This window comes from Gluconacetobacter azotocaptans (assembly GCF_014174355.1).
Classification (GTDB): Bacteria; Pseudomonadota; Alphaproteobacteria; order Acetobacterales; family Acetobacteraceae; genus Gluconacetobacter; species Gluconacetobacter azotocaptans.
In genome coordinates this window covers 172,067-385,594 of the sequence record NZ_JABEQF010000004.1, presented here as the reverse complement: position 1 = coordinate 385,594, position 213,528 = coordinate 172,067, and the positions used below count along the sequence as shown (strand labels likewise).

Sequence of the window (213,528 nt, the reverse complement as noted above, 5' to 3'; positions counted from 1 at the left end):
CGCATCGGCGGCCAGCCCTTCATAGCGGCCGAGCAGATTGCCCGCCGCGTCGATCCGCGCCGACATCCCGGCCTCGCGCATCCAGGTGGCCAGCCGGTCCAGGGTCGCGCCATGGCCCCCGCCCAGATACGGCCGGAACAGCAGCCCCGGCTCGTCCGAATAGGGGGACGCGCCCAGTTCGTCGCACCGCGCAACCGCGCGCGCGCCGGAGGGCGACGTCACCATGCCGCGACCGCCCCGTCGCTGCGCGGGTCCGTCGCCCCTTCGATCAGGCCCGAGGGATGCAGCACCAGCGCGCCCGCATGACCCATGACGGAGGTAAACGGCGGCATGCGTTCCAGCGCATGTCCGGCCTGCTCCATCCGCGCGATCAGGCCCGGGTCGAAGCGGTCCTCGTATTTCAGGGTCACGCTGTCTTCGCCCCATGTGCGGCCCAGCAGCCAGCGCGGGGCCGTCACCGCCTGTTGCAACGGCACGCCGTAGCGGGCGTACCGGCTGAATACCGCCGCCTGGGTCTGGGGCTGCCCCTCGCCCCCCATGGTGCCGTAGACCATGGTCCGTCCATCTTCGAACCGCGCGGCGGCAGGGTTGAGGGTATGGAAAGGCTTGCGCCCCGGACGCAGGGCGTTCCAGCCGTCGTCGGCCAGGCGGAAGCTGGACCCGCGATTCTGCCACATCACGCCCGTACGCGGCAGAACGACGCCCGACCCGTATTCGAAATAGACGCTCTGGATCATGCTGACGGCGATCCCATCGGCATCGACGGCGCCCATCCAGACCGTGTCGCCCGCCTGCGACGGGTGCGGCCAGGGGGCCGCGACCGCCGGGTCGATGGCCTGCGCCATCGCATCGAGGCGCGCGGTGTCGTCAAGGATATCCTGCGCCCCGACCGTCATGAAGGCCGGATCGCCGACATGGGCGTCGCGGTAGCGGAAGGCCTGCTTTGTCGCCTCGACCAGGCCATGGACATGGTCGAACCCATCGACCTGCCCGGCGCGCAGGCGGTCGAACAACGCCAGGATCAGCAGGGAGGCGACACCCTGGGTCGGGGGCGCCATGTTGAATAGGCGCGCGCCCTCGATATCGACATGCAGCGGCGGCCGTGACAGTGCGTGGTGCGCTTTCAGGTCCGCCAGGTCCAGCGGGCTGCCCAGCGCCCGCAGGTCGGCCACCATGTCGTGGGCCAGCGCCCCGCGATAGAACGAGTCGAGCCCATCGGCCGCCAGGCGTCGAAAACTCTGCGCAAGCGCCTGATTATGAAGAATATAGCCTACGTCCGGCAGACGTCCGCCCGGCAGAAATGTGTCGCGGAAGCCGGGAATTTCACCCAATTCGCCGATCTTGGCCCGTGTGAGGTCAGCCCCCCCTTCCGTCAGTGGGACGCCTTGTTCGGCATAATAGATGGCGTCGCGCAGCAGCCGATGCAGCCCCAGGCCGGGCCGCATCGCGTGGCTCCATGACAAGGCGAGGTCCCAGCCCGACACGGTGCCCGCGACCGTGTTGGCCGCCAGCGGGCCGCGCCACGGAATCGAGGAGACCCCGGCCGCCCGATAGAACGCCAGGTCGGCGCGGGCCGCCGCCGCACCGCAGGCATCGATGCTGGCGGTACGGCCATCCGGCCACAGCACCAGCCAGAACCCGTCGCCACCGATGCCCGTCATGTGCGGATAGACCACCGCCAGGGCGGCGGCCGTGGCCACCACTGCCTCGATCGCCGTGCCGCCGTCCTTCAGGACGTCCAGCCCGGCCTGGCTGGCCAGGTGATGCGGGGACGTCACCATCCCGCGCAGGGAACGCGGCGTGTGCAGCATGATGCTACCGCCCCTTCGCCGGCAGCGGGGCCCGGCCGGCCAGGCCCGCGCGTTCCAGTTCGGCGGCGACCGCGAACAGGGCCGCCTCGCGTCCCGGCGCCGCGACCAGTTGCAGGCCCAGCGGCAGCCCCCCTGTCCCCGCCAGCGGCGTGCTGAGGATCGGCACCCCCGCAAGGCTGAGCGGCTGGGTATACAGGCCCAGGTTGGCACGCGCCGACACGTTCTGCCCGTCCACCACGATGGTTGGCTGGTCGATGCGCGGGGCCTCGCCGACCGTCGCGGGGGCGATCAGCACGTCGACATTGCTGAATGCGGCATGGATCTGCGCCCGGAACCACGACCGGAACCGATGGGCCTGGATAACGGTCGTGGCCGGCAGTAGCGCGCCCGCCATCAGGCGATCGCGCGTCGCCGGGTCGTATTGCTGCGCATGCCGCCGCAGGCGCGGCAGATGCAGATTGCCCCCCTCGGCGGCGGTGATCAGGAACGACGCCGCCCTGGCCCGCGCGACCTCGGGCAACTGCACGGTCTCGGCGCCACCCAGATGCGCCGCCACCGCGTCGATGGCGCGGGCCAGCGGTTCGGACACATTGTTGGCGAACCAGCCACCCAGCCGCCCCACCCGCAACGTGCCGACCGACGGAAGATCCGTCATCGCCGCGCCGTACATCGTCTCGTAGACCAGGCGCAGATCTTCCAGCGTCCCAGCGAACGGCCCCACCACATCCAGGCTGGCGGCGAAGGGATAGGCGCCGTCGCGCGGCACGGTGCCGAAGGTGGGCTTCAACCCCCAGACGCCGCAGAGCGACGCCGGCACGCGGATCGATCCGTTGGTGTCCGACCCCAGCGTGAACGGCAGCAGGCCGGCCGCCACCGCCGCCGCCGATCCGCCGGACGATCCGCCGGCTAGCCGGGCCAGGTCGTGCGGGTTGCGTGTGATGCCGTGGTGGGCATTGTCGGTGGCGAAGCCGTAGGCGAATTCGTCCATGTTCAGGCTGGCGACCGGAATGGCCCCCGCGGCCCGCAGGCGCGCGACCACCGTGGCGTCATGCGTCGCCGGGCGCGATTCGCGCAGGACAACCGACCCCGCCGTCGTCACCTCGTCCACGACGTCGAACAGGTCCTTGACCCCGAACGGCACGCCGGCCAGCGGGCCGGGGTCCTCGCCGGCGGCGATCCGCCGGTCGATCTTCTCGGCCTCGGCGACGGCGGGGGGGCCAAAGATCCGGGTCACGCTGTTGATCCGGGTGTCGCGTGCCTCGATGTCGGCGATGACGGCGGTCACCGCGGTCACGGCGGTCGTATGGCCGGCACGGATATCGGCGGCCAGTCTCATGGCGCTGGAAATGTCCGTCATGGGGCCGCTCATGGCTGGTAGTCGAACGCGGGTTCGCACGTGTCGGGCAATGCGAAGCCATTGACGAGGTCGGCATACTGCCGAAGCAGCTCCCGATTGGCGAGTACGCCCGGCAGGCAGGACTCGGGGATCGTCAGTCCGATATCCCGCGCCAGGGCCGTGACAAACGCCCGCGCCGGATCGTCGTGAGTCTCGCTCATGGATATATCCTCATTCCGTTCGGTGCGCGCCGCTGGGTCGGCGCGCACCGAACGGATCATGCATCGGGAGGATCGAGGCTGACCAGTTCCGGTGTCGTGTAATTGAGCAGGCTGTCCAGATGATACGCGCCGTCGGCCACGAACAGGGCGCGCCCCAGCCCACGCGCCAGCCGTTCCACGCCGAAGCGCATGCCGCTGATGGACGCGCCGGACAGGCCCATGCTGGGTGTGGCGCCAAAGGTGAAATTATGGATATTCGCCAGCATCGGCGCCAACGGGTCTGCGGCGTCGCGCGGCAGGAACTGATAGCTGTCGCCCAGATAAGGGTGGGCCGACAGCAGGGCGCTGTCCTCGCCCTCGGGCGGGGTGAAACGGTCCTGCCACAGGGCCACCGAACCGGCGAAGGACGCCGTCTCGGGCCGGCGCCCCAGATCGGTGGCGAAGCCGGTGCCGATGATGACGAAATCGAACCGTTTCTCGCCGTCGGGCGTGCCGACCATGACGTCCCCGCCTTCCATCCGCGCCGCATTCCAGCCGCAGCCGGTGTGGTAGGAGAAAGTGGGATGCCGGCGGCAGCGCCAGAACGTGTCCTGCGGCGGAGGCTGGTTCAGATCGTAGATCTGGCGCATGAACCGCCAGCGCAGGACATCGGGCAGAGACGGGAAATGCGCCAGGAATCCGGTATTTTCCATCCACCGATACGGGTTGACCGACGGGATCACCTTGCGGCGCAGGCATAGTGCGACCGAGGCCGCGCCTGCCTCCAGCGCGGTCGCGGCATTGTCGAAGGCCGACGCCCCGGCGCCCAGGACGCCGATCCGCTTGCCTTTCAGCGCGGCGAAATCAATCGGGTCGGACGTGTGGGCGTAGCGATCGCGCGGCAGGGCATCGCGGATGAAATCGGGAACATGCCACGCCCCGTTGCCGTCGATGCCGGTCGCCAGCACCAGCTTTCGCGCCCACTGGCGGTGTTCTCGGCCCGCCGAATCCCGAAATGTCAGCCGCAGCAGCCCATCGTCCCATTCGACCCGTTCGAACGACCGGTCATTCTCGACCGGCAGGTCCAGCACCGCGCGATACCAGTCCAGATAGGCCTGCCAGTCTTCCCGGGGGATCTTGCCCAGATCCTGCCATGCCTGCGCGCCGTAGCGGGCCTCGTACCACGCGCGCGGCGTCAGGACGGGAATCCCCAGGTCCGGGCCGGTAACGTATTTCGGGGTCCGCAGCGTAATCATCCGGGCGAAGGTGATCCACGGCCCCTCGCCGCCGCGCGGGGCGCGGTCGAAGATGCGGACATTCGTGATGTTGCCGCGCTGCAGGGCGAACGCCGTCGCCAGCCCCCCCTGTCCGGCGCCGATGATCGCGACATCCAGTACGGGCGCGCCATCGCGGGACAGACGGGGCGTCCAGGCATGGCGGGGATAGTTGATGATATCGAGATCGCGGCGGACAGCGGCGTTCAGCGCCGCCAGCTCCCCTTCCACCGAAAGAGTTTCGCTATCGGCGGCCATCGCCACGCCTCCCTGACTGTCGCCCCGAGGTTTTGAAGCGTTTTAAGAAACATGCGCTCCAATACCTTGTTTTTAGAATATTTTAATGCGCTCAGGCCTTCGGCCCAAATCGCAGGCCGATCTGTCCGGACGGCCGGTCCGCGCCCCCCGGCACGGACCGGCTTTCCCACTCGCACCATCCTGACGTCGAAACTATCCGGGTGCGTGGGGTGTTTCGTCCAGTATAATAAAATCATCAATCCGTTGCGAAATCGACAACATCGCGACCCGGCCGGCCGTTATCGCCGGGCAACGGTTTCCAGTTCGTGCAGCGCGTCGCGCACCTCGACGATCAGCATCTCCAGCGCCGGGGGCAGCCATCGCGCGTCGCGGACATAAACGCCAAGGTCCGTGGTGGCGCGCGGGTCGTCCAGCGGAACATGCACCAGCGTCCCGCGTTCGATCTCGAATTCCAGCGCCAGCCGGGACTGGAAGGCCAGGCCGACGCCCCCCGCCACCATCCGGTTGGTCAGTTCGATGGATCCCGTCTCCAGCACCACCTCCAGCCGATCGCGCCAGGGGCGCAGCATCGGGTCCATGACCCGGTGAAGCGACAGGGAGTCGGACGGCAGGATCAGCTTGTAGGCCACGCACTCCTCCACCCCCACGGCGCGGCGCGTCGCCAGCGGGTGATCGGGGCGCATGACGACCCCCACCGGGAAATGGGCGACCGCCACCTGGCGCAATTCGTCCGGCGGTTCCAGGGAGAACGCGATTCCCACGTCGGTCGTGCCCCCGCCGAGCGCCGTGATGATGGCATCGGGCGATCCGGTTTCCGCCCACAACGCGACATCCGGATAGGTTCGGGCCATGCGCGACAGCAGCCGCGACAGCAGGTCGCCCGCGACGCCTTCCACGGCCATCAGGCTGACGCCGCCGCCGCGCAGGCCGCTCAGGGCCGCGATCTGGTCGTCGGTGCGGGCCGCGTCCTGCATGACCGTGACGATATGGCGGGTGACGATTTCACCGACGGCGGTCAGCTTCATCCCGCCCGGGAGGCGGTCGAACAGCGGCGACCCGATCTCGTCCTCCATCTGCGCGATCTGACGTGTCAGCGCCGAGGGGGTGACATTCAACTGCCGCGCAGCCTCGCGGATCGACCCGTTGTCCCGTACCGCGTTGAAATACAGGATGCAGCGCGCATGCAGCCGCATCATCCGCGCCGTCCTGTCCACCTTCATCACGCACCCTCTCCCGGGACAGGACGATCCTGCAACAGGGTCTCGACGATCTCGGCGGCGACCAGCGCGGCGATGATTTCAGGCCGCTTGTCCCGGATGCCACGGTCGCCGACGGGACAGACCAGGGTTGCGATGCGCTCTTCCGGAAGTCCCAGCGCCCGGAACCCCGATTCGAACCGACGGCGCTTGGTCTTCGATCCGATCAACCCGACATAGCGGAAATCGCCACGTTCCAGCGCCGCGCCGACGATCAGCGCGTCCAGGGCGTGGCTGGGGGTCAGCACCAGCACCCCCGCATCAGGCGGGGCGGCGGCGATCGCGCCCTCCCAGTCGGCCGTGATCCGGGCCTCGACCCCGTCGGGAACGACGCCGAACTCTTCACAACGCGGGTCGATCCAGACCAGACGCAGCGGCAACGGCGCCAGCGCGCGCGCCAGCGCGCGGCCGACATGCCCCGCCCCGAACAGCAGCAGCGGCGGCCAGGCAGCGCGCACGGCCGCGATCTCGCGCGTCAGCATGTCGAACAAGGGCGGGTCGGCGCGCTCGATGCGCACGCGCACCGCGCCGCCGCAGCATTGCCCCATGTCCGGCCCCAGAACGATGTCACGCTCCACGGCCGGGCCATCCGTGGCCAGCAGCATCCGGGCGTCGGCCACGCAATCCCATTCCAGCCGTCCGCCGCCGATGGTCCCGGCCTGCGCGCTTGGTGTCACCAGCATGAACGCTCCTTCCTCACGCGGGGTGGACCCCCGCGTGGACAGGATGCGCACGTGCGCCACCGGCTGACCATCGGCCAGCCAGTGGCGCATGGCGGATATGATCTCGTCCATGGCACGGCCGGTCAGGCCACCCCACCGCGCAGCCGGGTGGCGGCGCGCAGGATCGCCTCGGGCGTCGCCGGGGCGTCGAGGCGCGGACAGGTGCGATAGCCGTCGATGCTGGCCAGCGCGTCGGAAATGGCATGCAGCACCGCGACGCCATGAACGAAGGGCGGTTCCCCCACCGCCTTCGACCGGAAGATCGTCTCCTCCTGATTGGGCGCATGGTCCAGCAGGTGCACATTGAAGACGCGCGGCCGGTCGGAACAGGCCGGGATCTTGTAGGTGCTGGGCGCGTGGGTGCGCAGGCGGCCGGCATCGTCCCACACCAGTTCCTCGGTGGTCAGCCAGCCTGCCCCCTGGACGAACGCCCCCTCGACCTGACCGATATCGATCGCCGGGTTCAGCGACTGGCCGGCATCGTGCAGGATATCGACGCGCTCGATGCGCATCTCGCCGGTCAGCAGATCCACCGCGACCTCGGCGCAGGCGGCGCCGTAGGCGAAGTAGAAGAACGGCCGGCCGCGCCCGGTTTCGGCGTTCCACGAGATCTTGGGCGTCTTGTAAAACCCGCTGGACGACATCGACACCCGGGCGAAATAGGCAGCCTTCGTCAGGTCAGGGAACGGCACGACGGTCGCGCCGACATGCACGCCGTTGGGCAGGAAGCGTACCTCGTCCGCCGCCACGCCCCAGTGGTCGGCCGCGAAAGCGACAAGCCGGTCCTTGATCTTGCGCACCGCATCCAGCACCGCCATGCCGTTGAGATCGGCACCGGACGAGGCCGCCGTGGCCGATGTGTTCGGCACCTTGCCGGTCGTCGTCGCGGTGATCCGCACCCGTTCGGCCGGCAGGCCGAATTCGCGCATGGCGATCTGCACCATCTTGGTGTGCAGGCCCTGCCCCATCTCGGTGCCGCCGTGATTCACCTGCACCGACCCGTCGGTATAGACATGCACCAGCGCGCCGGCCTGGTTGTAATGCGTCGCGGTGAAGGAAATGCCGAATTTCACCGGCGTCAGGGCGATGCCGCGCCGGATATGCGGGCTGGCGCCGTTGGCCGCGCGGATCGCAGCCCGCCGTGCGCGATAGCCGCAACGTCGGGCCAGTTCGGCCATGATCGGGGCAGCGATCGAATCCTCGACCGTCATGTGATACGGCGTCAGGTCGCGCGTCCCGGTGCCGTAGACATTGCGCAGCCGGACATCCAGCGGGTCCAGCCCGGTGGCAAAGGCGATTTCCTCGATCACCCGTTCCGCCGCCACGATGCCCTGCGGCCCGCCGAAGCCGCGATAGGCGGTGTTGGACTGGGTATTGGTCTTCAGCGGTTCCGAGCGCAGGCGCACATCGGGATAGTAATAGGCATTGTCGGCGTGGAACAGCGCTCGGTCCGTCACTGGGCCCGACAGGTCCGCCGACCAGCCGCAGCGTGCGGCCAGCACCATGTCCACCGCCAGGATATGGCCGTCATCGTCGAAACCGACATCGTACTCCACGACGAAATCATGCCGCTTGCCGGTCATCATCATGTCGTCGTCGCGGTCCAGCCGGATCTTGGCCGCCCGCCCCGTCAGCTCCGCCGCCAGCGCGGCCAGGCAGGCCGGGGCGTTGGCCTGAGTTTCCTTACCGCCGAATCCGCCGCCCATACGGCGGATTTCCGTCGTCACCAGATTGCTCGGCCGGTCCAGCACATGGGCCACCATATGCTGGGTCTCGGTCGGATGCTGGGTGGACGACCAGACCCGCATTTCGCCTTCCTCGCCCGGCTGGGCCAGGGCAGCCTGCCCTTCCAGGTAGAAATGCTCCTGCCCGCCCATCACGATGCGGCCCGACAGGCGGCGGGGCGACGCCGCCAGCCCGGCTTCGGCATCGCCACGCTGCATGGTCAGCGGCCGCCAGACCATGGCGCTGCCCGCCGCGCGCGCCTGGGCGACATCGAGAATGGCGGGCAGGTCTTCATATTCGATCTGCGCCAGCCGCGCCGCGCGCCGGGCCTGCCCGCGCGTTTCGGCCACCACGGCGAAGATCGGCTGGCCGTAAAACGACACCAGATCGGTCGCCAGCAGGGGTTCGTCGTTCCGGCCCACCGGGCTGACCTGGTTATGGCCGGGGATGTCCGCCGCCACCAGCACCCGGACCACGCCGGGTGCTGCGCGTACCGCATCCAGGTCCATCGACACGATCCGCGCATGGGCCCTGGTGCTCAAACCCGGCACGACATGCAGCAGGCCCTTCGGTTCGGGCATGTCGTCGATATAGGTCGCGCTGCCCGCGACATGCATCGCGGCACTTTCGTGCCGCAGGCTGTGCGACGCCCCGCCGGCGACGACGGTATCCTGGGCTGCCCCCAGCCCGGCGCCCCGGACCCCGGAGACATCGCGGGCAATCGGACGGTCCATGTGCGCGTCGGTGGTCGTCGGATCAGACATGGGCGGCCTCCATCCGGCCGGCCAGCCGGGTTTCGGGGCGCGGGCCATCGGGGGCGGTTTCGGCGAAAAGCCGGGTCAGCAGGTTCGCCGCCACCGTCCGGCGATACCAGTCGCTGGCCCGCATGTCGGAAATGGGCGCGAAATCGGTGGCAATGGCCGCGCGCGCGGCTTCCAGCGCCATCTCGTCCCATACGCGCCCGATCAGGGCCGCCTCGGTCGCGTATGCGCGCTTCGGGATGGCCGCCATGCCGCCGAAGGCGATCCGCGCGGCGGTGATGACCCCATCGGCATCCAGCGTCAGGGCAAAAGCCCCCAGCACCGCCGAGATATCCTGATCGAAGCGTTTCGAAATCTTGTAGGCTCGGAACAGCGTGCCCGCCGCCGGGCGCGGGATGCTTACGCCCTCGACGAATTCGCCCGGCTGGCGGTCCTGCTTGCCATAGGCGATGAAATATGCCTCCAGCGGTAGGGATCGCCGGTCGTCGCCCCGCCGCAGATGCAGCGTCGCCCCCGCCGCGATGAAGACCGGCGGCCCATCGCCGATCGGCGAACCATTGGCGATGTTGCCGCACACCGTTCCGGCATTGCGCACCTGCGTCGAGCCGATGCGCCGCACGACCTCCCCGGCATCAGGCAGCAAATCCGTCAGGGCGGCGCGGGCGTCCTCGTACGTCACGGCGGCGCCGATCCGCAGGCCATCCGGCGTGCGTTCAAGCGTCCGCAGATCGGGCACGCGGCCGATTGATACCACATGTGGCAGGGCGCGCAGCCCCTTGGTCACCCACAGCCCGACATCGGTGGCCCCCGCCACGATCGTCGCGTCCGGATCGGCCAGCAGGACGGCCGCCAGCGCATCCACATCCACCGGGATGGTCAGCCGCCCTGCCGGTCCCGCGATCTCGACCGTCCGGCCATCGCGCAGGGCCGACAGTCGGTTGGCGATCGCAGCCGCCTGCGCGTCGAATAGGTCTGGACCGGCGGTCATGGCCTGTTTCATCGCGCGGACGATCGGGGCATAGCCCGTGCAGCGGCACAGATTGCCCGCCAGCGCGTCATCGATCGGCTGGTCCTCGGCCGTCGCCCCGGGTGCCTTGCGGTAGGCCACCATCGACATGACGAATCCCGGCGTGCAGAACCCGCATTGCGCGCCGTGCAGATCAACCATCGCCTGCTGCACCGGGTGCAGCGTGCCGTCCGGCGCCCGCAGGTCCTCCACCGTGAACATCTGCGCGCCGTCCAGCATCGCCACGAACTGGATGCAGGCGTTCACCGCCCGCCACACCAGGCGTTCGCCCTCCAGCCGCACCACCAGCACCGTGCAGGCGCCGCAATCGCCCTCGTTGCAGCCTTCCTTCGTCCCTGCCCGGCCCTGATGCTCGCGCAGCCAGTCCAGCACCGTCAAAGTCGGCGAAAAGCCGGACAGGGACTGAAGCGTGTCCCCCAGATAGAATTGGATACGGTCGCGCATCGTTCGGTTCCGTCGTTCGTGTTCGGACGTCCTGGCTGCCTTTCCCCCTCAAGGCAGACAACCGGAACTGGGCTTTGGAGCCGCCTCCCCCGAGGCGGCCTCGACCCGTCAGTTAATTCGATAGAACGGATTGGGCAAAAGAAATGTCCTTTCGGCATGGCCGCCGGCCAGGTCCGACGGCTGGTCGCCCATGTTGGCAATGATCGTATAGCCCCGGGCCTCGATCGCCGCCCGGACCGGCGCCTTGTAATCGGCGGCCGACGCCGTGGGCGTGCCGGGTCCGCGCAGATACAGGCCCGCCCATCCCCGATAGCCGGCGTGCGTCAGATTGTCGGCCGTGGCGGCACGTTCGGCCTCGCCCCGGCCGCTGACGAAGAAGACCGCCACGCCATGTCGCTGCGCCGCATTGACCAGAGTCAGGGTCCCCGGCAGCGCGGCGGCTTCGGCCCGGCTCTCCCACGCCAGATATCCGCATGGGCCGGCGGGCAGGCTGTCGCAGGCCCCCGTCCGGAAATAACCGAAATCGTCCGCCTTCATCACCGGCCAGTTCGACAGCGACGTTTCATCGATATCCAGCACCAGGGTCGGACGGGCCACCTGCCCCGCGCGTTCTTCCACCCACCGGCGGGCGGCCTCGGCCACGCGGACAAGGTCCCGATCATACGCCCCACTGTCATGATAGCGCATCGCCGCCGCGCGTGCATCGCCGACATTGACCAGCCCCGGTGACGCCGCGCCGTCCACGGGGGCCGGCAGCGGGCCGCATCCCGCCATCAGGGCGACCAGACAGGCCGCCCCGGCCGCACGCAGCCCCATCTGCACGCGCATCAGATCGCCGATCCGCCCAGGATGGCGTTCCGCTTCGCCTGGGATGCCATGTCCGGGCTGAAACAGGGACGTTCGACATAGCGCCCGGCCCCGCGCGTCACGCGCAGGTCGCCGTCCGACCATACGACCCGCCCGCCGCTGATCGTATGGCGGGCCAGCCCGGTCAGGGTCATGCCTTCATAGACGTTGTAATCCACATTCTGGTGATGGGTCGCCGCCGACACCGTGCGGCTGCCCTCGGGGTCCCACAGCACCAGGTCGGCATCCGCGCCGGGCACGATGGCGCCCTTGCGGGGGTGGATGTTGAAGATTTTCGCGGTGTTCGTGGAGGTGACCGCGACGAATTCCTCCGGCGTCAGGCGTCCGGTGCGGACCCCGTGATGCCACAGCACGCTCATCCTGTCCTCGATGCCCGGGGTGCCGTTGGGGATCTTCGTGAAGTCGGTCCGGCCCTGCTGCTTCTGCCCGGCGCAGAAGCAGCAATGGTCGGTCGCCGTCGTCTGCAACTGCCCGGACGCCAGCCCGGCCCACAGCGCCGCCTGATGATGCTTCGGCCGGAAGGGCGGGCTCATGACATGCTGGGCCGCGCCCAGCCAGTCGGGGTTTGCATACACGCTGTCGTCGATGACCAGATGCTGGGCCAGGACCTCGCCATACACCCGCTGGCCGCGCGCACGCGCCGCCGCGATCGCGGCCGTCGCCTCCTCGGTCGAGACATGGACGATGTAGACCGGCGCGCCTAGCAGACCCGCGATGGCTATCACGCGTTGCGCGGCCTCGCCCTCGACGGCCGGCGGCCGCGACAGCGGATGCGCCTCGGGCCCGGTGACGCCCCGGCGCAGCAGATCCTGCTGCAGATACGCCACGGCATCGCCGTTCTCAGCATGCACGTTGCACAGGGCCCCCAGTTCCAGCGCGCGGCCGATCGAGCGCAGCAGCACCCCATCGTCAACCATCAGCGCGCCCTTGTAGGCCATGAAATGCTTGAAGGAATTGACGCCGCATTCCCGGGTCAGGGTTTCCATATCGGTATGGACCTGATCGTCCCAATGGGTGACGGCCACGTGGAACGAATAATCCGAAACCGCCTTCTCGGCCTTTGCCCGCCAGTCCTTCCAGGCATCCAGCAGCGAAGCCCCCGCCTCGGGTATGACGAAGTCGATGATGGTCGTCGTCCCGCCCGCGACGCCCGCGGCAGTGCCGGTATAAAAATCGTCGCTGGCGACCGACCCCATGAAGGGCATTTCCATATGGGTATGCGGGTCGATGCCGCCCGGCATGACCAGCAGTCCACCGGCATCGACGATGTCACACCCGGCGGGCGCGTCCAGCGCCGGGCCGACTGCGGCGATGCGCCCCGATTCGTCGCAGAGCACATCCGCCCGCAGGGCGCGTTCCGCCGTCACCACCGTGCCACCACGCACCAGAAGCATCCAAATCCTCCATTCGTTGATATCGGGGGCTTGGCGACGCGCGATCGGGCCGCCATCCCTCCCGGAAAAATGCATGCCTGCCGGCAGGATGTCCTGCCGGGGCGATTGTAACCGTTTGCGACTTGCGCGCGGACGGCCAAGTCGGAACGATGCGGACATGAGCAACACCCGCCTCCTTCCGTCCGCGTCCTCGGCCCCAACGCAGGACAAGCCGGCCGGCGCGCCGCGTCGCGCGAGCATGCAGCAGATTTTCCGCGCGGCGGAACATCTCTTTGGCCGGGACGGCTACAAGGGGACCAGCATGGCCGCGATCGCGGCGGCGGCGGGCCTGCCCAAGGCGAACATCCATTATTATTTCGGTACCAAGGAAGATCTGTACCGCGCCGTCCTGGAAAACATCCTGGTCGATTGGCTGGACGACGCCACCCTGTGGATCCGCGAGGACCTGACTCCGCGCGAAGGGCTGGAAGGCTACATCCGCGCCAAGATCGCCTTCTCCCGCGACCGGCCCGATGCATCGCGCATCTTCGCGCACGAAGTCCTGCAGGGCGCGCCACATATCAACCAGTTCCTCGGTACTTCGCTGCGTGTCCATGTCCAGAATTTGGACAAAACCTTCACGGCCTGGCAGCGGGCCGGGCTGATGCGCCCGATTCCCAGCACCCACCTCATGTTCTGCATCTGGTCGATGACGCAAACCTACGCCGACATGAACGCCCAGATCGTCGCGGTCCTGGGCCAACCCGCGATGGAGAAGCAGGATTACGAGGACGCCGCGACGACTATAACGACATTGGTGCTGGGCGGATGTCAAATGCCGTCCGTTTAGGCGTATTGATTATTTATTAATCACAATTTTAGTCATTTTTGTTTGACAGGACCGGATTTCGCTTATTTCTCCATCTAACTTGACCGTTTGGTCAGATTTTATACTACCAAATTGCCGAAAGCAGCCCTAGAATGGCGGCAGTTAGATCGAGCGAGATCCTCATGGACCAGACCCCCGATATCGCGGCCACGCGCCTGCCCGGCGACGTCCTGGCGCGCAATTTTGCCGACGCCCACCCGCCCCTGACCGCCAATCAGGCGATCATCGAGGCCGAGCGCTGCTATTTCTGTCACGACGCCCCGTGCATCGAGGCCTGTCCGACCGGGATCGACATCCCGTCCTTCATCCACAAGATCGCGTCGGGCAATCTGCGCGGTTCGGCCCGGACGATCCTGGAATCCAACATCCTGGGCGGCTCGTGCGCCCGCGTCTGCCCGACCGAAATCCTGTGCGAAGGGAAATGCGTCCGCAACACGCAGGACGCCCGACCCATCCAGATCGGCGCGCTGCAACGCCATGCCACGGACTGGCAGATGGCCCATGGCGGGCAACCCTTCGCACGGGCGGCCGCGACGGGCCGACGCGTCGCCGTGGTCGGCGCGGGCCCCGCCGGGCTGGCCTGCGCCCATCGCCTGGCGATGCATGGGCATGATGTCGATGTCTATGACGCGCGCCCCAAGGCGGGCGGCCTGAACGAGTACGGTGTGGCGGCATACAAGCTGGCCGACGATTTCGCCCAGCGCGAAATCGATTTCCTGCTGGAGATCGGCGGCATCGTCCTGCATCCCGACCACTGTCTGGGGCGGGATATCACGGTGCCTTCGCTGCGCGAGGATCATGACGCCGTGGTGCTGACGCTGGGTCACGCGGGGGTCCGCTCGCCGGGCCTGGCAGGCCAGGATCTGGCCGGCGTGGTCAGCGCCGTCGATTTCATCGCGACATTGCGCGCCTCGCCGACCAAGGCCGATGTTCCCGTCGGGCGGCGGGTGGTGGTCATCGGCGGCGGCAATACCGCGGTCGACGCCGCCGTCCAGGCCCGGCGCCTGGGCGCGGACGAGGTGACCATGGTCTATCGGCGCGGCGCGGACCACATGTCCGCCACCACCGTCGAACAGGAATGGGCGCAGACCAACGGGGTGACCATCCGCCATTGGGCGGCACCCACCGATATTCGGGGCGCCGACGGGTCCGTCACCGGGGTCGCGTTCACCCAGGGCGCCCCAGGCGCGGATGGCCGGCCGGTCTATGACGGCCTGTCCTTCACAGTGGCGGCGGACATGGTGCTGCTGGCCGTCGGGCAGGTCTTCGTCGCCGACCCGCTGGAGGGTTCGGGAGTCAGCTTGGCCGGGGGCCGGATCCTCGTGGACGGCGCCGGCCGGACCACGGTCCCCGGCGTCTATGCCGGCGGCGACTGTACGCCGGGGCCTGACCTGACGGTGTCGGCGGTCCGCGACGGCCGCGACATCGCCGAACAGATCCATGCCGACCTGATGTCCCATCCCCCCCTCCAGAAGGCGTGACCCCATGGCCGACCTGCGCACGACCCTTGCCGGCATCCGCTCGCCCAACCCGTTCTGGCTGGCGTCCGCCCCGCCGACCGACAAGGAATACAACGTCCGCCGGGCCTTCGAGGCCGGCTGGGGCGGAGTGGTATGGAAAACGCTGGGTGAAGACCCCCCGGTCGTGAACGTCAGCAGCCGCTACGGCGCCGTCAACTACAACGGCACCCGGATGGCCGGGCTGAACAATATCGAACTGATTTCCGACCGGCCGCTGGCCACCAACCTGGCGGAAATCCGCTCGGTCAAGCGCGACTATCCCGACCGCGCCGTCGTCGTCAGCCTGATGGTCCCCTGCCAGGAGGAAAGCTGGAAGGCCATCCTGCCGTTGGTCGAGGATACGGGCGCGGACGGGATCGAGCTGAATTTCGGATGTCCGCACGGCATGTCCGAACGCAACATGGGCTCGGCCGTCGGCCAGGTCCCTGAATATGTCGAGATGGTCACGCGGTGGTGCAAGCAGTACACCCGCATGCCGGTGATCGTGAAGCTGACCCCCAACATCACCAACATCCTGGTTCCCGCCCGCGCGGCGCGCCGGGGTGGCGCGGATGCGGTGTCGCTGATCAATACCATCCAGTCAATCGTCGGCGTCGACCTCGACGCCATGGCGCCCATGCCGGTGGTTGGCGGCCTGGGCACGCATGGGGGCTATTGCGGGCCGGCGGTCAAGCCGATCGCCCTGCGCATGCTGGGCGACGTCGCCCGCGACCCCGAAATGGCCGGCCTGCCGATTTCGGGCATCGGCGGCATCTCGTCCTGGCGGGACGCGGCGGAATTCCTGGCGATGGGCGCCACGGGCCTGCAGGTCTGCACCGCCGCCATGCATTACGGCTTCAAGATCGTCGAGGACATGATCGACGGGCTGTCGAACTGGATGGACGAAAAGGGCTATGCCTCGCTCGACGCGCTGCGGGGGCAGGCGCTGCCGCGCTACGTTCACTGGAACCAGCTCAACCTGAAATTCAAGACGATCGCCAGGATCGACCAGGATGCCTGCATCAAATGCGGCCTGTGCCACATCGCGTGCGAGGATACGTCCCACCAGGCCATTGCCAAGATCCGGGCGGGCGACGAACGTCGTTACGAGGTCATCGACGAGGAATGCGTCGGCTGCAACCTATGCGCCCATGTCTGCCCGGTCGACGATTGCATTACCATGACGCCGCAGCCGGTGGACGGTATGCAGACCTGGACCGAGCATCCCAACAACCCGATGCGTGGTCAGTTGACGAATGCCGGCTGACCCGGCGGTCATGGACAAAAATACGACCAGCAGGAGCGACGACAGGGCGATGAGCAATACGGGCGCGAATGGAACAGGTGGCCAAGGGGCCGGCGGCAACGTCACCGTGGACGGGGCGGCGTTGTGGAACGACATTCTGGAAACCGCGCGTTTCGGCGGCACGCCCAAGGGCGGGATCCGGCGCCTGACCCTGACGGAGGAAGACCGGCTGGTCCGCGACTGGTTCATTGCGGCGTGCCAGGCCGTGGGCTGCACCGTCACCTACGATTCCATGGGCAACCAGTTCGCCCGCCGGCCGGGCACCGATGACAGCCTGCCGCCGATCACGATGGGCAGCCATCTGGACACCCAGCCCACCGGCGGCAAGTTCGACGGCATCATCGGCGTCCTGGGCGGCCTGGCCGTCCTGCGCGCCCTGCACGCCACCGGGCATGACACCCGGCACCCCATCGAACTGATCAACTGGACCAATGAGGAAGGCGCCCGCTTCGCCCCGGCGATGCTGTCCTCGGGCGTCTTCGCCGGCGTGTTCACCGAGCAGGAGGCCCTGGACAAGACCGACCGCGCGGGAATCCGCTTCGAGGACGCGCTGGTCGGCATCGGATATCGCGGGACCGAGCCCTGCGGGCAGCATCCGGTCGCGGCCTATTTCGAACTGCACATCGAACAGGGACCCATCCTGGAGGCCGAAAACAAGACCATCGGCGTCGTCACCGGCGTCCAGGGCATGCGCTGGTACGAGGTCACGCTGACCGGCCGCGATTCCCATGCCGGCAGTACGCCGATGACGATGCGCGCCGATGCCCTGCTGGCCACCGCCCGGATGATCGAGGCCGTGAACGAAGTCGCCCTTGCCCACGGCCCCGACGCGGTCGGCACCGTCGGGCTGATCGAAAACCGGCCCAACAGCCGCAACGTCGTTCCGGGCGAGGTCTTCTTCACCATCGACCTGCGCGACCCCGACGATGCGGTGGTCGAGCGGATGGAGGCTACCTTCCGCGACCGTGCGGAGGCCATCGCCACCGAATGCGGCGTGCAGATGATCCTGGAGCGGGTGTGGGATTCTCCCGCCGTGCATTTCGACCCGGCCTGCATCGACGCCGTTCGCCGCACTGCGGGTTCGTTCGGCTATCCCGCGCGCGATATCGTGTCCGGCGCCGGGCATGACGCGGCCTACATGGCGCGGATCACCCCCACGACCATGATCTTCGTCCCCTGCGCCGGGGGGCTGAGCCACAACGAGGCCGAAAGCGCCGAATCCGCTGACGTCGCCGCCGGCGCCAACGTCCTGCTGCGCGCCGTGCTGGATGCCGACGCGCGCCTCGACGCCTGAGCGCGGGCTTCGAAGAATCATCTGTCCACGGCTGCGCACATGTTCCATCTTCGTCACGGTTCCGGAACCGTGACAGGATGGTCTGTGCCGGGCGAACCCACATTGATCCATGGGATGGAGTGCGCGATGTCGCAGAGCAACCACGACGCGTTCTGGATGCCATTCACGGCCAATCGTCAGTTCCGCAAGACCCCGCGCATGCTGGTTTCGGCCGAGGGGATGTACTACACGTCCGAGGACGGGCGGAAGGTTCTGGACGGCTGCGCCGGCCTGTGGTGCGTCAACGCCGGCCATGCCCGCCCCCGCATTACCGAGGCGGTGCAGAAGACGATCGCGACGCTGGATTTCGCGCCGACCTTCCAGATGGGTCATCCGCTGAGCTTCGAGGCCGCCGACCGCATCGCCGCCCTGGCGCCGGGCGACCTGAACCACGTCTTCTTCTGCAATTCGGGCTCCGAAGCTGCCGATACCGCGCTGAAGATCGCCATTGCCTATCATCGCGTCCGCGGCGATGCCGCGCGCACGCGCCTGATCGGGCGCGAGCGCGGCTATCACGGCGTGGGTTTCGGCGGTATTTCCGTCGGCGGCATTTCCGGCAACCGGAAGCTGTACGGATCGCTGCTGACGGGGGTGGACCATCTGCCGCACACGCTGGACATGGAGCGCAACGCCTTTACCAAGGGGTTGCCGGCCTATGGGGCGGAACTGGCGGACAATCTGGAACGGATCGTCGCCCTGCACGACCCGTCGACGATCGCCGCCGTGATGGTCGAGCCCATGGCGGGATCGACCGGCGTTCTGCCGCCGCCCGTCGGCTATCTGAAGCGCCTGCGCGAGATCTGCGACAAATACGGCATCCTGCTGATCTTCGATGAGGTCATCACCGGCTTCGGGCGCCTGGGCGGCCCCCCCTTCGCGGCCGAGAAATTCGGCGTGCTGCCCGATATCCTGACCTGCGCCAAGGGCGTGACCAACGGCACCATTCCGATGGGCGCCGCGATCGCGCGCGAACATGTCCATGCCGCCTTCATGAACGGACCCGAGACCGGGATCGAACTGCCGCACGGCTATACCTATTCCGGCCATCCGGTGGCCTGCGCCGCGTCCATCGCCACCCTGGACACCTACGCCGAGGAAAATCTGTTCGAGCGCGCGGGCGACATCGCCCCGTATTTCGAGGAGGCCGTGCATGCCCTGTGCGGCCTGCCGCATGTCATCGACATTCGCAACATCGGTCTGGTCGCGGGGATCGAGCTGGAATCGCGCCCCGGCGCGGTGGGTGCGCGCGCGTATGAGGTCTTCGACCGGGCGTTCCGCCAGGGCGTCCTCGTCCGCTACACCGGCGACGTGATTGCGGTGTCGCCGCCCCTGATCATCGAGAAATCGCAGATCGACCAGTTGTTCGGCACCCTGTCGGACATCATCCGCGCGGTCGAATGACCGCGCGGGCCAGTGCCCATTCCCAATACCCGTCCCTGGCCGCCCCGCCCTTGACCGAGGCCCCGACATGACAGCAGCGCCCGTAACCGCCGACACATCCCCCGATCTGCCGCCCGGCTGCGATGCCGCCCTGTACAACGCCGACCTCGCACCTGTTCCCGTCGCACAGCGGGACTGGAGTTGGGTCAACATGGCGACGGTCTGGATGGGCATGGTCCACAATATCGTGGTCTATGAAGCCGCGTCGGGATTGATGGCCCTGGGGTTCTCGGCCTGGGAATGCCTGGAAATTGTCGCGGTCGCCTACGCCGTCCTGTTCGTCGCCATGTGGTTCAATGCCCGCGCGGGCACGAAGTACGGCGTTCCGTTCTGCGTCCTGATCCGTTCGGCGTTCGGCCCCTACGGCGCACAGATCCCGGTCGTGCTGCGGGGGTTCTGCGCGGTGTTCTGGTTTTCGGTGCAGGCCTATGCCGCGGCACAGGCCGTGGATGCCGTGATGTCGACGCTCAGCGGCGCCTGGGCGGGCATGACGACGTCGTTCCTGGGCATGCAGGCCCGAACCTGGCTGGCGATGGCCATCGTCTGGGCCCTGCATGCCTGGATCGTCAGCCACGGGGTGCACCGCATCCGCAATTTCGAACTGGTGGCGGGCCCGCTGGTCATCTTCGTGGGGCTGCTGGCCACGATGTGGGGCCTGCATGTCGGCCATGGGCTGGGCCCGCTGTTCGCCCAGCCGTCGCGCCTGCACGGGATGGCCTTCTGGTCCACCTTCGCAATGGGCGTCACCGGGATGATCGGGCTGTGGGCGACGTTCGCCGTCAATATTCCCGACCTGTCGCGCTTCGTGAAGTCGGAACGCGACCAGGTGATCGGGCAGGCCATCGGTTTGCCGGTCACGGCGCTGGTGTTCACCCCGATGGGGATCATCACTACGTCGGCCACCATCATCCTGTTCGGACATCCGATCTGGAATCCGGTCGATCTGCTGCTGGCGCTGAACTACCCCGTAGTCACGGTCCTGGGTGGGGCGACGCTGGTGCTGGCGACGCTGTCGGTCAATGTCGTGGCCAACATCATGCCGGCGTCGTACGACCTGGTGAACCTGATGCCGCGCCGGCTGGATTTCCACCGCGCGGCACGGCTGGTGCTGGTACTGGGCGTCTTCTTCATGCCCTGGCTGTGGTTCAACCAGGCGGAAAGCATCTATCGCGTCCTCGACCTGATCGGCGGCATGCTCGGCCCGGTGACCGGCATCATGCTGGCCGATTTCTACATCGTGCGGAAACAGACCCTGGACGTCGGGGCGCTCTATCGCCTCGATGGACGCTATGCCGGCCGGAAAGGCTGGAATCCCCCGGCCCTGGTCGCGTTTGCCGCAGGCGGCGGCGTGGCCTCCATCGGCCATATCGTGCCGGGGCTGGAGGAGCTGAATGCCGTCTCCTGGTTCATCGGCGTGGCAATCGGTGGCGGCGTGTACCTGGCCCTGTCCCGCCGGCAGAGCCAGGACATGTGGGATGGAACCGAAGACGCGTCGCCCCTGTCGAACGCCGCGTCATGAACGGCCCTACAGACGGTCGTAGGGATGGATCGGACGACCCGGTTCGAACGCCGCGATATGGCAGGAGTGGTCCTCCAGTTCCTCGCCCGACGCGCGGTCCCCGGACAACGGCTTGACCACATCGTCCAGCAGGATGAAGCCGGGGCGGCCGTTGGGCCAGACCGTCCCGACCACCACCAGCGTATGTTCGTCCATCTCACGTGCCGGATCGGCCAGCGAAGCGGCCAGACGGCGGAACGGATAGGCCCCGTCCAGCGTGTCCCCGTCGATCCGCGTGGCACGATAGACATGTCCGTCCAGCAGCAGTGGCGTCCATCCCGAACCGATCTTCGGCCGCGCCCAGTGCAGCGCCACCCGGATGTTCGGGGCCAGGCAGTCGATATGGATATGAAGCTGGTTCTGCGACCGGCCGAATTTCGAATTGATCGCCAGCGCCATCGTCTCGCGCGGCATGGTGTGGCCCAGGCGGGCCAGCGACCGGTCGATCTGACGCCACGCCGCCCCAAAATAATCGGGCGCGTCCTGTGCCAGCAGGGTGCGGTCTTCGATTCCGGTGACGCGAGCGGTGGGAATCACCAGGTACTGGGCGCGGCCGGTCTTGTCCTTCAGCACCGCATAGCCCCGGTCGATATCGACCACGGCGCAGGGGGTGGGCGTGTCCTCCCCCATTTGATTGGGCACACAGCGATCGTGCACGATGGTCCACAGGACGTTCGGGTTTTCCCCGGCCTTATGGGGGCCGTTCGCCCGCGCCACCGTCAGCAGGACCCCCGCCGCCAGAAGGCCCGGCACGCAGATCGCCAGCAGGACACGCCTCATGCCGCCCCGCCTTCGACGATACGCGCAGGGATGGACAGCATGTCGCCCAGCCGGTCGAGGCGACGGCGAACGCTTTCGCCGCGCACCGCGGTGCGCCCCGCCGTCAGGTGCAGCGCCAGCCCCTGATCCGTGATCCCGATTCCCGTCCCGTCCAGAAGCTCCTCGGTGCCGCCGCAGACGGTGTAGGCCAGGCGCAGCGCCAGGCCCAGTATGACGGCATGGCGGAACTGGACATCGGTCAGCAACTGCCGCGACGGGTGCAGGAAATCCTGCCCCAGTTCGGCCTCGTACCGGATGGCGAGCGTCAGCGCCACGAACGCGCGCGCGGGGTGGTCGAAGCCCACCCCCTGCATTCGCAGAACGCGCAGATAGGTCTGCTCGGCCCGGTATTCCGGATGGTCGTACGACCCGATGTCGGACATCAGGCATGCCGCGCGCCGCAGGCGCCGCTCGACCTGCGCCTCGTCGGGAAACAGCGGGGCCGTCCAGTGCATCAGCCGGTCGGGCAGCGTGGCACTGCGTCCCAGACGGGCACACATCTCCTGCGCGACTGCTTCCTGCGGGTCTATTCCGCCCACCGATGCGGCGACGCGACGCATGTACCAGCCCTCGCGCAGGCCGTCGACGCAGAACACCAGGCTGCTCGGCTGGACCCGGCGCATCAGGCGGCGCAGCACGGTCGCGGCGAAGGGCACGTCCTCGAGACGCTTGCGCGGCGCGCCGGGCAGGCGTTCCAGGGCCCGGCGCGACGACCCGGCGATCCAGTCGCCCATCTCGCGCGCGTCGTCCTCGCCCAGCGTATACAGATGGACGATATTGAGCGGATAGTTCGTCCGCGCGATCTGCAACCGCGCCAGCGCCCGGAACGCCCCCCCCACCAGGTAAAGCGGCCGGCCGCGCACGGCGTCCAGCCACCCGACCTGTGCGATGTCGGCATCGGCGATACTGCGCGCCTTCTGCAGATCCCCCCCGGACCGGTCGCTCAGGCGGATAACACCCAGGCGCAGGGTGCAGGCATCCCGTTTCTGGCCGCCGGACAGCTGGATCAGTTCCAGCGATCCGCCGCCGATATCCGCAACCAGGCCATCGGCCTCGGGCAGGCCGCACAGCACACCGGTGGCGGAATAATCGGCTTCCTCCTCACCCGACAGGATGCGGATGGGCACGCCCGGCATGCGCGCGCGCAGGGCGGCGACAAATTCCGGACCGTTCGAGGCATCGCGTACCGCCGCCGTGGCAAGAATCTCGAACGGGTCGGCGTCCATGCCGCGGGCGATGGCGTGGAAACGGTCCATGACCTCCATCGCCATGCCGACGCCCTCCTCGTTCAGGCGGCCGGTGGTATTCAGCCCCCGCCCCAGCCGCAGGACCGATTTCTCATTGAAGATGGAGATCGGGTTGCGTGAAATCCCGTCGAACACCACCAGACGCACGGAGTTCGAGCCCAGATCGACGACGGCCGAACGGCGATGCGGCGCGACAGTCATCGGACCCCGCGCCAGGTCGGTAGCTGCGTCATGGCGACCTCCTCAATCATCGAGAATGCGGTCCTGATGGCGGGGCATCGGGGTGCTGACGCGGATGGCGGTGTCCTGGGCGGCCAGACCCCGGCCCGACAGGGACGGATTGGTCATGAAATAATCATGGGCGGAAAATGGTTTCGCACCCGGTTCCAGCCGTCTCCATACACCGTTTTGCTGCAGGATCCACGACTGCAGATTATCTTTCAGGTCCGTCACCATGATCTGGTCCAGAACCTGGGCATGCACCGTCGGGTCGCGCATGGGCACCATGCTTTCAACCCGCCAGTCCATGTTCCGCACCATCCAGTCGGCCGAGGAAATATACAGCTTGGCATGGCGCGACGGCAGGCGGTGGCCGTCGCCGAAGGCGAACACCCGGGCATGTTCCAGGAACCGCCCGACGATGGATTTGATGCGGATATTTTCCGACAGGCCCGGCACGCCGGGGCGCAGGCAGCAGATGCCGCGCACGATGCCCATGATCCGCACCCCGGCGCAGGAGGCCCGATACAGCCGGTCGATCAGGTCCGGATCGACCAGGGAATTCATCTTCAGCCAGATCTGGCCCGGCCGCCCGGCGCGGACGTGGTCGATTTCCTGCTGGATCAGATCTTCCAACGTCCGGCGGATGGTGACGGGCGAGAAGGCGATGGCCTCCATCCGCGTGGGAAGCGCGTAGCCCGTCATGTAATTGAACAGGCGGGCGGAATCCCGGGCCAGTTCGGGGTCGCAGGTGAAGAACGACAGGTCGGTATAGATCCGCGCGGTAATCGGATGATAATTTCCGGTTCCGAAATGGGCATAGGACCGCAGGGACCCGCCCTCGCGTCGCACGACCAGGCTGAGCTTGGCATGGGTCTTCAGATCGGCGAACCCGAACACGACCTGCACGCCCGCGGCCTCCAGCGCGCGGGCCAGGCGGATGTTCGCTTCCTCGTCGAAACGGGCGCGCAGTTCCACCATGGCGGTGACCGATTTGCCGGCCTCCGCCGCCTCGATCAGGGCCTTGACGATGGGGCTGTCGCGCGAGGTGCGGTACAGCGTCTGCTTGATCGCGACCACCGCCGGGTCCAGCGCCGCCTGGCGCAGGAACTGGACGACGACGTCGAAGCTTTCGAACGGATGATGGACGATCATGTCCTTCGCCCGGATGGCGGCGAAGCAATCCCCCCCGAAATCGATGATCCGCTCGGGAAAGCGCGGCGTGTACGGGGGGAACAGCAGATCCGGCCGGTCATCGCCGATCAGCTGCTTCAGGTCGACCACGCCGATCAGCCCCGGCTGGATCTCCACCTCGTCGGGCGGCACGTCCAAGTCGGCGGCGACCGCCTGGCCCAGGTCGGCCGGCATCCGGGAATCGATGTCCAGATGAATGACGACACCCCGCCGCCGACGCTTCAGGGCGGTTTCGTAGGACCGGACCAGGTCCTCGGCCTCGTCCTCGAATTCCACGTCCGTGTCGCGGATCACCCGCAGGACGCCCCACTCCCCGGCCTTCAGGCCCGGGAACAGCCGTCCGATGCATAGCGCGATCAGCTTTTCCAGCACGATGAACCGCGCGACCCCGGGGGGCGACAGCGACGCCGGCAGGCGGATGAAACGTTCGATCTGCGCCGGCAGCAGGATCATCGCGCTCATGACGAAGCGGCCGGTTTCCGCGTTCATCAACCGCATCGACAGCGCCAGCCCCATGTGGGGGATGAAGGGCAGCGGATGGGCCGGATCTATGGCCAGCGGCGTCAGCACCGGAAAGACCCGGTCCATGAAACAGGTATCAAGCCACTCGCGATCGGCATCGCTCATGCTGTCCACATCGCACAGCACGATTCCGGCCTCGGCCAGGCTCGCACGCAGATCCTTCCAGATCCGCTGCTGTTCGCGCAGCAGCCGGGCGGTACGTGCGCGCACCGCCGCCATCTGCTGGGCGGGCGTCAGGCCGTCGGGCGAACTGGCGACCAGACCCTCGCGCACCTGTCCGACCAGGCCGGCCACGCGGACGGAATAGAATTCGTCAAGATTGCCGGCGCTGATCGACAGGAAGCGCAGGCGCTCCAGCAGCGGATTACGGGGATTGTCGGCCTCCTCGACCACGCGCTGGTTGAAATCCAGCCATGACAGTTCGCGATTGATGAACCGCGCGGGGGAATGGATGTCGATGGGTGGCGGCGGGGTCGTGCCGTTCGTGGCAATCCGGCGCCGGTCCGGCGATGGCGTCGCCCGTTTGCGGACGGTGCGCCCCGCCGACGACCGCGCTTGGGGTTTCCCCGTCGGTTTTGTCAATCGTGTCTCCTGCCCCGGATCTGCCGTGCTTTTGCCAAATTTAGGCATGAACCGCCGGCATTGCCAACGCGGCGCATGATGAAGAATATAGGTCAGTCCGCCACGGTGACGCCCGGTCCCGCGTCGTGGGCCAGCATGTCCCGCAGCACGGTCATCGCAATGGCGCGCGTCACGCCCCTGCCCGACACCAGGCCCGCGTGATCCAGGCGAATTGCGGCCTCGCGCACCGAGGACGCCGTCCGTGGCAGGCGCCGCAGCAGCCAGTCGGTCACCGGCTGGCTGACGACGATCTGGCGTTCCGCCAGATGGCGCAGCAGCAGGATCCGCAACAGCGAATCCTCGGGCTGGCGAACCTCGACCGCCATGGTCGCGCGCAGGCGGCTGGCCAGGTCGGGCAGTTCCACCCCCCACCGCGCGGGCGACAGGCGGGCCGCCAGGGCCACGGGCACGGCATGTTCGCGCGCGCCGTTCAGAAGATGCAGCATGGCCCGCCGGTCGGCATATCGGTCCGCGTCATCCACGGCGACGGCCCTGACAGGCGGCTGGATGTCGCCGCCGAACAGGCGCCCCACGGTCGCTTCGCACACGTCGCGCCCGGCCAGCAGCACGGCGCCGCGCTCATGGGCCCAGATCTCCAGCAGATGGGTCTTGCCGGTGCCGGCCGCCCCCCACAGCGCCAGCCGGTGTTCCGGCCATCCGGTTTCGCCCAGCAGCCAGGCCCGGGCGGTGCCGTTGGACGGCGCCGCCACGAAATCGGCGCGGGTGAAGCGCCGGGCGTGCGCGAACGGCAGGACAAGCTGTCCGGACGGCGCCGGCCCGTCGCTTTCGTGCTTATTCTGTGCCGTCCATTCAACCACCGCTTTGCGCGCCGCCCCGCCTGCCGTAAAGGAACCCGGAGACCGTTTACCTTACCTTGCCTCATTCTTCGACCCCCACCGCGTGGGACGGGTCGATATACGGGGCGCCCTGACGACGAAGGCCCGACCGAAATGACCTCCGCCCCCTTGACCCCTCCGCCTGGAACCGGCGCCACCTACCGCGACGCGGGCGTGGATATCGAGGCCGGTGACGCGCTGGTCGATGCCATCAAGCCGGCGGCAAAAGCCACCGACCGGCGCGGCACCATGGGCGGGCTGGGCGGCTTCGGCGCCCTGTTCGACCTCAAGGCCGCGGGGTTCACCGACCCGGTGCTGGTATCCTGCACCGATGGCGTCGGCACCAAGCTGATGGTCGCCATCGAAAGCGGCCTGCACGAGACGGTCGGCATCGACCTGGTCGCGATGTGCGTCAACGACCTGGTCGTGCAGGGGGCGGAACCCCTGTTCTTCCTGGATTATTTCGCCACGGGCCGCCTGGCGGTGGCGGATGCGGCCAAGGTGGTGCGCGGAATCGCCGAGGGCTGCCGCGAATCGGGTTGCGCCCTTGTGGGGGGCGAAACGGCTGAAATGCCCGGCATGTACGGCGCCGGGCATTACGACCTTGCCGGATTCTCGGTCGGCGCGGCCGAGCGCACCGCCCTGCTGCCCGCCGACATCCGGGCCGGCGACACGCTGATCGGACTGCCGTCCAGCGGCGTGCATTCCAACGGGTTCTCGCTGGTACGGGCGGTCGTGAAGCAGACGGGCCTGGGCTGGGACGCCCCCTGCCCCTTCGCGGATGCGGCGGCCGAGGCGCCTACGCTGGCACAGGCGCTGATGACGCCCACGCGACTGTATGTGAAGATCGTGCTGGACCTGCATCGCCAGGGGTTGGTGCAGGGCGCCGCCCATATCACCGGCGGCGGCCTGCCGGGAAACCTGCCGCGCGTCCTGCCGGCGGGCGTGACGGCCGTGGTCGATGGCGCAAGCTGGTCCATTCCGCCGGTCTTCCGCTGGCTGGCGCAGGCCGGACAGGTGGATGCCGACGAAATGCTGAAGGTCTTCAATTGCGGCATCGGCATGGTCCTGATCGCCCGCGACGGTGACGCGGCGATGCGCCGCCTGGCCGAACTGGGCGAGGAAGCCTGCGTGATCGGCCATCTGGAGGCGGGAGCCGACGGGTCGGCGGCGGGCCTGCGCTTCACCACCCGGCCCGATTTTGCCGGCTGAACCCGTGACGCACGACCGGCGGGCCACGAAACGCCCCATCGCAATCCTGATCAGCGGGCGCGGCAGCAACATGCGCGCCCTGATCGACGCCTGCGCCGCGCCGGACTTTCCGGCCCGTATCGTCCTGGTGCTGAGCAATCGGCCCGATGCCCCCGGCTTGGCGGTGGCCCAGGCCGCGGGGCTGCCCACCGCGTCGGTCGATCATCGTCCCTTCCGTGGCGACCGCGAGGCGCATGAGCGCGCCATCGACGAGACCCTGCGCGCGGCGGGCGTCGAACTGGTCTGCCTGGCCGGTTACATGCGCCTGCTGACCCCGTTCCTGACCGGAGCATGGGCCGGGCGGATGCTGAACATCCATCCCAGCCTGCTGCCCGCCTTCCCCGGCCTGCACACCCACGAACGCGCGCTGGCCGCCGGGGTGAAGCTGCATGGCTGCACCGTGCATCTGGTCACCGAGGTGATGGATGACGGGCCGATCATCGGCCAGGCCGCCGTCCCGGTACACGCCGACGACACCCCCGACCGCCTGGCCGCCCGCGTGCTGCAACAGGAGCACCATCTGTATCCGGCGGCCCTACGAAAAATCCTGGAGCCGCACGGCGACGCCGCTCCGGCGACGGACCGCCTGCTGTTCCTGTAGGGCGCACATGAAAAAGGCCGGCCCAGGTGGGGCCGGCCTTTTTCATGCCGATGGTCCGGCGCCCGACGGCGCGGACCAGGGACGGATCAGGGCAGAATTTCGGTCTGCGCGAAGAAGAACGCGATCTCGTTCGTCGCATTTTCCAGGCTGTCCGAACCATGGACCGAATTCGCCTCGATGCTCTCGGCGAACTGGGCGCGGACGGTGCCCGGCGCGGCCTTCTTCGGGTCGGTGGCACCCATGACGTCGCGGTGCTTCAGGACGGCGTTCTCGCCCTCCAGAACCTGCAGCACGACCGGGCCGGAGACCATGAAGGACACTAGGTCGCCATAGAACGGACGATCCTTGTGCACGGCGTAGAACGCGCCGGCCACGGCCTCGGTCAGCTGTACGCGCTTCTGCGCGACGATCCGCAGGCCCGATTCCTCGAACACCGCGTTGATCTTGCCCGTCAGGTTGCGCCGGGTCGCGTCCGGCTTGATGATCGACAGGGTACGTTCGGTCGCCATGGGGTGGCTCCTTCTTGCTTCTCGAAATACGTCGCCAGGACCCCCTGCCCGTCCGGACCGGCGCCCCTTGCGCGCGCCATCTAGAGCATATTCCGCGAGACTGGTAGGTACAGCGTCATGAATCCTCGTCCATCGCCGCATATTCCTGGAGCCGCCGGTCCGTGAGCCTGCTCGTCATTTCCGACCTGACCCTGCGCATCGCGGGACGTACGCTGCTGGACACCGCCAGCCTGACCGTCGATCCGGGGCGCAAGATCGGCCTGGTCGGCCGCAACGGTGCTGGAAAATCCACGCTGCTGGCCGCCATCGCCGGTGACATCGCCCCGGACGGCGGGTCCATCCACCTGTCGTCGCGGGCGCGCATGGCGCGCATTCGCCAGGAAGCTCCCTCGGGCGATGCCAACCTGCTGGATACGGTGCTGGCGGGCGATGCGGAACGGACCGCCCTGCTGGCCGAGGCCGACCAGGCGCGCGATCCGGCCCGGCTGGCCGACATCCACGAACGCCTGCGCGCCATCGGTGCCGACAGCGCGCCCTCGCGGGCCGCGACCATCCTGTCCGGCCTGGGGTTCGACAGTGACGCGCAGGCCCGCCCGGTGTCGGATTTTTCCGGCGGGTGGCGCATGCGCGTGGCGCTGGCGACGGCGCTGTTCCTCAACCCCGACCTGCTGCTGCTGGACGAGCCGACGAACCATCTGGATCTGGAAGCCACGATCTGGCTGGAAAACTGGCTGGCCCGGTTTGCCGGCGCCGCGCTGATCGTCAGTCACGACCGGGGCCTGCTGGACCGCGCGGTGGATGCCATCGCCCATCTGGACCAGCGCAAGCTGTCGCTTACGCCCGGCGGATACAGCGAATTCGTCCGTATCCGGACGGAACAGGCCCTGCAGCAGGCCCGCGCGGCGGAACGCATCGCCGCCCAGCGCGCGCATATGCAATCCTTCGTCGATCGCTTCCGGGCCAAGGCCACGAAGGCGCGGCAGGCCCAGGCTCGCCTGAAGGCGCTGGAAAAGTTGCCCGTCCTCGACACCGTGGTCGAGGACGCGCCGACCCGGTTCGCCTTCCCCGAGCCGGCCCCCCTGCCGCCGCCGATGCTGGTGCTGGACCGGGTGTCGGTGGGATATGACGCCCGCCCCATCCTGTCGGACCTGTCGCTGCGGCTGGACATGGAAGACCGGATCGCCCTGCTGGGCGCCAACGGCAACGGCAAATCCACCTTCGCCAAGCTGATCGCCGGACGGCTGGCGCCGATGCGCGGCGCGGTGTCGCACAGCCCGCGCCTGCGCGTCGGCTATTTCGCGCAGCATCAGGCCGAGGAACTGCTGCCCGACGAAACCCCGGTCGATCATATGGCTCGCGCGATGCCCAAGGCGCCCCCAACCGCCGTGCGCGCGCAACTGGCCCGCTTCGGGCTGGATGCCGACCGCGCCGATACCGTGACCTGCGACCTGTCGGGCGGCGAGAAAGCGCGGCTGCTGCTGGCGCTGGCAACGCGCGACGCGCCGCATCTGCTGATTTTGGACGAACCGACCAACCATCTGGACCTGGATGCGCGCGAAGCCCTGATCCGCGCCTTGGCCGAGTTCGAGGGGGCGGTCCTGCTGATCAGCCACGATCCTCACCTGGTCGAACTGGTGGCCGACCGCCTCTGGCTGGTGGGCGACGGCACCGTCCGTCCGTTCGACGGCGACATGGCGGAGTACCGCGTCTGGCTGACCGAGCGCGCCCGGGCGGCGACCCGCCCCGCCGTCGCCACGCCCGCGCCCAAACGCGAGGACCGGCGCGAACGGGCCGAGGCCCGCAAGGCCATCGCTCCCCTGCGCCGCAAGGCCCGCGATGCCGAGGCCCGGATGACCGGCCTGGCCGGTGAACGCGCGCGGCTGGAGGCCCGGCTCGCCGACCCCACGCTCTATGCGGCCGGCCGCGCGGACGAGGTCACCTCGATCAACACCCGTCTGGCCGCCATCGGGCGCGAGGAAGCCCAGGCCGAGGAAGAATGGCTGGAAGCCGAAGCCGCGATCGAGGAGAGCGCGGCCGAATAATATCAAACGACGCGCGCCCACCCAGATATGAAAGATCGGGCGTTGCCCGAACCACCAGGGCCTGAGGCCCTGGACCTCGATCAGGGATGGCAGCGCCCCGAGGCCTCACGCGGCGGGCGCGTGAGGCCTCGGGGCGCGGCATTCATCCCGCATTCCTTTTTGTTTACGAATTGGGTCCAGGGTCCCGCTACCGGTCAGCGGCGGTCGCGTCGATCTGACCGACATCTGTCATCGGATTTTCCGGAGAATTCCTGTGGGCCCATGGAATCGACGTGCGCCGGCGGATGTGCCTACCATTGGGCCCCGACACCAATCCGGATGCCTCATGACCCTTTCCCATGCGACGGATCACCAGCCTGCCACGCAGCCTCTGCCCCCTGAGTCGCAGGAGGATGCGCGCGCTGTCCAACTCGGCAGAATTTACCAGCTGTTGCAGATCACCATCCTTCTGACCGTCCTGGTGGTCTCGATCTGGCTGATCGGCGACGTGCTGATGGTCGTATTCGCCGCGACGCTGATGGCGGTCATCCTGCACAATCTGGCTGCTATCGTCGAACGACGCCTGCGTCTGCCGTACTGGCTGGCCCTGAGCCTGGTGGTGGTGCTCCTGCTGGCCGCGATCGTCGGCCTGTTGTGGAGCAGCGGCCCTGCCATCTCGGAACAGGCGACGCGGCTGCGCATCGCCCTGACGACCCAGGCCCATTCCCTGCGCGACCAGTTGAATGCCAGTTCCCTGGGCAGGACGGTGCTGGACCATCTGCCGCAATCGTTCGGCGGCAATCAGGCCGAAAGCGGCGACAGCGGCATGGGCACGCGGATCGCGGGGTCGATGACAGGCTTCCTGTCGTCGGCTTTTGGCGCGGCGGGCACGCTGGCGGTCATCCTGATCGCGGGCCTGTATTTCGCACTGGCGCCGACGCTGTACGTCAACGGCGCGTTGCGCCTGATCCCGCCCGCCCACCGCCCCCAGGCGCGCACGCTGATGCTGACGGCGGGGCGGACGCTGTGGGCCTGGACGGCGGGCCAGGCCCTGGACATGCTGGTGGTGGGCATCCTGTCGTCGGTCGGGCTGTGGTTCATCGGCGTACCCCTGGCGCTGGCCCTGGGAATCGTCGCGGGGCTGGCCAATTTCATCCCCTATATCGGCGCGTTCATCGGCGCGGTCCCGGCCATCCTGCTGGGCCTGTCCCAGGGAACCCGCGAAGGGCTGATGGTCGCGGCCCTGTACGGCGCCATCCAGTTCTTTGAAGGCAACGTGATGGCGCCCATGATCCAGCGGCATGCCGTTCAGATGCCGCCGGGATTGACCATCCTCTCCCAGACCGTCTTCGGCACGATCCTGGGCATGCCCGGGCTGATCCTGGCCTCGCCCCTGACCGCCGCGCTGCTGGCCGTCATGGACGAGGCCACGCCCAAGCTGAAGGACGAGGACCGGGTGTAACCCCGCGTCCCGGGCGTTCAGCCCCTGGAAGGGGCAAGGAACGCCCGCACGTCCAGGCCGCGCATGCCGGCATGCGCGGCGGCGGCCAGTCCTTCCGCGCTGTCTTCCAGGACCATGCAGGCGGCGGGGGAAACGCCCAGCCGCCGCGCGGCCTCCAGAAACAGGTCGGGCGCGGGCTTCGGGCGCGCCACATCGTCGATCGTGACCACACTGTCGAACAGCGGCAGCAGGCCGGTGCAGGTCAGCGACGCCGTCACGACTTCGCGCGATCCGCTGGAGGCGACCGCCATCGGCAGTACCGCCTGGAACCGCCGCGCGACATCCGCGACCACCGCGATTTCGGTCAGGGTGTCCATGTCCGCCAGCACACCCGCCCGCGCCGCGCGCACGACGGCTGGCCGGTCCACCGGGCGGCCGATCTCGGCCTCCAGCACGTCCAGCACCATCTGTTCGGACAGACCGCCCCGCCCCCGGAACCAGTCAGGCGCTACGGAATGACCGACGACCGTGTCGAAGGCTCCCAGCCAGGCGCGCAGGTAAAGCGGCAGCGTGTCGACCAGCGTGCCGTCGCAATCGAAGATCAGCGCCTTTGTGTCCGGAGGAACGACGATCATGGGAAGGCCGATCGTTCATAGGGCTGCTGATCCACCATCCGGCGCAGGGTGGCGAAATCGTGGTCCGAGAATTTCTGGATCCGGATCACGCTGCCTGGCCGGTCTTCCAGAAAGACGGTGTCGTTCCAGTCCGCGGCGCTGATGCCGGTCCACAGGGTGATGGTGTAAGGCACCGCGTTTCCATCCTTCCCGGCCGGACGATCCGTCGTCAGGACCATCGTCGCATCGCCGCTGGACGGCGGCGTCTGGCCCAGCGGCCCCCAGCCGCCATGATGATGATCCAGCCAGTCGTTGACCGTCCGGATTTCGTCGGGCAACAGCGCGCGCTGTCTGCGCATCGGCCCGACGCTGATGGTGCCCGCCGTCATCCGGGGGAAATTGAGCGGCCGGAAATTCGGAACCGCGAACGACCACAACACTGCCGAAGTCCCGACCGTGATCGCCAGGAATCCCAGCAGGAATGCCGTTTCCCGTTTCATGTCTCGTCTCTTCTCTCGTCTTATTCGCGCACAGCCGCGATGACCCGGGCGACGTCTGCGTCCCTCAGTTCGGGGTGGATGGGCAACGCGAGAATACGGGCTGACAGATCTTCGGCAACCGGCAAAGACGTTCCGTCGTGATGGGCCTGATATGCGGGCTGCAGATGCAGGGGCCGCGGGTAATAGATCGCGGACGGCACGCCATGCGCGCGCAAGCGGGTCTGAAGGGCCGTACGCTCGGCCTCGTCCTTCGTCAGGATGGCATAGATGGCCCAGGCGCTGCGGGCGTCCGGCACCCGGGCGGGCGTCACGACCCTACCCTCCAGCCCCGAATCGTAGGCCGAGGCGATGGCCTCGCGGCGATCCAGTTCGTCCTCGAATCCGTCCAGCTTGGCCAGCAGGATGGCGGCCTGCAATGTGTCCAGCCGCCCGTTCATGCCGATGCGCAGAACCTCGTACCGGCTCTTGCCCTCGCCATGCGTGCGCAGCGACCGGTAGAGATCGGCCAGTTCGGCGTCGTCCGTCAGGATCGCCCCCCCATCGCCGTAGCCGCCCAGCGGCTTGGACGGGAAGAAGGACAGGGTCGTCGCGGTCGCCTCCCGCCCCAGCTTGCGTCCCGTCAGGGCGCCGCCGAACGATTGCGCGCAATCGTCCATCAGGAACAGGTTCTCGCGCTCGGCGATGGCGCGCAGCGCCGGCCAGGGTGCCGGCTGGCCGAACAGGTCGACGCCGATGATCGCCCGCGGGCGCAGTTTTCCATGCGCGCGGACATCGGCGATCCGACGTTCCAGGCTGGCCGGGTCGATCTGGAAGGTCCGGGGGTCGACATCGACAAAGACGGGCGTCGCATTCAGCAGCAACGGCACCTCGGCCGTCGCGGTATAGGTGAACGCCGGCAGGAACACCGCATCGCCCGGCCCGATTCCCTCGGCCATCAACACGATCTGAATCGCATCGGTGCCCGAGGACACGCCGACGCAATGCCCTGCCCCGGCATAGGCCGCCAGCGCGTGCTCCAGTTCCTCGACCTCGGGCCCCATCACGAAACGGCAATGATCCAGGACGGTGTCGATCCGCTTGCGAATCGCGTCCCCCAGCCGGGCCTGCTGGGCCGGAAGGTCGAGAAAGGCAATCGCGGGCTGGCAGGCGGACGGATCGGGGGCGGTCATGTCGTCATGGTCCTTTCGGCGTCGGTGCGCCCGGCAAACTTATCGCGCGCGTCCCCTGACGGGTTATGGGCGAATTCGGGAACGAGGCCTTCGATCAGCGCAAGGATCCGCGCGGCGTCGCCACCGTGGCAGGCCGCTTCCAGCCTGTCGATTACCGCGCCGACATCACGGCGGTCCACCCTGCGCGGGGTCGCCATCTTCAAGCCCGGATGGTCGGTGGGCACCGGGGCCTCGCGCCCATGGAAAAGTTCCTCGAACAGTTTTTCCCCCGGCCGCAGGCCGGTGAAGCGGATCGGCACGTCCTCGTCGGGGCGCAGGCCCGCCAGGCGGATCATCTGGCGGGCCAGATCGACGATCTTGACCGGCTTGCCCATGTCCAGCACGAAGATCCCGCCCTCACGCAGCAGCGTATCGGTCCCGCTGCCCTCGCGCGGGCGGATGGTGCCGCGCACGCTGGCCTGCAAAACCAAGCCGACCGCCTCGGGCACCGTCATGAAATAGCGCTGCATGTCGGGATGGGTGACCGTCAGCGGCCCACCGCGCTCCAGTTGCCGGCGAAACAGCGGCACCACCGATCCGGTCGATCCCAGCACATTGCCGAATCGCACCGTGACGCAGCGCATCGCATCGACCTGCCCCCCGGTGCGGGCCTCGACATCCAGGGCCTGGCAGTACATTTCGGCCGCCCGTTTGGAGGCCCCCATCAGGCTGGACGGGTTGACCGCCTTGTCGGTGGAAATCATCACCATCGCCCGGGTGCCGTTTCGCGCGGCCGCATCGGCGACGATCCGCGTGCCGACGACATTGGTCAGCACACCCTCGCACGGGTTGGCCTCGACCATCGGCACATGTTTCAGCGCCGCCGCGTGGAAGATCAGCTCGGGACGGTACAACGCGCAGACCTGCTCGATGCGGTCGCGATCGCGGACATCGGCCAGGATCACCTCCCGCCGGATCTTCGGCGCACGTTCCGACAGTTCCAGGTCAACCTGCCACAACGCGAATTCACCATGATCCAGCAGGATCAGACGGGCTGGTGCGTATTGCGCGATCTGCCGGGCCAGTTCCGAACCGATCGACCCCCCGGCGCCCGTCACCATGACGGTACGATCCCCCAGCAGCGCCGTCATGCCCATATGATCGAGTTCGACCTGTGGCCGGTTGAGCAGGTCCTCGATCGCCAGAGGGCGCAGTTCCAGCCGGTCGGCGGGTGTCAGGTCGGTCAGCACGGGGGTGCGCTGGACCGTGATCCCATGGCGTTCGGCGACCCGCATGACCTCCGCCAGGTTCTGGCCGCGAAAATCGATGTCGGTCACGACCAGCCGTTGGGGCGCGCCGCCATCGGCGATCACCCGCTCCAGGATATCGTCGATCGCCTGGACATGGCCCAGGATCGGAATGCCGTGGATGCGGCGGCCCGCCTGCTGGCGGCCCTGGGTCAGGATACCGATGACGCGGAATCGGGGGGCCGGGTCGCGCTCCATGGCGCGGATGAACAGGTCGGCGGCCACGTCGGCGCCGATCAGGATCACCTGACTCGACGCGTCGTACCGGGATGGACGGCGATGGGCCAGCCGATAGACGATTCGCACCCCCCCCATCAGCACCAGCAGGACCAGGGCATGGATGACCGGAAATGTGGGGCTGGGAATCGGAAAGCCGGTCAGATGAAGACCCAGCGTGAACAGGACGGCGCTGGCGATCGACGCCCCGGCAATCCCTAGCAGGTCTCCCACGCCGGAAAACCGCCAATATTGCAACGGGACCCGGAACGGCAGGCCGCTGATGACCAGCGTGATCGCCCCGCCGGCCAGAAACCACAACGGGTGCAGCAGGCCGCCATGTGGATCGGCCAGCCATCGCGCAAGCGGCGCCGACAGCGCGGCGAGCACACCATCGAGCAGAATGTTGACGACGATTCGGTTGACCGGTCGCAGCCTGTCAGCGGACTGCCGGGTGTCAGGGCATTGCGAGGCCATTATCGCGTCCGTATAGCCCAATCCCATCCATGCTAGAAGCAGCCATCATGACAAACTCCCGCGACACATGAACGATCCACTCTCCCTCATGCCCTTCGCGACTCTTCTGATCGCCACCTGGGCCTCCGCCGCCCTGATGGTCCTGGGCGCGACCCGGCTGAACGTGCTGGATCATCCCGGCCATCGCAGTTCCCATACCCGGCCGACGCCGAAGGGGGGAGGACTCGGCATCATCGCCGCCTTTGTCGTGGCGGTTCCGATTGCACGGCACCTCGACGGCCTGCCCTTCCTGTCGGTCGCCACGTTCGGCATGATCGCGGCGACGATCGTGCTGGCCGTCGTTTCGTGGCTGGACGATGTGTATCAATGGCGCCCCGCCATCAAGCTGGCCGCCCAGTTCGCCGCCGCCGCGATCCTGGTCGGGACGGGAACCCGCCTGTCCGGGGTGGCCGGCCAGGCGGGGGATATCATCCTGTCGGTGATGTGGCTGGTCTATGTGACCAACGCGGTCAATTTCATGGATGGGCTGAACGGCCTGGCGTCCGGGGCGATCATGCTCGCCTGCCTGGTCATCGCCTGCGTGGCGCCGTCCCCCGCCGTCGCCCTCCCCGCCCTGTTGCTGGCGGCGGCGATCGCGGGCTTCATCCCCTTCAATTTTCCGTCCGCGCGCATTTTCATGGGCGATGTCGGAAGCCAGGGCTGCGGCGTGCTGATCGGCGCCTTCGGCCTGATGCTTGCCGACACCCCGCCGGCGTTCGGGGCCTGGAGCGGCGTTCCGCTTCTGATGTCGGGCCTGCTCTATGACGTCACCCTGACCCTGTTTCGCCGCTGGCGGGCCGGGGCGCGCCTGACCGAGAGCCACCGCGACCATCTCTATCAACTGGCGGCCCGAGGGGGCATGCCCCCCGCACTGGTCACCCTGATCCATTGGGGGTTCGTCATATGGGGTGGGGCCCTCACTGTCGCGGTGGTGCGGGGCTGGTGCGGCCCCGTCCCGGCTCTGCTGCTGGTCCTGCCGCCGCAGATCATGTGGACGTGGCAGGTCCTTATCCGGATGCGGCGCGCGCGCGCCGGAGGGGCATGAGCCACGTCCGCCCCGAATGTTACTTGAGCAGCGTCAGCTCGAGCCCCTGCGCCGCGCCGGCCAGCCGTGCGCCCTTCGAGACCGTATCGATGCTGATCGTGACGCCGTTTCCGTTATGCAGCAACGACCCGCCGACCCCGCTGCCCAGCGTCGCCTCGCCACTTCCGGCAACGTAGGTGCCGTTGAAATCATGCAGGTGCTTCAGATTATAGACCGTACCCGTTCCTTCGATCGTGGAATAGCCGACCGCCGCGATCGACCCGCCCTTGACCGAGAACCGATAGCTATGATGCCCGTAGGTCAGGGTGCCGGACCCCCACGTCCAGCCGACGCCGACATCGGCGGATTTGGCCACCAGCCGGAGATGCCCGGAAGGGGTGCCCAGCGTATCGGCCGCCAGCGCGGGCGCGGCCAGAAGCGGAGTCGCAAGAATAGCCATAGCGGCCAAGCGTGATGCCAGTCGCATGTTCACACACCTTGATGTCTGGATAATCGAAGCCGAACGACGCGCGAACGTCACGTCCGTTCGTCAGGCGGCCCGACCATGCGATCGGGCCGGCGGCCATCCGCCCCATGCATGGGGCGGATGGCCGATACCGGCGCAGATCAGCCGGCGGCGCGACGCGGCGCGCGTTCTTCGCCCCGGGCGGCCTTGGTGGTGCGGCCCGTGGCCGGCACGCCAGCCGCCTCGTTCATGATGGAGCGCAGTTCCCGCAGGTAGGCCGCCCCCTTCAGCGTCCGCTGCACCAGGACCGAACGGCGGTCCATCGGATCGACCTTGCGGCGCGCCAGGTCGAGTTCGCCCAGACGATCCAGGGCGCGCGTGATCGCGGGCTTGGACACGTTCAGGGTCGAGGCCAGGCCCCGCACCGTGTGGGCGCCTTCCTGCAGGTAGCAGGTCAGAAAGACACCCAGCTGGCGGGCGGACAGGTCGGGCCCGTCGCGGCGCACCATGGACACCACGGTGTCGCGGAGCGTGCTGATCAACTGGTCGGATGTCGTCGAAGTCTGTGCCATTGTAAAAAACCTTTCCTGTCGGGCCACCAACAGGCCCTGCTTATCTCAGATCGGAATGCCCCTCCGGGCCCCCCGTCGTCCTGTCCTGACGGCTATATAGTTTCAGATTGCGGCACATATAAGTCGCTTGAGACGGATTAGTTCGTTCTCCATATCGTTACTTCACTGTTGCTGCCTGTCCGTGACATTAAGGATTCGCAACAATGATGCATATAAGGCCCGCAATGCGGGTGTTTCCCCCCCTTCCGGCCGGCCGGAACGGTAATTATCATTCCAGGCATATGTGTCGATATGTGCCCAGCGCACGTCTGTTTTGACGAAATTCCGCAAAAAAAGAGCCGCCGTGACCGCCCCGGCCATGGGTTTGGCCGACACATTGTTCAAATCCGCCACCGGGCTGCGCAGCCAGTCGGCATATCCGTCCCACAGGGGCAGCCGCCACAGCGGGTCGTCGCAGGCCCGGCCAGCCTGCAGAATCGTATCGGCCACGCTGTCGTCGGTACTGAACAGCGCCGGCAGGTCCGGACCCAGCGCCACCCGGGCGGCGCCCGTCAGGGTCGCGGCATCCACCAGCAGGTCCGGCGACATCTCGCAGGCCTCGGTCAGCAAATCGCACAGGACCAGGCGTCCCTCGGCGTCGGTATTGCCGATTTCCACCGTCAGGCCGGATCGTGTCGTCACAACATCCGACGGGCGCATGGCCTCGCCCGAAACGCTGTTCTCCACACAGCCCAGCCGCACCTCCAGCCGCAGCGGCAGGTCGCGCGTCATGATCAGCTGGGCCAGCGCCAGCATCAGCGCGGCCCCGCCCATGTCCTTCTTCATGCGCAGCATCGACGACGCGGGCTTGATATCGTAGCCGCCGGTGTCGAAGCAGACCCCCTTTCCCACCAGGGACAGCAGCGGCGCATCATCGCCTGCCTGCGTGCCGCGCCAGTGTGCGACCACCACCCGGGGGGCACGGGCTGAACCCGCCCCGACATGGGCAATGGTCGGATAGGCCTGCGCCAGATCCCGCCCCTTCACGATCCGGACCTCGGCGCCCAGCGGTTCGAGGGCCCGGCGCGCGGCCCGCGCCAGTTCGGTCGGCCCCATCAGGTTCGGCGGGGTGTTGATCAGGTCCCGGCCCAGCCGGATGGCGCGGGCCACCTCGGCGCCGGCAGCGCCCCCGGGCGGCACGACCAGGCGGGCGATGTCGGCCGCGTCCTCCGTCTTCCGGCCGAAAGCAGGCATCCGATAGGCGCCCAGGCAAAATCCAAGCACGGCGGTGGCCGGCGTCAGCCCCGCGGGCAGGGCCATCGTCCAGGGGCCCGCCGGCAACGCATTGGCCAGGCCGCCGAACAGGAACGGATCGGTGCGATCGCCGACACCCAGCACCGCAGCCGCCACGCCGTTGCTGCCGGGCACCAGGGCCAGTTCCCCCGCCCGTCCCTGAAACCCGGAATCGCGCAGAAACCCCGCCCCGGATTCGCCGATTCGGGTTGCCAGGTCGCCGACGTCGCCCTGGCGGAGCACATGCACCGTCCGCATCCGTGCGCGCCTGCCCCGGGTGGCCGGCAGCAGGCACGGGAATTCTTCAACGGACATGGCAAACCTCCGCGATCCTGTTGGACATCCTGTGGGCGCAGCCTGCGTCCATGCGGGCGCCGGTGCAACCATCCGCCGGCAATTCCACGCAAACACACGGGTTTTGCTTGCATTCCGCCCTGCGCCATCTGACCATACGGACATGACGGGTGTACCCATGGGGGCAGGCCCCCTTCGCGCCGCGCGCCGCGCCTCCGACACTGCCGTCGCCTCGCGCGTCAGGGCGGTTCTCGGCCCCACCAATACCGGCAAGACTCACCTGGCGATCGAACGGCTGCTGGCCCATTCCAGCGGCGTCATCGGTTTCCCCCTGCGCCTGCTGGCCCGCGAAAATTACGAACGGATGGTGGCCGCCAAGGGCGCCGGCGCCGTCGCCCTGATCACCGGCGAGGAAAAGATCATCCCCCCGGGCGCGCGCTGGTTTTCCTGCACCGTCGAGGCCATGCCCCTGGACCGGATGGCGGAATTCGTCGCGGTGGATGAAATCCAGCTCTGCGCCGATCCCGATCGCGGGCACGTCTTCACCGACCGGCTGCTGCACGCGCGGGGCCTGGTGGAAACGATGTTCCTGGGCGCCGAGACCATCCGCCCGCTGCTGCGCCGCCTGGTTCCCGGGGTGGAGATCGAAAACCGCCCCCGGCTGTCCCAACTGGCCCATGTCGGGGCAAGCAAGCTGACCCGCCTGCCTCCCCGCTCGGCGATCGTCGCGTTTTCGGCGACCGAGGTCTATGCCATCGCCGAACTGATCCGCCGGCGCCGGGGCGGGTGCGCCGTGGTCATGGGCCAGCTGTCACCCCGCACGCGCAACGCGCAGGTCGCCCTGTATCAGGACCGCGAAGTCGATTACCTGGTCGCCACCGACGCCATCGGCATGGGCCTGAACATGGACGTCAACCATGTCGCCTTCGCCGGCCTGTCGAAATTCGACGGGTCGCGGGCGCGCCCCCTGACGTCGGCCGAAATCGCGCAGATTGCCGGGCGCGCCGGGCGCGGCATGCGCGACGGCACCTTCGGCACCACCGGCACCTGCCCCGCCCTGCCCGACGAGGTAACCGAAGCGGTGGAAACCCACAGGTTCGATCCGATCGAGCGGCTGTTCTGGCGCAGCAGCGACCTCGATTTCGCCAGTCCCGAGGCCCTGCTGACCAGCCTGAGCCGTCCCCCGCCGACATACGGGCTGACCGCGGGCAACGAGGCCTCGGACGTGCTGACGTTGTCCAGCCTGTCCGCAATTCCTGATATCCGGACCCTGGCGCGATCGTCCGGCGCCACCCGGCTGTTGTGGGAAGCCTGCCAGATTCCGGACTTCCGGAAGCTGGGGGATGAGACCCATACCCGCCTGTGCGCCCGCATCTTCACCCACGTCATCCGCGACGGACATGTTCCCGCGGCCTGGATGGAGTCCCAGATCGCGGCGTTCGCGCGGCCCGAGGGCGATATCGATTCGCTGATGCACCGCCTGTCGGGGATCCGTGTCTGTTCCTACATCGCGGCACGGCGCGACTGGGTCCGCAATGCCGAGCACTGGCAGGCCCGCGCCCGGGATGTCGAGGACCAGTTGTCCGATGCGCTGCACGAACGGCTGACGGCGCGCTTCGTCGACCGCCGCGCCGCGTCGCTGATCCGGCGGCTGGACGAATCCTCGGGCGGCGACGACCTGCTGTCCGCCGTCACCACCCAGGGCGAGGTCGTGGTCGAGGGGCACCCGGTCGGCCGGGTGGCCGGCCTGGACCTGGCGCCTGACCCGGAGTGCGATCACCCCGACCGGCGCCTGCTGCTGCGCGCCGCGCGGCGGGCGTTGCGCGCGGAAATTCCCCGTCGCGTGCACAGCCTGACCACGGCCGGGGACGATGCGTTCGAAATCTCGCCCGATGGGCGGTGCCTGCTCTGGGACGCCGCGCCGATCGCCCGGTTGCGCGGCGGCGATGACCTGCTGCGTCCGCGCATCGACGTGCTGGACAATGCCTTCCTCGACGGCGCGCAGCGCGAGCGGATCCGCGCCCGCCTGACAGCATGGCTGGACCGGCAGGTGCACGAGGTCATGGCCCCGCTGTTCGCCGCCCGTGCCGCCGTGGAGCATGACCCGGCGCTGCGCGGCATCCTGCATCGCCTGATGGAACAGGGCGGAGTCGCGATCGGCGGTGACCCCGTGGCCCCGATCCTGCGCGGCCGGCTGAAGGTGCTGGGCGTCCGGGTCGGGCGTCATGCGATCCTGATGCCCGGCCTGCTGCGTCCCGCCGCCATGCGGCTGCGGGCCGTCCTGCTGGCGGCACGGGCGGGACGGCCCCTTCCCGTTTTGCCGCCCGTCGGCGCGGTGTCCGTACCGGTGGACGAGCATCGGGACCCGCTGCTGACCCGTATGGGCTGGATTGTGGCCGGCCCGGTGCGCCTGCGTCTGGACATCGCCGAAAAACTGTCGGCGGAACTGCGCTGGCGCGCCCGCAACGGCCCGGTTCCCCTGCCCGACGGACTGCCGTCGCGTCTCGGCGCCCGGCCCGAGGCCGTGGCCGCCATCCTGAAGGCGCTCGATATTCCTGTCCGTGCCGCGCGTCCGCTGAAGGACTGCGAATATGGGCCGGCGGCTCCCCCCATGCTGGCCGCGACGCCCGAAGCCCGGCGGCGTCACCGTCACCAGAATCGCGCAGGCGCCCCCCGGGCCCGGACATCCGACAGTGCCGATGAGGTCATACCGGTGACCATCGCGGCCCGCCCCCGTCCGGGGGGCGGACGACGCACGCCCGCCGTGCCCGATGGCCCCTTCGCCGTCCTTGCGACCCTGAAGAAGCGCCAGTCGTCGTGAGGCGTGATGCGCGTGGGGACGCCGACACACCGGAGGCGCAGAGGCTGGACCTGTGGTTGTGGTGCGCCCGCTTTGCCCGCAGCCGCCCCGATTGCGCCCGCCTCGCCGAGGCCGGCGCGGTGCGGATCAACCGCCAGCGCACCGAGAAGGCCCATGCGCTGGTGCGGCCCGGCGACATTCTGACCTTGCCCGGCCCCGGCGGACGGGGTGTCGTGGTGTTGCGGATCGTGGCCCTGGCCTCGCGACGCGGTCCGGCCGCCACGGCCCGGCTGCTATATGACATCGTCCCGGAACAGGCACCCTCGCCGTCGCTTGCCGCCGGATAAGGAGAACGCGCCGGCCAGTGCGCGGTCTTTGACTTGCCACGACGTCAAAAGACTTTCATATCTGCGCGCATTGTAGGCGAGGACCAGCATGGCCGGCCCCCTCGCAGGCCCCAAGGCTGGCGACGTCACGCCAGCCTCCAGATGATCGGAGACGAACGATGACCTACGTGGTCACCGAAAACTGCATCCGCTGCAAATTCATGGACTGTGTCGAGGTGTGCCCGGTCGACTGCTTCTACGCCGGCGACAATTTCCTCGTCATCAATCCCGACGAGTGCATTGATTGCGGCGTGTGCGAGCCCGAATGTCCGGCGGAAGCCATTGTCCCCGACAGCGACGACCGTGCCGCGGCCTGGGCCGAGATCAACGCCAGCTATTCCGCCAAATGGCCCAACATCATCCGCAAGGGCACGCCCCCGGCCGACGCCGAGGAATGGAAGGACAAGCCGAACAAGAAGGACCTGCTGTCGGCCGAGCCCCACAAGGACTGAGGCACCACAGCGTTCGGACCGGCGGGCCACTTGCCCCGCCGGTCCGCCCCACGCCCGGGGCTCGCGACATGAAATACGAAAAAGGCCGGTGAGGATCATCCTCACCGGCCTTTTTCGTATCCCGCATCCGGGATGTTGCCCCGGACAAGTGGGGCCTGCGGGTGACCGCAGGCCCCATCAGGATCAACGCGACATCATGTTGATCGCGGTGTCATGCATGATGAACAGCGTTCCACCGATAAGGATCAGCACGGACATGACCGTGAAGGCAAAGGCCATCACGTTCCAGCGCTGCTCCGACGATCCGTTCATATGGAGGAAGAACACCAGATGAACGACGACCTGCACGGCCGCCAGGACCGAAATCGCGACAATGGTACCGGTCGGAGAGAAGCTGTGGGCCATGACGACCCCGAACGCGGCCGCCGTCAGCAGAACGGCAATCACGAACCCGGTAAGGTAAGACCCTACGCTTCCGTGGCTCTCGCCCGAATGGGCTGTATGTGCATCAGCCATCAGATCACACTCATCAGATAGACAAAGGTGAAGACACAGATCCAGACGATGTCCAGGAAGTGCCAGAACAGGCTCAGGCAGGTGAGCTTGTTCATCATCCGCTCGGACAGGACCGTCTTGCCCATGGACTGGACCATTACGACCGCCATCCACAGAAGGCCGCACGTAACGTGCAGGCCGTGCGTGCCCACCAGCGTGAAGAACGCCGACAGGAAGGCGCTGCGATCCGGGCCGTTGCCCTCGGCGACCATGTGAGAGAACTCACGGATTTCCATGAACAGGAAGCCCAGGCCGAGGAGGAATGTGACGGCCAGCCACATCCGCATCGTGCTCACCTTGTTCTGGTGAGCCGAGATCATGCCGAAGCCGTAGGTGATCGAGCTGACCAGCAGGATCGCGGTTTCGATTCCGACGCCCGAAAGCTCGAAGATCTCCTTGCCGGTGGGACCACCGGCAAACTGGTTCCGCATCACCGCGAACACTGCGAACAGCGTCCCGAAGATGAGGCAGTCCGTCATCAGATACAGCCAGAACCCGAACACCACGGGAGATTCATGGTGTTCGTCGTGGGCGTGGGCCGCATCAGCTGTCATATCGTGCGCCATTATTCCGCCGCCTGTGCTGCCATGAGGTTACGAGTATGCTCGTTCTCGATACGGGCAACTTCCGACACCGGCACATAGTAGTCGACGTCGTTGTTGCTGCTCCGCGCGATCACCGTCGCGATGACGCCGATCAGGCCGAGAGCCGCGAGCCACCAGATATACCAGATCGCCGCAAAGCCGAGGACCAGGCTGAACGCGCCGACGAAGAAGCCGGCCGACGTGTTCTTCGGCATGTGGATCGGCTGATAAACCGAGCCGGCCGCACGCGTATCAATGCCGGCTTCCTTGTCGTGAGCGAAGGCATCGAGGTCATGCACCGTCGGGACGACGGCAAAGTTGTAGAACGGCGGGGGCGACGAGGTCGACCATTCCAGCGTCCGGGCATTCCACGGATCGCCCGTCAGGTCGCGGTTTTCCGCCAGGTTGCGGTCACGGATGGATACATACAGCTGCGTCAGCTGGCAGACGATGCCGCATGCGATCAGCACGGCGCCGAACACGGCAACCAGCATCCACGGATACCAGTCCGGGTTGTCGTAGTGGTTCATGCGACGGGTCATGCCCATGAAGCCCAGGACATAGAGCGGCATGAACGCGAAGTAGAAGCCAATGAACCAGAACCAGAACGCCCGCTTGCCCCACGCTTCGTTCAGCTTGAAGCCGAAAGCCTTCGGGAACCAGAAGTTCATGGCCGCGACATAGCCGAAATACACACCGCCGATGATGACGTTATGGAAGTGGGCGATGACGAACAGGCTGTTGTGCAGGACGAAATCGGCGGCCGGGATGGCGAGCATCACGCCGGTCATGCCACCGATCGAGAAGGTGATCATGAAGCCGATCACCCAGTACATGGTCGCGTGGAACTCGACGCGGCCCTTATACATGGTGAACAGCCAGTTGAAGATCTTCACGCCCGTCGGGATCGCGATGATCATCGTCATGATGCCGAAGAACGCGTTGACGTTCGGGCCGGCGCCCATGGTGAAGAAGTGGTGAACCCACACCACCAGCGACAGCACCATGATCGAGCAGGTCGCATAGACCATGGTGTTGTAGCCGAACAGCGGCTTGCGCGAGAACGTCTGCGTGATTTCGGAGAACGCACCGAAGGCAGGAAGGACCAGGATGTAGACTTCCGGATGACCCCAGGCCCAGATCACGCTCAGATAGAGCATCTGGTTGCCGCCGCCGTCATTGGTGAAGAAGTGCATGCCCAGATAGCGATCGAGACCCAGCAGGCCCAGCGCCACCGTCAGGATGGGGAACGCCACCATGATCAGCACGGTCGTGCAGAAGATGGTCCAGGTGAAGACCGGCATCTTCATGTAGGTCATGCCCGGCGCGCGCATCTTCACGATGGTGGTGAAGAAGTTGACACCGGTCAGCAGGGTGCCCACGCCCGAGAGCTGAACCGCCCAGATATAGTAGTCGACACCGACACCGGGGCTGAACTGCGTTTCCGACAGCGGGGGATAGGCCAGCCAGCCGCACTGCGAGAACTCACCGATGAACAGCGAGATGTTGATCAGCACGAAGCTGACCGTGGTCATCCAGAAGCTGAGCGAGTTCAGGAACGGGAAGGCCACGTCACGGGCGCCGATCTGCAGCGGGACGATCACGTTCATGAGGCCGGTCATGAACGCCATCGCCATGAAGAAGATCATGATGGTGCCGTGGGCGGAGAAGATCTGGTCATAGTGATGCGGCGGCAGGTAGCCCGGGTTGCCGGCGTAGGCCAGCGCGAGCTGCGAGCGCATCATGATGGCGTCCGCGAAGCCACGGAACAGGGCCACCAGCGCCAGGACGATATACATCACGCCCAGACGCTTGTGATCGACCGAGGTCAGCCACTCTTTCCAGAGATAGCCCCATTTGCCGTAATAGGTGATGAGGCCGAACACCGCCAGGCCCGCGATCGCGGCACCAGCGAATGTTCCCACAAGAATCGGCACATCAAACGGGATGTCCGACCAGCTTAATTTTCCTAACATCTGTCCTATTCCTTCATGTTCATGTCGGACATCGCGGACTGCACATGCATCATCTTGCCGGTGCTCTTATCCATGACCATGCCGTTGTTGTACTTGGCAACGATCCCGTCAAAGAGGCCCGGTTCGGCATGCGAGAAATATTCGACCGGGTTCGCCTCGCTCGGCGCCGCCAGCTTCGGATAGTTGGAGCTGTCCAGCTGCTCGGAAGAGGCCTTCACCTTCTGGACCCAGGCAGCGTAGTCGTCGTTGCTCATCGCCAGCGCGCGGAAGCGCATGTCGGAGAAGCCGCGGCCGCTGAAGTTCGCGGATTCGCCGGCGTAGTTTCCAACATCGTTCGAGCTCAGGTGAAGCTGCGTCTGCATACCCGCCATGGCATAGACCATCGAGCCCAGCTGCGGGATGAAGAACGAGTTCATGACCGAGTCAGAGGTGATCCGGAATTCGACCGGCGTATTCACCGGGAAGGCCATCTGGTTGACGGTGGCGATCCCCTCGTCAGGGTAGACAAACAGCCATTTCCAGTCGAGCGCCACGACATCGACATGGATGGGCTTCACGTTCGCCTCTTCGTCGATCGGGCGATACGGATCCAGCGAAATGCAGGTCTGATAGGTCAGAACCGCCAGAAACAGGATGATGAGGCTGGGAACGACCCAGATCACGACCTCGATCTTGTTCGAATGCGACCATTTCGGCAGGTATTCGGCATTCGTGTTCGACTGCCGGTACTGCCATGCGAACAGCAGCGTCAGGACGATGACCGGCACGACGACCAGCAGCATCGCATAGGTCGCGGTCAGGATCAGGCTCTTTTCCTGAATGCCGATCACGCCCTTGGGGTTGAGGGTATCCCAGTCACATCCCGCCAAGAGGAACGCTGAGGATAAACACAATAAATTCGATAATCTTGGCAAGATTTTTTTCTTCATCTCACGCCTCGTTGGTTTCGACATCACCCTTGCTCACATGCTCGCTTCGTCCACGGGCCCAAAACAATCACGGTCACGCTTCATGTACGTTACGGGACCGGAGTCCCGGCCCCGTCATCCCGCAGTGCCTCACATCAAGTGACATCCAGCCTTCGTCCACCCATCATATCGGAATACGAGGTCTCCGTCGGTTCGATCCCGTCATGAGTATCCTTCTGCCTTTCGGCCATGATCTCGATCAAGGATTTCGCCCCGACAGCGGCCTCGTCCTTCAGTGTGGACGCGAACGGGTGCAGTGCCGCCTTGTGGTCTGAAGCGTCTCTCTGCGCAGTTACCCTTTCGTACAGTTCTCTTTCTGCCTTATCCGACCTGAACGACCTTGCAGGCAAGACTTCACGGAATGTTTCAGTTTATTTCGATATCAACCGATCCGATTTTATAAATCATTTTAATTCAATGAATTACGCACTGCGATCACCGATCACATACTCGTCATTGAACTCTTTCCCGGGAAGAATAAGTCTTATTTTAGCCGATTTTCCGGCCCGGATTTTCGGATTTGTTTTTGGTTTGTTCCAGGCGCGCCACCGGTCAAAAAAAAGCCCCGCCATCCGGCGGGGCCTTTCGCTGAGTCGGGGAAATGAATGACGCGGCGTTCAGCTATCCTGATTGCTGCGCACGCCCATGAACTGCAGCAGGAACTGGAACAGGTTGATGAAGTTCAGATAAAGCGCCAGCGCGTCGTACACGCCGCGCTTGGCAGCGCCTTCCGGCCCTTCGTAATAGGCGAACTGCTGATAGCTCAGCTTGATGCGCTGGGTATCGAACGCCGTCAGCCCGACGAAGATGAAGACCCCGACGATGCTGTAGAGGAACGCCAGGCCCGCACTGTGCAGGAACATGTTGACGACGCCTGCGATCACCAGGCCGAACAGGCCCATCAGCAGGAACGACCCGAACCGGGTCAGGTCCGTCTTGGTCACATATCCCCAGATCGACATGGCCGCGAACGTCCCCGCCGTCACGAAGAAGACGCGGACCACCGAAACGCCGGTGAACGTCATGAGAATGCTGGACAGACTTGCCCCCATCACGGCGCAGAACAGCCAGAACAGGGTCTGGACGGTCTGGCGCGACAGGCGGTTGACGCCCAGCGACATCACCAGCACGAATCCCAGGGGCGCGATCATCGCCAGCATGCCCAGGCCGGTCGGACGCACGGCGACGCCCATCTCGGTCACGACCTCGCTGAAGAACGCGGCGCGCAGCCCTGTGTTGGCAATCAGGAACGCCACGATTCCGGTCAGCAGCAGGCCGGACGCCATCCAGTTATAGACGCGCAGCATGTAGGCACGCAGTCCCAGGTCGATCGCTCCGGCGCCTGCACCGGCGCCGGCGGGTCGGGACATCGTTCGAAAATCCGGGCTGAAAGCCATGTTATCCTTCCTTGTCCGGACAGTCCGGACCTATTGCTTCTGTGATGTGGGACCCGAAACGATCAATTCAAGGAAAAAAGGGCCGCCATCCGAATTACAATCCGTAAATTTTGGCGGCTTCCATCACGCATTACGACCTGACCGCCCGCCTCTGGAAATATATTATATATGCAGCAGGCAGGCGAGTAGAGCTTTCTCCTGCCCTATCAGAAGGCGGAGGCCGGCCGATGAGACTTTTCGTCGCCCTAGAGATCGCATCCCCTCTGCGCGAGGCCATCGCGGCCCTGCGCGGAAGCCTTCCCGACGTCAGGTGGGTCGATCCCGAGTCATATCACCTGACCCTGCGCTTCATCGGCGAGGTGCGCGGACGCCCTGAGCAGGAGGACATCGACCATGCGTTGTCGGCCATCCATGCCCCCGCCTGCCTTCTGATCCCCGAGCCGCCGGGTCTGTTCGAACAGGACGGCGGACAGGATACGCTGTGGGTCGGCATCGCCCGCACCGCCCCCCTGCTGCATCTTCAGAAGAAGATCGACACCGCGCTGCGCCGTACGGCCGGCCTGCAGGTCGAACGCCGGCGCTTCCTGCCGCATGTCACGATCGGTTCCAGCCCGCGGTTGCCGGACGGGAGGATGTCGGCGTGGCTGGCCCACTATGCCGCAACGCCGCTTCCAACCCTTGAAGCAACCCACCTGACGCTTTTCCAATCGCTGCGCGGCGCCGGGCATCCCGTTTACGAACCCTTGGCCGAATACCGCTTCGCACCGTGATTCTCCATTTTCGACGGGCACGGTGCGACGTGGCCGATTCGCAGATTTATGCGCTTTTCGAATTTCAAATATTAACAATGAATATTAATTTGTCCGGCAAGTTTAGCGTCACCGCGTGCCATATCGCGCCTGACTGCCATTTTATCATTCCGCAACGGATTTCCCGCGGCTTGCGAATCTGGTTCAGTCATGCATGGCGTGCAGTCTTCGCATTCGCGCGACGCCAGAACACTAAAACGTCAGGCGACTGTCGAAATAGTCACATTATGGTCTGACAAGTCGGATACGCCCATTTCGGGACCGTCCAGAACCGGTACTATCCGGTTTTTCTTTCTGTCACGAGGACTTCGGACATGATGCGAGCCGTTTTCGGGAAAAGACGCTCTCTGCGAGGAGCGCTTGGCGCCGGGACGATATGCGCGGCCCTGGTTTCCGGCCACGCGGTTTCCACCCTTGCCGCCGACGCCGGTTTCGGGGCGACGGGCGAGGCAATCATCCACGCCGATGACCATCCCGGAAACTGGTTGACCTACGGCCGCACCTATTCCGAGCAGCGTTACAGCCCGCTGGACCAGATCAACCGGTCCAACGTCGGCAATCTGAAGCTGGCCTGGTATTACGATCTGGACACCAACCGGGGGCAGGAAGGCACGCCGCTGGTGGTTGATGGCGTGATGTACGCGACCACCAACTGGAGCAAGATGAAGGCCCTGGACGCGGCGACGGGCAAGCTGCTGTGGGCCTATGATCCGCGGGTTCCCGGCAACATCGCCGACAAGGGGTGCTGCGATACGGTCAATCGCGGGGCCGCGTACTGGAACGGCAAGGTCTATTTCGGAACATTCGACGGCCGCCTGATCGCGCTGGATGCCAAGACCGGCAAGCTGGTCTGGAGCGTGAACACCATTCCCGCCGACGCCACGCTGGGCCACCAGCGGTCCTATACCGTCGACGGCGCGCCGCGCATCGCCAAGGGCCGGGTCATCATCGGCAATGGCGGCGCCGAATTCGGGGCGCGCGGCTTCGTCTCCGCCTTCGACGCCGAGACCGGGAAGCTCGACTGGCGCTTCTTCACCGTGCCGAACCCGGAAAACAAGCCAGATAACGCGGCATCCGACAGCATCCTGATGAGCAAGGCCTACCAGACCTGGAGCCCGACCGGCGCCTGGACGACCCAGGGCGGCGGCGGAACGGTGTGGGATTCCATCGTCTATGACCCCGTCACCGACCTGGTCTATCTGGGCGTGGGCAACGGATCGCCCTGGAACTACAAATACCGCTCCGAGGGAAAGGGCGACAATCTCTTCCTGGGCAGCATCGTGGCCATCAAGCCCGAGACCGGCGAGTATGTCTGGCACTTCCAGGAAACGCCGATGGACCAGTGGGACTTTACCTCGGTCCAGCAGATCATGACGCTTGACCTGCCCATCAACGGGCAGACCCGGCACGTCATCGTCCATGCGCCGAAGAACGGCTTCTTCTACATCATCGACGCGAAGACCGGCGAATTCCTGTCGGGCAAGAACTATGTCTATGTGAACTGGGCCAGCGGCCTCGATCCGAAGACCGGTCGCCCGATCTACAATCCGGACGCGCTGTACACCCTTAACGGCAAGGATTGGTACGGCATCCCCGGCGACCTGGGCGGCCATAATTTCGCGGCGATGGCCTACAGCCCGCGAACCGGCCTGGTGTACATCCCCGCGCAGCAGGTCCCGTTCCTGTACACAAACCAGGTCGGCGGCTTCAAGGCCCACCCCGACAGCTGGAATCTCGGCCTGGACATGAACAAGGTCGGCATCCCCGATTCACCGGAAGCCAAGCAGGCCTTCATCAAGGACCTGAAGGGCTGGATCGTCGCCTGGGATCCGGTGAAGCAGCAGGAAGCCTTCCGCGTCGATCACAAGGGTCCCTGGAACGGCGGCATCGTGGCGACGGCGGGCGACCTGCTGTTCCAGGGCCTGGCGAATGGCGAATTCCACGCCTACGACGCGACGAACGGCGCCGACCTGTTTCACTTCGCGGCGCAGAGCGGCATCATCGCCCCGCCCGTCACCTACCTGGCCAACGGCAAGCAATATGTCGCGGTCGAGGTCGGCTGGGGCGGCATCTATCCCTTCTTCCTCGGTGGGCTGGCCCGGACCAGCGGATGGACGGTCAACCATTCGCGGGTGATCGCCTTCTCGCTGGACGGCAACGCCAAGCTGCCGCCGCAGAACGACAAGGGGTTCCTGCCCGTCAAGCCGCCCGCCGATTATGACGGCAAGCGGACCGACAACGGGTATTTCCAGTTCCAGACCTATTGCGCGGCCTGCCACGGCGACAATGCCGAGGCCGGAGGCGTGCTGCCCGACCTGCGCTGGTCCGGCGCGATCCGCCATCAGGACGCGTTCTACAACGTGGTCGGACGCGGCGCCCTGACGGCCTACGGCATGGACCGTTTCGACATGTCGATGTCGCCCGAGCAGATCGAGGATATCCGCCAGTTCCTGATCAAGCGCGCCAATGACACCTACCAGAGGGAGGTTGATGCCCGGAAGAACGATGCCGGCGTGCCCCAGCAATGAGGCCCTTCATGCCGACTTTCCGTCTTTTTTGCATCAATGCGACGCACGGTGAACAGAATGCTCAACAGGCTTAAAGTTGCGATCGGCACGACGACGTTCGGTCTTCTTGCCACGGGGGCGATGGCGCAGACGCCCGATCAGGCGCTGATCGACAAGGGCGCCTATGTCGCGCGACTGGGCGACTGCGTCGCCTGTCATACGGCCCTGCATGGAAAGACCTATGCGGGCGGCTTGGAAATCAAGAGCCCGATCGGCACGATCTACTCGACCAACATCACGCCTGACGCGACCTACGGCATCGGGCGCTACACGTTCGAGGATTTCGATCGGGCCGTTCGCCACGGCGTGCGCCAGGACGGGTCGACGCTTTATCCGGCGATGCCCTATCCGGCCTTTTCGCGCATGACCAGCGACGACATGCACGCGCTCTATGCCTATTTCATGCATGGGGTGACGCCGGTGGCGCAGCCCAACAGGCCGGTCGAAATCTCGTGGCCGCTGTCGATGCGCTGGCCCCTGTCGATCTGGCGCATGATGTTCTCGCCCTCGCCCACCGAGTTCAAGCCCGCCCCCGGGACCGACCCCGTCGTCGCGCGCGGCGAATATCTGGTCACGGGCCCGGGCCATTGCGGCGCCTGCCATACCCCGCGCGGTTTCGCCATGCAGGAGAAGGCGCTGGACGCCAGCGGCGGCGCGGTATTCCTGTCCGGCGGGGCGCCGATCGACAACTGGGTCGCCCCCAGCCTGCGTAACGACCCGGTGGTCGGCCTGGGCCGCTGGTCGGAGGACGATATCTATTATTTCCTCAAATCGGGACGTATCGACCATTCGGCGGTCTTTGGCGGCATGGCCGACGTGGTGGCCTGGAGCACCCAGTACTTCACCGACGACGATTTGCACGCGATTGCCAAATACCTGAAAAACCTTCCGCCGGTGCCGCCGTCGCAGGGCGAATATACCTATGACCCGTCCACCGCCGATATGCTGGTATCGGGCAAGACGGCTGGTTCCGCCGGGGCCGATGTCTATCTGGAACAATGCGCGATCTGCCATCGCAATGACGGCGGCGGCGTGCCCCGCATGTTCCCGCCGCTGGCCGGCAACCCGGTGGTCGTGACGGACAACCCCACGTCCCTGGTCAACGTGATCGTCAATGGCGGCGTGCTGCCGCCGACCAACTGGGCACCGTCCGCCGTGGCCATGCCGGCCTATGGCAAGACCTTGTCGGCGCAGCAGATCGCCGATGTGGTCAATTTCATCCGGTCCAGCTGGGGCAACCGCGCGCCTGCCAGCGTCACGGCAGCCGATGTCACCAAGCTGCGTGCCACCGGGGCGCCGGTTTCCAGCAGCGGATGGAACACCTCCAGCAGCGGCTGGCTGATCTTCCATCCGCAGCCTTACGGCACCGGATGGACGTTCGCGCCGCAGACCCATTCCGGGGTCGACCAGGCCCAGTAACCGGCCTCCGCTCTGTCGCCTTGCTGATTGCCGCCGCGGGAGGAACCTCCCGCGGCGGTTTTCTTATGCGCCATCCTTTGGCACAGTCGGGGCGTTACAATCCGGGCGTGGCGACACCGAACGGAGTGAGAGATCATCCCATGGAACGCATCGTGGTCCTGACCGGGGCCGGCATCAGCAGGGAATCGGGCCTGGACACCTTTCGCGATGCCGACGGGATCTGGAGCCGGTATGACATTGCCGATGTCTGCACGCCCGATGCCTTCCGGCGCGACCCGGCGCTGGTGGACCGGTTTTACAATGACCGGCGGGCCGAACTGGGCCGCGTGCGCCCCAACGCCGCCCATCTTGCGCTGGCCCGGCTGGAGGAGGCAGCCCGCACGGGGCAATGGCCCGGCGAACTTCTGATCGTCACGCAAAACATCGATGATCTGCACGAGCGTGCGGGCAGCCGGAATGTCTGGCACATGCATGGCGAATTGCTGCGCGTGCGGTGCACCTCGTGCGGCGGCACGCCCGAATGGCAGGCCGATTGCCTTCCCCATACGCCCTGCCCGCTCTGCGGCCGGCCGACCTTGCGGCCTGACGTCGTCTGGTTCGGCGAGATCCCGCTGCATATGCCGCGCATCGAAGCCGCGCTGGAGGCGTGCGACCTGTTCGTGGCAATCGGAACCTCCGGCACCGTCTATCCCGCCGCCGGTTTCGCGGCCCTGGTCGAAGGCCACGCGGACACGCTGGAGATCAACCAGAAACCATCGGCCGTTTCGACGCGCTTCGACCGGTTCATGACCGGGCCCGCCACGCGCATGGTGCCGCGCTGGGTCGACGAGAGGCTGGCCCGATGAAAGTTCCGCGACGATGACGGACGGATCATCGGACCGCGAGTTGGACGATTTCCTCCGGCAGGTCAGAGCCTGCACGGCCTGCGCGGCCAACCTGCCCCTGGGGCCGCGCCCGATCCTGCACATATCGCGGACGGCACGGATCCTGATTGCAAGCCAGGCCCCCGGCACCCGGGTGCATGAGACCGGCATATCCTTCAACGATGCCTCGGGCGATCGCCTGCGCGGCTGGCTGGGGATCGATCGGGACGTTTTTTACGACACCCGCCGCATCGCCCTGGTGCCGATGGGGATGTGCTACCCGGGACGGCTTCCCAATGGGGGAGATCGTCCACCCCGCCCCGAATGCGCGCCCTTATGGCGCGACCGCATCCTGGCGATGATGCCCGATATCCGGCTGACCCTTCTTGTCGGCTCCTATGCCCAGGCCGCCGTGCTGGGGCCGGGGCGTGTCGAGGACCGCGTCCGCAATTTTCGCGATGTCATGCCGCGCTATTTTCCCCTGCCCCATCCGTCCTGGCGCACCGGGGCATGGGAACGCCGCACCCCCTGGTTCGCGACTGACGTGCTGCCTGCGCTGCGAGCCGCGATCCGTCCCCTGCTGGAGGCGGATCGCGCGTCAGGATGAGGCTGCGCGGACGATCGTCAGGGCCAACCCCTCGATCCCGGCCGACAGGATCTGCACCCCGATGCACAGCAGGATCAACGCCGCCAGACGCGACACGATCCGCGCGCCGGTCACGCCCAGCAGCGTCATCAGCCGTTCGGCGTAGGCATAGGCCAGCCAGATCGTCGCGGCCACCAGCACGGCGGCCGCCGACAGCGCGACATAGAACAGGATGCTGCCCGACGATGCCGGCCGTGCGGCGCTCAGGGCGATTGCGACCGAAATGGTGCCGGGGCCGACGGTGAACGGCATCGTCATGGGAAAGAACGCCATTTCCGTCCAGCTTGGCGCCGCGATGGTACGCCCCCCCTGGCGGGCCTGCTCCTCCTTGCGGGCCGCGACCGCTTCGGGCGCCTGCAGCAACGCCCACGCACGAACCGCAACCACCAGTCCGCCGGCGATCCGCAGCGAGTCGATCGTGATGCCGAAGAAGGCCAGGATGGCGCTGCCGATCCAGATCGAGGCGATCAGCAGGCATGCCGAATACAACGCGACGGCGCGGGCCAGCGCCAGGCATTCGGACCGCGTCCGCCCAGCCGTCACCTGCGTGAAGATCAGTGCGGCGCCGATCGGGTTGACGATGGAAAACAGCGCCGGAAACGCCAGCAGGAAAATATTGGTCAGGGCGGCGAAATCGGTTGCCCCGCCCGGGGGCAAGACGGCGTGAAAAGTGGGCGGCATGATCTTCGTTCCCGTGGGGGCAATGGCGCCGGATGGCGCCACGCGGGATCAGTCCTACCGTTTTTCCGAAGCCCGGCCGCCCGTCAAGACCTGTCGGGGATGCGGGCGACGACCGACAGCGGTTGCCCGCCTTCCACCGGCTGCATGATCGCCCGGACCGCCGCCACGCTCTGCGGAACGCAACACAGATAGGTCGTGCTCTCGCCGGCCGCGCCGTCCAGCGGCCACGACGTCAGGCCCAGGTCGTTATACACGTCCAGCATCGACGTCCCGACCCGCCAGAAGACCGGCTGCCGTCCCTCCTGCACCGCCAGGTCACGCAGCCACCAGATGGCCGAGGCACAATCGTCCCATGCCCCTGCCGGGTCGCCCAGGCCGATCAGGAAGCCATGGGTCCGCAGGAACGGCAGCATCGCCTGTCCGGCGGCACCGGGGATCAGGCCCGCCGGCGTACCGGGGCCTGGATCGTCCACCGCATGGTCCAGCGCGCGATACTGGGCCTGCCCGTCCTCATCCCACGGCAGGACGACGATCTGGCCGGGGCGGACCAGGCGCCCGATCATGACCAGCCCCAGCACGACGGCCAGCCCCATCGTCCAGCGCGCCACGCCATGGGTCGAGGTGAAGAGCATGACCTCCCACCAGCTTCCGCCGACCTCGTCACGCGGGCCGGAACAGACCAGCACCAGCACGCAGCCGATCAGCAGGATCAGCGACAGGATCGTGCGGAACGCCAGCGGCTCGCTGAGAATGCGTGCATGGCGATAATAGGAACTGCGGAACGGGGCGATCAGGATCGTCACCAGGCCCAGGATTCCCGGAACGGCCAACGAGGCCCCGCGCAACAGCGTCAGGGCAGCGGCGCAGACCAGAAGGCCCAGCGTCACCTTCCACGCCAGGGTCACGCGCTGCGACAGGCCGACCGCCAGGCCGATCAGCGCCACCCCGATCAGCGACAGCAGGTAATCGCCCGCCACCCCGACCAGATGGTGCAGACCGCCGGCATTCGTCCACGACGCGGGGTCCAGGATCGTCAGCGCGACCAGCAGCGCGCCGCAGATCGACACCGCGCCGGTGGCCACCACGACCGAGAAATCGGCCTCGCTCTCGCGGATCACATGGCTGGGGCGGGTTTCGCGCGGGCCGCGTCGGGGGGCCTGCGGCGCGGCCTTGCGGGCCAGGGCCGCATCGCCGCGCAGGAACAGTTCGTGCCCGGCGAACATGATCCCGGCCAGAAACAGCGGGATGATGTAATAGAACAGGCGGAAGACAAGAATAGTGCTGATGATCTGCGTGGCCTGCAGGTACGGGCTCAACGCCAGCATCATCGCCCCATCGAATACCCCCAAGCCCCCCGGCACGCTGGCCATCAGCCCCGCCGTATAGGATGCGATATAGATCGCCAGGAACACGCCGTATCCCAGGCCGGTGCCCGGCGGCAGGAAAATATAGGCGATGCCCGCCGTCGCAGCGATTTCGGCCGCCGCGACGGCCGTCTGGGCCACCGCCATGCCCGGCGACGGAAAGGTGATGGTGTGCCGCCACAGCCGCACTTCCGACAGCCGAAGGCCCAGCAGGATATAGGTGGCGACCCCCAGCCACATCAGCAGTCCGATCGCCCACAGCAGGGCATGCGGCAGATGCCCGCCGATGATCGGCACGGAGCCCGGTTCCATCAGCAGCACCGCGCCCACCAACGCGCCTGCGCCCAGCAGATAGGTGGCCGAACAGAAAGCGATGATCTGGGCGATGGCGAAAGGACCCAGGCCCCAGTTGCCATACAGCCGAAAGCGCACGGCCGCCCCGGAAATGGCGGAGAACCCCAAATTGTGGGACAGCACGTAGGAACAGAAGGACGCGAACGCGGTGCGCCGGAACGACACGCGGCACCCGACCTGCACGACCGCCAGGCAGTCGTAGAAGGACAGGATGAAATAGGACAGGACGGTGCAGCCCATCCCCAGGGCCAGGGTCGAGGCCGGAATCGTCTTCAGCGCCGCGCGGATATCGTTCCAGTGCAGGTTCCGGACCTCGCGCTGGACCACCACGATCGCGGCGATCATCAGCACCAGACCGATGGCATGGGGCACATGCCGCAGTATCCGCCGCCAGCCATGCGGCGGCGGTTTCGGCGCTTCAGGCGTGATGTTCCGGTTCAAAGGCATGACGGATCCAGGAACGTCATGTCACGATCCGCCGGGGCCTCAGACCGCGCCGGCGCCTGTCGACGCGGCCATGGATGCGCGGGCCAGCGCCGCCTCGATCAGTTCGACCGTTTCCCCCACGCCGTACAGCCCGATGAAAATGCCGAAGCGCGGTCCTTCCTTCTGGCCCAGCAGGACCTCGTACAGGCACCCGAACCAGTTGCGCAGCGGCTCGAACCCATGGCGCTTGCCGATCTCGAAGACCAGGTTCTGCAAGGTGTCGGGCTCGGCTGGCCCATCAGCCGTGGGACCGTCGGCAAGGCCGCGCAGATTGTCGGCCAGGTCGGCAAGCGCCGCGCGCTCCCGCGCGTCGGGCTGGCGATAGGTTTTCGCCGGCCGCACAAAATCGGCATAATAGACGATCGCGTGATCCACCAGGCGCGCCAGCATCGGGCATGAGTCCGGCGACGCCGCCGAATCGTAGCGGCGGATAAACTTCCACAGCACGTCCGGGGTTTCGGCGTTGGCGACGCTGGCCAGGTTCAGCAGCATGCCGAAGGTCAGCGGACTGCCGGCATCCGGGCCGATCCGCCCGGCATGGATGAACCAGGCCGGGTTCGCCGGCAGCGCCGGGTCGTCGTCGGCCAGGGTGGCCGCACGGGCGGCATTGGCCAGATATTCGTCCGCTGCCTTGGGAATGACGTCGAAGAACAGGCGCTTGGCCCGCTGCGGGGCATTGAACATGTACTGCGACAGGCTTTCGGGCGGCGCATAGCGCAGCCATTCCTCGACCGAGATCCCGTTCCCCTTAGATTTGGAGATCTTCTGCCCGTTCTCATCCAGGAACAGTTCGTAGGTCAGGCCCGCCGGCGGCTCGCCGCCCAGAATCCGGCAGATCTTGCCCGACAGCTTCACGCTGTCGATCAGGTCCTTGCCGGACATTTCATAATCCACGCCCAGGGCGAACCAGCGCATGGCCCAGTCGGCCTTCCACTGCATCTTGGCGCCGCCGCCCGTCACCGGGGTTTCGAACACCACCCCGTCCTCGTCAGTCCAGCGGACAGTGCCGGCATCGGCGTCGATCGCGTCCATGCGTACCTGCATCACCAGGCCGGTGCGCGGGTGGATGGGCAGCACGGGGGAATAGGTCGCGCGGCGATCCGGCCCCAGGGTCGGGGCGATGACGGACACGATTTCGTCATGGACCTGAAGCACCCGGCGCAGCGCGGCGTCGAACCGGCCGCCGGTATAATAGTCGGTCGAGGAGGCAAATTCGTAATCGAAGCCGAATCCGTCTAGGAAGGACCTGAGCCGCGCATTGTTGTGGGCGGCGAAGGATTCATGGGTGCCGAACGGGTCGGGGATCCGTGACAGGGGCTTGCCCAGGTGCTGGCGCAGCATGTCGCCGTTCGGCACGTTGTCCGGCACCTTGCGCAGGGCGTCCATATCGTCGGAAAACGCCAGAAGACGGGTGGGGCGTCCGGTCAGCCGCGTATAGGCCTGGCGCACCCAGGACGTCCGCGCCACTTCGCCGAACGTGCCGATATGCGGCAGGCCCGACGGACCGTACCCGGTTTCCAGCAATGCCGGCCGGTCGTCGGTCCCTGCCCGTTTTTCGACGTGCGCGGCCAGCCTCGCGGCTTCCTCGAAGGGCCAGGCCTTGGGCAGGGGGACGGGGGCGGGACGGTTCTGTTCGGACATGATGCGCGGAAGCTATGAACTGGAATGGCACGGGTCAATCCAAACCATACATCATCTTCATGCCGGAATAATGGGCGATGATGCCGGTAACGGGCGACAGGCGGCCATATGTCCCCTATATGTTCCCGTGATGGCTGCGTCACTTTCCCCTTCGGACATGCCGCCCGCGCTGGTCGCGCACCACGGTTCATGTTCGCTTCTGACCCCGGATGGCGAACTCCTGACCCTGTCGTCGGAAGACGCGGTGCTGGAATTGCGCCAATGGCCCGCACCGCTGGTGGTGCATGCGCCGCTGACTGCGCGACGGCTGGGCCTGCCGCCGCTGCCGCAGCCCACCCCGTGGCTGGACCTGCTGGAACTGTTCGTCTTCGCCCTTCCCGGCCGCACGATGCCACCCACGGTGCGGGGCCTGGCCCAGGCGCTGGAACTGGACGACAATCGGATCGGATCGGCCGAGGCCGACCTGCTGCCGGAGCTTGCGGATATCCTGCTGGACCGGGTCGCCACCTTGCGCGCCACCCCGGCGGGCGAGGAAATGGCGGCCCTGGCCGTCAGGATGGAGCACGCGGGCTGGGCCTGGGGCCGCAGCGTGCTGGCGGCGCTGGGCACCGGGACGTCCCTGCCCCCCGAGGCCCTGCAACCGGGCGATGCGATCCGCGTCTGGCGGCGCCTGCCGAAATGGGAGGACGCGGCCCCCCGCCCCCCACCGGCCAATCATCCGGTGTCGGCCGCCGATGCCCGCCGCCGGCTGGGCGAGATTCTGGGCCCCGATGCGGAAACCCGGGTCGGACAGGCCGATTTCGCCGGTGCGGCGTCGGCCGCCTTCGCGCCCCGTCTGGTCCGGGGCGACCCGCATATGGTGCTGGCCGAAGCCGGCACGGGCACCGGCAAGACGCTGGGCTATGTCGCGCCCGCCAGCCTGTGGGCGGAGCGCAATGGCGGCACGGTCTGGATCAGCACCTATACCCGCCATCTGCAACGGCAGATCGAGGCCGAACTGGGCCGGCTCTATCCCGATGCCGCCGAACGGCGCAGGCATGTCGTCCTGCGCAAGGGACGGGAAAACTATCTCTGCCTCCTGAACATGGAGGAAACGGTGAATATTGCCGGCGCGCGCGGCGCGGCGTCGGGCAGCCTGATCGGCCTGTCGCTGGTTGCCCGCTGGGCGGGGGTCACGGCGGATGGCGACCTGACCGGGGGAGATCTGCCCGGCTGGTTCGGCGACCTGTTCGGACGCGGGCTGCTGGCCGGCATCGCCGACCGGCGGGGCGAATGCATCCACGGCGCCTGCCCGCATTACCAGCGCTGCTTCGTCGAACATTCCATCCGCCGGGCGCGGGACGCCGACCTGGTGATTGCCAACCATGCCCTGGTGATGAGCCAGGCGGCCTGGCATGCCATGGACGGCGACGAGGCGGGGGATGAGGACAATATTCCCACCCGCTACGTCTTCGACGAGGGCCATCATGTGATGGACGCCGCCGACAGCGCGTTTTCCGCCGAACTGTCGGGGCTGGAGGCCGCCGAATTGCGCCGCTGGTTGCTGGGCGCCGAAGGCGCACGGTCCCGCGCGCGGGGGCTGAAGCGGCGGCTGGACGATCTGGTCGTAGGCTATCCCCGCCTGGAAGCGCCACTCGAGGCCGCGTTGCAGGCCGCCCACGCCCTGCCCGCGCCCGGCTGGTCCGGCCGTCTGGCGGATGCGTGGCATTCAACGACCGAGGCTGTCACCGACGTTGCGACCGAAGCCGCGACCGAAACGGCGGAGATGCCGGGGGACCATGCGGCGTCGCCCCCGTCCCCGCTGGCACTGCTCGGCCCGACGAATGACGCCGCGTTGCCCAACCCGACCGAATGGCTGCTGCATCTTCTGGGGCAGCAGGCGCTGGCCCGGTCCACGGCACGCGCCCCCGCCGAGGGCGGACACCGGCCCGGCGCCATCGAATGCGACCTGCACCCCGTTGCCGACGCGGTCCTGCCGGCGGCCGCCGGCCTGGCGCGCGCGCTGGACCGCCTGGCGGCGGCGTTGCGTACGCTGGTGGACCGCCTGCTGGAGCGGCTGGAGGACGATACGGCCGAACTCGATTCGGCCACGCGCGAGCGAGTCGAGGCCGGGGTACGGACCATTCGCCGCCGGGCCCTGAGCCGGGTAGACGGGTGGGTTTCCATGCTCCGCAGTCTCGGCGCGCCGGCGGACGAGGGCGCGACACCACAGCATATCGATTTCATCCGGCTGGACCGGCGCGAGGGGCAACGCGCGGGCGAGCACGATGTGGGGCTGCATCGCCACTGGCTGGACCCCACCATTCCCTTCGCGACCGTCCTGGCCGCGCCCGCCCATGGCATCCTGGTAACGTCGGCGACCCTGCGCGACGAGAACGGACGGACCGACGGCGAGGAAACCGAGCGCGCGTGGGAAGCTGCCGAGGCCCGGACCGGCGCCAGCCACCTGCCTTCGCCCGCGCTCCGGGCGTCGCTGGCAAGCCCCTTCGACTACCAGCGGCAGAGCCGCGCCTTCATCGTGAACGACATCCCCCACGATGATATCGGCGCCCTGGCCGGCGCCTACCGGACACTGTTCCTGGCAGCCGGTGGCGGCGGGCTGGGCCTGTTTACCGCGATCTCGCGCCTGCGGGCCGTGCACCAGCGTCTTTCGCAGCCACTGGAGGAGGCGGGAATCCCCCTGTACGCGCAGCATGTCGATGGCATGGACAACGCAACGCTGGTGGACATCTTCCGCTCGGAAGCCAATTCCTGCCTTCTGGGAACGGATGCGATGCGCGACGGGGTGGACGTGCCGGGCCGGTCGTTGCGCCTGGTGGTGTTCGAGCGCGTGCCCTGGCCGCGCCCCGACATCCTGCATCGCGAGCGACGCCTGCATCTGTCGCACGGCGCGCCCGGCGCGTATGACGACCGGATCGCACGCCTGCGGCTGCGCCAGGCGTTCGGCCGCCTGATCCGAAGCGGCGGCGATCGGGGGGTCTTCGTCCTGCTGGACCGGCGGGCGCCGTCACGCCTGCTGTCGGCCTTCCCCGAGGGGGTGGCCGTGCGCCGCGCGGGGTTGCGGGACGTCGCGCGGGACCTCGCGGCCTTCCTGCATGGACATGAAAACGGGGAAGACGGCATCCCGTCCTCCCCGCCTGCATTGTCCTGACGCGTTCAGCTAGAACGCGTTAAACCCTGGAATGCCGGATCAGAGCGGCTTCAGGTTCGATGCCGCCGCCTTGCCGCGCTCGGTCACCACGTCGTAGCTGACGCGCTGGTTCTCGTTCAGCCCGCGCAGGCCGGCGGCCTGGACGGCGGTGATGTGAACGAACACATCCTTGCCGCCATCTTCAGGCATGATGAAGCCGAAGCCCTTGGTCACATTGAACCATTTCACAGTTCCGGTAGCCATAGTCGTATTTCCTTATTCGCCTTGTCCGGCCGATTGCCCGACATCGGGGTTCTCGGACCATCGACGTTCAGAGGACCGGAAGCCGGGTTCCACCCGCCCCGCATCCACCCGCCGATCATGCCAGCCTCCATGGGCGCATGGATCGAGGTGCCTTGTCAATTCGCACGGCGGCGAGCACGGTCTCCGGCGGATGCAAAAAAAAGGCCGTCCACGCATGGACGGCCCCCTCTTTCCGTTTGTCCGGACGCTGCCCCGGCGATGGTCCGAAGCCCGTTGCCGGGGCAGGCTTCATCGATCAGAAATCCATGTCGCCCATGCCGCCCATGCCACCGGCCGGCGCGGCCGGGGCCTTCTTTTCCGGCTTCTCGGCCACCATCGCCTCGGTGGTGATCAGCAGGCCGGCAACCGACGACGCATCCTGCAGCGCGGTACGAACGACCTTGGTCGGGTCGATGATACCGGCCACGACCAGGTCCTTGTAGTCGCCGAGCTGGGCGTCGAAACCGAAGTTGTAGTCGTCGTTTTCCAGCACCTTGCCGGCGATGACCGCACCGTCTTCACCCGCGTTGTGGGCGATCTGGCGCAGCGGAGCCTGCAGGGCCTTGCGGATGATGTCCGCACCGACGCGCTGGTCGTCGTTGTGGAAATGCAGGTGACCCAGAGCGGTCGACGCGCGGGCCAGGGCCGTGCCGCCACCCGGAACGATACCTTCCTCGACCGCGGCGCGGGTCGCATGCAGCGCGTCGTCGACGCGGTCCTTGCGCTCCTTCACCTCGACTTCGGTCGAGCCGCCGACGCGGATGACGGCGACGCCGCCCGCCAGCTTCGCCAGACGCTCCTGCAGCTTCTCGCGGTCGTAGTCCGAGGTGGTTTCCTCGACCTGCGCGCGGATCTGGCTGCAACGGCCCTTGATGTCGTCCGACTCGCCGGCACCCTCGACGATCGTGGTGTTTTCCTTCTCGATGCGGACCTTCTTCGCACGGCCCAGCATCGGAAGCGTCACGGTCTCGAGCTTGATGCCCAGATCTTCGCTGATGACCTGGCCACCGGTCAGGATCGCGATATCTTCCAGCATCGCCTTGCGACGATCGCCGAAGCCCGGCGCCTTGACGGCGGCGATCTTCAGGCCGCCACGCAGCTTGTTGACGACCAGGGTCGCCAGCGCCTCGCCATCGACGTCCTCGGCGATGATCAGCAGCGGACGGCCGGACTGCACGACGCTCTCGAGCAGCGGCAGCATCGGCTGCAGCGACGACAGCTTCTTCTCGTGGATCAGGATGTAGGGGCTATCCAGATCGGCGATCATCTTCTCCGCGTTCGTGATGAAGTACGGGGAGATGTAGCCGCGGTCGAACTGCATGCCTTCGACGACGTCGAGTTCGGTGTGAAGGCCCTTGGCCTCCTCGACCGTGATGACGCCTTCGCTGCCGACCTTCTGCATGGCCTGCGAGATCATCTCGCCGATCTCATGCTCGCCATTGGCCGAGATCGTGCCGACCTGCGCCGTTTCGGCCGGGGTCGTGATCTTCTTGGTGTTCTTCTTCAGCTCCTCGACGACCGCGACGACGGCCTTGTCGATGCCGCGCTTCAGGTCCATCGGGTTCATGCCGGCGGCCACGGCCTTCGCGCCCTCGCGGACGATCGCCTGCGCCAGAACGGTCGCGGTCGTGGTGCCGTCACCGGCCACGTCGTTGGTCTTCGACGCGACTTCGCGCAGCATCTGCGCGCCCATGTTCTCGAACTTGTCGGCCAGTTCGATTTCCTTGGCGACCGACACGCCGTCCTTCGTGATGCGCGGTGCGCCGAAGCTCTTGTCGAGCACGACGTTCCGGCCCTTCGGACCCAGCGTCACCTTCACGGCATCGGCCAGAATGTCCACGCCACGCAGCATGCGCTGGCGCGCGTCACCGCCGAACTTTACGTCCTTGGCTGCCATATCAGAATTCTCCTGTAGGAAACTTGTCGATCAGAATGGAAAGGAACGGGGACGTCAGGCGATCACGCCCATGATGTCGCTTTCCTTCATGATCAGCAGCTCCTCGCCGTTGATCTTCACTTCGGTGCCGGACCATTTGCCGAACAGCACCTTGTCGCCGGCCTTGACGTCCAGGGCCACGATCTGTCCCTGCTCGTTCCGCGCACCGGCGCCGACGGAGATGACCTCGCCCTCCATGGGCTTTTCCTTGGCGGTGTCGGGAATGATGATCCCGCCAGCCGTCTTTTCCTCGCCAGTCAGGCGACGGACGACCACGCGGTCATGCAGGGGCCGAAAATTCGTCATTATGGATCGCTCCACATCAAAAAAGGTAACGCCCTTGAATAAGCGACGCCACCGGGTTGGCGCGCGCGCCAGGCCGCATCGCTTTGGCACTCTCCGCACGAGAGTGCCAACAACAGGTAGGGTCCGCCCCCATTCCTGTCAAGGATCGGCAGCACTTTCTTTCGAAGGCTGCCAAGGTTCTGGGAATAAAAGAATTTTTGTTGAATATGTCAGGGGCTTCCCGCAGGCTCGGCCGATCAGCAACCGTCGATCAAGCAGCGAGGCGTCCATGACCCTTCGGCTTCAGCTCCGCGACTACCGCCTGACCACGGCCGAAATCCTGTATTGCCTGCCCGATCATCCGGCCCTTCTGCAATCCTATGTCTGGCAGGACATGGACCTCGCCCCATCCTATCCCGAATTGCGGCGCTTCCTCGATTTCTGGTCGCGCACGCTCGAGGGGCGTCTCCACTCGGTCCGCGTGGCGTCGCAGACGCTTATCGCCCCACCCTCGGTCACCTGCGCGCGGGCCTGCCTCACGCTTCATTGATCCGACCGCCCCCGGACTTCAGGTCGGGTCGGGGTCCGGTTCGCGTTCCACTCGCGCGCCGTCCAGCGTTTGCGTGGCGCGCGCCGCCTCCTGCGACTGGCGGTCGCGCTCGGTGCGGGTCCGGCCGTACAGGGCACGATTTTCGGCCGCGACCTGCGCCTGCCCGGCGCGCGCCTTGCGTTTTCGGACCTGCCGCAAATTGACGATTTCGGCCATGGTTCCCCCTTATTCGCGCAACAGGAGGACCCTGCCCATGGGCACGACCATAACCCTGACCGCATCGGACGGCCACACCCTGTCGGCCTATATGGCCGGCGCGCCGGACGCCCCCCGCGCCCTTGTGGTGGTGCAGGAAATTTTCGGTGTCAATCATCACATCCGTGCGGTGTGCGACGAATTCGCGGCGGACGGCTATCGTGTCGTGGCCCCCGCCCTGTTCGACCGGGCGGAACGCGATGTCGAACTGGCGTACGATGCGCAGGGGGTGCAGACCGGGCTGCGGCTTCGCGCCGCCATCCCGCCTGACAGGACCCTGCTGGACGTGATGGCGGCTGCCAACGCGCTGAATGATGGCAAGGTTGGCATCATCGGCTATTGCTGGGGCGGCACCGTGGCCTGGATGGCGGCGGCGCGGACGCGGGCCTTCGCCGCCGCCGTGGGGTGGTATGGCGGCGGCATCGCGGCGCAGAACGACCTGGTTCCGCACTGCCCGGTGCAACTGCATTTCGGCGAGACCGACGGATCGATCCCGCTGTCGGACGTCGCGGCCATCCGCGCCGCGCATCCGGACGTGGAGATCCTGACCTACCCGCACGCCGGCCACGGGTTCGGCTGTTCCGAGCGCGACAGCTTCAACGCCGCCGCAACGCAACTGGCCCGTACGCGCAGCCTGGCGTTCCTGGCCCGCCATCTGTAGGCGGGCCAGCGTCAGGTCAGGCGCGGTTCAGCACCCGGCCGGCGACGGCGTCCAGCTTGGCCAGCAGGGCCGGGTCACGCCGGTCGGGCGCGGTGATCAGCGCATGTTCCAGCGCACGATCGCATCCGGCGCGGCACAGTCCACGCGGCTGCCCCAGGGCGGGAATGACCGACGCCACCAGCGCCCTGGCCCGGTCGGCGTTGGACTGCATGACCTTCACCACCGCATCGACCGTCACGCTGTCATGGTCGGGGTGCCAGCAATCGTAATCGGTGACCATCGCCACGGTCGCGTAGCAGATCTCGGCCTCGCGGGCGAGCTTGGCCTCGGGCATGTTGGTCATGCCGACGACCGAGCAGCCCCACGACCGGTACAGATTGCTTTCCGCACGGGTCGAGAATTGCGGCCCCTCCATCACCAGGTAGGTCCCACCCCGGGTCACGTCCAGGCCAAGCCCCCGCGCCTTGTCCTCCAGCGTGTCACCGATGCGCGGGCACAGCGGGTCGGCCATCGAGACATGCGCGACGCAGCCGGTATCGAAGAAGCTCTTTTCCCGTGCGAAGGAGCGGTCGATGAACTGGTCGATGATGACGAAATGGCCCGGCGGCAGTTCCTCCTTCAACGACCCCACGGCCGACAGCGATACGATGTCCGTCACGCCCGACCGCTTCAGCGCGTCGATGTTCGCGCGGTAGTTCAGGCGCGACGGCGGGATCGGGTGCCCGCGCCCATGGCGCGGCAGGAACACGCACCGCACGCCGGCCAGGCGCCCGAACAGCAACTGGTCGGACGGCATGCCCCACGGGGTTTCCACCGTGCGCCACTCCTTGTCTTCCAGCCCGTCGATATCATAGAGGCCGGACCCGCCGATCAGCCCGATCACGGGTTCGACGGCAGGCGTGCCGGACGAAGGGGAGTTAGTGGACATCGGACCAGACTTTCCGTTTGAGGATGAACGCCAGGATGGCAAGGAACAGAAGATAGAGCGTGACCTGCACGCCCAGACGATGACGTTCGGCCAGATGCGGTTGCGCCGCCCAGGCCAGGAAAGTCGTGACGTCACGCGCTTCCTGCGCGGTGGTGGCCGGGGTGCCGTCGGCGTACTCCACCTGCCCGTCATGCAGCGGCGGCGGCATCCCGATTTCGGAATTCGCGGCGTACGGGTTGTAGAACGCCCCGGCATTGGTCGGCACGAAACCCGGCGGGGCCGGGCGATAGCCGGTCAGCAGCGCATAGATCCGGTCCGGCCCACCGGGATAGACCAGCGCCAGCCGCGACTGGTCGGGCGGCGGGGAGCCGTTATTGGCGGCGGCGGCGGCCTCGACGCTGGCGAAGGGCTGGCGGAAATGGTCGGCGGCGGTGGCCGGACGCGTGACCGCCGCCCCCTGCGCATCCACGCCCCCCGGTACGCTCTGGCTGGCCGCGATCTGGCGCACCTGTTCGTCCGTCAGGCCGATCGACGCCAGGTCCCCATAGGTCATGCCGTTCAGGGAGTGGCAGGCCGAGCACACCTGGGCATAGACCGCATATCCGCGCTGGACCGCTGCCATGTCGAAACGGCCCAGCGGTCCGGCGAAGCCCCACGCCTGCGGCGCGGCGACCTCATGCCGACGTTCCTGGGCGCGGGCGGACCCGGGGGCGACCGCCATCAGGACCGCGCCGGCCGCGACCGACGCCACGATGATGGCCCTCATGCGCCCGCATCCATGCCGGAGGAGATACTGCGCGGCAGGATGACCCCGCGCTCCAGCCGCTTTGAAAGCGGCAGCAGAACCAGGAAATGCGCGAAATAATAGGCCAGCGCCACGCGCCCCACGATCATCCACCCGCCTTCGGCATGATGTCGCCCGACCAGCCCCAGCAGGATGAAGGAGGCGACCAGCGCCACCATGCCCAGCCGATAGACCGGGCGAAAACGCGCCGAGCGGATCGGCGAGGTATCCAGCCACGGCACCAGGAACAGGACCAGGATCGACCCCACCGCCGCCAGCAGGCCGCCGAACTTGGACGGCACGGATTGCAGCATCCCGTAGAAAGGCAGGAAATACCATTCGGGTTCGATGTCCGCGGGGGTATGCAGCGGATTGGCCGGGCGGAAGTTCTCGGCCTCGAACATCAGGTTCGGCAGGAAGAACACCAGGACGGCGAACAGCAGCGCGAACAGGATCAGGCCCACCGCGTCCTTGCTTGTATAATACGGGTGGAAGGTCAACGTATCGCGCGGCTCCTTCGGTTCGATCCCCAGGGGGTTGTTCGATCCTGTGACATGCAGGGCCGCGACGTGCAGGACCACCACGCCCAGCACCGCGAACGCCAGCACGAAATGCAGCACGAAGAAGCGATGCAGCGACACGTCGCCCGGGGCGTCTCCACCCTGCAGGAAATGTTCCAGCCACGGGCCGATGCCGGGGATGGCGTCCACCGCCTTGCCCGCGACGTCGGCGCCCCAGTACGACATCTGACCCCACGGCAGGACATATCCCGCGAAGGCGGTGAACATCACCATGACCAGCAGCAGCAGCCCGGTCAGCCACAGCACCTCGCGCGGGCGCTTGTACGACCCGTAATACAGCCCGCGGAACAGATGCACATACAGCGCCGCCAGAAACAGGCTGGCGCCCGTGACGTGGATCGAACGCAACAGCCAGCCGCTGGGCAACTGGCGTTCGATCGCCTCGACCGACGCGAAGGCGCCGGCGGCGGTGGGCGTATAGTTCACAGCCAGGAAGATGCCGGTCGCCAGCATCACCAGCAGCACGACCGTCAGGATCGCGCCGAAATTCCACAACCCGTTCAGGTTCCTGGGCGTCGGATAGTCGATATATTCCTGCCGGAAGCCCGATACGACCGGAAGGCGCGCGTCCAGCCATGCGGCCGCCCCCTCGCCCTTCCCGCCCGTTACGTCACCGGAACCCGCGTCCGTCATCCATCCATCCTTCCGTGCCGTTCCCGCACCCGCGGGCCGGCGCGTTTACCATCCGCCGGCCGCCGTCCGGGCGGACGGCTGGCTTTTGCCCTCCTTACCGGCGAGGCACCCCTTCTTGCAATCGTCCGCGCAAACAGGCACCCGTAGGCCATCGACCGACGCAGACGCAGAAGATGGCCCGACGATGACAGCACCCCGCGCGCCCATACCCCACGACGGCCTGAAGGACGAAGCCCGGACGTGGTTTGAAAGCCTGCGCGACCGGATCTGTTCCGCCTTCGAACGGATCGAGGATGAGGCCGGCGACGTCCAGACGCTGCCGGGCCGCACCCGGCCAGGCCGATTCGAACGCCAGGCCTGGGACCGGACGAACGAGGACGGGACGCCCGGTGGCGGCGGCGTCATCAGCCTGATGCGCGGGCGGGTATTCGAGAAAGTCGGCGTCAACGTATCGACGGTGTCGGGCACCTTCAGCCCCGAATTCCGCACCACCATCCCCGGCGCCGTGGACGATCCGCGCTTCTTCGCGACAGGCATCAGCCTTGTGGCCCATATGTGCAGCCCGCTGGTGCCGGCCGCGCATTTCAACACCCGCATGATCATCACCACCCAGGGCTGGTTCGGCGGTGGCGGCGACATCACCCCCATGTTCCCCGACAGCGCCGAAGCCCAGGCCGATGCCGCCCTGTTCCATGACGGGTTCCGCCTGGCCTGCGACCGGCATGACCCGGCCTATTACCCGCGCTTCAAGGACTGGTGCGACCGCTACTTCTTCCTGCCGCATCGCGGCGAGGCGCGCGGCCTGGGCGGGATCTTCTACGATCGGCTGGACAGCGGGGATATGGGGGCCGATTTCGCCTTCACCCGCGACGTGGGGCTGGCGTTCCTGGACAGCTACCCCGCAATCGTGCGCGGACGCATGGCCGAACGCTGGACGCCTGCCCAGCGCGAGGCACAGTTGGTCCGGCGCGGGCGATACGTGGAATTCAACCTGATCCACGATCGCGGGACCCTGTTCGGCCTGAAGACCGGCGGAAACACCGAGGCGATCCTGATGAGTCTTCCCCCCGAGGTCCGCTGGCCGTAAAGTCCCGCGCAAGCACCATTCCGCGCGGGGCCGCCACGCCTGCCATAGACTTGCCTCATTTCGGCGCCAGACCGGCGCCCGGACCGGCCTTTGCCACGGAGTTTCAGATTTTGCCGTCTGCCCGACCCGCCGACATCGTTTGCAAGCCGTCCGGCCGGTCATAGATGACACTGCGCCGCCGCCACTTCCTGACCTCCGCCGGGCTGGCGCTGGCCGCGGGCCTGTCCCAGGCGCATGCATTCGAGCGGATGACGCAGATCGCCAGCGTGATGCCCGCCGGCAATACCATTCCCGACCCGACCCTGCTGGTGGCGGGCAATGCCGAAAGCACGGCCGGCAAATGGAGCACGGTGCTTTCCCCTGCCCTCATGCAGGGGCTGGAAGCCGCGGCCCCGCTGACGGTCCGCATGACCAGCGGGCAGGACGGCGTGACCGGGGCCAATCTTTTCGACACCCAGATCGTGCCGGACGGGACGACCGCCCTGCTGGTGCCCGGCGCGGCCCTGGTGGCGTCGCTGGCCGGCGATCCGCGCGTCCATTTCGATTTCGGACGCTGGGTTCCCCTGATGCTCAGCCTGGTGTCGCCCGTCGTCGTGGGACGGGCGGACCTGCACCGCACCCTGCGCGACCTGGTGCGCGACAGGCCGGTGCGCGTCGCCGTATCGTCCTATACCGCAATCGAACTGGCCAGCCTTCTGGCCATGGCGGTCTTCGGCCTGCGCCCGGTTCCCGTCGCGGGCTTCGCCAGCCGGACGGAAGCGCTGGCCGCCCTGCGCGAGGGCAAGGTCGACATCGTCCAGATTTCCGACCCCATGTCGCCCGATGCCCTGACCGCGCTGTTCGATACGCTGGGGCAGGACGGGGTGGCGCCTCTCTTCACCCTGTCGGACACCGTGCGGATCGCCTACCACGGCCAGACGGTGCCGACCCTGACCGAACGCTTCGTCCAGGAACGCGGACACGCCCCGACCAGCATGGTCTACGACGCCTGGAAAGCCGTCGCTGCCGCCGCATCGCTGGACGTGGCGCTGGCACTGCCGATGCTGACCCCCCCGGCCCAGGTCGCGGGATGGCGGCATGCCGCCGATGTCGCGGCCTCGGCCGGGGCGGTAGAGGCGCTGGTCAACGGTCGTGGACGCAAACTGGTCAGCGGTCCCGGCTGCGGGCCCCATCTGCGGGAAATGACCGGCGAAATCCAGGCTATCCTGACATTGCGCCGCTGGCTGGCCGTCCATTCCCCCGAATGGCGGCTGGGATAGCCGGCCGCCTGGTCATGAGAATCCTCCGATCGGCGGACTACCGCCGGATGAAATGGAAGAATGGCGGCGGAGAGACCGTGGAAATCGCGGTGTTTCCCGCGCATGCGACATTGGACAATTTCGCCTGGCGCATCAGCATGGCGACGGTTGCATCGGACGGTTCGTTTTCGATTTTCGCCGACTGCGACAGGACATTGTCGCTCCTGTCCGGAAATGGCCTGACCCTGGCATATGACGGCGGCATGGGGATGCATCTGACGACCGCCAGCGCCCCCTATGCATTTCCCGCCGACGCCGCCACGACGGCGACGCTGACGGACGGCCGCGTGACCGACCTGAACGTCATGAGCCGCCGTACACTCATGTCCCATTCGGTGGCGCGCATGGGCGTCGATGGTGAAACAAGCCTGCACGCGGACAAGGGATCCGTCCTGTTTTGCCAAAACGGCCGGATGGCCGTGACACGCGGCGGAACCGTCGCCAGCCTTGCCGCCCAGGACAGCCTCATCATCGGCGACAACGCCGCGGCAGGGCTGACCCTGTCCGGGAAGGCATCGTTTTTCCTGATACGATTTAACGAAATTCCGCAATAGGGGCATTTTCGCCCCCGAGGCAGGACGTCGTTCAATCCACCCCGTCCACCACCACATGCGGCCGGCCGCGCGAACAGGTCTCGACCCGCGCGCGCACCCCATAGACGTGATGCAGCATCGGGGTGGTGATGACCTCGCGCGCGTCGCCTGCCCCCTCGATTCGGCCGCGACGCAGCATGACCACATGATCGGCCTGCTGAAGCGCGATATTCAGGTCGTGCAGGACCACGACCGTCACCATCCCCCGCTCGCGCGTCTCCTGCCGGACGAATTTCATGACCGCGAACTGGTGATGCAGATCGAGGGCGCTGAGGGGTTCGTCCAGCAGCAGGATCTCCGGCTGGCGGACCAGCGCCTGCGCCAGACCGACAAGCTGCCTCTGTCCCCCCGACAGTTCGTCCATGTAGCGCAGTGCCAGATCGTCCACCCCCAGGCGGCCCAGGATCTCCAGCGCCTCGCTGACCTCGTCATCCTCCCAGTCGCCGGCGGGCGCGGCCGCGCGCCGGGCGGCGATCACGGATTCCAGGACCTGGAGGTGCACCGGCGGCGGCAGGGCCTGCGGCAGATAGACGCAATGCCGCGCGCGGGCGGCCAGGCGCATGCGCGACAGTTCCAGTTCGCCGCACCGGACGGTCGCCCCCGACGGTTCGATCCCCGCCAGGGCGCGCAGCAGCGTCGATTTACCACTGCCGTTCGGCCCCAGCAGCGCCGACACCGCGCCCGCCGACAACGGCCCGACCGACAGGTCGTCCAGCACCGTGCGGCGTCCGTAGCGCACGGTGACATGCGTCGCCGTCAGGCCGCTCACGACGCCACCTGCCGCCGCAGTACGATCGTCAGGAAGAACGGGATGCCCACCAGCGCCGTGACGATGCCCACCGGCATGATCACCCCCGGCAGCACGGTGCGCGCCGCGATCGCCGACAGCGACATGATCAGGCACCCCACCATGACGCTGCCCGGCAGATAGAACCGATGGTCCTCGCCCAGCAGCCGGCGCGCGATATGCGGCGCGACCAGCCCCACGAAACCGATCGTGCCCACGAAGGACACCGCCAGCGCCGACAGCACGCTGATCCGCAGCAGGGCCATGATCCGGACGCGCCGGACGTCGATGCCGAAGCTGGCCGCCCGCTCCTCGCCCATCCGGAGCGCGGTCAGCGACCAGGACGAACGGAAGGACAGCGGCAGGATGACCGCGCAGGCCGCGGCAAGGATACCCACCTTGGACCAACTCGCCCGGGTCAGGCTGCCCATGGTCCAGAAGACCAGATCCTGCAACGCGTCCTCGCTGGCCACGAACTGCACCAGGGACACCAGGGCATGGAAGGTGAAGACCAGCGCGATGCCGAACAGGACCACCGTACTGGTCGAGGCATCGCGCAACCGCGACACGAGGTCGAGCAGGAAGGCGGACCCGATCGCGAAGGCGAATGCATCGGCCGACACCACCCATTCCGCGGGAATGCCGGGGATCTGCCATTGCAGGACAATGGCCAGCGATGCGCCGAACGCGGCGGCGGCCGACACACCCAGGGTGAACGGGCTGGCCAGCGGGTTGTTCAGGATCGTCTGCATTTCCGCCCCCGACAGGCCCAACGCCGCGCCGACGCATACCGCCATCAGGGCATAAGGCAGGCGGATCTGCCAGACGATCACGCTCTGCCCCGCCGGGCCGTCATGCGGGTGCAGCAAAATCCGCAGCAGCGTCGCGGGCGACATGCCGGATGGCCCCAGCGCGAAATCGAGCACCACCGACGCCACGATCAGAACCCCCAGCACCGACAGGATCGACACACGCCGTCGCAGCAGCCGCCGATAGGCGTCGCGGACATGCCCGACCCGCTCCGCCGTCAGCAGCATACGCGCCCCCGCGTCCCGTCCGGCCGAGGCACGGGCGTCGGGCATCGTGGCCTGGTCGTTCATCGGGTGCTCATGGCCGGCCCATCGACCCAGTACGTGCCACTGGGGGGTACGGGCAGGAAACGGGAATAGAGTTCGGCCCGCGTCGCCTGCGGATCGACATCCTTGAACAGGTCGGGATGGAACCATTTCGCCATGACTTCGACGGCGAGGATATTGTACGGCGAGTCATAGAACGAATGCCACAGCCCGTAGGCGTGCCCGTCATGGACCGCGCGCAGGGTGGAAATGCCCGGGCGTTGCAGGACGGCCTGCACCGACGCGCGGGCCATGGCCTCGTCCACCTCGGCGCCCATATGCACGGCCAGCCCCTTGAAGGCCGGCCCCTTCGTCCCGTCGACGATATAGATGTCGGGATCGGACGCGATGACCTGTTCCAGAGCGATGTCGCCGATATAGCCGGGCAGCAGCGGGGCCGCGATGTTGCGCCCGCCCGCGGCCTCGATGAACGCCCCCATGTTGCCCTTGCCCGCCGTATGGCAGCAGGCCTCGCGCGTGCCGGCCAGCATTTCCATGAACACCGTCGGGCGCGACGTTTCGGGCAGGGATGCGACACGGCTGCGGATCCGGTCCAGATGGGACTGGTAGAACGCGATATACGCCTCGGCCTCGGCCCGTCGATCCAGGACCTGGCCCAGGATGCGCATGGACGGAACCGTGTCATCCAGCGGATGGGCGCGGAAATCCACGAACACCACCGGAATATGCGCGCTTTCCAGTTGCGCGACCAGTTCGCTGGACGCCCCGGGGCCATGCCCGCTGACCGACAGGATGGCCAGGTCGGGGCGCAGGTCCAGCACCTTTTCGGGGCTGACGGTATCGGCCGTCGTCTTGCCGATCAACGCCACCTTCGCCGCGGCGGGGAACGCTGCCACATACCGATTGTAGGTCTGGACGTCGGCTTCGCGGAATTCGCCCTGCCAGCCGACGATCCGGTCGAACAGATGCTGCTTTTCCAGTGGCGCCAATGCGTAGATCAGGCGCCCCTCGCCCAGCACGATCCGGTGGACCTGGGCGGGAATCTCGACCTTGCGGCCGGTCAGATCAGTGATCGTCTCCGCCCTGGCGGCGGTCGAGACCGCCATCGCGACCGCGAGGCTGGCGATCGTTCGCAGGAAACCGCGCCGGTGCTTTCGAAGGGACACGACCATCAACATACTCCCGCCTGTCAGCCGCCACATTCAGGCCGCCTTGCGGGAAGCTGGCCTTCAACTCGTCGGATTGACGCCCTTCCTTACATGGCCAAGCATGGCCACGCCGTCGGGGCAGTGAACTGGTTCGCGACGTTGTACCCCCATCGTCAGTCACTGAGAAGCATTCGCGGGGAAATCACCCTTCCCGCATAGCTCATATGCCTAGGGCACACCGCCATTTCGGGAACCAGGCAGCCCCCTCAGGGTCGTCCGGGCCGGCGGAGCAGAATGCGAACCGCCCCCTGGTTCGCGGCATGGGGATGAACCACCGCCAGGATCAGCGGGCGCAGGTCGGACCGTCCCAGCCAGAGCGGCAGTTCGCGCCGCAGCACCCCGCCGCCATGGCCCGACCCGAGGCCGGTAATGACTTCGACGCATCTGACATTGTCGGCGCGGGCCTGGATCAGGAAGGCATGCAGCCGGTGGAATGCCGTCTGGGCGTTCTGTCCATGCAGGTCCAGCATGCGGGCGGGGCGCAGCTTGCCGCTGACCAGGGACCGCCAGCTGGTATCGTCGATCCCCGGCCGGCGGATGCCGATTTCCATGGTTGCGTTCGACAGGCCCCGCGCCTGCGACGGAACGGGCGGCCGAACGGAGACTGACGGCAAAGCGGGTTCCCTGGTCCCCGGGGCCTTTGCCTTGCTGTCCGGCACGGGACGGGCCGGCGCGGCCACCGGTTCCGGCGTTCGTACGGCCCCGGCGTCCCGCCGGGCCAGCGGCGTGATGCCCCGCACGAAGGCCGTCCAGAGCGCCTGCTCGTCTTCCCTGAGAATCCGCCGACGGCGCACGCGCGTCCCTCCACCCCGCCGATCGGCGCGGCCCCGGCGCCGTCACATCCGTGCGGGTCATGTCTTCTTAACGGGTTGCCCCGTCGGGACAAAGTCCGAAGCGGATATCGCCGGGGTACCTTCCCCGGCGACCCCGGTTACTGCGCCGCGTCGGTCAGCATCCGGCCCTGGTATGTGCCCGTCAGGGTCCGCAGGAACGCCACGATATCGGCGACGTCATGATCGGACACATCATGGTCCGGCGTCTGGTAGCGCGCCATGTCCCGCACGGCCTGTTCCAGCGTCTTGACGCTGCCGTCATGGAAATACGGGGCGGTCAGGGCGATATTGCGCAGGTTCGGCACCTTGAACCGTTCGCGATCGTCGTCCGAATGGGTCACCATGTAACGCCCCTCGTCGGCGTCGGTCACCTTGCCGCCGCGGTCGGCGAAATAATTGCCTTCCAGCCCCATGACCTCGAACGCCTGCCCGCCCATCGACGCACCGGTGTGGCAGCCGGAACAGCCGACGCTCTTGAACAGGGCGTAGCCGTTCTTTTCCTGCGCGTTCAGCGCCTGCGCGTCGCCCTTCAGGTAACGGTCGAACCGGCTGTCGGGCGTGATCAGCGTCTTTTCATACTCGGCGATCGCGGCGGTGATCGTGTCCTTGGTGATGTCGTCCGACCCGAAGGCGGCCTGGAACGCCGCGATGTAGGTCGGGTCCTGCTTCAGGGTGCCGGCGACCTGTCCCCAGTCGTGCGATCCCATTTCCAGCGGGTTCATCACCGGACCGGCGGCCTGGTCGGCCAGGGTCGCGGCCCGCCCGTTCCAGAACTGGCTCTGGTTGAAGGCGGCGTCATAGACCGTGGGCACATTGATCGGACCATGCTGGTTGTCGATGCCCAGCGCGGTTACGCGCCCGTCGGCCCCGCCATGATCCAGCCCGTGGCAGCTGGCGCAGCTGAGCGTGCCGTTGCCCGACAATTGCTTGTCGAAGAACAGGCGCCGGCCCAAGGCCACCTTGCTGTCGTCGACCGGCAGCGCGTCCGGGATCGGCTGGACCGGTTCGGCCGAAAACCGGGGGCTGACACCCGGGGTGGCGTAATGGGCGCGCCGTTCGTCGGCGATCCACGCCAGCAGGGCGTCACGCTGCGCCTGCGACATATGGGCGTGCCAATGCATCAGCAGGTACAATGTCGGGGGCATGCGGTTCTGGCGGACGACTTCCTCGATCCGCGCCAGTTGTTCCTCGGACGGCACCGTGCCGTTCTGGAACGCCTCGATCACCGGTTCGATCCGGAAATGACGCAGGCCCTGGTCCAGGTCGCGCTGCATCAGCTGGTTCGCCACCGGCACATGGAAATAGAACGGCAGGTCGGTATTGCGCGCGTGGCAATAATCGCAGCGGGCCTCGCGGATCACATTGAACGCGGCCAATGCCGTCGGATTGCCAAGTGTTGGAGAGTGTACGCCCAAATTCGGGGCACTCTCATGATCGAAATGGGTCAGATACCCAACAACACCGCCATAGGCGACGCAGCCCAGGGCCGCGACCGACAGAATGACCTTGCGCACCGACACATCCACTCTCCTCTTTTCTCAGAAGAGTGGTCTGGCCCATCGGTTATTAGACTGTCAAAATAATATTTTCTATCAAAACGATCGAATGGCTCGATGATACCATCGCGATACAGGTCATTTCATCGCCTGGATCAGTCGTTCGCGTGCGACCTTCACATAGGCGGCGTCCAGATCGATCCCGATGCCGCGCGCCCCTTCCTCGGCCGCCGCCACCAGCGTCGTGCCGGTACCCATGAACGGGTCCAGCACCACCGCGTCCGGCCGGCCATGCAGGCGGATGCACATCTGCGGCAGGCGCACCGGGAAGGTGCCGGGATGGTTGAATTTCTGCGCCTTGCCCTGCACCGTCTCGTAGGGGATGAACCAGGTATCGCCCCGGCAGCGCCGATCCTGCGCGTGTCCACGGCGCGCGATGTTCGACTTGTCCTTGTACGGTACGCCGATCTCCAGCCTGCGCAGCGCCACGGTGCCCGACCGCGTCAGGTGAAACAGGTGCTCGTGGTTCCGGTGAAGGTAACGCGCGCTGTTCACCGGCTTGAAATGGCCGAACGTGTCGTCCTCGACCGAGACCGACTTGATCCAGCTGATATGATTCTGCAGGTGAAAGATCGCGCGCAGGCGCACCGCCAGTTCGAACGGAATCCAGGGCTGCGCGGACGACCCCGCGATATTCAGGAAGAACGATCCGTCCGGCCGCAGCACGCGATGCAGTTCGGTCGCGACCTCCATCATCCAGTCCAGATACTGCGTCTCGGCCAGGCGATCGCTGTAGGTGCGATAGTCCAGGCCGATATTATAGGGCGGCGACGTCACCACCACATCGACCGAGGCCGCCTCCATGCGGCGCAGCACCCGCAGGCAGTCCCCCCGGATCAGCAGGTGCGGCCCGATCGGATAGCGCTGGGTGCGGACAGGGCACGGCGCGGCGCGGGCCGCGCCATCCGCCGCAGCCCGGGCCTTGGGTGGCCGTTCGGTCATGCCGCGCCAATCGCCAGGGTCTGCGTCATGATCCGCCACCCTGGGACTGGATCACGACGGGGCGCGGCAGGAACACCACCATCCGCCCGTGCTGGCGCATCTTGCCGGCCGTCTGTTCGGCGTCGGCGCCCCACCCCAGGAAAAGATCGGCCCGCGACGCGCCCTGGATGTCGGTGCCGATATCCTGCGCGAACACCAGGCGTTGCCATGTGCCGGCCGACGGAGCAGGCAACGTCGTCTCGACCCAGATCGGCGCCCCCAGCGGGATGACCCGCCGGTCGATCGCGGCCGATTGCCCGGGGCTGAGCGGCACGCCCATCGCACCCGGCGCGCCCTGGTCGACATAGACATGGTCCAGCATGTTGAAGAAGACGTAGTTCGGATTCTCCTCCATCGTGGTGCGGGCCTGGGCGGGATGGGCGGTCAGCCAGGCACGGATCGACTGCATGCTGACATCGTCCTCGGCCATTGCCCCGTCGCGGACCAGGACCCGGCCCAACGGCACGTAGTCCAGGCCGTTCTTGCCGCCGAATCCCAGGCGCGCGACCTGCCCGCTGGGCAGCCGCACCCGGCCCGATCCCTGGATCTGCAGGAAGAACAGGTCGGCCGGATCGGCGACCCACAGCAATTCCAGATTCCGGCCGGCCAGCGCGCCGGCGTCAATCTGCGCCCGCGACCAGTACGGCACGAACTGCCCGCCCTGCCAGCGCCCCGTCACCATGCGCCCATCGGTGGCCCGCGTCCGGACCAGATCGTCCGGCACGCGATAGACCGGGGTTTGGTAGATCCCGCCGCGCGACAGCGAACCCCGGATTTCCGGTTCGTAATAGCCGGTGAACAGCGTCGATCCGTCGCCGACCTGAACCGGCTGGAACCAGCGTTCGTAGAAAGCGCGCGCCGCCTGGGCATCGCCGGTGGGCAGCGCGGCCGCCGCCCGGCACGCCGGCAGCCAGTCGCCGACATGCGCGCCCGGGCCGCTGTCCGACCCCAGCGTGGCATCCGCCGGCAGGCGTCCCAGATGGCGGCATTCGGTCAGGAAGACCGGAAGCGACTGCTGGGCGGCATCCGCCCCCCATCCTTGCAGGTCGGAGAACGCGACGGGCGGATGCCCGCCTTCGTTCGGCACGGCACAGGCCGACAGCAGGGCGATGGCGGCGGCACCGGCGCCCCGCAGGATTTTAGAGATAAGGGTGTGGGACAACGACAGAGCCAGACCGTTCGTAAAAGGAAAGCGCGCCAGGGCGAAAAATGCCAGGAGGCGAAAAATAAAAGAGAATCAGGCGCTGCGGCTGGCCGCCAGGCGCCACGTCGCACCGCTGACCGCCGCACCGAGCAGATGCTCGAACGTCCACAGGTCCGAGAACTCGGTCACCGAATCGGTGCCGGATACCGGTTGGCCGTCCTTGTCCAGGGTCAGGCTGATCTGGTCGGAGACGATGCGCACATCGATGCGCGCATGGGCGGCGCCGTCGCGCTCCTCGATCGCGGCATCGACGATCGCCAGGCTGGCAATGGCGCGGACCTCGGCCTTCTGGGTTTCGCCCAACTGCTCGCGCGAGCGGATCGCCCCTTCGAACGCCGCCAGCGCGTTGGCGGTCAGGCGCTCACGCAGCATGGCGACGTCGCCGGCGCCGAAGGCCAGGACGATCTGCCGGAACGAGGTCTCGACACCCTTGAGAAACTGGGCCGGCACAAAATCGCGCTCGCGCCGCGCGATCTCGCCCAGCACCTGCCCCACGCGGGTTTCGGGCGCGGGCACGTCATAATCCGTCAGCGGGGCCGGGGCTTCGGCCCGTCCTTCGATCACCGGCCCGGGACGCGGCGCCGGCGCGGGCTGGGGCCGGGGTTCGGCCCCCACGCGCGTTCCCAGGATGCTGCGCAGCCGCAGTGCCAGGAACGCGGCGATCAGGCCGAACAGCACCAGATCGAACGGAAAATGATTGAACGAGAAATCCATCACCAAGCCCATCAGAGGCGACCCGGACAGGCCGGCCCGCAGGTCAGAAGTCGCCCCTACACATAGGCAACGCCCCGGTCGGACACAATGCGGCACCCGGCGTAAACGGGGAATCGGCAAAATCCGCGGGGGTGATCCATCGAGGTTGGCGAACGTCGCCGGGCATGCTACCGCCGGAACCTGCTTTCCGTCTTTTGCGTGCAAGGAAATTCTCGTTCATGTCCGACACGACTCAGCCCCCCACCGACGGCGCACAGGGCGTTCCGCCGGCGTTGCCGCTGACCATCAATCTGCAGTACACCAAGGACCTGTCGTTCGAAGTCCCGGCCGGCGCCGAAATCTTCGCGACGCTGCGCGCGAATCCCCAGATTTCCGTCAATATCGATGTCCAGGCCAACCGCCTGCAGCAGGACCACCCGGTCTTCGAAGTCGTGCTGGCGATCAAGGCCGAGGCCCTGGAAGCCCCCGAGAAGGAAGGCGCCGCCCCGGGCCGCGCCGTGTTCATCGCGGAACTGGCCTATGCCGCCATCGTCACGCTGACGAACGCGCCCGACGAACTGGTCGAGCCGATCCTGCTGGTCGAAGTGCCGCGCCTGATCTTCCCCTATGTCCGCAACATCATCAGCGAAGTCACGCGTGACGGCGGCTTCCCGCCCGTCGTGCTGCAGCCGATTGATTTCGTGGCCCTGTGGCAGGCCAAGCGCAGCAGCTTCCCCCAGACCGCCGGCAACGCCTGATCCGGCCGGACTGATCCGCGGCCGGCACGCCGCGGGTCAGCCCGGGACGATCTGCCGATACTGTCCCAGTCGGGACAGCATCGACCCACTGTCCGGACGGTCGGCGATGTCGATTGCCCGCCATCTCGCCCCGCCCAGGGCCGATGCCGTGGCGGCGGATATCGCAACCGCCCTGACCCCGCCCAGCCTTCCGGCGGCATCCGGCGGCAGGGCCGCCAGAAACTGGCGCGCCGTCTCGGCGGAATAGAACAGGGCAGCTTCCACCGCCCCCTGCGCCAGGGCGTCGAGGATATCGCCCCCCAGCCGTCCGACCGGCTCCACCGTATAGACACATCGGCGACTGACCTGGAATCCCGCCTGCCGCAGGCCCGAGACCAGCACACCGCCATATCCCCGCGCCGTCGCCAGCAGCAGCGAACCGTGCCGCGGGTCCAGTCGCGTGCGGGCCAGGCCCAGCAGCGCCTCGGCCGTTCCGCCGGCCGTGGTGACATCGCCAAATCCAGCTTCGCGCGCACGCCGCGCCGTCGCCTCGCCGACCGCAAGGATCGGCATGTCCGGCGGTATCCGCCCCGGCAGGGCGGCGATCGCCTGACCGCTGGTCAGCAGAACGGCCTGCATCCGGCCGCCCGGCAAGGCAAGCGGACGGATCCCGATCCGCAGCATCGGCGCGGCGTACGGGCGCCATCCCAGGGCCCGCACGGCGGCCAGGGTCTCGCTCAGGCCGGGTTCGGGGCGGGTGACCAGAACGCCGGACCCGACCGGATGGTCACTCGGCAAAAATATCCGACGGGCTGTCGGCCCGCAGGCTGCGCCCCAGTTCACGCCCCAGGTGCTCGGCATCGGCCGGGGCGCCGGTGGCCACGCGACGCAGCAGGAACGACCCGTCCTCCCGCGCCACCAGGCCCGTCAGGCGCAGGGTCGGGTCCTGGCTGGATTCGTCCCACACCAGGCGGGCATAGCCACCGATGGGCGTGCGGCAGGATCCATCCAGTTCGGCCAGCAGCGCGCGCTCGGCCGTGGCCACGGCGCGGGCCTCGTAATCCTCGATCGCCGCCAGCAGTTCGCGCAGTTCCAGATCGCTCTCGCGGACCGTGACGCCGACAATGCCCTGGCCCGCCGCCGGCACCATGATCTCGGGATCCAGAACGATGTCGGCGCGGTCTTCCATGCCCAGGCGACGCAGCCCGGCCAGGGCCAGCAGCGTCGCGTCGCACTGGCGGGCCGCCAGCTTGTCCAGTCGCGTCTGCACATTGCCGCGCAGCAGGCCGAAGCGCAGGTCGGGGCGGACATGCAGCATCTGCGCCTGCCGCCGGACCGAGGCACAGCCAACCAGCGCCCCCTTCGGCAGCGCGGCGAACGGGTCCGCCGCCGTCCCTTTTTCCAGGCCCGGTCCCAGGATCAGCACGTCGCGCGCGTCTTCGCGCCGCAAGGTGCAGGCCAGCACCAGCCCGGGCGGCAGGGTGGTTTCAAGATCCTTCAGGCTGTGCACCGCGAAGTCGATGCGGCCGTCGGACAGCGCGTCGTGAATTTCCTTGGCGAACAGGCCCTTGCCGCCGATCTCGGCCAGTCGGCGGTTCTGGACCTGGTCGCCGGTCGTGTTGATCTGGTGCTCCTGGAACGCCCCCATGTCGCGCAGCACCGGGCAGAACCGGGTCAGCACGGTCAGGAACGCACGCGTCTGCACCAGCGCCAGGGGGGATGCCCGCGTCCCCACCCGCAGCGGCAACTGCCGGCGATGATGGCTTTCAGGGCGCTGTACCCCCTGCTTCTGACGCGCGGCGGCTTCGGCCGCCACCTTCTGCAGGGCGGATGACGGACCAGGGGCGGGAGATCGGGCAAAATCCATGGTCTGTCTCTATTACCGCGACGAGGCGAAGGAAAGATGACATAACGCCCGGCGGAACTGTATTTTATGCAATGATCATGTCCCCCCCGCCCGCCGCCTCCGCCGTACCGACGCCGGTACTGGCCATCGAATCGTCCTGCGACGATACCGCCTGCGCCATCGTCGCGTCCGACGGCACCATCCTGGCCGAGGCCGTGCTGTCGCAATCCGGACATATTCCCTTCGGCGGCGTGGTGCCCGAAATCGCCGCCCGCGCGCATCTGGCCGCCCTTCCGGCGCTGGTGCGCCATACCCTGGACCGCGCCGGCCTGCCGCCGTCCGGGTTGGGCGCCATCGCGGCCAGCACCGGCCCGGGCCTGATCGGCGGGCTGATCGTCGGCGCGGGGGTCGCCAAGGGGTTGGCCGTCGCGCTGGACCGGCCGTTCGTGGCCGTCAACCATATCGAGGCCCATGCCCTGACCGCCCGCCTGCCGGGTCTGGTGCCGGGCGGCGCGCCCTTTCCTTATCTGCTGTTGCTGGTGTCGGGCGGGCACTGCCAGTGCATCGCCGTCGAAGGCGTGGGCCGCTACCGCAAGCTGGGCGGCACGATCGACGACGCGGCGGGCGAGGCCTTCGACAAGGTCGCCAAGATGCTCGGCCTGGGCTGGCCGGGTGGGCCGGCGGTCGAGGTCCTGGCGGCCGAGGGCGATCCGGCGCCCTATCCCCTGCCCCGCCCGCTGTTCGGCCGGCCGGGATGTGATTTTTCGTTCTCGGGCCTCAAGACGGCGGTGGCGCAGAAACTGGCGCCGTTCGCGGCCGGCGCGCTGCCCCGGGCCGCCGCCGCCGGCATTGCGGCCAGTTTCCAGAATGCCGTGGCCGACATCGTCGCCGACCGCGTCGCCCACGCGCTGGACATGATGCCCCAGGCGACGCTGCTGGTCGCGGCGGGCGGCGTCGCGGCCAATACCCGACTGCGCGCCTGCCTGACCGACCTTGCGGCGTCGCGCGGCCTGCCCTTCGCCGCCCCGCCTCTGCGCCTGTGCACCGACAATGCCGTCATGGTCGCCTGGGCGGCGATCGAGACCCTTCACGAACGGCATGCCCGGGGCCTGCCCCCCGCCGACGATCTGGACCTTCTGCCCCGGCCCCGGTGGCCATTGGAACAGATGGCCGAACGGTTTCCCACGACCGCCCTGCCGGGCTAGACCCACGGCATGAACTACCGCCACGCCTATCACGCCGGCAATTTCGCCGACTGCATGAAGCATGTGCTGCTGGTCCTGCTGGTGCAGGCCCTGCGCCGCAAGCCCGCGCCCTTTTCGATTTTGGACACCCATGCCGGAATCGGGCGCTACGATCTGAGCGGCGATTCGGCCTCGCGCACCGGCGAATGGCGCTCGGGAATCGGGCGCCTGCTGGACAGCGCCACGACGCCGGATGGGCCGCTTGCGCCTTATCTGAATCTGGTCCGCCAGGCCGGGGCGCCGGCGTTCTATCCCGGGTCGCCGCAGATCGCCGCCATGATGCTACGCCCGCAGGACCGTCTGGTCTGCTGCGAACTCCACCCCGAGGACAGCCGGACACTGCGCGCCCTCTTTGCAGGCAACAGCCAGGTTTCGGTCCATGCCCGCGACGGTTATGCCGCGCTGGGCGCCCTTCTGCCCCCGCGCGACGCGCGGCGCGGGCTGGTGCTGATCGACCCGCCGTTCGAGCAGCCCGACGAATTTCAGCGCCTGGCGGCGGGAATCGTCACCGCGCGCCGCCGATTCGCCAACGGGACCGTCGCGGCCTGGTACCCGATCAAGCACCGTGCCCCGGTTCGGGCGTTTCACGATTCGCTGCGCGATTCGGGGCTGCGGGACATCATCGCGGTGGATTTGACCCTGCGCCCCCCCCTGGACCCGTCGCGCCTGAACGGCTGCGGGATGCTGGTGGCGGGCCCGCCCTTCGGCTTCGCCGAACAGGCCCTTCCGGCCATGCGTGCCCTGACCCACCTGTCGCCTGACGGAACGGGCGAAGCCGCCATCACCCGGATCGTCGAGGAATAGGATCATGATCGTTTCGCGCATCGCCGTCATCGGCGCCGGGGCCTGGGGCATCGCGCTGGCGACGCAGGCCGCCCGCGCCGGAGCGCAGGTTCACCTGTGGGCCAGGCGGCCCGAAACCCTGACCGCCGAACGCACCCTGCCGCGCCTGCCCACGGCCGTGCTGCCGGCCTCGGTCACGGTGACGTCGGCCATGCCCGCCCAGGCGGACGCCGTGCTGCTGGCGGTGCCGATGCAGCACCTGCGCGCGGTGCTGGCCCACGTGCCTCCGGCCGGTCCGATGGTCGCCTGTTGCAAGGGGGTGGAACGCGACAGCCTGGCCCTGCCGCTCGACATCATTGCCGACGCCCATCCCGACCTGCCGCGCGCCGTGCTGTCCGGCCCCAATTTCGCGCACGAGGTCGCACAGGGCCTGCCGACCGCCGCCGTGCTGGCCTGCGACGACGGGGGACTGGCGCGTCGTCTGGCCGACCATCTGACCACCCCGACCTTCCGCCTCTATGCCAGTGACGACACGATCGGCGTGCAGATCGGCGGGGCGGCCAAGAACGTGATCGCCATCGCCGCCGGCGCCACCATCGGCGCCGGCCTGGGCGAAAACGCGCGGGCGTCGCTGATGACCCGGGGCCTGGCGGAACTGGGCCGCCTGGCCGAGGGGCTGGGCGGGCGCATGGCTACGCTGTCGGGGCTGGCGGGCGTCGGCGACCTGATCCTGACGTGCACCGGCCCGTCCTCGCGCAATTTCAGCCTGGGCCTGGCGCTGGGACGCGGCGAAACGCTGGACTCGATCCTGGGGCAGCGCACCACGGTGGCCGAGGGCGTGGCCACCGCACCGGCGATCCTGGCGCTGGCCCGCGCGCATGACATCGCCGTGCCGGTGATCGAAACGATGTCCCTGCTGCTGGCGGGCGACATCGACCTGCCGGCGGCGCGGGACAGGCTGCTCAACCGGCCCGTGGGAACGGAATAGGCGCGTCCCTACAGGATGAACATGCCGGCGATGGTGGCGCTCATGAAATTCGACAGGGACCCCGCCAGCACCGCGCGCAGGCCCATGGACGCGATTTCGGCCCGTCGTTCCGGCGCGACGCTGCCGAACCCCGCGATCAGGATCCCCACCGACGACAGGTTGGAAAACCCGCACAACGCGAACGAGGCGATCGCCAGTGACCGCGCGTCCAGCGTCGCCTGGTGGAAATGCGGGGCGAGCGAGAGGTAGGCGACGAATTCGTTGAAGACCAGCTTCTGGCCCATGATCGCGCCGACGACGCCGCATTCATGCCACGGCACCCCGATCAGCCACGCCAGCGGCGCGAACAGGACGCCGAACAGGCGTTCCAGCGACAGTCCGGCAATCCCCAGCCAGTCGCCCAGCCCATGGATCATGCCGTTGGCCAGCGCGATCAGCCCGATGAAGGCGATCAGCATGCTGCCGACCGCCACCGCCACCGTGACGCCGCTGGCCGAGCCGACGGCGATGGCCTCGAACACGTTCACCGGATGCTCGTGACCGAAGGCGAGGTCGAGGCGCGTGACCCGCGTGTCCTCGCGGGTGGGCATGATGATCTTGGCGAACAGCAGGCCGCCCGGAATGGCCATGACGGACGCGGCCAGCAGATAGTCCATCGGCACGCCCAGCCCCGCATAGCCCGCCAGCACCGATCCCGCGACCGAGGCCGTGCCGCTGGACATCACCGCGAACAGTTCGGCGCGGGTCAGCAGCGGGACATAGGGCCGCAGGGCCACCGGCATCTCGCTCTGGCCCAGGAAGATGGTCGTGACGGCGGAAAACGACTCGATCGTCGAGGTCCCCAGCACGCGCCGCACCACACCGCCCAGGAACGCCGCCAGGCGCTGCATGACCCGATAGTAATACAGAATGGCGATAAGCGCCGAGATGTAGATGATCTGCGGCAGGATCCGCAGCGCGAAGATGAATCCGTTGCCGGGGAACAACGTGTTCATCCGGTCGTCGACCAGGCCGCCGAACAGGAAGGCCGTCCCCTGCGTGCCGTATCCCAGCACGGTGTTCACCAGGGTGGACACGGCGTGCAGCGCCTGCCGCCCGACCGGGACGAACAACACCAGCCCGCCCAGCGCCACCTGCATCGCGACCGCCGCCGCAACCACCCGGATACGTATCTCCCGCCGGTCGGTCGACAGGGCGAACGCCAGGCCGATCAGGACCGCAATACCCAGAACTCCCCGAAGGACGGCCATTCTACCCCTGCCAATACAATTCCGTAACGACACTGTGCGTTGCGGATTACGCTGTCCAGACCGTCCGTGAACAGGTGGGCACGCGGGGGAAACTGCTCTAGGCTTTCCTTACGAAAGATGACGAGAGACAGAATCGGTTCCATGACGACCGCATACGACTTCACCCTTCCGGCCCTGGATGGCGGCACGATCGACCTTGGCGGCCTGCGCGGCAAGCCGGTCCTGATCGTGAACACCGCGTCGAAATGCGGCTTCACCCCGCAATTCGAGGGCCTGCAGGCGCTGTGGTCGTTCTATCGCGGCAATGACCTGACCATCGTGGGCGTGCCGTCCAACGATTTCGGCCAGCAGGAACCCGGCACGGCCGAGCAGATCGCCACCTTCTGCAGCCGCAATTACAACGTCACCTTTCCCATGGCGGCACGCAGCCATGTCAAAGGCGACGGCTGCCTGCCGCTGTTCCGGTGGATCGCCCAGGAAGGCGGCTTCCTGTCGCGGCCGCGCTGGAATTTCTACAAATACCTGATCGGCCGCGACGGGCACCTGGCCGACTGGTTCGTCAGCACGACGTCGCCCGAATCGCGCCGCATGCGGCTGGCGATCGAACGCACGATCCTGGATCACTGAATCCCGGATCGCCGCGCCAAACGCCCGCGCCCCGCGCGTGGCGATTGCGTCCGGCCCGCGCCCATAGGACAGTGCATCGCCCGCCCGGCCACCCATGGCCGGCGCGTCATGCCGCCCGGAGGTCCCCCCCTTGCTCAGAGGTTTTCTTACCGTCGGCGGCTGGACGATGCTCAGCCGCGTGCTGGGCCTGGTGCGCGACCAGCTTCTTGCTGCGTTCCTGGGGGCCGGACCGGTGCAGGACGCCTATCAGATCGCCTTTCGCCTGCCGAACATGTTCCGCCGCCTGTTCGGCGAGGGGGCGCTGAACGCGGCGTTCGTGCCGCTGTTCTCGGCCACCCTGACCGCCGAGGGCGAGGAACCCGCCCGTCGCTTCGCCAGCGAGACGCTCAGCGTCCTTCTGGCCTGGCTGACCCTGATCGCCGTGGTGGGCGAGATCTTCATGCCGCTGGTCCTGCGCGTCATCGCGCCGGGATTTTCGCATGAGGGCACCCGCTATGCCATGGCCCTGACCCTCAGCCGCATCACCTTTCCCTATCTGGTGCTGATCTGCGGGGCGGCGCTCGTCTCGGGCGTGCTGAACGGGTTGCACCGTTTCGGGGTCGCGGCGGCGGCCTATGTGACGTTCAACGTCATCGGCATCGCCGCGATCTTCGTGCTGACGCCCCTGACCGGGGACGTGGCCGAGGCCTCGGCCTGGGGCATCACGGCCTCGGGCGTCGTGCAGTTCGGGTTGTTGCTGGCGGCCACCCGCCGGGCGGGATTCCGCCTGACGCTGGTGCCCCCGCATCTCAGCGCGCGTATCCGCATCCTGATCGGGCGCATGGCCATCGGCTGCCTGGGCAGCGGAATCACCCAGATCAACCTGATGGTCGATACGATGATCGGCACCCTGCTGCCCCCCGGCAGCGTGTCGCTGATGTATTTCGCCGACCGCGTGAACCAGCTTCCGCTGGGGGTGCTGGGGGCCGCCGCCGGGACCACGTTGCTGCCGGTGCTGACCCGCCACGTCACGGCGGATGACGCCGACAGCGCCCACGCGACGCAGAACCGCGCGATCGAATACGCCCTGATCCTGACCCTGCCGTCGGCGCTGGCGCTGGTGGTGCTGGCCGAACCGATCATGGCCACCCTGTTCGGCCATGGCGCATTCACGGCGCGGGATGCCGCGCTGTCGGCGCAGTCGCTGCGCGCCTATGCCGTGGGGCTGCCGGCCTTCGTGCTGGTCAAGGTTCTGTCCCCCGGCTTTTTCGCGCGCGGCGACACCGCGACGCCGGTGCGGATCGGCATGGCGACGCTGCTGCTGAACTTCGGGCTGAACCTGGCCCTGATGCGGCCGCTTGCCCATATGGGCCCACCGCTGGCCAGCAGCATCGCCGCGACCGTCAACGTGCTGCTGCTGGTGGTGCTGCTGTCGCGCCGGGGTGCCCTTCGGGTGGGCGGCCCCACCCTGTCCCGCGTCGCGCGGATGGGCGTCGCGGCAGTGGGCATGGTGGCGGTGCTGGCGGCGCTGGACATGACGCCGCTGGGGCGCCTTTCCATCCAGCCGGGCGGGCAGCGCATCGCGTGCCTGGGGCTTCTGGTCGTGGCCGGCATGGCGGCGTACGGGGTGGGGCTTCAGGCCCTGGGGGTCATCGACCACCGGGCCGTCGTCGCCGCCGTGCGGGCACGGCTGGCCCGCCGGCGGCGACCGGCCTGACCGATCAGGCGGGCTTGCGGAAGCGCAGGGTCATCCGGTCGCTTTCGCCGATCGCATCGTATTTCGCGTGGTCGAAGGCCGGATCGGGCTGGCCGCCGGCGGAACTGGCGCGGGTCGGCGGCAGGGTCCAGACGCCGAACGGATGTTTCTTGTCGTCGCGCGGGTTGGCGTTGATCTCGGACGACGCCTCCAGCCGCAGTCCGGCATGGGCCGCCGCCTGCACCACCGTTGCCATGGCGACATAGCCGCTGGCGGCCCCGGCCTCCTGCGGGACGGGGTCGGCGCGATGTTCCTCCACCGCCAGGATTCCGCCCGGCTTCAGGGCCATGGCCACCCCGCCCATCGCATGGTCCAGATACCCGCCGCCGATCCAGTTATGAATTTCCCGCGCCGTCAGGATCAGATCGACGCTGGCCGGAGCGGCCAGCGCCCCCGAATCCGGGCCGAAGGCCACGTCGCGGATATGGCCGTACCGCGCCACATCGCCGAACTGCCCGTCGAATCGCGTCCGCCCGGCCCCCATGTCGCCCAGGCCGGCGATGTACGTCCCCCCGGTGCGTGCGGCATAGGGGGCAAGAATCCGCGTCCAGTATCCAGCCCCCGGTTGCAGGTCGATGATGGTCATTCCGGGCCGCAGCCCCCAGAATCGCAGCGACGCATAAGGATGCCGCCAGCGGTCGCGCGCCCGGTCCGCTGCCGGCCGGCTCGGCGAAGCGATGATCCCACGCAGCATCAGCGCATCGCCACCCGACGCGGCGCGCGCCACCAGCGACGGCGCCGTCGCCGCCAGCGCCGTCCAACCCAGTAACGACCGCCGGCCACATGATCCCGTCATCGCTCAACCGTCCTTTTTTGTTTTCCGACCGTTCCCGGGCCGCCCGCCCCACAGGATGCACGGGATCGCCGGCCGTGCCACCCATGAAATCCGGATCGGATACGGTTCGATTCGTGGCTGGCACATCGGGCGCACGCCCTGTACACAGAACCTCATGACGCTTCCCTCGCCGGACGGCGCCACCCCGGCAATGGCGCAATGGTTTTCCCTCAAGGCCGAACATCCCGAAGCCCTGCTGTTCTTCCGCATGGGCGATTTCTACGAGCTGTTCTTCTCGGACGCCGAGGCCGCGTCGGCGGCGCTCGACATCTCGCTGACGACGCGCGGCACGCATGGCGACATGCCGATTCCGATGTGCGGCGTGCCCGTGGGCGCCGCGTCGGCCTATCTGGCGCGGCTGATCCGGCGCGGCTTCCGCGTGGCGGTGGCCGAACAGACCGAACCGCCGCGCAAGCCGGGCAAGGGCGTGCCCAAGGGGCCGCTGGCCCGCGCGGTGGTGCGCCTGGTCACCCCCGGCACCCTGACCGAGGATGAACTGCTGGAGGCCGGGCGGCAGAACCTGCTGGTGGCGGTCGCCCCCCAGGTCGGCCGCGCCACGGCCGCGCGTGGCTGGGGCGTGGCCTGGATCGATATTTCCACCGGCACGTTCGAAACCGCGCATGTCGCGCCCGACGGGTTGATGGCCCTGCTGGGCCGCCTGGACCCGGCCGAAATCCTGACCAGCGGCGAGGTCGATCTGGGCGACTTCGCCGCTCGCCGCGCCCCCGACATGCTGGCGCCGCAGGCCGCCACCGCCCGCCGCCGCATGGCCGAGACGTTCAACGCCGCCAGCCTGGACGCCTTCGGCACCTTTTCCGACGAGGAAGCGGTCGCCGGGTCCATGGCGCTGGAGTACATCCGGCGCAGCCAGGCCGGGCAGATGCCCCGCCTGGCGCGGCCCCGCCCCCATGACGACGGCGGCACCCTGGGGCTGGACCCGGCGACGCGCGCCAGCCTGGACCTGCTGCGCACCCGCGAGGGCGGCAGCGAACATACGTTGTTCGCCAGTGTCGGCCGTACCGTCACCGCGCCGGGCAACCGCCTGCTGGCCGAATGGATCGCGGCCCCGCTGACCCGGCCCGATGCGATCGCGGCCCGGCAGGACGGCTGGTCGTGGATGCTGGAGGAAGGCGGCGTGCGCGCCACCCTGCGCCAGGCCCTGCGCGGCACGCCCGACATCGCCCGCGCCCTGGGGCGGCTGTCGCTGGGGCGCGGCCTGCCGCGCGACGCGGCGGCGATCCGCGACGGCCTGGCCACCGGGCGGCGGATCGCCCGCCTGCTGTCCGACGGACGGACGCCGCCCCCGCCGCTGCTGGCCGGGCTGCTCCGCCACCTGGGCGAGGCCACGGCGCTGGAAGCCCGGCTGGCGCAGGCCCTGGCCGCCGACCTGCCTGCCCGGCTGGAGGACGGCGGGGTCATCGCCACCGGGTTCGACCCGGAACTGGACGCCGAGCGGTCCTTGCGCGACGACAGCCGCCGGGTCATCGCCGGGCTGCAGAACGACTATGCCCAGAAATTCGGCCTGGCCAGCCTCAAGATCCGCCATCACGCGCAACTGGGCTATGTCGTCGAGGTTCCGGCGGCGGCGGCGGGCCGCCTGCGCGAACGGACGGACCTGATCCTGCGCCAGGGCACCGCAAGTGCGTCGCGCTTTTCCACCGAGGAACTGGTCAGCCTGGACCGCCGGATCGCCGAGGCCGCCGAACGCGCCGCCGCGCGCGAACGGCTGGTGTTCGCCACCCTGGTCCGCGACATCCTGGACGAAGCCGCCCTGCCCCCGATCGCCGAGGCCCTGGCCCTGCTCGATGTCCTGCAATCCTGCGCCGACCTGGCGGCCGGGGGGATGTGGTGCCGGCCCGAGGTCGGCGACGATGCCTCCTTCGTGCTGGAGTCCTGCCGCCATCCGGTGGTCGAAGCCGCCCTGCCCCGCAGCGAGCGCTTCACGCCCAACAACTGCTCGCTCGACCCGGCGCGGCGGGTGATGTTGCTGACCGGCCCCAACATGGCCGGCAAATCGACCTTCCTGCGCCAGAATGCGCTGGCGGTCATCCTGGCGCAGGCCGGTCTGCCGGTGCCGGCCAAATCGGCGCGGATCGGCATCGTCGACCGCCTGTTCTCGCGCGTGGGCGCGTCGGACGACCTGGCACGGGGCCGCTCCACCTTCATGGTGGAAATGACCGAGACCGCCGCCATCCTGAACCAGGCAGGCCCGCGATCCCTGGTGGTGGTGGACGAGATCGGGCGCGGCACCGCAACCCTGGACGGCCTGGCCATCGCGTGGTCCGTGCTGGAAGCCATGCATTCCACATTGCGCTGCCGTTCCATTTTCGCAACGCACTTCCACGAACTGGCGGAACTGGCCGAAAGCCTGCCCCGCCTGTCGCCCCATACGATGAGCGTGCGGGAATGGAAGGGCCAGGTCGTCTTCCAGCACGAGGTCGTGCCGGGCTCGGCGCGGCGCAGCTGGGGCGTGCATGTCGCGCGGCTGGCCGGCGTGCCCGAGCCCGTTGTCCGCCGTGCCGCGCGGCTGCTGGCGGTGCTGGAAAAGGAACGCGCGACCGGCGCGCGGCCCCTGCCGCTGTTCGCGCCCACGGACGGTGACGATGGCCGGAACGCCGTTGCCGGATCCGAGCAGGACCTGCCCCAGCCCGTTCGCGACATGCTGGCCAGCCTGGACCCGGACGCGCTGACACCGCGCACCGCGCTGGATGCGGTCTACGCGCTCAAGAAACTGATGCTTGAAGAATCCGGGCATCTGGACCACGGATAATAGAGAGTCGGACATCCGTCCGACCGCAAGCCTGTGCAGGACACCGATCAGCCCGCGATGTCGATCCCGTCTTCCCCGTCCCTGTCCGTCAGGGATCTGACCCAAAGCCTCGCGACCGCCCTCCGCCCCGCGGATGGACAGGCCCCCCTGTCGCGCGAGGAGGCGATCGCCCTGTTTCGCCGTCATCTTGCCCGCTTCCAGGGCGCGGTGCGTGAGGAATTCGAGGCCGATCGCCTGCGTGGCGCCAACGCCGCCAAGCAACTGGCGCTGCATACCGACGGCATGATCCGCACGCTGGTCGATTTCGCGCTGGACCACGCCCTGGCCGATTCGGTCGGCCCGGCGGCCCGCACGCTGGCGGTCGCCGCGACCGGCGGGTACGGGCGCGGCATGCTGGCGCCGTTCAGCGATATCGACCTGCTGTTCCTCACGCCCGACGACCCTTCGGCCGATGTCAGCCGCGTGGTGGAATATATCCTGTATTTCCTGTGGGACCTGGGGCTGAAGGTCGGCCACGCCACGCGGTCGATCCCGCAATGCATCGCCGAGGCCGAGGCCGACACCACCGTCCGCACCACCCTGCTGGACGCCCGCCTGCTGGCCGGCGACAAATCGCTGTTCGCGATGTTCGAGGCCCGCTACATCGTCGCCTGCGTCGAGGCCGGGGCCGCGCGCTTCATCGCCGACAAGCGCCAGGAACGCACGGCCCGCCACCATCGCTTCGGCGACAGCCCGTACCTGGTCGAACCCAACGTCAAGGAAGGCCGCGGCGGCCTGCGCGACCTGCAGACGCTGTACTGGATGTGCCGCTATACGTTCGGCACCCGCCATGTTTCGGACCTGCTGGCCCCCGGCTTCAGCAAGCTGGGCCTGCTGACCGAACAGGAAGCCAAGCGCGCCCGGCGGTCGTGGAATTTCCTGTGGAGCGTGCGGCTGCATCTTCACTACATCTCGGGCCGGGCCGAGGAACGCCTGACCTTCGACGTGCAGCCGGTGGTGGGCGCCCGCATGGGCTATACCCGCCACGGGCGACAGGTCGGCGTCGAACGGTTCATGCGGCATTATTTCCTGACGGTGCGCGAGGTCATGCGCCTGACGCATGTGCTGGAACCGGCCGTGCTGCGCCAGGCGCTTGGCCCGTCGGCCAATGCGCCGCAGGCGGACAGCGCGATGCGCGATGCCGGCTTCACCGTGCTGGACGGGCAGATCCTGCCCGAACGCGGGACGTCCTTCGACGCCGAGCCGATCCAGATGATGCGGCTGCTGGAATGGGCACGCACGCGCAAGCTGCCGATCCATCCCATGGCCATGCACCAGATGATCCGCTGGGAACGCCGTGCGGCCAGCCTGCGCGGGGACGCCGAGGCGTCGCGCATCTTCCTGGAACTGCTGTGCGGCGCCCCGCCCGAACGCGCGCCCCGCATCGCCCACGCGCCCGATGGCGAGCACCCGCTGGCCGACGAGGCCCCCAGCTTCCACGCCACGGCGCAGGACCGCCGCCAGGGCAATGCCTACTGGCTGCATATCCTGAACGAAACCGGGATCATGGGGCGGCTGCTGCCCGACTGGTCGCGGATCGTGGGCCAGATGCAGTTCGACACCTATCACGTCTTCACCGTCGACGAGCATACGATCGAGGCCATCAGGATCCTGGGCCGGATCGAGCACGGGGCGATGGCCGACGAGATCCCGCAGGCCTACGACCTGGCGCGCAACCTGCAATCGCGCCGCGCCCTGTACATGGCGGTGCTGCTGCACGACATCGCCAAGGGACGCGGCGGCGATCATTCCGAACTGGGGTCGGAAATCGCGCTGGAAGTCTGCCCCGAACTGGGCCTGACCGGCGAGGAGACCGAGACCGTATCGTGGCTGGTGCTGCATCACCTGCTGCTGAGCCATACCGCCTTCCAGCGCGATATCGACGACCCCAAGACCATTCTGGACCTGGCCGACACCATCCAGTCGCCCGAGCGGCTGCGCCTGCTGCTGCTGCTGACCATCGTGGACATGCGCGCGGTCAGCCCGCGCGTGTGGAACGCCTGGAAGGCCACCCTGCTGCACGAACTGTACATGCGCGTGGCCGAGGTCCTGGAAGGCGGCCTGGCCACCACCGAACGCGACGTGCGCGTGGCGCGGGCCAAGGATGCCGCCGCCGACATGCTGGACGAAAGCGGGTTCACCCGCGAACAGGCCGAGCATTTCCTCGGCCTGGGCTATGGCAGCTACTGGCTGTCCTTCGATCAGGACACCCACGCCCGCCATGCCCGCCTGATCCGCGAGTCCGAGGCCCGCAACGCACCGCTGACGATCGAAACCCAGCCCCTGCCCGCGCGCGGCGTAACCGAGGTGACGATCTACACCGCCGACCATCCCGGCCTGTTCTCGCGCATCGCGGGCGCGCTGGCGATCGCCGGGGCGTCCATCGTCGATGCGCGGATTCACACGCTGATCAGCGGCATGGCCCTGGACACGTTCTGGATCCAGGATGCCGGCGGCGAGGCGTTCGAGGAACCGCATCAGCTGGTCCGGTTGTCCACCCTGGTCGAACAGGCGCTGTCCGGCCGCGTCGATATCGGCAAGGAAATCGTCTGCAACGGGCGGTCGCGCTACGGGCGGCGGATGCGCGCCATCCATGTGCCGCCGCGCGTGGTGATCGACAACCGGGCGTCGAATACCTACACGGTCATCGAGATCAACGGCCGCGACCGGCCCGGACTGCTGCACGACGTGACCAATGCCATCAGCGACCAGAAGTTGCAGATCGCCTCGGCCCACATCACCACCTACGGCGTACGCGCGGTCGACGTGTTCTACGTCAAGGATCTGTTCGGCCTGAAAATCACCGACGAGGGCCGCCTGCATGAAATCCGCGAGGCCCTGCTGGCCGGCCTGCGCCAGGCCGAGGAAGCCGCCCTGGGCGACGTGACCCAGGCGCTGGAAACCATCATCTGAGGCCGTCGCGCCAACGGGCAAGCGCGTCGCGCATCCGGGCGACCGGTTCGTCCCACGCGTGCGCCGGCGGGTCAGGCCGCATCTGCCGAAACTGATGCAGGGACGGGTACCAGCGACTGCCCCGGTTTCCCCAGGGTGACGGCGTGGACAGGTCGAAATATGCCGACCAGCGCCAGTCGCCGCCAAAGCGATTCAGCAGCCAGACCGGCCGCCCCATCGCCCCGGCCAGATGGGCGGTCGCGGTATCGACCGTGATAACCAGATCCAGCCCCGCGATAGTCCGCGCGGTGGCCAGCAGATCGCCCTGCGCCGGACGTTCCAGGGCAAACGGCAGGCCCGCAGCGCCCCCCTCGCCGGAATCGTCATGCTGCAGCGACACGAACGACACGCCTGCGACCTCGCCCAGCGGGGCCAGCATGGCCGGCGAGACCGAGCGCCGACGATCGAAGCGGTAGGACGGATTGCCTGCCCAGCACAGGCCCACCCGCACCACACCGGCCGCCTGCCGCGCACGCGCCATCGTCGGCAGCAGATAGGGCGAGAAGGCCGGCACGTCGGGCATCCCCAGCCGGTCCGGCAGGCTGATCAGCCCGCATCGGGCAACGATGTCAGGGGGCGGCGGCGCGCCGGGCGCCAGCAGGCGGCAGCGCGGCCATAGCGTGCCGTCCGGATCGGGCATGGTCCGCACAAGACGATGCAGGGACTCCGGAATATCGAGCACCAGGCGCGCTCGCCGCGCGGCCTGCGGTAGATAGCGCAGGAACTGGATCGTATCGCCCAACCCCTGTTCGGCGCGCAGCAGGACCGCGCCCGATTCGATGGCCGAGCCGTCCCAGTCGGGGATGTTCCCGCCACGATCGTCCGTGATGGGGATCAACCGCGACCGGGCCTCCAGACACCGCCATCCCTCGGCCCCGGCCCCCCGGGCCAACAACAGCGTGCCAAGATTGAAACGTGCCCGTGCGGCATCCAGATCGGCCCCCGCGTCCGCGCGCGCCAGTACGGCGCGGCATAAATCCTCGGCCTCCCCGGTCCGGGACAGGTCGGCCAGGACGGTCGCCGCGTTGACGGCAATCCGCGAATCCTCCGGGCGCAGGGCGCGCGCCGCCGCCAGGGCCGCGTGGGCTTCGGGCAGATGGCCCAGCGCCATCAGGACCAGGCCCAGATTGTTCTGTGTTTCCGCCACCTCGGGCGCCAGGCGCGCGGCATGCTCCAGCGCCGCGCGGGCGGCATCATGACGGTTCAGCCCGAACAGGGCCGCGCCGTGATTGGCCCAGGCCGCCGGGTCGGCCGGCCGAAGGCGCAGGATGTCGCGATAGACCGGCTCGGCCTCCTCCGCCTGCCCCGCGCCGGCCAGCAGGGCGGCCAGCGCGTCCAGGCTCTCGACCCGGTCGGGCGCCAGGGCGACGGCCTGGCGGGTCAGGGCGATGCCACCCGGCCTGTCCCCGCCCCGGGTCCGCAATTGGGCCAGTTCCAGCATCGGGGCGGGGTCACGCGGGCGCAGGGCGACGGCGCGGCGCAGGCTGACCTCGGCTTCGGCCCGCGCTCCCTGGGCTTCCAGCACGCCGGCCAGCGCGGCATGGGCGCGCGGATCACGGGGTTCGCGCAGCGTCGCGACGCTCAGGGCCGCGCGCGCTTCCTCCAGATGGCCCTGTTCATGAAGGGCGCGGCCCAGGGTGATGTGAAAATGCGCGGCCGGCAGCGCGGCGATCGCCTTGCCGGCCAGTCCGATAGCCAGGTCCGGCCGACCGGCGGCGCGGGCGGCGCAGGCCATTCCATGCAGGGCATCGGGGTCGCCGGGCGTGCGCGTCAGGACGTCGCGGAAATGCTCCAGCGCCCCGTCCCGGTCGCCCGCTTCCAGGCGGGCTAGCCCCAGGGCCACCAGATCGTCCCCCTGATGACGCTTGTCCTGCGGCATGACGCTCCTCCTCCGGTTGCACGCCTGCCGCGCCATCGCACAGACTGCCGCACGCCACACGGCCACCCGCGCCGTGACGAACACGCCGGAGACCAGACCATGCCCCAGCAGGCTTATACGGACCTCGAAACCCATTTTGCGCGCATCGGACGAATCCGCAACGCACTGGGCATCCTCGGCTGGGACAAGGACGTGATGATGCCGTCCGGGGCCGCCGACGGCCGGGCCGAAAGCATCGCAACCCTCAGCGTCCTGTGCCACGAATTGATGACCTCACCGGTCATGGGCGACCTGCTGGCCCGTGCCGAAGCCCCGGCCGGGTCGTGGCAGGAGGCCAATCTGCGGGAAATGCAGCGAGCCTACATCCATGCGACTGCCGTGCCATCCGACCTGGTCGAGGCCTCGTCCCGGGCCACCTCGCGCTGCGAGATGGCGTGGCGGACCGCGCGGCGGGACAGCGATTTCGCAAGCCTGCTGCCCCTGCTGACCGAGGTGCTGGAACGCACCCGCGACATCGCGGCGGCAAAGGGCGCTGCCCTGGGCCTCTCGGCCTATGACGCGCTGCTGGACCAGTTCGACCCGGGCACGCGCCGCACCGACATCGACCCGGTCTTCGCCGAACTGCGGCGCGACCTGCCCGGCCTGATCGACGCGGCCCTGGCGCATCAGGACCGCCGGCCTGCCCCCTTGCCGCTGGCGGGGTCGTTCCCCGTGGCCCGGCAGGAGGGATTGGGCCGGACAATGATGACGGCGCTGGGATTCGACATGTCGCGCGGGCGGCTGGATGTCAGCATCCATCCGTTCTGCGGCGGGGCCGAGGACGATGTGCGCATCACCACCCGATATGAACAGGGCGATTTTCTCAACGCTGTCATGGGGGTCGTGCACGAAACCGGCCATGCGCTGTACGAGCAGGGCCTGCCGCCGGAGTGGCGGGCGCAGCCGGTGGGACAGGCCCGTGGCATGAGCCTGCATGAAAGCCAGTCTCTGCTGATGGAAATGCAGGTCGCCCGCTCGCGCCCCTTCATGAACTGGGCGGCGCCCCTGTTGCGCCGGACATTCGATGTGGCGGACGACGACCCGGCCTGGAGCGCCGAAAATTTCTATCGCACCGTCACCCGCGTCCGCCCCGGCTTCATCCGCGTCGACGCGGACGAGGTCACATACCCCGCCCACGTCCTGGTCCGGTACGATCTGGAAACGGCGCTGATCGACGGACGCCTGGCGCTGCGCGACCTGCCGGATGCCTTCAACGCCGGGATCAAGGCGCTGCTGGGCCTGACGGTGCCCAGCGACCGGCTGGGCTGCCTGCAGGATATCCACTGGCCGTCGGGGTCGTGGGGGTATTTTCCGACCTACACCATGGGCGCGATCCAGGCCGCGCAACTGCGTGCGGCGGCGTTCCGCGACGATCCGGCGATCCCCGATGCGATCGGCCGGGGCGATTTCGCCCCGCTGCTGGCCTGGCTGCGCCCGCGCATCCACGCGCAGGGCAGCCGCTTGTCCACCCCCGACATCATCCGTGCCGCGACGGGGGCGCCGCCTTCGACCGACGCCTACCGCGCGCATCTGCGCGACCGCTATTGCGGCCCGGAATAGGGATGGCGGCCATTCGCCGGCCGGATGTTGCCTTCGGCGACGGAACATGGCGACATGACGCCGATGTCTCACGTTCGCTCGATCCCGCCCCTTCTCGCGCCCGGCGCGCTGGCTGCCTCGTTCCTCCTGTTCGCCGGACCGGCGCTGGCCGCCAAACCGGCGCCGCCGCTGGACCCATCCGCGCCGTTGACCGAAGTCGCCCGCTCGCCCTCCCGCGTCTGGAACGGCGTCGTGGCCCTGCCGGACGGGCGGATGATCCTGCAATATCCCGCCTGGGCGGGCACGCCCGGCCCCGCCCTTACGCTGCGCGAGGCGGACGGCACGCAGCACCCCTACCCCGACGCGGGCTGGAACGATGACGCCACGGCGGACGCGGCCCATCGCCTCATCGCGGTCGAGGGAATGCACCTGACCGACGACGGCACCCTGTGGGTTCTGGACAGCGGCATCGCCACCGACGGCCAGCCGGCCGTGCCGGGGGGCACGAAGCTGGTGCGGATCGACACGCGGACCGGCGGGGTCGTCCGAACCTATCCGATCGACCCCGCCGTGCTGCATCCCGACAGCCGCCTGTCGGGCGTGCGGGTCGGCCGCGGCCATGCCTTCATCGGCGATTCCGGCGTGGCAGGCCTGATCGTCATGGACCTGGGCCACGATGGCGCCGGGCCGGTGACCCAGCGGCGGCTGCTGGATCGGCAACCGTCGCTGACCGCGCAGCAGCCGATCACGGTCGGCGGCCAGGTGCTGCATGACCGGACCGGGCACACCGCCGTCATCAACGTCAACCAGATCGAAATCAGCCCGGACAGCCAATGGCTGTACTACCAGGCGGCCAGCGGCCCGCTGTACCGGATCGGCACCGAACTGCTGACCGACACCAGCATCACCGATGTCGAACTGGATGACGGAACGACCCTCTGGTACAAGACACCGCCGCTGGGCGGCATGACGGTGGCGCGCGACGGCACGCTCTATTTCGACGATGTGTCGACCGGCAGCATCTTCCGCTTCACCGCCGGGCGGGTGTACCAGCGCATCGTCGTCGATCCGCGCCTGCGCTGGCCCGCCAACCCGTACGTGACGGCCGACGGCAAGCTGTATGTCCCCGTCGCCCAACTGGACCGCACGCCGCCCTTCAACCAGGGGCGGCTGGACGTCCAGTGGCCCCTGTCGCTGTACCGGGTCGATGTCGGCGCCCTGCCCCCGCCCGAACGCTAGGCGCGCTTACGGCACGCGCCCCCTTCGCGCCGGAGCCGCTTGGGACTATGATCGCCGCCATGCGCTACGTTTCTACCCGGGGACAGGCCCCCGTCCGTGATTTTTCCTCCGTCCTGCTGGCCGGGCTTGCCGAGGATGGCGGCCTGTACCTGCCGGAAACCTGGCCGGTCCTGACCGCCGGCGACTGGCGGGCCCTGCGCGGCCTGCCCTACCCCGAGCTGGCCGCCCGCATCATCGCGCCCTACGCCGAAGGCTCCATTCCGTTCGATGTCCTGCGGCACCTGTGCCGCGAGGCCTATGCGTCGTTCGACCATGCCGCCATCGTCCCCCTGACGCAGGTCGAGGACGGTTTGTTCGTCCAGGAACTGTTCCATGGTCCGACGCTGGCGTTCAAGGACATGGCGATGCAGCTTCTGGGCCGCCTGTTCGACCATGTGCTGGAACAGCGCGACGAACATGTGACCATCGTCGGCGCGACGTCGGGCGACACCGGATCGGCGGCGATCGAGGCCTGTCGCGGTCGCGCGCGGCTGAAAATCGTGATCCTGCACCCCGAAGGCCGCACGTCGGACGTGCAGCGGCGGCAGATGACGACCGTGCTGGAACCCAACGTGACCAATCTGGCGGTCCAGGGCACCTTCGACGACTGTCAGGATCTGGTGAAGGCGATGTTCGCCGACGCACCCTTCCGGCAGGACATGCGCCTGTCGGCGGTCAATTCCATCAACTGGGCCAGGATCGCGGCCCAGATCCCCTATTACGTCTATGCTGCCCTGGCGCTGGGCGCGCCCGACCACGAGGTTTCGTTCGCGGTGCCGACCGGCAATTTCGGCAATGTCCTGGCCGCCTGGGCGGCCCGGCGCATGGGCCTGCCCATCCGCGCGCTGTGCGTGGGGTCGAACCGTAACGACATCCTGACGCGCTTCCTGCACGATAACGACATGAGCGTGCACGGCGTGGTGCCCAGCCTGTCGCCGTCGATGGACATCCAGGTTTCGTCGAATTTCGAGCGCCTGCTGTTCGAACTGCTGAACCGTGACGCGGCGGCCTGCGCGCGGATCATGACCGGATTCCGCCAGACCGGACGGATGGAGGTCCCGGACGCCGTCTGGCGCCAGGCGGCCGGCCTGTTCCACGGCCTGGCCCTTGACGATGCGGCGACGAAGACCGAAATCCAGCATCTGAACGACGCCAGCCTCTATCTGGCCGATCCGCACAGCGCCATCGGCATCGCGGCCGGCCGGATGTTCCGCGAACCCGGAATCCCGATGGTGGCGATGGCGACCGCGCATCCGGCCAAGTTCCCCGATGCAATGGAACAGGCCACCGGCATTCGCCCGGCCCTGCCGAAGCGGCTAGGGGATCTGTTCGACCGTCCGGAGCGTTACGACGTTGTCTCCGCGCGCCTCGAGGCCGTCGAGGACAAAGTCCGCGCGGCCGTGCTGAAGAACTTCGCCTGACCCCGACTCTCACTCTCCCGACGCCCGGCCGCCGCCGGCCGGACCGTCACGCAGGATCGTAATGACCGAGCAGATCAACGTCACCCGCCTTCCCTCCGGCCTCACGGTCGTCACCGAACGCATGGACCGCGTGGAAACGATATCCTTCGGGGCCTATGTCGCCGCGGGCACGTGCAACGAGCATGCCGAGGAAAACGGGGTTTCGCACTTTCTCGAACACATGGCCTTCAAGGGGACGGACAGCCGCACCGCCGCCGGAATCGCCGAGGAAATCGAGAATGTCGGCGGCCATATCAACGCCTACACGGCGCGCGAGCACACGGCCTACTACGTCAAGCTGCTGAAGGAAGACCTGGCGCTGGGCGTCGACATCATCGGCGACATCCTGACGCACAGCAGCTTCGCCCCCGACGAAGTCGAGCGCGAGCGCGGTGTCATCCTGCAGGAAATCGGCCAGGCGAACGACACGCCGGACGACATCATCTTCGACCATTTCCAGGAAACGGCATTCCCCGGCCAGGCAATGGGCCGCCCCACCCTGGGCACCGAAGCGCTGATCCGCGAGATGAGCCGCGACACCCTGATGCGCTACATGCGCACCCACTACACCACGGCGAATACGGTCATCGCGGCGGCGGGCAACCTGCATCATGCCGATGTGGTGGCGCTGGTCGAACGGCATTTCCGCGACCTGCCCGCGCCCGGAACCACCGCCCGGTTCGAATCCCGCTATCTGGGCGGCGAATACCGCAAGGAAAAGGAACTGGACCAGGCCCATGTCGTGCTGGGCTTCCCCTCGGTCGGATATGGGGACCCGGATTATTATCCCGTTCTGCTGCTCTCGACCCTGCTGGGCGGGGGCATGTCGTCCCGGCTGTTCCAGGAAATCCGCGAAAAGCGGGGGCTGGTCTATTCGGTCTATTCGTTCAACGCCCCGTTCCGCGACGGCGGGCTGTTCGGCATCTATGCCGGCACCGGCGAAGACCAGGTCGAGGAACTGATCCCCGTGACGCTGGAGGAACTGCGCAAGGTGCAGCTTCAGGTGGGGCAGGATGAGCTGGACCGGGCGCGCGCGCAGCTGAAATCCTCGTTGCTGATGTCCCTGGAAAGCACCGGCAGCCGGTGCGAGCAACTGGCCCGGCAGCTTCAGGTCTTCGGCCGCCTGATCCCCACGGCCGAGACCGTGGCGAAGATCAACGCCGTGACCATCGCCGATGTACAGCGCGTCGCGACCCGCCTGTTCCGTGGAACGCCGACCCTGGCCTCGCTCGGCCCGATCCGGAACATTCCCTCGGTCGCCACGATCGCGGAGATCCTTGCGGCATGACCCACGATCCGCTCGACCTCATCGGCACCCTGATCGGCAAGGCCCGGGCCGCCGGAGCGGACGCGGCGGACGCGGTCTACATGGCCCGCACGTCCCATGCCGTGCAGGTCCGCAACGGCAGGACCGAGGATCTGGAACGGTCCGAAACCACCGACCTGGGCCTGCGGGTCTTCGTCGGCCGGCGCTCGGCGATCGTCTCGGCCACCGGGCTGGACCCCGAGCGGTTCGACCAGCTGGTCGAACAGGGGCTGGCCATGGCGCGCGTGGTGCCGGAAGACCCGCATTCCGGCCTGTCGCCCCAGGCCGAATCCGGATTCCTCGATGCCGCGGGGCTCGATCTTCTGGATCCGGCACAGCCCGGAACCGCCGAGTTGCTGGGCCGCGCCCGCGCGGCCGAGGACGCGGCGATGGCCGTTACGGGCGTCACCAACAGCAATGGCGGGTCGGCGTCGGCCGGCCTTTCGGAAATCGTGCTGATGACATCGGCCGGATTTTCCGGGCGCTACGCGCGCAGCAGCCATTCGGTGTCGGCCAGCGTGCTGGCGGGCCAGGGCACCGGCATGCAGCGCGATTACGATTTCCACGCCACCGTGCATCTTCATGACCTGGACGACCCGGCCGTCATCGGGCGCAGCGCCGGCGAACGTGCGGTGGCCCGCCTGAACCCGACCCGGCCCCGGACGGGCACCCTGCCGGTCGTCTTCGATCCGCGCGTGTCCTCCAGCCTGCTGGGGCATCTGGCGGGCGCGGTGAACGGCAGCGCCATCGCGCGGGGCACGTCCTTCCTGAAGGACCGCATGGGCCAGCGGATCATGCCCGCCGGGGTCCATATCCTGGACGACCCCACCCGGCCGCGCGGCCTGACCGCCCATCCGTTCGACGGCGAGGGCGCGCGCACGGGCGAACTGGTCATCGTCGAGGACGGCATCCTGCGGAACTGGGCACTCGATTCCCGCAGCGCGCGGCAGATCGGACTGCCCGGCAACGGCCGCGCCAGCCGTGGCGCCTCGGCCCCGCCCTCGCCGTCCCTGGGCAGCCTGTACGCCCGCCCCGGCGCCCCGACCCCCGAGGAACTGATGGCGGATATTACCGAGGGGCTGTATATTACCGAGATGATGGGATCGGCCATTAATGGTCTGACAGGCGATTACAGTCGCGGGGCGGCGGGTTTCATGATCCGCAACGGCGTCCTTGCGGAACCGGTCGCCGAACTGACCGCCGCGGGGAACCTGAACGACATGTTCGCCCGTCTGATCCTGGCCAGCGATCTGGAATTCCGGCGGGGCATCAACGCCCCCACCATCCGGATCGACGACATGATGATCGCCGGTTCCTGATCGGCAAGCACAGGAATAAGCTGACACCCATGACCAGAACGACCAAGACCGTCGTTTCCCGCCCGGCGCGCCGGACGTCCGTCCTGCTGCTGGGGGCGGCCCTTGCCCTACTGCCATTGACGGGCATGCCGCATCACGCCGACGCCCGCCCGGGCGGTGGTTCGTCGTTCGGCAGCCGTGGGTCGCGCACCTACAGCGCGCCGCCGCCGACGGCGACCTCGCCCTATGGCGGCACGCCGATGCAGCGTTCCATCATGCCGCAGTCGCCCGGACCGGGCTACGGCGCGGCTGCGCCCTCGGCCTTTCCGCGCTCGCCCTACGGCACCCCCTATGCCGCGATGAGCCGGCCGCATCCGTTCGCCAACGGCTTCCTGGGCGGCATGCTGGGCGCCGGGCTGTTCGGCGTGCTGTTCGGCCACGGGATCGCGGGCGGCCTGCATGGAGGCGGCAGCTTCCTGGGCTTCCTGATCCAGATCCTGTTGCTGGGCCTGTTGATCACCTGGCTGATCCGCCGGTTCGGCGGCGGCAGGCGCGCCGCCACGCCGATGCCGGCGGGTGCGTATGGCCAGGGCGCGTACGGTCAGGGCATGCCCGGCCCGGCCGCGGCGCAGGTCACGATCACGCCCGACGATTATCGTGCGTTCCAGAGGCTGCTGCTGGATATCCAGGCAGCATGGAGCCAGCAGAACCTGCCGGCCCTGCAGCACATGGCCACGCCCGAAATGGTGGGATATTTCAATGCCCAGCTTTCGGACCTGGCCAGCCGGGGCGCACGCAACGTCGTCTCGGACGTCCGGTTCGAACAGGGCGACCTGTCCGAAGCCTGGAGCGAAAACGGGGCCGACTACGCCACCGTCGCCATCCGCTATTCCATGGTGGACATCACCACCGACATGACCGGACGTGTCATCGACGGCAGTTCGACCGAACGGGTCACGGCGACGGAACTGTGGACCTTCGTACGGCCGTCAGGCGGCGGCGCATGGCTACTGTCGGCCATCCAGCAGGCCCGCTGACCACAAGCCGGGGCCGGTGTGAAACCGGCCCTTATACCAACCTGCCTTGAGATTGACGTATAACCAGGGCTCTGCCCTGGACCCGACAGGGCCTGAGGCCCTGCACCCCGATCACATTTTGATAACGAATGGGTTTCCAAAGGGCGACTGCCCTTTGGTGGGTCAAGGGCAACGCCCTTGGCGGGGACATCTCATGCGTCAGTCTTGCAGAAAGTCGGTATTACATCCGGACCAGGGCCAACCCGTAGAAAACCGCGGCCAGGGCGATCAGCGTGATCGCGACGCCATAGATGCGTCCCTTGTGGCGGCGGGCATATTCCGCCGTTTCACCGGGCGACAGGGTAGCGGGCTGGCGCGTCATCGTCTTCGTCTCCGTCTTCCAGGATCAGGGCCCTGCCCTGAAACCCGCCAAAGGCCACCGGCCTTTGGAAACCAATCTGTCGATCCATGATCGGGGTCCAGGCCCTCAGGCCCCGGGGGGGCGGGCAACGCCCGACTTGATTAACCTATCAGGAAATGATCGGCCAGCAGGCCGCAGAACAGCAGGAACAGATAGGCCAGCGAGTAACGGAACGCGCGACGCGCGGGACCGTCCCCGGTCAGGCTTACCCCCTTGTCGTCCTGACGGTCCAGCAGCACCCGGATGGCGCTGTAGACGAACCCGGCATCCAGCAGCGACGCCGTCGCGGTATAGAGCCAGCCCGACAGATGCATGACCGACGGAACCAGCGAGACCGCCGACAGGATCAGCGTATACCACAGGATCTGCCAGCGCGTGTGCCGCGCGCCCCGGACGACCGGCAGCATGGGAATGCCCGCGCGGCCGTAATCCTTGCAGGCATACAGCGACAGCGACCAGAAATGGGGCGGCGTCCAGAGGAAGACGATGGCGAACATCACCACCGGCAGCACGTCGATCGACCCGGTCGCGGCAGCCCAGCCGATCATCGGCGGGAAAGCCCCGGCAGCGCCGCCGATCACGATGTTCTGCGGCGTCGAGCGCTTGAGCCACATCGTATAGATCACGGCGTAGAAGAAGATCGAGAACGCCAGCACGAACGCGGCCAGCGCATTGGTCGCCAGCCACATCAGCAGCACCGACGCCACCGACAGGCCGATCCCGAAGCCCAGCGCCTCTTCCGCCCTGATGCGACCATCCGGGATCGGGCGGGTCGCGGTGCGCGTCATCACCGCGTCGATATCGCGGTCGTACCACATGTTAATGGCGCCAGCAGCGCCCGAGGCCATGCAGATGCACAGGATGCTGACGGTCGCGACCAGCGGGTTCATCCCGCCCGGGGCCATGGCCAGCCCCGCCGCGCCGGTGAACACGACCAGCGAGATGACGCGCGGCTTCAACAGGGCGAACCAGTCCCTTGCCTCGGTCCCCACCACCGCCGCGCTGAACCGCGCGTCGGTGTCGGCTACGGACAGTCCGGTGCTCATGCCCGCACCTCATAGGCAGGGAAATCGGTGAAGGAGTGGCGTGGCGCGGGCGACGGCAGGGACCATTCCAGCGTCCGTGCGCCGGCGCCCCAGTAGTTGCCCCCCATCGCCTGAGTGCCACGCCGCAGGGTCACGACGACCACGGCAACGAAGGTCAGCATGGACAGGCCCAGCAATGCCGCCCCCAGCAGTGCGAAGACCGGCTGATGGGGCACAAGGCACAGCAGCGTGCCCGTCGCCGCCAGGGCGATGTGCAGCCGCCCGCCCGCCTCGGGGCAGGCATGACCCGACATCTTGCCGATCCAGTAATAGAAACCCGCGAAAGTCGCGAACAGCGCCGCCGGCAGCGCCACCGCGTGCCCATCGGCCGCACCCGACAGGGCCGACAGCACCGGCCCCACCACAAGCAGCCCGACGAAGGCGCAGGCCCACAGCATCGGCACCCGCAGGGCCAGTCGCCCACCGGCGATGGTGCTGCCCCAGGCCATCAGCAGGGCCAGCATCGGCACCATGACGGCCGCCTGTTCGACCATCGGGCGTGTTCCGGCCGCCGCCGCCAGACCGGCCGCGAACATATCATGCGTCCAGACGGTGGCGCCCCCCACGGACATGACCGCCATCGCGCCCAGGGCAACCCACCGCAGGCGCAGGGGAACGCCCGAAAACGTCTCGATGACCTGGCAGACGATACCCGATGCCGGCAACAGCAGCAGCGCGACCTCGGGGCCCGAAAAGGCCCGCAGCGCCAGGTCGACATCCCGCAGGCCGGCGCCCGACAGCAGCCCCTTGGTCAGGGCGGCAGCCAGGACGGGCAGGACGATGACCATCATCATCGCCGTCAGCGCCTGCGCCCAGACGAACAGCGGCATGCCGCTCAGCGACAGCCCGGCGCGACGCATGTTCAAAACCGTGGCCACCATATTGATCGACAGGCCTAGCATCGCGGCACACCACAGCAGGGTCGCCCATTGCGGCAGCGACGACCCCGCCCCCGACGGCACGCCGGACAGCAGCATCAGGAAACTGGCGGTGACGCCGGCCCAGCACAGCAGGTTCAACCGGGGGAACGCCATAGAGGGCGCCCCCAGCAGCAGCGGCACGAACCAGCTTCCGAAACCGCCGACCAGCGCCGGCAGGGCGCAGAACATGACCATCATCGCGCCGTGGTCGATGGCGACGCGATCCCATGGGCCCGACATCGGCCGGGCCTGGCCCAGTTGCAGCATCAGCGCCAACCCGCCGCCCACAAGCCCGGCAAGGACGGCCAGCGCCAGATACAGCGTGCCGATGTCCTTATGGCCGGATGCGCGGACACATCGCGCCAGAAAGCCGCCGGTTCCGATCTCCATCCGAACCTGCCCTTCTGTCGGCATTCGCCTGTTCTCCTGCGATAGCGGACCGCCCGGGGCGGTCTTCCTGAAATCGCGGATACTTTACTCCCACGATCAGGGAATGACGACCCCCGACCGCCGTCGCATCAGGCATGACCATTATTCGGGTCGTGCCGGGCGGCAGGCGCGGGGATCAGGCGACCAGCGCCTCGACCGGCTGCAGTTCGCCGTCGCGGCGCAGCGACACCAGCGTGAATAGGCCGGCGGGCGGCACCGGCCGGATGGTGGCCTGTGCCAGATCGGCCGGCGGCAACAGCGATTCGATGGCGAAATCGGGATGCCAGCCCAGCGAGCGCGACGCCCGCGCCATGCCGCGTTCCACCGCCAGGCGTACACCGCCGGTCGCCAGGAAATGGTTTACGAACAGGATATGCCCGCCCGGACGGACCACCCGCTTCAGTTCGCACAACAGGCGACGGGGATGGGGCACCACCGAGGCCACGAACATCGCCACGGCGATGTCGAACGACCCGTCGGCGAAGCGCGTTTCCTCGGCATCCATTTCCAGCAGGGCGTCGACATTGCGCAGGTTCAGCCGCGCGACGCGCTGGCGCGCGCGATCCAGCATATCGCCCGACAGGTCGATGCCGGTAATGCGCTTGTCGGACCGGTAGTGCGGCAGGGCCAAGCCAGTGCCCACCCCGACTTCCAGCACCGCCGTCCCCGGCAGGGCGTTGACCGCCGCAACCGCGCGCTTGCGTCCGAAGGCAGAAACACCGCCGAACAGGGTATCGTAGACGCCCGCCCAGCGGCGATAGGCGGCCTTGACCGCCTCGGCATCCAGTGCGGCACGCGGGGTCGGCACGCAACCGCCTGCGACCCCGGTCCCCGTCTCGGCGGGTGCTTCTTGAAGAACTTCGCTCATCAGGCTTCCTCTCTGCCCTGCCGGGCGGCTCTCTTCAAGTGGCAGTCGATCCAATGTACGCTTGCGCACGGAAATTACCTGCCCTCCCGCCTGTCAGGGTGAAGACCACGGGGAATATCGCGCATGCCGTCGCTAAGATCGTTTCTGATCGTCCTGAGCAGCATCCTGTGGTGCGGACTCATCATTTTCCATTGGCGCAAGGCGTTATGGGAATGGTTCGACAACCGCTTCATCCGCGAAGATCCCGTCCCAGAAAAAACGCGCCCGTCCTCACGGGATCAGACCTGACCCGCCAGACGGCGCAGGATGCAATCCCAGATCAGACCGGCCGAACTGATGCCGTCGAACCGGTCGATTTCCTGAAGGCCGGTGGGCGAGGTCACATTGATTTCCGTCAACCAGTCGCCGATGACGTCGATCCCCACGAAGATCAGGCCGCGTTCGCGCAGCATCGGGCCGATGGCGGCGCAGATCTCGCGATCGCGGGCGGTCAGTTCGACCTTCACCGCGCGGCCGCCCACATGCATGTTCGACCGGGCTTCGCCCTCGGCCGGCACCCGGTTGATCGCGCCGATCGGCTCGCCGTCGGCCAGGATGATCCGTTTGTCGCCGCGCCGGACGGCGGATTCGTAGCGCTGGATCATCAGCGGCTCGCGCGAGCGGGCGAAATGCATCTCCAGCAGGGAATTCAGGTTTTCGTCGTCCTCGCGCAGGCGGAATACGCCGGCCCCGCCATTGCCGAACAGCGGCTTGACGATGATGTCGCGCCATTCGGCCCTGAAATCGCGGATCGCCTGGACATCCCATGTCACCAGGGTGGGCGGCATCAGGTCCGGATAATGCGTGACCAGCAGCTTTTCGGGCGCATTGCGGACCGATTCCGGGTCATTCACCACCAGCGCGCGGCCGGGGCCTGTGCCATGCACATGCTCCAGCATATGCGTCGCGGTGATGTAGGCCATGTCGAACGGCGGATCCTGCCGCATCAGGATCACGTCCATGTCCGACAGGTCCAGGATCCGTTCCTCGCCCAGGACGGCATGGTCGCCGGCCACGCGCTGCACGCGTGCGGGACGCGCCCGGGCCGTCAGGCGTTCGGCGCGCGCGCCGCCCAGCCGCGTCTGTCCCTCGCGCAGGCTCAGGCCCTGGACCTGGTAGACGAACAGTTCATAGCCCCGCGCCTGTGCCTCCAGCATCAGGGCGAAGGTCGAATCACCGTTGATGTCGATCCCGCCAAGCGGGTCCATCTGAACGGCAACCTTCAACGGGCGGGACATGGACGAAACCTCCGGACGCGATTCGGGCTTGGGATGACGGCAATCGCCATCCGCCCCTGCCTTTTAGTCGAGTTTCGGGACACTGAGAAACCTCATACCGCCGGGGCCGATGCGCATCGGTCCGGCACATCGCACGCCGGGTAGGCAATCCGCAGGATTTCGATCATTTCCGGGCCGGACGGGGTCAGCAGCCGGACTTCGTCGCCCACCCGTCCGCCCAGCAGCGCATGGGCCACCGGCGATGCCAGGCTGACCTGGCCCGCGGCCAGATCGGCCTCGTCCACGCCGACGATGGCCACGGTCCGTTCCTCGTCCGCTTCGGTCACGTAGGACACGGTGGCGCCGAAGAACACCCGGTCGCGCTGCGTCTGGGCCGCCGGATCGACCACGATGGCCTTCTCGATCCGTCGGGTCAGGAAACGCACCCGGCGATCGATCTCGCGCAGGCGCTTCTTGCCGTAAAGATAGTCGCCGTTTTCCGAACGATCGCCATTGCCGGCCGCCCACGACACGATATCCACGATCCGGGGCCGTTCCTCGCGCATCAGCGAAGCAAGTTCCGCGCGCATCGCCGCCATGCCCGCCGGGGTGACGTAGCGCGACACGCCGGCCAGCCGGCGCGGGACATCGTCTTCGTCGTTCGCGTCGTCCATATCGTCATGCGTCATGGGGCGGCATTCTGCCTCAGCACGCCGTCAGCACAAAGCGGATATGTCCCTCCAGCTTCTCGCCGGGCGCCAGCACCCGCACGCCGCGATCGACGACGCCAGGATGGTTCAGCCCGTCATTCATGTTCGAGACCGGTTCGACCGCGATGTAGGGTTTGTCCGGCGGGGTGAACAGCACAAGGTGGCGGAAGGGTTCGCCGGCCTCGACCGTCAGGGCCAGCCCCTCGTTGGGCCAGCGCAGGAAGGCGGCGCCCGGCCATTCGGCATAGCAATTGTCGATCGCCTGCCCGTCGACCTCGCGCATATGCTCGAACGACCAGTCGCCCGTCGCCGGCACGCGCAGCGACGGCAGGTTCCGCTCGTCGCTGGTCCAGACGGTGTCGGCGCAGAACCCAAGACGCAGGCCGCTGCGGCGAGGGAAATAGGGGTGGAATCCCATCCCCACGGGTTGCGGCCGGCTGTCGGTATTTTCGATCAGCATGCCGATCGACAGGCTGTCTTCCCGCAGGTCGAAGCGCAGTTGCGCGTAATAGGCGAACGGCCATTCCACCATCGACGCGCCGTGCGGCGGATGCCAGGACAGCACCAGGGTCGCGCTGGCATCGGACAGCAGTTCCAGCTCCCAGGCATGTTCCCACCCGTTGCCGTGGATGGCGTGGCTCTCGCCCCCGAAATTGGGCGAGAGCTGGTAATCCTCCCCCTCGAAATGAAACCGGCCGTCGGCCACGCGATTGGAAAACGGCAGCAGGGGATAGCCCGCGACACGCCGCCCCTTCTGGGCCAGCAGGTTCATGTCGCGGACGGGATGCAGCAACTGGGTCCCGCCGCTGGTCCAGTGGGCGATCGCTCCGCCCAGGTCGGGCAGCAATCCCAGCCGGGCATTGCCGGCAGCCAGTTCGATCATTCCATCCCTACCTTCTTTTCCCTCGGCCGCCGCGCCGTGACCTCAGCGCGACGCGCGGCGGCCCCCGCCCGGCCTGCGCGATCCGCGCCCCTTGTCGGGGTCGTAACCGCCGCCGCCAGGTCCCAGCGGTTCCGGCACCTTGCCCTTTCCCCGCCGCGGGGGGCGTCCGGTGCTGCCCGCGACGCCGGCGGTCGATACCGGCGCGGGCGGCGCTTCCAGGCCCAGTTGCAGGGCCTCCAGCCGCTTGATCTCGTCGCGCAGACGCGCGGCGGTTTCGAATTCCAGGTCGGCCGCCGCCGCGCGCATCCGCTTTTCCAGCTCGGCGATGGTGCTGCCCAGATCCTTGCCGACGAATTCGCCGATGGTTTCGCCCTTCACCGGGGTGACGGTGACGTAGTCCTGCTCGAACACCGAGGACAGGGCATCGCCGATCTGCTTGCGGACCGATTGCGGCGTGATGCCGTGGGCGGTGTTCCAGGCCGACTGCTTCTCGCGCCGGCGGGCGGTTTCCTCGATGGCGTAGCGCAGGCTGTCCGTCATCTTGTCGGCATAGAGCAGCACGCGCCCGTCCACGTTGCGCGCCGCCCGGCCGATGGTCTGGATCAGCGACGTCCGGGACCGCAGGAACCCTTCCTTGTCCGCATCCAGGATGGCGACCAGGGAACATTCGGGAATATCCAGCCCCTCGCGCAGCAGGTTGATGCCGATCAGGACATCGAACGCCCCCAGCCGCAGGTCGCGGATGATCTCGATCCGCTCCAGCGTATCCACGTCGGAATGCAGGTAGCGGACGCGGATCCCGGCCTCGTTCATGTAATCGGTCAGGTCCTCGGCCATCCGCTTGGTCAGGGTGGTGACCAGGATGCGCCCGCCCGCGGCGATCGTCAGCCGGCATTCGGCCAGAAGATCGTCCACCTGCCGTTCCACCGGGCGCACGTCGGTCACCGGGTCGATCAGGCCGGTCGGGCGGATGACCTGTTCGGCAAACACGCCGCCGACCCGTTCCATTTCCCACGGCCCCGGCGTGGCGCTGACGAACAGCGTCTGCGGGCGGAATTTGTCCCATTCCGCGAATTTCAGCGGCCGGTTGTCCAGGCAGGACGGCAGGCGAAAGCCGAATTCCGACAGGATGGATTTCCGCGCGAAGTCGCCGCGTTCCATGCCGCCGATCTGCGGCACCGTGACGTGGCTTTCATCGACGATCAGCAGCGCATCTTCGGGCAGGTACTCGAACAGGGTCGGCGGCGGCTCGCCGGGCTTGCGGCCGGACAGGTAGCGGGAATAGTTCTCGATTCCCTTGCACACGCCGGTGGTCTCGATCATTTCCAGGTCGAAGGTCGTGCGCTGCTGCAGCCGTTCGGCCTCCAGCAGTTTTCCCTCGGCCGTCAGTTCGGCCAGCCTCTGGCGCAATTCATGCTTGATGCCGATGACCGCCTGGTTCAGCGTCGGGCGCGGCGTCACGTAATGGCTGTTGGCGTAGATGCTGACCTCTTGCAGATCGCCCGTCTTGTCCCCGGTCAGGGGATCGAATTCGATGATCGCGTCGATCTCGTCCCCGAACAGCGAAATCCGCCAGGCCCGGTCCTCGTTCTGCACGGGGAAGACGTCCACGCTCTCGCCCCGGACGCGGAAGGTGCCACGCTGGAAGGCCGCATCGTTGCGCCGGTATTGCAGTTCCACCAGCGCTTTGACCAGCTTGTCGCGGTCGATCTCGCCGCCCGCCTCCAGGCGCACCACCATGCGGGAATAGGTCTCGACCGAGCCGATACCGTAGATGCACGAGACCGAGGCCACGATGATGACGTCGTTGCGTTCCAGCAGCGCCTGGGTCGCCGCGTGACGCATCCGGTCGATCTGTTCGTTGATCTGGCTGTCTTTCTCGATATACGTGTCCGACCGGGGCACGTAGGCCTCGGGCTGGTAGTAATCGTAGTAGCTGACGAAATATTCCACCGCATTGTCGGGGAAAAACTGCTTCATCTCGCCGTAAAGCTGCGCCGCCAGGGTCTTGTTCGGGGCCAGCACAAGAGTGGGCTTCTGCGTCGCCTCGATGATCTTGGCCATCGTGAACGTCTTGCCCGACCCGGTCACGCCCAGCAGGACCTGGTCGCGCTCGCCCCCCTCGACGCCCGTCACCAGTTCGGAAATCGCCTGCGGCTGATCCCCCGCCGGCTCGTAGGGCGAGACGATCGTCAGCCGTCGCGTCTTTTCCTTGGGCGGCTGACGTTCGGGCTGGAAGGTCACGATGTCTTCCGACGGATCGGGACGGCGCGTCTTCTTTCGGGCGGATTGGGCCATGGATATGGAATCTGGCGACTGCCGCGACCGGGCGCAAGGGCCATCGCACGCATGCCCCTCCCCGCCGCCGCCCGCCGATTCGGCCTTGGCATGCCGGCTGGTCCTCCTACACTGAAAAAATGAGAGCCTTTTCCCCAGATGCCGGCGGGCCGGGAGGCCCCATCATCCGTGTCATCGACCTGGAAACCAGCGGGCGCGACGTGTCCGATGGCGGCATCGTGGAAATCGGCTGGCAGGACCTGCGGTGCACGGCCGACGGGACGTGGACCCTCTCAGGTCCGCCCCTGGCCTGCCTGACCCATCCGGGCGGCCCGATCACGCCGGCGACGTCGGCGATCCATCACATCACTGACGACGATGTGCGCGACGCCCCGCCCTTCACCACTGTCGCACCCGCGATCCTGCGTCCGCAGGCACCGCTTGTCGCCTTCGCCGCCCATCGCGCGGCGTTCGAGCAACGATGGATCCACGGCAGCCTGCCCGTCGTGCGAGGCACGGGGCCGCGTTGGATCTGCACCTATAAATGCGCGCTGCGGCTGTGGCCGGACGAGCCGGGACATTCGAACCAGGGCCTGCGCTATTCCCGCCGCCCCACCGGGCTGGACCGCGCGCTGGGCCATCCGGCGCACCGTGCCGGGCCGGACGCCTATGTCACCGCCCATCATCTGCGCGACATGCTGGCCCTGGCCCCGGTCGAGACATTGCTGCGCTGGTCGCGCGAACCCGCCCTGCTGGCGAAAGTACCGCACGGCCCGTTGCGCGGGCGACGGATCCGGCATCTGGAGGCGGAGGATCTGGACCGCCTCGTCATGGCGGACCGGGGACGCAGCCCCGACCTGGCCTTCACCGTGCGGACCGAACAGGCCCGCCGGCGCGGCACGGCGCACGCCGGGGCGCCGGACCGACCGACCCAGCCCTGCCTGCCGCTGTGACGGACCTGCGGGCGAGGGTCAGGATTCGATAGGGGTCGGCACCCGGGCCGCACGCATGGCGTCCTGCTGCCGGGCGGCAAGCTGCGCGGCGTCGAAATCGGCGATCAGCTCCTGGAACATGCGGTACCAGTTCAGCCGCGCGCCCAATCGCAGGAAGACGCTGCCCAGCCCGATCGCGGACCGGTCGACCAGAACGAATTCCCGCGGCGGCCGCACGCCGCCCGTACGCTTCAGGCCGGCGTAGACCCGTTCCGCCACGGCGCGGCCGAATTGCGGATCGTCGTCTTCCTGGATGGGGCGGACACGATCCTGCATCAGCGGTTCGTAGATGAAGCGCGCCCACTCGTTCAGCACCCGCATCGTCTCGCGCGACATGTTGACGAAGCCCCAGGCCTGGTAGGCGTGATAGGCCAGATCCTCGTCATTCCGCTCCAGCGCGCGATAGAGGTCGATGATCCCCTGCACGAAGCGCGGCTGGAAGATCCGGATCGCGCCCAGATCCAGCAAATTCAGCCCGTAATCGTCCCGCACGGTGAAATTGCCCATGTGCGGGTCGCCATGAATGACGCCGTAACGGTAGAGCGGCACGTACCAGCCATGGAACAGCGCGCGCGCCATGGCATTGCGCTGATCCTGCGACGGGCCGGTGTCCAGGACCGACTGCACGCCCCGACCATCCAGCCAGTCCATCGTCAACAACCGCCGCGTCGATAGTTCCTCGACCGGCGCGGGCACGCTGACATCCGGCTGGTCGGCGAGCATGAGCCCGTAGAGGCGCAAATTCGCGGCCTCGCGCGTATAGTCCAGTTCCTCGCGCAGGCGGGCCGTCAGTTCCACCAGCACGTCGTCCTGCTGGATGGTGCTGTCGATCCGGTAATAGAGGCCGACGGCCATGCGGAACTGCCGCAGGTCGGAATCGACCGTGGCCTGCATGTCCGGATATTGCAGCTTGCACGCCACCCGCCGCCCGTCGGGCAGGACGGCGCGATGCACCTGCCCCAGGCTGGCCGCCGCCGCCGCGTCCCGCTCGAACGAGCGGAACCGGCGTTCCCAGTCGGGACCGAGTTCGGTGGCCATGCGGCGGCGCACAAAGCTCCATCCCATCGGGGGCGCGTTGGCCTGAAGCTGCGCCAGTTCGATGGCGTATTCCTCGGGCAGCGCGCCGGGAATGGTGGACAGCAGCTGCGCGCCCTTCATCAGCGGGCCTTTCAGACCGCCGAGGATGGATTTCAGGTCGCCGGCATGCGCGCTGTGGTCCGAGCGAAGCCCCATCTTGTGCCCGGCGATCCGCGCCGCGATGCCGCCGACCGCGCCGGACGTGCGCACCATCCGGCGGATTTCCCCGAACAGGCCAGTGTTGTCGAGATCCCGTTCTTCCGCCACGTCAGGCACGCTCCAGCTCGTCGATAAATCCGGCAATCACGTCCAGCCCCTTGCGCCAGAACCCGGGGTCGGCCGCATCCAGCCCGAAGGGGGCCAGCAGGTCGCGATGCCGCTTCGTTCCGCCCGCGCGCAGCATGTCCATGTACTTGTCCTGGAAATCCGGATGTCCGGACCGGAACACACCGTACAGCGCGTTCACCAGGCAATCCCCGAACGCATACGCGTAGACGTAGAACGGAGAATGGACGAAATGCGGGACATAGGTCCAGTACACGTCATATTCCGGCGTAAAGGTGAACGCCGGCCCCAGGCTTTCGGTCTGGACCTGCCGCCACAGGGCGCCGAGACGTTCGGGCAGCAGCTCGCCCGAGCGCCGTTCGTCGTGCACCAGGGTCTCGAACCGGTAGAAGGCGATCTGCCGCACGACGGTGTTGAGCATGTCCTCGACCTTGCCCGCCAGCATCAGGCGGCGGCGGACCGGATCGGTTTCGGCGTCCAGCAGGGCCCGGAAGGTCAGCATCTCGCCGAACACGCTGGCGGTCTCGGCCAGGGTCAGCGGGGTGCCCGACATCAGGTAGCCCTGCGGCGCGGCCAGGACCTGATGAACGCCGTGACCCAGTTCGTGCGCCAGGGTCATCACGTCGCGCGTGCGCCCGTGATAGTTCAGCAGCAGGTATGGATGGGCCGACGGCACGGTCGGATGGGCGAAGGCCCCCGATGCCTTGCCCGGCGACGGCACCGCGTCGATCCAGGGACGGTCGAAGAACCGGCGCGCGATCTCGCCCATGCGGGGGTCGAAGCCCTCGTACGCCGACAGAACCTGGCGTGTGGCCTCGTCCCACGGAATGACGCGGTCGTCGGCCGCCGGCAGCGGGGCGTTGCGGTCCCAGTGCTCCAGCTTTTCAAGCCCCAGCCATTTCGCCTTTAGCAGATAATAGCGATGCGACAGGCGCGGATAATCGGTGGTGACCGCCTGTACCAGCGCGTCGACGACCTCATCCTCCACCATGTTGCTGCGGTTGCGGTAGGACCCGGGGCGCGGATAGTGGCGCAGCGAGTCGGAAATCGCCTTGTCCTTGGCCAGCGTGTTGGTGATCAGCGAGAACAGGCGGATATTGTCGCCGAAGACCGTGCCGATCGCCTTTGCCGCGCGCTCGCGCACCGCACGGTCGGAGTCGGACAGGCGGTTCAGCGCCTCGCCCACTGTCAGGTCGCGCCCATCCAGCGGAATGCGCAGCGCGGCCATCGTCTCGTCGAACAGGCGGCACCAGGCGGTGGCCCCGGTCACCGATTTCTCGTGCAGGACCTGTTCGACCTCGTCGGACAATTGATGCGGACGGAAGACGCGCAGGTCACGCAGGAACGGCGCCCAGGCCGCAAGCGCCGGGTCGGCCAGCCGCGCCGCCAGATCGTCGTCCCCGATGCGGTTCAGTTCCAGCGTGAAGAACAGCAGGTGCGTGGAAATCTCGGTCAGCCGTTCGTTGATCGACTGCGAGAACCGGCCGATCGCCGGATCGGACGAATCGCCCGAGAACAGCAACTGGGCATAGGACGCCGCCCGCCCCAGGATTTCGTCGATTCGCTGGTATTCGGCGATCGACTCGGCCAGCGCGGCCGCCGACGCCCCTGCCAGGCGCCCCCGCCAGGCAGAGGAAAACGCCTCGGAATCCGACGCGGCCTGGGCCAGGTCGGTGCGCAGCCTGTCGGAATCAGGGCTGTCATACAGGTCGGACAAGTCCCAGCGCGGCAGGTCGCCGACCGTGGCGGCCGCGCCCCCATCCCCACCATCGCGAACCGGGGCCATGCGAACCGGAGCCGCACGCATCGGGAAACCCTCGACCCACGGTGAAAGAAGCGTCTGTTCAGGCATCGGAGCCCCCAACCTTGCAAGCGTCGCGCATCGGCATGCGGCGACCATCATGATGGGGGGAATCTAATGCCTAATCCCGTCCGGCGCGACCCCGCCGCGCGGGGTGCGTGAAAACGGCCGGGGAAGGTCCCTTCCCCGGCCGCCGGATCAGGCGCTGCGCGCGGCCTCGACCGCCGGGCTGTAGCCGACGATCCCGGCATATTCCCGCGGCACGACATGCCAGAAGCGCGGCAGGATCTGGTCCCACTTGTGCAGCAGCAGCGCCGCATAGCGGCTGTGCGTCTCGCGCGCGTGGGTTTCCACCAGTTCGCGCAGCGTCGCCTCCCACTTCGGGTCGGTGACGCGGCTCCACAGCAGGGTGTCGGGGTTGATCCGCTGCTCGAACGTATCGTGCTCGTCATAGACGAAGGCCATGCCGCCGGTGAATCCCGCGCCGAAATTGTCGCCGGCCTCGCCCAGGATCACGACCGTGCCACCGGTCATGTATTCGCAGCCGTTCGACCCGCAGCCCTCGACCACCGCGACGGCGCCGGAATTCCGCACCGCGAACCGCTCGCCCGCCTGGCCGGCCGCATACAGCGCCCCGGCCGTGGCCCCATACAGCACCGTATTACCGATGATGGCGTTCTCGTTCGACACGAGGTTCGAGGACGGGGATTGCCGCACCACGATGGTCGCGCCCGACAGGCCCTTGCCGACATAGTCGTTGGCGTCGCCCAGGACCTCCAGCTTCAGCCCCCGCACCGCGAAGGCACCCAGCGACTGGCCGGCCGAACCGCGCAGGCGCACCGTCAGGTGTCCCGGCGCCAGCCGCTCCATGCCGAACTGCCGCACGATCAGCGAGGAAATGCGCGTGCCGATCGCCCGGTGCGTGTTCTGTACGTTGTAATGCAGCTGCATCTTCTCGCCATGGTCGAACAGCGGCCGCGCGTCGGCGATCATCTGGGCGTCCAGCGTCTCGGGCACCTCGTTGCGGCCCTCGCGGGTGCAATAGCGGGCATGCGGCCCCGGATCGGCCTGCGCCAGCAGCGAGTTGAGGTCCAGATCGTCCAGGTAGTCCGCGCCGCGCGAAACCTGCCGCAGCAGGTCGGTGCGGCCGATGATCTCGTTCAGGCTGGAGAAACCCAGCGACGCCAGGATGTTGCGCACATCCTCGGCGATGAACGAAAACAGGTTGATGACCTTTTCCGGCGTTCCCTCGAACTTGGCGCGCAGATCGTCGTCCTGGGTGCAGACCCCCACCGGGCAGGTGTTGGAATGGCACTGCCGGACCATGATGCAGCCCATGGCGACCAGGCTGGCGGTGCCGATGCCGAATTCCTCGGCCCCCAGCATCGCCGCGATCACCACGTCGCGGCCGGTCTTCAGCCCGCCGTCGGTGCGCAGCTTCACCCGGTGGCGCAGGCGGTTCAGCATCAGCACCTGATGCGCCTCCGCCAGGCCCAGCTCCCACGGCAGGCCGGCATATTTGACCGAGCTTTGCGGGCTGGCGCCGGTGCCGCCGCTGTGGCCCGAAATCAGGATCGCATCGGCCTTAGCCTTGGCCACGCCCGCCGCGATCGTCCCGATCCCCGACCGGGCGACCAGCTTCACCGTCACCGTCGCCTCGGGGTTGATCTGCTTCAGGTCGTAGATGAGCTGGGCCAGATCCTCGATCGAATAGATGTCGTGATGCGGCGGCGGCGAAATCAGCGTCACCCCCGGCGTCGCGTGGCGCAGCTTGGCGATCAGGCCGGTGACCTTGAAGCCGGGCAACTGCCCGCCCTCGCCCGGCTTGGCGCCCTGCGCCATCTTGATTTCGATCTCGCGGCAGTCGTTCAGGTACTGCGCCGTCACGCCGAACCGGCCCGAGGCGATCTGCTTGATGGCCGAGGATGCGTTGTCGCCGTTGGCGCGCGGACGCGCCCGCGACGGGTCCTCGCCCCCCTCGCCGGAATCGGATTTGGCGCCGATCCGGTTCATGGCGATCGACAGGGTTTCATGCGCTTCGGGGCTGAGTGCGCCCAGCGAAATACCCGGCGCGATCAGCCGCTTGCGCAGTTGCGTGATGCTTTCGACCGACTCGACGGGAATCGGCGTCCGGCCACCCCGGAAATCCAGCAGGTCGCGCAACGCCACCGGCGGCATGCGCCGGACCGCGTCGGCATAGCGCCGGTAGATCGAGAAACTGTCCGTCGCCACCGCCGTCTGCAGCATGTGGATCAGATTGCCGTCGAAGGCATGCACCTCGCCGCTGCGCCGCAGCTTGTACTGCCCGCCGACCGGCAGGGCAGTGACCGTCCGGTTCCACGCCGTTTCGTGGAAACTGAGCACGTTGGTGGCGATACCGGACAGGCCGATGCCAGAAATGCGCGACGGCATGCCGGGGAAGAACTCCGCCGCCAGGGCGCGCGACAGGCCGATCGCCTCGAAATTATAGCCGCCCCGATACGACGCGGCGATCGAGATGCCCATCTTGGACATGACCTTCAGCAGGCCCTTGTCCACCGCCTTGCGGTAGCGTTCCACCGCCTCGCGCAGCGAGATATCGCCGAACAAGCCGCGCCGCTGGCGGTCCGCGATGCTTTCCTGCGCCAGGTACGGATTGACCGACGTCGCGCCGACACCGATCGTCACCGCGATGGCATGCACGTCCAGCGCCTCGGCCGAACGCACGTTCAGCGAGGTAAAGGTCCGCAGCGACTGGCGCACCAGATGGGTATGCACCGCCGCCGTCGCCAGGATCATCGGGATGTAGGCGCGCTCGGCCGACTGCGCCTCTTCCGTCAGGAACAGGTGGGTGCAGCCTTCGCGCACGCGATCCTCGGCCTCCTGCCGGATCCGGGTGATCGCGTCACGCAGCCCGGCCTCGCCGTCGGCCGCGGGGAAGGTGCAGTCGACGACGCACGCGCTGTCGCCGCAGAAGGCCAGCAGGGCCTTGAACTCACCCGTCGTCAGAACCGGGCTGGGCAGTTGCAGCAGGTCGCACTGGCTCTCGGATTCGTCGAGGATATTGCCCAGGTTCCCCAGCCGCGTGACCAGGCTCATGACCCGGGTTTCGCGCAGGCTGTCGATCGGCGGATTGGTGACCTGGCTGAACGCCTGGCGGAAATAATGCGCAAGCCCCCGATAGCGCGCCGACAGGACGGCCAGCGGCGCGTCGTCGCCCATCGACCCGATCGCCTCGGCCGCGGTCTCGACCATCGGATGCAGGATGGTTTCCAGTTCCTCCAGCGTGGTGCCGACCGCCATCTGGCGGCGACGCAGTTCGTCGCGGCCGTACAGCACGGGTTCCTGCACGTCGGCGCGCACCACCGACCCGATCTTCTGGATGTGCTTGACCCAGGCGCCGAAATCCTGCCGCGCGCAGATCTGGTCCAGCAGCGCCTCGTGGCCGTAGAGGCGGGCCTCGTGCATATCGAGGCCGATCATCTGCCCCGGCCCCAGGCGCCCGCGCCGGACGATCTCGGCCTCGGGCACCTTCACCATGCCGGTTTCCGAACCCACGATCAGCAGGCCGTCCGACGTCAGGGTGTAGCGCAGCGGGCGCAGGCCGCTGCGGTCCAGCCCGGCGACGATCCAGCGGCCGTCGGTCGCGCACAGGGCGGCGGGGCCATCCCACGGTTCCATCACCGCGTTGCAGTACGCGTACATGTCCTTGTGCTTCTGCGGCATGGCCGAGTTTTCGCCCACGCTGGCCGGCACCATCAGCGCCTTGACCATCGGCGCGTCCCGCCCCGCGAAGGTCAGCAGTTCGAACACGTTGTCCAGCGTCGCCGTGTCGGACCCGCTGGCCTGCACCACCGGCTTCAGATCCTCCATGTACGGATCCAGCGCCGGGTCGGCCAGCCGGGTCTCGTGGCTCTTCATCCAGTTGATGTTGCCCGAGATGGTGTTGATTTCGCCGTTATGCGCCAGGCGGCGGAACGGCTGCGCCAGCTTCCAGGTCGGGAAGGTGTTGGTCGAATAACGCTGATGATAGATCGCGAACCGGCTGACGAACCGCGCATCCAGCAGGTCCGGATAGAAATCCGTCAGGTTCTCCGCCAGGAACATGCCCTTGTAGATCATCGATCGGCAGGACATCGAACAGATGTACAGATCGACCTGATGGGCGATCGCGCTTTTCTCGATCCGGCGGCGGATGACGTACAGGTCGCGCTCGAACGTCTCCTCGTCGGTGCCGAGGAGGTTGCGGATCATGATCTGTTCGATCTCGGGCCGGGTAGCGTTCGCCTTCTCGCCGATGCAGGCGGTGTCGATGGGCACCTGCCGCCAGCCGTAGATGCCGTAGCCGAATGCCAGGATCTCGGTCTCGATGATCTGGCGGCAGCGCTCCTGCGCCGCAAGGTCGGTCTTGGGCAGGAAGACCATGCCGACCGCGATCTGGCTGTCGACGCATCCCTCGCCGCCGCTATGGATGGCATCGACGAAGAAATCCTGCGGGATTTCGACATGGATGCCCGCGCCGTCGCCGGTCTTGCCGTCGGCGTCGACCGCGCCGCGATGCCACACCGCCTTCAGGGCCGCGATGCCGGCCTCGACCACGTCGCGCCGCTTGGTGCCGTCCAGCGACGCCACCAGGCCGACGCCGCAGGCATCGTGCTCCTGCGACGGGTCATACAGGCCGCTGATCGCCCGTGCGTTGTCGTGCCAGTCGGCGACGAATGCGTCGTTCCGATCCCCGCTGAATCGATCCATGTCCATCACTCCGCCGCCTGGGCGCGCGCCGGCGCCGTGTTTTTCAGCCAACGATGCATCTGCGCCGCGGCATCCCGTCCATCACGGATGGCCCAGACCACCAGGCTGGCCCCCCGCACGATATCGCCCGCGGCAAAAACCCCCGGCAGGCTGGTCATGAAAGTCTCGTGGTCGACGCGCAGCGTCCCCCAGCGTGACACCGCCAGGTCCGGCTGGCCCCACAGGGTGGGCAGCGGCTCGGGGTCGAAGCCCAGCGCCTTGATCACCAGGTCGGCCTCCAGCGTGAACGAACTTTCTTCGACCGGTTCGACCGACTGGCGTCCCGTCGCGTCCGGCAGGCCCAGCTTCATCCGTGACGCGCGCACGCCGCTGACGGTGCCCTCGCCCCGGAACGCCTCGGGGGCCGCCAGCCACACGAACTCCACCCCCTCTTCCTCGGCGTTCTTCACCTCGCGGATCGAGCCGGGCATGTTGGCGCGGTCGCGCCGGTACAGGCACTTCACCGATTTCGCACCCTGGCGGATGGCGGTGCGGACGCAGTCCATGGCGGTGTCGCCGCCGCCGATCACGACCACCGACTTGCCTGCCGCATTCAGCTCGCCATTCTCGAACGATTCGACCGTGTCGCCCAGCGACAGGCGGTTCGACACGGTCAGGTAGTCCAGCGCCTTGACGATGCCGCCCAGGCCGGCACCGGGGCCGCCGATATCGCGCGATTTGTAGACGCCCGTCGCGATCAGTACCGCATCATGGCGGTCGCGCAGGGTGGCGAAGGCGATCTGTCCGTCCTCGTCCCGGTCGCCGACACCAAGACCCAGATGGAACTTCACCCCGGATTCCTCCAGGTACAGATGACGACGGGCAACGATGTCCTTTTCCAGCTTGAAGCCCGGAATGCCGTAGACCATCAGCCCGCCCACCCGGTCGTACCGGTCGTAGACATGGACCTGATATCCCTGTTCGCGGAGCTGCATCGCGGCGGCCAGACCGCCCGGCCCCGCGCCGACGATGCCGATCGACAGGGCGCGTTCCACCGGCGGGCGGATCGGCTCGACCCAGCCGCTGGCGAACGCGGTGTCGGTGATGAAGCGTTCGACCGCGCCGATGGTGACGCTCTCGAACCCTTTCTCGATCACGCAATTGCCTTCGCACAGGCGGTCCTGCGGGCAGATGCGGCCGCAGATCTCGGGGAAATTGTTGGTCGCCGACGACAGGGCGTAGGCTTCCTCCAGCCGCCCCTCGGCCGTCATCTTCAGCCAGTCCGGGATGTTGTTGCCCAGGGGGCAGTGAATCGAGCAGAACGGCACCCCGCACTGCGAACAGCGGCTGGATTGCTGTTCGGCCTGCGCCACGGCGAAGGATCGGTAGATCTCGTCGAAATCGGTGCTGCGCTCGGCGGCTGGACGTTTGTCCGGCTGGCCCTGCGCCACAGAGACGAATTTCAGCATGCGCTCGGCCATCGGCTTTCCCCCGGCAAACGGCAGGCGCTCGATACGGCCGGCGCCCATTGGGCGGAACACCTACGACAGGCGACCGATCCATTAAAGACAGTAGTGCTGTCCTTTTATGAAAAAACGGTCGGCGACGGAAAAATCAAAGCCCGAACATCCCTTCGATAAAGGTCCGGTTCGGGACAAATATCATTTTAATGCCCTGTTCTGGCGCCCTTATATAATTTTATATCTTTGCAAGTACGAAGGCGCAATCAATTCAATCGGAAGCGCCTCGATCCCCAGCAGGCCGAGCCCCCGCGTGCCTTCGGCGATCACATTGTCCACCGACAGCATGGCCAGCTGGTCGCGCGTCAGCAGCCGGCCGGGCAGATGCTCCAGCCACATCGCCTGCCACCGGGCCAGAAGGTCCGGCACCCGGAACACCGGCCGGCGGCGCCCGATCGCCGCCATCACCCAGCGGGCGACCTCCTCCATCGTCCACACCGCCGGGCCGCCGAATTCGTAGATTTCGCCGGCATGGCCGCCGGACGCCAGCACCCGGCGGATCCCTTCGGCGACGTCACACACATAGACGGGCTGGACCCGCGTGGCCGCGCCATAGACCGGCAGGATGGGGCTGTAGCGCGCCAGCGTGGCGAACAGGTTGGTGAACCGGTCCTCGGCCCCGAACAGGATGGAAGGACGAATGATCGTCGCCTCGGGCATGTTGCGCAGCACGGCGACCTCGCCCGCCGCCTTGCTGCGGCCGTAGGCGGACGGACTGTCGGGCGACGCTCCGATGGCCGAGACATGCACCAGCCGCTCGACCCCGGCGGAGGCGGCCAGCCGGGCAATGCGCCCCGCGCCGTCGACATGCACCGCCTGGAATGTCGCCCGCCCGCGCTCCGCCAGGATCCCGACCAGATTGACGATCACGTGTGCCCCCTCGACCACCGGGACCAGCGACTCCTCATCCAGGATCGAGGCGCCCAGCGGGACGATCTGCCCGACATCGCCCAGCGGGCGCAGCGACGCCGCCCGGTCGGCCCGGCGGGCGGCCACACGGACGATATATCCGTCGTCGGCCAGTCGCCGGACCACATGACGTCCCAGGAATCCGGTTCCGCCGACAATTGCGGCCACTTTTCGCGTCGCCATTTTTTGTCCCCCCAATCGCCCGTCAGGATGGGCGGGACAGCATAACGCCTGTCCACGTCATCGGACACGCCCGCCACACAGCTCTGCCGGCCATCCGGCGTGCGCGGCGGCGTCGCAACAAAAACGACACGAATCGTCGAAGCCGTGTTGACCACCCCCATGCGGCGGGGTAAACGCCCCTCACCACCCCGGAAACGGGGAGCCTCTGAGCCCAGATGGCGGAATTGGTAGACGCGCAGGTTTCAGGTACCTGTGGCCGAAAGGTCGTGGAAGTTCGAGTCTTCTTCTGGGCACCATCCTAAAAAAGCATAGCACGCCGACCGGCGACCGCCTCCCAGGCGGCTCGTCGGCGTTGGCATGTCCGACGCCGCAGGCATGCGCCCGGGACGCATTTCCGATGCCTGTCCGGAGGATGATGGATCGGATGCGGAACGATCCGGCAGGCCCTGTTGACCCCCCTGCCGTTCCGGAGTAAACGCCCCTCACCACCCCGGAAACGGGGAGCCTCTGTGCCCAGATGGCGGAATTGGTAGACGCGCAGGTTTCAGGTACCTGTGGCCGAAAGGTCGTGGAAGTTCGAGTCTTCTTCTGGGCACCATCGTTTTCCGACAGCATGATACGGCCTGCATGGCCAGGTCCGGCCGGACGGCGCGATCATGCGTCCCGTGCGGCGCGGCGGACTGTTGGTGGTCGCACAACAGCGTGTGCGCCCCGGTACGATTTGGTGTACACGACGACAGACAGGTTCCGCCGCCCTTTTTTCGCGGAACCGCCGTCGCGTATCTGGATGAGGTTCATGGTCTTCCTCCCCGTTTCATATCGTCGCCCCGCCCATCCCCCGGCAGTCCGCACCCGGGGGATATGGGCATGAGCGCCGCGACATCCGCCTCCATCCTGTTCCACCGGGGCGACCTGCCGGACAATGTGACGTTCGGTGGATCAATCGCCGTGGATACCGAGGCCATGGGCCTCAACCCCCATCGCGACCGGCTGTGCCTGGTCCAGATCTCGGCCGGCGACAGGCAGGCCCATCTGGTGCAGATCCTGCCGGGCACGGCCAGCCCCAACCTGGCGCGACTGATGTCGGACCCGTCGGTCACCAAGCTGATGCATTTCGCGCGCTTCGACGTGGCGCTCCTTCAGCATACGCTGGGCATCACCGTGGCGCCGGTCATCTGCACCAAGATCGCGTCCAAGCTGGTGCGCACCTTCACCGACCGCCACGGCCTGGCGCATCTATGCCGCGAATTGCTGGGCGTCGACCTCAGCAAGCAGCAGCAGACGTCCGACTGGGGCGCGCCCGAGCTGACGCCGGAACAACAGGCCTATGCTGCCTCCGACGTCCTGCACCTGCACGCCCTGTGGGAGAAGCTGGAAGCCCTGCTGCACCGCGAGGGACGCCGCGAACTGGCGCAGGCATGCTACGATTTCCTGCCCGCGCGGGCGCGGCTGGACCTGCTGGGCTACGAAGAGCCGGACATCTTCGCCCACCGTGCATGACGCGACGCGCTCAGCCGTGCCGTCCGGTTCCATTTGACGGTAGGCACCTTCATGGCGATACACACGCGGCATGACCCATTCCGCCTTCCCTGATGGCATCGCCGGCCCCGCCCCGGGCCGAGACCGGAGTCCGTCCGACATCGACGCCGCATGCCGGGTGCTGGCCAGCGAAAGCGACGGCCTGTCCCGCATGGCCGCGGCGCTGCGCGCGGCCGGGGCCGAAGGGAACAGGCCGGCACTGGGCACCGCCTTCCTGCGCGTCGTCGAGGCGTTTTCGGCGCTGACCGGGCGCGTCGTCGTCACCGGGATCGGCAAGTCCGGCCATGTAGGGCGAAAGATCCAGTCCACCCTGGCATCGACGGGCACACCGTCGGTCTTCGTTCATCCATCCGAGGCGTCGCACGGCGACCTGGGCATGATCCAGCCGGGCGACGCCATCCTGGCGCTGTCCAATTCGGGCGAAACGCCGGAACTGGCCGACGTCGTGGCCCACGCCCGTCGTTTCGGCCTGCTGCTGACGGCGATAACGGCCCAGGCCGATTCGACCCTGGCCCTGGCGGCCGATATCGCGCTGGTCATGCCCCAGGCGCCCGAGGCCTGCCCCATGGGCCTGGCGCCCACCACCAGTTCGACGATGCAGATGGCGCTGGGCGACGCACTGGCGGTGGTGCTGCTGGAACGGCGGCGCTTCACCGCCACCGATTTCGGGATCTTCCATCCGGGGGGCCGCCTGGGCGCCCGGCTGCGCCGGGTGGGCGACCTGATGCACCGGGGTGCCGCCATGCCGATCGGGACGCCGGATATCACGCTGCGCCAGGTTATCATGGAGATGACGCGCAAGGCGTTCGGCTGCATGGGCGTGGTCGGGCCGGATGGCCAGCTATGCGGCCTGATCACCGACGGCGACCTGCGCCGCGCGCTGGACCGGAATCTGGAACGCACCTACGCGGCCGACATCATGAATCTGTCGCCCCTGACGACCGGCCCCGATGCGCTGGCTGCCGACGCGCTGCGCCTGATGAATGCGCGGGCGCGCCCCATCACCAGCCTGTTTGTCTTGGACCAGTCGGGCATGCCGATCGGCATCCTGCACATCCATGATCTGCTGCGGGCGGGCGTCGCATGACCGGATCCCCCCCCGTGGATACCCAGCCCCCGGACGACGAGCGCATCGCGCCGCAACGCAGCGATTTCGCTCGGTCGGCAGCCGACATGGCGCGCCAGCGCAGCGCCCTGCATCGACAGCCGGCCAAGGCCCGGCACATGCCCGATCCGGCCACTCTCGCCCGGCGGCGCAAGCTGGTGCGATGGGCGAAATGGGCGTTGCCGGCGACGGCGTTGGCGCTGCTGGGGTCCATTGCCGCATGGCCGGCCATCGACCGGCTGATGAACGCCCAGCGCAGCGCGCTCCAGGAAATGGAAAGCCTGCATGTCGAAAGCGGCAACATGCTCGGCGCGACCTATCGCGGCCTGGACGACCATGGGCGGCCCTACATGATCACTGCCGAACAAGCCCAGCAGGTCTCGCCCGATCGGATCAACCTGACCAGGCCGACCGCCGACAGCCTGATGTCGGGCAGCGACTGGATCATGATCGGCGCGGACGACGGCGTGTACATGCAGCGTGAACAATTGCTGGACCTGACGCATGACGTGGTGCTCTACCGCGCGGACGGCGCGATCCTGAACGGTCCCATCGCCGACATGAACTTGAAAGAGGGCATTGTCGCGTCCGACCAATGGGTCCATGCCGAAGGACCTTTCGGCGTGCTGGACGCCCAGGGCTTCCTGCTGTCCCAGCATGAAGGGATCGGCCAGTTCCGCGGTCCCGGACGGCTGATCCTGAATGACGACGCCCATGCTCACCCCCCCACGACGGAGCCCCCCCGATGACCGCCCACCTCAAGGTCGCCGCCGCGTTCGTGCTCGGCGGCCTCGTGGCCTGCGCCCTGCCGGCCGGTCCGGCGCGGGCCCAGGCGATCGACCTGTCGCATGGCGGGCAGATCACGGTGACCGCCGCCGGAGGATTCGACTGGGACCAGAAGGCCCAGACCGTGACGGCCTACGATCGGGCGCAGGCCGTCCGTGGCAATGTTACCGTGACAGGGGACCGGCTGATTGCCTTCTACCGCAAGAAGGCCGCTGCTGCCGGTGCCGCGACGCCCCCGGCACCGGCCGTCCAGGCATCAGGCACACAGGGACCGGGCAGCGCCGATTCCGGATCGAACGAAGTCTATCGGCTGATGGCCGTCGGCCATGTCCACGTCTTCACCGACACCGACCAGGCCTGGGGCGACAAGGCGATCTATGACATCGACCAGGCGGTCCTTGTCATGACGGGGAAGGCCCTGAAACTGACGACGCCCCAGGATGTGCTGACCGCGCGGGATTCAATGGAATATTATTCCCAGACCCGCATGTCGGTCGGGCGGGGCGATGCCCTGGTTACCACCAATGACGGACGCCAGATCCGGGCGGACGTGCTGGTCGGCTACAGCGCGCCGTCCCAACCGAAGGCGCCGGCTACGCCGGCCCCCATCCCCGCGAAACCCGGGGCGGACCCATTGACCAGTTCGGGCAAGCTGGAAAAAGTAAACGCGTTCGGCCACGTCTTCGTCCGCACCCAGACCGAGACGGTGACCGGGGACCGGGGTGTCTACGTCCCCGACACCGGGATTGCGCGGATCGTCGGCAATGTCCACATCACACGGGGCCAGAACCAGATCAACGGAGCCGCGGCAATCGTGAACATGCACACCGGAATCGCCACGATGACCGAACGGCCGGGTGGGCGCGTCAGCGGGCTGGTCGTCCCCAACGAGGCCGGCAACACCAAGGGGCCGGGCCGATGAACGACATTCCCTACGACCTGGTCGGCGACGCGCACATGCTGTCCACCCAGGCCGATGGCACGGCCCCGGCCCTGCCCGGCCTGATCGCCAGCGGAATCGGCAAGACATACAAGAAACGTCCGGTGGTCCGGAACGTGTCGATCCAGGTCCACCGGGGCGAAGCCGTCGGCCTGCTTGGCCCCAACGGCGCAGGCAAGACCACCAGCTTCTACATGATCGTCGGGCTGGTGCAGCCGGACACCGGCACAATCACTCTGGATGGCGCCGACATCACGCAACTGCCGATGTATCGCCGCGCCCGCCTGGGCATCGGCTATCTGCCGCAGGAAGCCAGCATCTTTCGCGGCCTGAACGTCGAGCAGAACATCATGGCCGCCCTGGAGGTCGTGGAATCCGATCCCGACCGGCGCGAGGCGCTGCTGGACGGGCTGCTGGGGGAATTCGGCATCTCGCACCTGCGGCGCGCCCCGTCGCTGGCCCTGTCGGGCGGCGAACGGCGGCGGCTGGAAATCGCCCGCGCGCTGGCCAGCCAGCCGCACTACATCCTGCTCGATGAACCGCTGGCGGGCATCGACCCGATCGCGGTGGGCGAAATCCGCGACTTGGTGTCGCACCTCAAGGATCGTGGGATCGGCGTCCTGATCACCGACCATAACGTGCGCGAGACCCTGGAAGTCATCGACCGGGCCTATATCATGCACAGCGGCCAGGTCCTGATGGAGGGCCGGCCCGAGGAAATCGTCGCCAACGAGGACGTTCGGCGGGTGTACCTCGGGGAAAATTTCTCTCTCTGATTCCGGGCGCCATGGCGATCGGCCCCAAGCTGGCGCTACGGCAGGCCCAATCCCTGCTCATGACGCCGCAATTGCGGCAGGCCATCCTGCTTCTGCAACTGTCCAACCTTGACGCCTGCGCCTTCATCGAGACCGAGGTGGAGCGCAATCCGCTACTGGAGCCCGGCGATCGCACGGACGACCTGCCGGGGCCGGCCGACACGCTCCAGGCGTCCCGCGCGAGCGAAGGCGGCGCGTTCTCCCCGCCCTGGCAGACACATGCCCGCCGCCCGTATGACGGTACGCTGTCCGACCACCAGGCGCAGATGCTGGTCTGCCCGCCCCCTTCCCTGGCCGACCGGCTGGCCGAGCAGGTGCGCCTGTCGTCGTTCGATGCCGGAGACCGGCTGATCGGCACCCATCTCATCACGTTGCTGGACCATGCGGGGCGCCTGCCCGCCACCAGCGCGGCGACGGCCCTGATGCTGGGAACGCCCCCCGAACGGGTGGAGCGCGTTCGCCAGGCCATGATGCGGTTCGAACCGACGGGCCTGTTCGCTTACGATCTGGGCGAGTGTTTCGGCGCGCAACTGCGCGAACGCAATCGCCTGGACCCCGCCATGGCCGCGCTGCTGAAGCATCTGGACCTGTTGGCACGCCGCGACATGCGCCAGTTGCAGGCGATCTGCGGGGTCGATACCGAGGATCTGGCCGACATGATCGCGGAATTGCGGACGCTGTCGCCCTACCCCGGACGCGATGCCGATCATCCCCCCGCCGTGCCGATCGTCCCCGACGTGCTGATGCATCCCGCACCGGACGGGGGCTGGGTCTTGGAGCTCAATCCCGCGACGACGCCGCGCGTGGTGGTCAATTCAACGCTGGACACCCGCATGACCCTGCGCGCGGGGCGCCAGGACGAGCGCAGGTTCCTCAGCGAACGGCTGGCCAATGCCACCTGGCTGGTGCGCGCCCTGCAACAGCGGGCGGATACGATCATCCGGGTGGCGACGGCGATCATGCGGCGGCAGGACGGGTTTCTGGACCGGGGCGTCGGGCATCTGCGCCCGCTGGTGCTGCGCGATATCGCGGACGACGTGGCCCTGCACGAGAGCACCGTCAGCCGTGTGACCGCCAACAAATACATCGCGACGCCGCGCGGAATCTTCGAACTGAAATATTTCTTCACCACCGCCGTGCCCGGCCTGTCCGGCGACAGCCACAGCGCCGAGGCCATCCGTCATCGCATCCGTGCGCTGGTCGCCGCCGAGCCGGGGCATGCCATCCTGTCCGACGATGCAATCGTGACCCTGCTGCGCGAGGAAGGAATAGACATCGCCCGGCGAACCGTGGCCAAATACCGGGATGCACTGAAGATACCCAGCTCGGTGCAGAGAAAACGGGAAAAGGCTTTCAGAGCCTGACGCCCCGACGGACGGCCTCGGCGGAACAGGCCGCCGGCCCGGCTCCCCCGGCTCTGGAGGCATCCTCCATGCAAGGAGTGACGTCACTATGCAGATCAGTGTCGCTGGAAAGCAGATCGACCTCTCCGACGCCTTGAAGCACAGGGTCACTGCCCATCTCGACCATCTTGCCGACAAGTATTTCGGCCGGGCGCTGGATGCCCAGGTCACGTTCAGCCGCGCCCGGTCGTTTTTCACCTGCGACATCAATCTTCATGCTGCCCCGGGGCTGACCCTGCGCGGCGAAGGCGAGGCCAACGATGCCCATGGCGCATTCGATGACGCCGCCGAGCACATGGCGCGCCGGCTGCGGCGCTATCGCGGCCGGGTGAACGACCATCTGCGCGCGCTTCCCCGGCGAAAATCGCCCGAGGTCGGACGCAACTACATCCTGCGTCCCTCCGATACCGGACGTGTGCAGGACGGCGCGGCGGCCGAGGAAACCGGCCCCCACGCCACCATCGTGGCGGAGCGTGTCGCCGAAATCGCGACGCTGAGCGTCAGCGAGGCCGTCATGCGGCTGGATCTGGCCGCCTGCACGCTGCTGATGTTCCGCAACAGCACCAGCGACCAGATCAACGTCATCTATCGACGTGAAGACGGCAATATCGGGTGGCTGGACCCCAGCCCCGCCTGAAACCCGTCATGCCGGCACCCCCGAGGATCACCCGGGGGTGCCAAGCCGGTCAGTGCACCCGTCAGTGTACCAGGGCCGGCACCATTTCATGTTGCAGAATGGCTTCGATCGCCGTGTCCTGATCGTCGGTCAGGGCCATCGGCGTGCCGTCCGCGGCATGGATGGCGAAGACATCCTGGCCTTCGATCACCACGGCCTTGATATAGGCCACCCGCGACACGCCAAGGGACAGAAGCTGGGTGTCCGTCAGGTGGCGGACGTCACCGGGAAGCTGCGCCTGGTCCGGCTGAAGCACCACCCGGCCGTTCTGGGTCGTAATTCTCATGATTAGGAACCTCCGGACCGGACCATCCCGCCATGAGGCGATGCCCCTGTCCCGTTGTGGCCGCGACACCGCGCGGCCGGTCGGTCATTCCGCTCGGTCATTCTTCCTCGATCACGCGCACGACACGCGGGGCACGCGGCTTGGGAACGTCGATTTCATTGGCGCCCCCGCCCCGCCCCTGCGTGATCTCGATCCGCCGGACCCGCACTTCGGGCGCGGGACGCAGAAGATCGATATGCAGCAGCCCGTTATCAAGCCACGCTCCGCCGACCTCGATTCCCTCGGCCAGCACGAACGCCTTCTGGAACTGACGGGCGGCGATGCCGCGATGCAGAAAGATCCGCCCCTGGGAATCGTCGGTCTGCCGTCCCCGGATCACCAACTGGTTGTCTTCCTGGGTGATCTGCAGATCGTCCATCACGAAGCCCGCCACCGCCAGCGTGATCCGCAGCGCCGTCGGGCTGATCTGTTCGATATTATAGGGCGGATAGCCGTCAGATGTCCCTTTGGATGCACGTTCCAACATTTGTTCCAGATGGTCGAAACCAAGAAACATGGGAGATGTAAAAAGTCTTCCCGACACGCAGGCCTCCTCAACCGAGCGAGACAATCATGCGGACCCGTCATGGCGCCCGCATGCACGATGATATGGGAGGCCATGCCGTTTTCGCAAGGGATGGCGCCCGCCGCGCCATTTTCCCACGTCTACGGACTGGCGCAGGCGTGATGCTCTCGCTACATCGCCTGCATGATTGATCGTGATGCCATCGCCGCCGCCATTCCGATGCCCATCCTCGTCGCGCCCCAGGCGATCCTGCGCCAGACGGCGCGCCTGGTCCGTCCCGAGGATACCGCCAGCCTGCGCGACATCCTGCCGCGTATGTTCTCCGCCATGTACCAGGCGCCGGGCATCGGCCTGGCCGCGCCGCAGGTCGGCCTGGGGCTGCGCTTCGCCATCGTTGATCTGGGCGAGGACGAGCAACGCGACCCGATGGTGCTGATCAACCCCGAGGTCATCGAAGAGTCCGAGAGCCTGTCCTCGCGCGAGGAAGGGTGCCTGTCGCTGCCGAACCAGTACGCAGACGTCATCCGGCCCGAAAAGGTGCGCGTGCGCTTTCGCGCCCTCGACGGCGCCGAGCAGGAGATCGAGGCGGACGGGTTGCTGGCCACCTGCATCCAGCACGAAATCGACCATCTGGACGGTATCCTCTTCGTCGATCACCTCTCCACCCTCAAGCGCAACATGATCATGCGGCGCCTGGCCAAGGAACAGCGGCAGAAGCGCTGAAGCAGGAGTGCGGCGCATGCGTCTGGCCTTCATGGGCACCCCCGATTTCGCCGTTCCCGCCCTGCAGGCCCTGCACGCGGCTGGGCACGAGATCGCGGCCGTCTACAGCCAGCCGCCCCGGCCGGCCGGGCGTGGCCAGGCGCTGCGGCCCTCGCCGGTCCAGACGGCGGCCGAGGCGCTGGGCCTGCCGGTGCGCACCCCCACCCGCCTGCGCACCAATGTCGCCGAACATGACGTCTTCCGGTCGCTGGACCTGGATGCGGCGATCGTCGCGGCCTATGGGCTGATCCTCCCCGCCGCGATGCTGCACACCCCCCGTCGCGGATGCCTCAACATTCACGCCAGCCTGTTGCCGCGCTGGCGCGGGGCCGCGCCGATCCAGGCCGCCATCCTGGCCGGAGACGGCGAAAGCGGCGTGACCATCATGCAGATGGACGAGGGCCTGGATACCGGCGCCATGCTGCTGTCCGACCGCATCGCCCTGACCGGCCGGACGACCGCCACCAGCCTGCATGACGACCTGGCAGCGATGGGGGCCAGGCTGGTGGTATCGACGCTGGCCGATCCGTCGATCGTCCCCCGCCCCCAGCCCGAAGGCGGCGTGACCTACGCCGCCCGCCTGACGCGCGAGGACGGCCGCATCGACTGGCGGCATGACGCCGCCGCGATCGACCGCCAGATCCGCGCCATGACCCCATGGCCTGGCACCTTCACGACGCTGGACGGCGTAATCCTGAAGATCGGCGCCGCCGAGATCGGCGCCGCCCAGGCCCCGTCAGGCAGCCACCCCGGCGTCGTCCTCGATACCGAACTGACGATCGCCTGCGGGCACGGCACGCTGCGGATCACGCGCATCCAACGCCCCGGCCGCGGCATGATGAACGCGGACGCCTTCCTGCGCGGCCAGCCCGTTTCCGCCGGCACGCGGCTGGGCACGTGACCGATCCCGCTCCCATCCAGCGCTGGGCCGTACGCATCGAATATGACGGGCGGGACTTCGTCGGCTGGCAGCGCCAGACGACCGGCCTGTCGGTCCAGCAGGTGCTGGAAGAGGCCGCATCCCGCCTGGCATCCGGCCGCATGGTCGCCAGCATCACCGCCGGCCGGACCGATGCCGGCGTGCATGCCACCGGCCAGGTCGCACACCTGGATTTTCCGCCCGAGGTGAGGCTGAACGCCTCCGTCGTTCGCGATGCGCTGAATTTCCATATGAAGCCGCATCCGGTGGTGGTGCTCGACGCCCGCCCGGTCGATCTGTCATGGAACGCCCGGTTTTCGGCCATCCGCCGCGCCTATCGCTACCGGATCCTGAACCGCCGCAGCCGGCCGGCGCTGGATGACGGCCGGGTCTGGCTGGTCAAGCGCCCTCTGGACGCCGAGGCGATGGGCCGTGCGGCGCGCTCTCTGCTGGGACGGCACGATTTCACGTCCTTCCGCGCCAGCGCCTGCCAGGCCAAGAGCCCCCTGCGCACGCTGGATCGTCTGGACGTATCGCGATCAGGCGAGGAGATCATCATCGTCGCCGAGGCACGGTCGTTCCTGCACCATCAGGTCCGCAACATGGTCGGGACGCTGAAGCTGGTCGGCGAAGGCACCTGGCCGGCCGAGCGCGTGGGCGACGCGCTGGCCGCCTGCGACCGTCGGGCGGCCGGCCCGACCTCGCCGCCCGACGGGCTGTATCTGACGGCGGTGGGCTACGACCCCGATCCGTTCGCGACCTGAGCGGCCTATCGGCACGCAGGCAAGGGCGTTGCCCTTGACCCACCAAGGGCAACGCCCTTTGGAAACCCAGAATTTTATGAAACGAATGGGGATACAAGGGCCGAGGCCCTTGCGGGTTCGGGCAGAACCCGACTTATCGCATCCCGTGGGTAGGCGGCAGGGCCAGGAAATCCTGCCAGGGTGCGTAATGCGGCGGCAGCAGCGCCGACAGTTCGCCCAGGCCCAGGACCGCCGACGCCACGGCAATTACGACCAGGATCGCGCGCCATGCCCCCAGCGCCAGCCCGACCCGTGCCACGAACCATGTCAGCCACAGATTGTACCCCAGCACGATGCCGTTCAGCAGCAGCGTGGCCTTCAGCGTATTCGTGCCCGAGGGCAGAACCACGGCCAGCAGCGCCACCGAGCCCAGCATGACGAACAGCACCAGCCAGTCGCACCACAGCGCCGCCGCCATATACCGCGGCCACAGGGCTTCACGCCCCCACAGCCGCGCCAGCAGGTGGGTCACGACGACAGGCGCCAGAACCAGACAGAGCGAGAACACAACCTTGGTGCCGCTCAGGCCGCCCGGAGCCTGGACGATGGTCAGCAGGCCACCCACCAGCCACAACGCGATTCGCGGCGCCAGGGCCGTCAGCACGGCGTCCGGCGTCGCGCCGAAGCAGCTCATCCCGTCGCGCCGTCCACGGCCCAGAAGCAACATGCCCCGGAAGATGTTCCCGGCCCCGCCGGGCAGCGACCCCTGCGGCAATCTGCGTCCCTGCATTATCTCATCAGCCTTTCAAGAAAGGACGCATAGATGTCCGTCAGTTCCTCGAGGTCGGCGACGGATGCATGTTCGTCGACCTTGTGCATGCTGGCGCCTACCAGGCCGAATTCCGCAACCGGGCAATAGCGGCTGATGAAACGGGCGTCGGAGGTCCCGCCCCCGGTATCCAGCCGCGGTTCCCGGCCCGTCACCGCGCGGATCGCCGCGACCAGCATATCGACCTCGGCGGTGGGCTGCGTCAGGAAGGCCTCGCCGCTGATCCGGACATCCGCTTCGGCCGCCGGGGCATGGGTACGGCAGACCGATGCGATCCACTCCGCCAGGCCCTGCCCGGTATGCAGGTCGTTGAACCGGATGTTCAGCCGCGCCTCCGCCCGCCCGGGGATCACGTTGGTGGCGGAGTTGCCCACGTCGATGCTGGTGACCTGCAGACTGGACGCCTCGAACCACTCGGTACCGTCATCCAGCGGCACCGCCGTCAGTTCAGCCAGGATCGCCAGCAGGCGATGGACCGGATTGTCCGCACGGTGGGGATACGCCACGTGCCCCTGGATACCGGGCACGACAATCCGGGCATTCAGGCTGCCGCGACGCCCGATCTTGATGACGTCGCCCAGATGTTCCGGATTGGTCGGTTCGCCCACCAGGCAGAAATCGGGGATCTGGCCGTGGTCGCGCATCCATTCCAGCACCCGGACGGTACCGTGGGTGGCGGGGCCTTCCTCGTCGCCGGTGATCAGCAGGCTGATCGACCCCGCCAGGGGCCGCCCGTCGGACAGGTAGCGGTCGATCGCGCCGACGAAGGCGGCAATCCCGCCCTTCATGTCGCAGGCCCCCCGGCCGTACAGCCGACCGTCGCGAATCACCGCATCGAACGGGCCGCTGGTCCAACCCTGCTCGCCCGCCGGGACGACATCGGTATGGCCTGCGAAACACAGATGGGGGCTGCCGCGGCCCAACCGGGCAAATAAATTGGGCGTGCGCGCGGCACCCTCGCCAAACGGCAGATCGACGATGTCGAAGCCCAGGCCCCGCAGGGCCGTGGCCAGAACGCCGATCGCCCCGCCGTCGTCCGGCGTCACCGACGGCGCGCGGATCAGGTCACGCGCCAGCGGCAGGGTGGCGGACGTGGGCCGCTGCATCGCCGGCCCGGTCAATCCCGCAGCAATTCGTTGATCGAGGTCTTGGAGCGGGTGCGCTCGTCCACCCGCTTGACGATCACCGCGCAGGCCAGCGCCGGCAACGGCGCGCCATCGGCCGAGGTCGCCTGGCGCGGCGGCAGGGTACCGGGGACGACGACCGAATAGGCCGGCACCCGACCCACGAACACCTCGCCGGTCGCACGGTCGACGATCTTGGTTGATGCGCCGATGAACACCCCCATCGACAGCACGCTGCCACGCTCGACGATCACGCCCTCGGCCACTTCCGACCGGGCGCCGATGAAGCAGTCGTCCTCGATGACCACCGGGGCGGCCTGCAGGGGCTCCAGCACGCCGCCGATACCGACGCCGCCGCTGATATGGCAGTTGCGGCCGATCTGCGCGCAGCTTCCGATCGTTACCCAGGTATCGACCATCGTGCCGCTTTCGACGCGCGCGCCGGCATTGACGAAGCTGGGCATCAGCACCACGCCCGGCGCGATGTAGGCCGAGCGGCGAACGATGGCGCCCGGCACGGCGCGGAACCCGGCCTGGGCGAAGCGCGCTTCGTCCCAGCCATCGAACTTCAGCGGAACCTTGTCGAACGACGGCGCACCGGCCCCGCCGCCTGCCATCAGGTGGCTGTCATTCAGCCGAAAGGACAGCAGCACCGCCTTCTTCAGCCATTCATTCACCACCCAGCCATTCTGGCCCGGGGCCGCGACGCGCAAGTCGCCGGCGTCCAGCCCCGCCAGCGCGATCTCGACGGCCTCGCGATCTTCTCCGGTCGTCGCGGAAGACAGCGTGTCGCGCCGCTCCCACACGGCCTCGATGCGGTTCTGGAGGCTCTGGTCGGTCATATCCTGGCAATCCTGTCGGTGGGGGCGACGGGCCTGTGCCCCGGTCGCACTGTCATGTCGCACTGTCATAATGTGGCGGGACCATGCGAAGGAAGCCCCGCACTGTCAACGCATCTCGGCCGGCCGGCGTGCCGCGCGGGTCCCCCCGCGCGATCGGACCTTACTCTCCGCGGATCAGGGTTCCCGGCCCGGCCTCGGTGAACAGCTCCAGCAGGCACGCATGGGGCACGCGTCCGTCCAGGATCACGGCCGCCCGGGCGCCCGCGCGCACCGCTTCCAGGCAGGTTTCGACCTTGGGGATCATGCCGCCGCTGATCATGCCGCTGGCGATGCCGCGACGGGCTTCCTCGGCCGTCAATTCGGGGATCAACACGCCGTTTTCGTCCAGGACGCCCGGCACGTCGGTCAGCATCAGCAGGCGGGTGGCATGCACCGCCCCGGCGATGGCGCCGGCGGCGGTGTCGGCGTTGATGTTATAGGTTTCGCCGTCTTCGCCGCAGCCGATCGGGGCGATGACCGGGATCAGGCCCGAACCGGACAGCGCATACAGCACACGCGGATCGATCCGCACCGGCTCGCCGACAAATCCCAGATCCAGAACCCGCTCGGCCTGGGTGTCGGCGTCGCGGACCGTGCGTTGCAGACGCCGGGCGGTGATCAGACCGCCATCCTTGCCCGAAATCCCGACGGCCAGCGCCCCGGCCTGGTTGATCAGGCCGGCGACCTGCTTGTTCACCTTGCCCGACAGGACCATTTCGATCACATCGACCATGGCGGCATCGGTGACCCGCAACCCGTCCACGAAGGTCGATTTGATCTGCAGCCGCTGCAGCATGGCGCTGATCTGCGGGCCGCCGCCATGGACCACCACCGGATTGACGCCCACCAGCTTAAGCAGGGCGATATCGTGGCCGAAGGCGTTCGACAGCGAATCGTCGACCATGGCGTGGCCGCCATATTTGACCACCAGCGTATCGCCGGCGTAGCGGCGAAGATAGGGAAGCGCCTGGGCCAGTACGGCCGCCCGTTCCTGCGCGTCCTTCACGGTCTGTGCGATGTCGGTCATCGGATCGTGCCTGTTTTCCTCATGATCGGGCCTGTCTGGCCCCGCCGCCGCTCAACCCGCCTGCGGCAGGGCCAGGGCAGCCAGTTCGGCGCGCAGTTCGGGGATGCCCATTCCGCTGTCGCTGCTGGTGGCGATGATGTCGGGAAAGGCCGCGGCATGCTGGCGGGCAAGGTCGGTGGCCTGGGCGCATTTGGCCGCCAGCGCGCCGGGTTTCAGCCCGTCGCACTTGGTCAGCACGATCTGGAAGGTCACCGCCGCGCGGTCCAGCAGCTTCATGATCTCGCGATCCGATTGCTTGACCTCGATCCGCGAATCCAGAAGCAGGATGACGCGCTGCAAGGTCGGTCGCCCCCGCAGGAACGAGAACATCATGCCCTGCCAGTCTTCCTTCACGTCCTTCGCCGCCTTCGCATACCCATAGCCGGGCATGTCGACCAAGGTCAGCCGTCCAGGGAAATCGAAGAAATTCAAATGCTTGGTTCGACCCGGCTCGGACGAAGCCCGGGCCAGGGCCTTTCGTCCGGTCAGGGCGTTGATCAGGCTGGACTTGCCGACATTCGACCGGCCGGCAAAGGCGATCTCGGGCAGGTTGGGCGGGGGCACCTGCTCCAGCTTCTGCGCACCGAAGACGAAGTCGCAGGCGCCGGCGAACAGCAGGCGTCCGGTCTCGACCAGATTCTCCTGCTCCTCGGGGTTACGCGGGCTTGCTTGGAAATCCGACATGCGGTCAGGCGCTCACTTCCGTCCGGTCGCCGGAATGGCGGCGGTCTTCTCGATATCGCCCTTCATGCGGTGCTGGATCAGCAATTGCTGCGCCATCGTCAGCAGATTGTTCCAGCAGTAATAGATCACCAGTCCCGAGGGCTGACGGGCCATGAAGAAGGTGAACAGTACGGGCATCAGCTGGAACATGCGCTGCTGCGCGGGGTCCATCGCCGCCGGGTTCAGCTTCTGCTGCACATACATCGTGGCGCCGAACAGGATGGGCCAGATCCCCAGTTGCAGGAACGGCGACAGCACCGTCGGATCCCACGGAATCAGGCCGAACAGGTTGAACAGATTGGTCAGGTCCGGTGCGGACAGGTCGTGAATCCAGCCGAAGAACGGCGCGTGCCGCATTTCGATGGTGATGTACAAATCCTTGTAGAGGCACCAGAAGACCGGGATCTGCACCACCATCGGCAGGCACCCGCTGGCCGGGTTCACGCCTTCGGCCTTGTACAGCGCCATCATCTGCTGATTCATGGCCATCTGGTCGTCTTTGTAGCGCTCGCGCAGGGCCTTAACCTTGGGCTGCAGCTGGCGCATCTTGCCCATCGAGCGGAACTGGCGCGTCGCCAGCGGGAAGAACAGCGCCTTGACCAGCAGGGTAAACGCCATCAGCGCCAGGCCGAAATTGCCCAGAAGCGTATTCAGCCAGTCCAGCACGTAGAAGATCGGGCGCGTCAGGAAGGCGAACCATCCGAAATCGACGGCCTTCCAGAAATCGGGGATGTGCAGGCTGGCTTCGTAGCGTTCCAGCAGGTCGACCTCCTTGGCGCCGGCGAAGACATGGCTGCTGGTCGAGGCCGTCGCCCCGGGCGCCACCACCGTCGCCGCCTGGGCGATGAAGCCCACCTGATAGATGCCGGCCCCGCTGTTGGCCTGATAGCCGTAGCTGCCCGTCACCGCCGTGTCCTGCTGCGGGATCACGGCCGTCAGCCAGTATTTGTCGGTGATGCCGGCCCAGCCGCCCTGCCCGGCCTTGCTCCATGCCGTATTGGCCGGCGGCGTCGCCCCAGTGCGCAGCGTCTTGTACGAGCTTTCGTCAAGCCGTCCGTCGATGACCGAAATCGGCCCTTCATGCACCAGATAGCCGCCGGTTTCGGTCGGCGTATAGGCGCGGTCGACACGGGCGTAGGGGTACAGCGACAGCGGCTGGCCGGACTGGTTGCTGACCTGCTGATCGATCGCGAACATGTAGTGGGCGTCGATCGAAACCACGATCCGGAAAATCACGCCCTGCCCGTTGTCCCAGGACAGCGTCACCGGATGGTCGGCGGTCAGTTTCGGGGAATCGCTGCTCCACACCGTCTGGGCGTCCGGCACCCGCACCTGGCCGCCCGGCAGGTTCATCCAGCCGATTTCGACATAATTGGGCTGCGGGTCGTGCGCAGTCTCCAGGATCCGGACCTGCGGGCTGCCCTTCTGGACGGTCTCGTGATAGTCGCGAAGGACCATGTCATCCAGCCGCGCGCCCAGCAGGTCGATCGACCCGCTGACCTTCGGCGCGTCGATCGGCAGCCGGGTCTCGGCCTGGGGCGCCGGCACCGACACCGGCTGCGAACTGAGGCCGGCAAGCGGCGCGCCCGAACGGGCGCCATTCGCCGGCGGAGTCTGCCGGTCGGTCTGCCCGGCCTGCTGCGCGACCTCCTGATGGCTCTGCTTCGGCATGAAATATTCGAAGCCAACCAGAACCAGGGCGGACAGCAGCGTCGCCACGATAAAACGCTTGGTATCCATCAGCGACCAGCCAGACTCTCGTTATCTATGGGAAGAACAGCAGGAGGCACGCGGGCGCTCCTCTGACGGCACGGGATCGTATCCGCCGATATTCCAAGGATTGCAACGCAAGATCCGCCATCCGGCAAGAATCGCGCCGCGCAAGGCGCCGTGGCGACGCAGGGCCTCCAGGGCGTAATCGCTGCATGACGGGACGAATCGGCAATTGGGGCCGAGAACCGGCCGGAAGACCCATTGATAGAGGCGAATCGCCCCGATCAGGGGCCAGGCCAGAACGGTCCGGGGCACGATCATTCCCCTTCCCGCACGCCGGCCTTGCGCAAGGCCCGCCGCAGGTCGCCGACCAGCGCGGAAAACGCGCGACCGCCCGTGCCGCCCCGTCCGATCAGGACAAGATCGACGCCACGCAGGGATTGCTCCCGCTCCACGGCGCGCACGGCCTCGCGCAGGCGTCGGCGCGCACGATTGCGCACGACAGCGTTCCCGACCTTTTTTGTCACGGTAAAGCCGATCCGGGCGGGATCGGCATCCTCCCGGCCCAGAGCCTGAAGCACAAGTCCGGGAGAGGGTACCTTCCGCCCCCGGGCGGCAACCCGCAGGAATTCAGACCGTTTCTTGAGACGGACGGACCGGTCGGCCACTGTCAGCAGCCCCCTGCAACATCAATGTCCCGGATCGTGATCCGGGAACATGACAGGCCTGACAATCAGGCGGACAGGCGCTTGCGGCCCTTGGCACGGCGATTGGCGATCACCTTGCGGCCACCAACGGTTTCCATACGTGCGCGAAAGCCGTGACGGCGCTTGCGGACCAGCTTAGACGGTTGATACGTGCGCTTCACGACGGCACTCCCCGATTGACAGCAATAATTTCATCGCGGATTAAATCCACGACATGTCCGGGCGACCTGAAGGCACCCGACCCGAGGCGCGCCTTATACTGCCCGTTTTCCAAGGCGTCAACGTGGAAGAACCCCAGCCATGACCGGCCATGATATGCGGCCCCATTTCACCCTTTCCACGCGCCGTGCGGGATATGACGCATGACGGACGACACCGAATCGAACATCAGGGCACGCCAGACCGCGCGCGTGCTGCACGATGTACGCGGGCTGCTGTCCCCGGCCGTGCTGCAGGCCGACAAGCTGACCACCCATTCGGACCCGCAGGTCCGTGACGCGGCGGAGGGTATCCTGAACGCGGTGGAACAGGCCGTCCAACGGCTGAAGGACCTGTCCCCCCGGCAGCCCCCCGACTGAGGGGGCCGGGGCCGCGCTCAGCCGCGCTGGATCAGTTCGATCTTGTAGCCGTCCGGGTCCTCGACGAAGGCGATCACGGTCGTGCCGAATTTCACCGGACCGGCCTCGCGCGTGACCTTGCCGCCACCGGCACGAACGGCCTCGACCATGCCCGCCACATCGGGCACGCCGACCGCGAAATGGCCGAATCCGGTGCCGACCTCATAGCCGTCGTCCTGGCCCCAATTGTAGGTCAACTCGATTTCCGCCTGCCCCGCCGCATTGTCGCCGTAGCCGATGAAAACCAGGGTGTATTTACCCTCCGGGACCTCACGGCGCCGCAACTCCCGCATGCCCAGCAGCGCATAGAAGGCAATGCTGGCTTCGAGATTCCGGACCCGGACCATCGTATGCAGATAGGAACCCATATCGATTCTCCCGTTCAGAAAGACACAGGACGACGGATCGCGGCGGATCCGCCGTCAAAACAGTTTCTTGCCGTCCCCGGCGGAAATGCCGACCAGGAACAGGCCCGCGGCGTTTGCCGCAGCGACGCAGGCCGCCGGATCGGTCAATAACGTCGCACCGGCCTGAAAGGCGATTCCCCGCAACCCGACTGCCGCCGCCCGATGCACGGTATCGGGTCCGATCGTCGGAAGGTCCGCCCGGCGATCCTGCCCGGGCTTGAGCATCTTGACCAGCACGCCGCCAGGGCGGCCGGGCTGGCGGCAGTCGCCGGCGCGCAGCAGCATGGGGTCCGTGCCCTCCATGGCCTCCACCGCCAGGACCAGACCGTCCTGCACCACGCATCCCTGCCCGATATCCAGCCGCCCGATGGCTTCGACCACCATACGGCCACGCCGGATATCGGATTCCGCCCCCGCGTCGGGCCGCACATCCCCCAGCACGCCCTGCCGGCCGACCGATCCGGCAAGAAATTCATGGGCGCCGTGGACGGCGAATCCTTCTTCGCCCAGCACCCGCACAATCGCGGCCAGCAGGCCGTCATCGCCGGAAAACAATGCCCGCCCGATCCGCGCCATGATCCGCGCGCCCGTAGCATCCGGCCGCAGGTCGGAAAAGGAGGGACGGCGGACCGGACCGATCAGCACCAGGTCGCGGCACCCCTCGGCCCGCAGACAGGCCAGGATATCCCCGGCGGCGGCCAGCCGGATATAGCGATGCGGCCACGAGCCGATCACCGTCGGGTCGGCGAAATCGAGGAATCCGACAATGAAGGGACGCAGGCCCAGCGCCTGGATCGCGCGCGCGACCTGACCGGGCAATGGTCCGCCGCCGGCCAGGATCCCGACGCAGTCCCCCGACACGGCCGGCCTGCCCGAATCGCGGCTCGGCCCGTCGCCCTGATGGGCCGCCATCAGCGCGTCCTAGACACCGTCGGTTTCGACCAACCCCGCACCGCCACCGGCAACGCGCACCAGGCCGCGCCGACTGGGGGCCTCGATGAAATCCAGGATTTCGTCCACCTTAGCGTCACCGCCATATTCGGCTCGCACGGCTGCAAGCCGAAGGCTGAATGCCGCGGATTCATCGTCCATATTGCGGGGATACAGGGCGCGGAACGCCCGCCGCAGGCGATGCATCTCGTCCGACTGCACGCCGTTACGCTTCAGCCAGATCCAGTGCAGGCCCACCAGCCGGGCGCGATTGCCCAGGACGCTGCCATAGGGAATGACGTCGGCTTCGACGCCGCAGACACCGCCCACCAGCGCCCCGCGGCCGATCCGCACGAACTGATGCAGCGCCGCGGCCCCCATGATCCGGGCATAGTCGCCAATGGTGACATGCCCGCCCATGACCACGTTGTTCACGATGATCACCCCGTTTCCCAGGGTGCAGTCGTGCGCCACATGGGCATTGGCCATGATCAGGCAATCGTCGCCGATCTGGGTCAGGCCGCTGCCTGTGGCCGTGCCGCGATGGATGGTCACGTTTTCGCGGATGACCGTTCGCGCGCCCACGACGCAGCGCGTGGGCTCGCCCCGGTATTTCAGATCCTGGGGCGCCATGCCGATGGTGCTGAAGGGGTAGCATACGACCCCCGGCCCGATCCGCGTCGCCCCGTCGACGATGACGCTGGCGATCAGATGAACCCCGTCCTCGATCACCACGTCGGGTCCGATCGAACACCAGGGGCCGATCCTGACCCCCCGACCGATACGCGCCCCGTCCGCCACAATGGACGAGGGATGAATCTCAGCGGCCTTCAGCCCGGCGTCCAATCCTGCCACGTCGGTCAATACGTTCTCTCCCAGAACCGCCTCGGCCCCGCCGGGGCCGGGAATGGGGCGCCGCAGGCCACGGGACCCCTCGTCCCGTTGGCCGCGCGGCCACTTACCCCATGATCATCGCACTGAAGGTGGCCTCGGCCACCGACACGCCGTCGACCCGTGCAACGCCTTTGAATTTCCAGACGTTGCCCCGGCTGCGCTCTTTTTCGACATGGATCTTCAACTGGTCGCCCGGACCAACCGGCCGCCGGAACTTCGCGCCGTCGACGGTCATGAAATAGACCAGCTTGCCCTCGAACGCTTTTCCCAGGGTCAGCACCACCAGCGTCGCCGCCGTCTGGGCCATCGCCTCGATGATCAGCACACCCGGCATGACCGGACGCGTGGGAAAATGCCCCTGGAAATGCGGCTCGGTCGCCGTGACGTTCTTGATCCCGACGGCGGACGTGCCCAGTACGATGTCGACCATCCGGTCGATCATCAGGAACGGATAGCGATGGGGGATCGCCTCCATGATCCGCATGACATCGATCGCCTCGATGCAGATGGGGCCGTCGCCCGCCGGAGGAACCTCTACTTCTTTATCCACGTCGTCCAACCATCTTGCTCGGGAGAGCGGGACACGTCATCCTTGCGACCGTCTACCCGCCTGTCCCGGTTGAATTCCGGGGGCCTGGAGCCTCAGGCCTCTCCCCCCCCGTTTTGCGACGCCTTCTTCGCCAGGCGCCGCAACACCGCCACGTTCCGGAAAAACTCCCGAAATGGCATCGCCGGGCTGCCGATCACGTCAGCCCCCGCCTCCACATCCGACATCACCCCGCATTGCGCGCCGATCCGGGCCTTGGCGCCGATGCGGATGTGGCCGATCAGACCGGCCTGGGCCGCAACCGTGACGAAATCACCCAGTTCGGTAGAGCCGGAGATCCCTGCCTGAGACACCACGATGCAGCATCGGCCAAGGCGCGTATTATGGCCAATCTGCACCAGATTGTCGAGGCGCGAGCCCGCGCCGATCACCGTATCCTGAGATGACCCCCGGTCGATGGTCGAATTGGCGCCGACCTCTACCCCGTCTTCCAGCACCACGCGCCCCAGTTGAGGGACCGTCTCGAACCCGTCGGGGCCCACGGCGAAGCCGAAGCCCTCCTGCCCGATGCGCGCCCCGGTCAGAAGGGTAACGCGATCGCCCAGCAAGGCGTGCGACACGCAGGCATGGCTGCCCAGCCGGCACCGCACGCCGATCATGACCCCGTCGCCGATCACGGCATGGGCGTCTATGCGGGTCCCCGCGCCGACCTGAACATTCGCGCCCAGCACGACGAAGGGGCCGATCTGCGCCGTCGGATCGATCACGGTCCCCGCGCCGATGACCGCCGTCGGGTGAATCCCCGGTTCGACCGCCGGCAGCGGGTGGAACAGGCTGGCGACCCTGGCCCAGGCCAGATAGGGCGTCTGCGATACCAGCCCGATCGTGCCCTTGGGCAATTTGTCGACGAAGGCGGATGACAGGATCACTACTCCTGCCTTCGTCTGCTCCAGCAAGGGCGCATAGCGCCGGTTATCGAGGAAGCTGACCTCCCGCGGGCCTGCGGACTGAAGCGGCGCAATGCCGACATACGGGGCGGCATCCCCGCCGTCGGCACCGCCGGCCTCGATCCTGGCCCCGGCGCACTCGGCCAGGACCTGGATCGGAAACGGACCGTTCCGCTCGAAAAATCGCCGGTCGCCCGGCAGGGCGGATACCTGCCTGTCCATCAAACGGCGTGCCGTTACCGGTGCGGCGCGGCGGCGGGCGCCACTGCCGGGGCCGGGGCAGCCTGCTGGCGTTCGGCATCGGCCGTTGTCGGCATGGTGCCCGATTTCGCCAGCTCTTCCGGATCGACGTTCGCCGCCGGGATGAACACCGTCGGCAGCACCGTGTTCAACTGGTTCGCGACCTGCTGGGTGATATCCAGCCCATCCTGGCTCAGGGCCACCTGTTCGCGGTGCAGGACCAGGTTCATGCCCCGGCTGGCCGCGACCTGACGGATGATCTGCACCAGTTCCCGCTCGATCTGGCCCAGCGAGACCTGTGCCGCTTCTTGGATGATCCGGTTACGGTTGCGGAAATCGCGCTGGGCGGCGATCACGCGCTCCTGCAGATGGCGCTCGCGCAGCTGGATCTGGTCCGACGCCATGTTCTTGGCCTGGGCCTGCAGCTTCTGCTGTTCGTCGCGCCAGCCGCCCTGCTCCTTCTGGGCATCGCGGGCCAGTTCGTCCCGCCGGGTGCCCAGCACGCGCTCGGCCTGCTGCGCCGCCGTGGACAGGCGCATGACATCCGGCACGCTGATGACGCCGATCACCGGCGTGGGCGGGGCCACACCACGCGGAATATCGGGCGAGGCCGGCACCGGCGGCAGCGGCAGGACCGGCGGGGTCTGGGACTGGGCTTCCTCACTGTCGGCGGGCGCCGGGGGCAGCGGGACAGGCGCGGGCGTGGCGCGCGGGGCCGCGTGCTGGGCCGCGCCGCCGGCGGCCGGCTGGGCGGTCTTGGGCACGAACCAGCCGGCATTTCCACCCGACGATCCAGCCGCCTGCGCGAAAGCGCCGGTCGAGGCAAGATCGGCGCAGGACATCACAACGGCGGCGAGCAGCGCGGATACGCCACGGGAACGAAGCATTGTCACCTCAGAATTGCTGGCCGAAGCCAAAGCGGAACAATTGGGTCCGGTCATGTTTCTGCTTCAGGACCGGGATACCCAGATCGATGTTGATCAACCCGAACGGACTTTTCCACGAGAAGCCCACACCGGTACTGACACGGGGCGTCAGCGTATCGCCATAGACCGGGGTGTAGCGCGGCATGTCCTGCAAGGAGGTATAGCGGCGCGGCACGCGCAGCCCGTCCAGGCCGCCCGCATCGACGAAATAACGTCCGCGAATGCCCATGTCCGCACCCAGCGGCATCGGGAAATTCACCGTCGCCGACGCGGTATATAGGAACCGGCCACCGATGAAATCCTCCTGGGAATGCATCGGATAGGTCACGCCGTTATAGGTATAGGCCGGAATACCCATGGTGCGCGGCCCGGCGCCGCCGTCGAGGAAGCCCCGCAGCGTACTGCCGCCAAGATAGAAGTTGTCGATGACGTCGCTGCGTCCGCCGCCCCAATTCGCCAGTTCACCCGCGCCAGCGGTCAGCGCGACCGTCCAGTCATGGTTGCCCGTCAAATCGTCCAGGGGGATGTAATAGGCGGCGTCCAGCTTGCCGCGGACATATTTCTCGTTTCCGCCCAGCCCGGCGAAATCGCCCCCCACACGCACGACGTACCCGCTGTGCGGCTGCATGCGATTGTCGCGCGTGTCATAGGTCAGGGTCGTGCTGAGCTGCGAGAGAAGCGACCAACCCGTCTGGTCCAGGATGTACCACGATGCGTCGCTGTAGGTATTGCCGACGTTTCGATCGGTCAGCGCATAGCTCCAGGACTGCGACAGATGGTTGTTGTAGGCGTATCCCATGCGCAGGCTGATGCCGTACCGGCCTTCGGAATAGTTCTGGTAGGTCTGGTAGTTGTTCTCGATCGCAAAGATATCGACGCCAGCCACCAGATTGCGGTTCAGGAAGAACGGATCCGAGACCGAGATATCCGCCTGGCGCTGGTAGTAGGCCATCGTGCCCGAAATGCCCGCATCGACGCCCGACCCCAGAAGGTTATGCTGCTTCACGCCGATATTGCCCAGGATACCGACGTCGGTCGAATAGCCGCCACCCAGCGAGAATTCGCCGGTCGGCTTCTCGACCACGTTGGCCGCGACGTTCACGCGATCAGGCCCCGAACCCGGCGACTGGTCGATGGAGACCGAGCTGAAGTACCCCAGATCCTGCAGGATCGCCTTGGAATACTTCCGGTCCGCCGGGGTGTACGGGTCGCCCTCGGCCATCGGCAACTGCCGCCGGATGACCTTGTCCTGGGTGATCGTATTGCCGTTGATGTCGATGCGTTCGACGTAGACGCGCGGGCCTTCGCTGACGTCGAACAGCAGGTCGACGGTCCGCTTTTCGGGATTGCGGGCGATTTCCGGACGCACCATGGCGAACGGATGCCCCTGCCCCTGAAGGATTTCCTCCATGTCCGTCGCATTGTGCTGAACGGCAGAGCCATCGTACCATTGATGCGCGAACAGTTCGATATATTTGCGCAGGGACGCCGCACTGACATGCTTCAGCGACGAGCGGATATTCAGCCGGCCCAGGCGGTAGCGCGCTCCCTCCTCCATCGTGAAGGTGACGTAGAACGACTTGCGGTCGGGCGACAGCTCGCCGGTCTGATTGCGGATCTGGAAATCGACGAAACCGTTGCGCAGATAGAAACGGCGCAGCAGTTCGGCATCGTACCTGATGCGCTCGGGATTATATTCGTCGGACGAGGAGAAGAACCGGTACCACGTCGTCTCCTTCGAGGACACGACCTGCGCCAGCCGGGCTTCGCTGAACGCATGGTTGCCGACGAACGCAATCTTCTTGATCAGCGTCTGCTGCGCCTCGTTGATCTGGAAGACCACATCGACGCGATTGTGGGACAGACGGATGATCTGCGGCGTCACCGTGGCCGCATAGCGCGCCTTCTCGGCATAGACGCCCAGGATCTTCTGCCGGTCGGCCGCCGTGGTCTGCGTCGAGAACACGGCGCGGGGCCGCAGCGAGATGACCTTGCGCAGGTCCTCGTCCTTGGCCGCGTGATTGCCCTCGAACACGATGCGGTTGACGATCGGGTTTTCGACCAGGCGCACCTGCAGGACATTGCCCGCCCGATGCAGCGTCACGTCCTTGAACAGGCCGGTGGCGTACAGGGTCTTGAGTGACCGGTCCAGCTGGTCCTGATTGAACGGATCGCCCGGCTGGACGACCATGTAGGACAGGACCGTGCTGGTCTCGATCCGGTCATTGCCGCTGATGTCGATGGATTCGATTATGCCGCCCGACGGTGCATGGACCGCCGGCGCGCGGCGCGCGGCGGCACCGGAACGCGATTTCTGGCCGACCTGCGCCTGGGCGGTTCCGGCAAGAAAAACAGGCACGAGACAAACCGACGCAAGCAGCGCAGAACGTTTACTCGACAAAATCGGCTTCCCCCAAACCAGACGGTCCACTGACCCGACACAAGCCCGCGCGAATGGATTCGGCATGGCCCGCTGTCGATGATACCCGCTTGGCGGACGTATCCGAAATCCACCCCGTCACGCAAGCACCTCTATGACCTTGCCATCATGGCATCATCCGGTCAGGGAAGCGACCCAGCGAAACAAGCCGAAATGTGACAGGTCATTGAAAGTCGAGAACAGGAACAGGCTGGCGATCACGGCGAAACCGGCCTGAAAACTGATATCGCGCACCCGGCGCGATACCGGCCGGCCCAGAATGGCCTCGAAGGCGTAGAAAACCAGTCGCCCGCCGTCCAGCACCGGGATCGGGAACAGGTTGATCAGGCCCAGGTTGATCGACAGCAGCGCCATGAACGACACCAGGCTGGCCAGCCCGTACTGGGCGACCTGCCCCGACATCTGGGCGATGCGCAGCGGCCCGCCCAGATCCTTGGCGCTGTGCTGGCCGGTGATCATCTGCCACAGGCCGGCCAGCGTCTGGACCGACAGGTGCCAGGTCTCGTCCACTGCCGAGACGATCGCCCGCGGCAGTGGCTGCGGCTGGCCGACGGTAGCGGTGAACATCACGCCCAGCTGGCCGCTCCGGTTGCCGGACTGATCGGTGACGGTGCCGACAGTCACCGGCAGGGCGATATCGTGACCGGCCCGATGGATGGTGATTTCGGTCTTCACCCCCGGTTCCGCCGCGATCCGGGCCTGGATGTCGGCAACATTGCCCACCGCCTGGTCGCCGATCCGCACGATGACGTCGTCCGGCCGCACCCCCGCTTCGGCGGCAGCGCTGCCGGCGACGACCTGCCCCACGACGTTACGGACCTCAGGACGGCCGCTGAAGGTGAACAGCCCGGCAAACAGGACAATGGCCAGCAGAAAGTTGAAGACCGGCCCGGCCACGATGACGATGGCGCGGGACAATACCGGTTTGTCGTGGAAGGTCCGGCCCGGCAGCCATGCCGCCATCTGTTCCGGCGTTGCGTCCTCGGGGCCTTCGAAGCCGTGCGGCTTTACGTATCCGCCCAGCGGAACCGGGCACAGGCGCCATTCGGTGCCGACCTTGTCATGCCACCGCAGCAGCGGCCGGCCGAACCCGATCGAAAAGACCTCGACATGCACCCCCCGCCACCGGGCGGCGAGATAGTGGCCGAGTTCATGGATGAAGACCAGAACGCCCAGCACCAGGGCAAAGGCGAGAACGGTCCGAATCAGATCGGGCATAATGACGGGCTATCTCCTGATGATGATCGTCCGGACAATCCGGCGCGGATCAGGCCGCACGCGATGCCGTGCGCAACCGGGCGGTGCGGCGTGCTTCCTCGTCCCATCGCAGGACGGCCTCCAGCGTGTCGGCGGCCTGATGGCCGATGGCCTGCATCACGTCCTCCACCACCCGCGCGATGTCCAGGAAACCGATCGCCCCCCCCAGGAAGGCCTCGACCGCGATCTCGTTCGCCGCAGATAGAATAGTGGGGACGGCGCCGCCAGCCCGCAAGGACTCGCGCGCCAGGCGCAGGGCGGGAAAGCGGGTCTCATCGGGCTCTTCGAAATCCATCCGGCCCAGGGTGGCCAGGTCCAGGCGGGGCGAGGTCGTCGCCATGCGGCGGGGCCAGGCCAACGTATGGGCGATGGGGATGCGCATGTCGGCCGAGCCGAGCTGCGCCACGATGCTGCCGTCCGTGTACTGCACCATGCCATGCACCACGGATTGCGGATGCACGACCACGCCGATGCGGTCCTCGGTCAGGTCGAACAGCCGTGCCGCCTCGATCACCTCCAGCCCTTTGTTGAACATCGTCGCCGAATCGATGGTGATCTTGGCGCCCATCGTCCAGGTCGGATGGCGCAGGGCGGCCTCGGGCGTCGCCTTTTCCATTTCGGCCAGGGTCGCGCGGCGGAACGGGCCGCCCGATGCCGTCAGGACGATTTTCTCGATCCCGTCGATTTGCCGGTCGGCCAGGGACTGGAAGATCGCGTTATGTTCCGAATCGACCGGCAGCAGAGTCGCGCCCGCATCGCGCACCGCACGCAGCATGACGTCGCCGGCACATACCAGGGCTTCCTTATTGGCCAGCGCGACCGATCCGCCATTGCGGACGGCGGCCAGGGTGGGTTCCAGACCGATGGCGCCGGTGATCGCCGCCATGGTCCAGTCGACCGGCACCGCCGCCGCATCGATCACCGCCTGCCGGCCACCGGACACGGCGATATCCGTCCCCTCCAGAAGGGCCTTCAATTCCGGCAGCCGCGTCGCATCGGCGATGACGGCATGCGCGGCCCCCAGCGCACGCGCCTGCTGGGCCAGGCGGGGCACATTGGTGCCCCCGACCAGGGCCTGGACGTGGAACCGTTCCGGCGCCTGCTGCAGCAGATCGACCGTAGAGCAGCCGATACTGCCAGTACTGCCTAGAACGGTGACTTTCTTCATGCTTTCCTGTTCCCTGATCGGTAAGCGAGGATATGTCTCAAGGCCCCTGTGTCCCTGCGGCGACGGGGCCGGAATGCCCCCCTGGAATCGCCAGCAGGGCCGAAACCAGGCCCGACGGCGTCACATACCAGAATGCGGCACCGCCCGCCGCCCCCAGCGACAGCAGGGCTGCCAGCGGCGCCGCGACCAGGAGGCCGTCGAAGCGGTCGAGCAACCCGCCGTGACCGGGGATCAGCGCGCCGGAATCCTTTACGCCCCGCGCACGCTTCAGCGCGCTTTCCGCCAGGTCGCCGATCTGGGCCGCAATGGCGGTCAGGCCGCCGAACAGCGTGCCCCGCCACCAGTCGCCTGCCCCACCCGACACCGCCATGAACACGATTGTCCCGGCCAGCATCGCGAAGACCATTCCCCCGATCGACCCCGACCAGGTCTTTGCCGGGGAAATGGCGGGGGCGAGCTTGGGGCCGCCCAGAAGGCGGCCGACCAGATAGGCGGCACTGTCGCTGACGACGACGCAGGTGACGACGAACAGCACCACGCCCGCACCGGGAACCGTCATGTTCCGCAGCCACAGCAACGCCACGCCGGCACATCCGATGACCACCTGCCCCGCCCACAAGGCCGGCCCGAACACGAAGCCGCCCGCCATCACCACGAACGCCCCGCGCCATTGCCCGTCCAGCGCCGCGGCCCCCGCCGCCAGCGGCCAGAGCAGATACAGCACGCCGCGCCAGCGCGTCGGACGCAGGTCGAACAGGCGCCCCCATTCCAGCGCCATGCCGGCCATGGCCAGCAGGATCAGGATCGCATAGGCGATGCCCCCCGCCCAGACGCACAGGGCCGCCAGCGGCACCAGCACGGCCGCCGAGGCCAGGCGGGCGCGCAGATCCTTCCAATTGCGCGCAGGCCGGGAGGAAACAGCCCCCCCGGCGGGATCAGACGGCAGGGCGAGCACCGAAACGCCTTTCACGACGGGCGAAGGTTTCCAGCGCCGCGTCAAAATGACGTTCGTCGAAATCGGGCCAGAGCGTTTCGATGAAGATCAGTTCGGCATAGGCCGATTGCCACAGCAGGAAATTCGACAGGCGACATTCGCCGCTGGTACGGATGATCAGGTCGGGATCGGGAATGTCAGCGGTCAGCAGGAAGCGGCTGAACAGGGCTTCATCCAGTTCACCGGGGTCGATCGCGCCGCTGCGCGCGGCAAAGGCCAGCCGCATGGCCGCCTGCACGATGTCGGCCCGTCCGCCATAGGACAGCGCCAGCACCAGGGTCAGCTTCGTATTGGCGGCCGTCTGCTCCTCGGCCCGGCGCGCCTCGTCCCGCACGTCGGGATCAAACCGGGACAGATCGCCGATGACGCGAATCCGCACGCCCTCGCGGCACAGCTCGGCGACCTTGTGCCGCAGGTAATACCGCAGCAGCGCGGTCAGGTCGGCCACCTCGTCGGGCGTGCGCCGCCAGTTTTCCGAGGAGAACGCATAAAGCGTCAGACAGCCCACCCCGCGCGTGATCGCAGCCCGGATACAGCGGCGAACGGCCTCGGCCCCCGCGCGATGCCCCGCCACGCGCGGCAGGCCACGCGCCGCGGCCCAGCGCCCGTTCCCGTCCATGATCACCGCCACATGGGCCGGCGCGACCCGCACGACGCGGGTCTGATCCAGGTCGGCGACGGTCGGACCCGTGACGGAATTTGCCGCCGGGACGCCATCCCCGGCCAGGCGACCGGGTACGGAACGGACGGTCACGGCCGCGTCAGACCTGCTTGATCTCGCGTTCCTTGTCCGCGAGCATCTCGTCGATCCGCTTCACATACTGGTCCGTCAGCTTCTGGATCGCCTCGGACCAGACCTTGACGTCATCCTGGCTGATCTCGGTCTTCTTTTCGTGCAGCTTGGTCTGGTCCATGCCGTCGCGACGCACGCCACGCACCGCGATCTTCGCGTTTTCGGAATATTTTCCGGCCGTGCGGGCCAGTTCGCTGCGGCGCTCGGCCGTCAGCTGCGGGATGGGAACACGCACGGTCTGCCCGTCGGCCGCCGGGTTCAGGCCCAGGCCGCCATCGCGGATCGCCCGTTCCACCGCGCCGACCAGGGACCGGTCCCAGACCTGCACCGTCAGCATCCGCGCCTCGGGCACCGCGATCGAGCCGACCTGTGTCAGCGGCACCTCGCCGCCGTAGGCCTCGACACGCACCGGCTCCAGCAGCGCGGGGCTGGCGCGGCCCGAGCGCAGGCCGGCGAAATCGCGGCGCAGGCTTTCCAGGGCGCCGTCCATGCGGCGCGTCAGGTCCTCCAGCAGTGTCTTCTGATCAGCAGCCACAATGGCCCTCCCATACGCAACGGGCGACACGCTTGCGGCCACCCAGTCCAATCACGACGTCCGGCAATGCCGGCGCGCTCAGTTCGCCTCGACGATCCGGGTAAACAGCCCCTCGCCCCGCATCACCTGGGGAAACGCCCCAGGCGCATGGATGTTGAACACCACGATCGGCAGGCGATTTTCCCGCGCCAGGCTGATGGCAGCGGCATCCATGACGTGCAGGTCCTTGGCCAGGACATCCAGGTAGGTCAGCCGGTCGTAGCGCGTCGCAGCCGGGTCCTTGCGCGGATCGGCGGAATAGACGCCGTCCACCTGGGTGCCCTTCAGCAGGGCGTTGCACTCCATTTCCGCGGCCCGCAGGGCGGCGGCGGTGTCGGTGGTGAAGAACGGATTGCCGGTGCCGGCGGCGAAGATGACGACCCGTCCCTTTTCCATGTGGCGCACCGCACGGCGGCGGATATAGGGCTCGGCCACCGAGGACATGTGGATGGCCGACATGACGCGGGTCGGCACCCCATGGCGTTCCAGGGCGTTCTGCACCATCAGCGCGTTGATGACGGTCGCCAACATGCCGGCATAATCGCCCTGCGCCCGGTCCATGCCGCGGGCCGCCGCGGCGACGCCGCGAAAGATGTTGCCACCGCCGATTACCAGGCAGACCTCGACGCCCGAGCGCGCAACCTCGGCGATGTCGGTGGCGATGGTGTCGACCATGTTCGGGTCGATGCCGTACGCGCCGTCGCCCATCAGGGCCTCGCCCGATACCTTCAGCAGAACGCGCCGATAGCCGAGGGCCGAGTCTGGTGCTGGATCTGTCATGGAGCCCCCGGGAACAGCAAGATAAATGCACACAAGGGACGTCCGCTCTGGGACGTCACCCCGTAAAGACCCCTCTTATATCCGGTTGGGGCAGGTCACAAGCACGCTGATCACCCCAGCCGCCCCTTGGGTCAGGGGGCGTCGTCCAGGCCGATGGCGCGCAGCCGTGCCCGTTCCTCGTCCCAGCCCGCGCGTTCCTTCACATTCAGGAACAGATGGCACGTCCGGCCCAGAAGACGCGAAAGATCCTTGCGCGCCTTCTCGCCGATCTCGCGGATCCGGCTGCCCTTTTCCCCGATCAGGATCGCCTTGTGGCCGGCCCGCGCGACATAGATCGTGACCTCGATGCGAACCGACCCGTCCGGCTGTTCGCGGTAGGTCTCGGTCTCGGCCGTCGCGGCATAGGGCACTTCTTCGTGCGTCTGCAGAAAAATCTGCTCACGCACCAGTTCGGCCGCCAGCAACCTGTCAGGCAGGTCGGTCAGATCGTCCTCGGGATACAGGTACGGCCCGGGCGGCAGGGCCTCGGCCAGGGCCTTCAGCAGGTCCTCGACACCGTCGCCGGATCGGGCGCTGACCATGTAGACATGTTCCACCGGCAACAGCGCCGACAATTGGGCGGTCAGCGGCAGCAGGGCCTGCCGGTCCACCAGGTCGGTCTTGTTCAGCACCAGCCAGACCTTGCGCTTCGACTTCGCCAGTTGCTCGACGATCGCGCGCAGCGATTCGGTCACGCCCCGGCGGGCATCGACCAGCAGCAGGGTGATGTCCGCGTCCTCGGACCCCGTCCAGGCGGCCGCGACCATCGCGCGATCCAGCTTGCGCCTGGGCTGGAAGATGCCAGGGGTGTCGACCAGCAGGATCTGGCTGGTCCCGCGCATCAGAATGCCGAGCACGCGAAAGCGGGTCGTCTGGGCCTTGGGGCTGACGATCGACAGCTTCGCGCCGGCCATCCGGTTCAGCAGTGTCGATTTCCCGGCGTTCGGCGCCCCGACGATGGCCACGAAGCCGCAGCGGGTTGTCATGTCACGTGTTCCTTCCGGCGGGGCCGTCCGGCGAATCGTCTCGCCCCGGGCATTCCCGTCACTGTCTGTCATTCGAACCGCCGCAGCAGGTCGGCCGCGGCGGCGCTTTCGGCCACGCGCTTGCTGCCGGCCACGCCTTCGGCCGACAGGCCCGCCGCCGTCACTTCGATGACGAAGCGCGGCGCGTGCGATGGCCCGTCCATCTGCACCGTCCGGTAGGACGGCAGTGGCAGTCCCCGCGCCAGGACCCATTCCTGCAACGCGGTCTTGGGGTCCTTGGGCGGTTGGGCCTGCGCCACGATGGAGTCGTTCCAGGCCCGGTGCACGAAGCGTCGCGCGGGCTCCAGCCCACCGTCCAGATAGACCGCACCCAGGATCGCCTCCACCGCGTCGGCCAGGACGTTCGCCATCTGCCGAACGCCGGCGCGGGCCTCATGCTCGGCCACGTCAAGCACCTTCGGCAGCTCCATCGCCTCGGCAATCCCAGCCAGGACCGGCCGGGACACCAGATGCGCGTGGCGCGGACCCAGCGCACCTTCCTGCTCGTCGGGGAAGCGTTCCAGCAACCATTCCGCCATCAGCAGGCCCAGCACACGGTCGCCGATGAACTCCAGGCGCTCGTTCGAGCCGGCCCCGCGCCGGGCGGCGGGCTGGCGGGCACGCCGGGCCACCCCGCCATTGCGCTGATGGGCCGCCGAACGATGGGTCAGCGCCTCGCGCAGCAGGTCGGCCCGGCGGAAATGATAGCCGATACGGGCCTCGACAACCGTCAGCGGGTCCCCGCCACCATCCGGTGCGGCGTCGCTCATTTCACCCCCATGAACAGGCGCGCCCAGCGGATTTCGGCGGGCCACATCCAGAATTCCCAGACCGGATAGCGGGCCTCCACCGACAGGAAGATCCATTTGGCCTGACCGATCAGGTTTTCCATCGGCACGAACCCCAGATCCTCCGGGTCATCGCCCATGAAGCGGCTGTCCGCGCTGTCGTCGCGATTGTCGCCCATGGCAAAGAAATAGCCCGCCGGCACCACATAGACAGGGGTGTCGTTCTGAAACCCCTCGTTCGTCAGCTTCAGGATATCGTGCGCCACCGTTCCCTGGCCGCCGCTGCCGGGCAGCATCTCGCGGTAGCGCTGGCCTTCCATGTTGGTACGGTGTTCGTCCACCGCCACGTAATCGCCTTCGGCCAAGCGCGGCACCAGCACATCGTTGAGATACAGCTCGCCGCCGCGGACCTGGATACGGTCACCCGGCAGGCCCACGATCCGCTTGATATAGTCGATCGACGTATCCTTGGTGAAGCGGAACACCGCGACGTCGCCCCGGTGCGGCATCCGTCCGAAAACCCGCCCGCTGAACAGGTCGGGCGAACGCGGCAGCGAGAAATGGGAATAGCCGTAGCTGTATTTCGCAACCCACAGATAATCGCCGACCTGCAGCGTCGGGATCATCGAGCCGGACGGGATGTTGAACGGTTCGAACAGCGCCGTGCGCACCCCCACGGCCAGCAGCCCCGCGATGAGGATGGTGCGGATCAGGTCCCACGCCCCCCTCAGGGCCGGCATGGCGCCCCCCGCCGGCAGGGAGGAGGAATTGGTCTTGCGCTGGTCATCCATGGGGCAGCTGTCTAAATCCGGATAAGGGGGCCGGGCCGGAGGGAATACCGGGCCGGACGGCAGAGCCCGCGGATGAAGCCGAGGGGACCTTCCCCTGTCAAGCGCGCAAGGCCCTTCGACACTACCCCGACCCTAGGCCGGGGGGCCAGCCTCGATCATCACCTGGGCGAAGGCGTAGGGATATTCGTCCGTCATCGTCAGCAGTAGCCGGGCCTGCCGCCCCGCGGGCACGAGCGTGTCCAGGCGGGCCCTGGCCCCGCCCGTCAGGATCATGACCGGTTGGCCGCCGGGCAAATTGTCGACGCCCAGATCGTGATGAAACACCCCCTGCGCAAAGCCGGTCCCCAGCGCCTTGGCGCAGGCCTCCTTCGCCGCCCAGCGTTTGGCGTACGCCCCCAGGCGCGCCTGGCCGTGACGCCGTTCGGCACGACGGATTTCGGCGTCGGTGAACACCCGGCGCAGGAATCGCTCGCCATGGCGGTCCAGCACGCTGGCGATCCGCCGGACGTCGCACAGGTCGGACCCGATCCCGATCAGCATCCGTCCCGCCCGTGCCAGTTCATCCCTTCGCGCGCTCGACCTGCAGGATCCCGTTCGCCGCCCGCAGCGACGCGATGACCGAGGAGAGGTGCCGCAGGTCGCGGACCTCGATATCGGCCAGGATCTCCATGAAATCGAGCTGGCGGTTGACGATCCGCAGATTGACGACCGTGCCGTCGTGCTTCGACGCCGTGTTGGTCAGCGTCGCCAGCACCGAGGGCTCGTTCGCCGCGACGACGGTCAGGCGCCCGACATGCGGTTCGGTCGCGCCCCGGCCGATCAGATCGTAATCCCAATCGACATCCATGAAGCGTTCGGGCGTGGCGGCGAAGCTTTCCAGGGTCTGGCAACCGGCGGTGTGGATGGTGATGCCCTTGCCGGTGGCGACGATTCCCACGATCCGGTCGCCCGGCAGGGGATGGCAGCAGCCGGCGAAATGCACAGCGATTCCGGGGCCGATGCCCGCCAGCGCCATGCCGCCGCCCGCCTTCGGCCGGCTGCCGGTGCGCGAGGGCGCGCGCATGGGAATGCCCGGCACCATGCGCGGGGCACGGGGCGTCTGGCGCAGTTCCGGATAGGCGGCGTGGACCACGTCGCGCGGGCCGATATTGCCGTTGCCGACGGCGACGTACAAATCCTCGACCGACGCCTGCTTCAGGTCGGACAGGATGCCGTCCAGCACCTTTTCCGATCCGTCGACACCTTCCTGCCGAAAGGCCTTGGCCAGGGCGGCGCGGCCGCCATCGACATGAGCCTCGCGCTGCTGGGCGGCGACATGGCGCCGGATGCGGGCCCGCGCCTTGCCGGTGACGGCGAACCGTTCCCACGACGGCGACGGGGTGCCGCCGCGCGCGGTCATGATCTCGACCTGATCGCCGTTCTGCAATTCATGCCGCAAGGGCATCAGGCGGCCGTTGATCCGCGCCCCCACGCAGGTGTCGCCGACCTGGCTGTGCACCGCATAGGCGAAATCGACCGGCGTGGCCCCGCGCGGCAGCGGGATCAGTTGCCCCTTGGGGGTGAAGCAGAACACCTGGTCCTGATAGAGTTCCAGCTTCGTGTTCTCGAGGAATTCGTCGGGCGCCGACGAATCCTCGAGAATATCCAGCAGGTCCTGGACCCAGCGCAGGCCGGTCACCACCCGCGCTGCGTCCTCGCTTACACCCGGCACCTGCTTGTACAGCCAGTGTGACGCCACGCCGTTTTCGGCGATGTCGTGCATTTCGGCGGTGCGGATCTGCACCTCGATCTTCTGGTTGCGCGGGTGGCGCAGCGTCACGCCGGTATGCAGGCTTTGGTATCCGTTCGCCTTGGGCGTCGAGATATAATCCTTGAACCGCCCGACAATGACCGGATAGGCGGCATGGACCGCGCCCAGGGCGATATAGCAGGCCTCGCGCGTCGGCACGATGATGCGGAAGGCCATGATGTCGGAGAGCTGCTCGAACGCGACATTGCGCTTCTGCATCTTCTCCCAGATCGAGAACGGCGATTTCTCGCGCCCCGTCACCTCGACCTCGCCCAGCCCGGCGGCGCGGCACAGTTGGGTCAGTTCGCGCCGGACCTCCTCGATGACGTCGGCGCCCTGCCCGCGCAGGTAATTCAGGCGGGCGCGGATGGTGGCGCTGGCTTCGGGTTCCAGTTCGACGAAGGACAGGTCCTGGAGTTCGCTCTTGACCTTGTCCATGCCGATGCGCCCGGCCAGGGGCGCATAGATTTCCATGGTCTCGCGCGCAATGCGCTGGCGGCGGTCCAGGCGCTGCACATAATGCAGCGTACGCATGTTGTGCAGCCGGTCCGCCAGCTTGACGATCAGGACCCGGATGTCCTTGGACATCGCGAGCACCAGCTTGCGGAAATTTTCGGCCTGCTTGGTGCGGTCGGACTGCAGTTCCAGCCGCGTCAGCTTGGTGACGCCGTCCACCAGGTCGGCCACCGTCGACCCGAATTCGGCGCGCAGGCGGTCGTAGGTGACGCCGGTATCCTCGATCGTATCGTGCAGCAGGGCCGTCGCGATCGAGGGCATATCCAGATGGAAGCCGGCCAGGATGTTGGCGACCGCCAGCGGATGGGTGATGTAGGGGTCGCCGTTGTCGCGCGCCTGACCCGCATGGGCCTGCTGCGCGACGGCGAAGGCGCGGCGGATCAGATCCAGATCGGCGTCCGGGTCGTAGGTCCGGATCCGCCGCAGCAGGCCCTCGCACGAAATCGTCCGGACGGCGACTGCCGCTTCGTCGGGAAGCGATCCGGCGGGCACGGGACCCGCCACAACGGGACTATCGGGAGACGTCACAGGCGAAAGGGGCGCCGCCCGACTGGCAACAACAACATGTCCAGAACCAGAAGGATCCGCCGCCTTTCGCCCCATGGGCCTACCGCCGTGCGCGGCCGCCCAGTTCGGCCTCGATCGCAGCCTCGAGTTCCTCGGCGGACATGCCGGCGCCGTGGCCGGATTCCTCCTCGGGCGAGACATCCTGAAGACCGAAGATATTCTGCTCGGTCGGGATCAGATCCATGACCTCCTCGTCCGCCGGCTCGGGCTCGGGCGCGCGGGCCAGGGAACGGATGAGGTCGCTGCGGATCTGTTCCAGCCCGATGGTCTGGTCCGCGATCTCACGCAGGGCAACGACAGGGTTCTTGTCGTTGTCGCGATCGACCGTCAGTTCCTCGCCCCGCGACAGGTTACGTGCGCGCTGCGCCGCGAGCAGAACCAGCTCGAATCGGTTGGGAATCCGTTCAACGCAGTCTTCGACGGTAACGCGAGCCATGAGGCCAGCCTCCGGTATAAAGTGTCAGGTAAAAAATCATCTTTACCCACCAGGCCCCGAAAAAGCAAGCATCCGGTCGGTCGCCACAACGGTCAGGACGGCGCCAGGCGATGGATCACCTGGTCGGCCACGCCCGCCACCAGATCGTCGACCGACCGGCCCGAATGCGGGTCGCGCCAGCCGGGCGCCACGTCGCGCACCGGCAGCAGCACGAAGGCGCGCGCCTCTGCCCGGGGGTGCGGCAGAATGGGGTCCGGCGCCGCCCGCACGCAGGCCCCCATCGCCACGATATCAAGGTCCAGCGGGCGTGCCGCATTGGCCACCGTACGCACCCGGCCGGCCCGCGCCTCGATCTGCTGCAACGCCGCCAGCAGGGCTTCGGGCGAGATTGCCCCCGTCGCCCGCACCACACCGTTAATGTAAGGCGGCTGCCCGGACGGCGGGACCGGCGCGCTTTCATACCAGTGGGACACCGCCTCGACAGTGATGCCCGGTATCGCGGCGATCTGTTCCACAGCCCACCGGCAGGTGGCCAGCGGCCCCTCGCCGTCCGGGCCGGGCAGGTTGGCCCCTATCGCAATCAAGATCATTCGTCGCCCAGTCCCCGTGCCATCTGCACGTCACGAATAGCCGCCGTGGTCGTGGCCACGACCGGCTTGTCCCTGTTTTTTCGATTTTTTCCAGCCCAAAACCGCAGACATGGCAACTTCTACCATACCAATTTCACGCCGACCTCTTTATCGTCGGTCTGGAGAGGCGAAACGGATGCGTAACAGAGTTGCCCCGCATCAGGATGTGGGCTTCAGGACGTTTCAGGGATCAGATCGCATGTTTTTTCAACCCAATGAACGCGTATGCCTCTTTATCGACGGTGCAAGCCTGTATTCAGCGTCGCGCCACCTGGGATTCGATGTCGATTATCGCAACCTCCTCGCGTTTTTTCGTGGCAAATGCCATGTGATCCGCGCCTATTACTATTCAGCCATCCTGGAGAGCGAGGAATACTCCCCCCTTAAGCCCCTGACCGACTGGCTGGTCTATAACGGTTATTTCCTGGTGACCAAGACGGCGCGTGAATTCGTTGACCAGAACGGCCGCAGGCGGGTCAAGGGCAGCATGGATATCGAACTGGCGGTGGACATGATGGAGATGGCCTCAAAAATCGACCATGCCGTATTGTTCAGCGGCGACGCGGATTTCCGGCGCCTTCTCGAATCGGTCCAGCGGCAGGGCGTGCGCACGTCGGTCATTTCATCGGTCCGCACCACGCCGCCCCTGATCGGTGACGATCTGCGACGCCAGGCCGATCAGTTCATCGACCTGGCCGACATCGCCCCCCAGTTCACCCGCCGGCAGGCCGAAGCCCGAACGCTCCGTCACCAGCAGACCCCCATCCGCCATCCGGCCGACCAGATGAGCGAACTCGACCACAGCGACTGATTTAAAGGCGGGCCTACCGCTGCGCGGCACTCTCGCTCGGCATACCCACTTTTAAAACAGCCTCTGATGCCGTGGCATCGGCCGCCTGTCGCGAGGCCCGACAGGCGGCCTTTCCGTCCGGCGGCTTTCAGCCTTCCAGTTGCAACGCCCGCGTCGTCCAGTCGTGGACATGGGCGCAGAGTTCCGGTCGATCGGCCAGTGTCCCGCCGAACGAAGGAATCATTTCCTTCAGCTTGGGCTCCCACCGCGGCAATTCGCTGGCGAAGCATTTGCGGATGACCGTCAGCATGATCGGCACGGCGGTGGACGCCCCGGGGGATGCGCCCAGCAGGGCGGCGACCGAACCGTTCGCGCCGGTAATGACCTCGGTGCCGAACTGCAGCACGCCGCCCTTCTGCGCATCTTTCTTGATCACCTGGACGCGCTGGCCGGCAACGATCAGTTCCCAATCCTCGGCCCGTGCGGTCGGCACGAAATCGCGCAGCGCCGTCAGGCGGGCCTGGTTCGACTGCATGACCTGCTGGATCAGATATTTGGTCAGGGCCATGTTGTCGCGGGCCACAGCCAGCATCGCCCCGATATTGTCCATGCCGATCGAACACGGCAGGTCCCACAGCGACCCTTTCTTGAGGAACTTGGTCGAGAACCCGGCATAGGGCCCGAACAGCAGGCCGGGTTTACCGTCGATGACGCGCGTATCCAGATGCGGCACCGACATCGGCGGCGCGCCGACCGAGGCCTTGCCGTAGACCTTGGCGTGATGGTGGGCGGCAACTTCGGGATTCTTGCAGCGCAGGAACTGGCCGCTGACGGGGAATCCGCCGATGCCCTTCGATTCGGGAATGCCCGTTTTCTGCAGCAGCGGCAGCGCCCCGCCGCCCGCACCGATAAAGACGAACCGCGCGCCGACCGACAATTTGGTACCGCCGGCAAGGTCGCGGACGGCCACGTGCCAGCCACCCGATGCGTCGCGGGTCAGGTCCTCGACCTCATGCCCCAGCTTCAGGTCGAATCCGGGCTGCTGCGTCAGGAAATGAACCAGCAGATGCGTCAGTGCGCCGAAATTGACGTCGGTGCCCGAGGCGATCCACGTGGCGGCCAGCGGGGTGCCGGCCGTCCGGCCCTCCATCACCAGCGGCATCCACTGCTTCAACTGCGCCGGATCGGTCGAAAAGCGCATGCCCGCGAAAAGCGGATGGTCCTTCAGCGCCTCATAACGGCGACGAAGGTAGTCGCCATTCTCGGCGCCCCAGACGAAACTCATGTGCGGAATGGGATTGATGAATTCACGCGGCGACGGGATCACTCCCGATTCGACCAGATAGGCCCAGAACTGGCGTGAGATCTGAAAGGCCTCGTTGACGCCCACCGCCTTGGAAATATCAATCGTCCCGTCGGCGCGTTCGGGGGTGTAGTTCAGTTCGCACAGGGCCGCATGGCCGGTGCCGGCATTGTTCCAGGCATTGGAACTCTCCAGCGCCACGTCATCCAGACGCCCGAACAGGCCGATCGACCAGTCCGGCTGCAGCAATTTCAGCAGCGCACCCAGCGTCGCGCTCATTACCCCGCCACCGATCAGGACGACGTCATAGGCAAAATCGGTTCGGGTGGTATTCGAGGTCATGATCTTCTCCGGAATGACATCGGCATGCTTGCGCCTGTCACTGCAATCAGGCCTGCCGGACGTCCGGCGGCGGCTTCGGGGACGGTCCGGGCATAGTCCCGATCTGGCGGGACAAAATTGATGCGGGTCAACCGCTTTTCCTGAAAACGGAATAGTACAGCCATACCCTTGCCAGCCCTGCCTGGTTCGCCGGAACGCCCTATCCTCATGCCATTCGGCCCTGCATTCCGGCGCATCATCTCTCCGCGAGGGAAACGGTTCCCACACCATCGCATGGCTGGCGGAACCCATACGCGGATATCTTTCACAACACCCCAACGATTCAATTTCTTTCTTTCATTATCTATAATTTATTCAACCGTCCTTTCAGACGCGACGCGCCCGCAAACATTCGAGGCACGCATGGCAGGGAACCGATTTTCGCATCGCCAGGTCACCGGCCTCAGGGGATGCTCCCTTCGCGGACCGCGCCGGCTACGTGGCCGCCGACACCGCGCCTGCCCGGGACATGACCGCCGCCAGCATGCCGGACAGGATCCGCGTACGCACCGAATCCGCGCGGCTGGTCAGGACGACGGGCACGCGCGCGCCCAGCACGATGCCCGCGGCCGCGGCCCCGCCCATGAAAATCATCTGCTTGGCCAGCATGTTTCCGGCCTCCAGGTCCGGGACGACCAGGATATCGGCGTGGCCCGCGACCGGCGACTGCACGCCCTTGCAGCGCGCGGCCTCGATACTCAGCGCATTGTCCAGCGCCAGCGGTCCGTCCACCACCGCGCCCGAGATCTGGCCCCGTTCCGCCATCTTCGCCAGAAGAGCGGCATCCAGAGAGGACGGCAGGTCGGGATTGACCGTTTCGATCGCCGACAGGATCGCGACCCGGGGCCGGGCAATACCGATCACATGGGCAAGGTCGATCGCGTTCTGCACGATGTCCCGCCGCGCCGGCAGGTCCGGGGCGATGTTCACCGCCCCGTCCGTCAGCAGCAGCAGGCGCGGCCAGGCCGGCACGTCCAGGACAAAGACGTGGCTCATGCGCCGGTCGGTCCGCAGGCCCGATTCACGATGTCCGATCTCGCGCAGGAACACGCTGGAATGAAGCGATCCCTTCATCAGGATCCCGACCGCGCCGTCGCGCGCCAGGCCCACGCCACGCGATGCGGCCGTCCGTTCGTCCCCGGCCTCGATCAGGCGGCAGCCGGACAGGTCGATCGACGCCGACCGCGCGATATCGCGGATGGTGGCGGCCGGACCGACCAGGACGGGCTGGACGATCCCCTTCTGCCGGAGGCCCACGGCGGCCTCCAGCGCGGGGACGCTGCAGGGGTGAATGACGGCGGCCGCTATGGGCGGCCCTTCGGCGAGAACGGCAAACAATTCATCGAAAGCGGGCGAGGACGGCATCGGGACAACCGGGCTGCAGGTGCGGAATGGACCGTACCGTCATGCCACGTTCCCCCGATGGTCCCTGGCATCATCTTTGTGCGAGGCGCCCGCGCCGGACCGTGCCGGGCAGCAGGCGATACAGCAGCAGCACTGCCATGACGACGGCATACAGCAGCGGTTCGACACGCAGCAATTTGAAGGACAGGATGAAATGCACGGCCGCGCACAGGCCCGCCAGATACACCATGCGATGCACGGCCCGCCAGCGCCGGCCAAGGTGCCGGATGGACCATGCATTCGACGTGGCCGCCAGCACCGACACGATCAGGAACGCCACCATCCCCAGGATGACGAACGGCCGCCGCGTGATGTCGGCCAGCAGCACCGCGCCGTCGAACCCCTGGTCCAGGCCGACATAGACCGTGACGTGAAACAGCGCATACCAGAACGCCAGCAGGCCCAGCGCCCGCCGGTAGCGCAGCAGATTGATGCCGGCCAGTTCGCGCAGCGGCGTCACGCACAGGGACAGGATCAGGAAGCGGATGGCCCACAGGCCCAGCGTGCGCTCGAAGACATTGACCGGGTCCGCGCCCAGCCGGTCCGCCAGCCCCATCGCGAAGGTCGCCGCCGCCGGGACCAGCCCCACGGCGTACAGGACGGCCCGAATCATCCCGGCCGATGGTCGCCATCCCCCCGCCTGCCGGCCCTGCCTGTCCGCTCGTGCCGCCATCGTCAGAAATCGCGACGCAGGTTCATGCCGGCGTACAGGGCCGCCACCTGCTCGCCATAGCCGTTGAACGGCAGGGTCGGCTTGCGCGCCGCGCCGAAGAAGCCGCCGCGCGCGCCGATCGGGCGCTCGCTCGCCTGGCTCCAGCGCGGATGATCGACCTCGGGATTGACGTTGGCATAGAACCCGTACTCGTCCGGGGCGCGCAGATTCCACGAGGTCGCGGGCCGGGTGTCCGTCAGGCGGATGCGGACCACGGATTTGGCGCCCTTGAACCCGTATTTCCACGGCACCACCAGCCGGATCGGCGCGCCGTTCTGGTTCGGCAGCGTCTGGCCATACAGCCCCACCGCCAGGACCGTCAGCGGATGCAAGGCCTCGTCCAGGCGCAGCCCTTCCACATACGGCCACTCCAGCACCGGCAGCACACCCGACTGGCCCGGCATTTCCGATGGGCGGACGACCGATTCGAAAGCCACGTATTTCGCGCTGCCCAAGGGCTCGACCTCCTTCAGCAGCTCGGCCAGCGGGAAGCCGATCCACGGGATGACCATCGACCAGGCCTCGACGCAGCGCATGCGATACAGCCGTTCCTGCAACGGCCGGGCCAGCAGCGCGTCGATGTCGTAGGTGCGGGGATGCGCGACCAGCCCATCGACCCGCACGGTCCACGGATGCGGGTGGAAGCCGCCCGACCGCTCGGCCGGATCGGTCTTCTCCAGCCCGAATTCATAGAAATTATTGTAGTGCGTGACGTCCTGGAACGGGGTCGGCGTCAGGCCCTCGGCGGATTGTCCGCCGGATCGGGCCGTCAGCGGCGCCGCCCGCGCCGGGGCCGATCCCATGAGGCCGGGCGGCACGATCGCCCCGGCCAGCCCGGTGGCCAGCAGGTCACGCCGCGACAGCCAGACCGACCGGGGCGTGATCTCCGATGCCGGGGGACGAGGATATCGAAAGATGCTCATGAACCAGTATCCTCTTACATGCCGTCCGCCACGGCCTACGGGGTGACATCGTCCCCCCGCTCCTGCACTGTGCGCCTGATATACCGAAGACAGGAAGGATCAGCATCATGAGCGATTTATCCCCCCTCGGCTTCGTCGGATTCGGCGCCATGGCCAGCCGGATGGGCCATAATCTGGTCGCCGCCGGTTATCAGATCGCGGCTTTCACCCCGTCCGGCAAGGGCGGCGACGGCAGCGTGCGCTTCCTGCCGACCCCACGCGCCCTGGCCGAGGCATCCGACACCGTAATCGCCTGCGTGCCCGACGACGAGGCCCTGGCCGCATCGATGTATGGGGACGACGGCGCGCTGGCCGGCATGAAGGCGGGCGCGCTGCTGATCAACACCAGTTCGGTCTCGCCCGAGGCCTCGCAGCACCTGGCGGCGGCGGCCCGGGCGCGCGGCATCACCGCGCTGGACGCCCCGGTTTCCGGCAGCACGCCCGAGGCCGAATCCGGCGCCCTGGTCGTACTGGTCGGGGGCGAGGCCGCCGATGTGGCCCGCGCGCAGCCGATCTTCGACGTCATCGGCAAGGCGACGCTCCATGCCGGCCCGTCCGGCAGCGGGTCGAAGCTGAAGCTGATCGTCAACGGCATCATGGGCGCCGGGCTGGCCGCAGTGGCCGAAGGCGTGACCTACGGCCTGGCCGCCGGGCTGGACCGCGACCTGCTGTTCAATGCCCTGGATTCGGTGGCCGTCATCTCGCCGCACCACAAGCGCAAGCTGAAGGCCGCGCATGTCGGCGATTTCAGCCCGCAGTTCCCGACCCGCCTGATGCAGAAGGACATGCGGCTGCTGATGACCGATGCCGCCCGGACCGAGGCGGCGCTGCCGACCATGGCGGCCACCACACAGCTTCTGTCGCTGACGCGCCGGCTGCATCCGGACGAGGATTATTCGTCGCTGTTCGCCGTTATGGAAGCCACCGTCGCCAACGCACCCTGACCGGCTTTCAAACCCGCCCGGTCAGGGCCGCCCACAGGACCGCCAGCCGGTCCCCTACCCCGCGCACCGCGTCACCTTCCGCTCCTGCGTCACGGGCCAGGTCGCGTCGCGCCAGCACCCCCGGCAGGGCCGCGCCACGCGCGGCGCGCGGCAGCGTCACGGTCCGGCCCGCGTGCAGCAGGGCCAGCCCCTCCTGCCGCAGCAGGGTCCGCAGCGGCCCCAGCCGCGCCGGATCGACGCCATTCTGTACCGCGTCGCGCGACAGGCCGGCGGCGTTCAGCGCATCCTCGGGCAACGGGCACCGGCCGCCGCGCAGCACCGCGTCCAGATGGCGCAGCAGCCCGCCCACCCCGAAGGCCGCGCCCCGCGACGCGACGGCGCGCAAGGCGTCTTCATCCTGCAGGCCGGCGGCCTCGGCGATGGCACGCTGCACGCCGCCCGCCCCGTGCCACATCGCCTCGCGCCAGGCATCCCGGTCGGCCAGTCCTTCCAGTTCCGCCTCGCGCGCATCGAGAATGCCCAGCAGGGTCCGCCGGTCCACCCGGCCCTGTGCGATCAGGTCGCGCAGGGGGGCGGAGACTTCGTGGGGGTGGGGGGCGCCCTCGACGATTTCGCGCCACCATTGCAGGCGGATCATCCCGGCCAGCGGCCCGGCGACCGACCGCGACTGGGTTCCCGTCAATGCCCGAACGGATTCGTGATTGAACGCGATCAGGGTGAACGCGTCTTCCCGCAGGGCGGCCGGCAGGAACAACGAACAGAAGAAACGATCCGGATCGGACCGCCGGGCGATGTCACCGCAGACGGACAGGCCGGACGTGCCTGTCCGCTGATCGGTTTCGCTGGTCATGAGGCTGGTCATCGCATCGACATGCCGCGTGCGGGACGAACGCACAAGAACGCGGTCATGCGTCCGTCACTTGACGCCTTTCCCCTGCCCCCATAGCTCTGGACAGGCGGCGGTTTGCGCCCCTGCAATTCCAAGGAGAACGTTCATGGCTTTCGAATTGCCCACCCTTCCGTACCAGACCAACGCGCTGGCGGCGCGCGGCATGTGCCAGGAGACACTGGAGCTGCACCACGGCAAGCACCATCAGGCTTATGTCACCGCGCTGAACGGCTTCGTCGAGTCCAAGCCCGAACTGCAGGGCAAGTCGCTCGAGGAGATCATCCTGGCGGTGAAGGGCGATGCGGCGGCGGCCCCGGTGTTCAACAACGCGGGCCAGCACTGGAACCACATCCTGTTCTGGCAGAACCTGTCGCCCACCGGCGGCGCGATCCCCGACACCCTGGCCGCCAAGCTGGCCGAGGATTTCGGCAGCGTCGACGACTTCAAGGCCGCCTTCAAGACCGCCGCGACGACGCAGTTCGGCTCGGGCTGGGCGTGGCTGGTCCTGGCGTCCGACGGCAAGCTGAAGGTCACCAAGACCGCCAACGGATCGAACCCGCTGGCCGAGGGCCAGGGCACGGTGCTGCTGGGCCTGGATGTGTGGGAACATTCCTACTACCTGGATTTCCGCAACCGTCGCCCGGACTACACCACCAACTATCTGGACAAGCTGGCGAACTACGAGTTCGCCGAGGCGCAGCTCAAGGCCGCCTGAGGTCCGCCTGCGACCGCATGGCCGCACAGGCAACCTGGACGATCGGAAACCCGGCCCTCGCGGCCGGGTTTTTCATATGTCTCAGGCGGGCCCGACGCCCCCCGGAACACGTTCCCGCCCGATGTCGCGCAGGCGCCGGCCGGCCATCAGTTCGTGTTCGATCCGCTCCAGGCTCAGGCCCTTGGTCTCGGGCACGAACAGCAGCACCAGGACGACGAACAGCGCGTTCAGCCCAGCATAGAGCCAGAAGGTCTGCCCCTGCCCCAGCCGGTCCAGCAGCGTCAGGAACGTCGAACCCACGATCATGTTGGCAATCCAGTTCGTGGTGGTGGAGCAGGCCAGGCCGAAATCGCGGCCCTGCAGCGGCTGGATCTCGGAACACAGCACCCATACCAGCGGGCCGGCCGAAAAGGCGAAGCCCGCCACGAAGCACAGCAGCACGCCCACCGCCATCGCCTGCTGCCCCCCCGGATCGGGTCCCATGCGGATCATGGCCCCCAGCAACGCCATGCCGGCACTCATGACCAGCAGGCCGCAGACCAGCATCGGCCGCCGGCCCCAGCGATCAACCAGGCCAATGGCCAGGAACGTCGCCAGCATGTTCACGACGCCGACCGAGGCGGTGCCCCACAGGCGGGCGTGTTCGGCGAACCCGGCCAGGCCGAAGATGCGCGGCGCGTAGTACATCACCACGTTCATGCCGGTGAATTGCTGGATGCATTGCAGCATGATTCCCAGCAGGACCGACCGGCGAAAATTCGGATTGTCGCGAAACAGGGCCCATCCCCGGGTCTGGCCGCGCAACTGGGCGTCGATCTCGGCCAGTTCCCGCGCGACGCCGCCCGCCTGGCCGCGCAGTTCCAGCAGGGCCCGCCGGGCCGCGTCGCGGCGCCCCATCATCATCAGCCACCGTGGACTGGCCGGCAGGAACGCCGCCCCGATCAGGTAGACCACACCGGGAAATGCAACGACGCCCAGCATCCAGCGCCAGGCGTCGAAATAGGAAAACAGGGCGTCCGAGACGAATGCCAGCAGGATGCCGATGGTGATCATCAGTTGATACACCGACACCATGGCCCCCCGGTGCCGCGCATCCGCGATTTCGGAAATATACAATGGCGCGGTGAACGTCGAAATGCCGATCGCCAGCCCCATGACGATCCGCGCCACGATCAGCGTGCCGACCGAACCGGACAGGGCGCAGAACACAGCCCCCGCGACGAACAGCATGGCCCCGATCACCAGCGTCCGCTTCCGTCCCCAGACAAAGGACAGCCGCGCCGCGATCAGAACCCCGGCCGAGGCGCCCAGCATCATCGACGCCACGATCCATTCCTGCTGAAGCTGGGTGGCCTCGAACTCCTGTGCGATCAGGCTCAATGCGCCCGATATCACCCCGATATCCAGCCCGAACATCAATCCGGCCACGGCCGCCAGCCCGGCGACCAGCCGGGCGCGGCCCGTCACCGGCTTGCCCATCCATCCGGCCTCCATTGTCGCGGCATGTCCGTACCCGCCCATCTCACGTTCCCCGTCATGCCCATCTTGGATCAATTATAACGACCCGGACCGGCCGGAGTTCGGATCAGGGCGCGACTTTGGCGGAAAACCGCCATATCGGCGATGCCTCTACACCCATCCGCCGTCGACGATGAAACTCTGGCCAGTGCACATGCGGCTATCGTCGGCCGCCAGGAACAGGGCCATGCGGGCGATGTCCTCGGGTTCCACCCGGCCGGGCAGGCACTGGCCGCGCTCGATCTCGCGCTCGCCTTCCGGCGTCAGCCACAGCTTTTTCTGCCGTTCGGTCATCACCCAGCCGGGCACCAGCGCGTTGACGCGGATCGTATGCGGGCCGAGTTCCCGCGCTAGCGCGTTCACCAGCCCGTGCACCGCCGCCTTTGCCGTGGCATAGACCGGATAGCCGCTGTTCTTCAGCATCCATCCGATGGAACCGAGGCAGACGATGCTCCCGCGCCCCAGTGCCCGCATGTCGCCCGCCACCGCCTGGGCGACGAAGAACTGGGCGCGGATATTGACCGCGGACAGCCGGTCCCACATCGCCGGATCGACCTCGTCCAGCGTGTGACGGGTGTCGTTGGCGGCGTTGTTCAGAAGGATGTCGATCGGCCCATGCGCCGCCCGGGCGGCGTCGACGGCCACTTGCAGTGCCCCGATATCGGTCAGGTCACACGGCACGAACAGCGCCTGCCTGCCCTCGGCGCGCAAATCGTCGGCCAGCATACTGCCCGCCGCATGATCGAGGTCGAGAAACGCGACGTGCGCGCCCTGCCCGGCGAACGCGCGCACCAGCGCCGCACCGATGCCGGTCGCACCCCCCGTTACCAGAACGGAGCGCCCTGACAGGCTGGGATAGCGGGCGAACATCGCCCCATCCCCCGGAGAGTGCGTCACCATTCGGCGAACGACCCGTCACGATGCCGCCAGACCGGATTGCGCCAGCGATGCCCCTCGGCGGCGCGGGCGCGGACATATTCCTCGTTGATCTCGATACCCAGGCCGGGGCCGGAGGGAATGTCCACATGCCCGTCGCGATAGGCGAAGACGTCGGGGTCGACGATATAATCCAGCAGATCGTTGGTCTTGTTGTAGTGGATCCCCAGGCTCTGCTCCTGGATGAAGGCGTTGTAGCAGAGCGCATCGAGTTGCAGGTTCGCCGCCAGCGCGATCGGTCCCAGCGGGCAATGCAGTGCCACCGCCACGTCATAGGCCTCGGCCATCGCGGCGATCTTGCGGGTTTCGGTGATGCCGCCGGAATGCGACGGGTCGGGCTGGATGATGTCCACGCAGCCCTGTTCCAGCACCCGCTTGAAATCCCACCGCGAAAACAGGCGTTCGCCCAGGGCGATGGGGATGGAAGTGTGCTTGGTGATTTCGGGCAGGTCCTCCAGATGCTCGCTCAGGACCGGTTCCTCGATGAACATCAGCTCGAACGGTTCCAGTTCCTTGGCCAGGACCTTGGCCATCGGCTTGTGCACTCGGCCATGGAAATCCACGCCGATGCCTAAATACGGGCCGGCTTCCTCGCGAATTGCGGCAACACGGGCGATCACGTCGTCGATCTTGGCGTGGCTGTCGACATATTGCAGTTCTTCGGTCGCGTTCATCTTGATCGCCGTGAAGCCGCGATCGACCACCGCGCGCACCGCCTGCGCAGTATCGGCCGGCCGGTCGCCCCCGATCCAGGAATAGACGCGGATGCGGTCCCGGCAGCGGCCACCCAGCAGTTCATGGACCGGGACGTTGAACGCCCGCCCCTTGATATCCCACAGGGCCTGGTCGATGCCGGCGATGGCGCTCATGTGCACGGCACCCCCGCGATAGAAGCCGCCGCGATACATGACCGTCCAATGGTCCTCGATCCGGAACGGGTCCTTGCCGATCAGATAATCCGCAAGTTCGGCCACGGCAGCGGCGACCGTGTCCGCGCGCCCTTCCACCACCGGCTCGCCCCAGCCGGAAATCCCCTCGTCGGTTTCGATCTTCAGGAACAGCCACCGCGGCGGCACCTGGAACGTCGTCAGCTTCGTGATCTTCATGACCGTTTCCGTCCTGTTCTTGTTCTTGCAGCCGGCGGCGCTATCGCCCGCGCGGCAGGGCGTCCACGAACCGGCGCGCCGCCACCCCGACTTCGCGCGCCGACCGGCCGGCCCGATACAGCGCCGACCCCAGGCCGAACCCCGCGGCCCCGGCATCGAGGAATGCCTCCATGGTGTCCGGCGTCACCCCGCCTACCGGGATGAAACGGGTGCCGGCGGGAAAGACGCTGCGCCAGGCCGCAAGCGTCGGCGGCCCGAGTTGTTCGGCGGGAAACATCTTCAACGCCGTGGCGCCTGCGGCCAAGGCGGCGAAGCCCTCGGTCGGGGTGGCCACGCCGGGCGTGCAATACAGGCCGAGCGCGCGCGCCGCGCGGATGACCGCGACATCGCCATGCGGCATGACGATCAGCCGGCCACCGGCCTCGGCGACCTGCACCACCATGTCGGGCGACGTCACGGTACCCGCGCCGATCAGGGCGGTCTCGCCGAACCGGTCCTGCAGCAGGCGGATGCTGCGCAGGGGGTGTGGCGAATTCATCGGCACCTCGATGATGCGAAATCCGGCCTCCACCAGCGCGTCGCCGATCTCCAGCACCTCGTCCGGCGTCACGCCGCGCAGGATCGCGATCAGCGGGCAGGCGGCCAGGGCGTCATCGAAACTCGTCATGTCGGTCTTCCTTCCTGGCGCCCCTCGGGTGCCTGGTTCGCCGGGGTCAGGTAGCCGGCCTCGATGGCAATCCGGTACAGCCCCTGCGGGGCGGTGTTGCCCACGGACTGGGGCACCGGGGCGCCCAGGATGTCGAACGCGCGGGCGTACAGGCCGCACAGTCGTTCCTCGCCCACCAGTATCGCCGGCGGGGCGCCCGGCCGGTCGGCCAGGCCCGTCCGGACTTCGTCACCCACCAGCAGGCCGGACAGATAGTCCCGCGTCGCGGCGGCGCCGATCCCGCCGTCCAGGAACAGGGCACGCACGGAAAACAGCAGCGGCGCCACCCCCTGGCGGGACGCCGCGGCAGCCAGGACGCCACGGCGGAAGGCGTCGCGGGCCTCGTCCTCGGTCACGGCGGCGGCCCCGTCGGCGGGCCGGCCCAGGATGCTGTGCCGGGACAGCACGGCGAACAGCTCCCCCGTCATCGCGGTCGCGAACCCCACGATCCGGCCGCCCTGCACGCGCGCCCATTTGGAATGGGTTCCGGGCAGGATCAGCGTCGAATCCGCCGCCAGGTCGGGATGCAGCGCCAGCGCACCCACGATCTGCGTTTCCTCGCCGCGCATGACATCGGGCAGCGGATGCCGCCGCCTGACCCCCGGCACGATGCCCGGAACGCCCGGGGCACCGGCCGCCGCGTCCGGACGGACCAGCGCGCGGGCCAGCGACGCGCCGTCGGCCGGGCAATCAACATACGGGACCTCGCGCCAGCCATTCGCGCTGCCGACCATGCCGCAGGCGATCAGCGGCAGGCCGGCCGCATCCGGCCAGTTGGACAACAGCGCCGCCAGCGCGGCGGGATACCCGCCATCCGGCAGGTTCAGGATGCCCCACGGGGCCTGCGCCTCGTCCAGCACCGCCCCCGACGCCGACAGGCGCCAGGCCCGCAGGGACGACGTGCCCCAGTCTATGCCGATCAGCGCCCCGTTTTCCGAGGACACGGCCTCCTCCGTCTCATGCCGCCGTAACATGGGCGCTCCCTCCCAGTCTGCTCGACAGGTCGCCCGCCGCACGACGCACGATGGGCGCCAGGGTCCGCATCCGTTCGAGCGACAGGTAGGGCGTGGCGCTGGCGACGCTCAGCGCCGCGACGATCCGCCCGCCGCGATCGCGGACCGGGACCGCGACGCAGCGGATCCCGACCTCGTTGTCCTCCAGGTCGAAGACGCAGTCCGACGCGCGATAGTCCCGCATGCGCGCAAGCCAGGCCTGCCAATCGGCATCCCCGGGCACCTCGGGCCGGGCCGCGTCGTACAGATAACGCCATTCGACCTCATCCAGATCCAGCATCAGGGCGCGGCCGATGCCGGTCAGGGCCAGATGCATGCGCTGCCCGACGCGCGAGCGCATCTCCAGCCCCCGCTGGCCGGGGATCTTGTCCAGATACAGAACGTCCCCGCCCGAACGGATGCCCAGATGCACGGTGTCGCGCGTTTCCGCCCCCAGCCGTTCGGTTACCGGCCTGGCCTGTTCGGCCAGCGACATCTCGTCCTGCGCACCGGCCCCCAACGCCGCCAGGCGCGGGCCGAGGCGATAGGTGCCGTCCCCGTCCAGCCGCAACCAGTCCAGGCGGACCAGGCAACTGACGATCCGCTGGGTGGTGCTGCGGGTGCAGCCGGTGGCGCCCGCAATCGCCGCCAGCGTACGATGGCCCCGATCGACCGCGTCGACGACCGCGATCCCGCGTTCCAGCGCCTGCGTTCCGCTTGCGGCGGCAGGCTTTGCGACCCTGGCATCCATGATCCACTCCCCCAAGCCACGATCGGTAAGGGGGATTTCCGGAAAACTCAATATACGGTTCAATGACCCACATTATGGGTTATTTGCGACACCAAGCAGCTTTTCCCCGGTTTTCCGGGCCCTGGAACGCAAGACGCCCGGCCACCATCCTCATCGGGCGGTGGCCGGGCGCCTATCAACTCTGCGGGATCGGTTGGGCGTCAGCCGGCCTTGGCGCCGGTGTCGTTCGCGGGCTTGGCGCTGCTGCTGACGACCGATCCGATCGTCTCGCGCAGGACGGTGACGCGTACGTTCGGCGCGATCTCGACCTCGACCTCATTCGAATCGTCGCGCACTTTCTGGACGACGGCGATGATCCCGCCTGCCGTCAGCACCCGGTCGCCGCGCCGCAGGGCCGAAAGCTGCGCGCGAAGCTGCTTCTGCTTCTGCTGCTGCGGCCGGATCAGGATGAAATAGAAGATAACGAACATCGCCACATAGGGCAGGATCGTCATCAGCCCGCCGGCGCTCAGAAATCCCCCCTCGCCTCCGGCGGTCTGGGCGTAGGCCGGTGTAATCAGGAAGTCCGAAAGAAGGGTCATGTCGTGCGGTTCCGGGGGTCATTATTGGGTTGCGGGCCGTGGATGTGGACCATAGTTTTCGCCTGTTTCCCGTCAAGGCGTCGGTTCGCTTTCGCGTCGCCCGCCGCGCTCCGGGCCCATGACACCGCCTTGGAACAGGACCGACGATGGATTCCGACCTGCTGCCCGCTCTCGACCGGATCGCCGCCGCGCTGGAACGGCTGTCTCCTCCCCCGCCCACGCTGAAGGGCCTCGACGAAGCGGACGCTTTCGTCTGGCATCCCTCCCTGGGCCGCCTGACCCCGGTCGAGCATGTCGCGCATGTCGATATCGACCTGTTGCAGGGCGTGGCCATGCAGCGTGGGCTGGTCCTGGACAACACGCTGCATTTCGCGCGCGGCCTCCCGGCCAACAACGCCATGCTGTGGGGCGCGCGCGGGATGGGCAAATCATCGCTGGTCAAGGCGGCCCATGCGCGCGCCAATCTGGTCGACGGCCGGCCGGCGGCGCCGGGCCAGGGCCGCCTGGTCCTGATCGAGATCCAGCGCGAGGACCTGGCCACGCTGCCCGACCTGCTGGCGCTGCTGCGCACCAGCCCGCGCCGTTTCATCGTCTTCTGCGACGACCTGTCCTTCGAAAGCGAAGACGCGGACTACAAGGCGCTGAAATCCGTCCTGGACGGCGGTATTTCCGGCCGACCGGACAATGTCCTGTTCTACGCAACATCCAATCGCCGGCACCTGATGCCGCGCGACATGATCGACAACGAACGCTCGACCGCCATCAACCCGTCCGAGGCGGTGGAGGAGAAGGTCTCGCTCTCGGACCGGTTCGGGCTGTGGGTCGGCTTCCATAACTGCCCCCAGGACGTGTTCCTGGACATGGCCCGGGCCTATGCCCACGCGCGTCGCCTGCGGATCGATGATGCCGAGCTGACGCAGCGCGCCAATGCCTGGTCCGTCACGCGCGGCGGCCGGTCGGGCCGCGTCGCCTTCCAGTTCATCGAAAACCTGACGGCCGAACTGTCGCCACAGGCATGATCGGGGCTGGCGATTGACACGGATCAAGGCCGGCCGGGGCCTTGTCCGTCCAGGCTGGGCAGTGCCCCTCCACCCCGACACGCCCTGCAATAATATGAAAAAATTGCGCACCCGGCAGGGATCGAACTTTAATGGAATGCGCTGTCGACACGATCCCTGCGCCTGTGGTCTGCTGGCCTGCGCCCCAGGGGGACATGATGGCTGCGAAGGCCTGAATACATAGAGAGACGATGAATCAGATCTTATCGACGGACAGTATGCCTCCTCCCCGACTGGGCCCCGAGGGGGACCTCCGGCGGATCCGTTCCAATCCCGATTTCTGGTATCCCGTGGCCTGGTCGCGCGAACTGAAACCCGGCAAGACCATCGGCGTGCGTTATGCCGGACAGCCGATCGCGCTGATCCGTCCGAAGGAAGGCGACGTTTTCGCCCTGGAGGACCGCTGCGCCCATCGCCAGGTTCCCCTCAGCAAGGGGCAGGTGACCGGGCAGTCGGTTCAGTGCTGCTACCATGGCTGGGCCTATGGCCGGTCGGGTCGCTGCATCGACGTGCCCTACCTGGGCAAGGGCAAGCTGCCCAACGGCGTGCGCACCTATCCCTGCCGCGAGCAGGACGGGCTGATCTTCGTCTTCCCCGGCGACGCCGCGAAGGCCGAGACCGTCCCCCTGCCCCACCTGTCCCAGGTCGCGAATCCGGCCTACAAGACGCGGCGGTTCGGCCGGCACGTCAAATGCCATTACAGCTTCATGCATGAGAACCTGATGGATATGAACCATCAGTTCATGCACATGAAGCAGATGGGCCAGATGAAGCCGCGCTTCCTGGGGCAGGACAGCGGCCCCGGCATGATCGAGGCGCGCTATACTTTCGCGCGCACCGGCGGCAAGCAGCCGATCGGCGAGGCCCTGGTGTTCGGGCAGAAGCGCGACAACAGCGCGAAATACGCCCATCGCGACGTCATGACGATTCGCACCGAATACCCCTACCAGACCCTGAAGATCCAGTCCGAGGGCGAGGATCCGGTCATGGATCTGTGGATCGCCTATGTGCCCCAGGATGCCGAGGAACTGACGAACCGGGTGTTCGGCCTGCTGTCGATCAAGCGCCCGAAGATCCCCGGCCTGCTGGATGCCGCGTGGCCGTTCCTGGTCGCGTTCACCGAACGGATTTTCCGCGAGGACCGCGAGATCGTGGAACTGGAGCAGGCGGCGTGGAACGAACTGGGTGGCGACCACAACCAGGAGGTCTTCCCGGTGATCCAGAATCTGCGCGCATTGCTGGCGCGCTGCGGCATCCCGGCCGGGGCCGAATCCTGACCCCCGCCTTGCCGCCCGCATGACGATGGACATGCAAACCGGGGGGGCCGCCCCCGCGCTGGAGGCCGGCCCCTATCGGCTGCGGGCGTTGCTGCCGTCGGACGCAGGCGCGATGCATCGCCTGGTCAATGACTGGAGTGTCATCCGCATGCTCAGCCGGGTGCCATTTCCCTATCCGCGCGGCCTGACGGACGAATGGATCGCCTCGACCCAGGATCTGTCACGCCGGGGGGCGGCCTATCATTTCGCCATCACCCATCCCGAATCGGACGAGCCCGATTCGCTGATCGGCTGCATCGGGGTACAGATCGATCCCGCGACCCGCTCCGGCACGGTCGGATACTGGATCGGGCGCCCGTACTGGAATCGCAAGGTCGCCACCATCACGGTGGGCCGGATCGCACGATGGGCGCTGGCCAACCTGCCGGTCGAGCGGATGGCGGCGGCGGTCGCCCATGACAACCCCGCCTCGATCGCCGTCCTGCGCCGCATCGGTTTTCGCGAATCCGGGACCGGGCGGCAGGAATTCGTCTCGCGTGGCGGCGAGCATCCGGTGCTGCTGTTCGAGGCGACCCGCGCCGACCTGTCGGTGGACGGCCCGGCGGCTTCCCCCAAGGACACCCCGGCAGGACAGAAGAAAATCGTCCTGGTCGCGGCGGTGGCTCTGATCGATTCCGATGGCCGCGTCCTGCTGGCCCGACGGCCGGAAGGCAAGCCGATGGCCGGGCTGTGGGAATTCCCAGGCGGCAAGGTCGAGCCCGGCGAAACGCCCGAGGCCGCGCTGATCCGCGAACTGGACGAGGAACTGGGGCTGGACGTGGCACGGTCGTGCCTCGCGCCCTATAGTTTCGTGTCTCACGATTACGGGCATTTTCACCTGCTGATGCCCGTGTATGTCTGCCGGCGCTGGAAGAACGTGCCGCGTCCGCGCGAGGGGCAGGCCCTGGCCTGGGTCCGGGCCGAGGCCCTGTCGGACTATCCGATGCCCGAGGCCGACCTGCCCCTGATCCCGCTGCTGCGCGACCTGATCTGATCCTTACAGGATAAGCGACCGGGTCAGGGGAAAGACCGCCTGCCGTTGTCCGGGAATGCTGCTGCCGAACGAGAACAGCCCGCCGGTCAGCGGCTCGGCCTGAAGCTGTTCCGGCGACAGGCCGCTGCGCGCCGTCGTGACGAAGACGGTGCGGTAGTCCGGCCCGCCGAACGCGACCTTGGTGACGTTGCGTGCCGGCAGCGGAATCGGGTCGACCGGCGTTCCGTCCGGGGACAGGCGCTCGATCCGTCCGCCGCCCCATACGCCGATCCACAGGAAGCCGGCGCTGTCGACCGCGATTCCATCCGGATAGCCATCGTCCAGGGTCGCGAAGACGCGGCGATTGGACAGCATCCCGCCATCCCCCACGTCGAAGGCGTAGACGACCTGCGCGGGCGAATGATTGTGGTACAAAACCCGTCCATCGGGCGAAAGCGCCGGCCCGTTGCTGACGATATAGCCTTCGTCCTCGCGATGGATGTGCAGGCTGCCGCCCGCCTGCGTCACGGAATACAGCGATCCTGTCGGCTCGGTTTCGGCATCGTGCATCGTGCCGAACCACAGGCGGCCGGCGGCATCGACATGACCGTCGTTGATCCGGTTTCCCGGCAATTCGGGTTCGACCAGCGTATCGAGGCTGAACCGGCCGCTGGCGGGATCGAAGCGATGCAGCCCGTCCTTCAGCCCGCACAGGAACGTGCCGTCGTTCGACGGCACCAGGAAACCGGGCCGGTCGGGCGCGTCCCAACTGGTGGTCTCGCCGCTTTCGGGGCGGTAGCGATGGATCGCGCGGCCCACGATATCGACGAAATACAGGGCCTGCTCGGTTTCGGCCCAGACCGGCCCCTCGCCCAGCGTGGCGCGCAGATCCCACACGCAGCGCGGCGCGCCGCAGATCGGTCCCTTCAACATCTTGGTCCTCCTCTCTGGCCCGGACGGCCCTTCGGGGTCATAGTGCGATCATACCGCAAAGGTGGAATCCGTTCATGAATCCCACAGCCTGCATCCTGGTGATCGGCAACGAAATCCTCTCGGGCCGCACGCAGGATATGAACGTACAGTATATCGCCCGTCGCCTGGCGGAGATCGGCATTTCCCTGATGGAGGTCCGGGTCATCCCCGATATCCGCGAAACCATCGTCACCACGGTATGCGACGTCCGGGCGCGGTTCGACCATGTCTTCACCACCGGCGGCATCGGGCCGACCCACGACGATATTACCGCGCCCTGCATCGCCGAGGCGTTCGGCGTGCCCTGGACGATCCATTCCGAGTCGTTTCGCCTGCTGGAAGCCCATTTCCCGCCTGGCGAATTCAACGCCGCCCGACAGCGCATGGCAACGCTGCCCGAAGGTGCCATCCCGATCCGCAACCCGGTGTCGGTCGCGCCTGGCTTCAGCATGGGCAATGTCCATGTGATGGCCGGCGTGCCACGCATCATGCGCGCGATGTTCGAGGAAGTGTCCCCCGGCCTGACGCATGGTACGCCCGTCACATCCATCAGCTGGTACGCGCTGGGCCTGTATGAAGGCACGCTGGCCGCCGGCCTGTCGGACGTTCAGTCGTGCCATGGGCAGGTCGATATCGGGTCCTACCCGTTCCATCGTCCCGATGGGCGGCGCGGCGTGGCCCTGGTAAGCAAGGGGGTGGACGCCCGCGCCGTGCACCAGGCCGCCAGTGCGGTCCGTGATCTGATCGCAACCTTGGGCTTCGCACCGGTCGAGGGCGAACCGCCGCCCTGAGTGGGGGCGGAGCGAGATCGGGCCTTGCCCGAACCACCAGGGCCTTCGGCGGGTTTCAGGTCAGCCCGTCACGCCCCATGGCCAGGAACTTCTCGCGACGCTGGGCGACCAGAACCGCGGGTTCGCGTGCCAGCAGGGGGGGAAGGTCCGCCGCGATCGCATCGCCCACCGCCCGGATCGCCGCCGCCGGGTCGCGCTGCGCTCCGCCCAGCGGTTCGGGGATGATGCGGTCGATCAGGCCGAGTTGCAGCAGGTCCTGGGCCGTCAGCTTCAGCGCATCGGCGGCGCTCGTCGCCTGCTTCGGGTCGCGCCACAGGATCGAGGCGCAGGCCTCGGGCGAGATGACCGAATAGATCGCATGTTCCAGCATCATGACCCGGTCGCCGGCCCCCAGCGCCACCGCGCCGCCCGAACCGCCCTCGCCGATTACGGTGGCGATCACCGGAACGGGCGCGGACAGGCAGACGTCGATCGAACGCGCGATGGCTTCGGCCTGTCCGCGGGCCTCGGCGTCGATGCCGGGCCATGCGCCCGACGTGTCGATGAAGGTCAGGATCGGCATGCCGAAGCGGACCGCCAGCTTCATCAGGCGCTGGGCCTTGCGATAGCCCTCGGGCCGGGCCATGCCGAAATTATGCTGCAGGCGGGTTTCCAGGTCCGCGCCGCGCTCGGTCCCGATCACGACGACCGGCTGGTCGCCGAACCGGCCGATGCCGCCGATCACGGCCTTGTCCTCGGCGAACAGGCGGTCGCCGGCCAGCGGCGTGAAATCGTTCACCAGCGTGTGGATGTAATCCACCGCATGCGGACGCTGGGCATGACGGGCGACCTGCACCTTCTGCCACGGGGTCAGCTTGGCGTAGGCCGCGCGAAGCTGCTTGTCCGATTTCTCGGTCAGCTTGGCGATTTCCTCGGCGATGTTGATTCCGTCCGGCCCGGACATCTTGCGAAGCTCGTCGATCTTGTTCTCAAGCTCGGCGACCGACTTTTCGAAATCTAGAAACTGGCGCATGCGGTGCGGATAGCACAGCCACGTTTCCTGCCAAGCACATTCCGCAGCAAAACCGCCCGCACGCGCATGTTTTGCCGGCCAATCACGTCGATTTCGTTCCGGCCGTGGCCTGGGCCAGCGGATGATGCGCCTCCAGCGCCTGGCGCAACCGTTCGGCCAGCACATGGGTATAGATCTGGGTCGTCGCGATGTCCGCATGGCCCAGCAGAACCTGCAGCGCCCGCAGATCGGCGCCCCGGGCCAGCATGTGCGTCGCGAAGGAATGGCGCAGCACGTGGGGCGACAGCCGCTCGGGGTCCAGCCCGGCCCGCAGCCCGACATCGTGCAGAATCCGGTCGAATCCCTGGCGGGTCAGCGGCCGGCGGGGGTCGCGGCCGGGAAACAGGTACGGACTGCCCTGTGCCCGGTCGTGGGCCACCAGCGCCTCGGCCGCCGTGCGGGCGGCGGCGGACAGCGGCACGACTCGTTCCCGCCCACCCTTGCCGCGCACCAGCAGCATCTGTGCCGCCCCCACCAGGCTGCGACGCGGCAAGGCCAGCAATTCGGAAATACGCAGGCCGGAGGCATAGAGCATCTCCAGCGCCGCGCGGGCGACCAGCCATCGCCGGGCCCCGGGCGCCTCGGAATCCGCCCCCGGCGCGCAGGCCGCCAGCAGGGAATCGACCTCCGACTCGGACAGGAAGCGCGGCAGGGGGGCGGCAAGGCGGGGGGCGTCCAGCAGATCGGCCGGATTGTCGGGCCGCACCCCTTCGCGCGCCAGGAACAGATGGAACTGTTTCAGGCACGACAGGCGCCGGGCCTGGGTTCTGGGTGACAGGCCCGCACGGGCCAGGGCCGCCATATAGTCCCGAAGCAGATCGGCATCGGCGTCATGGAGGCCCCGCCCGCCCTGGCGGGCATGGGCGGCGAAATCGTCCAGGTCGCGCGCATAGGCCTTCAGCGTGTTCGGCGCGGCGCCCCGTTCGGCGGCCAGCATTTCCAGAAACGCCTCGGCGTGCGCGCCGCTCACGGATGGGCGAAACGGTCCGACGGAACATCCTTGTGGACCTGCTGGACCGGGGCGGGCGGCGGAAACGCGCCCATGGAGACGAATCCCCCTGCCAGCACAAGGACGACGACGCCCACAAGAACCAACAAGATGCGCTGCATGACGACCCCTAATTACGCGAAAAGCTGCATCCCTCAGCGGCTGGAACCACCCGTTCACGAACCGACATGGCTTGCCGCCTTCGCTGTATGTTAGGTTGGCGATCATGTCACGCCCGATCGACCCGCCTGCCCCCCGTTCGCCTGCCGCCCTCCCCCTCGACGGCAGGGACGATCCGTTCTTCCCGTTCGACCTGGAGGCGGTGGAACCCGCCGACCGGCATCGCAGCATGGGGCCGACGGGGCACAGCATCGTGCTGGTGGGCCTGATGGGGGCGGGCAAGACGACGATCGGCCGCAGGGTCGCGTCGCGACTGGGCCTGCCCTTCGTCGACGCGGACGTCGAGATCGAACGCGCGGCCGGATGTTCCATCGCCGACCTGTTCGCCAATTATGGCGAGGCCGAGTTCCGCAAGGGCGAACGACGGGTCATCCGGCGGATCCTCGACGGCCGTCCGCTGGTCCTGGCGACCGGCGGCGGCGCGTTCATGGACCCCGCGACCCGCGCCGTCATTCGCGAGCACGCGACGTCGGTATGGCTGCGCTGCCCCCTGCCCGTCCTGGTCCGCCGCGTCCAGGGACGCACCCATCGCCCGCTGCTGAACCAGGGCGACCCGCGCGAGATTCTCGCCGGACTCATGGAAATACGGCATCCGGTCTATGCCGAGGCCGACCTCATCGTGGATTGTGGAGACGAGAACGTGGACCAAAGTGCGGGCAACGTCATCAGCGCCCTGACCCTGGCGCAGCAACCCCGAATCGTCCCGGTCAGGCTGGAGCGCTGGCAGTACGACGTCACCATCGGCGCGGACCTGATCCGGCATGCCGGCGTGCTTCTTACCCCCGTCCTGCGGCAGAAGCGGGTGGTGATCGTGACCGACGACACCGTGGCCAAGCTGCACCTGCCCCGCCTGCTGGAGGGGCTGGCCGAGGCCGGGATTCGTGCCGACACGATCATCGTCCCCCCCGGCGAGGGATCGAAGACGATCGCGGAATACGAACGCGTGACCAACACCCTGCTGGAACTGGCGGTGGAGCGCGGAACCACGGTCATCGCCCTGGGCGGCGGCGTGGTGGGCGATCTGGCCGGCTTCGCCGCGGCGACCACCCTGCGCGGCCTGCCGTTCGTGCAGATCCCGACCACCCTTCTGTCACAGGTCGATTCGTCCGTGGGTGGCAAGACGGGCATCAACACCCCGTTCGGCAAGAATTTGCTGGGCGCCTTCCACCAGCCTGTCGCCGTACTGGCCGACACGTCGGCCCTGGCGACCCTGCCGTTGCGCGAGGTCCGGGCGGGCTATGCCGAAATCGTTAAGGCCGGCCTGATCGGCGACGCCGCCCTGTTCGAATGGTGCGAGGCCAACGGCCAGACGGTTCTGGATGGCGAGCCCGACGCCCAGGCCGAGGCCGTCAGCCTGGCCTGCGCCTTCAAGGCGCAGGTCGTCGGCGACGACGAACGCGAGGAAAAGAAGTCCGACGGGCGCGCCCTTCTGAATCTGGGCCATACCTTCGGCCACGCGCTGGAAGCCGAGCTGGGCTACGACGGGCGCCTGCTGCATGGCGAGGCGGTGTCGATCGGCCTGCGCCTGGCCTTCCTGACCTCGGTTCGCATGGGCTTCTGCGCCCAGACCGACCTCGACCGGGTCACCAGCCATCTGGACCGGCTGGGCATGCCTGCCCGGATATCCGACCTTGGACATGTCTTTTCGGCCGAAACGCTGATCGGACACATGCAACGGGACAAGAAGATGCGCGACGGCCGGCTGTCCTTCGTCCTGGCGCGCGGGATCGGGCAGGCCTTCACCTGCCGCGACGTCCCGGACGACCTCGTCCGCGAGGTTCTGATCACGGAATCGTGTGTTTCCTGACGACTCCCTGTGTCGGTGGGGACACATGTGTCCCCATTACTTCAGGCCACGTGACGCCGTCGCAATATTCGCCCCTTCGCCCGTCCCGGCCCCACGGTATCGGAGACGAAACGGACCTTCTGCGATCCGTAATCGCCCCGAAACAAACTGTTGCTTTTTCAACACGCATCGCAACGGTAATGGCTGTCCTGCCAACGGATGGGTTCCTAATCCGGAACCGAAAGATCTATAGGGGGTTAAGCATCACGCTGAGGCTGACCGTCTATGGTTTGACGGCACTCGAACGGATGATCAAGAGGACGAAAATAATGCGTCTCCGCACGGCATTACTCGCCACCACGCTGATGGCGGCTGCACCTGTTGCCGCAAACGCTACCATCATTACTGGTCCGTACGTGGACCTGGGCGCCGGTTACAACCTGGTCCAGACCCAGCACGGCCGTTTCGCCAACGATCCTGTGGCTCGCCAGTCCAGCTCGTCGACGCTGCGCCACCATGATGGCTTCACCGGCTTCGGGTCCTTCGGCTGGGGCTTCGGCAACGGCCTGCGCGCCGAAGTCGAGGGCGTCTATAACTATTCGCAGATCAATCATCGCAGCGGCGTGCCGAACACGACCAGCGGCAGCGACCAGTCCTATGGCGGACTCGTCAACGTCCTGTACGACATCGACCTGAAGCAGTTCGGGATCGACATCCCCGTGACGCCGTTCGTCGGTGTTGGTGCCGGCTATCTGTGGCAGCACTACAACCCGACCACGACCAACTACATCAACGGCGCCACCACCCGTCTGGGCGGCACGAACGGCGGCTTCGCCTATCAGGGCATCGTCGGTGCGGCCTACGACGTTCCGAACGTCCCCGGCCTGCAGATCACGGCGCAGTACCGCATGCTGGGCCAGGCGTTCAGCGACGGCTCGTTCACCCATACGTCGTATGGTCCCGGCGCCGCTGGCCGCCGCACGGGCAACGTGAACTTCGACGATCGCTTCAACCACCAGTTCATCCTGGGTCTGCGCTACGCGTTCAACACGGCTCCGCCGCCGCCGCCGCCGGCCCCGGTCGTCGTGCCGCCCGCGCCGACGCCGGCCCGTACCTACCTGGTGTTCTTCGACTGGGATCGTTCGGACCTGACGGCCCGTGCGCGTGAGATCGTGGCCGAGGCCGCCCAGGCTTCGACCCACGTCCAGACGACCCGTATCGAAGTCAACGGCTACACCGACAACTCGGCTGCCCATCCGGGTCCGCGCGGTGAGAAGTACAACATGGGCCTCTCCGTCCGTCGCGCCAACAGCGTGAAGGCCGAACTGATCCGTGACGGCGTGCCGGCCAACGCGATCGATATCCACGGCTATGGCGAGCAGCATCCGCTGGTCCCGACGGGTCCGAACACCCGTGAGCCGCAGAACCGTCGCGTCGAGATCATCCTGCACTGATCTCTGCCGCGCCCGTTCGGGAGTGGTCAAAAAAGGGGGGTGCCTTCGGGCATCCCCCTTTTTTTGTCCACATTCACGTGACACCAGGGGACTGCTTTAAAAAAACGGTCGGGCCGAGCGCGCGTTGAAACGCTGGCCGAGCCATTTTCAACGCACGTTTCATCCCTTTTCACGTCAGGCGGTTCCCCCCTCTTGTCCGACTCCCTGTCCAGCCCCGCGGCATGCAACCCGTTACGTCCCGGGGCGACGTCCTCCACTGCGCGGGCGCGCGTCGGCCAATTCCTGAAATTCGGGAGCGTGGGTGGGCTGGGCCTGGTGTGGGATACCGTCACGCTCTATGCCACCCGCCCCATCCTGGGGCTGGCGGGGGCGACGATGGCGGCCTATTTCGTCGCCGCGACGATGAACTGGTTGATGCACCGCCACTGGACGTTTCGCCACGTGCGCCACGCGGATGGGGCCCTGACCCAGTGGATGCGGTTCCTGATGGCGAATTCCTGCGGGTTCGCCCTGAACCGGGGCACGGTCTTCACCCTGTTCCTGACGATGCCGCTATGCCGGGCCATACCCGCCCTGGCGCTGGCGGCGGGCTTGCTCGCCGGGATGCTGGCCAATTTCAACCTCAGCCGGCGCCTGGTGTTCCGCCACCATGACGCCGGCGCCGTACCGCGTCACAGCGGTCCGGACTGCCCCGCCAGCCAGAACGCCGCCTCCAGCCTGACGGACGTCCGGAATTCGGACAGCAGCATCGGATAGCGGGCATCGGCCCCGTAACGCGCGCCCAGCGTATCGAGCGTGTTTATCCCGGCCTCGACGAACCCGGTGAATTTCTCGCCGCTATAGAGCGCGATCCAGGGCCAGTACGGATTGCCCTCGCGCCGGGTCGCCGGGTCGGCATGCAGCCGTGCGCCGATCTCGCCGTATCCGATCAGGCAAGGGGCCAGTGTCACGATCAGGTCCAGCAGGTCGCCGGTCTGCGCCCGGTCCAGGATGAAGCGCGTATAGGCCAGAAGTTCCAGCGATTCCGGCTGGCTTTGCATGTCGGCCTCGGTCAGGCCCCAGGACGCGCAATAGGTAATGTGCAACGCCAGTTCCGTATCCAGAAGTCCGGTCACGATGGCCGAGGCGCTGCGCATGTCCTCCAGGGTGGCCCCCTTGTAGATGGCAAGGGCGTAGGCGCGCGCATACTGGATCAGGTAGAGATAATCCTGCACCAGGAAGCGCCGGAATTCGGCCTCCGGCAGGGTGCCGTCGGCCAGGCCGCGCACGAAGGGGTGGTGGATGAAACGGTCCCAGTCTCCGGCGCTGTCATGGCGCAACCGGCCCGCCAGCCCCTGTGTCAGCACGGGCCAATGCCGTTCCGCAGTCCATGTCATGATCGTATTCCCCCATATTCGTGAACGGCGCGCGCCCGGCCGGAGGCGCGATTCGACCGCCGCATGTGGCTCTACTCTTCCTGCGGCGCGCGCCCTGCGCTAGGTGATGAGGACCGAGGTCTCCGATTTCCTCCATTACAGGATCGTCTGTCTCCCGCCATGTCCACAACCAACGATATCCGCGCGGCCTTTCTCGACTATTTCGCGGCGAACGGTCATCAGATCGTCCCCTCGTCCTCTCTTGTGCCGCGCAACGACCCGACCCTGCTGTTCACCAATGCGGGAATGGTCCAGTTCAAGAACGTGTTTACCGGCCAGGAAACCCGGCCCTATTCGCGTGCCACGACCGCCCAGAAGGTCGTGCGGGCCGGCGGAAAGCATAACGACCTGGACAATGTCGGCTACACGGCCCGCCATCACACGTTCTTCGAGATGATGGGCAATTTCTCGTTCGGCGATTATTTCAAGGCGGAGGCGATCGAATATGCCTGGACGCTGATCACCCGCAATTTCGGCCTGCCGCGCGACAGGCTGCTGGTCACCGTCTATGCCGATGACGAGGAAGCTGCCGGCTTGTGGCGCAAGATCGCCGGCCTGCCCGACGATCGGATCATCCGCATCGGGACGTCCGACAATTTCTGGCGCATGGGTGACACCGGCCCCTGCGGCCCGTGTTCCGAGATCTTCTACGACCATGGACCCGACGTCCCCGGCGGCCCCCCGGGCTCGCCCGACGAGGACGGTGACCGGTTCGTCGAGATCTGGAACCTGGTGTTCATGCAGTTCTTCGAGGACCCGCCGGGCGTGCGTTCGCCCCTGCCCCGTCCCTCGATCGACACCGGCATGGGGCTGGAGCGCTTCGCGGCGATCCTGCAGGGCAAGCGCGACAATTATGACACCGATACCTTCCGCGCACTGATCCTGGCCTCGGCCGAGGCGACGGGGCAGGATCCGGACGGGCCGTTCCGGTCCAGCCATCGCGTGGTCGCCGACCATCTGCGTTCCACCTCGTTCCTGATCGCCGACGGCGTGCTGCCCGCCAAGGACGGGCGCGGCTACGTCCTGCGCCGCATCATGCGCCGCGCCATGCGCCATCTGCACATGATGGGCACGCGCGAAACCGTATTCCACAAACTGGTGCCCACGCTGGTGCGCCAGATGGGCGCCGCATACCCCGAACTGGTGCAGGCCGAAGCCCTGATCCGCGAGACGATGCGCGGCGAGGAGGAACGGTTCAAGGCGATGCTCGATCGCGGGCTGGCGCTGCTGGCCGACGAAACCGCGCATCTGGGCGACGGCCAGCCCCTGCCGGGCGACGTGGCCTTCAAGCTGTACGACACGTTCGGCTTCCCGCTGGACCTGACGCAGGACGCCCTGCGCGGCAGCAGCCATGCGGTCGATGTCGCGGGCTTCGATCAGGCGATGCAGGTGCAGCGCGCCCGCGCCCGCGCCGCCTGGTCGGGTTCGGGCGATACCGCGACCGAAACCGCATGGTTCGAGGCCCGCGACCGCTTCGGCGCCAGCGAATTCCTGGGCTACACCACCGAGCAGGCGGACGCCGAAATCCAGGCCATCGTCAGCGGTGGCCTGTCGGTGACCGAGGCCGGAGCGGGCGCCGAGGTCGCACTGCTGCTGAACCAGACGCCGTTCTATGGCGAAAGCGGTGGGCAGGTGGGCGATACCGGGCTGATCACCGCGCCGGGCCTGCGCATTGCCGTGACCGACACGCAGAAGCGACTGGGCGACCTGATGGTCCATTACGGCACGGTGATCGAGGGCACGATCCGCGTGGGCCAGGCCGTCACCGCGACCGTGGACCATGACCGCCGCAGCGCCATCCGCGCCCATCATTCGGCCACCCACCTACTGCACGAGGCGCTGCGCCGCCGCCTGGGCACGCATGTCGCCCAGAAGGGCAGCCTGAACGCGCCGGATCGCCTGCGCTTCGACATCAGCCAGCCCCGGCCGATCACGCCCGAGGAAATCGCGGACATCGAGGCCGAAGTAAACGCCCGCATCCGCGAGAACAGCGCGGTCGTCACCCGCCCGATGTCGCAGGAAGAAGCCGTCGCCATGGGCGCCATGGCCCTGTTCGGCGAAAAATACGGCGACGAGGTCCGCGTGGTGTTCATGGGCACCCCCGACGACGACCGTCCGGCCTGGTCCATCGAACTGTGCGGCGGCACCCATGTCGGCCGCACGGGCGATATCGGGCTGTTCCGCATCACGTCGGAAGGCGGCGTATCGGCCGGTATCCGCCGGATCGAGGCCGTGACCGGCAAGGCGGCGGAACAGGCGGCCGTGGCGACCGAACAGCGCCTGGAGCAGATGGCCGCGATGCTGCGCGTCTCGGCGGCCGAAGCGCCGGAGCGCCTGGCGGTGATCCTGGAAGAACGCAAGGCGATGGAACGCCTTGTATCCGACCTGCAGCGCAAGCTGGCCAGCGGCGGAGACGTCGCCAGCGCGACCGAGACGATCGGCGGTGTGGGCCTCATCGCCCGCAATGTCGGCGACCTGCCGGCCCGGGAGCTGAAGCCGCTGGCCGACGCCCTGCGCAAGCAGGTCGGCTCGGGCGTCGTGGCGCTGGTCGCCACCGCCGAGGGCAAGGGCAGCCTGGTCGTGGCGGTGACGGGCGACCTGGCCGAACGCCTGGACGCGGTCGAACTGGTGCGCGTGGCCAGCGCCGCCATGGGCGGCAAGGGCGGTGGCGGACGTCGCGACATGGCACAGGCCGGCGGCCCCGACATCGCCCAGGCCGAAGCGGGCCTGGAGGCCGTTCGCGCGGCCCTGAGAGCGCTGCCGGCGGCCTGACCCGACATGCCCCGCCCCTTTTTTCGGGGGGCGGGTCGTGACGGCCGTCTTTTCAAATCGCGTCGCGTCACTGACATAGTATGTCCCGCGGCCGATCTGGTGGAACTCCGTATTTTCGCCATCCGTTAACGTGCTAGTCTTACAAAGCACGGATCATGCCGCCGCCCGTCCTATCGTGCAGGGCCGAACGGGGCACGGTTCTCACTTCGGAATACAGGGACACCCATGGCCGACACCAAAGCCAAGACGACACTGATCGAGCTTCTGCAGGGCGTGGAAAAATTCAATTCCGAGGTCTTTCCGCAGAATCGCGAGCTGTTCGCCGAGCTGGCCGGCCAGCAGTCCCCCAACACGCTGTTCATCGCCTGCGCCGACAGCCGCGTGAACCCCAGCATGATCACCCAGACCCAGCCGGGTGACCTGTTCGTGCTGCGCAATATCGGCAACATCGTCCCCGCCTACGGCGAAATGCTGGGCGGCGTGTCGTCGGCCATCGAATATGCGGTGCTGGCGCTGGGCGTATCGCACATCATCGTCTGCGGCCATTCCGATTGCGGTGCGATGAAGGCACTGCTGGACGATCCGGCCAAGCTGACCAGGATGCCCACCGTAGCGTCGTGGCTGCGCAATGCCGAGGCCGCGCGCGCGGTCGCCGGTGCGCTGCGGGCGACCGATGCCGGCCCCGAATCGGTGCGGAGCCTGGCCGAGCAGAACGTCCTGCTGCAGATCGCGCACCTGCGCACGCATCCGGCCGTGGCGGCGGCGCTGGCCCGCAACGAGCTGATCCTGCAAGGCTGGTTCTACGACATCGCCAGCGGCGAAGTCGTCGTGCTGGACGAAACCACCCGCCACACCATCCATGTCGACGAAGCCATCGCCCGCCTGAAGAACACGCCCGAGGACGCAGCGCCGGCGACGTAATCCGGGGCGGGTGGCGCTCTTGCCCATCCGCGCCTGGGTTGCCTGCGCGACGATCCTGGCACTCTGCGCCGCTCCGGCGGCCCAGGGCCGGACGATCAAGATCTCGACCTGGAACCTGGACTGGCTGACCGACCGAGCGGCAGGCGACCCCGCCCTGCCGCTCGACGTGCGCCCACGCGACCTGGCCGACCTGCGCCGGCTTGCGGCCTATGCGACACGTCTGGACGCCGACCTGGTGGGGTTCGAGGAAGTGGATTCCGCCACGCTGGCGGCACGGCTGTTTCCCCCCGGGCGCTACCGGATCGTGATGGCGGACGACCGTGTGGTGCAGCACAGCGGCCTGGCCGTCGCATCCGGCCTGACGATCGAACGTCATCCCGATCTCGTGACGCTGGACGTCTATCCCCCCGACGCGCCGCACCATCTGCGCGCGGGCGTGGACGTCACTATCGGGGACGGCACGGCCAGTCTCCGCATCCTGGTCGTTCATCTGAAGGCCGGGTGCCGCGATGCGCCGCCGGCCGACCGGCGGCCCGCCTGCCGGACGCTGGACCGGCAGATGGCCGTCCTGCGCGACTGGATCACCGAACGGCAGGACGAAGGGGTGCCGTTCATGGTCATGGGCGATTTCAATCGCGAACTGACCCCGACCGATCCCTTCATGCGCGCGTTGCAGGATGACGGCCCCCTCACCCTGGTGACGGCGGGACGGGCCACCCCCTGCTGGGGCGGCGCCTATTTCATCGACCATCTGCTGCTGGGCAACCAGGCGCGGAGCTGGCTGCAACCCGACAGCCTGCGGGTTCTGACCTATGACGAACGGGACCCGGCGCAGGCGCGGCATCTGTCCGACCATTGCCCGGTGTCGGTCCGCCTGGCGATGCCGTAAGATCGAGATCGGAAAGGACATCGCGAATGGAACAGCGTCACCTCGGCCGCTCCGGCCTGATCGTCTCGGCCGTCGGGCTGGGCTGCAATAATCTGGGCGGCCGCATCGACCTGGAAGAGTCCCGCGCGGTGGTGCACCAGGCGCTGGACAGCGGCATCACGCTGTTCGACGTGGCCGATGTATATGGCCGGCGCGAAGCCCATTACGGCGCGTCGGAGGAGGCGCTGGGCGCCATCCTGGGGCCGCGCCGCAACGATATCGTGCTGGCGACGAAATTCGGCATGCCGATGGATGCCGAGGGTCGCCGGCAGGGGGCCTCCCGCCGATACATCCGTGAGGCCGTCGAGGCCAGCCTGCGGCGGCTGCGTACCGACCGCATCGACCTCTACCAGATCCACACCCCCGACCCGGCAACCCCGATCGAGGAGACGCTGCGCGCGCTGGACGATCTGATCCGTGGCGGCAAGGTGCTGTATACCGGGTGCTCCAACTTCCCGGCCTGGCAGATTGCCGATGCGCAGCACGTGGCGCGGGCGGCGGGTGTGCCCGGCTTCATTTCCTGTCAGGACGAGCTGTCGCTGCTGGCGCGGGGCGCCGAACGCGCGCTGATCCCGGCGATGCGGCATTTCGGGCTGGGATTGTTGCCCTATTTTCCGCTGGCCAGCGGCGTGCTGACCGGCAAATATCGCCGCGATGCCCCGCTTCCCGAAGGCAGCCGGCTCGGCGTATGGACCTATTTGCGCGACCGCTACCTGACCGGCGCGAACTGGACGCTGCTGGACGGGCTGGCCGCCGTCGCCGACACGCACGGCCGCACGCTGACCGAACTCGCGTTTGGCTGGCTGCTGGCGCACGATCTGGTGGGGTCGGTCATCGCCGGCGCCACCCGGCCCGCGCAGGTGCTGGCCAATGTGGCCGCCGCCGCGCGTCCCCTGTCGACCGCCGAACTGGACGCGATCACGGCCATCCTGCCGCCCGATGCCGCCTGAACCGATCCCGGCCCACTGGCCGTCCATCCCCGTCCTGCCCGGCCTGACGGTGGAGACGGTTCGGGGGATGCCCGCCCTGCCGCCGGATATCGACCGCCTGATCGACGCCATCTGGCAGGCGCGCCTGGCGCAACCGCCCCGCCTGTTCAACGGACGCGTCTTCAGCGCCGACCGGATACAGGCCGATCGAATTATCGGGTATTGGAGCGAATATCGCCGTGTCTTCGCCCAGATGACCCACCCCGAGCTGTTCGGGGTGCTGCGCCTGCAGCCACTGGCGGTGAATGGCGTCCTGCATACCCCGGACGGTATAGTGATGGGCCGGCGCGAAGCCGCCAGCACCTATCTGGCGGGATACTGGCATACTCCGCCCGCCGGCAGCGTCGAATCCCGCCAAGGCGAGGACGATGTCGACCTCGCGCGTGAGGTCCTGGCGGAAGCCGAGGAGGAACTGGGCCTGCCGCCGGCCCTGCTGACGGTTCACCGCCCCTTTCGGGCGGTACGCCATCCCCGCACCCACGTCGTCGATATCGGCATCCGCCTGATTACGGATCTGCCGTTCACGGACATCCGTCGCCACTGGAAGCAGGCCGGCAATGGCGAGTACGACACGCTTGCCGTCGTGCCGCACCACCAGGAAGCCGAATGGACGGCCCGCGCGGATGTACTGCCCAGTACACGCCTGTTCCTGATGTGATCAGGTCGGCCAGACACCCGAAAAACGGGCGGCATGCCAGCCGACCCCAAGCATGACGATCACGAACAGGATCGCCCCCATCAGCTGAAATATGTCCCTCACCGGGGCCTGCTGCGGCGGAGTCACGATTTCGGGCATGCACTATCCCCCCGGAAAACCCTCGATTTCCCTGCATACCCGTCGCGCGGTCGATACGAAAAGGCCGGAATATATATTTTTTCGCCACAGTGACGGGATCGTGTCCGGGCAGCCCCCCTCACGCACGGGATGCGATCCTAAACTGGTTTTCACTGGCCGGTATCGAAACGGCACGGACATACTGCACACTCTCTTCCTCGCCGTTGCAGGAGAACGGACGTGACCGTATCCCGACGCGCCTTTCAGAGCCTCCTGGCCGGCCTGGGCCTGTCCCTGACAGGCCGTCAGGCCCAGGCCGCCGGCCGAACCGGCGGCCACGACATCGACTCGTTCATGCTGCCCCGCAACGACTGGGTGCCGAACAACGACCATCTGCCGGTGCTGTACTATCGCAATGCGGTCGCCCTGCGCCCCGACGATCCGGCGGCGGGGTTCGAGGAGCTGTTCACCACGAACGGCTGGCCGCCCCGATGGCGGTGGGGCGTCTACAGCTTCCATCATTATCATTCCACGGCGCATGAGGTGCTGGGCGTCGCCTCGGGGTCGGCCCGCCTGATGCTGGGCGGCCCGGGGGGCCGTATCGTCGATGTCAGCGCAGGCGATGTCGTCGTCCTGCCCGCCGGCACGGGGCATCGCAATCTGGGCTCGGACGACACGTTCCTGGTGGTCGGGGCCTATCCGCCCGGCCAGGATTTCGACCTGCAACGCGGCCCTTTGCCGCCCGCCGCCCTGGGCCGGATGAACCATGTCCCCTTCCCCGCCAGCGACCCGGTCACCGGGGCCGCGGGCTCCCTCCCCGCCCTGTGGCACCAGACCTGACGGACGAGATGACCAAGCATAGCCTGCCCCTGCGACGCCGCACCCTGCTGGCCGCGTTGTCCGCCCTGTTCGTCCCCGCCGCATCGCGCGCCGATCCCCCCCTGCGCATCGGCACGATCGGCGCCGGACATGTCGGCAGCACCCTGGGGGGCCTGTGGGTCCGGGCAGGACATCCGGTGATGTTCTCGGCCCGCGAGGTCGCCGAAGCCCGGTCGGTCGCGGCCGGGCTGGGGCCGCTGGCCCAGGCCGGCACCCCGGAACAGGCGGCCCGGTTCGGCGATGTCGTCCTGCTGGCGGTTCCCTATGGCGCGCTGCCGGCAATCGGCGCCGCGCTGCATGGGGTGCTGGCGGGTAAAACCGTCATCGACGCCTGCAACCCCTATCCCTGGCGCGACGGGGACGTGGCGCGCCAGGCGCGCGAACAGGGCGCGGGCGTCACCACCCAGTCGTTCTTTCCCGGCGCGCACGTCGTGCGGGCCTTCAATTCCGAGGATATGAGCACGCTCGACGCCGAGGCGCACCGGACGCCGCCTTTGCTGGGAATTCCCTTCGCCGGCGACGATCCGGCCGCGGCGCGCACGGTCGCGGGCCTGATCCGCGACGCGGGGTTCGATCCCGTCGCGGCCGGTCCGCTGTCGGCGGCACGCCTGTTTCAGCCGGGCGCCCCGGGATTCGAGGCCGACCTGGCGGCCCCCGAACTGCGGCGCCGGCTGGGGCTGCCGTCATGACGGCAGGCTGATTGCCGCCTTCAGATCGTCGGCGGCCCCGAAAGGGCGTTCGCCTGCCGCAGGGCCAGGCCGAACTGGATCCAGCCAATGCCCGCCGCGATCAGTTCCACCGCGATGAAGGTACCGATCAGCCACAGCCCCGACCACGGCAAGGTCATATACAGGCACACGCCCACCAGCAGGCTGATCAGGCCGCCCCCCAGGATGATCCACCATCCGTTCAGTTCGCTGTGGCGGGCCGCGATGATCATGCGCGTGGTCCCCGACACGATCAGGCAGATCGACACGAACACCGTCAGCACGATGGATCCGCTGACCGGCTCCTTCATCAGCAGGACGCCGCCGGCGACGTAGAGCAGGCCGCCCAGGAACGACAGGGCAAATCCGCCCCAGTCCCGCACGGCGAAGGCGTGGAACAATTGCGCCGCGCCGGCAATGACCAGCAGGATGCCGATGATGACCGTGCTGGCCAGGGTGACGGAAATCGCATCGACCCACGCGACGATGCCCAGCGCGATGGAAACCAGTCCCAGCAGGACGAATAGTCCCCAACGCTGCGTGAACGGAGTAGCCATGGGTTCTCCTTGTTTTCCTTGATGAACTGCGGGGACTATAGGGGACGATCGCACCGCGCGACATCGGCTTTCGCGACGCATCGGCCATGTCTGCCAGCCGGACCGGGCGGCCAGACTGGGCGGCCGGCGCGCGCCCGTGATTGACAGGCCAGGCTCCTTGCGCCTATACGCCCCCGCATTGCCGGGAACGTGGACGATCCGGCCGGTGCCAGAACGGGTGTTGCTCCCCGGTGCCGGTAATACGGGTCGCGCCCGCCCTGTTCATGCGGAACAGGGCCTACCGGTGCAATATGTGACGATGACGCGGCCCCCGGGCCGTCGACATGTCATGTCGAATATGGAAGACAGCGCGCGATGAGCAAGCGCCTCGAGAGCAAGTACAAAATCAATCGCCGCCTTGGCGTGAACCTGTGGGGCCGTGCGAAGTCCCCGGTCAACAAGCGCGAATACGGCCCCGGCCAGCATGGCCAGCGCCGCAAGCAGAAGCCGTCCGACTTCTCGGTGCAGCTGATGGCCAAGCAGAAGCTGAAGGGCTACTACGGCAACATCAGCGAGAAGCAGTTCCGCAAGTATTACGACGAGGCCGTCCGCCGCAAGGGCGACACCTCCGAGAACCTGATCGACCTGCTGGAGCGCCGGCTGGATGCGGTCGTCTATCGCCTGAAGTTCGCGATGACGCCGTTCGCCGCCCGCCAGTTCGTCAGCCATGGCCACATCACGGTCAACGGCCGCAAGGTGAACATCCCGTCCTACATCGTCCGTGACGACGACGTGATCGAGGTCCGCGAGAAGTCCAAGCAGCTCGCCATCATCCTCGACGCCTCGCAGAGCGGCGAGCGCGACGTTCCGGAATACATGGAAGTCGACCACCGCCAGATGAAGGGCCGCTTCCTGCGCGCGCCGAAGCTGTCGGATGTCCCCTATCCGGTCCAGATGGAACCGAACCTGGTCATCGAGTTCTACTCGCGCTGATCCCGGTCCGGAAACGGACAAACGTGGCGCCGGGCGTGGGGGACACCCTCCGCGCCCGGCGTCCGTGTTTTTGGACCCCGCCGTCACCGCTGTATAAATGGACCTGCCCGTGAACGCCGAGCCCGCCACCGCCCTCGCCGCCACCATCTCCCGGGAGATCGCCCGGCGGCGGACGTTCGCCATCATCTCGCATCCCGACGCGGGCAAGACGACGCTGACCGAACGCATCCTGCGCGCGGGCGGCGCCATCCAGCTGGCGGGCAATGTCCGCGCCAAGGGCGAACGCCGCCGCACCCGGTCGGACTGGATGGGCATCGAGCGCGACCGCGGCATTTCGGTCGTGACGTCGGTGATGACGTTCGAATATGGCGGCTGCATCTTCAACCTGCTGGATACGCCGGGCCACGAGGATTTCTCGGAAGATACCTACCGCACCCTGACGGCGGTCGATTCGGCGGTCATGGTCATCGACGCCGCCAAGGGGATCGAGGACCGGACGCGCAAGCTGTTCGAGATCTGCCGCCTGCGCGACATTCCCATCGTCACCTTTATCAACAAGATGGACCGCGAGGCGCAGGACCCCTTCACCCTGCTGGACGAGATCTCGTCCGCGCTGGCGCTGGACACCGCGCCGGCGACATGGCCGGTCGGCCGGGCGGCCAATTTCGTCGGCACCTACGACCTGCGGTCGCGCAGCCTGCATGTTCCCGCGCCGCTGGAGCAATCCGACCCGCGCATGGTGCAACTGGGCGAGGACCTGGAACTGGCCGAGGCCGCCCTGCCGGAATTCGACCGCGACAGCTTCAATGCCGGGCACCTGACCCCCGTCTTCTTCGGCAGTGCGATGAAGGAAATCGGCGTGACCGACCTGCTGGACGCGCTGGTGGCCTTCGGGCCGCCGCCCCGCGACCAGGCGACCGAAAGCCGCGTCGTGCGCGCCGATGAAACCGGCCTGACGGCGCTGGTCTTCAAGATCCAGGCCAACATGGACCCCAACCACCGCGACCGCATGGCCTTCGCGCGCATCTGCTCGGGCCGGCTGGAACGCGGGATGCGGCTGAAGCATGTGCGCATCGGCAAGCAGTTCGCCCTGCATACCCCGCAGTTCTTCTTCGCCCGCGACCGGCAGCTGGCCGAGGAAGCCTTTGCCGGCGACGTGGTCGGCATTCCCAACCACGGCACGCTGCGCATCGGCGACACCCTGACCGAGGGCGAGGACCTGCGCTTTACCGGGGTGCCGTATTTCGCGCCGGAAATCCTGCGTCGCGTCCGCCTGGACGACGCGATGAAGGCCAAGAAGCTGCGGCAGGCCCTGACCGAACTGGCCGAGGAAGGCGTGGTGCAGCTGTTTCGCCCGCAGGACGGCGCGCCGCCGATCGTGGGCGTCGTCGGCACCCTGCAGCTGGACGTGCTTCAGGCGCGGCTGGGCGGCGAATACGGCGTCGCGATCGGTTTCGAATCGACGCCCTATTCCCTGGCCCGCTGGGTCACCGGGGATCGGACGAAGCTCGAGCTGTTCGCCGCCGCCAATCGCTCGGCCATGGCCGACGACATCGACGGCGACCCGGTCCTGCTGGCCAGTTCAGCGTTCATGATGCGCCGGACGACCGAGATGAACCCCGACCTGGCATTCCACGACATCAAACAGATCGGCGTCGAGACGCGCTAGACGATTTCAGGGTCGGGACGCTGACGCCTCGGGCGTCGCAGCCCGCCCGGCGCCGGCCCAGCGATCACCCAGCGACCATGCCGCCCGTGCTCCCAGCATGAGCGACACCGCGACCAGGGCAACGGCGATGCCGCTCCATAATCCGGTGATGCCCATCGACTGATGGAACGCCAGCCACGCCCCCAGGGGAAAACCCACCCCCCAATAGCCGGCGACCGCCAGCACCATCGGCACCACGGCGTCCCCACGTCCCCGCAGCACGCCGCCCAGCACCGCCTGCGTTCCGTCGGCCACCTGCAGGATCGCCGCCGCCAGCAGGCCGGTCATCGCGATTCCGATGCTCTCGTGGTTGGCGGCCACGGCCGGGTCCAGGTAGAAACCCACGATCGGGGCGCGAAAAAGGTAGATCAGGCAACTTACCGTGCCCATCACTAGCATGCTGGTGCCCACCGCCACCCGTGCCGCATGCCGCGCACGCGCCGACTGGCCCGCCCCGGTCCAGAAGGCGACGCGGACATTGGCCGCCTGGCCCAGCGCCATGGTCGCCATGTAGGTCATCGACGTCACGCTCAGTACGACCTGATGGGCCGCCAGGGCATGGGTGCCGAACAGGGCGGCCTGCAGGCTGGTGACCTCGAACAGCATCATCTCGGCCCCCGCCGACGCCATCATCGGCAGGCCCAGACGCAGCAGAAGCCGCATCGTCCCGGGCCGGAGGCGCCATGGCCACAGCATGCCGCGCAGATGCGGCCGCCCATGCACCATGCCCAGCAGCACGAACGCCGCGCCCCACATCGTCAGGACCGTCGCCAGCGCCGAACCCGTCAGCCCCAGTCGCGGCAGCCCCCACAGGCCATGGATCAGGGCTGCGTTCAGCAGGCCGTTCGCCAGGGCGACGACCGGCATCACCCGCAGCAGGATACCCTGCGCGTCGACCGCCGGCAGCACGACATTGACGACACCGGTCCCCAGCAGCGCCGGAGGCACCCCCCACATCAGAATGTGCACGAACGCCGTGACCGGCCCGACGACCGCGTCGGGTTCGTGCATCAGGCGCAGCAACGGCCCGGCCTGGACCAGGATGAACAGGCAGGGCACGCACAGCAGCAGCGCCAGCACCAGCAGCATTGTATGGATGGGCGCGATATCGTCGGTGTCGCCCCGTCCGACCGCCTGGGCGATCAGGACGCCGCCCGCGCCCAGCATCGCCTGAAGCACGGCGAGGACGGTGAAGAACAGGGTGGTGGACAGGCCGCCGATCGCCAGCGCATCGGCGCCCAGCCCCCCCAGCAGAACGCTGTCGGTCACCCCCATGACCATCTGGGCGATCTGCGCCAGGGCGACTGGCCCGGCGATGCGCAGCAGCAGGCGGATTTCGGACGGGGGGGAGACCGGAACAAGCATGCCGGCATCCAAAGCAGATCGGGCACCCGATGGCCAGACGGGCGTCCATACACGGGCCGGGAAATCCCCCCATTCCGCACGTTGCGCCCCGCCGCGCGCACAAGGGTGTTGCGTCCGCCCCGCCGGTGTCGCATCTAGGCGCCATCATGTCCGATACGATGCCGCACCTGGCCCTGCATGACAGCAGAAGCCGCAAGATCGTTCCGTTCGTCCCCCTCGATCCGGGGAACGTGCGGGTGTATTTCTGCGGGCCGACGGTCTACGACCTGGCGCATATCGGCAATCTGCGCGCCATGGTGACGGCCGACATTCTGGTGCGGGTGCTGCGCCACCTGTATCCGCGCGTGACCTATGTGCGCAACATCACCGACGTCGACGACAAGATCAACGCCCGCGCCCGCGAGAACGGCGAGCCGATCGACGCCCTGACCGCGCGCACCATCCGCGATTTTCACGAAGACCTGGCCGCCGTCGGGATTCTGCCGCCGGATGTCGAGCCCCGCGCCACGCATCATATCGGCGAAATGCTGGACATGATCGCGCGCCTGATCGCCGGCGGCCACGCCTACGAGGCCCAGGGCCATGTGCTGTTCGCGGTCTCGAGCTTCGCCGCCTACGGCGCGCTGTCGGGCCGCAGCCCGGACGACCTGCTGGCCGGTGCCCGCGTCGAAATCGCCCCCTACAAGCGCGATGCCGGTGATTTCGTGCTGTGGAAGCCCTCGGACCCCGACCTGCCCGGCTGGGAAAGCCCATGGGGCCGTGGCCGCCCCGGCTGGCATATCGAATGCTCGGCAATGTCGCACCGCTATCTGGGCGAGAGTTTCGACATCCATGGCGGCGGGTCCGACCTGCTGTTCCCGCATCACGAGAACGAACTGGCGCAGAGCCAGTGCTGCTTTCCGCACGGGCGCTTCGCCAACCACTGGATGCATAACGCCATGCTGCTGGTGGACGGGGAAAAGATGTCCAAATCTCTGGGCAATTTCCTGACGGTTCGCGACGTGCTGCGCGACACGCCGGCCGAGGCGCTGCGCCTGCTGCTGCTGCATGCCCAGTACCGCTCGGTCCTGAATTTCACGCGGGCCGGACTGGCCGAGGCGAAACAGACGCTGGACCGGTTCTATCGCGCGCTGGGCGACGTCCCGGCCGACGCGCAAGGCCCTGTGCCCGAACCCGTCCTGGCGGCCCTGTGCGACGATCTGAACACCCCCCGCGCTCTGGCCGAAATGCACGCGCTGGCCGACCGTGCGCTGGCCGGTGACGGCGAAGCGGCCGCCGGATTGCAGGCGGCAGGCCGGATGATCGGCCTACTGCGGCAGACACCGGACGAATGGTTCCGCGCCGGCGCGGATGTCGATTCCGCCGCCATCGACGCACTGATCGCCGACCGGCTGGCGGCGCGCAAGGCCCGCGACTTCGCCCGCGCCGACGCCATCCGCGCCGAACTGGCGGACCTGGGCATCATTCTGGAAGACGGCCCTACCGGCACAAGCTGGAGGCGCGCATGACCGGCCGTGACGGCGGCGCCGACATCGCGCCCATCGGCAACAGCCCGGTCGTCATTCTGGTCCGCCCGCAGATGGCCGAGAATATCGGCACCACGGCGCGGGCGATGGCCAATGGCGGCCTGTTCCACCTGCGCCTGGTGGCCCCGCGCGACGGCTGGCCGCAGGAACGCGCCTGGCGTTCGGCGTCGGGCGCCGACCGCATCCTCGAGGCCGCCACGGTGCATGACAGCGTCGATGACGCGATCGCCGACCTGCACCATGTGCTGGCCACCTGTCCGCGCCCACGCCACATCGTCAAGACCGTGCTGACCGCGCGGGGCGGCGCCGCCGAACTGCGGCAGGCCAGCCTGCGCGGAATGCGGACCGGCCTGCTGTTCGGCCCCGAGCGGGCGGGCCTGGACAATGAGGACATGGCGCGGGCGGACGCGTTGATCCGCTATCCGCTCAACCCCGCCTTCATGTCGCTGAATCTGTCGCAGGCGGTCATGATCATGGCCTACGAATGGTGGATGGCCGCCGACGCCACGCCGCCCCGCACGCTGATGACCAACGAAACCCATGTGGCCACCAAGGGCGAGCTGGACAATTTCATGCGCCATCTGATCGACGATCTGGATGAGTGCGGTTTCCTGCGCAACGAACAGAAACGCGCCGGCATGGTCCGCAACCTGCGCCACTTCTTCACCCGTGGCGAAGTGACCGAACAGGAACTGCGCACGCTGCACGGCGTGGTCACCGAACTGGCACGCGGCCGCAGATCCCGCCAGGCGAAGGAACAGCCACAGGGCTGAGGGCGGTCAGGCCGCCCAGCCCGAGCGCAGCAACCCATGCGACAGCGGGCGCATGGGGTCGGCCAGCATCGCCAGCGCCCGCCGCAGGCAGGCGGCGACAGCGTCGATGTCGTAGCCGTCGACCTCGGGCCGCGCCATGGCGATAAAGGCGAAATCCGCGTTCAGGGACACGAAGGTCAGGTCCGTCAGCGCGAAGGCCTTCATCGTCTTGAAATGACGGATGGACAATCCACCCAGCCGCAGCGCGTTCGTCCCCACCCCGAACGGATTGAAATGGAATCGCGGCAGCGGCGGCCCGTCATAAAGCCGCCGCAGCAAGGTGGCCGCCGGCAGGCCCTCGTACTCCCGGGCGTGATCCAGCCCCCGGTTCACGGCATTGACCAGATCGCGGACGGTGTCGCCCGGCCGGATGCTCACGCGGACCAGATGGTCGTCGGATAGGAAGCCATACAGGCCCAGCCCCTCGGGCGGCCGGTTGGGATGTGATTCGCTGAAGCCCAGTTCGTCCAGCCCGGTCAGCGCGTGCTGGACCAGCACGAACAGGACGCGGTGCACCTCGGTCACGCTCAGGCCCAGCGCCTGGCAGGCCTGCCGGACGGCCTGCCGGTCCAGACGGACCAGACGATGGACTTCCTCGGGCGACGGAAACACCGTCGGCTGCGCCGGACGCAGGGCCGGGATGGCCGGGGTCAGCCACGCCAGCGCCCGGGCGGTATCGGCGGCGGCGGCGTCGGATTCCAGATAAGCCTCGCGGTCGCGCAGATAGTCCGGCATGCCGACGGCCGGCCGCGACGCCGGACGGTCCACCTTGTACAGCCGGGAAATGGCCCGCAGGAACATCACGATCGACCATCCGTCGACCGCCAGGTGATGGGCGCACAGGATGAACACGTAGCGCGCGGGCGCGCGGCGTACCAGCGTAACGCGGATCAGCGGGTAGTCGGTCAGGTTGAACGGATGCGCGATCGCCGCCCGCACCGCCGCCTTGAACGCGGCGCCGTCGCCCCGGCAGTCCTCGAAATGGAAAGGCACGTCCGGCGAGGCGCAATATTTCGCCGGGTCCTGGTCGGGGCCCGAATAGAAGGCCCGCAATTCGGGGTTGGCCTCGACCACCCGGCCGACAGCGGACCGCAGGGCGTCCACATCGACCTCGCCCCTGATCACAGTGCCGTAGACCAGGTTGGTCTGCGAGGTCGATCCCGAAGGGCCGAAGCGGGTATAGAATCGCGGCAGCAGCACCCGGTCCCGCATGGTCAGCGGCAGGTGGCCGGCGGGGGACGGCACCAGCGCGCCCGCCCCGGTCACGCCACGCTCCGTACCAGTCCGGACGCGGGCACACGGCCGTCCAGGCGGTCCAGCAGCATATCGGCCAGGCCGGCCGTTCCACCCTCGCGCCTCAGGCGCCGGGCCAGTTCCCGCGCCGATCCTGGCGGCAGGGCCTCGGCTTCGGCCACCAGATCGAGCAGATGCGACGCGGACAGCGCCGCCGGCATGGTCGTGACGGCGACGCCCCTGTCTTCCAGCCACTGGGCGTTCGCCGGCTGGTCGAACCCCACGGGCACGACGATCTGCGGCAGGCCGGCCACCAGGGACTGCGACACGATGCCGATCCCGCCATGATGCAGGATGCCGCGCGCCAGCGGCAGCAGGCGGTTCATGTCCGTGCAGGGGGTAGCCACCAGATTGTCCGCCACCCGCTGGAACGGCATGTCCAGGGTCCGGTCGATCAGGATGCAGCGCCGGCCCGACCGACGCGCATATTCGGCGACCACGCTGCGAAAATCGCGGCAGACGACGTTGAGCATGTCCGACGACCCGGGAAAGAAGACCCATGGCGCCGAACCGTCGAGCGCGAACGCCTCGATTTCCGGGACGGCGGTGTCGCTGCTGCCACCCGGAAACGTGCCCTGGATATGCCGCTCGTCCCGCCGCATGGGAACGGTTTCCAGCCAAGCGGGAAACAGTTCCAGGAACGCGTCGTAGGTCATGATGAAATCGCCCCAGAACAGCCGCGCGCCGTCATGGACGGGGGGCGGCAGATCCGGCAGGCCGCAGCCACGGAACGCCGCGCGCATGACCGAATCCGCCACCGGATTTGGGTTCTGGTATCCGATCATGTAAGGGGGGGTGGTCACCATGCCGATAGCCTGCGCGCCCAGGCAGCGGGCGGCCCACAGCGCGCCCACCCCGTGCACCGCCGACAGCACGATGACCGGTTTCGTCCCCGTCCGGACGGCGGTTTCGACCGCCAGGCGATGCGGCAGGAGGGTCGGCGCAATCAGGGATTCGTAAAGAACCGGCTGCTGCCGGTCCAGCACGCGCACGTTGGCGACATCGCGTTCATACTCGTCCTGCCGGCCGAACGTCCGGAAGCGGACGCCCCCGCCCGGCGCATGCGGCGCGAAGGCCGCCTGGGCCATCAGATCGACATCGTGTCCCCGTGCCGCCAGTTCCCGGGCCAGTCCGGCGGCCGGAAGGAAGTCGCCCAGCGTACCGACCGGCAGGACGACGAAATGATAGGATTGCCGCACTGCCTTCGCCCGCTTGCGCCCCATTGCACGCTCGATATGAGCACAGCGCCGCGTCGGGAAACAACGAAATAACGGACCCGCAGGAGCGTCAGAGGATCTCGCGCACCCGTTCCGCCGGGCGGCACAGCCGCACGCCCTGCGGGGTCATTACGAACGGCCGGTTGATCAGGACCGGATCGGCCACCATCGCGTCCAGCAATGCCGCATCGTCCAGCCCGGGGTCGTCCAGGCCCCGTTCGCCATAGGCGGCCTCCTTGCTGCGGATCGCCTCGCGCACCGAAAGCCCGGCCCGCGCGATCACGTCGGCCAGCGTGGCCTGGTCCGGCGGGGTCTGGAGGTAGAGGACGATCGCAGGCTCGATCCCCTCGGCACGCAGCAGGTCGAGCACCTTGCGCGAGGTGCCGCAGCGCGGATTGTGCCAGATGACGACATCGCTCATCGCGCGGCGATCCGCAGGCGCCCAGCCACGCGCGCGCGGCCCATCAGCGGAAGCAGGTCGCGCATCTCAGGCCCCTTTTCCTCGCCCGTCAGGGCCACGCGCAACGGGTGGAAGACCGCCTTGCCGGTCCGGCCGGTCGCCTCGCGCAGGGCCGTCGTCCAGCCTTTCCAGGTCTGCGCGTCCCACGGTTCGTCCGGCAGCAGCGCCAGGGCCTGCAGCAGATATTCCTTTTCGTCGTCCAGCACCGGCGGGACGATCGTGCCCGCGACGACATCCCACCAGTGGCGCAGCTCCGAAACCATGTCGACATTGCCCCGGACGGCCAGCCAGAAGGCCTCGGTCGCGCCCTCGGGCAGGCGGGCGCGCACGGCCTCGAAGGACGTCTGGTGCATGATCCGGCGGTTCAGCGCCAGAAGCTGCCGCATGTCGAACCGCGCCGCCGACCGCGACACCCGCCCCAGGTCGTACCCGGCGGCCAGTTCGTCCATCGACAGCGGGGCCGGGTCGTCCGCGCTGCCCAACCGCGCCAGGTAGGACACCACGGCCTCGGGCTCGATCCCGTCCTGGCGCAGGGCGCGGATCGACAGCCCGTCGAAGCGCTTCGACAGCTTACCCCCGCCCTCGTCAAGCAACAGCGGCAGATGGGCGAACGCGAAGCGGTCGGGCCGTGCGCCCAGCGCCTGTGCAATGTCGATCTGCACCCCGGTATTCGTCACATGGTCCTCGCCGCGGACCACATGGGTGATGCCGGTTTCGATATCGTCGACGACCGACGCCAGCGTGTACAGCACCGTACCGTCGGCCCGCACCAGAACCGGGTCCGAGATCGCCGTCAGCTTGACCTGCGAGCGCCCCATCACCAGGTCGTTCCACGTCACGATGCTGTCGGACAGGCGGAAGCGCCAGTACGGCACCTTGCCGTTGGCCTCGGCCTGCGCGCGCTGTTCGGGCGTCATGCGCAGCATCGCCCGGTCATAGATCGGGGGCTTGCGCATGCGAATCCGGGCCTCGCGCTTGGCGGCCAGTTCCTGCTCGCTCTCGAAACACGGATACAGGCGGCCGGAAGCCTTCAGCCGTTCGATCGCCAGCGCGTAGCGGTCCAGCCGGTCGGATTGCCGGACGTACTCGTCCCAGCCGATTCCAAGCCACGCCAGGTCGGTGCGCAGGGCCTCGACATAATCCTCGCGCGAGCGGTCGCGATCGGTATCGTCGATGCGCAGCAGGAACGAGCCGCCGTGGCGGCGGGCGAACAGGGCGTTGGCAATGGCCTGCCGGGCATTGCCAACATGGATCAGGCCCGTCGGGCTGGGCGCAAAACGGAGTTTCATGCCGCCTTATATGCGTCGGCGCCGGCCGAAAGACCAGCCATGCGCGACGCGGCGCGGGACTATTCCTCCAGCTCGTCGTCCTGATCGCGGCGGGGGTCGAGCGCGCGCCAGTCGCGTTCCATCTCCGACGCCGCATGGGCGGTGAAATCGTCCAGTTCGTTCGCCGAACGCCAGCCGTTCTCCCCGGCTTCGAGCACCTCGGCGTCCTCGCCGAAGGCGAACCAGGCCGACAGCACGTCGCGCGGCGACGCCCCGGGCACGCGGCAGCGTTCCACGCTGTCGCGCACATAGGCGCGGGCGAAGGCGTTGGCGTGGATCAGGTCGGGGAAGCCGCCGACCTCCTCGACGATATTGTCCTCGGCCCCGCCGGACAGGTCCAGGATCCTGACCCGCCAGCCGCCCTCGGGCGCAAAAAGGGATTCCGTCAAAAGCAGACCTTCCGTGTCACGATGCGCTCTCGCGCGCCGGAACCGCCCGGTCGCGCGCCTTGCGCAGCAGAAATTCTCGCCCGATCTTCACCCGCGCCTCGCCGTCATAGGACACGACATCGGCGGTGGCATAGGTCTCGGACCAGCGGTCGGGAATGAACGATCCTGTGCCCACCAGATCGATCGGCGCGTGGGCATCCGCCATGGACAGGCATTTTTCCACGCTGAAACCGGACGAGACGATGATGCGCACCTTGGGGAAGCCGGCCGCGTCCAGCGCCTCGCGCATGCGCCAGATGGCGGCGGCCGATACGCCGGTGCCCACCAGGTGGCGCAGTTCGGTTTCCGAGCGGTAGCGGCGGATAGTGCCCGGCGTGTTGCGTTCCAGCGCCGCGTAGGACAGCTGGGGGTCCAGCCCTTCCAGGAAGCGCCCGCCATGCGTGTCCAGCCGCACGCCCACGCGCCCGGCGGCGGCCAGATCGGGAAAGGCCCGGCAGACCTCCAGCGCGTCGGTGATCTCGCGCCCGAAATAATCGACCAGCACCACCAAGTCGGCCTCGGGATAGGTGGAATGGAACATCTCGGCCGCACGCAGGGTGGATCCGGCATAGCCCACCAGGGCGTGCGGCATGGTGCCCAGGCCCCGTCCGTCGCCGAAGAACCCCGCCGTCGCGTCGTTGGCGCCGCCGACAAAGCCCAGCGCCCCCTCGCGCTGCGCCGCCCGGCTGCCGACCGAGGCGGCATAGGCCATCTGTTCCTGCATCTCGAAGCCCGCGCAATGACGGGCCTCCATGGCCATGAACCGCGCGCCCGGCAGGGCCATGGCCATCTGGTAGGCATTGAGGGCGGCGACGCAGGGCGGCCCCAGCTTCTGCAGCAGCAGCGTTTCCAGATCCGCCAGGGCGACGAACGACCCGGTGATGTAGATCAGCGGCTCGCCCGCGCCGACCCAGGCGCCTTCGGGGAACATGATGTCGTAGGACAGCGAGATCCCGCGGGCGCGGGCCACGCCGTCCAGCCATTCGGTCATCAGCCGGGGGGCGGAGATGACCGGGCGGCGGATGAACAGGGCGTAGGTCACCTGCCGGTCGCCGAAGCGGGTCACGATGTCCCGTGTCCGGTTGAAATAGGCATCGGTCCGCGACCGGATAGTCCCGTCATCCAGGGCCTGGGTGGGGCCGAAGGCGCCTGCGGCGGGCCAGCCCCTGCCGGTATCTGCTGCGGACATCGTTCCTCCGTGCTTTTATGCGGCCTCCATGCCCCCCGTCGCCGACGTGCCGCGCAGGCGCGCCGTCAGTTCCTCGGCCAGCAGGAATGCCATTTCCAGCGACTGCTCCGCATTCAGGCGGGGATCGCAGAAGGTTTCATAGCGCTCACCAAGATCGGCTTCCGTCAAGCGGTGGGCACCCCCCACGCACTCGGTGACGTTCTGCCCGGTCATCTCGACATGCACACCGCCGGGGAAGGCGCCCTCGGCCTCGAACACGTCGAAAAACCCGCGAATCTCGGACAAAATGGCCTCGAACGACCGGGTTTTGACCTTGTTGACGGTCGAAATCGTGTTGCCATGCATGGGATCGCACAACCACGTGACCGTGCGCCCCGACGCCATCACCTGCCGCAGCAGGGGCGGAAGATGCTTGCGCACGCCCTCGGCCCCCATGCGCGAGATCAGCGAAATCCGGCCGGCCTCGTCCTGCGGATTGAGGATGTCCAGCAGGCGCTCCAGATCCGCGATCGTGGTGGTCGGGCCGACCTTGATGCCGATGGGGTTACGCACGCCGCGCAGGAATTCGACATGCGCGCCGTCCGGCTGGCGGGTGCGGTCGCCGATCCAGACGAAATGGGCCGAGCAGTCGTACCATTCGCCCGACGTCGAATCGATGCGGGTCAGCGCCTGCTCGTACGGCAGCAGCAGCGCCTCGTGCGAGGTGTAGAATTCGGTCTCGTCCATCTGGCGCGTGGTCGCGCCGGTCAGGCCGCAGGCCGCCATGAAGGCCAGCGTCTCGTCGATCCGTTCGGCCAGGACGCCGT

193 protein-coding genes, 2 tRNA genes and 1 pseudogene (1 of these 196 running past the window's edge) are annotated in these 213,528 nt (G+C 67.5%); 74 read left to right on the top strand and 122 right to left on the bottom strand.

Translation table 11 applies throughout. From position 1 onward, the window contains the following. The 11 genes and pseudogenes from HLH34_RS07625 to hydA form a co-directional block, all read right to left on the bottom strand. Window positions 1–225 (bottom strand): annotated as a pseudogene (locus tag HLH34_RS07625) (Zn-dependent hydrolase); the annotation flags it as partial. Continuing rightward, the gene (locus HLH34_RS07620; protein ID WP_183118985.1) at window positions 219–1,811 is read right to left on the bottom strand and encodes a gamma-glutamyltransferase family protein; all 1,593 of its coding nucleotides are present in this window, start codon (window positions 1,809–1,811) and stop codon (window positions 219–221) included. The pseudogene HLH34_RS07625 and the gene HLH34_RS07620, both read right to left, overlap by 7 nt. Window positions 1,812–1,815: 4 nt before the next feature. After that, on the bottom strand, window positions 1,816–3,168 hold the full coding sequence (locus HLH34_RS07615; protein WP_183118984.1) for an AtzE family amidohydrolase: 1,353 nt from the start codon (window positions 3,166–3,168) through the stop codon (window positions 1,816–1,818). 8 nt (window positions 3,169–3,176) lie between these two features. Further along, window positions 3,177–3,368, bottom strand: a complete 192-nt coding sequence (locus HLH34_RS07610) for a DUF4089 domain-containing protein (protein ID WP_183118983.1) — start codon at window positions 3,366–3,368, stop codon at window positions 3,177–3,179. 56 nt (window positions 3,369–3,424) lie between these two features. Continuing rightward, entirely contained in the window at window positions 3,425–4,879 is a 1,455-nt protein-coding gene (locus HLH34_RS07605) for a SidA/IucD/PvdA family monooxygenase (RefSeq protein ID WP_183118982.1), read from the bottom strand. A gap of 278 nt (window positions 4,880–5,157) precedes the next feature. Continuing rightward, complete coding sequence (locus tag HLH34_RS07600) at window positions 5,158–6,099, bottom strand: LysR family transcriptional regulator (RefSeq protein WP_183118981.1); 942 nt, start codon at window positions 6,097–6,099, stop codon at window positions 5,158–5,160. Beyond that, window positions 6,099–6,929: a xanthine dehydrogenase accessory protein XdhC gene (xdhC, locus tag HLH34_RS07595; protein ID WP_183118980.1), complete on the bottom strand. Its 831-nt coding sequence runs from the start codon at window positions 6,927–6,929 to the stop codon at window positions 6,099–6,101. The genes HLH34_RS07600 and xdhC overlap by 1 nt, the downstream gene beginning before the upstream one ends. Before the next feature lie 11 nt (window positions 6,930–6,940). Beyond that, complete coding sequence (gene xdhB, locus HLH34_RS07590; RefSeq protein WP_373318683.1) at window positions 6,941–9,316, bottom strand: xanthine dehydrogenase molybdopterin binding subunit; 2,376 nt, start codon at window positions 9,314–9,316, stop codon at window positions 6,941–6,943. A gap of 22 nt (window positions 9,317–9,338) precedes the next feature. Next, a complete protein-coding gene (gene xdhA, locus HLH34_RS07585) occupies window positions 9,339–10,814 on the bottom strand; it encodes a xanthine dehydrogenase small subunit (RefSeq protein ID WP_183118979.1) in 1,476 nt (491 codons plus the stop codon). Between the two features lie 108 nt (window positions 10,815–10,922). Then, window positions 10,923–11,642, bottom strand: coding sequence for an HAD family acid phosphatase (locus HLH34_RS07580; RefSeq protein WP_240161963.1), 720 nt, complete (start codon window positions 11,640–11,642; stop codon window positions 10,923–10,925). After that, complete coding sequence (gene hydA / locus HLH34_RS07575; protein ID WP_183118978.1) at window positions 11,642–13,075, bottom strand: dihydropyrimidinase; 1,434 nt, start codon at window positions 13,073–13,075, stop codon at window positions 11,642–11,644. The genes HLH34_RS07580 and hydA overlap by 1 nt, the downstream gene beginning before the upstream one ends. A 157-nt stretch (window positions 13,076–13,232) precedes the next feature. Between hydA and HLH34_RS07570 the strand changes: the two genes are divergently transcribed. The 6 genes from HLH34_RS07570 (at window position 13,233) to HLH34_RS07545 (ending at window position 21,040) form a co-directional block, all read left to right on the top strand. Then, window positions 13,233–13,904: a TetR/AcrR family transcriptional regulator gene (locus tag HLH34_RS07570; RefSeq protein WP_183118977.1), complete on the top strand. Its 672-nt coding sequence runs from the start codon at window positions 13,233–13,235 to the stop codon at window positions 13,902–13,904. Between the two features lie 161 nt (window positions 13,905–14,065). Then, a complete protein-coding gene (locus HLH34_RS07565) occupies window positions 14,066–15,424 on the top strand; it encodes an NAD(P)-dependent oxidoreductase (protein ID WP_183118976.1) in 1,359 nt (452 codons plus the stop codon). Between the two features lie 4 nt (window positions 15,425–15,428). Then, window positions 15,429–16,709, top strand: coding sequence for an NAD-dependent dihydropyrimidine dehydrogenase subunit PreA (gene preA / locus HLH34_RS07560; protein ID WP_183118975.1), 1,281 nt, complete (start codon window positions 15,429–15,431; stop codon window positions 16,707–16,709). A gap of 49 nt (window positions 16,710–16,758) precedes the next feature. Next, window positions 16,759–18,042 carry a Zn-dependent hydrolase gene (locus tag HLH34_RS07555; protein ID WP_183118974.1) on the top strand — a complete coding sequence of 428 codons (1,284 nt, stop codon included), beginning with the start codon at window positions 16,759–16,761 and terminating at the stop codon, window positions 18,040–18,042. 126 nt (window positions 18,043–18,168) lie between these two features. Next, window positions 18,169–19,482, top strand: a complete 1,314-nt coding sequence (locus HLH34_RS07550; RefSeq protein ID WP_183118973.1) for an aspartate aminotransferase family protein — start codon at window positions 18,169–18,171, stop codon at window positions 19,480–19,482. Between the two features lie 67 nt (window positions 19,483–19,549). After that, window positions 19,550–21,040: an NCS1 family nucleobase:cation symporter-1 gene (locus HLH34_RS07545; RefSeq protein ID WP_183118972.1), complete on the top strand. Its 1,491-nt coding sequence runs from the start codon at window positions 19,550–19,552 to the stop codon at window positions 21,038–21,040. Window positions 21,041–21,046: 6 nt separating this feature from the next. Here the strand turns inward: HLH34_RS07545 and HLH34_RS07540 are convergent, their stop codons facing one another. The 4 genes from HLH34_RS07540 to HLH34_RS07525 all read right to left on the bottom strand — a co-directional run bounded on the left by HLH34_RS07540 (window position 21,047) and on the right by HLH34_RS07525 (window position 26,519). Continuing rightward, window positions 21,047–21,859: a CDP-diacylglycerol diphosphatase gene (locus HLH34_RS07540; protein WP_183118971.1), complete on the bottom strand. Its 813-nt coding sequence runs from the start codon at window positions 21,857–21,859 to the stop codon at window positions 21,047–21,049. Further along, window positions 21,856–23,346, bottom strand: a complete 1,491-nt coding sequence (locus tag HLH34_RS07535) for a Ppx/GppA family phosphatase (protein WP_183118970.1) — start codon at window positions 23,344–23,346, stop codon at window positions 21,856–21,858. The genes HLH34_RS07540 and HLH34_RS07535 overlap by 4 nt, the downstream gene beginning before the upstream one ends. Window positions 23,347–23,388: 42 nt before the next feature. Further along, window positions 23,389–25,662 carry an RNA degradosome polyphosphate kinase gene (locus HLH34_RS07530; RefSeq protein ID WP_220792072.1) on the bottom strand — a complete coding sequence of 758 codons (2,274 nt, stop codon included), beginning with the start codon at window positions 25,660–25,662 and terminating at the stop codon, window positions 23,389–23,391. 92 nt (window positions 25,663–25,754) lie between these two features. After that, the gene (locus HLH34_RS07525) at window positions 25,755–26,519 is read right to left on the bottom strand and encodes a P-loop NTPase family protein (protein ID WP_183118969.1); all 765 of its coding nucleotides are present in this window, start codon (window positions 26,517–26,519) and stop codon (window positions 25,755–25,757) included. Window positions 26,520–26,651: 132 nt separating this feature from the next. On the opposite strand from HLH34_RS07525, the gene purM reads away from it, so the two are divergent. Together purM and purN are read left to right on the top strand one after the other, a co-directional pair. Next, the gene (gene purM / locus HLH34_RS07520) at window positions 26,652–27,749 is read left to right on the top strand and encodes a phosphoribosylformylglycinamidine cyclo-ligase (RefSeq protein ID WP_183118968.1); all 1,098 of its coding nucleotides are present in this window, start codon (window positions 26,652–26,654) and stop codon (window positions 27,747–27,749) included. A gap of 4 nt (window positions 27,750–27,753) precedes the next feature. Beyond that, window positions 27,754–28,389 carry a phosphoribosylglycinamide formyltransferase gene (gene purN, locus HLH34_RS07515; RefSeq protein WP_183118967.1) on the top strand — a complete coding sequence of 212 codons (636 nt, stop codon included), beginning with the start codon at window positions 27,754–27,756 and terminating at the stop codon, window positions 28,387–28,389. 86 nt (window positions 28,390–28,475) lie between these two features. Here the strand turns inward: purN and ndk are convergent, their stop codons facing one another. Next, complete coding sequence (gene ndk, locus HLH34_RS07510; RefSeq protein WP_183118966.1) at window positions 28,476–28,898, bottom strand: nucleoside-diphosphate kinase; 423 nt, start codon at window positions 28,896–28,898, stop codon at window positions 28,476–28,478. 161 nt (window positions 28,899–29,059) lie between these two features. Between ndk and HLH34_RS07505 the strand changes: the two genes are divergently transcribed. Together HLH34_RS07505 and HLH34_RS07500 are read left to right on the top strand one after the other, a co-directional pair. Then, window positions 29,060–30,940 carry an ABC-F family ATP-binding cassette domain-containing protein gene (locus HLH34_RS07505; RefSeq protein WP_183118965.1) on the top strand — a complete coding sequence of 627 codons (1,881 nt, stop codon included), beginning with the start codon at window positions 29,060–29,062 and terminating at the stop codon, window positions 30,938–30,940. Between the two features lie 325 nt (window positions 30,941–31,265). Then, window positions 31,266–32,381 (top strand): AI-2E family transporter, encoded by a 1,116-nt coding sequence (locus HLH34_RS07500; protein ID WP_183118964.1) that lies wholly within the window; start codon window positions 31,266–31,268, stop codon window positions 32,379–32,381. 17 nt (window positions 32,382–32,398) lie between these two features. On the opposite strand, the gene HLH34_RS07495 is transcribed toward HLH34_RS07500, so the two are convergent. The 4 genes from HLH34_RS07495 to HLH34_RS07480 are packed head-to-tail and all read right to left on the bottom strand — an operon-like array spanning window position 32,399 to window position 36,622. Further along, window positions 32,399–32,995, bottom strand: coding sequence for an HAD family hydrolase (locus HLH34_RS07495; protein WP_183118963.1), 597 nt, complete (start codon window positions 32,993–32,995; stop codon window positions 32,399–32,401). Further along, the gene (locus HLH34_RS07490) at window positions 32,992–33,474 is read right to left on the bottom strand and encodes a hypothetical protein (protein WP_183118962.1); all 483 of its coding nucleotides are present in this window, start codon (window positions 33,472–33,474) and stop codon (window positions 32,992–32,994) included. The genes HLH34_RS07495 and HLH34_RS07490 overlap by 4 nt, the downstream gene beginning before the upstream one ends. 20 nt (window positions 33,475–33,494) lie before the next feature. After that, window positions 33,495–34,643: a DegT/DnrJ/EryC1/StrS family aminotransferase gene (locus HLH34_RS07485; protein ID WP_183118961.1), complete on the bottom strand. Its 1,149-nt coding sequence runs from the start codon at window positions 34,641–34,643 to the stop codon at window positions 33,495–33,497. Beyond that, window positions 34,640–36,622, bottom strand: a complete 1,983-nt coding sequence (locus HLH34_RS07480) for a polysaccharide biosynthesis protein (protein ID WP_183118960.1) — start codon at window positions 36,620–36,622, stop codon at window positions 34,640–34,642. The genes HLH34_RS07485 and HLH34_RS07480 overlap by 4 nt, the downstream gene beginning before the upstream one ends. Window positions 36,623–36,689: 67 nt before the next feature. Between HLH34_RS07480 and HLH34_RS07475 the strand changes: the two genes are divergently transcribed. Next, the gene (locus tag HLH34_RS07475; protein ID WP_183118959.1) at window positions 36,690–37,706 is read left to right on the top strand and encodes an MraY family glycosyltransferase; all 1,017 of its coding nucleotides are present in this window, start codon (window positions 36,690–36,692) and stop codon (window positions 37,704–37,706) included. 19 nt (window positions 37,707–37,725) lie between these two features. Here HLH34_RS07475 and HLH34_RS07470 read toward each other — a convergent pair whose 3' ends face one another. From HLH34_RS07470 to HLH34_RS07460, 3 genes are all read right to left on the bottom strand, one after another. After that, window positions 37,726–38,172 carry a hypothetical protein gene (locus HLH34_RS07470; protein WP_183118958.1) on the bottom strand — a complete coding sequence of 149 codons (447 nt, stop codon included), beginning with the start codon at window positions 38,170–38,172 and terminating at the stop codon, window positions 37,726–37,728. Window positions 38,173–38,312: 140 nt separating this feature from the next. After that, entirely contained in the window at window positions 38,313–38,723 is a 411-nt protein-coding gene (locus tag HLH34_RS07465; protein WP_183118957.1) for a MarR family transcriptional regulator, read from the bottom strand. Between the two features lie 162 nt (window positions 38,724–38,885). Beyond that, window positions 38,886–40,310: a leucyl aminopeptidase family protein gene (locus HLH34_RS07460; RefSeq protein WP_183118956.1), complete on the bottom strand. Its 1,425-nt coding sequence runs from the start codon at window positions 40,308–40,310 to the stop codon at window positions 38,886–38,888. Window positions 40,311–40,452: 142 nt separating this feature from the next. Here HLH34_RS07460 and HLH34_RS07455 point away from each other — a divergent pair, with 142 nt between their 5' ends. The 3 genes from HLH34_RS07455 (at window position 40,453) to fdxA (ending at window position 43,927) form a co-directional block, all read left to right on the top strand. Beyond that, entirely contained in the window at window positions 40,453–43,110 is a 2,658-nt protein-coding gene (locus HLH34_RS07455; RefSeq protein ID WP_183118955.1) for a helicase-related protein, read from the top strand. After that, a complete protein-coding gene (locus HLH34_RS07450) occupies window positions 43,107–43,436 on the top strand; it encodes an RNA-binding S4 domain-containing protein (protein WP_183118954.1) in 330 nt (109 codons plus the stop codon). The genes HLH34_RS07455 and HLH34_RS07450 overlap by 4 nt, the downstream gene beginning before the upstream one ends. A 158-nt stretch (window positions 43,437–43,594) precedes the next feature. Beyond that, entirely contained in the window at window positions 43,595–43,927 is a 333-nt protein-coding gene (fdxA, locus tag HLH34_RS07445) for a ferredoxin FdxA (RefSeq protein ID WP_183118953.1), read from the top strand. 183 nt (window positions 43,928–44,110) lie between these two features. Here fdxA and cyoD read toward each other — a convergent pair whose 3' ends face one another. The 5 genes from cyoD to HLH34_RS07420 all read right to left on the bottom strand — a co-directional run bounded on the left by cyoD (window position 44,111) and on the right by HLH34_RS07420 (window position 49,407). Then, window positions 44,111–44,443 (bottom strand): cytochrome o ubiquinol oxidase subunit IV, encoded by a 333-nt coding sequence (cyoD, locus tag HLH34_RS07440; RefSeq protein ID WP_183118952.1) that lies wholly within the window; start codon window positions 44,441–44,443, stop codon window positions 44,111–44,113. After that, on the bottom strand, window positions 44,443–45,048 hold the full coding sequence (cyoC, locus tag HLH34_RS07435; RefSeq protein WP_183118951.1) for a cytochrome o ubiquinol oxidase subunit III: 606 nt from the start codon (window positions 45,046–45,048) through the stop codon (window positions 44,443–44,445). The genes cyoD and cyoC overlap by 1 nt, the downstream gene beginning before the upstream one ends. Then, window positions 45,048–47,042, bottom strand: coding sequence for a cytochrome o ubiquinol oxidase subunit I (gene cyoB / locus HLH34_RS07430; RefSeq protein ID WP_183118950.1), 1,995 nt, complete (start codon window positions 47,040–47,042; stop codon window positions 45,048–45,050). The genes cyoC and cyoB overlap by 1 nt, the downstream gene beginning before the upstream one ends. A 5-nt stretch (window positions 47,043–47,047) precedes the next feature. Continuing rightward, window positions 47,048–47,971, bottom strand: a complete 924-nt coding sequence (cyoA, locus tag HLH34_RS07425; RefSeq protein WP_183118949.1) for a ubiquinol oxidase subunit II — start codon at window positions 47,969–47,971, stop codon at window positions 47,048–47,050. Window positions 47,972–48,627: 656 nt separating this feature from the next. Continuing rightward, window positions 48,628–49,407 carry a Bax inhibitor-1/YccA family protein gene (locus HLH34_RS07420; RefSeq protein WP_183118948.1) on the bottom strand — a complete coding sequence of 260 codons (780 nt, stop codon included), beginning with the start codon at window positions 49,405–49,407 and terminating at the stop codon, window positions 48,628–48,630. 227 nt (window positions 49,408–49,634) lie between these two features. Here HLH34_RS07420 and thpR point away from each other — a divergent pair, with 227 nt between their 5' ends. The 5 genes from thpR to HLH34_RS07395 all read left to right on the top strand — a co-directional run bounded on the left by thpR (window position 49,635) and on the right by HLH34_RS07395 (window position 55,672). Further along, window positions 49,635–50,177, top strand: a complete 543-nt coding sequence (thpR, locus tag HLH34_RS07415; RefSeq protein ID WP_183118947.1) for an RNA 2',3'-cyclic phosphodiesterase — start codon at window positions 49,635–49,637, stop codon at window positions 50,175–50,177. A gap of 353 nt (window positions 50,178–50,530) precedes the next feature. After that, window positions 50,531–52,744 carry a PQQ-dependent dehydrogenase, methanol/ethanol family gene (locus HLH34_RS07410; protein WP_183118946.1) on the top strand — a complete coding sequence of 738 codons (2,214 nt, stop codon included), beginning with the start codon at window positions 50,531–50,533 and terminating at the stop codon, window positions 52,742–52,744. A 57-nt stretch (window positions 52,745–52,801) separates the two neighbouring features. Continuing rightward, on the top strand, window positions 52,802–54,202 hold the full coding sequence (locus tag HLH34_RS07405; protein WP_183118945.1) for a c-type cytochrome: 1,401 nt from the start codon (window positions 52,802–52,804) through the stop codon (window positions 54,200–54,202). A 140-nt stretch (window positions 54,203–54,342) separates the two neighbouring features. Further along, complete coding sequence (locus tag HLH34_RS07400; protein WP_183118944.1) at window positions 54,343–55,047, top strand: NAD-dependent deacylase; 705 nt, start codon at window positions 54,343–54,345, stop codon at window positions 55,045–55,047. Between the two features lie 13 nt (window positions 55,048–55,060). Beyond that, entirely contained in the window at window positions 55,061–55,672 is a 612-nt protein-coding gene (locus tag HLH34_RS07395) for a uracil-DNA glycosylase family protein (RefSeq protein WP_183118943.1), read from the top strand. On the opposite strand, the gene HLH34_RS07390 is transcribed toward HLH34_RS07395, so the two are convergent. The 3 genes from HLH34_RS07390 to HLH34_RS07380 form a co-directional block, all read right to left on the bottom strand. After that, on the bottom strand, window positions 55,664–56,392 hold the full coding sequence (locus HLH34_RS07390; protein WP_183118942.1) for a MarC family protein: 729 nt from the start codon (window positions 56,390–56,392) through the stop codon (window positions 55,664–55,666). The genes HLH34_RS07395 and HLH34_RS07390 overlap by 9 nt on opposite strands. A gap of 83 nt (window positions 56,393–56,475) precedes the next feature. Next, window positions 56,476–58,557, bottom strand: coding sequence for a lysylphosphatidylglycerol synthase domain-containing protein (locus HLH34_RS07385; RefSeq protein WP_183118941.1), 2,082 nt, complete (start codon window positions 58,555–58,557; stop codon window positions 56,476–56,478). A 39-nt stretch (window positions 58,558–58,596) separates the two neighbouring features. Further along, the gene (locus HLH34_RS07380) at window positions 58,597–60,237 is read right to left on the bottom strand and encodes a lysine--tRNA ligase (RefSeq protein ID WP_183118940.1); all 1,641 of its coding nucleotides are present in this window, start codon (window positions 60,235–60,237) and stop codon (window positions 58,597–58,599) included. A 130-nt stretch (window positions 60,238–60,367) separates the two neighbouring features. Between HLH34_RS07380 and HLH34_RS07375 the strand changes: the two genes are divergently transcribed. Continuing rightward, complete coding sequence (locus HLH34_RS07375; RefSeq protein WP_183118939.1) at window positions 60,368–63,388, top strand: ATP-dependent DNA helicase; 3,021 nt, start codon at window positions 60,368–60,370, stop codon at window positions 63,386–63,388. A 39-nt stretch (window positions 63,389–63,427) separates the two neighbouring features. On the opposite strand, the gene HLH34_RS07370 is transcribed toward HLH34_RS07375, so the two are convergent. The 3 genes from HLH34_RS07370 to groES form a co-directional block, all read right to left on the bottom strand. Further along, window positions 63,428–63,631: a cold-shock protein gene (locus HLH34_RS07370; RefSeq protein ID WP_183118938.1), complete on the bottom strand. Its 204-nt coding sequence runs from the start codon at window positions 63,629–63,631 to the stop codon at window positions 63,428–63,430. Window positions 63,632–63,926: 295 nt separating this feature from the next. Beyond that, the gene (gene groL / locus HLH34_RS07365) at window positions 63,927–65,567 is read right to left on the bottom strand and encodes a chaperonin GroEL (RefSeq protein ID WP_183118937.1); all 1,641 of its coding nucleotides are present in this window, start codon (window positions 65,565–65,567) and stop codon (window positions 63,927–63,929) included. 54 nt (window positions 65,568–65,621) lie between these two features. Further along, window positions 65,622–65,912 carry a co-chaperone GroES gene (groES, locus tag HLH34_RS07360; RefSeq protein WP_183118936.1) on the bottom strand — a complete coding sequence of 97 codons (291 nt, stop codon included), beginning with the start codon at window positions 65,910–65,912 and terminating at the stop codon, window positions 65,622–65,624. Between the two features lie 268 nt (window positions 65,913–66,180). Here groES and HLH34_RS07355 point away from each other — a divergent pair, with 268 nt between their 5' ends. Further along, on the top strand, window positions 66,181–66,441 hold the full coding sequence (locus HLH34_RS07355) for an usg protein (RefSeq protein ID WP_183118935.1): 261 nt from the start codon (window positions 66,181–66,183) through the stop codon (window positions 66,439–66,441). An 18-nt stretch (window positions 66,442–66,459) separates the two neighbouring features. Here HLH34_RS07355 and HLH34_RS07350 read toward each other — a convergent pair whose 3' ends face one another. Beyond that, the gene (locus HLH34_RS07350; RefSeq protein ID WP_183118934.1) at window positions 66,460–66,657 is read right to left on the bottom strand and encodes a DUF4169 family protein; all 198 of its coding nucleotides are present in this window, start codon (window positions 66,655–66,657) and stop codon (window positions 66,460–66,462) included. A 37-nt stretch (window positions 66,658–66,694) separates the two neighbouring features. Here HLH34_RS07350 and HLH34_RS07345 point away from each other — a divergent pair, with 37 nt between their 5' ends. Beyond that, the gene (locus tag HLH34_RS07345) at window positions 66,695–67,357 is read left to right on the top strand and encodes a dienelactone hydrolase family protein (protein WP_183118933.1); all 663 of its coding nucleotides are present in this window, start codon (window positions 66,695–66,697) and stop codon (window positions 67,355–67,357) included. A gap of 16 nt (window positions 67,358–67,373) precedes the next feature. Here HLH34_RS07345 and HLH34_RS07340 read toward each other — a convergent pair whose 3' ends face one another. The 3 genes from HLH34_RS07340 to HLH34_RS07330 are packed head-to-tail and all read right to left on the bottom strand — an operon-like array spanning window position 67,374 to window position 70,283. Next, a complete protein-coding gene (locus tag HLH34_RS07340) occupies window positions 67,374–68,285 on the bottom strand; it encodes an S-methyl-5'-thioadenosine phosphorylase (RefSeq protein ID WP_183118932.1) in 912 nt (303 codons plus the stop codon). After that, a complete protein-coding gene (locus tag HLH34_RS07335) occupies window positions 68,275–69,051 on the bottom strand; it encodes a cytochrome c1 (RefSeq protein ID WP_183118931.1) in 777 nt (258 codons plus the stop codon). The genes HLH34_RS07340 and HLH34_RS07335 overlap by 11 nt, the downstream gene beginning before the upstream one ends. After that, window positions 69,048–70,283, bottom strand: coding sequence for a cytochrome b (locus tag HLH34_RS07330; protein ID WP_183118930.1), 1,236 nt, complete (start codon window positions 70,281–70,283; stop codon window positions 69,048–69,050). Before HLH34_RS07330 ends, HLH34_RS07335 begins: the two co-directional genes overlap by 4 nt. Window positions 70,284–70,467: 184 nt before the next feature. Here HLH34_RS07330 and hemF point away from each other — a divergent pair, with 184 nt between their 5' ends. The 3 genes from hemF to HLH34_RS07315 all read left to right on the top strand — a co-directional run bounded on the left by hemF (window position 70,468) and on the right by HLH34_RS07315 (window position 73,222). Further along, entirely contained in the window at window positions 70,468–71,370 is a 903-nt protein-coding gene (gene hemF, locus HLH34_RS07325) for an oxygen-dependent coproporphyrinogen oxidase (protein WP_183118929.1), read from the top strand. 164 nt (window positions 71,371–71,534) lie between these two features. After that, window positions 71,535–72,629, top strand: coding sequence for a hypothetical protein (locus tag HLH34_RS07320; protein WP_183118928.1), 1,095 nt, complete (start codon window positions 71,535–71,537; stop codon window positions 72,627–72,629). Then, window positions 72,614–73,222 (top strand): HutD/Ves family protein, encoded by a 609-nt coding sequence (locus HLH34_RS07315; protein WP_342354501.1) that lies wholly within the window; start codon window positions 72,614–72,616, stop codon window positions 73,220–73,222. The genes HLH34_RS07320 and HLH34_RS07315 overlap by 16 nt, the downstream gene beginning before the upstream one ends. 31 nt (window positions 73,223–73,253) lie before the next feature. Here the strand turns inward: HLH34_RS07315 and HLH34_RS07310 are convergent, their stop codons facing one another. From HLH34_RS07310 to HLH34_RS07275, 8 genes are all read right to left on the bottom strand, one after another. After that, window positions 73,254–74,030, bottom strand: a complete 777-nt coding sequence (locus HLH34_RS07310) for an ABC transporter ATP-binding protein (protein ID WP_183118926.1) — start codon at window positions 74,028–74,030, stop codon at window positions 73,254–73,256. Further along, window positions 74,027–75,085 (bottom strand): FecCD family ABC transporter permease, encoded by a 1,059-nt coding sequence (locus HLH34_RS07305; protein ID WP_183119022.1) that lies wholly within the window; start codon window positions 75,083–75,085, stop codon window positions 74,027–74,029. The genes HLH34_RS07310 and HLH34_RS07305 overlap by 4 nt, the downstream gene beginning before the upstream one ends. 59 nt (window positions 75,086–75,144) lie before the next feature. Further along, the gene (locus HLH34_RS07300; protein WP_306417765.1) at window positions 75,145–76,230 is read right to left on the bottom strand and encodes an ABC transporter substrate-binding protein; all 1,086 of its coding nucleotides are present in this window, start codon (window positions 76,228–76,230) and stop codon (window positions 75,145–75,147) included. Window positions 76,231–76,538: 308 nt separating this feature from the next. Continuing rightward, the gene (locus HLH34_RS07295; RefSeq protein ID WP_183118925.1) at window positions 76,539–77,126 is read right to left on the bottom strand and encodes a Smr/MutS family protein; all 588 of its coding nucleotides are present in this window, start codon (window positions 77,124–77,126) and stop codon (window positions 76,539–76,541) included. A gap of 137 nt (window positions 77,127–77,263) precedes the next feature. Continuing rightward, window positions 77,264–78,685 carry a cytochrome-c peroxidase gene (locus HLH34_RS07290; protein ID WP_183118924.1) on the bottom strand — a complete coding sequence of 474 codons (1,422 nt, stop codon included), beginning with the start codon at window positions 78,683–78,685 and terminating at the stop codon, window positions 77,264–77,266. A gap of 114 nt (window positions 78,686–78,799) precedes the next feature. Then, the gene (locus tag HLH34_RS07285; RefSeq protein ID WP_183118923.1) at window positions 78,800–79,663 is read right to left on the bottom strand and encodes a DNA-methyltransferase; all 864 of its coding nucleotides are present in this window, start codon (window positions 79,661–79,663) and stop codon (window positions 78,800–78,802) included. A gap of 25 nt (window positions 79,664–79,688) precedes the next feature. Beyond that, window positions 79,689–80,864, bottom strand: coding sequence for a murein transglycosylase A (mltA, locus tag HLH34_RS07280; RefSeq protein WP_183118922.1), 1,176 nt, complete (start codon window positions 80,862–80,864; stop codon window positions 79,689–79,691). A gap of 75 nt (window positions 80,865–80,939) precedes the next feature. Beyond that, window positions 80,940–81,620 (bottom strand): Tim44/TimA family putative adaptor protein, encoded by a 681-nt coding sequence (locus tag HLH34_RS07275; RefSeq protein ID WP_183119020.1) that lies wholly within the window; start codon window positions 81,618–81,620, stop codon window positions 80,940–80,942. Window positions 81,621–81,838: 218 nt separating this feature from the next. Here HLH34_RS07275 and secB point away from each other — a divergent pair, with 218 nt between their 5' ends. Beyond that, window positions 81,839–82,357 (top strand): protein-export chaperone SecB, encoded by a 519-nt coding sequence (secB, locus tag HLH34_RS07270; protein ID WP_182940387.1) that lies wholly within the window; start codon window positions 81,839–81,841, stop codon window positions 82,355–82,357. Window positions 82,358–82,393: 36 nt separating this feature from the next. On the opposite strand, the gene HLH34_RS07265 is transcribed toward secB, so the two are convergent. Together HLH34_RS07265 and hemC are read right to left on the bottom strand one after the other, a co-directional pair. Beyond that, entirely contained in the window at window positions 82,394–83,134 is a 741-nt protein-coding gene (locus HLH34_RS07265) for a uroporphyrinogen-III synthase (protein WP_244959729.1), read from the bottom strand. Beyond that, window positions 83,124–84,203 (bottom strand): hydroxymethylbilane synthase, encoded by a 1,080-nt coding sequence (gene hemC / locus HLH34_RS07260; RefSeq protein ID WP_183118920.1) that lies wholly within the window; start codon window positions 84,201–84,203, stop codon window positions 83,124–83,126. The genes HLH34_RS07265 and hemC overlap by 11 nt, the downstream gene beginning before the upstream one ends. Before the next feature lie 71 nt (window positions 84,204–84,274). On the opposite strand from hemC, the gene tsaD reads away from it, so the two are divergent. From tsaD to HLH34_RS07245, 3 genes are read left to right on the top strand one after another with little or no spacing between them, the layout of a single operon-like run. Beyond that, on the top strand, window positions 84,275–85,387 hold the full coding sequence (gene tsaD, locus HLH34_RS07255; protein WP_373318685.1) for a tRNA (adenosine(37)-N6)-threonylcarbamoyltransferase complex transferase subunit TsaD: 1,113 nt from the start codon (window positions 84,275–84,277) through the stop codon (window positions 85,385–85,387). Window positions 85,388–85,396: 9 nt separating this feature from the next. Next, the gene (locus tag HLH34_RS07250; RefSeq protein ID WP_183118918.1) at window positions 85,397–86,230 is read left to right on the top strand and encodes a 23S rRNA (adenine(2030)-N(6))-methyltransferase RlmJ; all 834 of its coding nucleotides are present in this window, start codon (window positions 85,397–85,399) and stop codon (window positions 86,228–86,230) included. Window positions 86,231–86,234: 4 nt separating this feature from the next. After that, window positions 86,235–87,197: an NAD(P)H-dependent glycerol-3-phosphate dehydrogenase gene (locus HLH34_RS07245; protein ID WP_183118917.1), complete on the top strand. Its 963-nt coding sequence runs from the start codon at window positions 86,235–86,237 to the stop codon at window positions 87,195–87,197. A gap of 8 nt (window positions 87,198–87,205) precedes the next feature. On the opposite strand, the gene HLH34_RS07240 is transcribed toward HLH34_RS07245, so the two are convergent. Next, complete coding sequence (locus HLH34_RS07240) at window positions 87,206–88,447, bottom strand: NupC/NupG family nucleoside CNT transporter (protein WP_183118916.1); 1,242 nt, start codon at window positions 88,445–88,447, stop codon at window positions 87,206–87,208. 141 nt (window positions 88,448–88,588) lie between these two features. Here HLH34_RS07240 and HLH34_RS07235 point away from each other — a divergent pair, with 141 nt between their 5' ends. Continuing rightward, on the top strand, window positions 88,589–89,074 hold the full coding sequence (locus HLH34_RS07235) for a glutathione peroxidase (RefSeq protein WP_183118915.1): 486 nt from the start codon (window positions 88,589–88,591) through the stop codon (window positions 89,072–89,074). 130 nt (window positions 89,075–89,204) lie between these two features. Then, entirely contained in the window at window positions 89,205–90,770 is a 1,566-nt protein-coding gene (gene murJ / locus HLH34_RS07230; protein ID WP_183118914.1) for a murein biosynthesis integral membrane protein MurJ, read from the top strand. A 4-nt stretch (window positions 90,771–90,774) separates the two neighbouring features. Here murJ and HLH34_RS07225 read toward each other — a convergent pair whose 3' ends face one another. Beyond that, entirely contained in the window at window positions 90,775–91,605 is an 831-nt protein-coding gene (locus HLH34_RS07225) for a class I SAM-dependent methyltransferase (protein ID WP_183118913.1), read from the bottom strand. A gap of 154 nt (window positions 91,606–91,759) precedes the next feature. Between HLH34_RS07225 and mutS the strand changes: the two genes are divergently transcribed. Continuing rightward, complete coding sequence (gene mutS, locus HLH34_RS07220; protein ID WP_183118912.1) at window positions 91,760–94,414, top strand: DNA mismatch repair protein MutS; 2,655 nt, start codon at window positions 91,760–91,762, stop codon at window positions 94,412–94,414. Window positions 94,415–94,471: 57 nt separating this feature from the next. After that, entirely contained in the window at window positions 94,472–97,366 is a 2,895-nt protein-coding gene (locus HLH34_RS07215; protein WP_183119019.1) for a [protein-PII] uridylyltransferase, read from the top strand. Here the strand turns inward: HLH34_RS07215 and HLH34_RS07210 are convergent. Next, on the bottom strand, window positions 97,359–99,419 hold the full coding sequence (locus HLH34_RS07210; protein WP_244959727.1) for a tetratricopeptide repeat protein: 2,061 nt from the start codon (window positions 99,417–99,419) through the stop codon (window positions 97,359–97,361). The two genes, HLH34_RS07215 and HLH34_RS07210, sit on opposite strands and share 8 nt — an antisense overlap. Between HLH34_RS07210 and HLH34_RS07205 the strand changes: the two genes are divergently transcribed. From HLH34_RS07205 to HLH34_RS07180, 6 genes are all read left to right on the top strand, one after another. Next, complete coding sequence (locus HLH34_RS07205) at window positions 99,384–100,883, top strand: carboxypeptidase M32 (RefSeq protein WP_183118911.1); 1,500 nt, start codon at window positions 99,384–99,386, stop codon at window positions 100,881–100,883. The two genes, HLH34_RS07210 and HLH34_RS07205, sit on opposite strands and share 36 nt — an antisense overlap. A 54-nt stretch (window positions 100,884–100,937) precedes the next feature. After that, a complete protein-coding gene (locus HLH34_RS07200; protein WP_244959725.1) occupies window positions 100,938–102,101 on the top strand; it encodes a major royal jelly family protein in 1,164 nt (387 codons plus the stop codon). A gap of 59 nt (window positions 102,102–102,160) precedes the next feature. Further along, entirely contained in the window at window positions 102,161–103,561 is a 1,401-nt protein-coding gene (gene thrC / locus HLH34_RS07195) for a threonine synthase (protein WP_183119017.1), read from the top strand. A 61-nt stretch (window positions 103,562–103,622) separates the two neighbouring features. Beyond that, the gene (locus HLH34_RS07190; RefSeq protein ID WP_183118909.1) at window positions 103,623–104,888 is read left to right on the top strand and encodes a M16 family metallopeptidase; all 1,266 of its coding nucleotides are present in this window, start codon (window positions 103,623–103,625) and stop codon (window positions 104,886–104,888) included. Next, the gene (locus HLH34_RS07185; protein WP_183118908.1) at window positions 104,885–106,225 is read left to right on the top strand and encodes a TldD/PmbA family protein; all 1,341 of its coding nucleotides are present in this window, start codon (window positions 104,885–104,887) and stop codon (window positions 106,223–106,225) included. The genes HLH34_RS07190 and HLH34_RS07185 overlap by 4 nt, the downstream gene beginning before the upstream one ends. A gap of 29 nt (window positions 106,226–106,254) precedes the next feature. Then, window positions 106,255–107,241, top strand: coding sequence for a Tim44 domain-containing protein (locus tag HLH34_RS07180; protein ID WP_183118907.1), 987 nt, complete (start codon window positions 106,255–106,257; stop codon window positions 107,239–107,241). Between the two features lie 220 nt (window positions 107,242–107,461). Here the strand turns inward: HLH34_RS07180 and HLH34_RS07175 are convergent, their stop codons facing one another. The 8 genes from HLH34_RS07175 to uvrB all read right to left on the bottom strand — a co-directional run bounded on the left by HLH34_RS07175 (window position 107,462) and on the right by uvrB (window position 116,090). Beyond that, entirely contained in the window at window positions 107,462–107,602 is a 141-nt protein-coding gene (locus HLH34_RS07175) for a hypothetical protein (RefSeq protein ID WP_183118906.1), read from the bottom strand. Between the two features lie 140 nt (window positions 107,603–107,742). Continuing rightward, on the bottom strand, window positions 107,743–108,687 hold the full coding sequence (cyoE, locus tag HLH34_RS07170) for a heme o synthase (protein ID WP_183118905.1): 945 nt from the start codon (window positions 108,685–108,687) through the stop codon (window positions 107,743–107,745). After that, a complete protein-coding gene (locus HLH34_RS07165; RefSeq protein WP_183118904.1) occupies window positions 108,684–110,060 on the bottom strand; it encodes a cbb3-type cytochrome c oxidase subunit I in 1,377 nt (458 codons plus the stop codon). The genes cyoE and HLH34_RS07165 overlap by 4 nt, the downstream gene beginning before the upstream one ends. Before the next feature lie 151 nt (window positions 110,061–110,211). Then, complete coding sequence (locus HLH34_RS07160) at window positions 110,212–110,943, bottom strand: class I SAM-dependent methyltransferase (RefSeq protein WP_183118903.1); 732 nt, start codon at window positions 110,941–110,943, stop codon at window positions 110,212–110,214. Window positions 110,944–111,221: 278 nt separating this feature from the next. Next, window positions 111,222–112,220, bottom strand: a complete 999-nt coding sequence (gshB, locus tag HLH34_RS07155) for a glutathione synthase (RefSeq protein WP_183118902.1) — start codon at window positions 112,218–112,220, stop codon at window positions 111,222–111,224. A 92-nt stretch (window positions 112,221–112,312) separates the two neighbouring features. After that, window positions 112,313–112,873: a transcription elongation factor GreB gene (gene greB / locus HLH34_RS07150; RefSeq protein WP_183119016.1), complete on the bottom strand. Its 561-nt coding sequence runs from the start codon at window positions 112,871–112,873 to the stop codon at window positions 112,313–112,315. A 31-nt stretch (window positions 112,874–112,904) separates the two neighbouring features. After that, a complete protein-coding gene (locus HLH34_RS07145) occupies window positions 112,905–113,792 on the bottom strand; it encodes an aldose 1-epimerase (RefSeq protein ID WP_183118901.1) in 888 nt (295 codons plus the stop codon). 42 nt (window positions 113,793–113,834) lie between these two features. Then, entirely contained in the window at window positions 113,835–116,090 is a 2,256-nt protein-coding gene (gene uvrB / locus HLH34_RS07140) for an excinuclease ABC subunit UvrB (RefSeq protein WP_183118900.1), read from the bottom strand. Window positions 116,091–116,209: 119 nt separating this feature from the next. On the opposite strand from uvrB, the gene HLH34_RS07135 reads away from it, so the two are divergent. Then, a complete protein-coding gene (locus HLH34_RS07135; protein ID WP_183118899.1) occupies window positions 116,210–117,022 on the top strand; it encodes an exonuclease domain-containing protein in 813 nt (270 codons plus the stop codon). A gap of 18 nt (window positions 117,023–117,040) precedes the next feature. Here HLH34_RS07135 and HLH34_RS07130 read toward each other — a convergent pair whose 3' ends face one another. The 5 genes from HLH34_RS07130 to HLH34_RS07110 all read right to left on the bottom strand — a co-directional run bounded on the left by HLH34_RS07130 (window position 117,041) and on the right by HLH34_RS07110 (window position 127,546). Further along, window positions 117,041–118,405: an ABC1 kinase family protein gene (locus HLH34_RS07130; RefSeq protein ID WP_183118898.1), complete on the bottom strand. Its 1,365-nt coding sequence runs from the start codon at window positions 118,403–118,405 to the stop codon at window positions 117,041–117,043. 1 nt (window position 118,406) lies between these two features. Then, on the bottom strand, window positions 118,407–120,275 hold the full coding sequence (locus HLH34_RS07125) for a M3 family oligoendopeptidase (RefSeq protein WP_183118897.1): 1,869 nt from the start codon (window positions 120,273–120,275) through the stop codon (window positions 118,407–118,409). Window positions 120,276–120,422: 147 nt separating this feature from the next. Next, a complete protein-coding gene (gltB, locus tag HLH34_RS07120) occupies window positions 120,423–124,961 on the bottom strand; it encodes a glutamate synthase large subunit (RefSeq protein ID WP_183118896.1) in 4,539 nt (1,512 codons plus the stop codon). Then, window positions 124,961–126,415 carry an NAD(P)-dependent oxidoreductase gene (locus HLH34_RS07115; protein ID WP_183119015.1) on the bottom strand — a complete coding sequence of 485 codons (1,455 nt, stop codon included), beginning with the start codon at window positions 126,413–126,415 and terminating at the stop codon, window positions 124,961–124,963. Before HLH34_RS07115 ends, gltB begins: the two co-directional genes overlap by 1 nt. A gap of 207 nt (window positions 126,416–126,622) precedes the next feature. Continuing rightward, window positions 126,623–127,546 carry a complex I NDUFA9 subunit family protein gene (locus HLH34_RS07110; protein WP_183118895.1) on the bottom strand — a complete coding sequence of 308 codons (924 nt, stop codon included), beginning with the start codon at window positions 127,544–127,546 and terminating at the stop codon, window positions 126,623–126,625. Between the two features lie 209 nt (window positions 127,547–127,755). On the opposite strand from HLH34_RS07110, the gene HLH34_RS07105 reads away from it, so the two are divergent. The 9 genes from HLH34_RS07105 to hpf all read left to right on the top strand — a co-directional run bounded on the left by HLH34_RS07105 (window position 127,756) and on the right by hpf (window position 134,771). Further along, a tRNA-Leu gene (locus HLH34_RS07105) sits at window positions 127,756–127,842 on the top strand. Window positions 127,843–128,057: 215 nt separating this feature from the next. Next, window positions 128,058–128,144 (top strand) — tRNA-Leu (locus HLH34_RS07100). Window positions 128,145–128,413: 269 nt separating this feature from the next. After that, a complete protein-coding gene (locus HLH34_RS07095; protein ID WP_183118894.1) occupies window positions 128,414–129,046 on the top strand; it encodes a ribonuclease D in 633 nt (210 codons plus the stop codon). Between the two features lie 70 nt (window positions 129,047–129,116). After that, window positions 129,117–130,172: a KpsF/GutQ family sugar-phosphate isomerase gene (locus tag HLH34_RS07090; protein ID WP_183118893.1), complete on the top strand. Its 1,056-nt coding sequence runs from the start codon at window positions 129,117–129,119 to the stop codon at window positions 130,170–130,172. After that, complete coding sequence (gene lptC, locus HLH34_RS07085; protein ID WP_183118892.1) at window positions 130,169–130,939, top strand: LPS export ABC transporter periplasmic protein LptC; 771 nt, start codon at window positions 130,169–130,171, stop codon at window positions 130,937–130,939. The genes HLH34_RS07090 and lptC overlap by 4 nt, the downstream gene beginning before the upstream one ends. Beyond that, on the top strand, window positions 130,936–131,898 hold the full coding sequence (locus HLH34_RS07080) for an LptA/OstA family protein (RefSeq protein ID WP_183118891.1): 963 nt from the start codon (window positions 130,936–130,938) through the stop codon (window positions 131,896–131,898). The genes lptC and HLH34_RS07080 overlap by 4 nt, the downstream gene beginning before the upstream one ends. Window positions 131,899–131,933: 35 nt before the next feature. After that, entirely contained in the window at window positions 131,934–132,692 is a 759-nt protein-coding gene (gene lptB / locus HLH34_RS07075) for an LPS export ABC transporter ATP-binding protein (RefSeq protein ID WP_183119014.1), read from the top strand. A gap of 11 nt (window positions 132,693–132,703) precedes the next feature. Then, window positions 132,704–134,095, top strand: a complete 1,392-nt coding sequence (gene rpoN, locus HLH34_RS07070) for an RNA polymerase factor sigma-54 (protein WP_183118890.1) — start codon at window positions 132,704–132,706, stop codon at window positions 134,093–134,095. Between the two features lie 88 nt (window positions 134,096–134,183). Beyond that, window positions 134,184–134,771: a ribosome hibernation-promoting factor, HPF/YfiA family gene (gene hpf / locus HLH34_RS07065; RefSeq protein ID WP_183118889.1), complete on the top strand. Its 588-nt coding sequence runs from the start codon at window positions 134,184–134,186 to the stop codon at window positions 134,769–134,771. Between the two features lie 61 nt (window positions 134,772–134,832). Here the strand turns inward: hpf and HLH34_RS07060 are convergent, their stop codons facing one another. Both HLH34_RS07060 and HLH34_RS07055 read right to left on the bottom strand, forming a co-directional pair. Continuing rightward, window positions 134,833–135,096 carry a DUF1150 family protein gene (locus HLH34_RS07060; protein ID WP_182940351.1) on the bottom strand — a complete coding sequence of 88 codons (264 nt, stop codon included), beginning with the start codon at window positions 135,094–135,096 and terminating at the stop codon, window positions 134,833–134,835. 97 nt (window positions 135,097–135,193) lie between these two features. Beyond that, window positions 135,194–135,679 (bottom strand): Hsp20 family protein, encoded by a 486-nt coding sequence (locus HLH34_RS07055; RefSeq protein ID WP_183118888.1) that lies wholly within the window; start codon window positions 135,677–135,679, stop codon window positions 135,194–135,196. Window positions 135,680–135,844: 165 nt separating this feature from the next. On the opposite strand from HLH34_RS07055, the gene def reads away from it, so the two are divergent. From def to truA, 3 genes are read left to right on the top strand one after another with little or no spacing between them, the layout of a single operon-like run. Beyond that, complete coding sequence (gene def / locus HLH34_RS07050) at window positions 135,845–136,384, top strand: peptide deformylase (RefSeq protein WP_183118887.1); 540 nt, start codon at window positions 135,845–135,847, stop codon at window positions 136,382–136,384. A gap of 16 nt (window positions 136,385–136,400) precedes the next feature. Continuing rightward, window positions 136,401–137,324 carry a methionyl-tRNA formyltransferase gene (fmt, locus tag HLH34_RS07045; protein ID WP_183118886.1) on the top strand — a complete coding sequence of 308 codons (924 nt, stop codon included), beginning with the start codon at window positions 136,401–136,403 and terminating at the stop codon, window positions 137,322–137,324. 14 nt (window positions 137,325–137,338) lie between these two features. Beyond that, window positions 137,339–138,106 carry a tRNA pseudouridine(38-40) synthase TruA gene (gene truA / locus HLH34_RS07040; RefSeq protein WP_183119013.1) on the top strand — a complete coding sequence of 256 codons (768 nt, stop codon included), beginning with the start codon at window positions 137,339–137,341 and terminating at the stop codon, window positions 138,104–138,106. Between the two features lie 133 nt (window positions 138,107–138,239). Here the strand turns inward: truA and HLH34_RS07035 are convergent, their stop codons facing one another. The 9 genes from HLH34_RS07035 to rpmH form a co-directional block, all read right to left on the bottom strand. Next, complete coding sequence (locus HLH34_RS07035; RefSeq protein ID WP_220792069.1) at window positions 138,240–138,875, bottom strand: hypothetical protein; 636 nt, start codon at window positions 138,873–138,875, stop codon at window positions 138,240–138,242. After that, window positions 138,875–140,020, bottom strand: coding sequence for a succinyl-diaminopimelate desuccinylase (gene dapE / locus HLH34_RS07030; RefSeq protein WP_183118885.1), 1,146 nt, complete (start codon window positions 140,018–140,020; stop codon window positions 138,875–138,877). The genes HLH34_RS07035 and dapE overlap by 1 nt, the downstream gene beginning before the upstream one ends. Window positions 140,021–140,031: 11 nt before the next feature. Beyond that, entirely contained in the window at window positions 140,032–140,880 is an 849-nt protein-coding gene (dapD, locus tag HLH34_RS07025; protein ID WP_183118884.1) for a 2,3,4,5-tetrahydropyridine-2,6-dicarboxylate N-succinyltransferase, read from the bottom strand. Between the two features lie 160 nt (window positions 140,881–141,040). Beyond that, entirely contained in the window at window positions 141,041–141,946 is a 906-nt protein-coding gene (gene argB, locus HLH34_RS07020) for an acetylglutamate kinase (RefSeq protein ID WP_183118883.1), read from the bottom strand. 51 nt (window positions 141,947–141,997) lie between these two features. After that, complete coding sequence (yihA, locus tag HLH34_RS07015) at window positions 141,998–142,669, bottom strand: ribosome biogenesis GTP-binding protein YihA/YsxC (protein WP_183118882.1); 672 nt, start codon at window positions 142,667–142,669, stop codon at window positions 141,998–142,000. A gap of 12 nt (window positions 142,670–142,681) precedes the next feature. Next, window positions 142,682–144,448 (bottom strand): membrane protein insertase YidC, encoded by a 1,767-nt coding sequence (gene yidC / locus HLH34_RS07010; RefSeq protein WP_183118881.1) that lies wholly within the window; start codon window positions 144,446–144,448, stop codon window positions 142,682–142,684. 21 nt (window positions 144,449–144,469) lie between these two features. Continuing rightward, window positions 144,470–144,742, bottom strand: a complete 273-nt coding sequence (gene yidD, locus HLH34_RS07005; protein WP_183118880.1) for a membrane protein insertion efficiency factor YidD — start codon at window positions 144,740–144,742, stop codon at window positions 144,470–144,472. Beyond that, window positions 144,739–145,089, bottom strand: a complete 351-nt coding sequence (rnpA, locus tag HLH34_RS07000; RefSeq protein WP_183118879.1) for a ribonuclease P protein component — start codon at window positions 145,087–145,089, stop codon at window positions 144,739–144,741. Before rnpA ends, yidD begins: the two co-directional genes overlap by 4 nt. A 65-nt stretch (window positions 145,090–145,154) precedes the next feature. Then, complete coding sequence (gene rpmH / locus HLH34_RS06995; protein WP_012553083.1) at window positions 145,155–145,289, bottom strand: 50S ribosomal protein L34; 135 nt, start codon at window positions 145,287–145,289, stop codon at window positions 145,155–145,157. Window positions 145,290–145,490: 201 nt separating this feature from the next. On the opposite strand from rpmH, the gene HLH34_RS06990 reads away from it, so the two are divergent. Next, window positions 145,491–145,706, top strand: coding sequence for a hypothetical protein (locus tag HLH34_RS06990; protein WP_183118878.1), 216 nt, complete (start codon window positions 145,491–145,493; stop codon window positions 145,704–145,706). A gap of 17 nt (window positions 145,707–145,723) precedes the next feature. Here HLH34_RS06990 and gloA read toward each other — a convergent pair whose 3' ends face one another. The 20 genes from gloA to folK form a co-directional block, all read right to left on the bottom strand. Beyond that, window positions 145,724–146,113, bottom strand: a complete 390-nt coding sequence (gene gloA, locus HLH34_RS06985; protein WP_183118877.1) for a lactoylglutathione lyase — start codon at window positions 146,111–146,113, stop codon at window positions 145,724–145,726. A 54-nt stretch (window positions 146,114–146,167) separates the two neighbouring features. Then, entirely contained in the window at window positions 146,168–147,064 is an 897-nt protein-coding gene (locus HLH34_RS06980) for an LpxI family protein (RefSeq protein WP_183118876.1), read from the bottom strand. 9 nt (window positions 147,065–147,073) lie between these two features. Further along, a complete protein-coding gene (lpxA, locus tag HLH34_RS06975) occupies window positions 147,074–147,946 on the bottom strand; it encodes an acyl-ACP--UDP-N-acetylglucosamine O-acyltransferase (RefSeq protein WP_244959723.1) in 873 nt (290 codons plus the stop codon). 94 nt (window positions 147,947–148,040) lie between these two features. Next, the gene (fabZ, locus tag HLH34_RS06970; RefSeq protein ID WP_183118875.1) at window positions 148,041–148,526 is read right to left on the bottom strand and encodes a 3-hydroxyacyl-ACP dehydratase FabZ; all 486 of its coding nucleotides are present in this window, start codon (window positions 148,524–148,526) and stop codon (window positions 148,041–148,043) included. Between the two features lie 92 nt (window positions 148,527–148,618). After that, on the bottom strand, window positions 148,619–149,692 hold the full coding sequence (gene lpxD, locus HLH34_RS06965; protein WP_183118874.1) for a UDP-3-O-(3-hydroxymyristoyl)glucosamine N-acyltransferase: 1,074 nt from the start codon (window positions 149,690–149,692) through the stop codon (window positions 148,619–148,621). A gap of 14 nt (window positions 149,693–149,706) precedes the next feature. Then, window positions 149,707–150,597: an OmpH family outer membrane protein gene (locus tag HLH34_RS06960; RefSeq protein WP_183118873.1), complete on the bottom strand. Its 891-nt coding sequence runs from the start codon at window positions 150,595–150,597 to the stop codon at window positions 149,707–149,709. Between the two features lie 7 nt (window positions 150,598–150,604). After that, window positions 150,605–152,890: an outer membrane protein assembly factor BamA gene (gene bamA, locus HLH34_RS06955; protein WP_373318590.1), complete on the bottom strand. Its 2,286-nt coding sequence runs from the start codon at window positions 152,888–152,890 to the stop codon at window positions 150,605–150,607. 300 nt (window positions 152,891–153,190) lie between these two features. After that, window positions 153,191–154,294, bottom strand: coding sequence for an RIP metalloprotease RseP (rseP, locus tag HLH34_RS06950; RefSeq protein WP_183118871.1), 1,104 nt, complete (start codon window positions 154,292–154,294; stop codon window positions 153,191–153,193). Window positions 154,295–154,343: 49 nt separating this feature from the next. Continuing rightward, complete coding sequence (gene dxr, locus HLH34_RS06945) at window positions 154,344–155,501, bottom strand: 1-deoxy-D-xylulose-5-phosphate reductoisomerase (protein ID WP_183118870.1); 1,158 nt, start codon at window positions 155,499–155,501, stop codon at window positions 154,344–154,346. 37 nt (window positions 155,502–155,538) lie between these two features. Further along, the gene (locus HLH34_RS06940) at window positions 155,539–156,447 is read right to left on the bottom strand and encodes a phosphatidate cytidylyltransferase (RefSeq protein WP_183119010.1); all 909 of its coding nucleotides are present in this window, start codon (window positions 156,445–156,447) and stop codon (window positions 155,539–155,541) included. Next, entirely contained in the window at window positions 156,437–157,114 is a 678-nt protein-coding gene (uppS, locus tag HLH34_RS06935) for a polyprenyl diphosphate synthase (RefSeq protein WP_240161530.1), read from the bottom strand. The genes HLH34_RS06940 and uppS overlap by 11 nt, the downstream gene beginning before the upstream one ends. A 142-nt stretch (window positions 157,115–157,256) precedes the next feature. Continuing rightward, on the bottom strand, window positions 157,257–157,823 hold the full coding sequence (gene frr, locus HLH34_RS06930) for a ribosome recycling factor (protein WP_183118869.1): 567 nt from the start codon (window positions 157,821–157,823) through the stop codon (window positions 157,257–157,259). Window positions 157,824–157,901: 78 nt separating this feature from the next. Beyond that, on the bottom strand, window positions 157,902–158,642 hold the full coding sequence (pyrH, locus tag HLH34_RS06925; RefSeq protein ID WP_183118868.1) for a UMP kinase: 741 nt from the start codon (window positions 158,640–158,642) through the stop codon (window positions 157,902–157,904). A 131-nt stretch (window positions 158,643–158,773) separates the two neighbouring features. Further along, a complete protein-coding gene (era, locus tag HLH34_RS06920) occupies window positions 158,774–159,667 on the bottom strand; it encodes a GTPase Era (RefSeq protein WP_183118867.1) in 894 nt (297 codons plus the stop codon). 68 nt (window positions 159,668–159,735) lie between these two features. Further along, entirely contained in the window at window positions 159,736–160,476 is a 741-nt protein-coding gene (rnc, locus tag HLH34_RS06915) for a ribonuclease III (RefSeq protein WP_183118866.1), read from the bottom strand. Continuing rightward, the gene (gene lepB / locus HLH34_RS06910) at window positions 160,473–161,285 is read right to left on the bottom strand and encodes a signal peptidase I (RefSeq protein ID WP_183118865.1); all 813 of its coding nucleotides are present in this window, start codon (window positions 161,283–161,285) and stop codon (window positions 160,473–160,475) included. Before lepB ends, rnc begins: the two co-directional genes overlap by 4 nt. A gap of 132 nt (window positions 161,286–161,417) precedes the next feature. Beyond that, window positions 161,418–161,825 carry a holo-ACP synthase gene (gene acpS / locus HLH34_RS06905; RefSeq protein ID WP_183118864.1) on the bottom strand — a complete coding sequence of 136 codons (408 nt, stop codon included), beginning with the start codon at window positions 161,823–161,825 and terminating at the stop codon, window positions 161,418–161,420. A 19-nt stretch (window positions 161,826–161,844) separates the two neighbouring features. Next, window positions 161,845–164,193 carry a RelA/SpoT family protein gene (locus tag HLH34_RS06900; RefSeq protein ID WP_220792067.1) on the bottom strand — a complete coding sequence of 783 codons (2,349 nt, stop codon included), beginning with the start codon at window positions 164,191–164,193 and terminating at the stop codon, window positions 161,845–161,847. Window positions 164,194–164,197: 4 nt separating this feature from the next. After that, window positions 164,198–164,593: a DNA-directed RNA polymerase subunit omega gene (gene rpoZ / locus HLH34_RS06895; protein ID WP_183118862.1), complete on the bottom strand. Its 396-nt coding sequence runs from the start codon at window positions 164,591–164,593 to the stop codon at window positions 164,198–164,200. A gap of 92 nt (window positions 164,594–164,685) precedes the next feature. Further along, window positions 164,686–165,183 (bottom strand): 2-amino-4-hydroxy-6-hydroxymethyldihydropteridine diphosphokinase, encoded by a 498-nt coding sequence (gene folK, locus HLH34_RS06890; protein ID WP_183118861.1) that lies wholly within the window; start codon window positions 165,181–165,183, stop codon window positions 164,686–164,688. 238 nt (window positions 165,184–165,421) lie between these two features. On the opposite strand from folK, the gene HLH34_RS06885 reads away from it, so the two are divergent. Further along, window positions 165,422–166,033 carry a LabA-like NYN domain-containing protein gene (locus tag HLH34_RS06885; RefSeq protein ID WP_183118860.1) on the top strand — a complete coding sequence of 204 codons (612 nt, stop codon included), beginning with the start codon at window positions 165,422–165,424 and terminating at the stop codon, window positions 166,031–166,033. A 127-nt stretch (window positions 166,034–166,160) separates the two neighbouring features. Here the strand turns inward: HLH34_RS06885 and HLH34_RS06880 are convergent, their stop codons facing one another. From HLH34_RS06880 to msrP, 4 genes are all read right to left on the bottom strand, one after another. Continuing rightward, window positions 166,161–167,657: a malate:quinone oxidoreductase gene (locus HLH34_RS06880; RefSeq protein WP_183118859.1), complete on the bottom strand. Its 1,497-nt coding sequence runs from the start codon at window positions 167,655–167,657 to the stop codon at window positions 166,161–166,163. Window positions 167,658–168,131: 474 nt separating this feature from the next. Then, complete coding sequence (locus HLH34_RS06875; RefSeq protein WP_183118858.1) at window positions 168,132–169,061, bottom strand: bifunctional enoyl-CoA hydratase/phosphate acetyltransferase; 930 nt, start codon at window positions 169,059–169,061, stop codon at window positions 168,132–168,134. A gap of 70 nt (window positions 169,062–169,131) precedes the next feature. Then, a complete protein-coding gene (msrQ, locus tag HLH34_RS06870; RefSeq protein ID WP_244959719.1) occupies window positions 169,132–169,713 on the bottom strand; it encodes a protein-methionine-sulfoxide reductase heme-binding subunit MsrQ in 582 nt (193 codons plus the stop codon). A gap of 62 nt (window positions 169,714–169,775) precedes the next feature. Beyond that, window positions 169,776–170,735, bottom strand: coding sequence for a protein-methionine-sulfoxide reductase catalytic subunit MsrP (gene msrP / locus HLH34_RS06865; RefSeq protein WP_183118856.1), 960 nt, complete (start codon window positions 170,733–170,735; stop codon window positions 169,776–169,778). A 107-nt stretch (window positions 170,736–170,842) separates the two neighbouring features. Here msrP and HLH34_RS06860 point away from each other — a divergent pair, with 107 nt between their 5' ends. Beyond that, window positions 170,843–171,718: an NAD(P)-dependent oxidoreductase gene (locus HLH34_RS06860; RefSeq protein ID WP_183118855.1), complete on the top strand. Its 876-nt coding sequence runs from the start codon at window positions 170,843–170,845 to the stop codon at window positions 171,716–171,718. Window positions 171,719–171,725: 7 nt separating this feature from the next. Here HLH34_RS06860 and HLH34_RS06855 read toward each other — a convergent pair whose 3' ends face one another. Then, complete coding sequence (locus HLH34_RS06855) at window positions 171,726–172,568, bottom strand: phytoene/squalene synthase family protein (RefSeq protein WP_183118854.1); 843 nt, start codon at window positions 172,566–172,568, stop codon at window positions 171,726–171,728. Between the two features lie 145 nt (window positions 172,569–172,713). On the opposite strand from HLH34_RS06855, the gene HLH34_RS06850 reads away from it, so the two are divergent. Further along, window positions 172,714–173,322 (top strand): superoxide dismutase, encoded by a 609-nt coding sequence (locus tag HLH34_RS06850; RefSeq protein ID WP_183118853.1) that lies wholly within the window; start codon window positions 172,714–172,716, stop codon window positions 173,320–173,322. Window positions 173,323–173,403: 81 nt separating this feature from the next. On the opposite strand, the gene HLH34_RS06845 is transcribed toward HLH34_RS06850, so the two are convergent. The 7 genes from HLH34_RS06845 to yajC all read right to left on the bottom strand — a co-directional run bounded on the left by HLH34_RS06845 (window position 173,404) and on the right by yajC (window position 179,912). After that, window positions 173,404–174,843 (bottom strand): sugar porter family MFS transporter, encoded by a 1,440-nt coding sequence (locus HLH34_RS06845; RefSeq protein WP_183118852.1) that lies wholly within the window; start codon window positions 174,841–174,843, stop codon window positions 173,404–173,406. A gap of 108 nt (window positions 174,844–174,951) precedes the next feature. Then, entirely contained in the window at window positions 174,952–175,710 is a 759-nt protein-coding gene (locus tag HLH34_RS06840; protein WP_244959717.1) for an SDR family NAD(P)-dependent oxidoreductase, read from the bottom strand. 23 nt (window positions 175,711–175,733) lie between these two features. Then, window positions 175,734–176,882 (bottom strand): galactonate dehydratase, encoded by a 1,149-nt coding sequence (gene dgoD / locus HLH34_RS06835; RefSeq protein ID WP_183118850.1) that lies wholly within the window; start codon window positions 176,880–176,882, stop codon window positions 175,734–175,736. Between the two features lie 40 nt (window positions 176,883–176,922). Continuing rightward, window positions 176,923–177,549: a 2-dehydro-3-deoxy-6-phosphogalactonate aldolase gene (locus HLH34_RS06830; RefSeq protein WP_183118849.1), complete on the bottom strand. Its 627-nt coding sequence runs from the start codon at window positions 177,547–177,549 to the stop codon at window positions 176,923–176,925. Then, window positions 177,546–178,562, bottom strand: coding sequence for a 2-dehydro-3-deoxygalactonokinase (locus HLH34_RS06825; protein ID WP_183118848.1), 1,017 nt, complete (start codon window positions 178,560–178,562; stop codon window positions 177,546–177,548). The genes HLH34_RS06830 and HLH34_RS06825 overlap by 4 nt, the downstream gene beginning before the upstream one ends. Then, window positions 178,546–179,331 carry an IclR family transcriptional regulator gene (locus HLH34_RS06820; RefSeq protein ID WP_183118847.1) on the bottom strand — a complete coding sequence of 262 codons (786 nt, stop codon included), beginning with the start codon at window positions 179,329–179,331 and terminating at the stop codon, window positions 178,546–178,548. Before HLH34_RS06820 ends, HLH34_RS06825 begins: the two co-directional genes overlap by 17 nt. Window positions 179,332–179,531: 200 nt before the next feature. Next, the gene (yajC, locus tag HLH34_RS06815; protein ID WP_183118846.1) at window positions 179,532–179,912 is read right to left on the bottom strand and encodes a preprotein translocase subunit YajC; all 381 of its coding nucleotides are present in this window, start codon (window positions 179,910–179,912) and stop codon (window positions 179,532–179,534) included. Window positions 179,913–180,058: 146 nt separating this feature from the next. On the opposite strand from yajC, the gene HLH34_RS06810 reads away from it, so the two are divergent. The 3 genes from HLH34_RS06810 to mutT all read left to right on the top strand — a co-directional run bounded on the left by HLH34_RS06810 (window position 180,059) and on the right by mutT (window position 183,280). Next, window positions 180,059–180,931, top strand: a complete 873-nt coding sequence (locus HLH34_RS06810) for an ATP-binding protein (protein ID WP_183118845.1) — start codon at window positions 180,059–180,061, stop codon at window positions 180,929–180,931. Between the two features lie 230 nt (window positions 180,932–181,161). Continuing rightward, window positions 181,162–182,247 (top strand): aromatic ring-hydroxylating oxygenase subunit alpha, encoded by a 1,086-nt coding sequence (locus HLH34_RS06805; protein WP_183118844.1) that lies wholly within the window; start codon window positions 181,162–181,164, stop codon window positions 182,245–182,247. A gap of 31 nt (window positions 182,248–182,278) precedes the next feature. Beyond that, the gene (mutT, locus tag HLH34_RS06800; RefSeq protein ID WP_244959716.1) at window positions 182,279–183,280 is read left to right on the top strand and encodes an 8-oxo-dGTP diphosphatase MutT; all 1,002 of its coding nucleotides are present in this window, start codon (window positions 182,279–182,281) and stop codon (window positions 183,278–183,280) included. A 3-nt stretch (window positions 183,281–183,283) separates the two neighbouring features. Here the strand turns inward: mutT and HLH34_RS06795 are convergent, their stop codons facing one another. Beyond that, window positions 183,284–184,192, bottom strand: coding sequence for an SMP-30/gluconolactonase/LRE family protein (locus HLH34_RS06795; RefSeq protein ID WP_183118842.1), 909 nt, complete (start codon window positions 184,190–184,192; stop codon window positions 183,284–183,286). A gap of 74 nt (window positions 184,193–184,266) precedes the next feature. Here HLH34_RS06795 and HLH34_RS06790 point away from each other — a divergent pair, with 74 nt between their 5' ends. Next, the gene (locus tag HLH34_RS06790) at window positions 184,267–185,022 is read left to right on the top strand and encodes a competence/damage-inducible protein A (RefSeq protein ID WP_183118841.1); all 756 of its coding nucleotides are present in this window, start codon (window positions 184,267–184,269) and stop codon (window positions 185,020–185,022) included. Window positions 185,023–185,077: 55 nt separating this feature from the next. Here HLH34_RS06790 and HLH34_RS06785 read toward each other — a convergent pair whose 3' ends face one another. From HLH34_RS06785 to HLH34_RS06775, 3 genes are all read right to left on the bottom strand, one after another. Then, on the bottom strand, window positions 185,078–186,034 hold the full coding sequence (locus HLH34_RS06785; protein ID WP_183118840.1) for an acetyl-CoA carboxylase carboxyltransferase subunit alpha: 957 nt from the start codon (window positions 186,032–186,034) through the stop codon (window positions 185,078–185,080). Between the two features lie 82 nt (window positions 186,035–186,116). Then, entirely contained in the window at window positions 186,117–187,043 is a 927-nt protein-coding gene (locus tag HLH34_RS06780) for a tyrosine recombinase (RefSeq protein WP_183118839.1), read from the bottom strand. Further along, window positions 187,040–187,183, bottom strand: a complete 144-nt coding sequence (locus HLH34_RS06775) for a hypothetical protein (protein ID WP_183118838.1) — start codon at window positions 187,181–187,183, stop codon at window positions 187,040–187,042. Before HLH34_RS06775 ends, HLH34_RS06780 begins: the two co-directional genes overlap by 4 nt. 104 nt (window positions 187,184–187,287) lie before the next feature. Between HLH34_RS06775 and aroB the strand changes: the two genes are divergently transcribed. From aroB to HLH34_RS06760, 3 genes are all read left to right on the top strand, one after another. Then, the gene (gene aroB / locus HLH34_RS06770; protein WP_183118837.1) at window positions 187,288–189,048 is read left to right on the top strand and encodes a 3-dehydroquinate synthase; all 1,761 of its coding nucleotides are present in this window, start codon (window positions 187,288–187,290) and stop codon (window positions 189,046–189,048) included. 308 nt (window positions 189,049–189,356) lie between these two features. After that, window positions 189,357–190,481: an OmpA family protein gene (locus tag HLH34_RS06765; protein WP_183118836.1), complete on the top strand. Its 1,125-nt coding sequence runs from the start codon at window positions 189,357–189,359 to the stop codon at window positions 190,479–190,481. Window positions 190,482–190,673: 192 nt separating this feature from the next. Then, a complete protein-coding gene (locus tag HLH34_RS06760) occupies window positions 190,674–191,237 on the top strand; it encodes a GtrA family protein (RefSeq protein ID WP_240161524.1) in 564 nt (187 codons plus the stop codon). Here the strand turns inward: HLH34_RS06760 and tenA are convergent. Next, complete coding sequence (tenA, locus tag HLH34_RS06755) at window positions 191,153–191,857, bottom strand: thiaminase II (RefSeq protein ID WP_183118835.1); 705 nt, start codon at window positions 191,855–191,857, stop codon at window positions 191,153–191,155. The genes HLH34_RS06760 and tenA overlap by 85 nt on opposite strands. 159 nt (window positions 191,858–192,016) lie before the next feature. Between tenA and alaS the strand changes: the two genes are divergently transcribed. From alaS to HLH34_RS06730, 5 genes are all read left to right on the top strand, one after another. After that, window positions 192,017–194,668 (top strand): alanine--tRNA ligase, encoded by a 2,652-nt coding sequence (alaS, locus tag HLH34_RS06750; RefSeq protein ID WP_183118834.1) that lies wholly within the window; start codon window positions 192,017–192,019, stop codon window positions 194,666–194,668. Window positions 194,669–194,893: 225 nt separating this feature from the next. Further along, on the top strand, window positions 194,894–195,589 hold the full coding sequence (locus tag HLH34_RS06745; RefSeq protein ID WP_183118833.1) for a carbonic anhydrase: 696 nt from the start codon (window positions 194,894–194,896) through the stop codon (window positions 195,587–195,589). Between the two features lie 19 nt (window positions 195,590–195,608). After that, entirely contained in the window at window positions 195,609–196,478 is an 870-nt protein-coding gene (locus HLH34_RS06740; RefSeq protein WP_220792080.1) for an endonuclease/exonuclease/phosphatase family protein, read from the top strand. A gap of 26 nt (window positions 196,479–196,504) precedes the next feature. Further along, on the top strand, window positions 196,505–197,467 hold the full coding sequence (locus HLH34_RS06735) for an aldo/keto reductase (protein WP_183118832.1): 963 nt from the start codon (window positions 196,505–196,507) through the stop codon (window positions 197,465–197,467). Continuing rightward, window positions 197,457–198,164, top strand: coding sequence for an NUDIX hydrolase (locus HLH34_RS06730; protein WP_183118831.1), 708 nt, complete (start codon window positions 197,457–197,459; stop codon window positions 198,162–198,164). The genes HLH34_RS06735 and HLH34_RS06730 overlap by 11 nt, the downstream gene beginning before the upstream one ends. On the opposite strand, the gene HLH34_RS06725 is transcribed toward HLH34_RS06730, so the two are convergent. Then, window positions 198,165–198,302 carry a hypothetical protein gene (locus tag HLH34_RS06725; protein WP_183118830.1) on the bottom strand — a complete coding sequence of 46 codons (138 nt, stop codon included), beginning with the start codon at window positions 198,300–198,302 and terminating at the stop codon, window positions 198,165–198,167. It lies immediately after the preceding gene. 219 nt (window positions 198,303–198,521) lie between these two features. On the opposite strand from HLH34_RS06725, the gene HLH34_RS06720 reads away from it, so the two are divergent. After that, window positions 198,522–199,121 (top strand): cupin domain-containing protein, encoded by a 600-nt coding sequence (locus tag HLH34_RS06720; protein ID WP_183118829.1) that lies wholly within the window; start codon window positions 198,522–198,524, stop codon window positions 199,119–199,121. Between the two features lie 8 nt (window positions 199,122–199,129). Further along, entirely contained in the window at window positions 199,130–199,849 is a 720-nt protein-coding gene (locus HLH34_RS06715; protein ID WP_183118828.1) for an NADPH-dependent F420 reductase, read from the top strand. A gap of 20 nt (window positions 199,850–199,869) precedes the next feature. Here the strand turns inward: HLH34_RS06715 and HLH34_RS06710 are convergent, their stop codons facing one another. After that, window positions 199,870–200,424, bottom strand: a complete 555-nt coding sequence (locus HLH34_RS06710) for an HdeD family acid-resistance protein (protein WP_183118827.1) — start codon at window positions 200,422–200,424, stop codon at window positions 199,870–199,872. A gap of 354 nt (window positions 200,425–200,778) precedes the next feature. Here HLH34_RS06710 and rpsD point away from each other — a divergent pair, with 354 nt between their 5' ends. Together rpsD and HLH34_RS06700 are read left to right on the top strand one after the other, a co-directional pair. Further along, entirely contained in the window at window positions 200,779–201,396 is a 618-nt protein-coding gene (gene rpsD, locus HLH34_RS06705; RefSeq protein ID WP_182940289.1) for a 30S ribosomal protein S4, read from the top strand. A gap of 97 nt (window positions 201,397–201,493) precedes the next feature. Beyond that, window positions 201,494–203,065, top strand: coding sequence for a peptide chain release factor 3 (locus HLH34_RS06700; RefSeq protein WP_183118826.1), 1,572 nt, complete (start codon window positions 201,494–201,496; stop codon window positions 203,063–203,065). A 6-nt stretch (window positions 203,066–203,071) separates the two neighbouring features. Here the strand turns inward: HLH34_RS06700 and HLH34_RS06695 are convergent, their stop codons facing one another. Next, a complete protein-coding gene (locus HLH34_RS06695) occupies window positions 203,072–204,469 on the bottom strand; it encodes an MATE family efflux transporter (RefSeq protein ID WP_183118825.1) in 1,398 nt (465 codons plus the stop codon). Between the two features lie 146 nt (window positions 204,470–204,615). Here HLH34_RS06695 and cysS point away from each other — a divergent pair, with 146 nt between their 5' ends. Then, a complete protein-coding gene (cysS, locus tag HLH34_RS06690) occupies window positions 204,616–205,977 on the top strand; it encodes a cysteine--tRNA ligase (RefSeq protein WP_183118824.1) in 1,362 nt (453 codons plus the stop codon). Next, complete coding sequence (locus tag HLH34_RS06685; protein ID WP_183118823.1) at window positions 205,974–206,768, top strand: RNA methyltransferase; 795 nt, start codon at window positions 205,974–205,976, stop codon at window positions 206,766–206,768. The genes cysS and HLH34_RS06685 overlap by 4 nt, the downstream gene beginning before the upstream one ends. A 6-nt stretch (window positions 206,769–206,774) precedes the next feature. Here the strand turns inward: HLH34_RS06685 and HLH34_RS06680 are convergent, their stop codons facing one another. The 7 genes from HLH34_RS06680 to HLH34_RS06650 form a co-directional block, all read right to left on the bottom strand. Beyond that, window positions 206,775–208,073 carry a condensation domain-containing protein gene (locus HLH34_RS06680; protein ID WP_183118822.1) on the bottom strand — a complete coding sequence of 433 codons (1,299 nt, stop codon included), beginning with the start codon at window positions 208,071–208,073 and terminating at the stop codon, window positions 206,775–206,777. Continuing rightward, window positions 208,070–209,323, bottom strand: a complete 1,254-nt coding sequence (locus HLH34_RS06675) for a glycosyltransferase (protein ID WP_183118821.1) — start codon at window positions 209,321–209,323, stop codon at window positions 208,070–208,072. Before HLH34_RS06675 ends, HLH34_RS06680 begins: the two co-directional genes overlap by 4 nt. A gap of 64 nt (window positions 209,324–209,387) precedes the next feature. Further along, window positions 209,388–209,738 carry an arsenate reductase (glutaredoxin) gene (gene arsC / locus HLH34_RS06670; RefSeq protein ID WP_183118820.1) on the bottom strand — a complete coding sequence of 117 codons (351 nt, stop codon included), beginning with the start codon at window positions 209,736–209,738 and terminating at the stop codon, window positions 209,388–209,390. Next, window positions 209,735–211,066, bottom strand: a complete 1,332-nt coding sequence (gene gltX / locus HLH34_RS06665) for a glutamate--tRNA ligase (RefSeq protein WP_183118819.1) — start codon at window positions 211,064–211,066, stop codon at window positions 209,735–209,737. Before gltX ends, arsC begins: the two co-directional genes overlap by 4 nt. A gap of 59 nt (window positions 211,067–211,125) precedes the next feature. Continuing rightward, entirely contained in the window at window positions 211,126–211,494 is a 369-nt protein-coding gene (locus tag HLH34_RS06660) for a hypothetical protein (protein ID WP_183118818.1), read from the bottom strand. Between the two features lie 16 nt (window positions 211,495–211,510). After that, complete coding sequence (locus HLH34_RS06655; protein ID WP_183118817.1) at window positions 211,511–212,722, bottom strand: nicotinate phosphoribosyltransferase; 1,212 nt, start codon at window positions 212,720–212,722, stop codon at window positions 211,511–211,513. Between the two features lie 15 nt (window positions 212,723–212,737). Next, window positions 212,738–213,528 carry the 3' portion of a class II 3-deoxy-7-phosphoheptulonate synthase gene (locus tag HLH34_RS06650; RefSeq protein WP_183118816.1) on the bottom strand. It continues 625 nt past the right edge of the window, so 791 of the gene's 1,416 nt are visible here — the last part of the coding sequence; the start codon falls outside the window, past its right edge; its stop codon occupies window positions 212,738–212,740.

Bases quoted from the DNA above. Each gene is read 5' to 3' on its own strand.
- HLH34_RS07620 (WP_183118985.1), bottom strand. From the start codon at position 1,811: ATGCTGCACACGCCGCGTTCCCTGCGCGGGATGGTGACGTCCCCGCAT.
- HLH34_RS07615 (WP_183118984.1), bottom strand. From the start codon at position 3,168: ATGACGGACATTTCCAGCGCCATGAGACTGGCCGCCGATATCCGTGCC.
- HLH34_RS07610 (WP_183118983.1), bottom strand. From the start codon at position 3,368: ATGAGCGAGACTCACGACGATCCGGCGCGGGCGTTTGTCACGGCCCTG.
- HLH34_RS07605 (WP_183118982.1), bottom strand. From the start codon at position 4,879: ATGGCCGCCGATAGCGAAACTCTTTCGGTGGAAGGGGAGCTGGCGGCG.
- HLH34_RS07600 (WP_183118981.1), bottom strand. From the start codon at position 6,099: ATGAAGGTGGACAGGACGGCGCGGATGATGCGGCTGCATGCGCGCTGC.
- xdhC (WP_183118980.1), bottom strand. From the start codon at position 6,929: ATGGACGAGATCATATCCGCCATGCGCCACTGGCTGGCCGATGGTCAG.
- xdhB (WP_373318683.1), bottom strand. From the start codon at position 9,316: ATGGACCGTCCGATTGCCCGCGATGTCTCCGGGGTCCGGGGCGCCGGG.
- xdhA (WP_183118979.1), bottom strand. From the start codon at position 10,814: ATGCGCGACCGTATCCAATTCTATCTGGGGGACACGCTTCAGTCCCTG.
- HLH34_RS07580 (WP_240161963.1), bottom strand. From the start codon at position 11,642: ATGCGCGTGCAGATGGGGCTGCGTGCGGCCGGGGCGGCCTGTCTGGTC.
- hydA (WP_183118978.1), bottom strand. From the start codon at position 13,075: ATGCTTCTGGTGCGTGGTGGCACGGTGGTGACGGCGGAACGCGCCCTG.
- HLH34_RS07570 (WP_183118977.1), top strand. From the start codon at position 13,233: ATGAGCAACACCCGCCTCCTTCCGTCCGCGTCCTCGGCCCCAACGCAG.
- HLH34_RS07565 (WP_183118976.1), top strand. From the start codon at position 14,066: ATGGACCAGACCCCCGATATCGCGGCCACGCGCCTGCCCGGCGACGTC.
- preA (WP_183118975.1), top strand. From the start codon at position 15,429: ATGGCCGACCTGCGCACGACCCTTGCCGGCATCCGCTCGCCCAACCCG.
- HLH34_RS07555 (WP_183118974.1), top strand. From the start codon at position 16,759: ATGAGCAATACGGGCGCGAATGGAACAGGTGGCCAAGGGGCCGGCGGC.
- HLH34_RS07550 (WP_183118973.1), top strand. From the start codon at position 18,169: ATGTCGCAGAGCAACCACGACGCGTTCTGGATGCCATTCACGGCCAAT.
- HLH34_RS07545 (WP_183118972.1), top strand. From the start codon at position 19,550: ATGACAGCAGCGCCCGTAACCGCCGACACATCCCCCGATCTGCCGCCC.
- HLH34_RS07540 (WP_183118971.1), bottom strand. From the start codon at position 21,859: ATGAGGCGTGTCCTGCTGGCGATCTGCGTGCCGGGCCTTCTGGCGGCG.
- HLH34_RS07535 (WP_183118970.1), bottom strand. From the start codon at position 23,346: ATGACTGTCGCGCCGCATCGCCGTTCGGCCGTCGTCGATCTGGGCTCG.
- purM (WP_183118968.1), top strand. From the start codon at position 26,652: ATGACCTCCGCCCCCTTGACCCCTCCGCCTGGAACCGGCGCCACCTAC.
- ndk (WP_183118966.1), bottom strand. From the start codon at position 28,898: ATGGCGACCGAACGTACCCTGTCGATCATCAAGCCGGACGCGACCCGG.
- HLH34_RS07500 (WP_183118964.1), top strand. From the start codon at position 31,266: ATGACCCTTTCCCATGCGACGGATCACCAGCCTGCCACGCAGCCTCTG.
- HLH34_RS07495 (WP_183118963.1), bottom strand. From the start codon at position 32,995: ATGATCGTCGTTCCTCCGGACACAAAGGCGCTGATCTTCGATTGCGAC.
- HLH34_RS07490 (WP_183118962.1), bottom strand. From the start codon at position 33,474: ATGAAACGGGAAACGGCATTCCTGCTGGGATTCCTGGCGATCACGGTC.
- HLH34_RS07485 (WP_183118961.1), bottom strand. From the start codon at position 34,643: ATGACCGCCCCCGATCCGTCCGCCTGCCAGCCCGCGATTGCCTTTCTC.
- HLH34_RS07480 (WP_183118960.1), bottom strand. From the start codon at position 36,622: ATGGCCTCGCAATGCCCTGACACCCGGCAGTCCGCTGACAGGCTGCGA.
- HLH34_RS07475 (WP_183118959.1), top strand. From the start codon at position 36,690: ATGAACGATCCACTCTCCCTCATGCCCTTCGCGACTCTTCTGATCGCC.
- HLH34_RS07470 (WP_183118958.1), bottom strand. From the start codon at position 38,172: ATGCGACTGGCATCACGCTTGGCCGCTATGGCTATTCTTGCGACTCCG.
- HLH34_RS07465 (WP_183118957.1), bottom strand. From the start codon at position 38,723: ATGGCACAGACTTCGACGACATCCGACCAGTTGATCAGCACGCTCCGC.
- HLH34_RS07460 (WP_183118956.1), bottom strand. From the start codon at position 40,310: ATGTCCGTTGAAGAATTCCCGTGCCTGCTGCCGGCCACCCGGGGCAGG.
- HLH34_RS07455 (WP_183118955.1), top strand. From the start codon at position 40,453: ATGACGGGTGTACCCATGGGGGCAGGCCCCCTTCGCGCCGCGCGCCGC.
- fdxA (WP_183118953.1), top strand. From the start codon at position 43,595: ATGACCTACGTGGTCACCGAAAACTGCATCCGCTGCAAATTCATGGAC.
- cyoD (WP_183118952.1), bottom strand. From the start codon at position 44,443: ATGGCTGATGCACATACAGCCCATTCGGGCGAGAGCCACGGAAGCGTA.
- cyoC (WP_183118951.1), bottom strand. From the start codon at position 45,048: ATGGCGCACGATATGACAGCTGATGCGGCCCACGCCCACGACGAACAC.
- cyoB (WP_183118950.1), bottom strand. From the start codon at position 47,042: ATGTTAGGAAAATTAAGCTGGTCGGACATCCCGTTTGATGTGCCGATT.
- cyoA (WP_183118949.1), bottom strand. From the start codon at position 47,971: ATGAAGAAAAAAATCTTGCCAAGATTATCGAATTTATTGTGTTTATCC.
- HLH34_RS07420 (WP_183118948.1), bottom strand. From the start codon at position 49,407: ATGGCTTTCAGCCCGGATTTTCGAACGATGTCCCGACCCGCCGGCGCC.
- thpR (WP_183118947.1), top strand. From the start codon at position 49,635: ATGAGACTTTTCGTCGCCCTAGAGATCGCATCCCCTCTGCGCGAGGCC.
- HLH34_RS07410 (WP_183118946.1), top strand. From the start codon at position 50,531: ATGATGCGAGCCGTTTTCGGGAAAAGACGCTCTCTGCGAGGAGCGCTT.
- HLH34_RS07405 (WP_183118945.1), top strand. From the start codon at position 52,802: ATGCTCAACAGGCTTAAAGTTGCGATCGGCACGACGACGTTCGGTCTT.
- HLH34_RS07400 (WP_183118944.1), top strand. From the start codon at position 54,343: ATGGAACGCATCGTGGTCCTGACCGGGGCCGGCATCAGCAGGGAATCG.
- HLH34_RS07395 (WP_183118943.1), top strand. From the start codon at position 55,061: ATGACGGACGGATCATCGGACCGCGAGTTGGACGATTTCCTCCGGCAG.
- HLH34_RS07390 (WP_183118942.1), bottom strand. From the start codon at position 56,392: ATGCCGCCCACTTTTCACGCCGTCTTGCCCCCGGGCGGGGCAACCGAT.
- HLH34_RS07385 (WP_183118941.1), bottom strand. From the start codon at position 58,557: ATGCCTTTGAACCGGAACATCACGCCTGAAGCGCCGAAACCGCCGCCG.
- HLH34_RS07380 (WP_183118940.1), bottom strand. From the start codon at position 60,237: ATGTCCGAACAGAACCGTCCCGCCCCCGTCCCCCTGCCCAAGGCCTGG.
- HLH34_RS07375 (WP_183118939.1), top strand. From the start codon at position 60,368: ATGGCTGCGTCACTTTCCCCTTCGGACATGCCGCCCGCGCTGGTCGCG.
- HLH34_RS07370 (WP_183118938.1), bottom strand. From the start codon at position 63,631: ATGGCTACCGGAACTGTGAAATGGTTCAATGTGACCAAGGGCTTCGGC.
- groL (WP_183118937.1), bottom strand. From the start codon at position 65,567: ATGGCAGCCAAGGACGTAAAGTTCGGCGGTGACGCGCGCCAGCGCATG.
- groES (WP_183118936.1), bottom strand. From the start codon at position 65,912: ATGACGAATTTTCGGCCCCTGCATGACCGCGTGGTCGTCCGTCGCCTG.
- HLH34_RS07355 (WP_183118935.1), top strand. From the start codon at position 66,181: ATGACCCTTCGGCTTCAGCTCCGCGACTACCGCCTGACCACGGCCGAA.
- HLH34_RS07350 (WP_183118934.1), bottom strand. From the start codon at position 66,657: ATGGCCGAAATCGTCAATTTGCGGCAGGTCCGAAAACGCAAGGCGCGC.
- HLH34_RS07345 (WP_183118933.1), top strand. From the start codon at position 66,695: ATGGGCACGACCATAACCCTGACCGCATCGGACGGCCACACCCTGTCG.
- HLH34_RS07340 (WP_183118932.1), bottom strand. From the start codon at position 68,285: ATGTCCACTAACTCCCCTTCGTCCGGCACGCCTGCCGTCGAACCCGTG.
- HLH34_RS07335 (WP_183118931.1), bottom strand. From the start codon at position 69,051: ATGAGGGCCATCATCGTGGCGTCGGTCGCGGCCGGCGCGGTCCTGATG.
- HLH34_RS07330 (WP_183118930.1), bottom strand. From the start codon at position 70,283: ATGACGGACGCGGGTTCCGGTGACGTAACGGGCGGGAAGGGCGAGGGG.
- hemF (WP_183118929.1), top strand. From the start codon at position 70,468: ATGACAGCACCCCGCGCGCCCATACCCCACGACGGCCTGAAGGACGAA.
- HLH34_RS07320 (WP_183118928.1), top strand. From the start codon at position 71,535: ATGACACTGCGCCGCCGCCACTTCCTGACCTCCGCCGGGCTGGCGCTG.
- HLH34_RS07315 (WP_342354501.1), top strand. From the start codon at position 72,614: ATGGCGGCTGGGATAGCCGGCCGCCTGGTCATGAGAATCCTCCGATCG.
- HLH34_RS07305 (WP_183119022.1), bottom strand. From the start codon at position 75,085: ATGCTGCTGACGGCGGAGCGGGTCGGGCATGTCCGCGACGCCTATCGG.
- HLH34_RS07300 (WP_306417765.1), bottom strand. From the start codon at position 76,230: ATGGCGGTCTCGACCGCCGCCAGGGCGGAGACGATCACTGATCTGACC.
- HLH34_RS07285 (WP_183118923.1), bottom strand. From the start codon at position 79,663: ATGACCGAACGGCCACCCAAGGCCCGGGCTGCGGCGGATGGCGCGGCC.
- HLH34_RS07275 (WP_183119020.1), bottom strand. From the start codon at position 81,620: ATGGATTTCTCGTTCAATCATTTTCCGTTCGATCTGGTGCTGTTCGGC.
- secB (WP_182940387.1), top strand. From the start codon at position 81,839: ATGTCCGACACGACTCAGCCCCCCACCGACGGCGCACAGGGCGTTCCG.
- hemC (WP_183118920.1), bottom strand. From the start codon at position 84,203: ATGGATTTTGCCCGATCTCCCGCCCCTGGTCCGTCATCCGCCCTGCAG.
- tsaD (WP_373318685.1), top strand. From the start codon at position 84,275: ATGATCATGTCCCCCCCGCCCGCCGCCTCCGCCGTACCGACGCCGGTA.
- HLH34_RS07250 (WP_183118918.1), top strand. From the start codon at position 85,397: ATGAACTACCGCCACGCCTATCACGCCGGCAATTTCGCCGACTGCATG.
- HLH34_RS07245 (WP_183118917.1), top strand. From the start codon at position 86,235: ATGATCGTTTCGCGCATCGCCGTCATCGGCGCCGGGGCCTGGGGCATC.
- HLH34_RS07240 (WP_183118916.1), bottom strand. From the start codon at position 88,447: ATGGCCGTCCTTCGGGGAGTTCTGGGTATTGCGGTCCTGATCGGCCTG.
- HLH34_RS07235 (WP_183118915.1), top strand. From the start codon at position 88,589: ATGACGACCGCATACGACTTCACCCTTCCGGCCCTGGATGGCGGCACG.
- HLH34_RS07225 (WP_183118913.1), bottom strand. From the start codon at position 91,605: ATGACGGGATCATGTGGCCGGCGGTCGTTACTGGGTTGGACGGCGCTG.
- mutS (WP_183118912.1), top strand. From the start codon at position 91,760: ATGACGCTTCCCTCGCCGGACGGCGCCACCCCGGCAATGGCGCAATGG.
- HLH34_RS07215 (WP_183119019.1), top strand. From the start codon at position 94,472: ATGTCGATCCCGTCTTCCCCGTCCCTGTCCGTCAGGGATCTGACCCAA.
- HLH34_RS07205 (WP_183118911.1), top strand. From the start codon at position 99,384: ATGCCCCAGCAGGCTTATACGGACCTCGAAACCCATTTTGCGCGCATC.
- HLH34_RS07210 (WP_244959727.1), bottom strand. From the start codon at position 99,419: ATGGGTTTCGAGGTCCGTATAAGCCTGCTGGGGCATGGTCTGGTCTCC.
- HLH34_RS07200 (WP_244959725.1), top strand. From the start codon at position 100,938: ATGACGCCGATGTCTCACGTTCGCTCGATCCCGCCCCTTCTCGCGCCC.
- thrC (WP_183119017.1), top strand. From the start codon at position 102,161: ATGCGCTACGTTTCTACCCGGGGACAGGCCCCCGTCCGTGATTTTTCC.
- HLH34_RS07190 (WP_183118909.1), top strand. From the start codon at position 103,623: ATGACCGAGCAGATCAACGTCACCCGCCTTCCCTCCGGCCTCACGGTC.
- HLH34_RS07185 (WP_183118908.1), top strand. From the start codon at position 104,885: ATGACCCACGATCCGCTCGACCTCATCGGCACCCTGATCGGCAAGGCC.
- HLH34_RS07180 (WP_183118907.1), top strand. From the start codon at position 106,255: ATGACCAGAACGACCAAGACCGTCGTTTCCCGCCCGGCGCGCCGGACG.
- HLH34_RS07175 (WP_183118906.1), bottom strand. From the start codon at position 107,602: ATGACGCGCCAGCCCGCTACCCTGTCGCCCGGTGAAACGGCGGAATAT.
- cyoE (WP_183118905.1), bottom strand. From the start codon at position 108,687: ATGAGCACCGGACTGTCCGTAGCCGACACCGACGCGCGGTTCAGCGCG.
- HLH34_RS07165 (WP_183118904.1), bottom strand. From the start codon at position 110,060: ATGCCGACAGAAGGGCAGGTTCGGATGGAGATCGGAACCGGCGGCTTT.
- HLH34_RS07160 (WP_183118903.1), bottom strand. From the start codon at position 110,943: ATGAGCGAAGTTCTTCAAGAAGCACCCGCCGAGACGGGGACCGGGGTC.
- gshB (WP_183118902.1), bottom strand. From the start codon at position 112,220: ATGTCCCGCCCGTTGAAGGTTGCCGTTCAGATGGACCCGCTTGGCGGG.
- greB (WP_183119016.1), bottom strand. From the start codon at position 112,873: ATGGACGACGCGAACGACGAAGACGATGTCCCGCGCCGGCTGGCCGGC.
- HLH34_RS07145 (WP_183118901.1), bottom strand. From the start codon at position 113,792: ATGATCGAACTGGCTGCCGGCAATGCCCGGCTGGGATTGCTGCCCGAC.
- uvrB (WP_183118900.1), bottom strand. From the start codon at position 116,090: ATGGCCCAATCCGCCCGAAAGAAGACGCGCCGTCCCGATCCGTCGGAA.
- HLH34_RS07135 (WP_183118899.1), top strand. From the start codon at position 116,210: ATGAGAGCCTTTTCCCCAGATGCCGGCGGGCCGGGAGGCCCCATCATC.
- HLH34_RS07125 (WP_183118897.1), bottom strand. From the start codon at position 120,275: ATGCCTGAACAGACGCTTCTTTCACCGTGGGTCGAGGGTTTCCCGATG.
- gltB (WP_183118896.1), bottom strand. From the start codon at position 124,961: ATGGACATGGATCGATTCAGCGGGGATCGGAACGACGCATTCGTCGCC.
- HLH34_RS07115 (WP_183119015.1), bottom strand. From the start codon at position 126,415: ATGGCCGAGCGCATGCTGAAATTCGTCTCTGTGGCGCAGGGCCAGCCG.
- HLH34_RS07110 (WP_183118895.1), bottom strand. From the start codon at position 127,546: ATGGCGACGCGAAAAGTGGCCGCAATTGTCGGCGGAACCGGATTCCTG.
- HLH34_RS07095 (WP_183118894.1), top strand. From the start codon at position 128,414: ATGAGCGCCGCGACATCCGCCTCCATCCTGTTCCACCGGGGCGACCTG.
- HLH34_RS07090 (WP_183118893.1), top strand. From the start codon at position 129,117: ATGACCCATTCCGCCTTCCCTGATGGCATCGCCGGCCCCGCCCCGGGC.
- lptC (WP_183118892.1), top strand. From the start codon at position 130,169: ATGACCGGATCCCCCCCCGTGGATACCCAGCCCCCGGACGACGAGCGC.
- HLH34_RS07080 (WP_183118891.1), top strand. From the start codon at position 130,936: ATGACCGCCCACCTCAAGGTCGCCGCCGCGTTCGTGCTCGGCGGCCTC.
- lptB (WP_183119014.1), top strand. From the start codon at position 131,934: ATGCTGTCCACCCAGGCCGATGGCACGGCCCCGGCCCTGCCCGGCCTG.
- rpoN (WP_183118890.1), top strand. From the start codon at position 132,704: ATGGCGATCGGCCCCAAGCTGGCGCTACGGCAGGCCCAATCCCTGCTC.
- hpf (WP_183118889.1), top strand. From the start codon at position 134,184: ATGCAGATCAGTGTCGCTGGAAAGCAGATCGACCTCTCCGACGCCTTG.
- HLH34_RS07060 (WP_182940351.1), bottom strand. From the start codon at position 135,096: ATGAGAATTACGACCCAGAACGGCCGGGTGGTGCTTCAGCCGGACCAG.
- def (WP_183118887.1), top strand. From the start codon at position 135,845: ATGATTGATCGTGATGCCATCGCCGCCGCCATTCCGATGCCCATCCTC.
- fmt (WP_183118886.1), top strand. From the start codon at position 136,401: ATGCGTCTGGCCTTCATGGGCACCCCCGATTTCGCCGTTCCCGCCCTG.
- HLH34_RS07035 (WP_220792069.1), bottom strand. From the start codon at position 138,875: ATGCAGGGACGCAGATTGCCGCAGGGGTCGCTGCCCGGCGGGGCCGGG.
- dapE (WP_183118885.1), bottom strand. From the start codon at position 140,020: ATGCAGCGGCCCACGTCCGCCACCCTGCCGCTGGCGCGTGACCTGATC.
- dapD (WP_183118884.1), bottom strand. From the start codon at position 140,880: ATGACCGACCAGAGCCTCCAGAACCGCATCGAGGCCGTGTGGGAGCGG.
- argB (WP_183118883.1), bottom strand. From the start codon at position 141,946: ATGACCGACATCGCACAGACCGTGAAGGACGCGCAGGAACGGGCGGCC.
- yihA (WP_183118882.1), bottom strand. From the start codon at position 142,669: ATGTCGGATTTCCAAGCAAGCCCGCGTAACCCCGAGGAGCAGGAGAAT.
- yidC (WP_183118881.1), bottom strand. From the start codon at position 144,448: ATGGATACCAAGCGTTTTATCGTGGCGACGCTGCTGTCCGCCCTGGTT.
- yidD (WP_183118880.1), bottom strand. From the start codon at position 144,742: ATGATCGTGCCCCGGACCGTTCTGGCCTGGCCCCTGATCGGGGCGATT.
- HLH34_RS06990 (WP_183118878.1), top strand. From the start codon at position 145,491: ATGACGGACGACACCGAATCGAACATCAGGGCACGCCAGACCGCGCGC.
- gloA (WP_183118877.1), bottom strand. From the start codon at position 146,113: ATGGGTTCCTATCTGCATACGATGGTCCGGGTCCGGAATCTCGAAGCC.
- HLH34_RS06980 (WP_183118876.1), bottom strand. From the start codon at position 147,064: ATGGCGGCCCATCAGGGCGACGGGCCGAGCCGCGATTCGGGCAGGCCG.
- lpxD (WP_183118874.1), bottom strand. From the start codon at position 149,692: ATGGACAGGCAGGTATCCGCCCTGCCGGGCGACCGGCGATTTTTCGAG.
- HLH34_RS06960 (WP_183118873.1), bottom strand. From the start codon at position 150,597: ATGCTTCGTTCCCGTGGCGTATCCGCGCTGCTCGCCGCCGTTGTGATG.
- rseP (WP_183118871.1), bottom strand. From the start codon at position 154,294: ATGCCCGATCTGATTCGGACCGTTCTCGCCTTTGCCCTGGTGCTGGGC.
- dxr (WP_183118870.1), bottom strand. From the start codon at position 155,501: ATGAAGAAAGTCACCGTTCTAGGCAGTACTGGCAGTATCGGCTGCTCT.
- uppS (WP_240161530.1), bottom strand. From the start codon at position 157,114: ATGGACGGGAACGGGCGCTGGGCCGCGGCGCGTGGCCTGCCGCGCGTG.
- pyrH (WP_183118868.1), bottom strand. From the start codon at position 158,642: ATGACAGATCCAGCACCAGACTCGGCCCTCGGCTATCGGCGCGTTCTG.
- era (WP_183118867.1), bottom strand. From the start codon at position 159,667: ATGACAACCCGCTGCGGCTTCGTGGCCATCGTCGGGGCGCCGAACGCC.
- rnc (WP_183118866.1), bottom strand. From the start codon at position 160,476: ATGAGCGACGCCGCACCGGATGGTGGCGGGGACCCGCTGACGGTTGTC.
- lepB (WP_183118865.1), bottom strand. From the start codon at position 161,285: ATGGATGACCAGCGCAAGACCAATTCCTCCTCCCTGCCGGCGGGGGGC.
- acpS (WP_183118864.1), bottom strand. From the start codon at position 161,825: ATGCTGATCGGGATCGGGTCCGACCTGTGCGACGTCCGGCGGATCGCC.
- HLH34_RS06900 (WP_220792067.1), bottom strand. From the start codon at position 164,193: ATGGGGCGAAAGGCGGCGGATCCTTCTGGTTCTGGACATGTTGTTGTT.
- rpoZ (WP_183118862.1), bottom strand. From the start codon at position 164,593: ATGGCTCGCGTTACCGTCGAAGACTGCGTTGAACGGATTCCCAACCGA.
- folK (WP_183118861.1), bottom strand. From the start codon at position 165,183: ATGATCTTGATTGCGATAGGGGCCAACCTGCCCGGCCCGGACGGCGAG.
- HLH34_RS06885 (WP_183118860.1), top strand. From the start codon at position 165,422: ATGTTTTTTCAACCCAATGAACGCGTATGCCTCTTTATCGACGGTGCA.
- HLH34_RS06880 (WP_183118859.1), bottom strand. From the start codon at position 167,657: ATGACCTCGAATACCACCCGAACCGATTTTGCCTATGACGTCGTCCTG.
- HLH34_RS06875 (WP_183118858.1), bottom strand. From the start codon at position 169,061: ATGCCGTCCTCGCCCGCTTTCGATGAATTGTTTGCCGTTCTCGCCGAA.
- msrQ (WP_244959719.1), bottom strand. From the start codon at position 169,713: ATGATTCGGGCCGTCCTGTACGCCGTGGGGCTGGTCCCGGCGGCGGCG.
- msrP (WP_183118856.1), bottom strand. From the start codon at position 170,735: ATGAGCATCTTTCGATATCCTCGTCCCCCGGCATCGGAGATCACGCCC.
- HLH34_RS06860 (WP_183118855.1), top strand. From the start codon at position 170,843: ATGAGCGATTTATCCCCCCTCGGCTTCGTCGGATTCGGCGCCATGGCC.
- HLH34_RS06855 (WP_183118854.1), bottom strand. From the start codon at position 172,568: ATGACCAGCGAAACCGATCAGCGGACAGGCACGTCCGGCCTGTCCGTC.
- HLH34_RS06850 (WP_183118853.1), top strand. From the start codon at position 172,714: ATGGCTTTCGAATTGCCCACCCTTCCGTACCAGACCAACGCGCTGGCG.
- HLH34_RS06845 (WP_183118852.1), bottom strand. From the start codon at position 174,843: ATGGGCGGGTACGGACATGCCGCGACAATGGAGGCCGGATGGATGGGC.
- HLH34_RS06840 (WP_244959717.1), bottom strand. From the start codon at position 175,710: ATGTTCGCCCGCTATCCCAGCCTGTCAGGGCGCTCCGTTCTGGTAACG.
- dgoD (WP_183118850.1), bottom strand. From the start codon at position 176,882: ATGAAGATCACGAAGCTGACGACGTTCCAGGTGCCGCCGCGGTGGCTG.
- HLH34_RS06830 (WP_183118849.1), bottom strand. From the start codon at position 177,549: ATGACGAGTTTCGATGACGCCCTGGCCGCCTGCCCGCTGATCGCGATC.
- HLH34_RS06825 (WP_183118848.1), bottom strand. From the start codon at position 178,562: ATGTTACGGCGGCATGAGACGGAGGAGGCCGTGTCCTCGGAAAACGGG.
- HLH34_RS06820 (WP_183118847.1), bottom strand. From the start codon at position 179,331: ATGGATGCCAGGGTCGCAAAGCCTGCCGCCGCAAGCGGAACGCAGGCG.
- yajC (WP_183118846.1), bottom strand. From the start codon at position 179,912: ATGACCCTTCTTTCGGACTTCCTGATTACACCGGCCTACGCCCAGACC.
- HLH34_RS06810 (WP_183118845.1), top strand. From the start codon at position 180,059: ATGGATTCCGACCTGCTGCCCGCTCTCGACCGGATCGCCGCCGCGCTG.
- HLH34_RS06805 (WP_183118844.1), top strand. From the start codon at position 181,162: ATGAATCAGATCTTATCGACGGACAGTATGCCTCCTCCCCGACTGGGC.
- mutT (WP_244959716.1), top strand. From the start codon at position 182,279: ATGCAAACCGGGGGGGCCGCCCCCGCGCTGGAGGCCGGCCCCTATCGG.
- HLH34_RS06795 (WP_183118842.1), bottom strand. From the start codon at position 184,192: ATGTTGAAGGGACCGATCTGCGGCGCGCCGCGCTGCGTGTGGGATCTG.
- HLH34_RS06790 (WP_183118841.1), top strand. From the start codon at position 184,267: ATGAATCCCACAGCCTGCATCCTGGTGATCGGCAACGAAATCCTCTCG.
- HLH34_RS06785 (WP_183118840.1), bottom strand. From the start codon at position 186,034: ATGCGCCAGTTTCTAGATTTCGAAAAGTCGGTCGCCGAGCTTGAGAAC.
- HLH34_RS06775 (WP_183118838.1), bottom strand. From the start codon at position 187,183: ATGCAGCGCATCTTGTTGGTTCTTGTGGGCGTCGTCGTCCTTGTGCTG.
- aroB (WP_183118837.1), top strand. From the start codon at position 187,288: ATGTCACGCCCGATCGACCCGCCTGCCCCCCGTTCGCCTGCCGCCCTC.
- HLH34_RS06765 (WP_183118836.1), top strand. From the start codon at position 189,357: ATGCGTCTCCGCACGGCATTACTCGCCACCACGCTGATGGCGGCTGCA.
- tenA (WP_183118835.1), bottom strand. From the start codon at position 191,857: ATGACATGGACTGCGGAACGGCATTGGCCCGTGCTGACACAGGGGCTG.
- alaS (WP_183118834.1), top strand. From the start codon at position 192,017: ATGTCCACAACCAACGATATCCGCGCGGCCTTTCTCGACTATTTCGCG.
- HLH34_RS06745 (WP_183118833.1), top strand. From the start codon at position 194,894: ATGGCCGACACCAAAGCCAAGACGACACTGATCGAGCTTCTGCAGGGC.
- HLH34_RS06735 (WP_183118832.1), top strand. From the start codon at position 196,505: ATGGAACAGCGTCACCTCGGCCGCTCCGGCCTGATCGTCTCGGCCGTC.
- HLH34_RS06730 (WP_183118831.1), top strand. From the start codon at position 197,457: ATGCCGCCTGAACCGATCCCGGCCCACTGGCCGTCCATCCCCGTCCTG.
- HLH34_RS06725 (WP_183118830.1), bottom strand. From the start codon at position 198,302: ATGCCCGAAATCGTGACTCCGCCGCAGCAGGCCCCGGTGAGGGACATA.
- HLH34_RS06715 (WP_183118828.1), top strand. From the start codon at position 199,130: ATGACCAAGCATAGCCTGCCCCTGCGACGCCGCACCCTGCTGGCCGCG.
- HLH34_RS06710 (WP_183118827.1), bottom strand. From the start codon at position 200,424: ATGGCTACTCCGTTCACGCAGCGTTGGGGACTATTCGTCCTGCTGGGA.
- rpsD (WP_182940289.1), top strand. From the start codon at position 200,779: ATGAGCAAGCGCCTCGAGAGCAAGTACAAAATCAATCGCCGCCTTGGC.
- HLH34_RS06700 (WP_183118826.1), top strand. From the start codon at position 201,494: ATGGACCTGCCCGTGAACGCCGAGCCCGCCACCGCCCTCGCCGCCACC.
- HLH34_RS06695 (WP_183118825.1), bottom strand. From the start codon at position 204,469: ATGCTTGTTCCGGTCTCCCCCCCGTCCGAAATCCGCCTGCTGCTGCGC.
- cysS (WP_183118824.1), top strand. From the start codon at position 204,616: ATGTCCGATACGATGCCGCACCTGGCCCTGCATGACAGCAGAAGCCGC.
- HLH34_RS06685 (WP_183118823.1), top strand. From the start codon at position 205,974: ATGACCGGCCGTGACGGCGGCGCCGACATCGCGCCCATCGGCAACAGC.
- HLH34_RS06675 (WP_183118821.1), bottom strand. From the start codon at position 209,323: ATGGGGCGCAAGCGGGCGAAGGCAGTGCGGCAATCCTATCATTTCGTC.
- arsC (WP_183118820.1), bottom strand. From the start codon at position 209,738: ATGAGCGATGTCGTCATCTGGCACAATCCGCGCTGCGGCACCTCGCGC.
- gltX (WP_183118819.1), bottom strand. From the start codon at position 211,066: ATGAAACTCCGTTTTGCGCCCAGCCCGACGGGCCTGATCCATGTTGGC.
- HLH34_RS06655 (WP_183118817.1), bottom strand. From the start codon at position 212,722: ATGTCCGCAGCAGATACCGGCAGGGGCTGGCCCGCCGCAGGCGCCTTC.